Genomic DNA, 230,686 nt, shown 5'->3' with positions numbered 1-230,686 from the left:
CAGATGCGCGTTGGCGGAGGTCGGTGACAAGCCGGCAAGCGTCGCCAACTCGACGGGCGACTTGGCCGAGCCATCCATCAAGGCCCACAGCATGGCAGTACGTTTGGGCTCGGCGAGCAAGCTGGCGATCTGACTGATGCAAGGTGCAGCTTCCATCTTTTCACTCCCTGTCGATTTATTTTTCTGCTGAGGTTGGCACCAAAGTATAGGGGCGCAAACCGCCGGTTCCATGGCGTCTGACAGCGTAGAGAGGGACAGGATCTGAGTGAAATTTCCTGCTTTGATGGAGTCCTTTACGTGGTGCCGGATCGCTCTGGCAGCTGGCCGGTCAATGTCGCACAACGGGACACGAGCATTTCCCGCAACAAGTTAATGGGTTTGCTCAGTTGCGCCCGATGGGCACACAACAGATTAAGCGGAGTACGCTCGCCCCGCAGCTCCGGCAGGATCAGGCGCAAACGTCCTGCCAGCACATCGGTACTCACATCCAGCCAGGACTTGTAGGCAATGCCCACGCCCGCCACCGCCCAGCGCCGCACCACATCGGCATCGTCACTGAAGCGGTCACCGGTGACGGTCAGGCTGATTTCACGTTTACCGTCGTGAAAGCTCCAGTGATCGTGGACCCGGCTGCCGAGCATATACAGCAGGCAATTGTGCTGGGCCAGTTGCTCCAGGTGCCGAGGCTCGCCATGACGTGCGAGATAGCTGGGAGACGCACACAGCACACGCACATTGTCCGGGGCGATGGGCAGCGCAATCAGGCTGGAGTCTTCAGGCTCACCATAGCGCAGGGCGATATCCACCGGCTGGCGGAACAGATCGGCAATCCGATCGCCCAGCAACAGCCGCACGGTGAGTTGCGGGTAATCACGCTGGAACTCATCCAACCACGGCAACAGCTGATTGCGCCCGAAATCCGACGGGGCCGACAACTGCAGCACACCACTGACATGGTCCTGGCCGCTGGCCAATAAACGTCGCCCTTCATCCAGCGAGCTTAAGGCCGCCCGGGCATACTCCAGGAAGCCCTCGCCTTCGGCGGTCAGGCGCAGGCTGCGAGTGGAACGCGCCAGCAAGCGTGTGCCCAGTTGCTGTTCGATGCGCTTGAGCGCCGCACTCGCCACCGCAGGCGACAGGTCCATTACCCTGGCTGCTGCGGACAAGCTACCCAGGTCTGCCGCACGCACAAACAACTGCAAATCATCAAAACGCAGCATGCTCTTCCGCTCATTATCAAAGTTTTGTTGAAACAGACTGCAGTTTTAGCGGGTTTTATCTGCGCGGGAAATAGCCAATCATCTGTGCATCCCGTTCATCACGTGTCTGGAGTTGAATATGTCCACCGCCTTTAACGTCATTGCCACGCTGATCGCCAAACCCGGCCAACAGGCCACCCTGGAAACCTTGCTGCGCGGCCTGTTGGAGCCCACGCGCCTGGAAGCCGGTTGCGAGCAGTACGACCTGCACCAGGATCTGCAACACCCCGAAACCTTCTACATGCTCGAACGCTGGAGCGACGACGCGGCGCTGGCCGACCACGACCAGAGCGCGCACATCCAGAGCTTTCGCGCCAAGGCCGCGGATGTGCTCGAACACTTCGAGCTCAAGCGCCTGAAATTCCTCGCCTGATCCCCCCTTTTCTGGAGCCATCATGAAAGCCATTGCCTACTACGCCTCACTGCCGATCAACGATCCAAACGCCCTGCAAGACATCGAACTGCCCGCGCCTGTCGCTGGCCCGCGTGACCTGCTGGTGGAAGTCAAAGCCATCTCGGTCAACCCGGTGGACACCAAGGTGCGCCAGAACGTCTCCCCGGAAAATGGCGCCGCCAAGGTACTGGGCTGGGACGTGGCCGGTGTGGTCAAGGCCGTCGGCAGCGACGTAACGCTGTTCAAGGCCGGTGACAAGGTGTTCTACGCCGGCTCCCTGGTGCGTCCAGGCGGCAACAGCGAATTGCACACCGTGGATGAGCGCATCGTCGGGCATATGCCGAAAAGCCTGGGTTTTGCCGACGCCGCCGCGTTGCCGCTGACCGCCATCACCGCCTGGGAATTGCTGTTCGAACGCCTGCAAGTGCAGGAAGGTACACAAGACGAAGGCCAGAGCCTGCTGATCGTCGGTGCCGCTGGTGGCGTGGGCTCGATCCTGACTCAACTGGCCAGCCAGCTCACCGCCTTGAAAGTGATCGGCACCGCCTCGCGTCCGGAAACCCAAGCGTGGACCAAAGCCCTCGGCGCCGACCTGGTGATCGACCACAGCCAATCGCTGAGCGAAGCGCTGAAAGCTGCCGGCCACCCGCAAGTGACCCACGTTGCCAGCCTGACCCAGACCGATCATCACCTGGACCAACTGGTGGAAGCCCTGCAACCCCAGGGCAAGCTGGCACTGATCGACGACCCCAAGGCGCTGGACGTCAGCAAACTCAAGCGCAAGAGCCTGTCGCTGCATTGGGAGTTCATGTACACGCGCTCGATGTTCGAGACCCCGGACATGATCGAACAGCACAACCTGCTCAATCGCGTGGCCGAACTGATCGACGCCGGCACCCTGAAAACCACGGTGGGTGAGCACTTCGGTGTGATCAATGCGGCAAACCTGCGCCGTGCCCACGCGCTGCTGGAAAGTGGCAAGGCCAAGGGCAAGATCGTGCTGGAAGGCTTCTAAAAAATAGCTGTCAGGGTCGTCCATTATTCATGTGGGTAATGGACGACACCGCTAGTCAGAGAGTTGACCTTTGTCATCTTTGTGAGCGTATTCGGGTTTATATTGGCCGCCTTTGCCACGATTCTTTTACGTGAGGAAGTCAGCAATGAAAATCCTGATAAAAGCGTTAGCAAAATCCGCAGGCAATAAATGGCAGGTCCGTCTCGACCAGGACGCCTTCACCTTCCGCACCGAGGCCGAGGCCCGCGCCTTTGCCGATACCCTGCAAGCCCGTATCCAAGCGCCCCACCGTTTTCCAAGCAGCCAGCAACGCTCCGCCGCTGGCTGATCCGCTGTTCAGACCTGCGCCTGCAAGGCCCGTTTGCGTTGCAGGCGCTGGGTCGACATCGCAATCGTCACCGCCAACACACCGCACAAGCTGATGACCATCGCCATCGGCATCGCCGTGCCGTCGTGCAAAACCCCGACCAACGACGCCGCCCCCGCCGCCACGCCAAACTGAATGCAACCGAGCAACGCCGAAGCGCTACCCGCCCTTGCACCTTGCCCGCTCATGGCACAAGCCGAGGTATTCGGCAAAATGCAGCCCAGGCTGGCAATGCAAATAAACAGCGGCACCAGCAATGGCCACAACGCGTCAGTGCGCAGCGCCGCGATACCCAGCAAGCTCAACGCCGCCAGCAGATAAACCCAAACGCTGCGCGACAACAGGAACGCCGGGCCACGCTTGGACAGCAACCGCGCGTTGACCTGCGCCACCAGGATAAAGCCCGCAGCGTTGGAACCGAACAGCCAGCCGTAATGCTCGGCAGGCACGCCATAGAGTTGGATAAACACGAAAGGTGAACCGGCGATGTAGGCAAACATCCCGGCAATCGAGATACCGCCTGTGAGGGCATAGCCCAGATAAACCCGGTCCGACAACAGCGCCGCATAACGACGCAATGACCCGGATAACGGCTGGCGCGGCTGATGGGCCGGGAAGGTTTCCGGCAGCCCGACCGCCACGGCGATGGCCGCCATCACGCTGAAGATCGACAGCGCGAGGAAAATCGACTGCCAGCCCCATATGCCCACCATCAAACCACCGGCCAGCGGTGCGAGGATCGGCGCCAGGCCGGTGACCAGCATCAACTGGGAAAACACCTTGGCCGAGCCGACCGCGTCGCATTTGTCGCTGACCACCGCACGGGAAATCACCATGCCGGCGCAGCCGCCGAGGGCTTGCACAAAACGCGCAGCGATCAGCCACTCCAGGGTCGGCGCATAGGCGCAGGCAAATGAAGCCAGGGTAAACAGCGTGACACCACTGAGCAGCGGGCCGCGTCGACCAAAGCGATCAGCCAGTGGGCCGTAGATCAATTGGCCGATGGCCAGGCCAGCGAAATACACCGCCAGGGTCAGCTGGATGTGTTTTTCATCGGTCGCGAAAGCCTTGGCCATGGCCGGGAAGCCGGGCAGGTAAAAGTCGATCGCCAACGGCGCGAAGGCGCTCAAGGCACCCAGAATCAGGATTATGCGAAGGTTCATCGGGCACCCAAGTGAGACGGCAGCCCGATAGTCTAGCCGCGCTTGGGTGCATTGAACACGATAGCTCGCTAACTATTTACCCGTATCAGGCAAGCTTTGCGCTGTAGCCCTCTTCGGTGATCGCCTCGATCACTTGCTCGGCAGACAAACGGCTTTCGACGCCCACTTCCTTGGCAGCCAGGTCGACCTTCACGCTGGCCGCCGGGTCCTGGCTCTGCACGGCCTGGGTCACCGCTCGAACGCAATGGCCGCAGGTCATTCCTTCAACGCTGAATACTTGCATGACATGACTCCTTTGATGAGGTTGAACCCAGTCTCGACCTTGCCACGATGGCAAGGTCAAGTTCTGAAAACTTCTGCCGGGCTGGTATTTGGCCGCTTCTAAGGCCAAGCTTCACTCATCTTTGATTCACACCACGGAGCATTCGCCATGCGCTGGTCGTTTTTTGCCCTTGCGGGCCTGATGAGCTTGTCGGCCGCAGTGCCTCAGGCCTTCGCCGCAGAAGACTATGCGGTGCTGATTATTTCCCGGGAACGCCTGGAAGTGCCGACCAACTGCGAGATCGGCCTGTACCTGAATGACCAACTCGCCGGCCGGCTGTTCCAGGAGCAGGCTACGTCGTTCAACTTGCCGGCGGGTAATCTGTCGTTGCGCCTGAAGCTGCTGCCGGGCCAATCCCCTGGCTGCCTGCCGGGGATGCTGGCGCCGCCGGCGCAGAACATCACGCTCAAGGCCGGTGACGTGCGCAAATTGCGCATTGCCCAAGGCCCGGACGGGATGTACCTCAAAGCCGCCAAACTGGAATACTGAAGGCGCTTGACCTTCCCCACAGGTCAAGGTTGATCCTAGGGGCAACTTCTCTTGGAGGACTGCCCCATGAATGGATCCACCACCTTTGACCTGCCCATCAGCGGCATGACCTGCGCCAGCTGTGCCGGCCGCGTCGAGCGTGCGCTGGGCAAGGTGCCGGGGGTGCAACGCGTCAGCGTCAACCTGGCCAATGAGCGCGCCCATATCGAAGTACTCGGCCAGATGGACCCCGGCGTGTTGATCGCCGCCGTCGACAAAGCCGGCTACACCGCCACCCTGCCCCAAAGCGAAACCGCCACCGACGCCAATCAAGCCCAGCGCCTGCACCGCGAGCGTTGGTCGCTGCTGCTGGCGATCCTGCTGGCATTGCCGCTGGTGCTGCCGATGCTGGTGGAACCGTTCGGCCTGCATTGGATGCTGCCCGCCTGGGTGCAGTTCGCCCTGGCCACCCCCGTGCAATTCATCTTTGGCGCACGCTTTTATATCGCCGCCTGGAAAGCCGTGCGTGCCGGTGCTGGCAATATGGACCTGCTGGTGGCGATCGGCACCAGCGCCGGTTACGGCCTGAGTATTTATGAATGGCTCACGGCGCACCCTGGCATGGCGCCGCACCTGTACTTCGAAGCCTCGGCAGTAGTGATCGCCCTGGTGCTGCTCGGTAAATACCTGGAGAGCCGTGCCAAGCGCCAGACCGCCAGCGCTATCCGCGCCCTGGAAGCCTTGCGTCCAGAGCGGGCGATTCGGGTGATTGAAGGCCGTGAAGCAGATGTCGCCATCAATGCCCTGAAACTCAATGACCTGGTGCTGGTAAAACCCGGCGAACGCTTCCCGGTGGACGGTGAAGTCGTCGAGGGCCAAAGCCATGCCGACGAAGCCCTGATCAGTGGCGAGAGCCTGCCCGTACCGAAACAGCCCGGCGATCAGGTGACCGGTGGCGCCATCAATGGCGAAGGCCGCCTGCTGGTGCGCACCCTGGCCCTCGGCGCTGAAAGCGTGTTGGCGCGGATCATCCGCCTGGTGGAAGACGCCCAGGCCGCCAAGGCACCGATCCAGAAACTGGTGGACAAAGTCAGCCAGGTATTCGTTCCGGCCGTGCTGGTGCTGGCGTTGGTGACCTTGGTGGGCTGGTGGCTGTATGGCGCGCCCCTGGAGACCGCAATCATCAATGCCGTCGCCGTGTTGGTGATCGCCTGCCCTTGCGCCCTGGGCCTGGCCACGCCGACCGCCATCATGGCCGGCACAGGCGTTGCCGCGCGCCACGGCATTTTGATCAAGGACGCAGAAGCCCTGGAACGCGCCCATGAAGTGAGTGCGGTGGTTTTCGACAAGACCGGCACCCTCACCTCCGGCGCGCCAAAAATTGCGCACCTGGCGGCCGTGGATGGCAATGAGGCCTTGCTGCTGCAGCAAGCCGGCGCGTTGCAACGGGGCAGTGAACACCCGCTGGCCAAAGCCGTGCTGGATGCCTGTGATGAAAAAGGGCTGAAGGTGGCTGATGTAACGGCCAGCCAATCCCTGACCGGACGCGGCATCGCCGGCACGCTGGACGGCCGGCAACTGGCCCTGGGCAACCGTCGCCTGCTGGAAGAAAGCGGCTTGAACGCGGGCGGGTTGGCCGAATCAGCCAAGGCTTGGGAGGCAGAAGGCCGCACCTTGTCCTGGCTGATCGAGCAAGGCTCACAACCCCGAGTGCTGGGGCTGTTCGCCTTTGGCGACACGCTCAAACCCGGCGCGTTGGAAGCGGTGAAGCAACTCAAGGCCCAGCACATCAGCAGCCATTTGCTCACCGGTGACAATCGCGGCAGCGCCCGCGTGGTGGCCGAGGCGTTGGGTATCGACGACGTGCACGCCGAAGTACTGCCCGCCGACAAAGCCGCCACCGTCGCCGAGTTGAAAAAAACCGGCGTAGTGGCCATGGTCGGTGACGGTATCAACGACGCCCCGGCCCTGGCCGCCGCCGATATCGGCATCGCCATGGGCGGCGGCACCGACGTGGCGATGCACGCCGCCGGCATCACCCTGATGCGCGGCGACCCGCGCCTGGTACCGGCCGCGCTGGAGATCAGCCGCAAGACCTACGCCAAGATCCGCCAGAACCTGTTCTGGGCCTTTGTGTATAACCTGATCGGCATTCCCCTGGCGGCATTCGGCCTGCTCAACCCGGTGCTGGCCGGCGCGGCGATGGCCTTGTCCAGCGTCAGCGTAGTGAGTAATGCGTTACTGTTGAAGACGTGGAAGCCCAAGAACCTGGAGGATCAGCGCCCATGAACATCGGCCAAGCCGCGCGCCAGAGTGGGTTGAGTGCCAAGATGATTCGCTACTACGAATCCATCGGCCTGCTCAAAGCCGCGCATCGTACCGACAGTGGCTATCGCGTATACGGGCAGGATGACTTGCACACCCTGGCGTTTATCAAGCGTTCGCGGGACCTGGGATTTTCACTGGAGGAAGTCGGCAAGCTGCTGACCCTGTGGCAGGACCGGCAACGGGCCAGCGCCGACGTAAAAGCCTTGGCGCGCCAGCATATCGATGAGCTGAACCAGAAGATTCTGGAACTGGGGCAACTGCGCGATACCTTGCAGGACTTGGTGGAACACTGCCAGGGCGATCATCGGCCGGATTGTCCGATTCTCAAGGAGTTGGCGTCCGGTAGCTGTTGCGCCTGAAGGAGAAAACGCGATATCCGATTGAGCCTGTATTTATTGTGGTGAGCGGGCTTGCCCGCGCGGGGCAAGCCCGCTCACCACAAAAGCCAGCTCATACTGAATCGTTACTGCATCCAAGGCGGTGGCGGTGGCTCGTCCGGGACCTTGCTCGGTGGCGCATCATCCGCCGCCCGAATCGCCTGGCGACGCTCCTCGTCCAACCGCGCCGCTTCGATCTCGCGGATCACGCCGCCGACATCCGCCAGTTCTTCCGGCTCGTCAAACTCACCGGTCAAGACACTGGCCGGGTGCAGGGTGCCGGCTTCGTACAGCGCCCACATTTCCTTGGCGTACTTGGTCTTCTTCAGCTCCGGGGCAAAGCGCCCGAAGTAGGACGCCATGTTGCCCACATCGCGCTCCAGCATGCTGAAGGCGTGGTTGTTGCCCGCCGCATCCACCGCCTGGGGCAGGTCGATGATCACCGGACCGGTCGGCGTGAGCAGCACGTTGAACTCGGACAGGTCACCGTGCACCAGGCCGGTACACAGCATCAACACGATCTGGGAAATCAGGAAGGCGTGGTATTCGCGCGCCTGGTCCGGTTCCAGCGTGACGTCGTTCAGACGCGGCGCCGCATCGCCGTACTCGTCGGCCACCAGTTCCATCAGCAGCACGCCTTCGAGGAAGTCGAACGGCTGGGGCACGCGAACGCCCGCACCGGCCAGGCGGAACAGCGCCGCCACTTCGGCGTTCTGCCAGGCATCTTCGGTTTCTTTCTTGCCGAACTTGGAGCCCTTGGCCATGGCCCGGGCCTGCCGGCTGTTACGGACCTTACGGCCTTCCTGGTATTCGGATGCCTGACGAAAACTTCGTTTGTTCGCCTCCTTGTAAACCTTGGCGCAACGCAATTCGTTGCCGCAGCGCACCACATAAACAGCTGCTTCTTTACCACTCATGAGTGGGCGCAGCACTTCGTCGACCAGACCGTCTTCGATCAGGGGTTCAATGCGTTTAGGAGTCTTCATCAGCTTTTATTGTGGGTCCTTTATTACCAAATACGCGTATGGCACTCGTTATACGGCAATCAGCGCGTCGGTGGGAGGGGCTACCGACCGTTGATCACTTAAGAATGCAACCAATAGGCCAGTTTCAGCGTTCAATGATCGCCGTAACGCCCTGCCCACCTGCCGCACAGATGGATATCAGCCCGCGGCCCTTGCCCGCCGCATCCAGCAACTTGGCCAGATTGGCGACGATACGCCCACCCGTGGCGGCAAACGGGTGTCCGGCGGCCAGGGAGCTGCCCTTTACATTGAGCCGGCTGCGGTCGATGGAGCCCAGGGGGGCGTCAAGACCCAGATGTGTCTTGCAATAGTCCGCGTCTTCCCAGGCTTTAAGCGTGCACAACACTTGGGCAGCGAAAGCTTCGTGGATCTCGTAGTAATCGAAGTCCTGCAACGTCAGACCGTTCCTCGCCAGCAAGCGTGGCACCGCATACACCGGCGCCATCAGCAGGCCTTCGGCACCGTTGACGAAATCCACCGCCGCCGCTTCGCCATCGCGCAAATACGCGAGGATCGGCAAACCGCGCTCCTTGGCCCAGGCTTCACTGCCCAAGAGCACCAGCGAGGCGCCATCGGTGAGCGGCGTCGAGTTGCCGGCGGTGAGCGTGCCTTTTTCGCTACGCTCAAAAGCCGGCTTGAGGGCGGCGAGTTTTTCCAGGGTCAAATCGGGCCGCAGGTTGTTGTCGCGGGTCAGGCCCAGAAACGGGGTGAGCAAATCGTTGTGCCAGCCTTCGGCGTAGGCGGCGGCCATTTTCTGGTGGCTTTCCAGCGCGAGTTGATCCTGCTCGGCGCGGGGGATCTGCCAGGTTTGCGCCATCAATTCGCAGTGCTGGCCCATGGACAAACCGGTACGGGGTTCGCCATTGCGCGGTAGCTCTGGCTTGAGGTGATGGGGACGAAGTTGTAACAGGACTTTTAATTTATCTGCCACGGATTTGCTGCGGTTGGCTTGCAACAGGATCTTGCGCAGGCCTTCATTCACGCCAATGGGCGCATCAGACGTGGTGTCCACCCCGCCGGCAATCCCGCATTCAATTTGGCCCAGGGCGATCTTGTTGGCCACCAGCAACGCAGCTTCCAGACCGGTGCCGCACGCCTGCTGGATGTCATAGGCCGGGGTTTGCGGCGACAGGCGCGAACCGAGCACGCATTCACGGGTGAGGTTGAAGTCGCGGGAATGTTTGAGCACGGCGCCAGCGGCCACCTCGCCCATGCGCAAGCCGTGCAGGTTGTAGCGTTCGATCAGGCCTTCCAGGGCAGCGGTCAGCATCGCCTGGTTGCTCGCCGTGGCGTAAGGGCCATTGGAGCGGGCAAACGGAATGCGGTTACCGCCGATGATCGCCACACGGCGCAATTGAGTCATGGAAAGCTCCCTTATGGTTATGGGTGGAATCATTCAGCCTAGCCTAGGCTCAATCGAACGAGTGCCACCCCGGGGTGGTCAACCCTTTGAACCCCAGCCTTCGGAGAGCGTTCCATGTCTGACCGTTATATCGACTTCGCCAACTCAAGCCTCGGCCATCGCCTGGTCGCCGCCCTTGGCCTGCCGTCACCGGTACGCCTGGAACGCTGGCAAGCCGGGCGCCTGCGTCCAGTGGAAGGTGCATTGCTGCTGGGCGGCGGCGCGCTGGCGAGCAACGTACAGGCGTTTGCCCACAAGCTTACCGACGCGATTTATACCTACGGCACCGAGGCATCGACGTGGATCCCCGGCCACGGCCCCAAGCTCAAGGCCGTGGTGTTCGACGCCAGCGAGTTGCAACACACCGATCAACTCAAACAGCTGCGCGAATTCTTCCAGCCGCTGCTGAAAAACCTGGATAACAGCGCGCATCTGGTGATCCTTGGCCGCGCGCCGGAAAGCCTCAGCGATCCCTTCGCCGCCAGCGCCCAGCGTGCCCTGGAAGGCTTCAGCCGTTCGCTGGCCAAGGAGCTGCGCAACGGCGGCGTCTTGCAATTGCTCTACGTGGGCGACGGTGCAGAGGATCAATTGGAAGGTGCGTTGCGCTTCTTCCTCTCGCCCAAAAGCGCGTATATCTCCGGCCAGGTCATTCGCCTGGAAGCGTGCGCCACACCCGTCGAGGATTGGACACGGCCCCTGGCCGGGCGCAAGGCGCTGGTCACCGGTGCTGCCCGAGGCATTGGTGCCTCCATCGCCGAAACCCTGGCCCGCGACGGCGCCGAAGTGATCCTGCTCGACGTGCCCCAGGCCAAGGCCGACCTCGAAGCCCTAGCGGCGCGCCTGGGCGCACGCACGGTCGCGCTGGATATCTGCGCCGCAGATGCCGCCAGCCAATTGATCGAACACCTGCCCGATGGCCTCGACATCCTGGTGCACAACGCCGGCATCACCCGTGACAAAACCCTGGCCAACATGACCCCGGAATACTGGGACGCGGTGCTGGCGGTGAACCTCAATGCGCCCCAAGTGCTGACCCAGGCGCTGCTCGACAGCGGCACCCTGCATGACAACGCCCGCGTGGTGTTGCTGGCTTCCATCAGCGGCATTGCCGGTAACCGTGGGCAGACCAATTACGCCGCGAGCAAAGCAGGATTGATCGGCCTCGCCCAAGCGTGGGCACCGCTGCTCAAGGCGCGCGGCATCAGCATCAATGCGGTGGCCCCCGGTTTTATCGAAACCCAGATGACTGCGCATATTCCATTTGCCTTGCGTGAGGCCGGACGACGCATGAGTTCGCTGGGCCAGGGCGGCCTGCCGCAGGACGTCGCCGAAGCAGTGGCGTGGCTCGGCCAACCGGGCTCCGGTGCGGTCACCGGGCAAGCGCTGCGGGTGTGTGGGCAAAGCCTCTTGGGAGCATAAACATGCAATGGAAGACGCTAGGCACTACGCCATTCCTGCCGCCGCTGTATTGGCGCGCGGCACTCAAACGCAAGATCACCGGCAACACACTGCCCGAGCAGGGGTTGCGCTGCCGGGGAAGCATCGATCCCAAGCAGGTGGCGGCGTATCGTAAGGTCTGCGGTTTTGCGCAGAGCCCGATCCTGCCGGCGACCTATCCGCATATCCTGGCGTTCGGGTTGCAGATGCGACTGCTCACCGACAAAAAATTTCCCTTCCCGTTGCTGGGGTTGATTCACCTGAGTAACCGCATCCGCATTCATCGCCCGCTCGGGGGAGTGAGTGAGTTGTCCGTCGGAGTCCACACGCAGAACCTCAGGCCCCACCCCAAAGGCGCAACCTTCGATCTGATCACCACCGTCGAGGACTCACTCGGCCTGCTATGGGAAGCCGAAAGCCGCATGCTGTGCCGGGGCGTAAAGCTGGAAGGTGAGGCCCAGGATGACGCACAACCCTCCCCCGCACAGGTCAGCGAACTGACCCGCTGGAAAGCCCCCGCCGATATCGGCCGCCGTTACGCACGGGTCTCCGGCGACTACAACCCGATCCACCTCAGCGCCATCACCGCCAAGTTGTTCGGTTTCCCCCAGGCCATCGCCCACGGGCTGTGGAACAAGGGGCGCACCCTCGCCGCCCTTGGCGAACACTTGCCCACCGCCAATATCGAGATCAGCGTCGAGTTTAGAAAACCCGTGCGCCTGCCCGGTGAAGTGACGTTATTGGCCAGCGCCGCCGGTTCCAGCGGTGAGTTGTGGTTGAAAGGCGCGGGCGATATTGAACATATGGTAGGCAAGTGGCGGCCGATCGCCTGAAATAACTCGATTAATTGTATATATACACCCTAAGTAATAGCGGACTTTTTAACGTCCGCTTTTTTATTCAAGCCATTGATAATAAACACATATACATCTTGATACATCCATGCTTTATACCCTTGGTATTAGTTACTTAAACGGTACACCCGCGCCGTATATAAATCGTTAATACCAAGTAGAGCATTGAGCGAACGCACCGCCGGGGCTGTTATAGCCACACGGACAAACACATCGCTATCCCCAGAAATAGTGAGCGTTTGAAGACAACCAAGGTTGTACAGGTGCAAGGAACTCAATCATGAAAACTCAACTCGTGTTTTGGAAAGCAAGTACCGCGCTGGCCCTGGCAGTAGCACTGGCACTCGGCGGCTGCAGCAGCGGTGGTGGCGGGCATCACAGTGGTGGATCTTCCGATGCTGGCGCGGGCGCAGGCGGCGGTACGGGTGGTGGTACCGGTGGCGGCACCGACCCTGGCACCACCCCCGGCGGCGGCTCGACGCCATTGGTCACCGCCACGGTGGTCGACACCGTCGGCGATACGGTGACCGGCCTCGGCGGCACCGTCCGCAGCCTGGGCACCACCCTTGGCAGCCTGCCCATCGTGGGCGCCACTGCCGGTGGCCTGGTCAACGCGACCGGCAACGCCGTCGGCAGCATCGGCACCGGCCTTTCAGACGGCCTGGGTTCGCTGGGTACTGACAGCAATGCACTGGGCAAAACCGTCGCTGGCGTGGCCAACGGGGTTTCTGACCTGGGCGATGGCGTGACCGTCACCGGTACTAACGTCGCCACCCTGCTGGGCAATGTGCCTGTGGTCGGCGGCGCCGCGCCGGCAGTCGGCAACGTGGTGGGCAAGGTCGGCAATGCCGTGACCATGCTCGGCGACACCCTCAGCACCGCCAGCACCACTGGCCCACTCGGTTCGGTGACCAACACCGTCGGCGCGAAAGTGTTGGTGCCGGTGGTCTCCCTGGTGGAAAACACCACCGGTAAAGTCGGCACCGCCACCGGTCTCGACAAGCCCGTGGGCGGCCTGCTGCAAAAAGTCGGCGATACCGTCGACGGCCTCGGCGATAAAGTCGCTGGCGCAGGCGGCACCGGCAACCCGGTGACCGGAGCCGTGGGCGACGTGCTTAATGGTGTCGGCACCGTGGTTGGCAAGGCCAGTGGTTATGTCGACCCGGATGCAGATAGCAATGGTGGCGGCAGCGGCGGTGGGACCGGCGGCGGCACTAACCAGCTGGGCTTGCCTGAACTCATCGGCGGCATTATCGCAGGCGCTGGCAGCGGCCTGGATGCGGGCAGCACCAATGGCGTGGTCAGCGCAACCGGCGTGACCGGCGTCAAAGCCGGCACCACCGTGGCCTCGCTGGGCACAATCCTGGGTGGCAGCGGCACGCCGAACACGGCGGCAGGCGCCCCCGTTGCCGGGCTGACCAACCAGATCGGCGGCGCACTCAACCCCGTCACCAGTGGCGTGCAGAGCCTGACCCAAAACGTCGGCAATGCCACGGGCCTGGGTGGCCCGGTCAACGGCCTGGTCACGAATGTCGGCGGCGCCGTCAGCAGCCTCGGCGGCAAAATCAGCGGCACCAACGCCAACCCGGTCACCAATGCCCTGGGCGGCACCGTGACCGCAGTGGGTGGCACCGTGGCGTCGATTGGCGGCCTGGTCACCGGTGGCACCAACACCGGCGGCGGCTTGCTCGGCGGTGGCCTGAATGTGGGTGCTGGTGCCTCGGCGGGCGCCGGTGCAGGCGCCAGTGCAAATGGTGGTCTTCTGGGCGGGCTGTTGGGTGGCCTGACCGGCAAAAAATAGAATTGCACCTGGCCGATTAGACGGCCTCACCTACAGCGCCTACGCTTGGTTGAGACGAGAGACCCCACTAAGTCTCTCGTCTTTTTTTATGGGTCAGTGATCGATCCCTGAAAGTCCCCGAACCGCGCCCCCAGAGCCCGGCGGGAATCTGCGAAACGCTGCAGCAATTTTGACCATGGAGTGTCCTATGCGCGCTTTGACGCCGTTGTTGTTGCTCACCCTCAGTGCTTACGCCCACGCCGATACCCTACCCAGTTTCCTCAACAGCAACGACACCATCCGCAACCTGCCCGTGCCCAACCTGCCCGCCGACGCTTACCGACCCGCCGCCACACCGACCCAGGTTCCAGTGCCAGCGGCGACCGCCGGGCAACCGCTGCTGATGGACACCAAAGTGACCATCCGCAAACTGCAGATCGACGGCGGCACGGTGTACCCGCTCAAGGAAGTCGCCCAGGTTTTCGAGCCGCTGATTGGCCATGAAACCAACCTGGCGCAATTGATCGAAGCCACCCGCAGCATTACCCGCCGTTACCAAGAGGACGGCTACCTGCTGTCCTATGCCTATCTGCCGGAGCAACGCTTCGAAGGTGGCCTGGTACAAGTGGTGTTGGTGGAGGGTTATATCCGCGATTACCAAGTGCAAGGCGAGATCGGTTCGGTCTCGTCCTACATCGACAAGCTGGCGGAAAAACTCAAGGCCGAGCGCCCGCTCACGCGCAAGACCTTCGATCGCTACACCACGCTGATGAGTGCCATCCCTGGCCTCACCGTGCAAGCCCTGGTGCCGCCACCCAACACCACCGATGGCGGCGCGCATATGCAGGTCACTGCCAGCCGCAAACCCTTTACCACCAGCATGAGCCTCAATGAAGCCAACCGCGGCGGCACCCAAGCGCTGCTGACCGCCACCAGCAACTCGTGGACGTCCATGGGCGAACAACTGAACGTCAGCGGCCTGTTCCCACCGGGCGAAGACAAAGAGCATTACTACCGCGCGAGCTACAGCCAATTCATCAACGCCGAGGGCACCCAACTTGCCCTCTCGGGCGAACGCTACCGCGCCGATCCCAAGACCGGCCTGCAACTGGGCGACGGCCTGGAACTCAAGCCACACCAGGAAATCGACCGTTACTCCATTGGTCTCAGCCACCCCTTTATCGCCTCGCCCAGCGAGTCATTGAGCCTGGGCACGCGCCTCTACGCCGTCGACCAGACCAACCGCTACAAGATCGACGGTTTCCCACAACGCTTTGAGCTGGAAACAAACCTGCGCGCCCTGGCATTCGAAGGTGACTGGCGCAAGGCCGACACCACGCAGTTGCGCATCATCAGCGGTGGCATCTACCAAGGGATCAATGGCCTGGGCGCCAAGGCCCGCACGGATTTCGGCGGCCTCAAGCAGGACCTCGACTTCTTCCGCCTGCGCCTGTCCGGCGTGCAGAGCAACAAGCTGTTCGATAACTGGCAAGGCGTGCTATCGGGCGCGCTCTACTGGAGCAACGATTACCTGCCCGACAGCGAACGCGCCACCTTCGGCGGGCAAAGCTTCGGACGCGGCTACCCGGATGACCAGGGCACCGGCGACAAGGGCTGGGGCCTGGCCTACGAGGTCAACTACAGCTACAACCGCGCCGGCGACTGGGTGAGGATCCTGCAACCCTACGTGGTGTTCGACCGTGCCAAGACCTGGTTCAACGACGTGCCGGTCAAAGGCAACGACCTGTCATCGGCGGCGCTGGGGCTGCGCTTTGGTGATGCCAAGTACTACAACATCGCGCTGGAAGTCGCCAAGCCGATGTCGGACGTGGCGTTGGACAGCTACGATCGGCGGCCTCGGTATTCGTTGAGTTTCAGCTACCAGCTGTAACCGGACCCTGTAGGCGCCTGGGATAGCGGCGCCTACAGTCTGGTTTTGGGGAGAGGAAACAGGTTGTTCAAGGTATCGATCAGCCGCACCAGGTATATCGGCTTGCGGAACAGGTCCAGCACCTGCAGGCGCAACATGTCGCTCACATCATCCATTTCCGCATGACCCGACATCACGATGACCGGCAGGTGTGAGCGTGAGGTGTGTTCGCGCAAGCGCTTGATCAAGGAAATGCCACTTTCCTCGGGCATGCGCAGGTCCGTGATGACCAGCGCGATGTCCGGGTGAAGTGTCAATTCTTGCAGGGCGAAGGTGACGGAAGTGGCAGTGAAACAGACAAATCCCTCGTTTTCGAGGGATTCGGCGAGTTCGATAAGAGCATCCTCTTCGTCGTCCACCAATAGAATTTGCTGGCGTGAAGAAGACGCGCTCATGGCATTACCTGCAAAAGGGGATAGTCATAACAGCAGCCAAAAATCAATCAAGTCCCCGTCGGCATGCCGGAAGACATGTTAGTGAAGATTGTCTTTATCTTAGTTCCCAGCCCTGTCCCGGCACCCACAATAACGAGCGCGACTAACGCCACGACAATGGCGTACTCAATACCTGAAGCTCCCTCTTTGCGGCTGAAGAAAAGTTGCGTGTGGACATAAAGTTTCAACACCAGGTCAAGGAACATAAGACTTCTCCCTAAAACGCCACTGGAAGCCGGAACGGCTCTAGTACCAGATGATCGCGGCGTGCTACTAGAGCATTGTCAACAAACCTCAGCCTCACAACTGTAATAACGGATTAATCATAAAGTATTAGTCGTAAAGTTGACGCCATAAACCCGCACCCTGAAAGGCTGCTTTTATAGTTCAGATAAATTTTTCCTGGGGTAATGGCATTTCGTCCTAGCTGAGCTACCTTCAAATAGCCAAATCGTTAGATGTTCATCACAGCCAGGTTGCGGATTAACCCATTCGGATTAAGCGGGTGTGCAGTGCAACGGGAAAGGGAGAGCCGTCATGAACAGTCGCATCAGCATGGTCCTGGCCGGCTTGCTGCTGATCGGGGCCTTGATCGCCGGGTACTGGGGGCTTGTTTTAAGCCGCGCACCGGAGCCTGTAGCCGCCCCTGCCGCACCTGTCGTTTCTGTTGATCACACTGCCGCTGCCGTTGAAGACCCAACCCGCCAACCGGTGGTGGTCTTGGTGCATGACGTGCCCGCCTTTACTCCGTTGACCGCCGCCGACCTGGCCGTCGAAAAACTGCTCACCGCCCCCGCCGGCAGCCTGACCCAACTCGACCAGGCCATCGGCCGCACGCCCCTGCGTACGCTGGGGGCGGGCACGTGGCTCACCGAAGAAAGCTTCAGCGCCGGCGGCCCACTCGCACGCATGATCCGCCCGAACGAGCGCGCCCTGGCCGTAGCGGTGGATGAGGTGAGCGGCGCCGGAGGTCAATTGACGCCCGGCGACTACGTGGATGTGCTGCTGTTCCTGCGTCAAGATGCGGGCAACGCCGAACAGTCGGCGCAGATCGTTCTTCCGGCCATGCGCCTGCTCAGCGTTGGTGACCAATTGGGCCTGGCCAACGATGGCAAACCTGCGGTTCCTCCTCCGGCCACGCCTGAAGAACGCGTCCAAGCTGCCCAACGCCGAGCCGGCGCACGCACCGTGGTGCTGGCCGTGCCGGAGCCACTGTTAAGCCGCCTGATGCTTGCGGCCCAAGCCGGCGTGTTGCGCCTGGCCGTGCGCAGCGCCGAGGAACAACTGCTCAGCCGCTACTGGGCCGGCGAAAGCGATGCGTCAGAGCGATTGGAAAGCGCCAACCGCGACCTCTACCAATTCACCCAACTGGCCCTGGTCGGCCCGCCCAAACGCGTCGCCCAAACCTCCACCGCTGGGCCCGGCGTACGCCGTGGCATTGAAGTGATTCGCGGCGCCCAAGCGGCGCCACAAACTCCGTGATCGAGCAAGGATGCCTTGAATGAGCCATCGCTACGCACCCCTGTTCACGCAACTGGCCTGGGCCCTGATGCTGTCGAGCTTGCCGGTCGGCATGGCCGTGGCGGCGCCGGGCAACTGCAGCGCCTTGGGCCAGTTGCCCGCCGTGGTCGAGGTGGGAGAAGGCCTGCAACAAGAGCTGCAATCGCCAGTGGCAATTACGCGCCTGGCCATCGGCGACCCGAGAATCGCCGATGTGCGGGTCAATGGTGACCGCAATTTTCTGCTGACCGGTGTCTCGTCCGGCGCCACCAGCCTGATGGTCTGGACCGCCTGCGCCAGCACGCCGCGCCAAAGCATGGTGTTCGTCAAAGGCAAGGCGACGTCGGCCTTGACCAGCTTGTCGCTGTCGCCGTCGGACGATCCGCTGTTGCCCAGCCAGGTGCAGACGGATATCCGCTTTGTCGAGGTCAGTCGTACCAAGCTCAAAGAGGCCAGCACCACGATCCTCGGCACCGCCAAGAACGCTTTTTTCGGCAGCCCTAACTTGCTGTTCCCTACGCCCACCACCCAGGCCCTGGCGATCAGCAGCAGCAACTTCAATATCGGTTTTGGCGGCGGCCGCGTCTCTGCCATGATCAACGCTCTGGAACGCAGCGGTTTTGCCTACACCCTGGCACGGCCAAGCCTGGTGGCCATGAGTGGCCAGAGTGCCTCCTTTCTGGCTGGCGGCGAGGTGCCAGTGCCGGTACCCAGTGCCGGCAGCGACACCATTTCCATCGAATACAAAGAGTTCGGTATTCGCCTGACCCTGACCCCTACAGTGATTGACCGCAACCGCATCACCCTCAAGGTGGCGCCGGAAGTCAGCGAGTTGGACTACAGCAACGCGGTCCAGATCGAAGGCATCCAGGTGCCGGCCCTGACGGTCCGTCGAACCGACACCAGCGTGTCCCTGGCCGATGGCGAAAGCTTTGTGATCAGCGGCCTGATCAGCACCAATAACCGCTCAACCATCAGCAAGTTTCCGGGGTTGGGCGATATCCCGATCCTAGGCGCATTTTTTCGTGACTCAAACATCAGCCGCGAAGAGAAGGAACTGCTGATGATCGTCACGCCGCATCTGGTGCAACCGCTGGCGGCCAACGCGCAACTGCCCTCCCTGCCGGGCGAAAAACTGCGCAACTATGATCCGAACTGGTATCGGTTGTTCTTCCTGGAAAACGGCAACTTCGACCGTCGCAGTGGACTTTCCCAATGAGCGATAGCCTGAGCCAGACCTTTCTCGCCATCACCCGCAACACCACTGATCTGGAGTGGCTGCAGGGCGCCCTGGCGCCCCTGGGCCAAGTCGTCAGCGCCGGCACCGGCAGCCTCGACGAACTGCTGGCGCTGGTGGACGTGACCTTCGCCAACCTGGTGTTCGTCGGCCTGGACCGCGAAAACGTCGTGGCCCAGAGCGCACTCATTGAAGGCGCCCTGGAAGCCAAGCCGATGCTCGCCGTGGTCGCCCTGGGCGATGGCATGGACAACCAGTTGGTCCTGAATGCGATGCGCGCCGGTGCCCGCGATTTCGTCGCCTACGGTTCGCGATCCAGTGAAGTGGCGGGCCTGGTGCGACGCTTGAGCAAGCGCCTGCCCACCGTCACGCCCAACACACAGCTGGGCGGCCTGACCGTATTGTTTGGCACTCAGAGCAATGCCGATGGAGCAATGCTCGCCACCCACCTGGCGTTGGTCGTGCAAAAGAGCGGGCAGCAAACCCTGCTGCTCGACCTGGGCCTGCCGCGCAGCGACAGCCTGGCCTTGCTGGGCCTAGAGAGCACGTTTAATTTCGGTGATGCGTTGCGGCATTTGCGCCGCCTCGATACCACCCTGATCAACAGCGCCTTCACCACGGCCCTGGGCGGGCTGCGCATCCTGGCCTACGCCACCGGTGACGAACCGCTCAAACTCACCAGCGCCGCCGAACTGTTCATGTTGCTCAGTGCGCTGCGCCAACATTTCCAGCACATCGTCGTGAACATTACCGGGCAACCCGACAGCGAAGCCCTGCGCACCTTTGTCAGCCACTGCGACAAGCTGCTGTGGTGCACCGACCAGAGTGTGCTGGACTGTCGCCGCAACCTGGCAATACTCAACCGCTGGCGCGAAAAAGGCATGAAGCTCGATCACGCCAAGTTGGTGGTGGACCGCTATATCAAGGCGTGCGCCCCCGACACCGAAGCCCTGGAAAAAAGCTTCGGCCTTGAGTGCATCGCTGTATTGCCCCTGAGCGCCGAACTGCGCCTGAACGTGAAAAACCAGGGCCAGACCCTGTTTGCCCTGGCCCCGCGTGAACCCTTGACCCAAGCCGTGCGCACCTTGGGCGAGCGCCTGGCGAAGCGATCCGAAGGCTTGGCAAAACCTTCAATGCGCTGGTTTGAACGCATCCTGGGGTCGGGACGATGAACGGCGAAAAACTGTTTGGCGGCCCGGCCCGCACTGCCGGTGGCAACAGCGATCACGATGGCCTGAAGCTGGTGCTGCACCGCTACATCATCGACGCCATCGAGGAGTCGGGTAAGAACCTGCTCGAAGGCACGCGCCAGTCCCTGGCGCAATTTGTCATCGACAAGGTTTCCGAATACATCACGCGCATGCGCCTGGCGATCTCGCGTTATGAGATGGAGCGCCTGGCCGAAGAAATCGTCGACGAACTCACCGGTTTCGGCCCGCTGGAAGTGCTGCTGCGTGACCCCTCGGTGACGGAAATCCTGGTCAACGGGCCACATCGGGTGTTTATCGAACGCGATGGCCTGTTGCACCAGAGTGACCTGCGCTTTATCGACGACCACCACGTGGAGCGTGTGATGCAACGCATCCTCGCGCCGCTGGGCCGGCGCCTGGATGAGTCCTCACCGATGGTGGATGCGCGCTTGCCCGATGGCAGCCGGGTCAACGCGATCATCCCGCCGATTGCCCTGGATGGCCCGTGCCTGTCGATCCGAAAATTCCGCAAGGACATGCTCAAGAGCAGCGACCTGGTCGCCATGCAGACCATTGATCAAAGCATCTTCGAGTTCTTCCAGGAGGCCGTGGGCAAGCGCTGCAATATTTTGATCAGCGGCGGCACCGGCACCGGCAAGACCACCCTACTGAACATCCTCAGCCAGTTGATCAACCCCCATGAACGCCTGGTGACCATCGAAGACGTCGCCGAACTGCAACTGGGCCATCCCCATGTGGTGCGCCTGGAAACCCGTCCGCCGAACGCCGAGGGCCATGGTGAAGTGCGCTCCAGCGACCTGATCCGCAACGCCCTGCGGATGCGCCCGGACCGCATCATCCTCGGGGAAATCCGTGGCGTGGAAGTACTCGACGTCATGACCGCCATGAACACCGGCCACGACGGTTCCATGAGCACCGTGCACGCCAACAATGCCCAGGATGCCCTGCTGCGCCTGGAAACCTTGGTGGGTCTGACCGGCCGCGTGGTCGCCGAAAAAACCCTGCGCCAGATGATCTGTGCTGCGCTGGACGTGATCATCCAATTGACGCGCATGCCTGATGGCCGTCGCTGCGTCAGCGAAGTGGTGGAAGTGGTCGGCGTGCGCGAAGACGTGTATGTCACCAACACCCTGTTCCGCCTGGACCGGCGCACCGGCTTCGGCTTCCTGCGCGAGGCTATCAACCCGGCCGGCGACAAACTGCGCCGTGAATCGGCCTTGCAGTCATAGGGAGCGCGTGATGATAGGACCGGTGTTGTTGCTCGTTTGCCTGCTGCTGATCGGCCTGTCGTTCTGGCAACTTCAGCATGGCCTGCGCAAGGCCCAGACCGACCGCGTACTGGAACGCCTCGGCCAGGGCCAGCCCGAAGCACAGGACGTCAACACCACGTGGACCGGCCTTGAGCGGATGTTTCAGCGCGCCGGGTTGGGCAAACCCACCGAACGCCTTGGCCTGTGGTTGAGCGCCTGGGTGATCGGCGTACTGCTGGGCTGGCTGCTCGCCGACGGCTTAGGCCTGATCGCGATGATCGTGGGCCCCCCCCTGTTCCTGCGGGTGTACATCAGCTGGCGTTATCAACGCCGCGTGCAACGCATGGTCGAGCAACTGCCGCAGTTACTCGACCACAGCGTGCGCAGCCTCAAATCCGGCAGAACCTTGGCCGACGCTGTATTGGGTGGCGTCGAGAGCACTGAAAACCCGCTCAAGGAAGCCATGGGCCGCGTGCAGCGCAACGTGCGCATGGGCGTCAGCCTGCCGGACTCGGTCAGCGACTTTGCCGAGTTCTACGAACAGGACGAATTCCGCCTGTTCGCCCTCGGTCTGAAGGTCAATCACCGTTATGGCGGCAATGCCAGTGAGCTGCTGGAAAACCTGATCAAAATGATCCGCGAACGGGAACAGGGCGCCCGTCAACTCAAGGCCATGACCGGCGAAACCCGCATGACCGCCTACGTGCTTGGCGGGCTGCCGATACTGATCGTGGGCTACTTCATCATCGTCAATCCCGATTACCTGATGACCATGTGGAACGACGGCACGGGGCGCATCATGCTGTTCAGCGCGCTGGCCATGGACATCAGCGGCACCTTGCTCATGTGGCGCATGCTGAGGAGTGTGTGAGATGGCCCTGCTGGCGTGTGCCTTGTTGTTACTCGCCGCCCTGGTCTTGGTGGGCGGCCAGTTGCTCGAAAACCGCCGGCGTGATCGCCAGGTCGCTGAACGTCTGCAAGGGCGCATGGGTGGCGATGCCAAGTTCGGTACGCTGTTGCGTCAACTCGGCGCAAGCAGCCTGGCGCAGCGCTCGGTCAGCCTGGACAACGAGACCCAGGTGCTGCTCAACCGCATCGGTTGGCGCAAGGCCAGCCAACGCTCGCTGTTTGCGGCCTTTCAGATCGGCTTGCCGATCGTGCTCTTGGGCCTGACTTTTCTCGGCCAGCAGATTTTTTTCCCTGACATGGACCCCGCCTGGATTGCGCCCCTGTTTGGCCTGGGCATCGGCTACCTGCTGCCCAAACGCGTGCTCGCCGCCGCCGCCAAGCATCGTCAGCAGGCCATCGCCAAAGAAATCTCAACCTTCATTCCGCTGCTGCGCATCCTCTTCGAATCGGGCATGGCAGTTGAACAGTCATTGCGTGTAATGGGCACCGAAGCCCAACGCTTGCTCCCTCACCTCACCCATGAATTGCGGCTGATCCTGGCACGGGTCGACTCCGGGTTGGAGCTGGGCGAAGAACTCGGCAAGACCGTGCGCGTGTTGGAGGTGGATGAATTCACGGACACCTGCATCATTCTCCAGCAATTGATCCAACAGGGCGGCGGCGCGATGAAGTCCTTGCTGGCGCTCAAGCAACTGCTCGACGACCGCCGCCTGACCCGCCTGCAGGAATACATTTCGAAGATGTCGGCAAAGATGTCGGTGGTGATGATGGTGTTTCTGTTCCCTGCGTTGCTGATCGTGCTCGGCGGCCCAGCCTTTATCGGCATCGCCCGTGCGTTGGTCCATTTTTGAGGAGACGTTGATGAAAGTACTGATTGCCGGCATGGCCTTGCTGATGCTCGGCGGCTGCGCCACCAACGGCCAATCGCCCTGGGCCGCGCTGACCTCGCCGGGCAGTTGCGCCAAGCCGAGTTCGGAGCAGGAACTGGCGCTCAACCTGTCCGATGATTTAGCCAACGAAGGCAAGCTGCACGCCAGCCTGGCGAACCTGCAGAACCTGCCCGACGCCTTGCCTCAGGTGCGTCAACGCAAGGCCCGCACGTACCGCCTGCTCGGGCGCAGTGAAGCCGAGCCGCTGTACCGCAGCCTGCTCGGCACCTGCATGACCGCCGAAGGCGAGCACGGCCTAGGGCAGTTGGCGGTCGCCAAGGGCGACAACGGCCTGGCCATGGCGCACCTGCAACGGGCGGCGCAGCTGGCACCCACCGACGAAAAGATCCGCAATGACTTGGGCGTGGTGTACCTCAACCAATTGCGCGTGGAAGACGCTCGCTTTGAGTTCATGACCGCCATCGAACTCAAGCAGGGCGACCCGTTGGCCGCCGTCAACCTGGTAACGCTGTTGATCTATCAGGATGACTGGGGGCAAGCGGCCAAAGTGGTCAGCCAACTGGGCCTGAGCCGCGAGCAGGTCACGGATGCCCAGGCCCGTGCGGAAAAACTCAAGGGTGCCCGCACGGCGGCGCGCAAAGTCGCGACCGTCCGCGATGGCCTGCCGGTGAGCCTCAAGTAAGGAGTGATCGATGAAAGCACATTACCTGATCGGGCTGGCGCTGTTACCACTGGGTGCCATGGCCATCGAACCCGGCCCGTCATCACCGCAGCAGGCGGAAACGGAAAACTGGATGGCGTTGCAGATCAATGGGCGGGCCGCTTCGCCGACGCCGCAAAGGGCCACGCCCGCGGAACGGGAGCAGTCCTTGCAGCGTTGGTTGGACAGTCACAAGCACCCGATTCCGGAGTTTTATGAATCGGAGTCGGGTGGGGGTTCTAAAGGCGGCAAGAGCCAGTGACGCTCAATGGGCAGTCACCCGCTGGCGCATCGCCGAGTTGCTCGGCGACAAGGCCAGTGCCAGTTGGGTGCGGTTATGCATATGGGTCAGGCGCAATACCTGGGACACGTACAGCTTGACGGTGTTCTCGGTGATCCCCAGTTCGCAGGCGATCTGGTAGTTGGTCTGGCCCTTGCCCACCAGGCGCGCAACGTCAAGCTGGCGCGGTGACAGCTGGTTGAAGATGGTCGGAATTTCCATCGGCCCGGCGTCTTCGGCAACCAGATCGGCCTCATCGGCCAACCCGGCGCTTGGGCTGCGACGCACTTTGTCGAGGTCCTGGTACAGGTCATTGATGGATTCGGAAAGGTATTGCAGCTTCTGGTTCAGGTGCCCCAGTTGCAGTTCTTTCTGCCGCTCCTCCAATGCCGCTTCCTGGCGCTGCAGGCCTTCGAGCAACTCGTCGAGATTGATCGGTTTCTGGTAGTAGTCCGAGATCCCCGCACGCAGGGCCTTGATCACGTCCTGTTTGTCGGCGCGTCCGGTGAGCATGATCGCTTCGAACGCCCGCGCCTTGCCCGCCACCTTCTGCATGGCCTGCACCAGCTCGATGCCGTCCATGTCCGGCATGTGCAGGTCGCACAGCACCAGGCCGATCTCGGCGTCTTCGCTGAAGCGCTTCAAGGCGTGTCGGCTGGACTCACACGGGACGCAACGGTAACCACTGCTTTCAAGAAATTCGCAGAGCTCTTCAACGATCAACGGTTGATCGTCGACCACGAGCACTTTCACCGCCGAGGTAAGCTTGTTCACGCGTTACTCCATGCCTGGCCAGCCAAAAGATTGACCTATCCATTTTGACGAAGAATCCTATGCATCCACTCAATAAACCTAGACCTACTTTCCGACTATGTACATAGCGATAGAGGCCTTCTGCGACTAATGGATCCAAAGCCAGTAAAGCACAAACCCTGTCAATACAAAGGGGGCATAAGGCTGTTTTGTTGACACGCCTGGTGACGATACCTCGCGGCGCACGCTAAGCCGTTGATGGATAAGCACCCAGGCGCCCTGGAACACAGCGGCACCGATCAACGACCACAATAAGGCATCCAGATTGCTCGCCAGGGCCAGGGCGGCCAGCAGCTTCACATCCCCTGCGCCAAAGCGGCCCAGCGCATACCCCGGCAAGGTCAGCAACAGCGCCACGGCGAAGGCCCAGCCCCCATCGGTGGCGGGCGCACCCAACCAGGTCGTACCCGTCCATACCAGGTAGATCAAGGCCAAAAACGCCGCCCCCAGGGTCAAGCTGTTGGCGATTTGCCGTTGGCGCATGTCCTGCAACGCGCAGAGTCCCAACCAGATCAGTATCACCACGCTATGGATCACGTAAAAAACATCCCTTTTCGCTGAATGATTCTATGCTGATATCAAGTAGTAGCCGTCAGGGTAGACGCAGTCATGAAAACAGGCCTGCCTGGTAAGCAAAAAGGTGCAGCCGCGATTGAGTTCGCCCTGGTCTTCGGGATCTTTTTCGCGGTGTTTTATGGCTTGATCAGCTATAGCCTGCCGCTGCTGATGTTGCAGTCGTTCAACCAGGCGGCGGCGGAAGGCGTGCGCCAGGCGATGTCGGTGGACCCTGCGGCCGCCGGCACCACTTATCCCACTCAAGTGACCACACTCGCCAAAACCACCGCGTTAAAACAGTTGAAATGGATCCCCAGCAGCTTTCAGTTTACCGATGACTTGGTCACCGCCACCTACTCCGGCACCGGCACCCCGCTGACCGTCACGATCAAGTACCCCACCAGCCGTCTCAACTCGGTGTTCCCGGCGCTGGTGTTGCCGTTCATCGGCACCGTGCCGAATCTGCCGGCCAACCTGTTGGTCAGTTCGAGTCTGCAGCTTTGACCTCGGGGGACAAGCTCTTCGGGCGCCTGCTCGGCCGCAGCAGCGCGCTCGCACTCGATACGCCCGGCGCCCCTGTGCCAGGGCTGCACCTGCTACTGGATGCTCAGGGCCGTGTGCTGGACTTCAGTGGCACCCTGCGCGCGCTGCTCGCCCCCCACGAATCACGCCCCTTGCTGCGCGAGTTGTTGTGCGCCAGCAGCGCCTTGAGTATCGAAGGCCAGCCCGCCGACTGGCAACACCAGAGCCTGGACCTGGACTTCCAGGGCGTCGCCGGCCGGCCCCTGCATACCCGGGGCTGGATCGAACCCGAAGACGACGGCTGGCGCTTGCACCTGCAAGACGTCAGCGACTTGCTGGCCGGTAGACAACTGGCCCAGCATCGCGAGCAGAACCATCAGTTGGCCTGCCAGATGAGCGAGCAGTTGCGGGTGTGCAGCCTGACCCGCCTGCCCGAGGTGTTCAACGAGCACCTGCGCAGCCTGGCCCAGCGCTGGCACATCCCCTGCGTGGCCATGGCCTTGCTCGACGAAGAAAACCAGGGCTGGCGGATCTACAACCACTACGCCGCCCACGATGCACCCGCCTTGTGGCAGACCGGCCAGCACCTGGGCACCAGCCTGGACAGTGCCAATGGCAACACGCCGTTGAGCCTGGCCGAGGAGCGCAGCGACAACCCGCGCCTGCACAGCATTTTCGGTAATGCCGATGGGTTCCTGGTGCCTTATCGTGACAGCCAGGGCGTTGCCGCCTGGTTGCTCTGCGGCTTCTACAGCGGCCAGCTAAATACCAACGAGCGGGACTGGTTGAACCTCACCGCCGCCCTCGCCGCCCCGCTGTTGAGCCGACTGCGCGAGCAACGCAACCACCAACAGCTCGACCGTATGGAAGCCCTGCAAGGCCTGCTCGGCACCGGCTGGTGGGAACTGCTGCCGGCCACCCAGGAGATCCAACTGGCCCCGCAGTTGCTGCACAATCTCAGCCTGGAGGACGGCCCGACCCGCCAGCCGCTGGACCAGTGGCTTGAACTGATCCACCCCGCCGACCGCCAGGCGTTCAACAGCCGTTTGCACGACCTGCAAGCCCTGGGCAAACCCTTGATGACCAGTGTGCGCCTGCAACGCACCGACGCCGAGCACAACCCCCTGTGGTATCGCGTCCAGGGCCAGGTGCTGGGCGTGGGCGATCACCGGCGCTGGATTGGCTTCATGCTCGACATCAGCGACATCAAGAACCAGCAACTGCAAGCCGCCGCCGCTCATGCGCGCCTGGACAACCTGATCGCCAGCTCGCCAGCGGTGATCTATGTGCAGCGCTATGTCAGTGGCGCCCTGCACCCGGCGTTCTTCAGCGACAGCCTGCTGCCGCTGCTGGGTTGGACCCTGGCCGACTGCACCCCAGACAACCTGGCCTCGTTGATCCACCCCGACGACCGTGAACTGTACTTCGAGCGCAGCCGCCAACTGCTGCGCGAAGGCAACGTGCGCAGCCGTTACCGCCTGCGCGACAAGCAGGGCCACTACCATTGGCTGCTGGACGAAGCCAAACTGTTGCGCGACGACCTCGGCCTGCCGGTGGAAGCCGTCGGGCTGTGGCTGGATGTCACCGAGGCGACCCTGGCCGCCGAGCAGATCAAACAAAGCGAAGAGCGCTACCGCATCCTGGTCGAAGACTCCCCGGCGATGATCTGCCGCTATCGCCCGGACCTGACCCTGACCTTCGGCAACACACCGCTGGCCAACTACTTGGAATGCCCGCCGGCGCAACTGCCGGGGCTGAACCTGGGGCACTGGCTGTCGGACGAACAACGCCAGGCCTTTGTGCAACGCATCGAACAATTGACCCCGGAATTCCCAGTCAGCACCGCCGAGATCAGCCTGGAATTGCCCGGCCGCGAACATGCCTGGTGGGTGTGGTCGGACCGGGGCGTGTTCGACGAACAGGGCACACTGGTGGAGGTGCAAGCGGTGGGCCGCGACAACACCGAAGTGCGCCGCTCCCAGCAGCAACTGACCCAAAGCGCCAAGATGGCCACCCTTGGCGAAATGGCCACGGGCATGGCCCATGAGATCAACCAGCCGCTGAACGTGATGCGCATGGCCATCGTCAATGTGCTCAAGCGCCTCAGTAACGGCGATGCGCAGATCGACTACCTCACCGAAAAGCTCCAGCGCATCGACACCCAGGTACAGCGCGCTGCGCGCGTGGTGGACCATATGCGCGTGTTTGGCCGCCGCTCAGAAATCGAACAACAGCCCTTCGACCCGTCACAGGCAGTGGAAGGCACGCTGTCGCTGCTCGGTGAGGGCCTGCGCGGCAAGGGCGTGGACCTGCGCATCACGCCTGCGGACTTCACGGTGCAGGTCAAAGGTCATGTCGACCAGCTCGAGCAAGTGCTGATCAACCTGATGGTCAACGCCCGTGATGCGTTGCTGAGCAAACGGGAAAAAGATCCTGGGTTCCGCCCGTGGATCGCCCTGCACTGCGAGCATGACAGCCGACATGTGCGCATCTGGGTGGAGGACAACGGCGGCGGCATTGACCCACGTTTGCTGGAGCGGATTTTCGAGCCGTTCTTCACCACCAAGCCGATCGGCGTGGGCACCGGCTTGGGTTTGTCAGTGAGTTACGGGATCGTGGAAAACATGGGCGGGCGCCTGAGCGTCGCCAATGGCGAGCACGGCGCGAGGTTTTGTGTGGAGTTGCCGGTAAGTTAAATCACCAGATAGGCGCGGCCCATGTGGCAACTGAGGTTGGCGCCGACTTCGGCGTTGCCCAGGCTGATGCCCAACGCCGAGAGCAGCGTGTTGACGATGGGGTCGAGTATCGGCGACAGGACGTTTTGGACAAGGCTGACCACCGAGCTGATGATGGTCGCCAATGCGCTGGTCACGGTGCCGTTCGCCGGGTTGGGTGTGCTGCCGCTGGGCGGCACGTAGGTGACCTGCAGACCGTTCAGCGTATCCCCCAGGCTATAAAGGATATCGGCGGTGCCTGGCGCGTTCTTGTAGGTCGGCGTCGTGTTCATTTCAGCCACGGGTAAAAACAGCATCGAGTTGGTTTGCGCGGCGACGGTAGACAGCGCCTTCAAATTCAACCCCCCACCTACGCCCGCTGTACGCGGACCACAGATCAGCGTCAGCACAATGCAATAGCGTTCACCAAAGTCGATCAGCCTGACCGGTTGTACGGTGACGGGGGCTGATGAAGAAAACGCAGTAACCGGATCCACGTAACCCACGCCCAACGTGGCCAGCGAGGTGGTGGTCTTTACCGTCAACGATTTGGTGGCAGGCGTGGCGCAGCTGTAGTCCGTGACATAGCTTTGCGCACTGGCCGCCTCGATATAAATGGACAGGGTTTGGTTGATGTCGACATCCGTGACATTGCACGCCACCAGGCACAAGACACCGCCGACCACGGCCGGAATGTTCAGGTTCAACAGGCCGCTGACCACCTTCGACACCGGCGTTCCCAGCCCGGAAAGAATCGACGTGACACCCGAAACCACCTTGATGATCGGCGCATCAATGGTGACCAACGTGCGTACCTGCGCCGTTCGCACAAAAATCTGATCCGTTTGCGGGTTATTCAAAAGCCCCGCCTTGGCCTTGGCCGGATTGCCAATCGCCGACAGTTGCGGTGGCTCGATGACTTTGGTCTGGATCGAAACGGTGCCCACCAGCGGAATATTGACCTTGGCTGCCGCACTCACCGCATTCTTGCTACTGGAGAGCTGCGCCACGGTCTCCAGCAACTGAAACAACTGCACACTGGTATTCAAGGCCGCCGCCGGCGTTCCGGTGGCGACTTTCAGCAAGTCTCCGACCTTCAGCAACTGGGTGTTCGGCGCGATGGCGTTTACGGTAATCAGATCGTTGATGACCGCCGTGGCGACCGCGCCGTTTTTTTGCAGAACCTTCACGGCGGCGTCGAGCAACTGACTGGCGGAGACAGCAGTGCTCAGCAGCGCGTCGTAGTCCCCCGCCTTCACGTTCAATTGAATCGCCAACTGATCCAGATAGCTGAGCAGGTTCACGTTCGTCGTCAGCAAGCCATTCCAGCCCGCTGCCGTCAGCGAAAGGCTACCGCCCAACAGATTGCCGATGACCATGTTCAGCAACGGGGAGTTGGCCGAATTCACGGAGGCCAGGCTGCTGCGAATCGTCAGTTGCGCCACCGGTGGCGCAGTCGCAGCCACGGCGGTGGCACTCAATATCGTCTGGGTGGCAACCGGCGCACCGCTGAACATGTTCCAGATACCACTGGCGAGACTGGTCATGACACTGCGCGTCGCGACGACGCGTATGGCGTCGTTCTTGGTCGCATCAGCGACGAACACACGGATATTGCTGGCATTGGTAGGCAAGGTGCCACAGGTCACGGCCAGGCCCCGACTGTTGTCGCCGGCGACCACCGTAAAGCCGTTGCGCGCGGCGTTTTCCTTGGCGTAGTCATTGGCCGTGGTGGAGGGCGTGCACAGGCCGCCACGACCGGCGGCTTCCAATGCCGCTGTGTCGGCGATGGACTGCAACCTGCGTTTTTCCAGGTACAGGCGACCGCTGTCCACCGCCAGCAGCATGAACACCATGGCCACCGCCAGGGTGCCTGCCGCCATCAAGCCAATCGCACCACGCTGCCGGGAACCCAGTTGGGGAGACATCAGGCACTCCTTAGCGCTTACTCTCCAATGTTGGTTTGAAGTGTAGACAAGGCTTCAGGTGCGCGCTGGCCAGTCGCCACATTGGCGACTGGCGGAAGAGATTTCTAGTGCGGTGGGTAGCTGGAGAGGACGCGGGTTACGGTGGTGCGGATGGCTTTGTCGCGGTCCTGGGGGTTGGGCGAGGAGGCCATCATCTGTTCGTCGCTGCCGCGCCACACCAGCTTGCCGTCCTTGCCGTCGAGCAGGTCAATCTGGATGGTGGCGACTTTGTAGGTGATGTTGCGCGTTTCGTTGTACATCGGCGCGCCCCAATAGCCGTTCCACGGCCCGCCCCAGGCGCCGCCGTAGTTGGTGGTGACTTGTTGCTGGCGGTCCTCGACGATCAGGTAGGCCTGAACATTCAGGTCAGCCTTGCTGCCCGGCGCCGCTGGGCGCAGGCCGCGCTGGTCGAGTTGCTCGCCGACGGCCTGGCGGATGCGCTGTTCGGTGAGGTCACTCTTGATGCGCGGATCATCCGGACGGTATTGCAGCGCCGGGTCTTTCCAGGCCCAGCTGCGGTAGGCACCGAAGTCCCGGCTGGCGTCAAAATCGTGGTTGACCTGGCTGGTCTGGCAACCGCCCAGCAACACTACAACAGCAAGCGTAGCGATACGACGAAACATGGTTTTTCTCCAAAGAGCGACCCGCGCTAAAGATGAGAATAGCTGTTAACTGGGAGGATACGCCGTCATTGCCTTTTGCACCGCCTGGCGCAAGGCATCTCCCCGCTCACTGAGGCTTCCCTGGCTGCCGGTTTCCGCACTGGCACTCCACACCGGCTGGCCGGTGCGGGCATCGAACAGATTGACGCGAACCACCACGACCTGCACTTCATAGGTGCGCACGATCGGCACCGAGTTATACATGCCGTAACCATTGCCATAGCGGTTGTAGCCGCCGTAACCGTAGCCGTAGTCGTCCTGGACCTGCTTGAGGCGTTTCTCCAGGCGCACATCGGCGCTGACAAACAGGTCCGCCGGGCGATTGTCATGCAAGGGGCGCAGCCCGCGTTGGTCAAGGGCACCGCTGACCGCTTCGGCAATCTGCGCCGAATCCGCCCAGGCCGTGCCCGCCGGTAACTGGCCGTTGCGCCAGGCCCAATTGCGGTAGGCGCCGTAGTCGCGCACGGGCGCCGGGTAGGCGCTGGCATCAAAGGTATTGGCCGCCTGGGGCGGCGCCGGAGGGATCGGCGCCGAAGCGGCAACATAGGGGTTCGGGCTGGAACACGCGCCCAAACCCAGGGAAAACAGGATCAAACAGAGACGACGCATTTCGACCTCCGCAGACTGGGCCGCTTAAACCGGACGGCAGATCCAGTGCAAATAACGCCCAAGTCCGGCAAAGCTTGGGTGACGACGGTGAGCGAGTTCCATCTCCAAAAGGTCCTGCACATTGGCGCGGGCCTGGAATTCCACCGGCATATAGTCGTGGAACACCCGCACGCCGCTTTGGCTTTCGACCTGCCAAAGGCCATCGAGTTGCGCCGCCAACTCACGGGGATCAAGGGGTTGTTGTGGCGTCAGGCTCTGCTTTTCGCCGGCCATGTCGTTCTTGCGCATTTTGCGGAAGTGGCCTTTGAGCAGGTTGCGGTAAATCAGCGCATCACGGTTGTAGAACGCCAGCGATAGCCAACCGCCGGGCACCGTGAGTTGGTGCAGCACCGGCAGGATCGCGTGGGGCTCGGCCAGCCATTCCAGCACGGCGTGGCACAGCACCAGGTCGTAGGGTTCGGTGAGCTGGCCGAGCAGGTCTTGCCAGGGTGCATGGATAAACGTGGCGGTTTGCCCGGCATCCGCGAAGCGTTGACGGGCGCCTTCCAACATCGGCTCGGCGGGCTCGGCCAGGGTGACCTCATGGCCTTGTTCGGCCAACCACAGCGACATATGGCCCAGGCCCGCGCCGATATCCAGCACGCGCAAAGGGCGTTTCGGCAGGGCCTCGGTCAGGTCGGCCTGGAGCACCGCCAGGCGAATCGCGCCTTTGGCACCGCCATAGATTTTCTCGGCGAAACGCGTGGCCAGTTGGTCGAAATGACGATCACTCATGGGCAAACCGCCGTTCACTGTCGGCCAACTTGGCGCGTACCACCTCGTTCATGTCCAAGCCCAACTCGCTGCACAGTAATAGCAGGTACAGCACGATATCGCCGACTTCCTGCCCGGCATGGGCGAGTGTGTCGGCCGGCAGCTGGCGCGACTGGTCTTCGGTCAGCCATTGGAAGATTTCCACCAGCTCGGCCATTTCCACGCTGGCGGCCATGGCCAGGTTTTTGGGGCTGTGGAATTGTTTCCAATTGTTGGTATCGCGGATGCGGTGCAGGCGTTCGGTGAGGTGTTCGAGGTTCATGCGGCAGGCTCCTGAAGGTGGATAGCTTCGGGCCGAAAGCGCCGGAAGGCAAGTTAATCCACCACACTGAATTCGATCCTGGCCGTCTGCCCCGCCTCATCCAGCACACTCAGCTGGTAGCGGCCCAGGCGCTCGAAACTGGTGTTGATAAAGTCCTGGTTGGCGCTGTCCCCCAGCGGCGCGCCATTGAGGAACCACCAGCGTCGCCCGCTCCCACCCAAGGCGGAGATTTTCAGGCGCAGGGCCTGTTGGCTGGCGGCGGGCAGGCGCAGTTGGTCACCTTCGCGCACGCCGACAATCGACAACGGCGACGACGCGGCCAATGCCGGAGGCGGACACTCGGGATCGGCGGCCGGGATGCGTGCTTCGCGGCGCTCGACCCGAGGCAGCCAGGGTTCCAGCGGCGCGGGCCACAGGGCGATGTTTTTCGGCTCGGCGCCGGGGCAATGGGCGTCGACCCGCAAGCCCTTGGCATTGACCCACACGCTTTCCATCAAGCCCACGCTCAACGGCTGGTCCAGTGCCTGCAAGGTGGGCGGCGTGGTGTTATCCAGGGTCCAGGCAAAGCGCTGGCGCCGGCAATTGGGGTCACTGCGGCTCATGGGCTGGCCCAGCGGCCAACAGATCGCCGCCACGCCGACATTGGCCGGAACCGGTTTGACGGGGGCGCTGATACCGCGCTGGCTGTCGCGGTTGGTCAGCACGTCATGCACCTGCAACATCAACGGCGCGGCCGAGGCCAGGCCGAACTGGCCCGGCACCGGCGTGCCGTCCGGGCGGCCGATCCACACGCCGATCAGATAACGCGGCCCCACGCCGATGGCCCAGGCATCGCGAAAACCGTAGCTGGTGCCGGTTTTCCAGGCCAGCACCGGGCGTTGCACCAGTTCGGCACGTGGGTCACGGTCGGGCCGCGCCTGGCCGCTGAGGATACGCCGCACAATCCAGGCGGACCCTGGCGACAGTAACGGCCGTTCCCTGAGCGTATCGTCCGGCTGTAATCGAATAGCGGCGCTCCTGCCGTCACGGGCGAAGGCGCTGTAGCCGCTCACCAGGTCTTCGAGGCGACTGCCTGCGCCGCCCAGGATCAGCGCCAGGTTCGGTTCGGCCAACGCCGGCAGCGCCAACGGCACACCGCCGATGCGCATTTGCGCAGCAAAGCGCTTGGGCCCGTAGGCCTCCAGCAACTGCACCGCCGGCAGGTTGAGCGAACTCGACAGTGCCGTACTCGCCGGCACTGCACCGGTAAACCCCATGGAGAAGTTGCCCGGCCGGTAATCGCCATAACGCCGGGGCACATCCTGCAACAAGGATTCGGAGTGGATCAGCCCATCATCCAGGGCCATGCCATAGAGAAACGGTTTCAACGTGGAGCCCGGCGAACGCAAGGCGCTGATCATGTCCACATGGCCGAAGCGCTTGGCATCGTTGATATCCACCGAGCCAAGGTAGGCGCGCACGGCCATGCTTTCCTCTTCCACCACCAGGATCGCGGCGGACGTGTACTCCGGCAGCCGCGCGCGCCAACCCAGCAGCAGGTCTTCAAGACGGCGTTGCAACGTGGCATCCAGAGTGGTGCGGATCAGCGGCGGGCTGTCGGGGCGGTTCAGGCGGCGCGCGAGCAGGGGCGCCAGGCTCGGCTCCAGGCGTGGGGCGAGCAGCAACGGTTCTTCCAGGGCTTCATCGACGGCCGATTGTGGCCAGACCTGGAACTCCGCGAGGCGGCGCAGCACTTTGTCGCGGGCTTGCTGGGCACGTTGGGGATGGCGATCCGGGCGCAACCGGCTGGGCGCCTGGGGCAGAACGGCGAGCAAGGCGGCTTCGGCGTGGGTCAGTTGCGCAGGGGATTTGCCCAGGTAGGCCCAACTGGCCGCCGCCACACCCTGCAACGTACCGCCGAACGGTGCGCGGTTCAGGTAGAGGTTGAGGATTTCGCCCTTGGACAGGTGCCATTCCAACTGCGCCGTGCGCCACAACTGACGCAACTTGCCGTGGAAGGTGCGCGAATGCGGATCCAGCAACCGCGCCACCTGCATCGACAAAGTGCTGCCGCCCGACACCACCCGCGCCCCCGTGAGGTTCTGCCAGGTCGCCCGCGCCAGCGCCAGCGGGTTCACGCCGGGATGCTGGTAGAACCAACGGTCCTCATACGTCAGCAGCGCGTCCAGGTAATACGGCGATACTTCGCTGGTTTTGACCGGGTAGCGCCACACGCCATTGGCATCGGCAAACCGCCACAACGGCGTGCCATCCTCGGCCAGTACCACCCGCGCCAGGTCATCCTTGGGCAAGGGGAGCGGCCAGATGCGGTCGGCCAGCCACAGCAAGGCCAGCACCAACAACAGGCCGGCCAAGGTCCAACGGGCAACTAAACGCAAACTCAAACGGGCAAACCTCTATGCTGGTAGGGAACTAGCCTGTTGCAATAACAACCAAAGGCACAGATACGCCCACCTTCTCATCAGGACACACATATGCAGGTAGAAAGCTTTTTCGGCTGGTTGGGCCAGGCGCTCGGTTCCATCATCCGTTTTATCGTCGACGGGCTCAGCGGCCTGTTCGGTGCGCTGACCAATGCCGGTGGCAACTTTATCGATGGCCTGTCCCGCACCTTGGGCATGGACACCTCGATCATCAGCATCATCACCCTGATCATCGGCCTGATGCTGCTGTATTCGGCGGTGCGCGCCTTTATGCGGGCATCGATCATCATGGGGATTATCTGGTTGCTGTTGGGCCTGTGGCTACTGAGCTGGGTTGTGCATTAACAACGGGGCCATGACGAACATGGCCCCGTTTTACATTAACGCCCCTTGATCACCAGATCCGCCGGCGTCTCACCCACCGCCTGCCAGTTCGGCCGGTACATCGACTCCACTTGCGGCGGTGGCACACGGTAAGTACCTGGTGTCACGGCACGTGCCAGGTACAGCAGGTGCGTGGTGCCGGAGCCTTCCAGGTTGATCGCCGCCACGTAACGGTCATCACGGAACTCCTGGTGCTTGAGCGATGCGTTCTGCATCGACTCACGCCACTCCTTCACTTGGCTGCTGGCGTTTTCCAGGCTGGCGGCGCTTTGCGCCAGGTTCTGGTTCTCCAGCTCCAGGCCAGCCGGCAACAGGTCCACCACCAACGCATCCGGCACCCGCTGCTTGGCACTCACCGCCAAATGCACCAGCACCAGATCGCCACTGTTGAGGCTGCGCAGGTTCAACGGCTGGCCGTTCATGCCCAGGTATTCGCGGCGGATGCTCAGGTTGTCGCCACCCGGTGCCGGTGGCACCTGTGGATATCCCGAAATCGTCAATTGCTGGTACACCGGCGTCTCACCCTGATTGCTCAAGGTCAGATCACTGGACAGCAACTTGCCTTCCAATTCCAGCGTCGACTGCTGATTGTTCAGTTCCTGCACACCGCCACTGCCCGTCAATGACACTTGCCAGTTCGCATCAGGCTTAGCAAACCCAAGGCGCCCGGCCAGGAACAGCGAGTTACGCTCCTGGGTCGACAGGTACGGGCTAGCCGCCAGTTGATCCGACAGCGTGAACAAGCGCTCCTCGCGCTTGCCCTTGGCCAAGTCGTTCTCTTCCAGCAAAGCCAGGATCATCGCCTGGTCGCGCAACGGGCTACCGTAGTCGGCCAGCCATTCATTGGCATTACGCTGCGCCGCCAGGCCGGCGAGCAACGCCTGGTCCGCACGCGGCTGGTCACCCATCTTCTGCAACGCGATGGCCAACTGCACCAGTGGCAGACCGGAGCGCGCATCACTGCGGCGCTCAAAGATGCTGCGCAACGCGCCCAACGGCGCCTGCTGACTGCGCGCCAGCACCATGCCCGCGTAGGCCTGCACGGCAAAGCGGGTGTGGTCGGCGTTGTCGCTGTAGTCGACGTCGATCAGGTTGCGTTCCTGCACGTAGCGCAGCAGACGCTCGCTGGCCTTTTTCAAGGCTTCAGGCGGCACCGCGAAACCCTGGTCGCGAGCGCGCAGCAGGAAGTCGGTGACGTAAGCCGTCAGCCAATATTCCTCTTCGCCATCCGCGCCCCACAACCCGAAGCTACCGTTGTAGCGCTGCATGCCCAGCAGGCGTTCGATGCCCAGCTCGATCTTGCGTTTGCGTTCGCTGTCCGACTCGCCTTTGATCGACAGGCGTTTGAGCAATGCATCGTCGGCATACAGCGACGGGTACAGGCCGCTGGCGGTCTGCTCCAGGCAACCGTAAGGGTAGGCCTTGAGCGCACTGATCTGCGCACCGAGGTTCAGCGGCGGCCGACTCGACAGGCTCAGCAGCGCCTGGCGTCCCGACGCATCGAACTGATCCAGCGTCCCCGCCGGCAAGCTCCACGGTTGATCCTTCAGCACCGCGCGATAGTGCTTGAGCAGCGCCGGATAAGCCGGGCGCACGCCCAGGGTCCATTCGCGCGTAAACGGCGGCAGGTTCTCACTCGGCAGATCCAGGCCATTCACCGTCACCTTGACCTTGCCCTGCCCCAACCCGCCCTAGGCTTTCACCGGGATACGCAGGGTGGTGCGCTGGCCTTGCTTGAGTTCGACGGTTTGCGCGCCGCCGTTGACCAGCTCCAACTGCCCATCGGCGCTCAATTGCACATCAAGTTTCTGCGGTTTGCCCGACAGGTTGGACAGGTCCAGCGCCAACGAGGTCTGGTCGCCACCTGCCATGAAGCGCGGCGCCGACAGCTCGGCAATCAGCGGGGCGGCAATCACCGTCTTGGCTTCGGCCATGCCGTAGCGATCGTCACTCCAGGCCTGGGCCATCAGGCGCAGCTCGCCGTTGAAGTCGGGAATATTGACGCTGACTTCGCCCTCGCCTTGCTCGTTCAACGTCACGGGGGCGCTTTGCAGGGCGACGATGGTCACGCTGGTGTCCGGGCGCTTGCCACCCTTGGCGAGTGCCGCGTCGCCACCAAATGCCAGGCTGGCCAATCGGCCCTGGCCGGCTTCGATCAACTGACCGTAGATATCGAATTGGTCCACACCGTAGGCCTTGCGACCGAACAGGCTGGAATACGGATCCGGCGTCGGGTATTCGGTGATATTCAGGATGCCCACGTCCACGGCAGCGACCAGCACATACACCTGTTTCGGCACGCTGCCATCGGCATTCTTGGCGGCGATTTTCACGGTGAGCGGCTGTTTGGGGCGCATTTTTTCCGGCGCGCTGAGGGTCACGCCGAGTTTGCGCTGGGTGCGATCCAGCGGCAGGTGCAGCAGGCCCACCGCCCGTTTGGGCGTGATGTTGGCTTTGCGCTCGCCGGGGCGGATCACCAAGGCGCTGACATACAAATCATGACGCGACCATTTCGGATCAAGCTTCACCGCGAAGCTCTTGCCCTCAGCCGGCACCTCGATTTCCTGCCACCACAATGGGCCTTCCGCAGACTCCACCAGCAGGTAGCCCTTACCCGCAGCCGGCGGCGTGACGGTCACATTGGCCGTATCGCCATCGCCATAGGCCGGTTTATCCAGCGCCAGCTTGACCTGATCAGGCCGCACGGCGCCGCCTTCAGTGTTGTCCTGGGCCTGGTAACCAGCCCAGAAGCGCAGGCTGCTGACCAAGCCGGTCTGCGGGTCTTCGACCTCGACGCGGTACGGGCCCCACTCCACCTGAAAGCTGACTTTGGCGGTGTCGCCCGCCTTGATGTTCAGGGTCTGTTCGTCGAGGTTGAGGAATTTCTCGTTGAAGTGATAGCTCCAGCCGTCATTCTCGGAGTAGTTCCAGTAGTAGTCGCGGCGCTCACGCACCAGGCGCACCTTGAGGTTCGGCGCGGCGAGCTTCTGCCCGTCCTGGTTGGCCAGCAGCACTTCGAACTCCGCCGGGCCGTCGCCGTTGGTTTCCTTGCCATCAAACAGTCCGCGCAGGCCCGGCAGTTGCTCGGCGGGCCAGATCGGCTGCACCAGGCGCCGGGTGATCGGCCGTCCGCCTGACTCTTGCAGGCTGGCCTGCACGATCAGTTGCAGCGGCGACTTGGCCTCGGCCCATTTGCTTTCAAGGGTCAGCGCTTCCTGGCCCTTGGCGTCGAGCACGCTTTCTTCCAGTTCGAAATCCTGGCTCAGTTCTTCTTCGGTGACGGAGCCGAACTGATAGCCCGGCAGCGACTTGACCGCTTCGCGTAACGGCCGCACATAGACTTGGCCGCTGACGCGATTGCCCGAGGCAGGCGCGCCGTACAGGTAACGGCCGTTGACCTGGATCACCGCGTCGTCCGCCGGCTTCAGCGGGGTGTCGCTGCCCTTGAGTTCCAGCGCCAGGCGCTCGGGCAGGAAGTCTTCGACGAGGAATTCATACAGCTGCGGTTTGCCATCGCCCAGGTCAAACACCAACTGCCAGCGCCCGGTCGGCGCTTCGCCAGCCAGTTGCAGTTGATATTGATAAAGGCCAGAGGCGTCGGCATCCCAGACGAATTTGCGGCTGACCTGCTCATCCGGTCGACGCACTTCGACGCTCACCGGCTGCGGCTTGACGGCATTGCCGTCCTTGTCCCGCAGCAGGGCATTGAGCAGCACGGTTTCGCCAGGGCGATACAGGTCACGCGGGCCGAATACAAAGAACTGCAAAGGGTGGGAGGGTTGGCCGCCGATGTCGAACTCGGCCAAGTCCAGCGCCGCGCTGTCGAGGCGCAACATACTGGTCTGTTCACCTTGCTTGGCGAGCAACACCTGGGCCTTTTTCGGCAATGGCAACTCGGCGTGTCCGCCCTTCTCGGTCTTGCCCTGGCCCAACACACGGCCTTCGGCGTCGAGTACTTCAAGGTCGACGCCATCCAGCGCCTTGCCACCTTCCAGCGCCTGGGTAAACACGTCCAGGCGGTTGGCATAACGGTGCACCGACAGGCCGATATCACTCAGGGTAAATAGCGTGGCCGGCTGGGAATAGTTGTAGGTGCCCGAAGCCCGCATCACCGCCAGGTACACGCCTGGCTGTTGCAATTGCTTGAGGCCGGCGATCGGCAGCAGCAGGGTTTCACGGGTGTTGCGCGCCGGGTTCAGGTCGAAACGGCCACCGTAGACCAGTTCGGCCAACGGCAGCAGTTCGCGGGACTCATAGCTTTGCAGGCTGGTGTTGCGACCCCATTGCGCGAGGAAGGTGGGCAGGGATTCAGGCTTGATGCGGAAGAATTCGACGTCGATCTTGTCGACGTTCAGCGCGATCACCGGCAGGCCTTCGGCAAGGCGCGTCGGCAGCAAGGTGCCACGGCTGGCAAAGCCGACAGTGGCTTGCAGGTCGCGGGTTTCCAGGCGCGCGCTGTATTCGGCGGCGAGGGTATTGTCGTTGACGGCCTTCACACCGGCGTCGACCGTGAGCACCAGCTTGCGCTGCGGTTCCAGGTGGCGCAGACGCAGTTCCATCAGGTTGTCGGAGATTTCCCAGGCGCCATCGACCTTGCCGGACTTGCTGTCCACCAAGTGAAGTTTGTCGGCGAATTTCTGATCGGGGTCCAACGGGATGGAAAAGCTCACGGAGAGCGTGCTGGCGCCGTCGAGCTGCACTTCGGACACGTCCACCACGCTCAACTCGCGCCCGGCGTAACGCTGTTTTAGCGCCGCCACATCCACCACGGCCTTGGCCGGTTTGGGCGCAATCGTCGCCGCCGCGGGCGCGGTCGGGGCAGCCGGTTTATCGGAGGAATCGCAGGCGCTCAGCAGGGCCAGCGCGCAAGCCAGGAACAGTCCTTTGTTAAGCATGGGGCACTCGTAGTGGGAGGGGCCGAGGGTGAACTATATATCAGCCCGCGTGGGGCCGATGAGGTGCTGGTCACATTGACCGACGGAGGGTGGTTTGGTTCTGCCGCGCTGCCAATGCCCGGTTACAATGCCGCTCCTCTGAAGGAGCCTGCATGCCCACCTTACTCACTGACTGGCGCCATCGCCCCACCCACCGCCGCGTCTGGGCCCTGGCCGCGCCGATGATCCTGTCGAACATCTCGGTGCCGTTGGTGGCGCTGGTGGACAGCATGGTCATCGGCCACCTGCCCCACGCCCACCAGTTGGGCGCCGTCGCGGTCGGCGCCAGCCTGTACACCTTCCTCGCCTGGGCCATGGGTTTCCTGCGCATGGGTTCCACCGGTTTCGCCGCCCAGGCTGCCGGGCGCAATGATGGGGCGGCGCTGCGGCAGATCCTGCTGCAAGGCCTGTTGCTCGCACTGGGCCTGGCGATGCTCTTGGGCACAGTGGGCATTCCGCTGAGCCATCTGGCGTTGGAGTGGATGCAGCCTTCACCCGAACTCAATCAACTGACCCAGGATTTTTTCCATACCCGCCTGTTCGGCCTGCCCGCCGCATTGGCGAGCTACGCATTGGTCGGCTGGTTTCTCGGTACGCAGAACGCCCGCGCGCCTTTGGCGATCCTGCTGACCACCAATCTGGTCAACATCGCGTTGAACCTGTGGTTCGTCCTCGGCCTGGATTGGGGTGTGGTCGGCTCGGCGCGTGCGTCCGTAGTGGCGGAATGGACCGGCGCTTTGCTCGGCCTGGCGATGACGCAAAAAGCCCTGCGCGCCTACCCCGGCCATATTGCCTGGGCCGCACTCAAACTGTGGGAGAGCTGGCGCCCACTGCTGGCGGTCAACCGCGACATTTTTATCCGCAGCCTCGCGCTGCAATCGGTGTTTTTCATGATCACGGTGCAAGGCGCGCGCCTGGGCGACGCCACCGTGGCCGCCAACGCGCTGCTGCTCAACGGCCTGTTGCTGGCCGCCCACGCCTTGGATGGATTGGCCCATGCGGTCGAAGCCCTGTGCGGGCACGCAATCGGCGCCCACGACCGCCAGGCCTTGCGCCGTTCATTGGTGGTGGCCGGCGGTTGGTCGTTGATCGCGAGCATCGGCTTTGCGCTGCTCTTCACAGTGGCCGGCCACCTCTTTATCGCCATGCAGACCGACATCCCCAGCGTGCGCGAAACCGCCGACCTCTACCTGCCTTACCTGGCGATACTGCCGCTGATTGCAGTGTGGAGTTACTTGCTGGATGGCTTGTTCATCGGCGCCACCCGCGCGCGGGAGATGCGCAATGGCATGCTGCTGACCGTCTTGCTGACACTGCCCTTCGCCTGGGCGTTGCAGGGTTTGGGTAACCACGGGCTGTGGATAACCTTCCTGCTCTTCATGGCCCTGCGCAGCCTTACTTTGTGGGCGATTGCCTGGCGCTTGAACCGACAGGACCAGTGGCTTGGATAAACGCGGTGACCCGGTCCAGTACCGGCGCCAGCCAACGCAAGGGCCGGGCGATCGCCCCCACCAATGTCTGGTGGTTGGTCTTGCCGAAATAGACTTCCTCTACCGGCACACCTGCCGCCCGTAATTGCTGGGCCAGCCCGCCGGTGTTGCGTTTGGGGTTGACGAGCTTGTCATCCGTCGAGGCGATCAAGAGGCTGGGCGGTGCGTCACGGCTGACGTGGTTGATCGGCTGGGAATCCGGCGGTGAATCGGGGAAGAAAAACACCGGTTTCACGTCAGGGTTTTCAATCGGCAGAAAGTCATAGGGCCCGGCCAGGCCGATCCAGCCTTTAAAGATTGACGGCGTCAGGCCAACCTCTTTCAGCCAACGCGCATCCAGCGCCAGCATCGACGCGTTATAGGCGCCGGAGCTATGCCCCATGACATAGAGCTGTTGGGGATCACCACCATATTGGGCGACGTGTTGATAGGTCCAGGCAACGGCGTGGGCGTTGTCTTGGAGGAAAGCGGGATAACGCACTTGCGGGTAAAGTCGGTAATCGGCGATCACCACCACGATGCCGCGTGAGGCCAGGGCTTCGCCGACGAAACCGTAGTCGTCCCTGGAGCCGCTGTTCCAGCTGCCGCCATAGAAAAACACCACGACTGGAGCATTGGAGATAACAGGGACAGGCCGGTAGATATCGAGTTTTTGCCGGGGATCATCGCCGTAGGCGATGGCTGAAGTTTTGGTGAAGGTGTTGGAGGGGGTGAGTGCGTTGAGCACTTTGATGGGCGAACAGGCCGCAAGGCATGCCGCGACGGCCAGGGTGAACGCTTGCAAGAATACTCTCGACATCGCCAACCCCTTATACGTGTGAAGACAGACTAATGTGGTGAGCGGGCTTGCCCCGCGCGAGGCAAGCTCGCTCACCACAATGACCGAGTTTTACGCGGTTACGAGGACAGGTACGAAGAACGCGTCAGGCCCAGACGCAACGCATCCAGGAACTGGGTACGCTCCGACGCACTGATCTTCGCGCTCGCACACTTGTCACGGTAATGGGTCATCAACTCCTCCGGCGACAAGTGCACATAACGCAGCATGTCTTCGATGGTATCGTGGGTCTCGATACCGGCGCTGTACACCGAACCGTCTTCACGCTGGTAGATGTTCACCGAGTCGGTGTCACCGAACAGGTTGTGCATGTCGCCCAGGATTTCCTGGTAAGCACCGACCAGGAAGATACCCAGCAAGTAGTCCTCACCTTCGTTCAAGCCATGCACCGGCAGGCTGGTCTCGATGGACTGCTCGTCGACGTACTGCTTGATCTTGCCGTCGGAGTCGCAGGTCAGGTCTTGCAGCACGGCGCGGCGCAGCGGCTCTTCATCGAGGCGGTGCAGCGGCAGGATCGGCAATACCTGGCCGATGGCCCAGGTGTCCGGCAGGCTCTGGAACACCGAGAAGTTGCAGATGTACTTGTCGGCCAGCTTGTCGTTGAGTTCGTCCAGTACCTGGCGGTGCGAGCGCTGGCGGGCCTTCAACGAGTTGTGCAGGCGGCGGCACACGGCGAAGTAGCATTGCTCGGCCAAGGCTTTCTCGGCCAGGGTCAGCTTGCCGTCGGCGTACTGGGTAGCCACGTCGCTCATGTAGTGCGTCGCACGCCAGTAGGTTTCGGTGACCATCTCGATGTCGGTCGGACCCAGCAGGTCCACCAGCCATTGCACGGTTTCCGGCAGGGCTTCTTTATTCTCGATCACCGGGATTTCGTCGTTGTGTTTCTCGACGTCGGTGACCTGCACCACCAGCATGGCGTGGTGGGCGGTCAGGGAGCGGCCGCTTTCGGAGAAGATGTTCGGGTGCGGCAGGCTCTGCGCGTCGCAGAATTCCTTGAGCATACCCACGACCACGCCGGCGTAGTCGTCCATGTCGTAGTTGATCGAGCTGGCGTTACGCGAGTGCGTACCGTCGTAGTCCACGCCCAGGCCACCGCCGACGTCGATGTGGTCCACCGGCAGGCCGAGGTTGCGCAGCTCGCCGTAGTAACGGATGGCTTCCTTGAACCCGTGCTGGTAGTCCGCCAGGTTGGCGATCTGCGAGCCCATGTGGAAGTGCAGCAGGCGGATACCCTGGTCCAGGCCCGCCGCGCGGAAGCGTTCGACCACGGACAGCAGTTGCGCCGCCGACAGGCCGAACTTGGATTTCTCGCCACCGGTGTCCGCCCACTTGCTCGATGCCAGCGACGACAAACGCACGCGCAGGCCAACCTGTGGCTTGACCTTGAGGCTGGCGGCTTCTTCGATCACCAGTTCAACTTCGGATTCTTTCTCGATCACGATGAACACGTTGTGGCCGAGTTTCTGGCCCATCAGCGCGAGGCGGATGAACTCACGGTCTTTGTAACCGTTGCAAACGATGGTGCCGCCCTTCGGCGCCAGGGCCAACACGGCCAGCAGCTCAGGCTTGGAGCCGGCTTCCAGGCCAATCGACACGTTCTGGGTGGCGATGATGTTCTCGATCACCGCCTCCTGCTGGTTCACCTTGATCGGGTACAGCGCGGTGTACTTGCTCTGGTATTCCAGGCGCTCGATGTTCGCATCAAAAGCGCCGGTCAGCTGGCGTACACGGTCTTGCAGGATGTCGGGGAAGCGCACCAGCAACGGCAACGACAGGCCGCTCTTGCGCAACTCGTCGACTTGTTCGTACAGGTCGACCGGCGTGCTGTTCGGGCCGTTCGGACGGACTTCAACGCGACCGGCATCATTGATCGCGAAATACCCGGCCCCCCAATGGCGAATCCCGTAAACACTGCGGCTGTCCGCAACTGTCCATTGGCTGCCATCGTCTTTGCGTGTGCGTCGTACGGACATCGAAGTCCCCTATAAATGAAGTCGAAGGCACCGCCCCTATCTGAGGCTGGCGCAGTCTAAAGAATGAAAATGACGATTTGCCTGCGTGCAAGGTAGGACCCCACGCGCAGGACAGAGTTTAGACACAGGTCGGGAAGAGGCTTTCAGCCGCCGGACTTCTTGGCCTTGTACCCGAGCTTGATCAGCTCGGCCAACAGCAACTCGACGTGATCGCCCTGGATCTCGATGACGCCGTCTTTCAACGCGCCTCCGGTGCCACAGCGTTTTTTCAGCGTCGTGGCCAGTTCCTTCAGGGCTTCTTCGGCCAACGGCACGCCGGTGATGGTGGTCACCGTCTTGCCGCCACGGCCTTTGCTCTCGCGGCGTACGCGGGCAATACCGTCGCCTTCAGGGATCAGGGTCTGTTTGCAGGTACACGAATCCACGGGCTGACGACAGTCCGGGCAGTGTCGACCTGCGTCGGTGGAAAATACCAGGCCACCAAGGGCGGCGAAGGATGCGGCTTTTTTGGCCACCGGCAATCCTCTTGGGAGGATGAAGACTGATCGGCACCCGCAAAGCGGTGAACCGACCGCGAAGCCCCACTCAGGCAGGGGCAGCGCTACCGGACCGCCAAGGCGGTTCGGGTGAAAAGTCGCGCAGTGTAACCACAAAAAGCCGACTTGCTAAGAGTCAAATGGCGCCAATTTATGCAACTTTAGCGACGCGAGGCCAGATAACGCCGCAACCCTTCCTGGGCATCCGGGCAGTAAGGCTTTTGCCCAGCCTCCTGCAGGACTGTTTCAAGGGGTAAAAAGCGCGCCTCCATGACCTCTTCCGGCTGTAGACGCAGTGGCCCGTCCCAGACGGCAGAGTAGGAGGTGCACCAGAGCCGGCTGTCGCCATCTTCGAAATAGAAGTGGTCATGTTCGACCAATTCCACGCCACCGACACCCAACTCCTCTTCCAGCTCGCGCGCTGCCGACACGGCATACGACTCTCCTTGCGCCACCATGCCGCCCGCCGCCGTGTCCCAGAAACCGGGGTACAACGCCTTGCTCAGGGTGCGCCGATGCACACACAGCTCACCCTTGGAGTTGAACAGGAATATGAAGGTGCAACGGCCAATCAGGCCGCGCTGGCGAAGGTCGGACCGCACGAGGTGGCCGAGCAGGTGGTCCTGCTCGTCGACCCAGCAGATCAGTTCAGCATCGGAAGCCGCGCGGTGTGCGGCCTCCTTTTGAGTAGCGTCCATCATCAACCCTGGTTGAGGAGCTGACGCAAGTCGATCACTGCAGCGTTGGCCCGGGAAATGTAGTTGGCCATCACCAGCGAATGATTCGCCAGTACCCCGAAGCCACTGCCGTTAAGAATCATAGGACTCCAAACCGGTTCCTGCGAGGCTTCCAGCTCACGAATGATCTGGCGCACGCTGACCGTGGCGTTCTTCTTGGCCAGTACATCGGCAAAATCGACTTCAATGGCACGCAGCAAGTGCGACAAGGCCCAAGCCTGGCCACGGGCTTCGTAGAACACGTTGTCGATCTGCATCCATGGGGTTTCCACCACTTCTTCATCGACCTGCGGCACTTCACCCGGCGCCAGGGCTTCGGTTTTCAGTGCGGTGTTCAGTTTCACCCGGCCGACACTGGCCGACAGGCGTTGCGACAGCGAACCCAAGCGCGTGGCGACGTCGCCCAGCCAGTTGTTCAGGTTGTCGGCACGCGCATAGAACAGCGCGCCGCGCTGGTTCGGGTCGGACAGGCGTGCTTCGTAGCGGCTCAGGGAATTGATGCCTTCCTGGTATTCCGACTCACTGGATGGCAGCACCCAGCTCTTGTTGTCGAAGTTGAAGCGTGGCTCGGCCTTGGCCAAGTCCGCGTCTTCGGCCGACTGCGACTGCGAGCGGGCAAAATCTTTACGCAGGGCGCGGGTCAGGTCACGCACCTGCACCAGCACGCCGTATTCCCAGCTCGGCATGTTGTCCATCCACAGGCCTGGCGGGAAGCGGTCGTTGGAAATGTAGCCACCGGGCTTGTTCAGCAAAGTGCCGACCACGGTCTTGAGGGTTTCGACCGTGGTGTAGCCCACCACCATCTGCTTGCCTTCCTTCTCGGCGGCCAGCTGCGCATTCTGCTGCACCGGAAACAGCGCCGGCTCTTCGCTCCAGTACCAACCCAGGGCGCCGGTGATCAACAGGTACAGGCCGAGCACGCTGAGCACGGCACGGCTCATCAGCACGGTACGAAAATAGCCGCGGTTGGCCGACTTGGGCTCAGGCGCAGGGCCTTTGGCGCTGCCTGCACGGTTTTTCCAGTCCAGCATGGCGATATCCTTTCAATCACTTGAGTTCATGCACTTGAATTGATGGCGTGCGTTCAAACACTCCGACCACAACCCTACCCCATCGTGCCCACCCGTGCGGGGCTTTTCGCCAAACTGGCGCACAGGGGACGTTCGACTATAAAGGATGCACGCTTTTTACGCAGCGCGACCCTCCAGTCAGCAACTGAATGCGACGGGCACGCAGTTTATTGACGTATGACACTCATCCCATCGGAAAGATGGTGCTAGCATAGAGCCATCAGTCGACCTCAGCATGCACCCTAACTAGTAGTCAGGATATGACCGAGCCAGAAGACCCCAGCCGTGAGCGCCTCAAGCAGCATTTTGCCCAGCGGGTAATTCATCAGGCACGTCAAATTCTTGAGATCTGGCAGCGCCTGCAACGCAGCGAATGGTCCGGCGCCGACCTGTCCGAACTCAGCGAGGCCAATTTGCGCCTGCTGCGTTTTGCCGAGCGCTTCGAACAGCCCGAACACGGCCAGTTGGCGCGTCATATCGGTGAATCCCTCAAGGCGGTGGACGAAAACCGTGGCCGCTTGAGCAGCCACCTGATCACCGAACTCAACCGCTTGATGCAGCGCCTGTCCCGTACCGGCCTGCGCCAGGGCGACCAGCTGGAACAAACCTTCCTGCCGCCCATGCGCAAGCCGATCTACGTGATGCTGGCCGATCACGACCGCGCCGAGCGGCTGGCCAAGCAGTTGGAATTCTTTGGCATGAGTGCTCAGTCCCTCGACAGCGTGGCGGCCTTTCGCGCGTCAATGGCCGAGCGCCTGCCTTCGGCGATTGTGATGGACGTAGACTTCTGTGGCACTGGCCTGGGCCTCAAGCTCGCCGCCGAAGCCCAGGAAGGCCTGGAGCAAAAGCTGCCGCTGCTGTTTTTCAGCCTGCACGAAACCGATACCCCGACCCGCCTGGCCGCCGTGCGCGCTGGCGGCCAGGAATTCCTCACCGGCACGCTGGAAGCCTCCAGCCTACTGGAAAAGATCGAAGTGCTGACCTGCGTCGCCCAGTACGAACCGTACAAGGTGCTGATCATCGACGACTCCCGGGCCCAGGCGCTGCACACCGAGCGCCTGCTCAACAGCGCCGGCATCGTCACCCGCACGCTGATCGAGCCGATCCAGGCCATGGCCGAACTGGCGGACTTCCAGCCCGACCTGATCATCCTCGACATGTACATGCCCGCCTGTACCGGCACTGAACTGGCCAAGGTCATCCGTCATAACGACCGTTATGTGAGCGTGCCGATCATTTACCTGTCGGCCGAAGACGATCTGGATAAACAGCTGGACGCCATGAGCGAAGGCGGCGACGACTTTCTCACCAAGCCGATCAAGCCGCGCCACCTGATCACCACCGTACGCAACCGCGCCGCGCGTGCGCGCAACCTCAAGGCGCGGATGGTGCGCGACAGCCTGACCGGCCTGTACAACCACACCCACATCCTGCAATTGCTCGAAGACTGCAGCTTCCGCGCGCGCCGCGAGAACAAGCCGTTGAGCTTTGCCATGCTCGATATCGACCACTTCAAGCGGGTCAACGACAGCCACGGCCACCCCATGGGCGACCGCGTGATCAAGAGCCTGGCGCTGTTTCTCAAGCAGCGTCTGCGCAAGACCGATTACATCGGGCGCTACGGCGGTGAAGAGTTCGCCATTGTGATGCCGGATACCGACTTGGAATCGGCGTGCAAAGTGCTGGATGAAATCCGTGGGCGCTTTGCCGAAATCCACTACCCCGCCCAACCCCAGGACTTGTGGTGCACCTTCAGCGCCGGGCTGGTGGAGCTATGCGATGGTTCCGACAGCCTGATGATGGCAGCCCAGGCCGACGAGGCGCTGTACCGCGCCAAGGATGCGGGACGCAACCGGGTGCAAGCCGCGCGCACGTCAAAGCAAAGTGCCACCTTTTCACCAGAATCCACTGATTCGGTCATAACCCTGTAATGAAAACGCAATAACTTCAGGCACTTATCTTTTGCTGTCGGTTGAAACCACGCATGCGCCTGAAGCTGCTGACCAATCTCAACACCCTTCTTCTGGTGGCCGTGTGCCTGGCGCTGGGCGCGACCCTGTGGTGGTCGCAGCGCGCGCTGGAACGGCCGTATTTGCTGATGGAGCGCTACCTGGGGTTGTCCCAGACGTTCCAGAACCAGGCGGCGCGCAATATCGACGACTACCTGTCCAGCGGTGATGCCCTGCGCTTGAGCAGCGCCAGCCAAAGCCTGGAAAGCCTGTTGCAGCACCTGGATGAGTTGCCGGCGGACCTCGCGCAAAACCTGCGCCCGAGCCTGGTGGACCTGGATGCGTTCAGCAAGACCGACTTGCTGGCGGCCGGCAAACTGGCGGGCGACCCGCAAGCCTTGTTACTGCAGGCCGAGCGCGAGTTGGGCGCGAACCTGGAGCAATTGAGTCAGTACGCCATCGGTGTGAACTCCGCTGAAGCAGCCCGTTATCTGCCGCCTTTGCTGGCTGCGTCGCAGCACCTGGGCAAACTGTCGCTGGCCCGCGACAAGCTGGTGAGCAGTGGGCGCGCGGAACTGGCCGATGATGTGGAGCGCGAAGTCGGTAGCATCCGCAGCCAAGCCGATGTGCTGGAAACGCTGCCGCTGCTGGGTGTGAAAGCCAGTGCCGAATCCAGCGCCGACGACTTTTCCGCGCTGATGGGCCTGGAAAACACCGAGAAAACCGAAGCCCAGGACACAGGCGTCGACCTCAAGCGTGAACTCAACAGCCTGCTCACCCGCTACCCCGCCGAACTCAAGCGCACCCGCGAGCAGATCCAGCAACGCACCGACCTGGCCGCCAAGACCCACCAGAAAATCGACACCGTGCAGCAAGCCATCGCCGGTCTGGAGCCCGTAGTGCGCGCGCAGCACGGTAAGATCCAGGGCGAAGTGCGCCTGATGCAAGGCGTGATGATCGGCCTGATCCTGCTGATCGCGCTGCTGATCGACACCCTGCAACGCCGCCTGGCACGGGTGCTGACCAACCTGGCACCGGCCCTGTCCACCTGGGCCGAGGGTGATTTCAGCCAGCCGATTGCCCTGGGCAAGACCAACCGCGAGCTGCACGACATTGAAGCTTCCCTGAACCGTCTACGGGCTTACCTGGTGGATTTGGTCGGCACCATTCGCGGCAATGCCGAGGAAGTCGCCGGCAGCAGCCGTGCGCTGGCCGAACTGAGCAGCGGCCTGCACGACGGCGCCGAACGCCAGGCCGGGGACACCGCGCAGATCCGTGATTCGCTGGGCGAACTGGAAGCAACCATCCAACAAGTCGCGGGCGATGCCAGCCAGGCAGCAGGCGCCAGTCGCAGTGCTGGCCAGGCCGTGGAACAGGGCCAACGTGTGATCGGCCTGAGCCTGACCGGGCTGCATGCCCTGGTGGGCGAAGTACAGCAGAATGCGCAGATGATCGAAAAACTCGCCGAAGAGTCCGCCACCATCGGCGGCGTGCTGACGGTGATCCGCTCGATTGCCGACCAGACCAACCTGCTCGCCCTCAACGCCGCCATCGAGGCCGCCCGTGCCGGTGAGGCCGGACGTGGTTTTGCCGTGGTGGCCGACGAAGTCCGCTCCCTGGCCCAACGCACCGCCGGCGCCACTGCAGAGATCCAGGCCCTGATCGCCGGCCTGCAAAGCGCCGCCCATCAATCGGTGCAAGGCATGCGTGCTCAGGTCGAGCACGCCGAGGCCACCGCCCAGCAAGCCCAGGCAGCGGACGGCGCGCTGGATGAAATCGTCGGGGCTATCCAGACCATTTCCGACACCGCCGTGCGCATCGCCGATGTGACGGCACAGCAGAGTGGCGCCGTCAGTGAGATTCGCGACAACAGCGAGCGGATTCACCAGTTGGGTGAGGACAACTTGCTGCGAATCGGCCAAGGCCGCAGCCAAGGTGAGCACTTGCTGGTGCTGGGTGGGCAGCTCAACACCGCCGTGCAGGCGTTTCGTGTGTAACTGACCGAATCCGGCCTCACAGTCACAAATTTCGCGCTATCCTCGCTAATCGTGCTGCCTACTGCATAGAACTGGACAGTCACAAAGGCTTTGCGGCATAGTCGCCGGGTTCTGCCGTACCCACATCAATAACAAGGAACAGCCGATGGCGACCTTACTGGTTCTTCACGGACCCAACCTGAACCTGCTCGGCACCCGTGAACCGGGCGTCTACGGGGCAGTCACCCTGGACCAGATCAACCTCGACCTGGAACGCAGGGCGCGTGAAGCCGGCCACCATCTGCTCTACCTGCAAAGCAATGCCGAGTACGAATTGATTGATCGCATCCATGCCGCGCGTGGCGAAGGCGTGGACTTTATCCTGATCAATCCCGCCGCTTTTACACACACAAGCGTTGCATTACGTGACGCATTGCTGGCGGTGAGCATCCCATTCATCGAAGTGCATTTGTCGAACGTGCACAAACGCGAAGCTTTCCGCCATCACTCCTACTTCTCCGACGTAGCGGTAGGTGTGATCTGCGGCCTTGGCGCCAGCGGTTACCGACTGGCCCTGGAGGCCGCCCTGGAACAACTTGAACAACCGGCCAAGCGCCCCTGACCGACCCTTGGGAGTTGATGATTCATGGATATCCGTAAAGTTAAGAAACTGATCGAACTGCTGGAAGAATCCGGTATCGACGAGCTGGAAATCAAGGAAGGCGAAGAGTCCGTACGGATCAGCCGCCACAGCAAGACCCCGGCCCAACAGTTCTACGCGCCACAGATGCAAGCACCGGCGCCGGCTGCTGCTCCAGCCGCCGCACCTGCTGCTGCCGCTGCACCTGCCGCTCCAGCTGCACCTGCGCTGAACGGTTTCGTGGTCAAGTCGCCAATGGTCGGTACCTTCTACCGCACCCCTGCACCGACCTCGCCAGCCTTCGTTGAAGTCGGCGCAACCGTGAAAGTGGGCGACACCATCTGCATCGTGGAAGCGATGAAGATGATGAACCACATCACCGCGGAAAAAGCCGGCGTCATCGAATCCATCCTGGTAGAAAACGGTCAGCCGGTTGAGTACGACCAGCCGCTGTTCACCATCGTTTGAACCGCGGAGCGCCTTCGATGTTGAAACCTGCGAAGAAACTGCAAAAAGTCCTGATCGCCAACCGCGGCGAGATCGCGCTGCGTATCCTGCGCGCCTGTAAGGAAGAGGGCATCAAGACCGTCGCTGTTTACTCGACGGCCGATACCGAATTGATGCACGTGAAACTGGCGGACGAAAGCATCTGCATCGGCCCGCCACTGGCCACGAACTCGTACCTGAAAGTCTCGAACATCATCGCGGCCGCGGAAGTGACCGGCGCTGATGGCATCCATCCTGGCTACGGCTTCCTCGCGGAAAACGCCGATTTCGCCGAACAGGTGGAAAAATCCGGCTTCGCCTTCATCGGCCCGAAAGCCGAAACCATTCGCCTGATGGGTGACAAGGTTTCGGCCAAGGACGCCATGATCGCGGCCGGCGTGCCAACCGTTCCAGGTTCCGACGGCCCGCTGCCGGAAGACGAGGAAACCGCTCTGCGCATTGGTCGCGAAGTCGGCTACCCGGTGATCATCAAGGCCGCCGGTGGCGGTGGTGGTCGCGGCATGCGCGTGGTGCACAAGGAAGAAGACCTGATCGAAGCGGCCAAGCAGACTCGCTCCGAAGCGGGGGCCTGGTTCGGCAACCCGATGGTCTACCTGGAGAAGTACCTGACCAACCCACGTCACGTGGAAGTGCAAGTACTGTCCGACGGCCAAGGCCACGCCATCCACCTGGGCGACCGCGATTGCTCGCTGCAACGTCGTCACCAGAAGGTTCTGGAAGAAGCTCCGGCACCGGGCCTGGATGAAAAAGCGCGCCAGGAAGTACTGGCTCGTTGCGTCAAGGCGTGCATCGACATCAACTACCGTGGCGCGGGCACTTTCGAGTTCCTGTACGAGAACGGTCGTTTCTACTTCATCGAGATGAACACTCGTGTGCAGGTAGAGCACCCGGTGTCGGAGATGGTCACCGGTATCGACATCGTCAAGGAGATGCTCAGCATCGCCGCCGGCAACCCGCTGTCCTTCACCCAGGACGACGTGAAGATGCACGGCCACTCCCTGGAGTGCCGCATCAACGCCGAAGACCCGAAAACCTTTATCCCAAGCCCTGGCCTGGTCAAGCATTTCCACGCGCCCGGCGGTAACGGCGTACGTGTGGATTCGCACCTGTACAGCGGCTACAAGGTTCCGTCCAACTACGACTCGCTGATCGGCAAGCTGATCACCTGGGGCGCCACCCGCGACGAGGCCATGGCCCGTATGCGCAACGCCCTGGACGAAATCGTGGTTGACGGCATCAAGACCAACATCCCGCTGCACCGGGACCTGGTCCGCGATGAAGGCTTCTGCGAAGGTGGTGTGAACATTCACTACCTGGAACACAAGCTGGCTAACCAGTAAGTGCTCCAACCAACAAGGCCGCCTTCGGGCGGTTTTGTTGTTTCTGAAAGGCAGTACAATTTCTGTGGCGAGCGGGCTTGTTGTGGTGAGCGGGCTTGCCCCGCGCTGGGTGGCGAAGCCGCCCCAAAGCCTGCCGACGCGTTTCACCTGGATGAATGCGGTGTCTGGATTAGGGCCGCTTCGCGCCCCAACGCGGGGCAAGCCCGCTCACCACAACAAGCCCACTCACAGCAAAAGCCTCCCTCGCCACAGATCATGCGCTCGCGTAAACTCCCGCGCTTTCGCGACAGATGTAGTCGCACATTCATTTTTTCAAAGGTGCCCGCCATGCCTTGGCTGCAAGTCCGTCTCGCCATCAGCCCAGAACAAGCCGAAACCTATGAAGACGCTTTCCTTGAAGTCGGCGCCGTTTCAGTGACCTTCATGGACGCCGAAGACCAGCCGATCTTCGAACCTGAACTCAACACCACCCCGCTGTGGTCCCACACCCATTTGCTGGCCCTGTTCGAAGACGGCACCGATGCCGCCGCCGTGCTGGCCCATATGGAACTGCTCACCGGCGGCCCGCTGCCGGAGCATCACAGCGAAGTCATCGAAGACCAGGACTGGGAACGCAGCTGGATGGACAACTTCCAGCCGATGCGTTTCGGCCAGCGCCTGTGGATCGTGCCGAGCTGGCACGCCGCGCCTGAGCCAGACGCGGTCAACCTGCTGCTCGACCCAGGCCTGGCGTTCGGCACCGGCACCCACCCCACCACCGCGCTGTGCCTGGAGTGGCTGGATGGCCAGGACCTGACCGACAGCCACGTGCTGGACTTCGGCTGCGGCTCGGGGATCCTGGCGATTGCCGCCCTGTTGCTGGGCGCCAAGGAAGCCGTGGGCACCGATATCGACGTGCAGGCCCTGGAAGCCTCCCGCGATAACGCCGGACGCAACAATGTCCCTGAAGGCAAATTCCCACTGTATTTGCCTGAAGACCTGCCCCAGGTGCAGGCCGACGTACTGGTCGCCAACATCCTCGCCGGCCCGCTGGTGTCCCTGGCGCCGCAATTGTCGAGCTTGGTCAAGCCGGGCGGGCGCCTGGCGCTGTCGGGCATCCTGGCCGAGCAAGGCGAAGACGTCGCTGCTGCCTACGCCAAGGATTTCGAGCTGGACCCGATCGCCAACCGCGATGGCTGGGTACGCATCAGCGGTCGTCGGCGCTAGAATGAGCGCTTGCCTGAATCGGATAGCCGCATGACCGACAGTTTCGTCACCCAGTGCCCGCACTGCCAAGCCCGCTTTCGCGTCAACCACGCTCAATTGAGCGTGGCCCGTGGCGTGGTGCGCTGTGGCTCATGCCTGCAAGTGTTCAATGCCGCTCGTCAGTTGCTGGAGCAGCGCGGCCAGGCGTCCGCGCCTGAGCCGCAAGTGCCAGAAGTGCCGGCAGAGCTGACGCCGGAGCCCGCGCGAGCCATCAGCCAGAAGCGGTGGACTGCCGAAGAGCTGGACCTGGACAACCTGGACCTGGACGAAGAACTGGCCAAGCTGGAACGCCGCGAGATTCAGCACACGTTGCCGATGGGCGCAGATCGTCGCCAGCCCGGCACCGACCGCCGCCAAAAGGAAGAATCCTTCAGCGCCAGCCGCGACACGGTCAAGGCCGAAGAAGAGAAATGGGCGGCGAGCCTGTTCAGCGAGCCGCCTGAAGAGCGCATTCACGTCACTGAAGACGCGCCCGATCCTGCGACTCAGCAGCGCACCGAACCCTCCATGTCGTTCCACACCGACGATATCGACGATGAGCCGCCACTGCGCTCAACGCCCGACGATGACGACATCGACCCGCCGTTTACGCCGCTGACCCAATCGGCCGATGACGTAGAACCCGAAGAACGCCCCAAACCCCGTCGCAAGCGCTCGCGCGCCGAAACGAGCGTGCAAGACGACCAACTGTTGGACCTCGAAGACGACCCGCTGCACCTCTACGCACAAAAGCGCCCGTCGGGCTGGGGCCGTCGCCTGGTCTGGCTGTTGCTGGTCCTGATCGCCGCCGGCGGTCTTGCCGGCCAGTACATCGCCTATCAATTCGACGACCTGGCCCGCCAGGACGCCTATCGCCCGTGGTTCCAGCAATTGTGCCCCACACTGGGTTGCACCGTGCCATCACGGGTCGATATCGCCCACATCAAGAGCAGCAACCTGGTGGTACGCAGCCACCCGGATTTCGCCGGGGCACTGGTGGTGGACGCGATCATCTATAACCGCGCGACCTTCTCCCAGCCCTTTCCGCTGCTGGAGCTGCGGTTTGCCGATTTGAATGGCAGCCTGATTGCCAGTCGTCGCTTCAAGCCCGCCGAATACCTCAGCGGTGAGTTGGCCGGTGTTAGCGAAATGCCCTCGCAAACCCCGATCCATATCTCCCTGGACATCCTCGATCCCGGCAACAAAGCCGTGAATTACAGCCTGAGCTTTCACTCGCCCGAGTGAATCGGTTCGTGCATTGAGATTTGACGGCAGGTTATTGACTTTCCTTTGCGCAACCAAACCGGTGGCGATAAAGAAATAACTGTTCAGATTTTATCCAATTCAGCCTTTATCCAGTCATCGAGAGCGGGTATCATGCCAACCCTTTTTCGAACTCTAATGATCCGGCCCCACAACAGGGAAGTCCTATGTCGGCGGTACGCATCGGCCCATATACATTGCAGAACGGCTTGATCCTCGCCCCGATGGCGGGGGTTACCGACCAGCCCTTTCGTCAGCTGTGCAAGCGTTTGGGCGCAGGTCTTGTAGTCTCGGAAATGGTCACCAGCGACATGAGCTTGTGGAACACCCGCAAATCGCGGATGCGCATGATCCACGAAGGTGATCCCGAGCCCCGCTCGGTACAGATCGCCGGTGGCGATGCACAGATGCTGGCGGATGCGGCCCGGGCCAACGTGGAGTTGGGGGCGCAGATCATCGACATCAACATGGGCTGCCCGGCCAAGAAGGTCTGCAACAAGGCCGCCGGTTCCGCGCTGTTGAAAGATGAGCAATTGGTTGCCGAGATCCTGCAGGCCGTTGTCGCCGCAGTGGATGTGCCGGTCACCCTGAAGATCCGTACCGGTTGGGACCGGGACAACAAGAACGGCCTGACAGTGGCGAAGATCGCTGAACAGGCAGGCATTACAGCGCTGGCGGTGCATGGCCGCACCCGCGCCGACCTTTACACAGGTGAAGCCGAGTACGACACCATCGCCGCGATCAAGCAGGCGGTGTCGATGCCGGTGTTTGCCAATGGCGACATCGACTCCGCCGAGAAAGCCCGGCGCGTGCTGCACGCGACCGGTGCCGATGGTTTGTTGATTGGCCGGGCTGCCCAGGGGCGGCCGTGGATTTTTCGTGAGATCGAGCATTTTCTGCGTACTGGCGAAGTGTTGCCGGCACCGGAGCTGATCGAGGTGGAACGTATTCTGCTAGAGCATCTGGCCGCCCTGCACGCCTTCTATGGGGACGTGATGGGAGTACGCATTGCTCGAAAGCATGTCGGCTGGTATCTCGCAACCCTGCCGGGCGCCAGGGAGTTTCGCGCCCACTTCAATCGTTTGGATGATACGGAAGCACAGTGCGCCAACGTTCGTGAGTTCTTCAGCGAGCGTTACAAGAGCCTGGGGACAGGGGACGGAGAGGGGGTGGCCGCATGACGATGATGACCGAGACTTTAGTGAGTGGAACAACACCCGTGAGCGACAACGTCAATTTGAAACAGCACCTCAACACGCCGAGCGAAGAAGGCCAGACCCTTCGCGGGAGTGTCGAGAAGGCGCTGCACAATTATTTCGCCCACCTTGAGGGCGCTTCCGTCACGGACGTGTACAACCTGGTGCTCTCCGAAGTCGAGGCGCCCTTGCTCGAAAGCGTGATGAACTACGTCAAGGGCAACCAGACCAAAGCCAGTGAGCTGCTGGGCCTCAACCGTGGCACCTTGCGCAAAAAGCTCAAGCAGTACGATTTGTTGTAAGCATTCAATCAAACCAGAAAGGCGCCCGCGTAAAAAACGGTCGCCTTTTTTGCTGACTCCTTTGCTTTTGATGGAAATTGAAATGACCGACCAGACTACCCGCCTGCCGATCCGCCGCGCCTTGATCAGTGTCTCCGACAAGACCGGGATCCTCGAATTTGCCCGGGAGCTGGAAGCCCTCGGCGTGGAAATCCTCTCCACGGGCGGGACCTTCAAACTGCTGCAGGACAACGGCGTGGCCGCAGTGGAAGTGGCGGACTACACCGGTTTCGCAGAAATGATGGACGGTCGGGTCAAGACCCTGCACCCGAAAATCCACGGCGGCATCCTCGGCCGTCGCGGCACCGACGACGCGATCATGGCCGAGCACGGCATCAAGCCGATCGACCTGGTGGCCGTTAACCTCTACCCGTTCGAAGCCACCATCAACAAGCCAGGCTGCGACCTGCCGACCGCCATCGAAAACATCGATATCGGCGGCCCGACCATGGTGCGCTCGGCGGCCAAGAACCACAAAGACGTGGCCATCGTGGTCAACGCCAGTGATTACGCCAACGTGCTGGAAAGTCTGAAAGCCGGTGGCCTGACCTACGCCCAGCGTTTCGACCTGATGCTCAAGGCGTTCGAACACACCGCCGCCTACGACGGCATGATCGCCAACTACATGGGCACGGTTAACCAGGCTGCTGAAACCCTGTCGACCGAAGGCCGCAGCCAATTCCCGCGCACCTTCAACAGCCAGTTCATCAAGGCCCAGGAAATGCGTTACGGCGAGAACCCGCACCAGAGCGCGGCGTTCTACGTGGAAGCCAAGCCAGCCGAAGTGGGCATCGCCACCGCGACCCAACTGCAAGGCAAGGAGCTGTCCTACAACAACGTGGCCGACACCGACGCCGCGCTGGAATGTGTGAAGAGCTTCGTCAAGCCAGCCTGTGTGATCGTCAAGCACGCCAACCCGTGCGGCGTGGCGGTGAGCCCGGACGCTGAAGGCGGTATCCGCCAGGCGTACGAACTGGCCTACGCCACCGACACCGAGTCGGCGTTCGGCGGCATCATCGCCTTCAACCGTGAGCTGGATGCCGAGACCGCCAAGGCGATCGTCGAGCGTCAGTTCGTTGAAGTGATCATCGCCCCAAGCGTCAGCGAGGAAGCCCGCGCCATCGTAGCGGCCAAAGCCAACGTGCGCCTGCTGGCCTGCGGCGAATGGTCGGCTGAACGTGCCGAAGCCTGGGACTACAAGCGCGTCAATGGCGGCTTGCTGGTACAGAGCCGCGACATCGGCATGATCGGCAGCGAAGACCTGAAAGTCGTGACCCAGCGCGCGCCGACCGAGCAAGAGATCAACGACCTGATCTTCGCCTGGAAAGTGGCCAAGTACGTTAAATCCAACGCCATCGTTTACGCCAAGAACCGCCAGACCATCGGCGTCGGCGCCGGCCAGATGAGCCGCGTGAATTCGGCGCGTATCGCCGCGATCAAGGCTGAACATGCTGGTTTGCAGGTGGTGGGTTCGGTAATGGCTTCCGATGCGTTCTTCCCGTTCCGTGACGGTTTGGACAACGCCGCCAAGGCAGGCGTGACCGCCGTGATCCAACCGGGCGGTTCGATGCGTGATGCTGAGGTCATCGCCGCCGCTGATGAAGCCGGCATCGCCATGGTCTTCACCGGTATGCGCCACTTCCGCCACTGACAGAATTTGAGGTTTTTGACATGAATGTTTTGATCATTGGCAGCGGTGGCCGTGAACACGCCCTGGCATGGAAAGTTGCCCAGGACCCGCGCGTCCAGAAAGTTTTCGTAGCACCCGGCAACGCCGGTACCGCCATTGAAGCCAAGTGCGAGAACGTCGCTATCGACGTGCTGGCCCTTGAACAGTTGGCCGACTTTGCTGAAAAGAATGTGTCACTGACCATCGTCGGCCCGGAAGTCCCGCTGGTTGCCGGCGTGGTGGACCTGTTCCGCAGCCGTGGCCTGGATTGCTTCGGCCCAACCGCAGGTGCGGCCCAGCTGGAAGGCTCCAAGGCGTTCACCAAGGACTTCCTGGCGCGCCACAAGATCCCGACCGCCGACTACCAGAACTTCACCGAGATTGAGCCGGCCCTGGCTTACCTGCGTGAAAAAGGTGCGCCGATCGTGATCAAGGCCGACGGCCTGGCCGCCGGCAAAGGCGTGATCGTCGCCATGACCCTGCAGGAAGCCGAAGACGCCGTGCGCGACATGCTCGCCGGCAATGCTTTTGGTGACGCCGGTTCGCGCGTAGTGATCGAGGAATTCCTCGACGGCGAAGAAGCCAGCTTTATCGTGATGGTCGACGGCAAGAACGTCTTGCCAATGGCCACCAGCCAGGACCATAAACGCGTCGGCGACGGCGACACCGGCCCGAACACCGGCGGCATGGGTGCCTACTCCCCTGCCCCGGTAGTCACCGCCGACGTGCACCAGCGCGTCATGGACCTGGTGATCTGGCCGACCGTGCGTGGCATGGCCGACGAAGGCAATGTGTACACCGGTTTCCTGTATGCCGGCCTGATGATCGACAAAGCCGGTAACCCGAAAGTCATCGAGTTCAACTGCCGCTTCGGCGATCCGGAAACCCAACCGGTGATGCTGCGTCTGCAATCGAGCCTGGTGTTGCTGGTGGAAGCTGCCCTGGCCCAGGCCCTGGACAAGGTAGAAGCCCAGTGGGATCCACGTCCGAGCGTCGGGATTGTGCTGGCGGCCGGTGGCTACCCTGCCGATTACGCCAAGGGCGACGTGATTGAAGGTCTCGACGCGGCTGCTACGCTGGAAGGCAAAGTGTTCCATGCGGGCACTGCGCTCAAGGATGGCCAGGTCGTGACCGCCGGTGGCCGTGTGTTGTGCGCTACCGCCATGGGCGCCAGCGTCGACGCCGCGCAGCAACAGGCTTACAAGCTGGCTGCAAAAATCGACTGGAAAGGCTGCTTCTATCGCAAGGACATCGGCTATCGCGCCATTGCGCGGGAGCGTGGCGAAAGCCAGTAAGCCGCTATCCGTTCGGCTAGGCAAGGGCCTCTGGCCCTTGCCGTATGCAGGCCTACCCGCGCATAGTTAACCGTGCATCAACCTACGAAGGGATTTCGCCGTGCGCTGGCTCAGGATCGCCATAGGTTTCACTGTCAGTCTGCTGACACTGCTCTGCTTGTTCCCGGCCCAGGCCGCCGCGCAAGGCAGTGGCTGGGCAGTATTGCTTGATGAACAGGCCGACCTGCAACTGAGCGACATCCGTTCCTCGCGCTACACCAATCAATTCAGCCCCATCGAACTGGACCGCCTTACCGCCGCGGAACCGGACGGTGCGTTGTGGGTGCGTTTCAAGCTGCAACCCGGCAAGCACGAACAAGTGCTGCGGGTTTTTGCCCCGGATTTGTCCCACCTGAGCCTCTATGTGCTGGACGGCGATACCCTGGTGGAGCAACAAAGCACCGGCACACGCCAGCCCCAGGCCGAGCGCCCATTGCCCAGCAGCGACTTCATGCTGCCGATGCCCCAGAGCCAGAAACCTCTAGAGGTTTACCTGCGCCTGGTCTCGGAACATGAGCTGCGCCCCTATATCACCCTGGAACCGGCCGTGCTCGCCGCCGCCGACCAGACGCAGACGCTGATCTACGGCCTGCTGTTCGGCTGTTTGCTGATGCTGATCCTGCACAACATCACCCGTTTCGCCTACCACCGCTCGCGCAGCAGCCTGTGGCTGGCGGCCTGCGAAATCCTGCTGATGCTCAGCCTCGCACTGCTGCTCAACCTAATCGGCCCCTGGCTGCCAAACTGGCACGCGATCCAGACCCCCGGCGCCTACCTGGCCCTGCTGCTGACCGCGCCGTGCGGGCTGATGTTTGCCTATCGGTTCTTCATGCCTTTGGGACCACACCCGCTGAACAAGCTGTTGATGGCCGACATCCTGTTCATCGTGTTGTGCGGCCTGCTGCTGTTGTTCGTCAACACCCTGCCGCTGAACATCATCACCTATGCCCTGGTGGCCCTGGCCGGCTTGAGCATGCTGTTTGTCTCGGCCTATCACTGGCAGAAAGGCTACCGCCCGGCCCGCCTGTTCGTGGCGGCGATGGTGGTGTTTAACATCGGCACGCTGATCATCCTACCGGCACTGCTGGGCCTGACGATGGTCTCGCCCCAGGGCCTGATCGTCACACTGCTGGCGTTTATCTGCCTCAGCGGCCTGTTGATGAGCCTGGCGCTGGGCGAACGCCAGCGCGCGATTGTCGAAGCGCGCTTCAGCCTCAGCCGCGACTTGGCGGCGAGCAATGCCGAGATTGCCGCCAAGGCCGAGTTCCTGGCCAAGATCAGCCACGAAATCCGCACCCCCATGAACGGCGTGCTGGGCATGACCGAACTGTTGCTGGGTACGCCGCTGTCGGTGAAACAGCGCGACTACGTGCAGACCATCCACAGCGCCGGTAATGAACTGCTCACGCTGATCAACGAAATCCTCGACATCTCCAAGCTGGAATCCGGCCAGATCGAACTGGATGACGTGCAGTTCGACCTCAACGCGCTGATCGAAGATTGCCTGAGTATTTTCCGCGCCAAGGCTGAACAACAGAACGTCGAGCTGATCAGCTTTATCCAGCCCCAAGTGCCCCGCGTGATCAGCGGCGACCCGACGCGCCTGCGCCAGGCCATGTTGAGCCTGCTGGAAAACGCCCTGCAGAAAACCGACGAAGGCGAAGTGCTGATCGTGGTCGCATTGGATGACCGCAGCACCAAGCCGCGCCTGCGCATCGCCGTGCAGGACAGCGGCCTGCCGATGGAGGCCGCCGAGCGTGATGCGCTGCTGCACAGCGAACTGCACAGCAAGAATTTCTTCTCGGCCACCCGCTTGAACGGTCACCTGGGCCTGGTCATCGCCCGCCAACTGATCCTGCTGATGAACGGCGAGTTCGGCATCAAGAGCGGCAGCCATCAGGGCAGTACCTTGTGGCTGACCCTGCCGCTGGACCCGGAACGCCTGGAACACCCGACCTCCGACCTCGACGGCCCACTCAAGGGCGCACGGGTGCTGGTGGTGGACGACAACGACACCTGCCGCAAAGTATTGGTGCAGCAATGCTCGGCCTGGGGCCTCAACGTCAGCGCCGTGCCATCGGGCAAGGAAGCCCTGGCACTGCTGCGCACCAAGGCGCACCTGCGCGATTACTTCGACGTGGTGCTGCTGGACCAGAACATGCCGGGCATGACCGGCATGCAACTGGCGGCGAAGATCAAGGAAGACCCGAGCCTGAACCACGACATCCTGCTGATCATGCTCACCGGCATCAGCAACGCGCCGAGCAAGATCATCGCGCGCAATTGCGGGATCAAGCGCATCCTCGCCAAACCCGTGGCGGGCTACACGCTCAAGACCACCCTGGCCGACGAACTGACCCAACGCAGCAAGGGCAACGTTCCACCTCGGCCGGTCCTCAATACGCCCGCGGCCATCACTGTGCCGACGGATTTCCGCATCCTGGTGGCTGAAGACAACAGCATCTCCACCAAAGTGATCCGTGGCATGCTCGGCAAGCTCAATCTCAACCCGGACACTGCCAGCAATGGCGAAGAAGCGCTGGAAGCGATGAAAGCCCAGCGCTATGACTTGGTGTTGATGGACTGTGAAATGCCGATCCTCGATGGCTTCTCGGCCACCCAGCAACTGCGCGTGTGGGAAGTCAGCCACCAGCGTATTCGCACACCGGTGGTGGCACTGACGGCACACATTCTGTCGGAACATAAAGAGCGCGCACGCCAGGCCGGGATGGATGGGCACATGGCCAAGCCGGTGGAGTTGTCGCAGTTGCGTGAGTTGGTGGAGTTTTGGGTGGCGCAGCGTCAACAGCGCCCGGAACACGCTCCCTCTTAGCCGCAGTTTTTTGTGGTGAGCGGGCTTGCTGTGGTGAGCGGGCTTGCCCCGCGCTGGGTGGCGAAGCCGCCCCAATGGGAGCACCCCGTTTTTATAGACAAAATGCGGTGACTGGTTTTAGGGCTGCTTCGCAGCCCAGCGCGGGGCAAGCCCGCTCACCACAACACGCCAGCTCCCACATTTGATTGGGTTCGCCTGATAGACTGAGTGCACTTCTCCCGCTCGCGAGCCGCCCCCATGCTCCACGTGTTATTCAGCGTCTACCTGAAAATGCTGGTGCTCTACAGCCCGTTCTTCGTGCTGTCCTGCTTTATCAGCCTGACCCGTGGCTACTCCAGCAAAGAACGGCGCCGCCTGGCGTGGAAGGTGGCGTTGGCGACCCTGGTATCGAGCGTGTTGCTCTACTTGTTCGGCCGCGTGATTTTCAGCGTGTTCGGCATCACCGTCGACGCCTTCCGCATCGGTGCCGGCAGTGTGCTGTTTATCTCCGCCCTGGGCATGGCCCAAGGCAAGTCGGCGGTGCAGACCGACAACGTGCAGCAGGATGTGACCATCGTGCCGCTGACCATTCCCCTCACCGTCGGCCCCGGCACCATCGGTGCGCTGCTGGTCATGGGGGTGAGCCAGCCGCACTGGGATGACAAGCTCACCGCCATCCTCAGCATCGCCCTGGCCAGCCTCACGGTGGGCGTGGTGCTGTACCTGTCCAACCGGATCGAACGCATCCTCGGTGACCAGGGTTTGCAGATTGTCAGTCGGTTGATGGGGTTGTTTGTGTGCGCCCTGGCCGCGCAAATCATCTTCACCGGTGTGCGCGGTTACCTGTTGCCTTAGATCCGGTACTTGGCGATCGCCAACTGCACTTTGTCGCCCGCACTCTCGCGCATCAGTTGGATCGTCTTTTCGTTGACCACCGAGGTATTCAGTACCAGGCACGTCTGCCCGCTGAAGGCCTCGAACGAAGAGCTGTCCCACTCCAGGAAGGGCAGCCCTACCTGCTTGCTCACGCCATGGCTGCTGTAGGTCACCAGCACCATCATCAGTTCACCGTCCGTTTCGGCACAGGACGCCAGGCCGAAGTCGCCGCCCTGGTGTACCGCGCTGTTGCGTTTGAACAGTTCGAACGTCCCGGGCGCCTGCTTCAATGCGTCCAAAGCATCGGCCGCCAGTTTCGGCAAAGTGCTCAGCAAGTGCCCGGACAATGAGGTCGACGCCAGCAGGGTGGTGATGATATTCAACGCCGCCCATTGCACGGTCAGGCCCTTGCCGGAACGTGAAACCCGTTCGAAGCGGCTGCGCACCGGCAGCCACCCCAGGCTGACCATCACCTTGATGAACTCGTCGTACCAACCCTCGGTACCGCGCTGTACTTTCAACACATCGCTGACATAGCTGCTGGCCAGCAAATAGCTCTTGCGCACGTACTCCCGGTTCAAGCCGGACAAGCCTTCGGCAAACGAGATGACACTGTTGTTGACCACGGCGGCGTTGAAGTCGTCCTCTATGTCCAACGGCAAAGCCTTAAGCGCTCCAGACGCTCCCGGCAACTTGTAGGCGGCAATCAATTTGCGCCTTTTTTTATTGTTGATCCTTCTGTGATGTCGCTCCATTTTGGTTCTCCACAAGCACCCCAACTCGGGGCTTATGTCCACCCTAGTCCACTGGCTGGAGCGTTTTCCAGACGACAAACATCCCTTGGCGCCCCCCGTCAAACCGCGCCGCCCAGCAATCACGCGGCATGCCTGGCGGGCTTCCGGATTTCGTCGCAGAAAAAAGAAAAAGCCCCGGACAACGCCAGGAAAATCCCTGGGTCATTCGGAGCTTTCAGGCACCCGAGGGGCCCTTTTCAGGAGGCGGGTTTCTCGCCGTACCAGCGCGGCGTGTACACCCACTCACCGCCACCGGCACGCGGGAAGGTGGCGGTGGTGGACGAACCGATCAACACCATGGTGCGCATGTCCACCTGCTCCGGCGTCAGTTGCCCCAGGGTAGTGACGCGCAGGGTCTGGCCTGGCCGGCCAATATCCCGGCCCAGCACCACCGGCGTTTCAGGCGTACGGTGCAGTGCGACGATTTCCAGCGCACGCCCCAGTTGCCACGGCCGCGAGCGCGAGATCGGGTTGTAGAACGCCAGCGCCAGGTCCGCTTGGGACGCCAGGTCCAGGCGTTTTTCGATGATCGACCACGGCTTGAGGTTGTCCGACAGCGACATCACGCAAAAATCATGGCCCAACGGCGCACCCGCCTGGGCGGCGGTGGCGAGCGAGGCCGAAACACCCGGCAGGATTTCCAGGTCGACCTGATGCCAGGCCGGATCACTGGATTCGTGCAGGGCTTCGATCACCGCAGCGGCCATGGCGAACACGCCGGGGTCGCCAGACGACACCACCACCACCGAGCGACCTTGGGCCGCCAGCTCGAAGGCATGGCGGGCACGCTGCATTTCTTCGCGGTTGTCGGTGCAGTGCTGCACCTGATCGTCCCGGAAGGGCCCGGCCATGCGCACGTAGGTTTCGTAACCGAGCACGTCGGTGCAACGCGCCAGTTCTGCTTTCACCGCTGGCACCATCAACTCGGCAGCGCCGGGGCCCAGGCCGATCACGGCCAGACGACCACGCAAACGGCCGACTTGCGACAGGTCCAGGGGTTGCTCGGCAACGTTGATGACGATATCCGCGTCCTGGCTAACGCTGGCAAACCGCAGCGGTACACCCAGCTCCAACGCGGCTGCATGCAACGACGCCTCGGCCATCTGCGTATCACTGGCCAACAGGCACGCCAGGGATTGCACGGCGATGCCCGCCTCATGCAACACCGTGCGCACACGCCCAGCCAGTTGCGCGCCGGGCTTGCAGGTCACGCTGACGTTCTTCGGGTAGATCAGCAATTCATCGGCGGCAGGCGTGCGCGCGTTACTGCCCACGTGAATCGCCAGGCGTGCCTGTTGGTCCTGGGGCAGGTTGGCCTGGTCCAGCCACGGCGCGGCGCCTTCGATGCGTACACTTTCGCCGGCCAGCAGGTCGGAGACAAAACGCTTACCCAGCTCCAGGTCGGCCAGTTCATAACCCGCAGGCGGATTGAGCAGGCAGGTGCCGAAACGCAGCTCGCCACTGGTGGTGATCGCAGCGGCCACGTTCAACGCAGCGGCGATTTCGCGCGCCATCACGTTCACACCACCCAGGCCGCCGAGCAACGGCACCACTGCGCTGCCGTCTTCGGCCACGGCCAGCACGGCGGGCTCTTCACCTTTTTCCAGCAGCAGCGGCGCCAAGGTACGAATGACGATACCGGCCGCGCACAACGCAATCAGCGGCGTGCCTTGCTGATACAACTGGCGCAGGGTCGCGCCGAATTCACTGTAGGACTGGTCCGCACCGTCGACACGTCCGGCCAGGCCGTGGATCAACGCGCCGGGGTAGACCTGCTGGATCTTGCGCGCAGTGGCCAGGCTGCCCTGGCCCAGAATGACAATCGCCGGGCTCATCAACCTTGCCACCGTTCACCGGGCACGATGATCAGCGAGAAGTACGGCGACGACGATGGATCGACCTGATCCAGCGGCACGATCTTCTGGTTGGCCATGGTGGCGCGTTCCACATACAGCGCACGTCCGGCCAGGCCGAGCTCTTCCAGCACCTGGCGCACTTTCGGGAAGTTGCGACCCAGCTTCATGATCACGGCCGCATCGGCATCCGCCAGGCGGCGCTTGAGGTCGTCATGGGGCAACACACCCGAGAGTACCGACAGGCTTTGGTTGCGGTAAACCAGCGGCGCGCCCAGCACCGAGGCACCGCCGAGCATTGAACACACGCCTGGAATCACCTGCGCTTCATAGCGCTCGGCGAGGCGGTCGTGCAGGTACATGTAGGAACCGTAGAAGAACGGGTCGCCTTCGCAGATCACCGCTACGTCACGGCCGGCGTCCAAGTGTGCGGCGACGTCAACGCTGGCGGCGTCGTAGAAATCGCTGATCACCTGCTCGTAGGACATCGGCGCCGGCAACACTTCGGTGGTCACCGGGTACACCAACGGCATCAAGGTCTGTTGCGGCACCAAGTGGTCTTCGATGATGCCGAAGGCGTTGCCCTTCTTGCCCTTGGCCACGAAGTACGCCACCACCGGCGACTCGCGCAGCAGGCGCAGGGCCTTGAGGGTGATCAGTTCCGGATCACCGGGGCCCACGCCCAGGCCGATCAAACGTCCGCGTGCCTGCATTACTCGACCTCCGTGGCAAGGGCATTCACCGCAGCGGCCGCCATGGCGCTACCACCCAGGCGGCCCTGCATGATCACGAACGGCACGCCACGGCTGTCGGCGGCCAGCATCGCCTTGGACTCGGCGGCGCCGACAAAACCCACCGGAAAACCGAGGATCAACGCCGGTTTCGGCGCGCCCGCATCGAGCATTTCCAGCAGGTAGAACAACGCGGTCGGTGCATTGCCGATCACCACCACACTGCCTTCCAGGTGCGGGCGCCACAGCTCCAGGGCGGCAGCGGAACGGGTGTTGCCCAGCTCACGCGCCAGCTCCGGCACGCTGTCGTCACGCAGGGTGCAGATCACTGGGTTATTGGCCGGCAGGCGTGCGCGGGTCACGCCTTCGGAGACCATCCGCGCATCGCACAGAATCGGTGCGCCCGCAGCCAGCGCATCGCGCCCGGCCTTGCCCGCCCCTTCGGAGAACTGCAGGCCGTCGATGGCGTCGACCATGCCGCAGGCGTGAATCACCCGCACCGCGAGTTTCTCCAAATCAGCCGGGATGCGGTCCAACTTGGCTTCCGCGCGAATAATGGCGAAGGAGTTGCGATAGATCTCCTGACCGTCGCGGATGTAATCAATCATCGGTGTTGCTCCGTGGGCGGGCGCGCAGCAGGGCGCCCGTCGCTTCAATAGAAAGGTTGCGTGCGTGCAGCCGGCCGAAACCGGGGTGGGCTGCCTCGCGAAAATAGAGGTCGTAGTGGCCGGGGCTCACGGCCAGCAAGGTGACCGGCGCGGTGTGTGCGGCGGCGCAGGAGCGCGGGCAGCCGGACAGGTGCACGTTGTGCCGGGTGTCCAGGGCAGCGAGTTGCACCGCGTCGGCCTTGGTGTCGGCCAGGGCCTTGCCGCAGCCGCTGGAGCCGGTGCAGGCGGTCATGCGCGCCAGGGGCTGGTCGATTGAACACAGAAAGCCAAGCTGCGCCAGGCGTTCGGCCACGGCGCGAGGTTTTTCAATGTTGGGCAGCAGCACGCCCTGCCAGGGGGTGAAACGCAGCGTGCCGTCGCCGTACTCGCTGGCCAGGTGAGCGGCGCCCTTGAGCATCGTCGCATCCAGGCGGCCCAAGGGGGCGATGGCGGCGACGTAGAACTGATTCTTTTGCGCCTGTGGATAAGTGCCGAGGTGCAGCAAAGCGCCGCTGGGCGGGCGTTTAAGGCTGTCGGCCGGTAGCAGCGGCAGGCTGAGGCGGCGCAGTACGTTATCCACAGCCAGATGACGCATGCGGGTTTGCTCTGGTGTGGCGAGGTCGAGGAACGCCTCCAGCACAGCCACCACCAATGCATGGCCTTGCTCCAGCGGCACGGCGGCCAGCGGCGCATCCAGCCCCGGGCAACCGGCCAGGCCAAACGCCAGAAGCGTCTGGCCATTGCGTACGAACGCCGACAACCAAAGGTCATGGTGATGTTCGAGCATCGCCAACGCCTCACCGCCATCCAACTGTACGGCGAACTTGGCCGACAGCTCATGGAAACGCGGGTGGCTCTGCAAGGTGGCGAGGATCTGCCCGGCCAACGGGCGCGTATCGAAGAGCATCTGCGGGTCGATCCCGGCGCCGGGACTGAGCATCAGGTTGCGCACGTCGTCGCCAGCCGCGTTGTTGGGGCCGAGGTCGGCTTCCAACAGCGTCGCAATCAGCGCGCTTTCTTCAGTGCCAATCCCACGAATCTGCAGATTGGCGCGGTTGGTCGCCTCGATTACCCCGCCCGCATAGGCCTGGGCGGCATCCGCCACCGCGTGGGCTTGGGCGGCAGTGATCGAACCACCGGCCAATTTGATCCGACAAATGCCGCCGTCCAGCGCCTGGACAATACGCAGCAACCCCGGACAAGCCGAGGGGCGCAAGGTATTCACAGCGGGCGTTGGGTTCACGGGGCTACCGGTTGATGGGTAAAGGCGCGGTATTATGCCTGCTTTGTCCGGCGGCATGAAAAGCCTGCCCGTCGGATGTCGTTCAAGGAATCTTTATGTCGCCCTGGCTGACGGTTGTAGGCATCGGTGAAGACGGCTTCAAGGGGCTGGGCAGGAATGCCCGGCATGCCCTGCTGCGCGCCACGCGGATTATAGGTGCTCAGCGCCAGTTGGACCTGTTGCCGGTGTGTATTCGCGGCGAGCGTGCGTTGTGGCCGAGCCCGTTTTCCCTGGAGCCGGTGCTGGCTCGGCGCGGCGAGCCGGTCTGTGTGCTGGCCAGTGGGGACCCGATGTTCTATGGCGTGGGCGCGAGCCTGGCGCGACAGGTGGCGGCTGAAGAGTTGCTGATTTTGCCGGCGCCTTCGTCGGTGTCCTTGGCAGCGGCACGGTTGGGCTGGCCGTTGCAGGACGTGGTGACCTTATCCGTGGTCGCCCGGCCGCTGGCGGCGCTGAATGCGCATCTGGCCAGTGGCGTGCGGTTGTTGGTGTTGAGTAATGACGGGCGCAGTCCGGCGTTGATTGCCTCGTTGTTGGCTCAGTCCGGCTTCGGGCCGAGCCGAATGAGTGTGTTTGAGCACTTGGGCGGCGCGCATGAGCGGCGTATCGACGGGCTGGCTGTTGATTGGCAACACGCATCAGTCGCCGATTTGAATCTGGTCGCCATTGATTGCGTGGCCTTTGACAAAACACCCCGTCTGTCGCGACTGGCAGGCCTGCCGGATTCAGCCTTCAAACACGACGGCCAACTGACCAAACGCGATGTACGCGCCATGACCCTGGCCCGCCTCGCGCCGATGCCCGGCGAACTGCTGTGGGACGTGGGCGCGGGCAGTGGCTCCATCGGGATCGAATGGATGCGTACTCACCCGAGCTGCCGCGCCCTGGCGATTGAAGCGGATAAAGGTCGCCAAGGCCTGATCGAACACAACCGCGACGCCCTTGGCGTGCCCGGCCTGCAACTGATTCGCGGCAAGGCCCCCGCTGCATTGCTTGGCCTGGAAGCACCAGACGCCATCTTCATCGGCGGCGGCGTGACCCGCGAAGGCGTGCTCGACACCTGCTGGCAACACCTGCGCCCTGGCGGGCGGTTGGTCGCCAACGCCGTGACCCTGCAAAGCGAGATGACCTTGATGAACTGGCGCGCGCAACATGGCGGCGAGTTGACCCGCGTCCATGTCGCTCAGGCGCAGCCGTTGGGGGAGTTTGATACATGGCGCCAGGCGTTGCCGATTACCTTGCTGGAAGTGGTCAAGCCGCTATGAAACGCATCCTGCTGCTGGGCGGCGTGACTGAGGCGTTAACCATTGCTCGCACCCTGGGCCCGGAACATATCTACAGCCTCGCTGGCGTTGGCCGTGTGCCGACTGACCTGATCTGCCAGGTGCGGGTCGGTGGTTATGGTGGCGCTGAGGGCTTGGCGCAATTTGTTCGGGATGAGAGGGTTGGCCTGATTCTCGACGCGACCCATCCGTATGCGGCGCAGATCAGCCGGAATGCGGCCGAGGCTGCGCAGTTGAGCGGCGTGCCTTGCTGGGCATTGCGCCGACCGGCGTGGCAGCCGCAGGCGGGGGATGATTGGCGGGAAGTGCGTGATTGGGCTTCATTGATTGAAGCGTTGAAACCCTTCAAGCGCCCGTTGTTCACGTTGGGGCGCGAGCCGTTGCAGCACCTAGATGAGATCCCGTCAGAGCAGTTCTGGACGCTGCGTGCGCTGGATGTGTATCCGGGGAATGAACGCTGTGAAGTGATCGGCGCACGCGGGCCGTTCTTGATCGAGGATGAGCGCGTGTTGTTCGAAAGGCGCGGGATTGATGTGCTGATCAGCAAGAACAGCGGGAGCACGGCGACGGAGCCGAAGCTAGAAGTGGCGCGGGAGCTTGGGGTGCCGGTGTTGGTGTTGAAGCGGCCCGTTTTGGCTCAGGTAGATCGAGAATTTACCACCATGCCTGAGGTACTACAGGCAATCAACACTCTCTAACCAACACAAATCCCTGTGGGAGCGGGCTTGCTCGCGAAGGCTGTGCGTCAGTCACCAAATCTATTGGCCGACACTCCGCCTTCGCGAGCAATTGCGCCAGCTCAATCAATTGCGCAACGCCGAGCAATTCCTCTCGTTTCAAATAACCCGAAAAATGACCAACCATTTGGCCTTCTCATAAAAGCCGAATCCCCCTACAAACACTTCCGAACCAACTGGCTGGTTCAGCCAAAAGCTGCCGCCCTAACCTCTCTCCTCGCGAATTCGCACCAGCATCCGCGATGGAGACGCACTGCTTTTGCAGCGCATCGCAACTTGCCATTCTGTATCCCAAGGAATACGATCGAACATGATTCGATTCAAGAGATCCGACGAGTTTCAAGAGTGGCTTGATTCGTCACGCAGCAGGCCAGCCCGCGGTCGTGTGTTGACAAGATTGGATAACGCAACGAGGGGTAACTTCGGAGACTGTGCACCCGTAGGAAATGGCGTATCAGAAATGCGCATCCACTATGGCCCTGGATACCGCGTTTACTTCACACGCGTTGACGAGGTGGTTTACCTGTTGTTGATAGGTGGCGATAAATCCACGCAAAAACGCGACATCCAGCGCGCTAAAGAAATAGCCGATGAATTTGGAATAAGGAGTGACTCATGACTCAATTTAAAGACTTCGACATAGCTGAGCACCTCAAGACTCCCGAGGACATGGCCGAGTACCTTGAAGCTTCTTTCGAAGAGGACTCCGGCGACGGCTTGCTGATTCGCTCAGCCCTGAACAACATCGCCCGCGCCCAGGGCATGACCCAAATCGCCCGCGACGCCGGCCTCGGTCGCGAAAGCCTATACAAAGCCCTCTCCGCCACTGGCAATCCCGAATTCGCGACTATCATGAAAGTCATGAAAGCGTTGGGCCTGAAGCTTCACGCCACCGCTATCTGATAGCACTGCGACACCAAACCACATGCCCTGTTTTTACTTATCCCCCACGATCAGGCTAAATACCCCCCTGATCGTTTAACCCTACGGATTGTCCGCCATGGCCCGTCAACGCTTCGCAATCGCCTGGATCGCCTGCCTCGCAGTGCTGTTCAACGCCTTTGCCATGCCGATGGCCAGCGCGATGCAACAGTCCCAGGACCCGGTGCAGCAGTTGCTGTGGGGCAGTTTCTGTTCCTCAAATGGTGCGAGCCTGAAGACCATCGCCCTGGGCCAGCTGGAGATTCCGGCGCCGCAGCAGGACGATCATTCCACCATGCAACATTGCTGGTGTTGCTCGGGCTCGGCACCATTGGTGGCGTTGCCGGGGCATGCGCCGCAGTTGTATCTCACCCAATTCAGTACCTCGCAGAGCTTGCCGCCGCCCCGGCTGCAAAGCCCCACACCGCGCCAGCAATGGCCAAGCCTCAACCCCCGCGCCTCTCCAACGGTCTGATTTTCTTCGCAAGTGAACTGCGTTTAGAACCGTTCTGGAGAACTGCCATGCTCAAATCTTCCCTGCTTCTGGCTGCGTTGTTGCTGCCGGTGTTCAGTGCTGCCAATGCCGAGGACTACAAGGCCGGCGACCTGGTGGTCAGCGAACCCTGGTCCCAGGAGTTGCCGCCGAATGCGCCGACTGTCGCCGCCTATTTTGTGATTCATAACACCGGCGAATCCCCGGACCGCCTGCTCAGCGTCGAAACGCCGGTAGCGGACAAGGCAGAGTTGCACGAACACGTCATGCAAGGCGACCTGATGAAGATGCAGCAAGTGCCCAGCGTCGCCGTGCCGGCCAAGGGTGACCTGACCTTCGCGCCGATGGCGTACCACGTGATGCTGCTGGGCCTCAAAGACCGCAGCCTGTTGGCCGACGGCAAGCAATTCCCGCTGACCCTGACCTTCGAAAAAGCCGGCAAGGTCGAGGTGGACGTGTCGGTGCAGAAAGTACCGCCGATGGCCGGCCACGAGCACAAGCACCCGCAATAGGCTGACATTCGATGGGCGCCCCTCGCGCCAGGCTCTCCCCGCACGCCCGCGTAAGGCGCGGCGGTTGGATCAGCCTGTTTGCCATGCTAATGATCTTTATCGGTCCGCTGATTTCCCAAGCGATGCCGATGGACCATCACGCCGGTATGTCGATGGACATGCCGATGGACCACGGCGACTCCCATCACCCCAAAGCCCCTGACGAACACCACGCCCTCTGGTCCAAGTGCGGCTATTGCGACCTGCTCTACAGCTGCCCCGCCCTGCCCGGCGGCGTTTCAACCTTCACCCTGAGCAGTCCGCCACCCGCCAACGCCCTCACCCCCGCCACGCGCCTGGGCCATGCCCGGCAGAGCATCTTCCCCGGCGCCCGCAGCCGCGCGCCGCCCATCGCTTCGTAAGCACTTCACAGCGTTACTTCACCCCGGCCGACTCTAGACAGACAGCCGCAGGCTGCTGGCCGTGTTGTTTACGATTGATTGATGGAATTTGTCATGTCCAGGTTTTCTGCTGACACCCGTTTGGGATGTACTCCCGTGTTCGCTGTTCTGTGCGGCGCACTGCTGGCCCCGGTAGCTCACGCCGACGAAAATGAACTGAGCCCCACCGTCATTACCGCGATCGCCCCCAGCTCACCGCTGACTGTGATCACCAACCCGAAAGACCCGCGCCAACCGGTGCCCGCCAGCGATGGCGGCGACTACCTCAAGACCATCCCCGGCTTCGCCCTGGTGCGCAACGGCGGCACCAATGGCGACCCGGTGCTACGTGGCATGTTTGGCTCGCGCCTGAACATCCTCACCAACGGCAGCATGATGCTCGGCGCCTGCCCCGGCCGCATGGACGCGCCCACTTCGTACATCTCACCGGAAACCTACGACAAGCTCACCGTCATCAAAGGCCCGCAGACCGTGCTCTGGGGCCCTGGAGCGTCGGCTGGCACCGTGCTGTTCGAGCGTGAGCCTGAGCAATTCGGCGAGCTGGGTACGCGGCTCAACGCCAGTGTGCTGGCCGGTTCCAACGGGCGTTTCGACAAAGTCATTGATGCCGCCGCCGGGGGTCCGCTGGGCTATGTACGGGTGATCGGCAACCAGGCCCATGCCGATGACTACAAGGACGGCAACAACGACACCGTCGCCTCGCGCTACGACAAGTGGAACGGTGACGTCGCCGTCGGTTTCACCCCCGACGCCGACACCCTGCTGGAACTCACTGCCGGCCGGGGCGATGGCGAAGCGCGCTACGCCGGACGTGGCATGGATGGCTCGCAATTCCTGCGGGAAAGCCTGGGGCTGCGTTTCGAAAAATCCAATATTGGCGACGTCCTCGACAAGGTCGAAGCCCAGGTCTACTACAACTACGCCGACCACGTGATGGACAACTACAGCCTGCGCACGCCCTCCGGCACCGGGATGATGGCCGGGCCAATGGCGTCCAACGTCGACCGTCGCACCCTCGGCGCGCGGATCAAGGCCACCTGGCGCTGGGCCGATGTGCAGTTGATCAGCGGCCTAGACGCGCAGACCAACGAACACCGCCAGCGCAGCAGCATGGGTATCGATACCTACAAGGACCTGCCACGGGTCAAGGACGCCAACTTCCACAACTACGGCGTGTTCGGCGAACTCACCTGGTACGCCGCCGACCGCGAGCGGCTGATCACCGGTGCGCGCCTGGACCGCGCCTCGGCCAAGGACTTCCGGCAGAGCACCGGCTCCGGCATGATGACGCGGCCCAACCCGACCGCCGACAACACTCGCGCCGACACCTTGCCTTCCGGCTTCGTGCGCTATGAACACGACCTGGCCGACAGCCCCACCACCCTCTATGCAGGCCTGGGCCACTCGGAGCGTTTCCCCGATTACTGGGAGCTGTTTTCGCCCAACACCGGCGCGAGCGGTTCAGTGAATGCCTTCGACGGCGTGAAGCCAGAGAAAACCACCCAACTCGATTTCGGCGCGCAATACAAAGCTGAAGACCTTGAAGCCTGGGCTTCGGGTTACGTCGGTCGAGTGCAGGACTTCATCCTGTTCGACTACCGCCCCGGCATGATGGGCACCACCTCCCAGGCGCGTAACGTCGACGCACGCATCATGGGCGGCGAATTGGGCACGGCGTACAAACTGACGCGCCACTGGAAAACCGACGCAACCCTCGCCTACGCCTGGGGCAAAAACAGCAGCGACGGCAAGGCGCTGCCACAAATGCCGCCACTGGATGCACGCCTGGGCCTGACCTACAGCGAAGATGACTGGAGCGCCGGCGCGCTGTGGCGTGTGGTCGCTGCACAAAACCGCATCGATCAGAACAAGGGCAACGTGGTCGGCAAGGACTTCGACAAGAGCGGCGGTTTTGGCGTGTTCTCGCTGAACGCGGCGTATCGCATCAACAAACACTTCAAGGTCAGCACCGGCGTCGACAACCTGTTCGGCAAGGCCTACGCCGAGCACCTGAACCTGGCCGGCAACGCCGGGTTCGGCTACCCGGCCAGTGACCCGCAAGCCATCAAGGAGCCGGGGCGCACGCTCTGGACCAAAGTCGATATGAGCTTCTAAAAGCATCACGGACATAAAAAATTAATGCCTTGCGGAGCCCCCGATGAGCACTCAAAAGATTTCCTTCTACAACCTGGCCTGGCGCTGGCACTTCTACGCCGGCCTCTTCGTCGCCCCGTTCATGGTGCTGCTGGCGCTGACCGGCATCATCTACCTGTTCAAACCCCAACTCGACCCGCTGATGTACGGCGACCTGCTCAAGGTCCAGACCGCCGAGCACGCCCTGAGCGCCGACGAGCAACTGCAACGCGCCAAAACCGCCTACCCAAGCGCCGCGATCAGCAAATACCTGCCCCCGGCCGACGCCACCAGCAGTGCGCAATTCGTGATGCACAACGGAGGCCGCGAAGTGACCGTGTTCGTCGATCCCTATCGCGGCACGGTCCTCGGCGAGCAGGACTCGAAATACAACCTGCAAGCCATCGCCCGCGCCCTGCATGGCGAGCTGATGATCGGCACCGTCGGCGACCGCTTGGTGGAACTCGCCGCCGGTTGGGGCGTGATGCTGGTGGTGTCGGGCCTGTACCTGTGGTGGCCGCGCGGCAAGTCCTCGGCGGGTGTTCTGTGGCCGCGCGTCAACAGTCGTGGCCGGGTGTTCTGGCGCGATATGCACGCAGTCACCGGTTTCTGGGGCGCGTCACTTTTGCTGGTGATGCTGCTCAGCGGCATGACCTGGACCGGTTTCTGGGGCAAGCAATACGCTGATCTGTGGAACACCTTTCCGGCGGCAATGTGGAACAACGTGCCGCAGTCCGATCAGGAGGCGCGCGTGCTCAATACCGCCAGCCAACAGACCGTGCCCTGGGCCATGGAAAACACGCCGATGCCGATGTCCGGCGACCATGCCGAACACATGAACCACGGCGCGATGCACTCGGGTCCGGCGGCGCCCACCTTGCGCTTGCAGCAGGTGGTCGACCTGGCCAATGCACGCCACGTCGAGCCTGGCTACAGCATCACCTTCCCCACCACGGCCGAAGGCGTATTCACCGTCGCGGTGTTCGCCAACGACCCACGCAATGACGCCACCCTGCATGTGGACCAATACACCGGCAAGGTGCTGGCCGATGTGCGTTGGGAACATTACAACCTCGTTGCGCGAGCCACCGAGACGGGCGTGATGCTGCACGAAGGCAAGATGTTCGGTTGGGTCAATCAGCTGATCGTGCTGCTGATCTGCCTGATGATTTTGCTCAGCGCCGTCAGCGGCGTGGTGATCTGGTGGAAGCGTCGGCCTCAGGGCGGGCTGGGCGTTCCGCCGCTGCGCCATGACCTGCCGAAGTGGAAAACCGCGATGGTGATCATGCTCGCCCTGGCGATCATTTTTCCGCTGGTGGGTGCCTCGTTGATCCTGGTGTGGGCATTGGACCGCCTGGTGCTTTCACGTTTTTTTGCGCAACGTGAATCCGCCTCAGGTTCTGCATGAAACAGGCGAGATGCCCGGCACAGAGCCCTTCTGTAGCCTTGCGCGGACTTTGGCCGCGCAGCGAATAAGTGTTAACTTATAACACTTTCTGCGTTATCGTTGCTCGCCGCGCCCTGCGGCGAGTACTCCTCCTAGAAGACTGATCGACCGATGAACAAGTACCTTGCGTCCGGGCTGTGCCTGCTCGCCCTGCATAACAGTGCCCAAGCCCTGACCCTGCCCGCCAGCCCCGTCACCGCGCCCGCGGTGGATGACGAACGCGTCGACCTCAAGACCCCGACCACCGCCGGCTCGCGCTTGAACCTCACGTCGCTGCAAACCCCTGGCAGCGTCGAAAGCCAGACCGGCGCGCAGATCCGCGAACGCGGCGATGCCAGTGTGCAAGACGCAATCTCCCGCGCCACCGGCATCAGCCGCACCGGCACGCCGGGCGATGGCGGCACCTCGTTGTCGGCCCGTGGATTTACCGGCCAGGGTTCGGTGATGCAGCTGTACGACGGCAACCGCATGTACATGGGCATGGGCACCTCGACCTTCCCGGTGGACATCTGGGCGGTAGAGCGGGTGGACGTTTTACGCGGCCCAGCCTCGGTGCTGTATGGCGAAGGCGCCACCGGTGCAGTGATCAACACCGTGCCGAAAAAGCCGTTTGCAGGCGAGATCGAAAACCACATCCGCCTGGGCTACGGTTCCTATGATCGCCAGCAGCAAGCCCTGGACAGCGGCGGTTCACTGACCGATACCCTGAGCTATCGCCTGAACCTCAATCGCCTGCGCAGCAACGGCTTTATCGACCGTGGCGACTCCAGCAGCGACTTCGTCAGCGGCGCCCTGCGCTGGCAGGCGGCGGACAACCTGAGCTTTACCCTGGCCAGCGACTACGGCGACCAGCGCCCGCAGAACTACTTCGGCACGCCGTTGATCAACGGCCAATTGCACAAGGGCCTGCGCGACAAGAACTACAACGTCAACAACGATACCCAGCACTACAACGACCAATGGACGCGCCTGACCAGCGAATGGCAGATCAACGACAGTGTCAGCGCCACCAACGAGCTGTTCTACCTGAAAAACCAGCGCCGCTGGCAGAACGCCGAGAACTACAACTTCACCAACGGCCAGCTCACACGCAGTGGCAACTTTGGTATCAAGCACAATCAGGAGCAGGTGGGCGATCGCCAGACCTTCACCTTCAAGCACACGCTGTTCGGCCTCGACAGCCAGACCGTGACCGGCGTGGAATACGACCGCATCCGCTTTCGCCTGGCCAGCAACTCGCCGTTCAACGATGTACTGCCCAGCGGCCAGCCGATCGATATCAATCACCCGGCGCCTGCGCCGTTCAGTAGCCAAAACGCGTTCGCGCCACTGTTCTCTACCACCACCAAAACCGTCGCAGGCTTCGCCGAAAACCGCCTGCAACTCACCGACCAACTGTCGCTGATCACCGGCATCCGCCGCGACTACGCCCACGTCGAGCGCGAGGACCTGCGCGATGGCAGCCAGACCGACAAGACCCTCACCGGCAATAACTGGAAAGCCGGGCTGGTCTACGCGATCACACCCGACACCTCGGTTTACGGTCAGTATTCCACCAGCACCGACGGCGTCGGCGGCCTGATTTCCCTGAGCCCGAGCCAGCAGCAGTTCGACCTGTCCACCGCCAAGCAGACGGAGATCGGTATCAAGCAAGCCTTCTGGGACCAACGCGGCGAATGGACCTTGGCGGCTTATCACATCGTCAAAAAGAAACTGCTCACCGACATTCCGGGCGACCCGGACCATCAGCAGCAAGTCGGCCAGCAATCCTCCCGAGGCCTGGAAGCCAGCCTCGACCTGCAACTGCCTCACGCCTGGGCCCTGCAAGCCAACGCCGCCATCGTGCATGCGCAGTACGACGACTTCAGCCAGGACGTCAACGGCGTGCAGGTCTCCCGCGACGGCAACCGCCCGGTGGACGTGCCACGCCGTACCGCCAACCTGTGGCTGAGCAAGGCCGTGACCGACGACATCCGCGCCGGTGCCGGTGTGCGTTATGTCGATGCCCGTTATGCCGACATGGCCAACCAGAACGAGCTGCCGAGCTACACCGTGGTCGACGCCAGCGTGTCGTGGCAAGCCCTGCGCAACACCACCCTGGGCCTGCAACTGAACAACCTGTTCAACCGCACCTATGCCGTCAGCCAGTACAACGACGGGCAGCAGTGGATCCTCGGCGAGCCGCGCTCATTCTTCGTGACCGCGGACTACAGCTTCTGATGACTTCACTCACCCTCAACGACCTGGCCTGGACGCCGTCGGATCACGGCCACTGCCATCACCGGTTCCACCTGCGTGATGCGAGCCTGCAGGTCGGTGCGGGAGAGTTCGTCGGGCTGATCGGCCCCAATGGCAGCGGCAAGACCAGCCTGTTGCGCTGCGCCTACCGGTTCAGCAAACCGGAACAGGGTGATGTGCGGCTGGAACATCAGAACCTGTGGAAGCAGAGTTCAAAATGGTGTGCGCAACGCATCGCGGTGGTGCTACAGGAGTTTCCCGACGCCTTTGGGCTGCGGGTCGATGAAGTGGTCGCCATGGGGCGAACGCCCCACAAGGGCTTGTTCGATGGCGACACGCTGCACGACCGGCAGTTGATCCAGCAGGCCCTGGAGTCGGTGGGCATGCAAGGCTTCGAAGACCACGCCTTCGCCACCCTCTCCGGTGGCGAAAAACAGCGTGTGATCCTCGCCCGCGCCCTGGCCCAGCAACCGCAACTGCTGATCCTCGACGAGCCCACCAACCACCTCGACCCACGCTATCAGCTTGAACTGCTGCGGCTGGTCAAGCGCCTCAACATCGGCACTCTGGCCAGCATCCACGACCTGAACCTGGCCGCCGCCTTCTGTGATCGTCTGTACGTGATCAACCACGGGCGCATCGTCGCCAGCGGTACGCCCCATGATGTACTGACCGCCGAATTGTTGCGCGAGGTGTTTGGCGTCGAAGCATTGATCGACACCCACCCCTTGTCCGGCTACCCCCGAATCACCTGGATAACCCAACCATGATCCTGCGCTCTCTGCTGTCTTTCGCGTTGCTCTTCGGTTCTGCCCACGCGTTCGCCGAAGCGACCCATTACCCGGTCACCATCAAGAGCTGCAACCGCGACGTGACCTTCCAGGAAGCGCCAAAACACGCGGTCAGCCACGACATCAACATGACCCAGATGATGCTCGCCCTGGGCCTCAAGCCGCGCATGGCCGGCTACAGCGGCGTGACCGGCTGGAAGTCAGTCACCCCGCAAATGGCCGAGATCCTCGACGGCCTGCCGGAGCTGGCGAGCAAATACCCGTCGGTGGAAACCCTGCTCAACGCCAACGTGGATTTCTTCTTCGCCGGCTGGGATTACGGCATGCGCGTGGGCGGTGACCTCACGCCCAGCACCCTGCAACCCTTGGGCATCAACGTGTACGAGCTGACCGAATCCTGTGCCTTCGTGATGAAACGCCCGGCCGCGACGCTGGAAGACACCTATAACGACCTGCGCAACCTGGGCAAGATTTTCGACGTGCAGGACCGCGCCAATACGTTGATTGCGCAGATGCAGGCGCAGGTCGACGAGGTACAGAAAAACCTGCCCGAAGGCAAACCCCGGGTGTTCCTCTACGACAGCGGCGAAGACCGAGCCATGACCTCAGGCCGCCTCGGCATGCCCCAGGCGCTGATCGAGGCGGCCGGTGGACGCAATATTCTCGATGACGTCGATGCCAGCTGGACCCGCGTCAACTGGGAAACCGTGGTGGAGCGCAACCCGCAGGTGATCGTGATCGTGGATTACAGCGAGATCACCGCCGAGCAGAAGCAGGCGTTCCTGCTGAACAACCCGGCGCTGCAAGCGGTGGACGCGATCAAGAACCAACGGTTTATCGTGATCCCTTATGTGCAAGCCACGCCGGGCATCGATAACGTGCTGGCCGTCGAGACGCTGGCCAAGGGGTTCCACGGCGAATGATCAGCCGTCGCTATGCCTTGCTGCTCATCGTCCTGGCTGCGGTGCTGCTGGTTTCTTGTGTCATCTCGCTGGGCTTCGGCCCGGCGCGAGTGCCGGTGGAGGTTGTTTGGCGGATCTTGGTGTACAAGGCCTTTGGCATCGGTGAGGTGAATTGGCCCGCCGGGCAGGAACATATCGTTTGGTTGATCCGAGTGCCACGCATGCTGTTGGGTGCGTTGGTCGGTGCGGGGTTGGCACTGATCGGCGCGGTGCTGCAGGCGGTCACGCGCAACCCGCTGGCCGACCCGCACTTACTCGGCGTGACCTCCGGCGCCACGCTGGGCGCAGTCATCGTGGTGCTGCATGTGGGTGAAATCGTCGGTGTGCTGACCTTGCCTATCGCCGCCTTCATCGGGGCATTGGCGAGCATGCTGGTGGTGCTGGCGGTGGCCAGTCGCAACGGTCGGCTGGAGAGTGATCGCCTGCTGCTGTGCGGCGTGGCGGTGTCGTTCGTGATGATGGCGGCGGCCAATCTGCTGCTGTTCATGGGTGATCATCGGGCTGCCTCAGCGGTGATGTTCTGGATGCTCGGCGGCTTGGGCCTGGCACGTTGGGAACTGCTGTCGATTCCCGCCGCCACAGTGCTGATGGGCCTGTTGGTACTGGTGGGCATGGCCCGCCCATTGAATGCACTGATGGCCGGCGAACAGACCGCCGTAACCCTGGGCCTGAATGCGCGCAACGTGCGGCTGAAGGTATTTCTGGTGGCCTCGCTGATGACCGGCGTGCTGGTCTCCATCAGCGGCTCCATCGGTTTTGTCGGCCTGATGATCCCGCACATTGCCCGGCGCCTGGTGGGCGCCGAGCATCGGCGGTTACTGCCGGTGTGCGGGCTGCTCGGCAGCCTGTTCCTGGTCTGGGTCGATGTGGCTGCGCGCACGCTGATCGCCCCCGAAGACCTGCCCATCGGCGTGGCCACAGCGGCGATTGGCGGGTTGTTTTTTATCGGGTTGATGCGCAGGCGCTGAGATTAGAGCTCGTCTTTTGCACGCCCATACCAGGGCTCGCCGGCCTCCCCACTGACCGTTGCCCATTCGCCCCCCAGCACCCCTCGCCTTTTCCAGAACGAGTCAGTGATCAATACCGACAAGCTGCCCAAACGGCACAAATGACTGACCAATGCACTGGGCGCAGGCGCAGGCCGAGCGCTAAGCAGTGTCGACTCCGCGCTCGACACTGCGGGTACGTACTTGAGCAGGCTCCCCCCCCCGGCAAGAGAGATAGATGCATTGGGCGTCGGGAAGATTGCTGATGTGCACAGACAGGTAACTGTTCAGGTCCTGACTGGAGACAAAATTGGGCAGCAGACTGATGTCCAGTGGTTTGAGACTGCTGGTGTACGGGATTGACTTGAAGAACGCATGCACCGCAGCAATTTTGTAGTCATGCAGGTCGTGACCCGCCGGTACGTCGAACCCGGCATGCCCAGGCCAGAAGAACCACTCAAGCGAACTGTTGCCAAGCCCGGGCCGGTCCTCCACCGGGTCAATCGCAACAAACCCCGATAGGCGCGGGGGCACCAGCAGGGCCCCCAGATACGTCTTGGCCTGAAACGGTGCGATCAACTGCTGGGCATAACGCGCGGCGTCGTCGGCAAAGAAGAACAGTGGCCCGCAGAACGAATGGAAATAGGGATCGCTGGTAAACGTGTGGGCCACCCGCTTAGGCTGCCACTGCGCAGTGACACGCTCCTTGCGCCCCCATATTTCACTGGTGAGCCTGACTTGCAACTCACCCAGTTCAGCCAACTTGACGACATAGTCACGCACCGTCAGCGTGCCATCTCGCAGTTGCGTGGCGTCCTGACTCACCTTGCTCAGGCGTTCCGACACGGACGCCGTCTTGGGCACGCTATACCAGAGCAGTGCGCCGTCAGCACACAGCAGGTACAACGGCAACGTGTTCCCGTTGCGAGGCGTGGTCATGAACTGCAGCGCTTGGGCAATCCTCGCTGGTGCGAAAAAATGCTGGGCCATTGCATCGTCAGCCGTAGCGATCGTTTCGGTCGACGCACACAAATACACGCCGACGATGGAATAACCCTGGGGTACTTTTCCATCAAGGAAAATCGCCCTCATATTCTCATGACTATCTCGGAGCAGGGGCTGGGTGGCCATGTAAAACTCCCGCCCGAAGGCCTTGAGTACATAACCGATGGCAACACGCGTCTGTGGCTGCCAATGGCGCTGAATATGCCGCACGGCATCCAAAGCACGGGTAAAAATCGGACCGCACGGCGCGTCAGCAACCGCCGAGATAACCTCCCATGGCTTGGCCTGATATTGATTCAGTGCAAACCTGGACCTTAATAGCCTGGGACTACCCCACAAGGTATCGCCCTGCACCACGCGCAATTCGCCGGCGCGGACCACGCTCTCGACGAAGTCCTGAGGCAGCAGGGCTTGGGTACGCATTTTCTGTTCGGCGAAATTGTCAACGAAGTCGCCGGTGTAGCGGCCATTGAGATTCAGGCTTTTTTTGAGCTGCGCCTCATCAATAGTGTCTGACAACTGATAGCTGAGTATCGAACCGGTGGGGCCGAATACGTATTGACGTTTGATCTTAGTGGTCTGGCGCAGTAGATGAGCCAATACCTCAGTGGGAATCATGCTTTGGTAAACGGCTTTTTGCGTCGGCGACAGCAGTATGGGCACCTCTCGCTCCGGCAACGACCGATAGTTGGCAACGAGGGTACTGCCGCCAGGGTAAAGCCCGGTAGCAATCGTAGCATCGGGGTAGACCCAACTCAGTGTCGCGCCCTCAGGAGGAATCAGCAGGGGCTCTGTCGCTACAAACAGCCCATTGACCAACTGCAGGACGACGCCGCCATACGCGCGTTTGTGCCCGTTGCCGACCAATGTCTGGGCGTGGCGCACGGCATCATCGGCAAACGCGAAACACGGGGTCAAACGGCGCGGCGCAATGTGTTCATAGCCGTTCCACCCAGTACCGACCAGCCCGACCTTGTCCCAGTAAAGGCTGACACGCACCACTTGCAGGTCGCCCCTGGCCGCCCAGTCCTGGATAAACGCCTGCGGTGTCTTCGCACCGGAAGCCAGTTGGGTTTTTGCCTCTCCCAGTAAGCGGTCGGCCTCGCCACCCTTTCCCAGGTTTATAGGTGAGGGTCTGTACCGTAACAGCGCGCCATCAAGCGTGGAAAAGTAAATCGCCATGCGTGCATTTTCATCCTCCAGGGCGCTAGTGAGCGCGGCCAACAATACGTCGGGCATGACGAAATGCTGTGTTAACCAGCCAGAGGCGCCCGACAGCCAGTGAGGCGACCATTGCTGCAAGCGGAATAAGGAATGCAGCCTAAACCCCTCGGGCAGTTGGTAGATGTCCCGCCGGTGTACACGGGGAAACAGACGGTTCAGGTTGAACAGGTCTTCTACGGTGCGCGCGCCAACCACTTCGGTGGCGATGAACTGTGGCCGGCTTTTATGCTTAAGCACAAAGGCAAAGCACGCCTCTTCCGGCAATCGACGCCCCTGCACGCGCGCTTGCAGGTCTCGAGCCGCTTCATCGGCGCTGGTAAAGATACCGCCATAGGTTATGTAATCAGGCGGGCCGGATCGTGGAGCATAGGTAAAATTGGGTGACCAATCGCTGTAGACCACCGAGCGTGGCCCCCACAATGCATTGCCCTGAACGATCTTGAACTCCCCCGCCACGGCCAGGCGCCGCACCCAATCGTCCGGCCGGATCTCGCCGCGATCGAGGCGCCGCCCCAGGCTGTTCTCCCCGGCACCAGGGGCGATATTGGCCAGCAGCAACGCCTCCTCAGGCGACTGATTCGGCGTGTACTCCAACAGGCAGTCCTCAGCCCCGGACAAGTACGCCACCCGTCGATCCTGAATGATCGAGTACATCTCATCGGTGGAAAACACCTGCAAGTTGATCAAGGCTTCGTCCCGTGACCAGCCCCGCTGTTTGACCCACTCGGGGTCGACCATCGACAGCGCCGTGTGGGAACCGTAGCGAGCATGCAATTCGTAAGGCTCTGGCGGAATCAGCGGGCCGGGTTCGTTCACTGGAAAAAACAGCGTGGACGCAAAAGGATGCACCACACTTTCCAGCGGTTGGGTGATCACAAAACGGCCATCCGTGCTCTTTAGTACATAGCCTCCGTAGTAGAAGCGGCGTTGATGGCCGACTTGCTCATGGGCATACACCGCCGCATCACGGGCGGAGAAAAACGAGTGACTCAGTGTGGCCGAGTTAAGTGGGCTCAACAACGCCGAGCTATTGTTCACCTCGCCCACTTCATGCCACAGCCCTCCGGACTGCACCACCCACAGCGGCGTGGCGTCGATCACCCTGCGCACATAGTTGCGTGGGCTCAAGGTGCCTGCGGTCAGCGCCGCCTGGGCGCCGTTGTCATTGATCGTACCGTCACTCGCGCGCTTGAACAGCTCGGTGGACAACGCCGCCGAAGGCACCTTGAGTTGAAGTAGGGTGTGGTCCAAGGCTCGCATGTACAGGTCCAGCCCACGGCTGGGAGCGTGCAACGTCTCAGTGCTTTGCCCCTGTTGAATCGCCGCGACCACCTGTGCCGGGGAGAAAAACACGCTGGCGAGCCAGTCTTCCCGGGCCGACACCTCCTCTTTGGCGTACCAGTCGCTGAAGTAAATGGCCTCCAGGCGATAGTCGATAGGCAATTGCGGCGTACCGTCAGGGCCTTTTGGAAACACGCCATCCAACGCAAACAACGGCGCATGCCTGAAGGCTGCCACGGTAGCCACGTAGCGTTCCTGGGTGAGGTGCTTGAGCACAAAACCCACCTGAGCCTCTGGCGCCGGCGAAGGTAGCGCCGTCATCACCGCCAGCTTCGCCTGATCAAACACACTTGAACACAACGGCTGCTCGGTGACGTCGGAGGAGGTAAAGGGTTCGAACACCACCCAATCCGCCGGTACGCGCCCGACGGAGCCGCCCCACCACTCGGTTGACACGATAAAGCTCAGCGAACCGAAGCTGGAAACCTTCTTGATGAATTCATCAAAAGGACCATAAACCCCGACAGGATTGTTGGCTGGCTTGCCGGCCTGCACCCACAACGCAAAACTGAATTCCGCCGGCGAACCGCTGGGGGTGTGACGAATCAGCGAACCGTCCGGGCCAGACAAGTAAGCCGACGGAAAAAAGTCTCGATCATGCACATCCGAGTAAAAATCCGTACCGGAGAAAAACCCCAAAAATGCCTTTGTCATGCGCTCATCGAAACTGGGGTTTCGGCTCATGATCAGCGCATGTTGGGCAGGATGGGAGTGGTAACTGGCCACACAGGTATAGCCCTGTGGCTGTTGATAGTAGCCGTCAGCTCCCACGGCCAAAATATCGCGCAGGTCAAATTGCATGACCCCACTTTGAAACGGGTAACTCGCGAAATACAGGCCGGCTGAATCGCGCAGAATCACCCCGCCGTACTCCACATCACGGCGTTCGCCGATGTGCATATGCGCCCAGTAGGCCGCATCGGTTTCCTTGATAAACGCCGGGCTTAGCGTGGGCAACTTTGCAGCCCCACGGTTCGAACTGGCTGCACGCTCTTCGCGTGACAATCTGATAGCCATGACCACTCCTTGAGATGATGCCAGGACACAATGTCCTGGCGCTTCATTCTCGGCACCGGGCACGACGTTAAATCGGTAGATAAGTAGTCCGGTTGTTCGTGGGCTGCTGGCGTGCGCCACACAACGTCAGCAGGCACCACAACAGCCCATCGCCGTGCACACGAGCGTTCAACAAGCGCCACAATGGTGCGCGCCATGGCCCTTCCCGCCCCTCTCTGCCCCTCACCTGCCAGGCTTTGACAACTTCGGCACAGCCTTTGCTATCTCCTCTGTAACAGCCATCCAAAAAAAATCGGTCACGGAGATTGCACCATGAAGCGTCGCAGCTTGATCAAGGCTTTCACTCTCTCGGCATCCATTGCCGCCATGGGCATGACCTGGACGATCCAGGCCGCCGAGACCATCAAGGTCGGCATCCTGCATTCGCTGTCCGGCACCATGGCCATCTCCGAAACGTCGCTTAAAGACATGGCGTTGATGACCATCGACGAGATCAACGCCAAGGGCGGCGTGAACGGCAAGATGCTGGAGCCTGTGGTCGTCGACCCGGCCTCGAACTGGCCATTGTTCGCCGAGAAAGGCCGGCAGCTGCTGACCCAGGACAAGGTCGCCGTGGTGTTCGGCTGCTGGACCTCGGTGTCGCGCAAATCCGTATTGCCGGTGTTCGAAGAACTCAACGGCCTGCTGTTCTACCCGGTGCAATACGAAGGCGAAGAGATGTCGCCGAACGTGTTCTATACCGGTGCAGCTCCGAACCAGCAGGCGATCCCGGCGGTGGAATACCTGATGAGCGAAGAAGGCGGCGCAGCCAAACGCTTCTTCCTGTTGGGTACTGACTACGTGTACCCGCGCACCACCAACAAGATCCTGCGTTCGTTCCTGCATTCCAAAGGCGTGGCAGATAAAGACATCGAAGAGGTCTACACCCCGTTCGGCCATGCCGATTACCAGACCATCGTGGCCAACATCAAAAAATTCTCCGCTGGCGGCAAGACTGCTGTGATCTCCACCGTGAACGGCGACTCCAACGTGCCGTTTTACAAAGAGCTGGCCAACCAGGGCCTGAAGGCCACCGACGTGCCGGTGGTGGCGTTCTCCGTGGGTGAAGAAGAACTGCGCGGCATCGACACCAAGCCGCTGGTGGGCAACCTCGCCGCCTGGAACTACTTCCAGTCGGTGGAGAACCCGGTGAACAAGAAATTCGTCGCCGACTGGAAAGCCTACGCCAAGAAACACAACTTGCCGGGCGCTGACAAAGCCGTGACCAACGACCCGATGGAAGCCACCTACGTGGGCATCCACATGTGGGCGCAGGCGGCGGAGAAAGCCAAGTCCACCGATGTCGACAAAGTGCGCGAAGCGTTGGGCGGTCAGACGTTTGCCGCACCGTCGGGCTTCACCCTGACCATGGACAAGACCAACCACCACCTGCACAAGCCGGTAATGATTGGTGAAATCCAGGCGGATGGTCAGTTCTCGGTAGTGTGGCAGACCCAGGAGCCGATTCGTGCACAGCCGTGGAGCCCGTACATTCCGGGCAATGACAAGAAGCCGGATTACGCCGTGAAGAGCAACTAAAGCCCGACTCGGTCAAAAAATGTGGGAGCGAGCAAGCCCGCTCCCACAGAAAGCCAGTCCGCGCATGATCAGGATACTTTGTTATGCCCACTGCCCTCTGCCGCTTCATTCTGGCAATCCTGTTATTACTGCCCCTGGCGGTATATGCCAGCGACGCCGAAGACTTCCTGTCCGCCAACCCCAGCCAACAAGCCAAGCTGCTCCAGGACTGGGCCGCCCAGCCCGACCCGGCACGCATTGAGTTGGTGGACGCGCTGCAACAAGGCCAGCTCACGGTCAACGGTGAAACCAAGACCGTACGCCTGAACAACCGCCTGCGCAGCCTGATCGACAACGTCCAAGCCAGCCAACAACTGCTCGCCGCCGATCCCAAGGTGCGTCTCGCAGCCGCGCAGACCCTGCAAAAAAGCGCACAACCCGCACAACTGAAATTCCTTGATCAGCAGGTCGCCAGTGAGACCAATGAGGAGGTGCATACCGCCCTCAGCCTGGCCCTGGCGAACCTGCAACTGGTCGACCCTGACCCCGTGGTTCGCCTTGCCGCTGTGCGCTTGCTCGGCAGTACCGGCGACCCACTGGCGCGCACCCGCCTTGAAGCCTTGCTCGCCCCCGGTGTCGAGACCGATGCCACCGTGCACACCGCCGCCGAAACCAGCCTGGCCCAGGTCAAACGCAAACTGATGCTGGGTGAAATCCTCGGGCAAGCCTTCAGCGGCATGTCCCTCGGTTCGATCCTGCTGCTAGCGGCGCTGGGCCTGGCGATCACCTTTGGCCTGCTCGGCGTGATCAACATGGCCCACGGCGAGATGCTGATGCTCGGCGCCTACTCCACTTATGTGGTGCAAATGCTGATGCAACGTTATCTGCCCGCCGCCATCGAGTTCTACCCACTGATCGCGCTGCCGGTGGCGTTTTTTGTCACCGCTGCCATCGGCATGGCACTCGAACGCACGGTTATTCGCCACCTCTACGGTCGACCGTTGGAAACCCTGCTCGCCACTTGGGGCATCAGCCTGATGCTGATCCAGCTGGTGCGCCTGGTGTTCGGCGCGCAGAACGTCGAAGTGTCCAACCCCGCCTGGCTGTCCGGCGGTATTCAAGTGCTGCCCAACCTGGTGCTGCCCTACAACCGCATCGTGATCATCGCGTTTGCGCTGTGCGTGGTGGTGCTGACGTGGCTGCTGCTGAACAAGACCCGCCTGGGCCTCAACGTGCGCGCCGTCACCCAGAATCGCAACATGGCGGCCTGCTGCGGCGTGCCCACCGGGCGGGTGGACATGCTCGCGTTTGGCCTGGGTTCAGGCATCGCAGGCTTGGGTGGCGTGGCGCTGAGCCAGATCGGCAACGTCGGCCCGGACCTGGGCCAGAGCTACATCATCGATTCGTTCCTAGTGGTCGTACTTGGCGGTGTAGGCCAGTTGGCCGGTAGCGTCATGGCCGCCTTTGGCCTAGGCATCGCCAACAAGATCCTGGAACCACAGATCGGCGCCGTACTCGGCAAGATCCTGATCCTCGCGCTGATCATTCTGTTTATCCAGAAACGCCCGCAGGGACTCTTCGCACTGAAAGGACGGGTGATCGACTGATGAACCAACCATTGATGCTCACGGCCACGCAGAAGGCTGGCCCGAAGGTGACGATTGCAGTGGGCGTAGTGATCCTCGCGCTGTTGCTGGCGTTGCCATTGTGTTCACTGCTGTCACCGGAAAACCCGCTGCATGTGTCGGCCTACACCCTGACCCTGGTGGGCAAGATCCTCTGCTACGCCATCGTCGCCCTCGCCTTGGATTTGGTGTGGGGGTATGCGGGAATGTTGTCCCTCGGCCACGGCCTGTTCTTCGCCCTCGGCGGCTACGCGATGGGCATGTACCTGATGCGCCAGGCGTCCGGCGATGAGTTGCCGGCGTTCATGACCTTTTTGTCGTGGACCGAATTGCCCTGGTATTGGGTCGGCACCCAGCATTTCCTCTGGGCGATGTGCCTGGTGGTATTGGCCCCAGGTTTACTGGCGCTGGTGTTTGGCTTCTTCGCCTTCCGCTCACGGATCAAAGGCGTGTATTTCTCGATCATGACCCAGGCCCTGACCTTTGCCGGGATGCTGCTGTTCTTTCGCAACGAGACCGGCTTTGGCGGCAATAACGGCTTCACCAATTTCCGCAGCATCCTCGGCTTCGGCATTACCGAGCCGGGCACGCGGGCGGTGCTGTTTGTCGCGACGGTGCTGTTGTTGGTGGCGAGCCTGTTCATCGGCTGGCGCCTGGCGCGCAGCAAGTTCGGCCGGGTGCTAACCGCCCTGCGCGATGCCGAAAACCGCCTGATGTTCTGCGGCTACGATCCTCGCGGCTTCAAGCTGTTCGTGTGGGTACTGAGCGCGGTGTTGTGTGGTTTGGCCGGTGCGTTGTATGTGCCGCAAGTGGGCATCATCAACCCCAGCGAAATGTCGCCGACCAACTCCATTGAAGCCGCCGTGTGGGTCGCTCTGGGCGGGCGCGGCACCTTGATCGGCCCGCTGCTGGGCGCGGGCGTGGTCAATGGCATGAAGAGCTGGTTCACCGTGGCATTCCCGGAATACTGGCTGTTCTTCCTCGGCGCGCTGTTCATCATCGTCACCCTGTACCTGCCCAAGGGCGTTATCGGCCTGCTGAAGAAATGAGGAACGTCATGCTTGAACCTATTTTCGATGCAGGCGCAGGCCGTGATGCCATCGGTATTGGCCAGGCTGCCGGCAAAGGTCTCAACACCCGCCACGGCACCATCCTGAGCCTGGAAGACATCAGCGTCAGCTTCGATGGCTTCAAGGCGCTCAACAACCTGAACCTGTACATCGGCGTCGGCGAACTGCGTTGCATCATCGGCCCCAATGGCGCCGGCAAGACTACGCTGATGGACGTGATCACCGGCAAGACCCGGCCCAGCCACGGCACCGCCTGGTTTGGCGAAAACCTCGACCTGACCCGCCTGAGCGAAGTGCAGATCGCCCAGGCCGGTATCGGCCGCAAGTTCCAGAAGCCCACGGTGTTCGAAGCCCTCAGCGTGTTCGAAAACCTGGAGCTGGCGCAGAAGACCGACAAGTCCGTATGGGCCAGCCTGCGCGCACGCCTGAGCGGCGAGCAGAAAGACCGTATCGATGAGGTGCTCGACACCATCCGCCTGACCGCTTCGGCCCAGCGCCAGGCGGGGTTGCTGTCCCACGGCCAGAAGCAGTTCCTGGAAATCGGCATGTTGCTGATGCAGGACCCGCAACTGTTGCTGCTGGATGAACCGGTGGCGGGCATGACCGATGCCGAAACCGAATTCACCGCCGAACTGTTCAAGCGCCTGGCGGGCAAGCACTCGTTGATGGTGGTGGAACACGACATGGGCTTTGTCGGCTCGATTGCCGACCACGTCACCGTGTTGCACCAAGGCAGTGTGCTGGCCGAAGGGTCGCTGGAACAGGTGCAGGAAAACGAGCGGGTGATCGAAGTGTACTTGGGCCGCTAAAGCGCTTTATGCGGACACTGGCTCTTGTGGTGAGCGGGCTTGCCCCGCGCAGGGCAAGCCTGCTCACCACAAAAGCCGGGCACAGGCATGATTTCAGGAGGTTTTGAAAATGCTGCAAGTCGACAAGTTGCACCAGTACTACGGCGGTAGCCACATCCTGCGCGGGCTGTCGTTTGACGTGAAGATCGGCGAAGTCACCTGCCTGCTCGGCCGTAACGGCGTAGGCAAGACCACCCTGCTCAAGTGCCTGATGGGCTTGCTGCCGGCCAAAGAAGGCGCGGTGACTTGGGAAGGCCGCGCCATCACCGGGTTCAAGCCGCACCAACGCGTGCACGCGGGTATCGCCTACGTGCCACAGGGCCGAGAAATTTTCGGGCGGCTGACGGTGGAAGAAAACCTCTTGATGGGGCTGTCGCGCTTCCCCGGCTCCGAGGCCAAGGAAGTGCCCGCTTTCATCTACGAACTGTTCCCGGTGTTGCTACAGATGAAACATCGGCGTGGCGGTGATTTGTCTGGCGGCCAGCAGCAACAGCTCGCGATTGGGCGGGCGCTGGCCAGTCGGCCACGCTTGCTGATCCTCGACGAACCCACCGAAGGCATTCAACCCTCGGTGATCAAGGAGATTGGCGCGGTGATCAAGAAACTCGCGGAGCGCGGCGATATGGCGATCCTGCTGGTGGAGCAGTTCTACGACTTTGCCGCCGAGCTGGCCGACCAATACCTGGTGATGTCCCGTGGTGAAATCGTGCAGCAGGGCCGAGGTGAAAATATGGAAAGTGAGGGTGTGCGCGGCCTGGTAACCATCTAATCTGTAGCGTCCTAACGATAAGCACACACCATGAACCTGCCCGTTACTCCTGCCCTGTTCACCCCCAGCTGGCACGCCGAGCTGGAACTCGGCTACGCGCGTTTCGGCGACACTACGCGGCCGGTGATGCGCCGCCACCTCGGCCCATTGCGCGTGCAAAAACACCTGTATGCCGAAGGCCCCGAGGTGTGCCAGCACATCATCGTGCACCCGCCCGGAGGCATTGCCGGGGGTGATCGCCTGGACATCAGCGCCCACGTCGGCGCCGGCGCCTGGGCGCAACTGACCAGCCCCGGCGCGGCCAAGTGGTACCGCGCCAGCGGCCCGGCGTTCCAGCAGCTCGACCTGACTGTCGAAGCCGGCGCCACTCTGGAATGGCTACCCCAGGAAACCATCGTGTTCAGCGCGGCTCAGGCCGAACTCACCACCCGCATCGAACTGCAAGGCGATGCGCGCTTGTTCTACTGGGACGTGGTTGCCCTGGGCCGCCCGGCCAGCGGTGAGCGTTTCGACCTCGGCCACTTCCAATCGCACCTGGATATCCGCCGCGACGGCCAGTTGCTCTGGCATGAACGCCAGCGCATTGTCGGTGGCGATGGTTTGCTCGATTCGCCCATCGGCCTGGACGGGCAACCGGTGTTTGCCACGTTGCTGCTGACGGGCGATATCGACCCTGAATTACTCGACACCTGCCGCGCCCTGCCCCACGCAGTGCGCGGCGACCTGACCCAATTGCCAGGCCTGCTGGTCGCCCGCTGCCTGGCCAGCGAAGCGCTGCATGCCCGCGCCTGGCTGATCGATTTATGGCGCCTGTTACGCCCCGCAGTGCTGGGCCGTGAAGCCGTCCCCCCCCGAATCTGGAGTACCTGAACCATGGACCTGACCCCACGGGAAAAAGACAAACTGCTGATCTTCACCGCCGGCCTCGTGGCCGAGCGCCGTCTCGCGCGCGGCGTGAAGCTCAACTACCCGGAAACCATCGCCTACATCTCCGCCGCCCTGATGGAAGGCGCCCGCGATGGCCGCACCGTGGCCGACCTGATGCACTTTGGCACCACCCTGCTCAGCCGCGAGCAAGTGATGGAAGGCATCCCGGAAATGATCCCGGATATCCAGGTGGAAGCCACCTTCCCCGACGGCACCAAGCTGGTCACCGTCCACCAGCCGATTGCGTGAGGCCTGATGATGATTCGTGACGCAACCCAAAATGATCTGCCGGCGATCCGCGATATCTACAACGACGCGGTCCTCAACACCACGGCGATCTGGAACGAACAACCGGTGGACCTGGGCAACCGACAGGCCTGGTTCAGTGCGCGGCATGCCCAGGGTTACCCGATCCTGGTTTCGGTGGAAAACGCTGAAGTCACCGGTTATGCCTCCTTCGGTGACTGGCGGCCGTTCGAAGGTTTCCGCTACAGCGTCGAGCACTCGGTGTACGTGCGCAGCGACCAACGCGGCAAGGGCCTCGGTCCGTTGCTGATGGCGGCGCTGATCGAACGTGCACGCGCGTGCGGCAAACACGTGATGGTCGCCGCCATCGAAAGCGGCAACCAGGCCTCGATCCGCCTGCATGAGCGCCAGGGCTTCATCACCACCGGGCAGATGCCCCAAGTGGGCATCAAGTTCGGCCGCTGGCTGGACCTGACCTTCATGCAATTGGCCCTGAACCCGGGCGCCGAACCGCCCAAGGAGTGACGTCGATGAACGCCGCGCAACTGCGTCGAGTCAATGCGGAAAGTTTTGCCCACTATCGCTTGGGCTTGATCGAGCTGTTGCTGGACGCGGTCAGGCATGGCGCGTCCGTCGGCTTCATGGCCGACTTCGACGAGGCCCAGGCCCGCGAGTATCTGCGCAGCGTGCAGGCGAGCATCGAAGACACCAGCCTGTTGCTTTGGGTGGTAGTGCGTGATGAACAGGTGATTGCCAGCGTGCAATTGGCGCTGTGCCAGAAAGCCAACGGCCTCAACCGCGCCGAAGTGCAAAAGCTGTTGGTGCACAGCCGCGCCCGCCGCCATGGCCTCGGCCAGCAATTGATGACCACCCTGGAGCTCGCCGCTCGCCAGCACAAACGTGGCCTGCTGTACCTGGACACCGAAGCCGGCTCGCCTGCCGAAGCCTTTTACCAGTCGCTGCGCTACACCAAGATCGGTGAACTGCCCGACTACTGCCAAAGCCCGGACGGGCGCTACAGCCCGACCGCCATCTACTTCAAGAACCTGGGGCAACCTGCATGATTCCTGGCGAATATCAGATCCAGCCTGGCGATATCGAACTCAACGTCGGCCGCCGCACGATCAGCCTGAGCGTGGCCAACAGTGGCGACCGGCCGATCCAGGTGGGCTCGCATTATCATTTTTTCGAGACCAATGACGCGCTGACGTTTGACCGCGCCGCAAGCCGGGGCATGCGGTTGAACATTCCGGCGGGGACGGCGGTACGGTTTGAGCCGGGGCAGAGTCGGGAGGTGGAGTTGGTGGATTTGAGTGGCGGGCGCCGAGTGTTCGGTTTTGCCGCACGCATCATGGGCAATCTGGAATAACTTGAGGACATACACATGAAGATTTCCAGACAAGCCTACGCCGACATGTACGGCCCCACCGTCGGTGACAAGGTCCGCCTGGCCGACACCGAGTTGTTTGTCGAAGTCGAACAGGACTTCACCGTCTACGGCGAAGAAGTGAAATTCGGCGGCGGCAAAGTCATCCGCGACGGCCAGGGCCAGAGCCAATTGCTCGCCCATGAAGTGGTCGACACCCTGATCACCAACGCGCTGATCATCGACCACTGGGGCATCGTCAAGGCCGACGTCGGCCTGAAGAACGGGCGCATCCATGCGATCGGCAAAGCCGGCAACCCCGACATCCAGCCCGGCGTGACCATGGCCATCGGCGCCAGCACCGAGGTGATTGCCGGCGAAGGCATGATCCTCACCGCCGGCGGCATCGACAGCCACGTGCATTTCATTTGCCCGCAGCAGATCGAAGAAGCGCTGACCAGCGGCGTCACCACCATGATCGGCGGCGGCACCGGCCCGGCCACCGGCACCAATGCGACCACCTGCACCTCCGGCCCGTGGCACCTGGCGCGCATGCTCCAGGCCAGTGATTCGTTCCCGATGAACATCGGTTTTACCGGCAAGGGCAACGCCAGTTTGCCGGAGCCGTTGATCGAGCAGGTCAAGGCCGGCGCCATCGGTTTGAAGCTGCACGAAGACTGGGGCACCACGCCGGCGAGCATCGACAACTGCTTGAGCGTGGCCGACGAATACGACGTGCAGGTGGCGATCCACAGCGACACCCTCAACGAGTCGGGCTTTGTCGAAACCACCCTCGCCGCCCTCAAGGGCCGCACGATCCACACCTATCACACCGAAGGTGCCGGTGGCGGCCACGCGCCGGACATCATCAAGGCCTGCGGCTTCGCCAACGTACTGCCCAGCTCCACCAACCCGACGCGGCCGTTCACCCGCAACACCATCGACGAACACCTCGACATGCTGATGGTCTGCCACCACCTCGACCCGAGCATTGCCGAAGACGTGGCCTTCGCCGAGAGCCGCATCCGCCGCGAGACCATCGCCGCCGAAGACATCCTGCACGACCTCGGCGCGTTCTCCATGATCAGCTCAGACAGCCAGGCCATGGGCCGCGTTGGCGAGGTGATCACACGCACCTGGCAGACCGCCGACAAGATGAAAAAACAGCGCGGCCCACTGCCCGGTGACGGTCCGGGCAACGATAATTTCCGCGCCAAACGCTACATCGCCAAGTACACCATCAACCCGGCGATCACCCACGGTGTGAGCCACATCGTTGGCTCCATCGAAGTGGGCAAGTGGGCCGACCTGGTGCTATGGCGTCCGGCATTTTTCGGCATCAAGCCGACCCTGATCCTCAAGGGCGGCGCGATTGCCTCCAGCCTCATGGGCGACGCCAACGCCTCGATCCCCACACCGCAACCGGTGCACTACCGCCCGATGTTCGCCAGCTTCGGCAGCTCGCTGCACGCCACCAGCCTGACCTTTATCAGCCAGGCAGCGATGGCGGCGGGCTTGCCAGAAGCCTTGGGGTTGAAGAAGCAGATCGCCGTGGTCAAGGGTTGCCGCGACGTGCAGAAAACCGACTTGATCCATAACGATTACCTGCCGGATATCGAGGTTGACCCGCAGACGTATCAGGTCAAGGCCGATGGCGTACTGCTGTGGTGTGAACCGGCCGAGGTGCTGCCGATGGCGCAGCGTTATTTCCTGTTCTGAGTCGATACACCGTTACCCGTTGCGAGCTGGAAAGGGATTTCCACTCTCTGCAGTTTGGCGCGCTGCATCGCTTCGCGGGTCAGTTTGAGCACCTCTGCTTGCTCATCAGCAACTATCGATGACAACCCGGTCTCATAGCTACCGGGTGAGGTGTCTTCCAAGTCGAGCAAGGCCTCGGCTCGACGAGAAAACGCCTCAAACGATTCTGGGTTGGCACGTTTGACAAAATCGACCCAGAACGGCTGATCGATGATCTGTTGTTGCAACAGAGGCCCGTCTTCCAGCGCCAACACGCGCTTGCGCGCATTTTCGATCATCTCATCGCTCACATCCGCCTCCGGAAACATCATGTTCCGAGACTGCCACGGCAACTCCAACGACTCCGCCAATCGCGTGGGATACATCATGTGGACTTCAACTTCATCAATGTCTCTTAGCAGATTGCCCTGGCTATCACGATGGGGAATGCGATGTCCATCTGCGTCGTATTCGGGAAACTTGCGCCCCTGTTCGAGCAGCTCACCGATGCGAGCGCGGGCGATACGACCCAGTTCGTCCAGCCGTGACTTGCCCCGCGCCAACTCAAGCAACCGGGCCTCGATCAGGTCCGTTGCATACAAGTCGTAGGCCTGATCGATCAAGACTTCCAAGCCCATGGCGTTAAACACCTGTGCGCCAGCATCCACACAGGTGGTGGGTGCAGCAGCCATGCTGAATATTCTTTCGCGCAACTGCGCGTTATTCGCCATCGCTTCGATCATCTCCCAGACTTTACGCGTCAGGTCTATACGGGCAGCGTCGTCCTCGAACACCGCATCAGCCGAATCCGCCAACTTGCGCAGCTCATCGAAAAACGGCTCCGAACCCACCTCTTCCTCAAGCAGTTCCCACACGTCGGTGTTGTGCTGGAATTGCGCATCGTCAAGCCCGGTACGCCAACTGAAGGTGTCAAGCATGCCTCGGGGCGGGGAGCGGCGATGTGGGTCCAGGCCGACGGATGCCCGATACTCGCGCACCTGCTCCAGGTTCTCAGCCGAGATGAAGGCCGGCTCCTCACTGATCGTCGTGCGCGCGATAATCTCGGCGGCGTCGGAGCCGGGCTCGACCAGGGGGATGGTTTCCAGCCTATTGGCGCTCAAATCCAGGTTGAAGGTGCGCCCCCGTGGCTGATCGAACACGCCCGTTGGCCAGGTATCGATGCCGGTGTTCTCCAGCGTCACGACCACCAACTCCGGCATGCGCCCAATGTCCGGTGCGATCGTCAGCGGATTGCTTTCGAGGCTCAAATACCCCAAACGCGTCAGTTCGCTCAATTGGTTGACAGACTCCGCAGTCAGCACGATGTCGTTGTCGGAGAGATCAAGATCGGTCAGGTGACGCATTCCGCCCACCGAGGCGGGCAGCGCCGTCAGATCGTTGTTGCTCAGGTCCAAGCGGCGCAGTCTTTTAAAGTTCCCTAGAGCAGCGTCGATGTTCTGGCTCAGGCCGGTATTCGATAAGTCCAGACGGGTGACATGGTCAAAGTTTGCGCTCAGCGGCGGCAGCGTGCTGAGCTCACCTTGCAGCTCCTCATCGGCCAGGTCGATGAACTGGCCGACTTCCTCACCGATCACATTCACATCGACCGTTCCTGTGCGCTGCCAGGCCTCTATCAGTTCCTTCGCAATGATTCGCCTGGCGTAGCGTCGAGCACGGAATGCGTCTGACGCCTGTTCCTCCAGGTTCACACCCTGCGACAGTTCATGCCGCCATGATTGCAGGCGGCTGGACAACTGCTTGAACTCGTCCTCCAAGCGCCTGAGCGCCGGCTCTTGATCCTGCCCCAGGTTTTCTATAAATGTGCGCAACTGCTCCTGGGTAAAGGCGGGGTACAGGGTGCGTACCCGCTCTTCCAGGACCTGTTGCCACATCCCTTGGCCAGCCCCACGCCCACTCAGCGAATAGCCCACACGGTTACCGGACAAACGCTGCGGCCAGCGAAAGAACGGCCGGCGCTCGGGCTGCATGCCCAATACGCGACGCAGGTGTTCGCGAGGCAGTGCGTTGTCGCGTATCAACACCTGCAGCCGCTCCCCTTGCCCCACGTGAGGCACACCGAGTGCAGTGCGGTGCGCGTCCGGCAGCGCATGCTGCAAGGCGCCGTAAAGACCATTGACGCCGTGCAGCTGCTGCCCGCGATCATCGAACGCCTGGTAGCGCCCGTCCGCCACGCGCACCAGGATTTTTTTGTCACCGGTTTCAGGCCCGAAGCCGGCGCGCAACTCCCCTTCCAAGCCGCCTTCGCGTACCTCCAGGCGCAGGTTGTCCGACCAGCCAGGCAGGTTCGGTAGCGTGTTGAGCACCAGGGCCTCGGTGTCACGGTTGGCCAGGGCGTCAAGGTGCAAGCCTTCGTAGGCCAAGGTCAGACGCAACTGCTGCTGCAACCGGCGCGCCTGCTCCGCCACACGCAGGGGAATGCGCTGGCCCTGATTGAGTATCTGACGCTCGGCAGCGGTGACATCGGCGAGCATCTCGCGCACCATCAGCGTCGGCAGGTTTTTGAAGTCGCGCTGGATCAATCTTTCCGCCACATCCGTAGGCGGTTGTTTGTCCACGTACAGGCTGCGCATCAGCCGCGCCCGCGTCAGGTTTGCGCGTTCCTGCAACTTCGCGCGCACCGCGTTGATTTGCGCCTGGGGCTCAAGGTGAGAGTAACGCCCCGCCAGTTGATCGCGCTGCGCGGGGTCTAGAAATTCGACAATACGCTTGGGCAACTGCCCGGTCATCAACCCGTTGCGCTCGATGCGCAAGGTGTCGGCCGGCAGGGCGTCAGCGGCGCCATACTTGACCGACGGCCCGCTCAATTCGTCGCCGGCAAACGCCTCGATCGCCTTGCCCGGCGGCCAGCCCGGCAGTTCGACCGCCAGGGACGCCGGGTAACTGCACAAGTCATCGGGCAACGCGCCGTCACCGATGCCTTGAGCGACCTTCATGGCGCTGTCATAGGCACGGAACTGGCGAATGGTGTCCAGCAGGATCGCCGGCACGGGTTCGCTGTCCACGTGCAAGCGACGCAGCACGTCGTCCTCTACGCCACTGACTGTGCGGATCTGTTCCAGCACCGCTTCACTGAAGCCCTCGACCACCGGGCCAAGCCGACGCATCAATTTCGCCCCCTCCCAAGTCTGCGGGCGCTCCAGCTCATGGTGCCAAGCGCCAGCTTCGTTGTGCTTGAGTGTCGGCTCATAGGCATCGACGCGTGAAGGGTGCTGGATGACATAGCGGTCGGTCGCCGGCTCATGGCGAACCTTGAAGCGCTTATCTTCCAGCGCGATGACCTGTTCGCCGCTGATGGTATGGATCCCGCGCTCATTGGGTTGCGTGCCTTGCAGCAAGGCACGGGGATGCTCGTAGGGCGCAAGATCAGGCTTCCACAGCCGCGTCTTGCCGCTGGGCAAGGTGACGGCCTTGAGGTTTTCGATAAACGACGACGCCGTAAAGTGAACCGCTGCACCGCCCGCCAGGAAAACCAGGTTTTCCATCACGTCATTGATATGCGCCCACCCGGCCTCGCGGTCGCCCTTGCTGAGTTCAGACACCCCTTCAAACACTTCGTAGAGCAGCTGGCCGGCCATCACCACGGACATCGCCACGCCCAATGGCGGGATCACCATCGCTATCGTATTGACCACAAGCAGGCCGAGGTTCAGGTAATGCTGCAGGCGACTGGCGCTGGCGGCCGCATCGGCATCTGCGGTGCAAATGGCCTGGGCGCGGGCATCGTCGAGCGCACGCTTGCGCACGTCTTCAAAGCGCTGCGGCCACAGATCGATGTCCTCCCACAGCTCCCTGATGGCATGCAGTTCAATGCCAAAATTCGGCACGTTGATCGGCACACGCACAGTTGCTTGCGGGCCACCGTCGACCAAGGTGTTTATCGGTAATTCCGGCGCCTCCATGGTCATCGCCAACGTCTGCCAATCCGCACTCCACCAGGGTGAGTGCAAAGACGGGGGCGGTGCGTCCGCTACCAGCTCGGTCAACCGGCGAAAGTAATACGGGCGATCTTTATAAGCGATGAACTGACTGAAAAACTGCTGGAAGTCGGTGACCTGCGGGGTTGCCGTCGGCTGCACCATCCGGTCGGTTTTGGCGCTCAAGCGAGCAGTCAGTTCCGTTTTGAATGCGCTGAGCGAGTCGTAGCGCTTGATCGGGTGTTCCGGATCATCCGGGATATAGGCGATGAGTTCATCGCCAAAGCTGAGCTTGGCGCTGGGCCAGATAACCAGGCAACCTTGCAGGTGCAGGTTCATCATGCAGGGCGTGCGATACCACACGTGTTTGTTGCCGACCTTGATGGTTTGCTCACCGGCGTGCACGCGCTGCAACAAGGCGTAATCGCTGTCATTGATATCACCCTTGACCAGTGCCATCAGGGCCGCCGCCGCAAAGGCATCTTGCTGATGACGGATGTACTGCTCGCGCAGCACGCCTTCGGCCACGGTGTCGGCGGGGTGCCAAAAGCGCTCCAGGTACGCCTGGTACTGTGCCCCTAGGTCCAGTTCGCGACAGAGTTTGACGAAGGCTTCGATGCTCAGGGTGGTGGCGTGTCGTTCGAACAACTGGCGTGCATCCGGCTGGGTGATAAACCCCGAGGCACTGTTGTAATAGTCCGCCTTGGCTTCATCGGCGTTGAAGTTACTCAACGCCGCTTGCAGCAACGAATAGGTCTTGACCTTGAAGCCGATCTTGCGCAGGCCGAAGGCGTCCTTGAACGGGCTGTAGAGGCGCAGCCAGGTGAGGTTGACATCCAGTTCATGGCCTGCGGTTTTGAGCGCAGTCTCCAGCAACGGTTGTGCGAAGGCCACAAGCGACAGGGCCTTGCGCAGGGTTTTCTCCAGCAGGTTGAGCGACTCGCAGCGTGCTTGCAGCAACGCCTTGAGCTCGTCCTTGTGGGGCTGGGAAGCCTTGTCATACCAGTCGGGCACCTCGGGCGTGGTTTGCTTGAGGGCCTCGCGGCGCTCGGGCGAGGACTTGACCAGGCAGTCGGGAATGGTTTGCTTGATGAAGGAATAATGTTGGCCCTGCTCACCGGGCAAAGCCGGTGGCAAGGTTGAAGTGGCGGGCGTCGTGGGCATGGGAGGGCAACCTTTTTTGAGAAGGTCTTCATCCTAATGTCGGCCATCGGGGCGCCCGGGCTAACTATTTAGGTGGTGCGATAGACGCCGCCCACTCGGTCCGGATCAAGCTTTTGATCAAGGCCTCCTCGGCCCAGTGGAAGTGCCTGGTTGGTTCGGGTCGTGCGCCTCGGGGCTCAACGCCGTGTCCGCACGGCGCGAGAGCGACATGAGGGTCTGGGTTTCGTCGGCCTGCAATTGATAGCTGAGGGTTTCCAGGCCCTTGATGTAGGCCGGGTCGTCGATGCTGGGATGGGCGTCTTCATAGGCATCGCGCAGCTGCGCACTGCGTTGCTCCAACGCAGCCAAGTCCACCGGGTAACGCTCCTTGAGGTAGGCCACCCAGTAGTCGCGGTTGATCAGGCTCTGGTAAAACACATCGGTCTTTTCCAGGGCCTCGATAGAGCGTGCACGCTCTTCCATACTGGCGCCACTGATGGGAATGGCGAAGCGCATTTTTCCTGGCACGCCTTGCAATTGCAGGCGGCTCTTGAGGCCTATCAGGTATTGCAGGCGCACCTCGGCCGGGTCGGAGTTGACCCGGATGTGCTCGGCGGCGATTTTTTCGATCTGATCCAGGCGAAACAGGTTGCGTGACAACGTCAACAACGCAGGCCCCTTGAGGGTCAGGTCGCCGGGGGCGATGCCTTTCAAGGTGTTGAATTCCAGCACCTTGATCTCCAACCCACTGAACGTGAGGATGCGCCCATCGCTGCAGGTGCCGTGGGTGCTGGACATGCCGAACAGAGTCTGGCGCAGCTCGGTATTGCCCGCCGCCGCCTCCATCACCTGCCACACCCGTGCGGTCAGGGAAGCGCGGGCCGACTCGAACTCCTGGGTCTGTGGCAACAGCGACAACAGGTTGAAGAACGCGGCGTTGTCCGGCTCGCTGGCCAGTTGGTCCCAGAGTTCGATGTGGTGGGCCTGTACCTGGGGCGCGAGGTTTTTCAGCCAGGGTTCACGATTCAACGCCGAGGTGTGCGCGACAGTGACTTCCTCATCGGACAGGTCGGGGGACGGAACGAAACCCTCGCCGTTGCTTTCGCTGTTGATCGGGTGCTCAAGATCGTCGATCTGGCCTTGCAGGTCAGCGCTGCTCAGGCCCAGCGCATTGTCCCCGCCGACGCGCTCGGCATAGGCCTGCAGCCGGTACAAGTCCGCGAGGGGCAGGCTCAAGTTGTCGGACAGGTCGGTGCCGGCCATCAACTCATCGTGCCCACCCTCAAGCACGTCCGGTGGAATGTCCTCCAACTGATTGCTGCTCAGGTCCAGGGTGCGAAGGGTTGGCACCTCAAGCACGCCCTGCGGCCAGCTCGTCAATTGATTGTTGCTCAGGTTCAAGGTGTGCAGTGCCTGGAAGCGATCAGCCTGGAAACTTTCCAGACCACAATAGCTCAGGTCCAGCCAGCGCAAATGCTCAAGGTTCACCAGGGCGTTATACAGGTACTCCGAGTCATTCAAGTCAATCGACGACAACTCCAGGCGTTCCAGGCGAACCATGCCCGTCAAGGCTTGCGGCAACACCGCCAGGGGGTTGTTGCTCAGCACCAGCGCGCGCACCTGAGGAAACGCAGTCAAAAACGTGTTGGACCCTTGCGCGCTCAGTTGCACGCCATTGAGGTTCAGGTGCTCGATGTGCGCGAGTGTCACTGGCAATTCCGGCAGTTCGCCGAGTACCAGGCCATGCAGGTTCAGCTCGCGATCAGCCTCCTCGACCACGCTCGACAAGCCCTTGCGCCAGCAGTCGAGGATGCGCTGCGCGGCGATCCGACGCGTGCTGGACGACACCATTAAATCGTCACGCGGGGCGTATCGGCGACGGTACAGCCAAGTGTTCAGGCGCTGGGTCAGTGCGACCTCGACAGCGCCGGCGTCGGCCGTCGGCAGCGGCAGCAGTTGGCGAGCCAGGCTGCTGCCGGTCTCATCGGGCGGGAATACGTCGTGTTGGGTTTGCTGCTCAAAGCGCTCCAGCGTGCCGGCGTCCATGCCCAGTGTGTGCTCGACGCGTTGTCGCGCAGCGGTCAGGTCCGTGTGTGCCTGTGGGCTCAAGGGTGTGCCGCCCAGGTGGGTATCGAGCAGCACGTTGTCTCGGGCCAGGGCCGCTGCTGGCAGTTCCGTGAGCCGGGTGCCACGCAGGTCCAACCAGGTCAGGTTGGGCAACTGCTCCGCGCCCGTCGGCCAGGTGTCCAGTGCACTGGCACTGAGGTTCAGTGACTGGAGTTGGCCCAGGTTGCTGACACCCAGGTGTGCGAGGGGGTTGTTGCCCAGGTTCAGGTGCTCCAGCATCGGCCATTCCCCGGCGGCCAAGGGCAGTTCGGTGAGGCCGCAGCCACTGGCGTCCAAGGTGCGCAGCCCGCTGAACCCGCGCACGAAGCGGCTCATCTGCGCCGAGGGCACCCGCGAGTTTTGCAGGCGCAGCTCCGTGACATGCTCAAAACCTGTGGCGGGGAGGATCGGCAATTCGCTGACCATGATCCCGGGCAGACTCAGGACCGAGATCGGGGTAACGCTGTAGCGCTGCAAAAGCCCCTGGTACCAGCTGTTGCGCAAGGTATAGGCGATCTCTGTACGGCTGGGCCGTTCCAAACGTTCGCCGCCTGGCGCCAGCCACGTGTCAATGCGCCGGGACAACTCGGCGTATTCGTCACTCAGCGCCTCAATGGCCTCGAACTGAGCCTGGGCGCTGGTCCAGCGCTGGAAGAACGCCGCATTGAGCTGCGCGCTCGCGGCCGTATTGCTGTAGGGCGCACGGCCGAGCCGCTCACTGAGTTGCCCGGAGCAATAGCCACGGACCATTTCGTCCTGGTCCAGCACGTGTTCAGGTTGCCCCTTCACGTACTCATACGCGGTTTTGAAGTGTTCCCGGGAAAAGCCCGACCATTTCACCGACAGCCCCGACCACAGGCGTTCACGCCCCGGTTCAAACAGGGCAGACGGCAAGGCGTCGATGGCCGCCCCTTTCAAATCCAGATGCCGTAATGCAGGCAGTTCAAGCGCGCCCTGCGGGAACACCGTCTGGCCCTCACCCGACAATCTCAGGCTGCGTAACTGGCTCAAGCGGCTGACATCCAACGGGCGCGAGGGCTTGAGCAGGGTGTGCAGGCCCAGGTGTTCAAGGCCCGTCAGACTTTCCAGGCGAGCCAGTTGCGGCTCAGCCAAATTCGCGACTGACTCGATATTCAGCTGGGTCAGCCCGCGCAGGTTTTCCAAGGCCTGGGGCACGCTGGACGAGGGTGTCGCGGCGCCAGCCAGGGTGAGCTCCTGCACGTTTGGAAAAGCCCCGAGTAGCTGCTCGATATGCCCCTCGATCATCCCATGCCCCCGAACTGTCAGGCTGCGCACATGGGAAAAATCCGCGCTCAGCAGTGGCAACGGCACCTCGCCCATCAGGCGCAGTTCGCTTCGCCCATGCAGCTCGGCCAGCGGTGCATTACGCCAACTCGCCTTGAGCGCCTGGGCCACGGCAGGGCGTGAGTCCAGTTGCGGGTACTCTCGAATGAAGGGGTCGCTGGGTGCGGCCATCTGCCAAAGATTGAGTGTTGCCTCCAACTGCCGCCATTCGATCATGCGGTTGTTGAGCAAGGTAAACATCTGCGCATCGGTCTTGCCCGCAAGCATCTGCCCAAGAATGAAACCGTTGGCCTGGTCCTCAGTCATGTGCGGATAAACGTCCTGCACGCGGCTGACCAATGACGGCATGGCGCCCTGCCCGCGCCCGCTGGCCGGGTAACCCAGCAGTTTTTCTGAAATACGTTGCGGCGGTTTGAACCAGGGGTGGCGCCGGGGCCCTTGTTCAACGATCTGCGTCGACTCCAGCCTATGCCCTGTGGCGTAGTCGATGATCGCGCGGCGCAGGTCCATGCTCTGCCCGACATGTGGCATGCCCAACGCCTGGCGTGCCTGATCGGGCATGGCGTGCATCAGCGACGCGTAGAAATTGTCGCCATGGCGCGGCAGGCTGTTGAGTGTCTCTCCACGTTCGTTGTACGCCTGATACTGCGGCCCCAGCTTGACCAGGTATTTGCGCTGGGCCGCGGTGTCACTGCCGATGCCGTCAAGCAACGCGCCGTTGATGTCGCCATCGCGCACCTCAAGGCGCAGTTGGTCCGACCAGCCCCGCAGTTTGCCCAAGGTGTGCAGGGCCAGGCGCTTGCTGTCGGCCGAGGTCAGGTTTTCCATGTGCAGGCCGGCAAAGGCGCGGCCCATACGGCCCTCGCGCAGTTGCCAACGGATATGCTCTTGCATCGCCAGCGGCACACGGCCGGTGCGGTGCAGGCGGTCCAGTTGTTCGGCATCCGCCTCGGCCAGCACGCTTTGCGCAGCGTGCTCACTGAGGCCGGGGTGCAGTCGCTGCAACTTGGCGACCGTGGGGCTCGGCGCCTCAGTGCCGGTGTAGAGGCTATCGAACAACGCCGGCTGTCGCGTGCGGGCGTAGTCGGCGAGCTGGTTGCGCAGCTCTTGCGGCCGATTCTCACGCACCCGCGCGCCTTCGCCACCGAGCATGCCGACGATCTCCGCTTCGTCCAGCGCCGCAAGAATATGCGCCGGTAAACGACTGCTCAGTACGTCGGCGCGGCTGATCCGGATGGGCACCTTGCGCTTGACCCCGTGATAGAGACGCTCGCCACCATAGCGTTGCACGGGACCGGTCAGGCTCGGCTCATCGAACACTTCGAGCACCCGGCCCATGGGCCAGCGTGGCATTTCGGTGAGCAACGGCAAGGAATACAGATAGCGGCCATTCACGGCCTGGCCGGTGCTGACTTGTTCAATCACCTGGCCCACGTCCTGGTCAGCCCTGAACAGACGCAAGGTATCGGCCAAAGGCGCGGGCGGCGGGAGGTTATCCAAGTGCATATGGCGCAACGTCGCGTCACGGGTGCCGCTGAGGTCGGCGATTTTCAGCAGTTGCTCGTCACTGAAACCTTCGGTCACCGGCCCCAGGCGCCGGAGCAGTGTCAGGCGATCCCAATCCAAAGGCCGTTCCAGGGTATGGCGCCAGGCACCGGCACCGTTGTGGGCCAGGGACGGCTGATAGGCGTCAGGGTCGGTGGGGTGCTGGATGCGCCAGCGCTGGCTGGACTCATCGAAGGTTTTTTCATAGAGCTTGCCCGACTGGCGGATATAGGTTTTACCCGCATGCACGTATTGCCCCTGGGCGTTGGGCTTGATGTCAGCCGGCAGGGTGACGGGGCTTTCATAACCGCTGAGATCAGCCTTGCTCAGCCGGGCCTGGCCGTTGGGCAAGGTGATGGGTTCAAGGCGCTCGATCACCGGCTCAGGCTTGGCCGCCGCCAGTTTGGAAAAGCCTTTGCCGACGCCGGCCATCACGGCGATAAAAGCCAGGTTCTGCGCCACGTCCACCAAGTGCGCCTTGACCGCGCGGCGGTCACCCTCGGCCCACTCGATGCTGCCTTCAAAGGTTTCATACAACAGCTGGCCCGCCATCACCACCATCATCACCTCGCCCAGTACCGGCACGAACATGGACACGGCGTTCAACGCCAACAGGCCGATATTGAGCAGACCGGCGATTTTTTCCGAGCGCACCCGGGTATCCACATCCGCCGTGGGCACAGCGTGGCTGCGGGCGTCACCCAGCAGTTTGTCGCGATGACGCTCATAGAGGTGATCCCACAAGTCGACGTTATCGTCCCAAAGCCCACGGCCGCTGGGCATCAATGGGACGGGCGCCAGCAGGGGGTCCGGTTCAGGGACTTTTGCGGCCGGTTGCGCTGGCGGCAACTCCTTCAAGCCGTAAAACACCGAAAACGCACTCAAGCCCTTCACAAGCTCATTGAGCAACGGCGCATAAGCCATCAACTTCGCCCCTACGCTCGGCGCAGGTGCGTCTTGGGTCAGGGCATCGAAATACGCAGGCAGGTCGCCATAGGCCACGAACTGGCTGAAAAACCGCTGATACGCCGTAGGGCTGCCATCCCCTGGATCGGGTTGGTCACGGGCGGTAAAGCGCTGCTTGAACATGGCGCTCATCTCAGGGTAAGTGAAGCGCTTCAACGGGTGATGGGGGTCCTGGGGGACATACAGGATCAATGCCGTGGGGTAGCGATATTTCTCGCAAATGACAAACGCCACACAGCCCGTCATGCGTTTTTTCACCAGGCCCAAGTCGCGAAACCACACCGTTTCGCCGCCCGTCTTGGGCTCGGTCTCGCCGTTGATCACCGAAAGGATCATGCGGTAATCGCGCGGCTCAATATCCTTGGTCAGCAAGGCCTGCTCAGCGGCGGCTGCCAGATCGGCCTTGCGTGCGCTGATGAATTGACCTCGTAGCGCCTGCTCGTCGGCCGCCCTCTTGGGGCGTACGTAGCCCTCAAGGTGGCGCTGATACTGCGCGCCAATGTCCAGCTGCCGGCAGAGCAAGGTGAACTCAGTCACCTCCAGCGGGGTACTGACCGCCACGATGCTATCGCCCTCCGGGGTTAGCGTGAAAAACCCGGACGACTCATGAAATGACCCGGTCAAACACTCCAATGCTTCGAAGTTATGCAGCGCCGCCTGCAACAAGGGCATGCGCATCACCTCGAAACTGCCGATATCGAGACCGAACTCGCCAACCTCCAGCGGTTTGCGCAGCACCACGAGGGTTTTATGCACATCCAGTTGCACCTGGTGTTGGTCCTTCAGCGCCTTGACCAGCAAGGGCTCGGCAAAGGCGTCGATGTCTTGCACCGACGCCATGGTCTTGTCGAGTACGGTTTGCGCGGTGAAGCTGGCGGTGAATTTTTCATGCAGGGTTTGGCGCTGCGCAGGCGTTGCCTGCCGATACCAGGGCGGCACCGACGCAGGGGCGTCCTTGAGTTGGGCGCGGCGTTGCGCGGTGGCGTCTTTAAGCCAGGCAGGGCTGGCCTGTTCGAGGTAATCGCGGTGGATGCTGAGGGTCGCCGCCGGTGGGGTGTTGGAAGGAAGATCGGCCATGATGTAGCTCCTGTGAATGGGAGCATCAGCACATCATGGCCGAGGGTGAGAGCCGCGCTAGATACTTAGCGCGGCGTGTCTATTTTCAGAAGTTTTCCCGTGGGTTGAACGCGGCCTTTTTCGCCAGTTCCTGCCACAGCGCGATGGTCTCGTCGTCTGCCTGCTTGGGCATCACGGCTTTGAGCTGGATGTACAGGAAACCACGCTCGCCGGCCTTGTTCAGCAAACCATGGCCCTTGGCGCGCATGCGCTGGCCGTTCTGGCTGCCGGCCGGCACCTTGAGGTTGATCTTGCCGGTCAACGTCGGCACGGCCACTTCCGCGCCCAGCGCCAGTTCCCACGGCGCCAGCGGCAAGGTGATCACCAGGTTTTCGCCTTCGACTTCGAACTTCGAGTGCGGCGCAAACTTGATGATCAGGTACAGGTCGCCATTGGCCCCGCCGCCGATCCCCGGCGCGCCCTGCGCCTTGAGGCGGATGCGCTCGCCGTCGGCCACGCCGGCCGGGATCTTCACGTTCAGGCTCTTGGTGGTGTTGCTCACATGTCGGCCCGAGGCGTCGTATTGCGGCACCTGGAAGCTGATCTGCTTGGACTCGGTGGACAGCGTCTCTTCAAGGGACACCGTCAGTTGCATCTCCACGTCCTGGCCCTTTCGCCCGGTTGGACGGCGCTGGCCGCCCCCGAAAGCATCGCCACGGGAGCCGAAGATCGAGCTGAAGAAGTCCGAGAAGTCCTCACCGCCGCCACCGCCGCCAAAACCGCCACGGCTCTGCCAGCCCGGTGGCCCTTGGAACGGCTGGCCATGCTGGCCGTATTTGCGCAGTTCGTCGTATTCGGCGCGTTTGTCCGCGCTTTTGAGCGCTTCATAGGCTTCGGACGCGTCCTTGAACTTGGCTTCGGCGTCTTTTTCCTTGCTCACGTCGGGGTGATATTTGCGCGCGAGCTTGCGGTAGGCCGCCTTGATTTCCTTGTCGTCGGCCGTCGGCTCTACGCCCAATATCTTGTAGTAGTCTTTGAAATCCATCGGCGGTTCACCATCCTTAATCGAGATCGCACAGCCCGGGGCACAACGTGCGCTGCATTGCACCTGTTGAGTCTTGTGGCCTGGGGGTGCGTCAAAGTGTTATCGGCGCTTGCCGTATGCAGCAGATGTGGGGGCGAATCCCCAGGTTTCAAGCATGATTTAACAGATGGTCGGCCTACGCATCCGCCGCCGACTGGCATACACTGCGCGGCCGTTTTTCAACCGGAACCTGATTGTCATGGAAAACTCATCCCCAGCCCGTGCCTGCGGCATCGACTTTGGCACGTCCAACTCCACCGTCGGCTGGATCCGCCCCGGCGAGGAGACGCTTATTGCGCTGGAGGACGACAAGATCACCCTGCCGTCGGTGGTGTTCTTCAACTTCGAGGAACGCCGCCCGGTGTACGGTCGCCTGGCGCTGCACGAGTACCTGGAAAACTACGAAGGCCGCCTGATGCGCTCGCTCAAGAGCCTGCTGGGTTCCAAGCTGATCAAGCACGACACTAGCGTGCTCGGCACGGCGATGCCGTTCACCGACCTGTTGGCGTTGTTTATCGGCCAGCTCAAGAGCCGCGCCGAAGCCAACGCTGGCCGTGAGTTCGAAGAAGTGGTGCTGGGCCGCCCGGTGTTTTTCGTCGATGACGACCCGATGGCCGACCAGGAAGCCGAGAACACCCTGGTCGACGTGGCGCGCAAGATCGGCTTCAAGGACATTTCGTTCCAGTACGAGCCGATCGCGGCCGCGTTCGACTACGAGTCCACCATCCAGAAGGAAGAGCTGGTACTGATCGTCGATATCGGCGGGGGTACGTCTGACTTCTCCCTGGTGCGCCTGTCGCCGGACCGCCGTCACAACGACAACCGCCAGAGCGACATCCTCGCCACCGGCGGCGTGCACATCGGCGGTACCGACTTCGACAAGCAGCTCTCGCTCAACGGCATGATGCCGCTGTTCGGCTACGGCAGCCGCATGAAGAGCGGCGCCTACATGCCCACCAGCCACCACATGAACCTGGCGACCTGGCACACCATCAACTCGGTGTACTCGCAAAAATCCCAGCTGGCCCTGGGCAGCATGCGTTACGACATCGAAGACACCGGCGGCATCGACCGCCTGTTCAAGTTGATCGAACAGCGCGCCGGGCACTGGTTGGCGATGGAAGTGGAAGAAACCAAGATCCAACTGACCCACGAAGACAGCCGCCACGTGGCGCTGGACCGCATCGAAGCCGGCCTGAGCGTCGACCTGAGCCGGACGCTGTTCGAGTCGTCCATCGACGCCTTGCTGGAGCGCGTGCGCGGTAGCGTGACGCAGTTGCTCAACGACGCTTCGGTGAGCGTGGCGCAGGTGGACACGGTGTTCTTTACCGGCGGTTCCAGCGGCATTCCGGCACTGCGCCACAGCATTTCGGCGATGCTGCCGAATGCGCGGCATGTGGAAGGGAATATCTTTGGCAGTATCGGCAGTGGTCTGGCAATTGAGGCCAGCAAGCGCTACGGGCACTGATCTGTCGAATGCTGAGCGAGCTTCCTGTAGTGAGCGGGCTTGCCCCGCGCTGGGCTGCGCAGCAGCCCCAGTAAAGAGAAATGCAGCGTCTCTGGCACTCCTTGCCTGCAGGTTTTGGGGCTGCTACGCAGCCCAGCGCGGGGCAAGCCCGCTCACCACAAAGACTCCGTTCGGCACACTACTTTCTAAACGCCAGGGCGCAAAGTCCGAGTTTCAAATCCTTATTTTCAGAGTGGAGCCTAAGGGTGGTAGATAGCCCAAAGCCCAAGCCCTGTCAGGCACCACATGACCACACCCGGCACGATCACCAGGTAGTTCCATAGCGTGAAACGCTTATTGCTCAGGCCTTCCGGGTCGTCCGCTGCGAAATTGATCAGGCCCTGGGCTTGCTGGAGGATGTAGGCACACAACGGCACTGCCAGGATGACCAAGGGCTTGTAGGCCAACCAGCTGTCGATCCGGTTCGCGGCCATCTCGAAAACCCGTGACCCTACGGTGACCACCACAAACACGGTCGCCCACTGCTCGAAGTCAAAATCGAATTTCCGACCGCTACGGGCTACCCGATCATCGGCCCGGCGATACAACTGATGCATGAAGAAGATGAAGAAGATGGACCGCGCCAAAGGCCAGATATCCAACTGGTGGAAATCCTTGTACAAGCGCCAGTTTTTATACGACCAGATATAGGTGTACAGCCCAAAACTAAGCACGCTGAGAATCAGCAGCTTCTTTTTGGAAATGACGTAAAACTCAGGCGACGTCTTAACCGTATCGCTCAACTGCGCCGTTGGCGGCGCATAGATATTGTCGCTCACTGCTGGTTACCCTCTAAATCCCTTTAAAGTTTGTGAAGCCAAAGCACTTGCGTTATCGCGTCAAACCATCCCGCCGAGCTTCAACTCACTTTTGAGATAGGCATAGTAAATCGGCCCTGCCACCACCCCCGGCAAGCCAAACGCAGCCTCAAACACCAACATCGCCAACAACAACTCCCACGACTTGGCACTGATCTGTCCGCCCACAATGCGCGCATTGAGGAAGTACTCGATCTTGTGGATCACGATCAGATAGCCCAGCGCCGCCACCGCCACCCAGATCGACAGCGACAGCGCGACGATGGTGATCAGCGTGTTGGACATCAGGTTGCCGATGACCGGCAGCAGACCGAGCAGGAAGGTCAGCACGATCAGGGTTTTGGTCAGCGGCAGGTGAATCCCGCACAGCGGCAGTACCACGGCGAGGAACACGGCGGTGAAGGCGGTGTTGAGCGCGGCGATCTTGATCTGTGCGAAGACGATATTGCGAAAGGCCTGGACCAGCAGGTGCAGGCGGTCGAACAGCGCGGCGGCCAGGGGTTTGCGTTTGGTCAGGTCGGGCACGCGTTGCAGGGCGATGATCGCACCGAGCACCATGCCGATCAGCAGGGTGACGAACATGTGGGCGGCGTCCTTGCCCACAAGCTGCAGTTCGCTCAGGTGCTTGCTCAGCCAGTCGCCGATGGCCACGCGGAACTCGGCGGCGCTGGCAGGCAGGTAAGCGTCGAGGAAGGGCGGTAGTTGACCGCGCGCGCGGTCGACCACCCCCATGAATTTGTCCAAGGAAGCGCCAGGATTTTCCGCTTCATGGAGCAGGAAGCTGATGGCGCCGGCGAAGATCAAAGTCAGCACACTGACGATCAAGGTGCCGAGCAAGGCCACCGCCAGCCAGCGCGCACGCCGGCCTTCGATCAGCCGTTGCAGTTGGGGAGTGAGCATGTTGACCAGCTCGAACACCAACAGACCGGCCAGCAGGCTGGGCAGTAATTTGAGCGGCAGCACCAGCAGCAGTCCGCCGAAAATGATGATGTAGCTGGCCAGCAATATCACGTGACGCTGAGAAAACGTTGGCATACAGCCTCAAAACGAACGGCGTTAAAGGATGGGCAGTCTGCCAGCCTTGAGAGAATCAAGCGAGTGGGTCAGTGGTGAATGCGATCAAGTGTGGGAGCAGGCAGCCTGCTCCCACCTGTGTGATCAGCCTTTGAGGCAAGTGCTCATGAAGGTTTTGCGCGCATCGCCGGTCAGCGCCTTGGTTTTCGCTGAGGCATTGCAATCCTTCATCTTCTGCTGCTGCGGCGTCAGGGTCTTGGCGTCATTGGCCGCCGGGGCTGACAGGCAGGTCTTCATGAAGGCCTTGCGGTCATCACCCTTGAGCGTCTTGGTGGTGGCTTCGGCATTGCAGGTGGTCATTTTGTTTTGCTGGGCGGTGGCAGCAAAGCCTTGGGAACACAGCAGCAGGCCCATCATCAACAGCGGAATTCGCAGCATCTTCATGGAGTTTTCTCCCTGTTACCGTGCCGGGCGGCACGGCCTACCCAGCAGTGTAGTCAAAGCCTGTTACAACTTCACCGGCTACGGATATGCGTCCGTCGGTACTGCTCCGGCGTGCAGCCCGCCTGGCGCTGGAACATGGCGATAAAGGCCGAGGCGGTGCTGTAGCCCAGGTCAAACGCCACGTGTTGCACGCTGCGCGGGCTGTCGAGGGCTTCGATGGCCGCCAGGTAGCGCAGGCGTTGACGCCATTCGCCGAAGCTCATGCCCAACTCCCGCACAAACAGGCGCGCCAGGGTGCGTTCGCTCACGTGGACTTGCTCGGCCCAGTGCGCCAGGGGCCGGTTATCGGCAGGGTCGGCCTGCATGCCTTCGAGTACGCCAAGCAAGCCGGGGTGACGGGCGTAAGGCAAAAAGCATTCGTGGATCGGCGCCTGCTTGAGCTGGTCCACCAGCACCTGGGCCAGGCGGATGTCGGACTCTGTCTGCGGCATGTTCACATCACGCTGGGCGAAATCGCTGAGGATGGCCTTGAGGATATCGCTGATCGCCAGGGTGCACGGCTCCTGGGGCAACTGTTCACAGAGTTCCGGCGCCAACCCGACCGAGTGATAGACGATAGCCTCGGCGTTGTAGGAACTGTGCTGCGTATGCGGCGGCACCCACACCGCGTATTGCGGCGGCGACATAAAGCGGTTGCCAGCCACTTCCATGCGCATCACGCCACTGGCCGAGTAGTCCAACGAACCCCAGAAGTGCTGGTGCGGGGTGCACTCGGTATCGGGGGCGAAATCCGAATAACGGAAGTACACCGGGCTCGGCAGCTGGGGGAAATCCGCAAGGCGTACGTTGTGCTTGGCCATATTGTCTGGATACAGAGGTGGTTTGTCTGGATCGCAGTATAGGCTTCGATCCAGACAATGGATAATCCTGCCTCATCAACACACTGGGTTCCTTTCGATGCAATACGCGTATCCCTTGCTGGCCATTTTCATCTGGGCCGGCAACACCGTCGTCAACAAGCTGGCCGTGGGCGCACTGTTCCCGGCGGAAATCGGCTTTTACCGCTGGTTGCTGGCGGCGCTGCTGTTCACGCCGTTCATGATCAAGCCGGTGATCGCCAACTGGGCGTTGATCCGTCCGAACCTGGGCAAGGTGTTCATCCTCGGCGTGCTGGGCATGGCGGTGTACCAAAGCCTGGCGTACTACGCCGCGTCGCTGACCACGGCGACCAACATGGGCATCATCCTGTCGTTGATGCCATTGATGGCACTCACAGCAGCGATCATCAGCCTCGGCCAACGCCTCACCTACGGTGCGATGACCGGTGCCGTGCTGTCGTTCGCCGGTGTGGTGGTGGTGGTTTCCGCCGGCAGCCTCGACGCACTGCTGCAACACGGGGTCAACCTGGGGGACGGCATGATGCTGGTCGCGACCCTGGCCTACGCGGTCTACAGCACCTTGCTGAAAAAATGGCAGCTACGCCTGCCGCCGCTGGTGTTGTTGTATCTGCAGGTGCTGGTGGCGGTGGTGGTGCTGTTTCCGCTGTTCCTGTTCTCGGCGAAGGCCGGCTTGGGTTGGGCGAACATTCCGCTGGTGCTGTATGCGTGCCTGTTGGCCTCGATGGTCGCGCCGCTGGCGTGGATGCATTCGGTAAAGACCTTGGGCCCCAGCCGCACGACGTTGTTTTTCAACCTGCTGCCGTTGATTACCGCGTTGATTGCGGCCGTGGTGCTGAAGGAAGAATTGGCGCTGTACCACCTGGTGGGCGGCTTGCTGACCCTGGGCGGGGTGATTCTGTCGGAGCGTTGGACCACGCCGGTGCGTTAAACCCCGGCCTCCTTCAAGCGTCGGGCATGCTCGACGAACAGTCGAATCGGCTCGGCGCCCTTGCCCACCAGGCCCAGGGATTGGTTGACGATATCGAAGTGGTCCAAGGCGTAGTCATCGCCGATCACCTTCCCCAGGTGTGAGCTGTAGCGCCCGACCATGCCGTCACACTGGCCCTTTTCGCGCACAAAGCTGCGGGCGAACAGGCGGCAACTGCGATGCGTACCGTCGAACAGGTTGCGACCCCGGTCGGTGATGCCCGGCTGCAAGGTGCCGGACCATGAGTAATACCGCACGCCGTTGACCTCTTCGGGCCCCTGCCCGCCCCATGTCGAAGGCAACCCCTGTGGATAATGCTGATTGAACAGCGCCACGCCGGCACTGGTCAGCGAATGGTGGGAGGCCTGCAAGTCCGCCTTGAAGCGCGGTCCGCGATAGCCGGTTTCCAGCACGCCCATCACCCAGGCAACCAAGTGAAACAGCGCGCTCATGATTCGACCTTTCACGCCGTCCACGGGGTAATTGAGGTGGATATGGTCCGCCAGCTCCGAGCCATGGTTGGGCCCGGCCACGGACGTCACCGACGCCACCCACTCCGGGCGCTTGGCCGCCGCATACCGCGCGGTGAGCGAACCCTGGCTGTGGCCGATCAAGTTGACCTTGTCGGCCCCCGCTTCACGCCGAATGCGCTCGATCTGCACCAGCAATTGCTCGCCGCGCACTTCGCTGGAATCCAGTGGTGCAACCTGCACAGGAAACACCTGCGCCCCGCCTGCCTGTAGCGCCGGGACGATGCCATACCAATAGGGGAACCAACCCAGGCGCACAAACCCGAGCATGCCGGGGACCAACACCAGGGGGTAACGCGTGGCTAACGACTGCGGCATGGGCCGAACGTCCTTGATCAGGAAAGACCACCAGAGGCTAGCCCAGTCCCACGACGCGCTGATGACATAAATCCGATAAAACTTTTTGCGTGACGCGGGACTCACAACTTGGAGCGATCACGCCGGCAGAGCGTGGCGCAAAACCGGATTAGTACCAGGAGATTGAGATGACCGAAGCAAACTTGACTGACGTTGCGACCCTGCGCAGCCGCGCCCGCCAGAACGTCGAAAACGGTGCAGTGACCGAAGGTTATGACGCCGACCGCGAAGAAATCATCCGCCTGCTCAACGCATCGCTGGCCACCGAGCTGGTCTGCGTGCTGCGCTACAAGCGCCACTACTTCATGGCCAGCGGTATCAAGGCGTCCGTCGCCGCCGATGAATTCCTCGAACACGCCACCCAGGAAGCCGAACACGCGGACAAACTTGCCGAGCGCATCGTGCAACTGGGCGGCGAGCCGGAGTTCAACCCGGACCTGCTGACCAAGAACTCCCACGCGCAATACGTGGCCGGCAAGGACCTCAAGGAAATGGTCTACGAAGACCTGGTTGCCGAGCGGATTGCGGTAGACAGCTATCGCGAGATCATCCAGTACATTGGCGATAAAGACCCGACCACGCGTCGTCTGTTTGAAGAGATCCTGGCTCAGGAAGAAGAGCATGCGGACGATATGGCGGATATTCTGGAAAGTCTGTAACTCGCTTTAGAAAAAGAGAGGCGCCGGTCATACGGCGCCTTCTTTTTTGCGACCTGATTGATCAGCGCGTCAGGAACCATGACAGCGTCATTCCCGCTATGGACGACAGTGTGAGGAGGTAGGGAACGACTATCCAGAGCCTGAGACTTACGGGGATACGTTTCACATCCTCAACCAGCACGAGATAACGCCATTGGAAAAGCCTCGGCATAAGTATGACCAGGGCGATCGCGAATAGACGTTTCAACTTACCGCCAAATAGCCCAACGCCAAATCTATGCTTGAAAGTCACTATAAACGTGCTGAATTTCAGGTAGTCTTCAGCCTCTTCTAACCGCGTATGAATGACGTAGAAATTTATCGGAAAACACAGCAGCATCAACACACCAGACACTATTGCGATGGACTCTGACATCATTGCCCACCCCCTGAAACTTCGTAAAGCCTGGTACCGATCAATTCACCCGCCTCACTTCCTAAGGTACCCACAGCTACACCTCCAACAACTCCACCCACTATTGCGCAGCCTAGCGCACTCGCTCCGGCAGTCGGTATGGCGAAAACCGCTGCACATACGGCAACGCCTAACCCCACTCCTGCATACCCGCCGAAAGCGGAGCCACCAACTCCCAATACCAACTTTCCACCTTCCACAAACCTCGCCCGTGTACATCCTGTTCCCCCCCCGTCGAACAGGCCTCCGTTATCTCCAACGCAGTAGCTCCCACATCCAGCGCGATACCGACATAAGTCCCTTTCTTCAGCATCTGCGAAGCCTTGGCTACGCGCCTTACGGTCTCTTCATAACGACGAATCTCACCGTGATGCCAATAGCTCTTTGTAGAGATGCCCAGCATTTTTTTGATCGATCCCTCGTCCTTCAGGCCCGTACCAAAACGTGCCATACCGGAAAGCTGAATATCCAACTTCGCAAACAGCGCCCTTCGTCTGACCAGGAACTCATCCCTCGCTCCCGTAGTGCCCCTGCGCAAATACTGCTTATGCAAATCGTCGACGTCCTTGAGGGTTTTCTCAATGTCCGCCAAGTGCTTGCTCCAAACGCTGCTGGCCGTTCCAATACCGATGGAGGCATGGGACATGATGGTCTGCAGCACGTCATAGTTTTTGATCAGAAACTGATCCGTCGCAGAATGCGCCAGCAACGCCTGATTAATGTTCTGGGCCGAGCGCATCAAGCCCGCCTCTTCAGCCGTGCAAGACGCCGCACGTCCATCTGGAATGATCACCAACTGCCCCGGCAATACCACGACATTGCGAATGTGCTGATTGAGCATGTCGAACTTGGTTTGCGCCTGAGGATTCAGCGACAGGCTGAGTTTGAGCAAGGGATAAGGTTGCGGTCGCTCATTGATAAATGCGTAGGCTCCCTGCATGAATGACACCTCCACGTATGTATGGCGGCCGACTATAAGAAGGCGCCGTAGGAGGTGTAAGGGGAATCCAGGACGGTTTCAGCGTTTCAGAAATGAACTACAAAACGTCAGGATCACACTGACGGCGCAGCGATAAAAAAGGCGACCCGAGGGTCGCCCTTTCTGACAATTTCGACGATCAGCCTTTAACGGTTTTCGGCGCCTTGCCTTCCTTCATCTGCTGCAGCAACGGTGCACACTCATTCGGTTCACCGCCACTTGGCGCAACCAATGCCAGCAACCCGGCCGCCGGCCCGGCGATCACACCCAGCGCCACCATGCCCGCCCCCCGCAGCGCCAGTGGAATGGCTTTGACACCCGCATTGGGCTTGATAAATGGCCCGTTGACGTACAGCGGTGAACGCAGGGAGAACAGGCGGAAGCCTTTCGATTCCGGGGTGATGGTGAGGTCCAGTTGCTCGGTGGCCATATTCGCGGTGCCATCGATGTAGATGATGGCGTTCTCGGTATCGAACACAAACAAACGCGTGGTCGCCAGGCCCGTCTTGATGCCGAAGTCCGCCGCCGCGCAGTTGATCTTCACTTCCTTGTCGCCAAACAAGCGTCCAACCACGTAGTTACCCACGTTGAGCCCGGCGATTTCCATCAGGCCACGACTGATGGCACCGTCGTTGATCAGCATCTTCAGGTCACCGTTGGAACTGCTCAACAGGGCTGCTACGGAGTTGCCGCGCCCGGAAATGTCGGCATCGCCATTGAGTTCACCAAAGCTGGTTTTCATCGGTTCGAAGGTTGGGAACAGCTGCTTGAGCTTGAAGTTGCGTGCGGTGAGTTTGGCCCGGCCTTCCATTGGCGTGATGCGGCCGTTGAGGCGGATCTGCGCATCCAGTTTGCCGCCGGCTACACCAAAACGCAGCGGCTCAAGGCTCAGCTCGCCGTCATTCAGGACCAGGTGGGTGTAGAGGTCGGTAAATGGCAGATCGGCACTGTGCACGATGCGCTTGCCGGTGAATTCCACGTCAGCGTCCATGACGCGCCAACGCTCGGTGCGGAACTCTTCCACCGGCAGCACTTTGGTGGCCGGCTGTTTGCTGTCGCCGCCACGGGCTTTTTGCTTGGCGTTGGAGTCGGCGCCGATCAGCGGGGCGAGGTCGGTCATCAGCAATTGGTTGGACACCAGTGCGCCGCTGAGCTTGGGCCGTGGCTGGCTGGCGACGTAGGCGAGGTTGCCATGAATATCGCTGTTGCCGATCTTGCCGTTGAAGTTTTCATAGCGAAACGAAGCGCCGCTGGCTTCGTGCAGCTTGGCGATGAGGTGACCGTCGGTGGAATAGGCCGGCGAATCCGGCAGGGTCACGCCGGTCAGCGGGTAGAGATTGCCCAGGCTGGAACCGGCGAGTTTCAAGCGCAAATCCAGCGCGCCGAGGTTCAGCGGGTCGGTGAGCGTGCCGGCCAGGGCGATGCTGGTGTCGGCAATCTTCACCTGCGCTTGCAGCGGGAACGGCTTGGCCGCGTCCTGCAAGGCCAGCAGGCCGCCGATCTTGCCGCTGCCGTCGAGTTTCTGGCCGTGGTACTGGCCTTTGACCTTGAGGCCAAACGCATAATCCTGGGGCGCGGAGCCTTTTTCCAGGGCCTTCTTGGCATCGGCGTCGCCGACGATTTCGCCGAACGGGATGGGTTTGCCCAACGGGTCGATGATCACATCCAGCTGAGTCTTGAGGGTCTGGTCGTCAAGGGTCACATGGCCCTTGTCGAAGCCGATGGCGCCGATATCCACCACCCAGTTGGAAGGCTCTGCGTTCGGGTCCTTGGGGTCGAATTTGAAGGTCCAGTTGGCGCGGCCATCGGCCAGACGCTGCAACTGCGCGCTCGGCTCGGTGAGGTCGATACGCGGGATCACCACGCGCTGCACCAGCAATGCCAGGGGCGAGATGCGCAGTTCGACCTTCTTGAGGCTGACCATTTGCGGGGTTTTCGACCAGTCCGGGTTGCCCAGGGTCAGGTCTTCGGCAATCACGTGGGGCCATGGCACCCAGGCGCGCCAGCCGCCTTCATCGGGCTCACGCGCCCACACCACCGCCAGGTTGCCGTTGATGGCAAACGGTCGATGCAATTCTTCGGAGACCTTGGCATTGAGGGGCGGCTTGATGCGGTTCCAGTCAAAGAACACCAGGACCAACACCACTACGGCGATTAACACAACGAAGCTGGCGCAGCTCCAAGCGACGATTTTACGAGTGCGCGTCATTGCACAGGACTCCTGAATACGACTGGCTGGGTGACAGCCTTTAAGGACAGCTTATAGAACTACGACTGGCAAACCGCCTGGGGGTTTAACCCGATCCCCGATTTGCCTGGAAAAACCTAAATTTCTGACCACTTCGACAGATTCCCCCTACGACTGCGCACCATTGTTACCCGCGCGCGTGTCGAAAATACCCACACCGGTGCAAAACCGCGTGCTTGAGAGGCCCGTTCTAGAGCCTCTGCCTATAACAATCAATTCTGTTGATTATTACCATTGTGTTTATGAACTTTTATATCGACTTATCGAGAGTAGCATTAGCCCTGTACCCACTTTATCGCCCTCCCAAGGAGCAACCCATCATGAAACGCCAATTACTCGCTACCGCCCTGTTATCCATCCTGGCTTCCAGTGCCTTTGCCCTGCCAGCCGCCGAACAGGCCACCCCACAAGTCAAAGCGGACGCCGTTCCTTTCAGCCAGACCGTCGCTCGCAGCGGTTCGCAAGAAGAAGAGAACCGTGACTACGCCAAAGGCGCTGTAGCTGAAAATGGTTCGGAACAAGCCAACAAACGCGCTTACACCGAAGGCCTGACCGAAAACGGCCGCAACCGCCTGGAACAAAAAGGCCTGGTTGAAGGTGGTGCTGATCGCCTGCTGGAACGCAACGCTGTTGCCGAAGGTGGCCGTGATCGCCTGGAACAGAAAGGTCTGGTCGAAGGCGGCGCTGAACAAGCCAACAAACGTGCCTACACCGAAGGCGTTGCTGAAGGCGGTGCTGACCGTCTGCAAGAACTGCATCAAGCACAGAGCTAACCCCGTGGTGGCCGAGAAAAAAGCCCGATCTGTCGATCGGGCTTTTGCTTTCCTGTAGATCGCATCACGCCCTTCCCCTGCCAAGTTCGACGCCAACAGACCTGTTTTGCTAGAGTGCGTCGCTGTACTTGCCGACAAAGCCCGCCCGCCCATGCTGCCCCGCGCCGAACAGAAGCAACAGACCCGCCTCGCCCTGATGGACGCAGCCCGCCATCTGATGGAGTGCGGCCGTGGGTTTGGCAGCCTGAGCCTGCGCGAAGTGGCGAAGACGGCCGGTATCGTGCCCACCGGGTTCTATCGGCATTTTGCCGACATGGACCAGCTTGGGCTTGTGTTGGTGAGTGAAGTCGGCCAGACCTTCCGCGCCACTATCCGCCTGGTGCGCCATAACGAATTCGTGATGGGCGGCATTATCGACGCCTCAGTGCGGATCTTTCTCGATGTGGTCTCGGCCAACCGTTCGCAATTCCTGTTCCTGGCCCGCGAGCAATACGGCGGCTGCCTGGCCGTGCGCCAGGCCATCGGGGCGCTACGTGAAGACATCACCCGCGACCTCGCGGCCGACCTGACGTTCATGCCTAAACTGCAGCACCTGGATGCTGAAGGCCTGCATGTGATGGCCGACCTGATCGTCAAAAGTGTGTTCGCCACCCTTCCCGACATCATCGACCCGCCAGCCCAGGCCCTGCCTGACCACCTCACGCCCCAGGCGAAAATCACCCAGCAGTTGCGCTTTATATTTATCGGCTTGAAGCACTGGCAAGGCCTGGGCAGTACCGAATAAAGCCATCACCCTGCCGTATGAAAACGCTTGGCGGTGGTGTAGTTCTTGTTCCAGTAGCTGTTGCTCAATGAATCGATACGGATGCGCTGGCCGGTTCGCGGCGAATGAATGAATTTGCCATCGCCTATATAGAGCCCCACATGGCTGACCTGGCCGCGCCCGTTGGCTTTGAAAAACACCGCATCGCCGGGCTTGAGCGCATTGCGTTTGATGGTCGCGGCCGTTGACCGCTGCATGGCCGCGGTGGTGCGTGGGATCTGAATGTTGGCTTCGGTCTTGAACAAATAGACCAGCAGGCTGCTGCAATCAAACCCCTGATCCGCCGAGGTGCCACCCCACTTGTAAGGCGTACCCAGCAGTTCGTGGGCGCGGTCGACCACATCCTCGATAGGCGCGTGTTTCAAAGAAGTGCTGAAGGACGGATGAGATTTCAGATTGGCAGAGGCCGATGAAAGCACGAAAGACAGACTGACAATAACCAGATAACAAAATGACTTGAACATGATAAACGTCGCAGTGAATTAAACACGGCGCACAGCCTAATGACCCCGCAGGAAAGGTGATGAACGCCAATTCCCCATACCCTGTAGGGAAAATCTGAAAACGCCCATCACTCGTGCAACAGGCAATAATGCGCACCACTTTGGCGCACACGGGAAACTCTTCCTCGCCCCGTTTAGTGGCACACCCCTCATTGCCTACAGGCAATTCCTACTCCCCATCCAGGTTGGCAAGCCCCTTGCTCTAGCTGTTTCATCGCTCATAGCTGGAAGCTTCCTGATGCTGGTGATCCACCGCCGAATCGCCCCCCAAGCCCTCTGGGCCGCCGAGTTGCTGCTGAACTTCGAAGCCCGCAGCAAAAGCCGCCTGCGCTGTTTCAGTGCCGACGGTGAAGACGTCGGCCTTTTCCTGGAGCGCGGCCAACCACCGCTGCACGATGGCGAATTCCTACAGGCGGAGGACGGACGAGTCGTACGCGTGTGCGCCCGGCCTGAACAACTGCTGCATGTCACCTGCAGCAGCGCATTTGAACTGACGCGCGCGGCGTATCACCTGGGTAACCGTCACGTGGCATTGCAAGTGGGCGATGGCTGGCTACGCCTGCTCGATGACTATGTGCTCAAGGCCATGCTCGAACAGCTGGGCGCGCAGACGCAGACCCTCGAAGCGCCATTCCAGCCGGAACATGGCGCCTATGGCGGCGGCCATCATCATTCGCGCCATGGCGATGAAGATTTCAACTACCCGCCCAAGCTGCACCAGTTCGGCGTGCGTCTATGAACCCAGCCTGGGCGCTGTTGCGTCTGGCCAGTCCGCAATTGCCGATTGGTGGCTACAGCTATTCCCAGGGTTTGGAAATGGCGGTGGAGAACGGTCGCGTCAACGACGCTGCCAGTGCACGGCGCTGGATCAGCGATCAGTTGCTGCTCAACCTCGCACGTTTCGAGGCACCCGTTCTGCTTGCCCATTGCCATGCCGCCTTTGAGGCCGATTGGCCGCGCCTGGCTCACCTGTGCGAAGAACATCGCGCCAGCCGTGAGACCCGCGAGCTGTACCAGGAGAGCCGGCAGATGGGCTACTCCCTGCAACAACTGCTCAACGGCCTGCCGGAACTGGACGACGCCGCCCGCCTATTTCTTCAACAGTGCGCCGAACCGCATTTGGCATTGGGCTGGGCCCTGGCCGCACGTGCCTGGAACATCAGCCCCGCCGACGCGCTTGCCGCCTGGCTATGGAGCTGGCTGGAAAACCAATTGGCTGTGCTGATGAAAACCCTGCCCCTGGGCCAGCAAGCCGCCCAACGCCTCACCAGTGAACTGCTGCCGCTGCTGCAACAGGCCCAGCAGGACGCCAACCGCATCCAACCCAACCATTTCGGCAGCGCCGCGTTCGGCCTGTCCCTGGCCTGCATGGCCCACGAGCGCCAATACAGCCGACTGTTTCGTTCCTAGGAGAAGCATATGAACTCACAACCTTTGCGTGTCGGCATCGGCGGCCCGGTGGGCTCCGGCAAGACGGCCCTGACCCTGGCCCTGTGCCTCGCGCTGCGTGATCGCTACAACCTGGCAGTGGTCACCAACGACATCTACACCCGCGAGGACGCTGACTTCCTGGTGCGCAACCAGGCCCTCGCGCCGGAACGCATCATCGGCGTGGAAACCGGTGGCTGCCCGCACACGGCGATCCGCGAAGACGCCTCGATCAACCTGGAAGCCGTCGACCAGCTCAATCGCCGCTTCCCCGGCCTGGACCTGATCCTGGTGGAGTCCGGCGGCGACAACCTCTCGGCCACCTTCAGCCCGGAGTTGTCGGACCTGACCATCTACGTGATCGACGTGTCCGCCGGCGACAAGCTGCCGCGCAAGGGCGGGCCTGGCATCTGCAAGTCCGACCTGCTGGTGATCAACAAGATCGACCTGGCGCCCTTGGTCGGCGCGTCGCTGGAGCTGATGAACAGCGACACCACGCGCATGCGCAACGGCAAACCCTTTGTGTTCAGCAACCAGAAAACCGGTGTCGGCCTGGAGGACATCGTCGCCTTCATCGAACGCCAAGGCCTGCTGACCGCCGCCTGATCAACCCATAAGGAACCTGTCCATGAACCTCAAGAAACTCTTCACCGCCGCCGCCCTGCTGCTGGCCCCTGCCCTGGCCTTCGCTCACCCGGGCCATGGCGACAACGGCCTGGTGGCCGGTATCAGCCATCCCCTGAGTGGCATCGACCACTTGCTGGCCATGGTCGCGGTCGGTTTGTGGGCCGCCCAACAAAAAGGCGCCGCCCGTTGGGCGTTGCCGTGCACCTTTGTCGGCACCATGCTGATTGGCGGCGTGCTGGGTTTTGAAGGCCTAGAGTTGCCACTGCTGGAAAGCGGGATTGCCGCGTCGGTGCTGGCCCTGGGCCTGGCGGTGGCGCTGGCGGTGCGTCCGCCGTTGTTCGTGGCGGTGGGTGCGACGGCCTTGTTCGCACTGTTCCATGGCGTGGCGCACGGTCTGGAGTTGCCGGACATGTCCAGCCCGTGGGCATATGCCGCGGGTTTTGTCGGTGCGACTGCCGTGCTGCACGCGGCCGGATATGCGGTGGTGCGCTTCCTGCCGGCTGCGGCGGCGCCGTTGGTGCGGATTGCGGGGGCGGCTTCGGCGGCGACGGGGGTATGGCTGCTCGCCAGCTAACAGCCGCAAGCTCCAAGCTGCAAGTAAGGCTGATTTGCGCTGACTTGCAGCTTGCAGCTCACAACTCAAGGCTGCCCCTCTGCTACCATGCGCGCCTACACCCCTGCCGTGACGACGCCAGCCAATGCCCAGCGCTTCCCAACCCTCCTTGAACACCGTGCTTACGCACTTCCACAGCCTGATCGTGCCACTCTGGCAAGGCCCGGGCTGGAATGCCGACCTGGCATTGCCCTATGAGGCGCTGGACGCCGATCATCAGCCACTGCCCCCGCAACGCTACCGCGCGATGGCCTGCGCCCGGCAGTTGTACCTGTTTGCCAGCCTGATCGGCGAGCCCGGCGCGGCCTTTGCTGAAGAACGTGCAGCGGCACTGTTTCGCTCCCTGCAACGGCACTTTCACGACGCCGAGCACGGTGGCTGGTTCTACAGCATCGACCCGTCCGGCCAGCCGCTGGACAAGCGCAAAGACCTCTACACCCACGCCTTCATCATCTTTGCCTGCGCCCATTATTGGGCCAAGGTGCGTGAGCCATTGGTGGCGTCGGTGCTCAACGCCGCCCTGGAAGTGGTCGCCGAGCGGTTCTCCACAGGCGACGGTCTGTACGAAGCCGTATTGGAGCGCAACTGGTCATCGCTCAAGTCTGGCCCACTGCAAAACCCGCTGATGCACCTGGCCGAAGGTTTCCTCGCCACCCTCGCGGTGCGTGAAGACGCCGACGTGCAAGCCGCCCTGCTGGCGCTGGCGACGGCCATGCAGCAGCGCTTCATCGACCGCCAGCACGGCGTGATGATGGAAAAACCGCTGGGTGCTGTGGATAACTGGTTTGAACCGGGGCACCAGTTCGAATGGTTCTTCTTGCTGGAGTCTTCGGACGTGCTGCGCGGTACACCTCTGCATGCATCCCTGACCCGGGCGTTCGCCTACGCAGAACTCAAGGGTGTGGATAACCTCAGCGGTGCGGTCAGCGGCATGTTGGCGCTAGACGGTACGGTACGCGACGGCACCCAGCGTATCTGGGCCCAGGCCGAATACCTGCGGGCACTGACCTTGCGACCCAATAGCGAAGCGGTGCTACAGCGCCAGTTGCTGGCGCTGCAACAGCACTTTCTGCATGCAAAAGGCTGGAATGAATGCCTGGATGCCAAGGGTGCCGTGAGTCGACGGGACATGCCGTCGACCACGCCGTATCACTTGGCAACCTGTTACCAGGGCCTTATGCAATCCACTTGCGATCTCCGGTAAAGCTGATCGTCAGCCAGCGCGCCGCATCCGGCGTGCCGAGCCCTGTGGATATCTCTTCGCGCAGCCCGTCGAGGGTCGCGACGTTATCCACCGGGTAATCCGCCGGCAACACCACATGAATCTCGATAAACCGTGCCCGCCCGTGCTTTTGCACGTAGGACACGTAGTCGTCGAAACCATGCTTGGCCTGGGCCGCTTCCATCACTTCGCGCACTGTGTCGTCCAACTGGTCCGGCGCGATTCCCAGCACCTCGCGCAAGGCCGGGCGCAGGATCTTGAACGCCGGCGCCAGCATGCTCAGGGCCAGCAGGATCAGGATCAATGGGTCGACATACACCGCCCACTCGCCATAGCCCTGGGACTTGAGCAACAGCGCCGCCAGGAAGCTGATCAGCAAGCCTACCGACAGCATCGCGTCCACCAGCCAGCTGATATTGTCGAACTGGATCAACGATGATTTCAGCTGGCGATTGCGATAACGCACGTAGAAGAAATAGGCGAACTCGACGACGGTAAACACCGCCGCGTAGATGATCACCAACCCCAACTCGATCTCGCGCCCGCCATTGATAATGCCGAACACGCCATTGAGGAACGCATAGATGGCGATCAGCAACAGGAAACTGCCTTCGATCAGCAGCACCATGGGTTCCAAGTGCCAATAGCCGAACTGGAAACGCTCGTTGCTTTTCTTGGCGATCAGCTTGGCCGTGATCAGCATCAACACCTTGATGGCGGTGGCGATCAACGAGAAAAAGCCGTCGAACAGAATGGATTGGGCGCCAGAAATCACACCCGTGACAATCCCGGCGATCGCGACCGCGAACATCAGGATGGTCGATTGTTTGAGCAGTGCCTGCTCACCTCGGTTACTCACATTTCCTCCCGTTAAAACCTTAAATCCGCACAGTGCGGAGGGGTTTTCAGGCGGTAAGTGTACCTTATGACCTGTTTTGGCTGATTTGCCGCATGATTACCGGTAAAAACCTGATCCTGTGGTGAGCGGGCTTGCCCCGCGCGAGGCAATCTCGCTCACCACAAAAACCAGCAGGACGGAGCGTCAGCCCTTGGCCCCGCGCTCAATCGCAAACCCAGCCCACGTCTGGCTTACCGGCATCAGCTCCAACCGGTTGATATTCACATGCGCCGGCGTGTTCATGACCCAGAAGATCGTGTCCGCAATATCCTGCGGCTGGATCGGCTCGGCACCCGCATAAGTCGCGTCATACCGCGCCTGATCACCGCCGAAGCGCACCAGCGAGAACTCGCTTTCACACAGGCCCGGCTCGATGTTGGTCACGCGCACGCCCGTGCCTTGCAGGTCGCAACGCAGGTTCAGCGAAAATTGCTTAACGAACGCCTTGGAACCGCCATACACGTGGCTGCCCGGATACGGATAATTACCCGCGATGGACCCCAGGTTGATGATGCCCGCGCCGCGACCGTGAGCGATCAGGCGTGGCAGCAGCAGATTAGTGGTGGTCAGCAGGCCCTTGATGTTGGTGTCAACCATGGTTTCCCAATCGTCGAGGCTGCACTTGGGTGCTGGGTCGGTGCCCACGGCCAGGCCGGCGTTGTTGATCAGCCCGCGCAGCTTGGCGAACGACGGCGGCAGGTTGGCGATGGCGTCTTCCATGCCTTTGCGGTCCCGCACGTCCACGACCAGGCCATGCACTTCAGTCTGCTTGGATAGTTCTTCGACCAGCGCATTCAGGCGGTCGGCACGACGGCCGGTGAGCACCAGTTTCCAGCCGGCTTCGGCAAAACGACGGGCGCAGGCTTCGCCGAAACCTGAGGTTGCGCCAGTAATAAACAACGTGTCGGACATGGTGTTCTCCTTGCGGGCATCGGAAAAAAGTTGCCAGCAGAATGCCCGTACACCGCGATGGCGGCAACCGCTAAGCACACAACTTGATACACGCCTGATCACTTTTTAATCAACTCTATAAAAACCATACAGGCCGTGGCTTGCAGCTATGTGCGCGCAGGTTATCCACAACTGCGCCCACAGTCTTTGGGGGCAACTACAGAATGCTCCAAGCCGCTATACACAAGGGCTACAGGCGGTTTTAGAAAGTTTTTTGCTTGACCTTGGCCGGGGCGTATGTAGGCCTGCCGCCGATCGCAAAATCAGAACGATGGCTCCAGGCCAGTCATTCCGGCCTCTGCGGCGGTCTTTCCAGAGTTTAGTCACAGACTTATCCACAGGCTGGCGGGACATATTTCGGTCATATACCTGTGTCTTTAAACAGGTTGACAAAGGCTTGGAGCGGCGACCAAAAACCACCTGATCAAAAAACAACCGCCGCGCTACAAGCCCCGGATTCATTGGCTTACAGCCAGCTACTCCCACGTTACCCACAGCCGGTTCCACAGCGGATGGGGACAAGTCAAAACTGTGACAAAACAGGGATTTGCGGCGGCTATATGTCGCGCTTTGGAGGGGGGCTGGATTTGTTTTCCACAATTTCCAGAAAGCTCTGTAGATAGCCTCAACATGAATGTGGGAGCCGAAGCTCCCACAGGTCATTCCAAGAATATCTATTCGTTAATGACCGCCGAGGTAGGCGTTGCGCACTTCCTCATTCACCAGCAATTCCTTACCGGTGCCCGTCAGGCGAATCTCGCCGTTGACCATCACATACGCCCGATCCGACAAGCGCAGCGCATGGTTGGCGTTCTGTTCCACCAGGAAGATGGTCATCCCGGTGGAGGCCAGCTCGCGCAACGTCGAGAAGATCTGCTTCACCACAATCGGCGCCAGGCCCAGGCTCGGTTCATCCAGCAGCAACAGCTTGGGCCGGCTCATCAGCGCGCGGGCGATGGCGAGCATTTGCTGCTCGCCGCCGGACATGGTCATGGCGCGCTGGGTACGTCGCTCCTTGAGCCGTGGGAACAGCTCAAACATGCGCTGCATGTCTTCCTGAGCAAACTTGTCGCCAATGGGGATGGTGCCCATCAGCAGGTTTTCCTCGACGGTCATGTCGGGGAACACCCGCCGCCCTTCCGGCGACTGCGCAATACCGTTGGACGCGATGTAGTGCGACGACTTATGGGTGATGTCGACGCCGTTATAGAGTATCTGCCCCGACTCGGCCCGTGGCTGGCCGAAGATCGACATCAGCAGCGTGGATTTGCCCGCGCCGTTGGAGCCGATCAGGCTGACGGTTTCGCCTTCATTAATGTGCAGCGAGACTTTTTTCAGGGCCTGGATCGGGCCGTAATACACGTCCAGGTCCTTCATTTCGAGGATAGGCCCGTTCATACAAGCTCCTCTTCGTCGGCGCCCAGGTAGGCGGCAATCACTTTCGGGTCGTTGCGGATCGCTTCCGGCCCGCCCTCGGCGATCACGTTGCCGTGGTCCAGCACCACGATGTGGTCGGAAATACTCATCACCATGCCCATGTCGTGTTCGATCAGCACCACCGTGAGGTCGTGTTCGTCGCGCAGCAGGCGAATCATCGCGCTGAGGGCTTCGGTTTCCTGGGGGTTGAGGCCCGCAGCCGGTTCATCCAGGCAGATAATCTGCGGCCGCGTGCACATGGCACGGGCGATCTCCAGGCGGCGCTGCTGGCCGTAGGAGAGTTCGCCGGCCAGGCGGTTAGCGCAGTCGACCAGGTTCACCACTTCCAACCAGTAGAAAGCGTGGTCGAGGGCGTCGCTTTCGGCCTTGCGGTAGCCCTTGGTGTTGAGGATGCCCGCGAGCATGTTGCGGTTGACCCACATGTGCTGGGCCACCAGCAGGTTTTCCACCACCGACATTTCCTTGAACAGGCGAATGTTCTGGAACGTCCGCGCCAGGCCGGCGCGGTTCACCAGGTGGGTGCCGCCGAACATCTTGTAGTACACCCGGCTGAGGAAGCTTTTGGGCGACACAAAGTCGGTGGGCTGGAAGCGCTCGCCGAGCAACTGGATCACGTCGGTCTGCTTGCCGCGAAGATTGAGTTGGATCTTGCCGCCGCTGGCTTTGTAGAAGCCGGTGAGGCAGTTGAACACCGTGGTCTTGCCGGCGCCGTTGGGGCCGATCAAGGCGAAGATCGAGTTGCGTTCGACCTTGAGGCTCACATCGCTCAGGGCCTTGATGCCACCGAAGTGCATCATCAGGTGTTCCACGGAGAGGACGACTTCCTTGCTCATGGCGCCACTCCTTTACGTGGTGTCACACCGGTACGGCTGATGCGGATCAAGCCGCGTGGTCGCCAGATCATCATCACCACCATCAACACGCCGAACAGCAGTACGCGGTATTCAGAGAAGCTACGCAGCAGTTCAGGCGCGACGGTCAGAACAAACGCCGCAATCACCACGCCCACCGTCGAACCCATGCCACCCAACACCACGATGGCCAGGATCAGCGCCGACTCGAAGAAGGTGAACGACGACGGGTTGACGAAGCCCTGGTAGCTGGCAAAGAACACCCCAGCCAAACCCGCCGTCGATGCACCGATGGTGAACGCCGAAAGTTTGACCAACACATGGTTCAGCCCCATGGAACGGCAGGCGATCTCATCTTCGCGCAAGGCCTCCCAGGCGCGGCCGACCGGCATGCGGGTCAGGCGATGCTTGATGTACAGCACGGCCAGCACCACCAGAAACAGCACGATGTAGATGAACAGGAATTTGATGTTGGGGTTGTAGTCGATGCCGAAGAACTCATGGAAGGGCACCCCGCCATCCTTCGCGCGCTTGCCGAACTCCAGGCCGAGGAAGGTCGGCGAGGGCACCGGCATACCGTTGGGCCCACCGGTAAACGACAGCCAGTTGTTGAGCACCAGGCGGATGATTTCACCAAAGCCCAGGGTCACGATGGCCAAATAGTCACCGTGCATTCGCAGCACCGGGAACCCGAGTATGCACCCCGCCAGCGCCGCCGCGATGGCCGCCAATGGCAGCACCGTCCAGAAGCCCAGGCCGAGGTATTGATAACCCAATGCCAGGCCGTAGGCCCCGATGGCGTAGAACGCCACGTAACCCAGGTCGAGCAGGCCCGCCAGGCCGACCACGATGTTGAGGCCCAGGCCGAGCAACACATAGATCAGGCCGAGGATCACCACCGTGAGCAGGTACTTGTTGGCGAAGATCGGGAACACGATGGCGATCACGATCAGGGCCGGGATGATCCAGCGCAACCGCGACTTGTAGTCCGGCGCCAGCACGTGCACGCCAGAGCCGGTGCTCTCGAAGCCCTGCAGGATCTTCAGGCCCTTGGGCGTTTGCAGGAACAGGCTCATGGCAAAGCGGCCGACCATCACGATGGCCACCAACAGGGCCACGCGGGCCGGTTCCAGGTTGAAGCTGTAGCCGTCGAGGACCACGCCGACGATCGGACCGAACACGACCAGTGAAATCAGCCCGGCGAGGACTGTATCGACCACACTTTTCTTGATATCGATGGGTTTGGCAGCAGACATGTTTACACCTTCGCCACAAGTGGGCGACCAAGCAGGCCCTGGGGACGGAAAATCAGAATCACCACCAACAGGGAGAAACTGAACACGTCTTTGTAGTCAGAGTTGATCAACCCCGAGAACAACGACTCGGAGATACCGAGGATGATCCCGCCCAACATCGCCCCAGGCAGGGAGCCGATGCCGCCGAGTACCGCTGCGGTAAACGCCTTGATGCCGATGATGAAGCCGGCATAGAAGTCGAAGGTGCCGTAGTTGAGGGTGATCAACACGCCGGCCAATGCCGCCATGGCGGCGCCGATGACGAACACATAGGAGATCACCCGGTCGGTGTTGATGCCGAGGATCGACGCCATCTTGCGGTCTTGTTGAGTGGCGCGGCACATGCGGCCGAGCTTGGTGTATTTGATGATGTAAGTGAGCAACGCCATGCCGGCAAACGCCGCCACGAGGATGAACACCTTGGTGTACGTCAACTGAACGAAGCCTGTGCCGATATCGACACGCCAGGCCCCGGCCAGCAGGGTGGGAATGCCTTGTTGCTTGGCGCCCTGGGCAATCTGTGCGTAGTTCTGCAGGATCAGCGAGATACCGATGGCGCTGATCAGCGGTGCCAGTCGGGTGGAGTTGCGCAGCGGTTTGTAGGCGACACGCTCGATGACCCAGCCGTATACGCCGGTGACGACGACGGTGAAGATCAAGGTGCCGAGAATGAGCAGCGGGAAGGATTCGATGCCGAAGTAAGCCAGCAGTGCCAGACTGATCGCCGCGAGGTAAGCGGAAATCATATAAACCTCGCCGTGGGCGAAGTTGATCATGCCAATGATGCCATAGACCATTGTGTAGCCGATGGCGATCAGGCCATAGACCGACCCGAGGGTCAGGCCGTTGACCAGTTGCTGCAGGAAAATACCATCCATAACGCAATCTCACGCGGTGAGCACCTGCACACCGGTGGGTGTGCGGCGCTTCTGGAGGAAAACAGAGGTTTACTCCTGTCGGAGCGCGCTAATGTGGCGAGGGAGCTTGCTCCCGCTGGGCTGCGAAGCAGCCCCAAACTGGGTGATCGAGGTACATCAGATGTAGCTCGGTAAACGGTTTGGGAGTGCTACGCACTCCAGCGGGAGCAAGCTCCCTCGCCACAGCAAGCCCGCGCCTACAGAAGATCAGGCGTCGTGCTTACTTCTGTTTTTCCAGCTGGTGGTATTTGCCGTCTTTATCCCACTGGTAAACCACGTAGTCGGAGATCTTCAGGTCACCCTTCGAATCCCAGGCTTTTTCGCCCATGACGGTTTTCACCGGGTGAGCCTTGAGCCACTTGGCGGCGTCTTCGCCTTTGTTGGACTTGGCGCCGTTGAAGCCAGCGGCCAAGGCCTGAACCGACGCATAGGCGTACAAGGTGTAGCCTTCCGGCTCGGTGCCGTTTTTACGGAACTCTTCCACCACGGCCTTGCTGTCTGGCAGCAGGCGCGGGTCGGCGCCGAAGGTCATGTACACGCCGTCGACGTATTGCTTGCCGCCTGCGGTGGCAACCAGTTCGTCGGTGACCACGCCGTCATCGGACATGAACTTGACGTCTTTCAAGCCAGCTTCACGGATCTGGCGAACCAGTGGACCGGCTTCCGGGTGCAGGCCGCCGAAGTACACGACGTCAGCACCGGTGGAGCGGATCTTGGTGACCAGGGCGCTGAAGTCTTTCTCGCCACGGGTCAGGCCTTCTTCCAGCACCGGCTTGACGCCGCGCTTGGTCAACTGGGCAGCGGTGGCGTCGGCCAGGCCTTTGCCGTAGGTGTCCTTGTCGTTGATGACGGCGACTTTCTTGCCCTTGAGCACGTCGACGATGTAGTCGCCAGCAACGATGCCTTGCTGGTCGTCACGCCCGCACATACGGAACATGGCGCCCAGGCCGCGTTCGGTCACTTGTGGGTTGGTGGAGCCTGGGGTGATGGCGATGATGCCGGCTTCGTCATACACCTCGGAGGCCGGGATGGTGTTGGAGGAGCAGAAGTGCCCGACCACGCCGATCACTTTGTCCTGGTCGGCCAGGCGGTTGGCCACGGCCACAGCCTGCTTGGGTTCACACGCATCGTCGCCAGCTACCAGCACGATTTTCTCGCCGTTGATGCCGCCGGCCTTGTTGATCACATCGGCTGCCGCCTGGGCACCCTTCATGTACTGCTCACCGAAAGCGGCGTTGGCGCCCGTCATGGGCCCCGCGACGCCGATCTTCACATCAGCTTGAACAAACGTAGAAACACCCAGCGCCGCTGCAACGGCGAGGGCCAGAAAACCTTTCTTGTAAAACGTCTGGGACATGAGTGGTGCTCCGATATTTTTGATTTTTGGCACGACAACTTGCATTCAAACCTTTCACTGAAAGCCCAGAGCAAGGCGCGTGCCATTACGTTTTTATTCTTCAAAAAGACACGGTGTCATTGTTATTGCAGGTGTTTCGGCTCCATTCGCCAGGACGTGCAACCCTCTAGCGTCCAGAGGTGCAACCAATGGATCCAAAAAGTACAACCGTGGCAGGTCGTACCTGCAACCAAGCCTATAAACGACAGTTCCTGGCGCTGTAACAAACGGCGTAACGGAACTGCACATTTACAGTGCGTGATTGCTACGACTTGCACCAATACAGATTAGTAGCCTGCTAAGAAAATGCAGGCTTCTGAGCGGTATTTCGCTGATCAGATCACGATCCTCAGGCATTGGCCGGCGTGATACAGCGAGAACCCGGCTTCATACAGGCAGCTGCGCAAGCCTACCCCGGCCAAAGGCTGCATCGGCGCGAAGGGAATCGGCAGCGCCTGGGGATTCTGGTGACACAAGTAGTCGGCAAATGCCTTGCCGACCACACTGCCGGTGGTCACGCCACGGCCGTTATAGCCCGTGACTGCCACAAGGCCGGGCGCCGGTTCGAACAGGCGCATCAAGTGGTCCGGGGTGAAGGCGATACAGCCAGTCCAGGTGAACTCCCACTGCACCGATTTGAGGTACGGGAAGTAATGCTGCTGCACCCGATCGGCCCACGCCTTGAGGAACCACGCGGGCTTCTGGTTGCCGTTGCCCAGGCTGCCGAGCAACAAACGGCCATCGGCGTCGCGACGGATGCTGCTCAGCACCTGGCGCGTATCCCATGAGCCCTGGCCGCCGGGCAGGATCTGTTGGGCGGCGTCGCCCGTCAGTGGGGCCGACGCGACCTGGTAGTAATAGCCGGGGAAGAAATTGCGCCGCAACTCGGTCCACTCGCCTTCGGTGTAGGCGTTGGAGGCGATCACCACTTGTGCAGCCTGCACTGACCCTTGTGCGGTCTGCACCGACCAGTGCGAACCCTGGCGCTCAAGCTGCGTGACCGGCGAATGATCGAACAACTGCCCGCCAAGGCCCGCCGCCGCATTGGCCAAACCGCTGGTGTAGGCCATCGGGTTCAAGGTGCCGGCACGCCGATCCAGCAAGGCGGCGGCGATCTTTTTGGTGCCCGTGGCCTGTTCACAAGCCTGGCCGGTAAGCAACTCGACTGGCGCGCCACGGCGCTTCCATTGCGCTTCACGACTGCGCAAATCCGCCTCGCCACGGGCGTTGTGCGCCATGTGCAAGGTGCCTTCACGGCGTAATTGGCAATCGATGTTGTATTTATCGATCAGGCTGAACACCAGGGACGGCGCCGCACCCAACATACGGTTGAGCTGGCTGCCCACCGCTTCGCCGAAACCGGCTTCGATTTCGTCCGGCGGGATCCACATGCCGGCGTTGACCAGCCCCACATTACGCCCGGAACCACCATGGCCGGTGCGATGAGCTTCCAGCACGGCGACGCTTTTACCTTGTTCCAGCAAATGAACGGCCGCCGACAAACCGGTGATCCCGGCGCCGATCACGCACACATCCACCTTGACCTCGCCCTTGAGCGCGGCACGGTCCGGCCGGCTGGGAGTGAGGTGTTCCCATAAACATGTTTCGCGTAGTGCCATTGCCAGACTCCGGGATGAAACCTAACAAACAACTGTTATTTTGAATTGAAAACCCAATCAAATGTGGGAGCTGGCTTGCCTGCGATGCAGGCACCTCGGTGTATCAGATACCCATGGTGATGCTATCGCAGGCAAGCCAGCTCCCACATTGACCGCGCTTCGACTTGAGGAATCAGTCGAAAGTAATGCCCTGTGCCAGCGGCAACTCAAGCGAGTAGTTCACCGTATTGGTCTGGCGACGCATATACCCGCGCCACGCATCCGAACCCGACTCACGCCCGCCGCCGGTCTCTTTCTCGCCACCAAACGCGCCGCCGATTTCCGCGCCGCTCGGGCCGATGTTGACGTTGGCAATGCCGCAGTCGCTGCCCACCGCCGACATGAACTGCTCGGCTTCACGCACGTCGGTGGTGAAGATGCACGACGACAGGCCTTGAGGCACGGCGTTGTTCAGGCGCAGGGCTTCGTTGAAGTCGTTGTAGCCGATCACATAGAGGATCGGGGCGAAGGTCTCGGTGCACACCACGTCGCTTTGCTCGGGCATTTCCACAATCGCCGGCGAGACGTAGTAGGCATTCGGAAATTTGTCTTCCAGCTGGCGCTTGCCGCCGAACACCTTGCCGCCTTCGCTCAAGGCTTGCTCCAGGGCGTCCTGCATGTTGTCGAAGCCGTGCTTGTCGATCAGCGGGCCGATCAGGTTGCCTTCCAGCGGGTGGCCGATGCGTACTTTGGAATAGGCGGCCTTGAGGCGGGTGACGATTTCCTCTTTCACCGACTCATGGGCGATCAGCCGGCGCAGGGTGGTGCAGCGCTGGCCAGCGGTGCCGACGGCGCTGAACAGGATGGCGCGCACGGCCATGTCCAGGTCGGCACTTGGGCCGAGGATCATCGCGTTGTTGCCGCCCAGCTCCAGGATGCTGCGGGCAAAACGGGCGGCGACTTTCGGTGCCACCTCGCGGCCCATGCGGGTGCTGCCGGTGGCGCTGATCAGCGCGACGCGCGGGTCGTCCACCAGTGCAGCACCGGCGTCGCGGCCGCCGATGATCACTTGGCTCAGGTATTGCGGGGCGCCATCGAATTTTTTCAGCACGCGCTCGAACAATGCCTGGCAGGCGAGCGCAGTGAGCGGGGTCTTTTCCGAGGGTTTCCAGATCACGGCGTTGCCGCACACCAGCGCCAGGGTGGTGTTCCACGCCCACACGGCGACCGGGAAGTTGAACGCGCTGATCACACCAACCACGCCCAGCGGATGCCAGGTTTCACGCATGTGGTGGCCTGGGCGTTCGGAGGCGATGGTCAAGCCGTACAACTGGCGCGACAGGCCAACGGCGAAGTCGCAGATGTCGATCATTTCCTGCACTTCGCCCAGGCCTTCCTGGGTGATCTTGCCGGCTTCCCAGGACACCAGCTCGCCCAGGTCGGCCTTGTATTCGCGCAGCACGTCACCGAACTGGCGCACCAGTTCGCCACGGCGCGGGGCCGGCACTTTGCGCCAGGCTTCGAATGCATGCTCGGCGCGACTGACCTGTTGCTCCACCTCGGCGGCACCTTCCCAGTGCACACTGCCGATACGGCTGCCATCGATCGGCGAATGCACGGGCTGCTTGCCCGACTGGTACAGCGCCGGGTTTACCCCGAGACGATCAAGCAATGCGGCAACCATGGGTCACTCCTTCAATCTATAAACAGAAAAATTGCGCCGCCACCGACACGGCGATCCAGGCCTTATTTGTAGCTGGCCCAAGACTTGCCAACAAACGACGATTAGGCGAGATATCATTCCGTTTATTCATGCAAAGCATAAAAAGAGGCACGCCGTGCTGAACAAAAGACATTTGCCCTCGATCACCGCCCTGCAGTGCTTCGAAGCCGCCACCCGCCACCTGAGCTTCACCCGCGCCGCCGAGGAACTGAACCTCACGCAGAGCGCGGTGAGCAAGCAGGTGGCGCAGTTGGAAGAGCTGCTGCAGCACTTGCTGTTCCGCCGCGTGCGCCGTCGCTTGCAGATGACTCCGGCGGGCGACCTGTACCTCGTGGAAGTGAGAAAAATCCTCACGCAGGTGGAGATGTCCACCCATTACCTGCGCTCCTACGGCGGTGAAACCGAGGTGCTACGAGTGTCCACGCCCTACACCTTCGGCGCGCGCTGGCTGGTGCCGCGCCTCAAGGGCTGGCGGCTGCGTCACCCGCAGATCCACCTGGACCTGTGCAATGAACAGGAACCGGATGAGCTGCTGCAAGGCAAGGCCGACATGGCGTTCTACTTCGGTCAGGGCTCACGCCCCGGCACCGAGAGCCTGAAGTTGTTCAGCGAAGAGCTTGTACCGGTGTGCGCACCCGAGAGTTTGCCCGCGCAGCCCTTCACCGACCCCACGCAACTGAGCAACCTGGTGCTGCTGCAAAACGCCTCACGCCCCCAGGGCTGGCATGACTGGTTCGCCAGCCAGGGTTACCAGACCGAGCACAGCTATCATGGGCCGCGTTTCGACACCTTTTATATGTGCATTCGTGCAGCCCAAGTCGGCTGTGGTGTGGCGCTGCTACCGCGATTCCTGGTGGAAGAGGAACTGGCCGACGGCAAGCTGGTGATCCCCTGGCAGCATGCAATGCCGAGCCAGGATGCCTATTACCTGGCCTACCCCGAGCATTCGGCGGAGGTGCCCAAGGTGCGCGATTTTGTGAAGTGGATGATGGAGCAGGTGGATGCCAACTGAAAAAACACTGGCAAACCGACCCGCGTCTATGCGCCACTAGCCCCCTTCCTTAATTGTGCGTAAAGGTCGGCGCCCATCGCCGACCCGTCTGGAGATTCCCGTTATGAGCGAGAGTGTGTTTGCCGATCGCATCGTGCAGAACTTGCTCGACACCGACTTCTACAAGCTGACCATGATGCAGGCGGTGCTGCACAACTACCCCAACGTGGAAGTTGAATGGGAGTTCCGGTGCCGTAACAGCGAAGACCTGCGCCCGTACCTGGCGGAGATCCGCTACCAGATCGAACGCCTCGCCGAGCTGAGCCTGAGCCCGGACCAGTTGGGTTTCCTGGAGCGCATCAGCTTCATGAAGCCGGACTTTTTGCGCTTTCTCGGGCTGTTCCGCTTCAACCTGCGCTATGTGCAGACCGGTATCGAGAACGGCGAACTGTTCATCCGCCTGCGCGGGCCGTGGCTGCATGTGATCCTGTTTGAAGTGCCGATGCTGGCCATCGTCAGCGAAGTGCGCAACCGCTACCGCTACCAGACCGTGATCCTCGAACAGGCCCGCGAGCAGCTGTACCGCAAGTTCGACTGGCTGACCGCCAATGCCAGCAGCGATGAACTGTCGGAGCTGCAAGTGGCCGACTTTGGCACGCGCCGGCGCTTCTCGTACCGGGTGCAGGAAGAAGTGGTCAGCGTGCTCAAGCACGACTTCCCCGGGCGTTTTGTCGGCACCAGCAACGTGCACCTGGCCCGTGAATTCGATATGAAACCGCTGGGCACCATGGCCCACGAATGGATCATGGCCCACCAGCAACTCGGCCCACGCCTGATCGACAGCCAGATCGCCGCGCTCGACTGCTGGGTCCGCGAATACCGTGGCCTGCTGGGCATCGCCCTGACCGACTGCATCACCACCGACGCATTCCTGGGCGACTTCGACCTGTACTTCGCCAAGCTGTTCGACGGCCTGCGCCATGACTCCGGCGATCCCGTGCAATGGGCAGAAAAAGCCATCGCCCACTACCACAAGCTTGGCATCGAGCCGATGAGCAAGACGTTGGTGTTCTCCGACAGCCTGTCACTGCCCAAGGCCCTGGAGATTTTCCGTGCGCTGCGCGGTCGCATTAATGTGAGCTTTGGCATCGGCACCAACCTGACCTGCGACATTCCAGGTGTGGAACCGATGAGCATCGTGCTTAAAATGACCGCCTGCAATGGCCAGCCCGTCGCGAAGATCTCCGATGAAGCGGGCAAGACCCACTGCACGGACCCGAATTTCGTCGCCTATTTGCGTCATGTTTTCAAAGTACCTGCCATCTCTAGCAAGGAGTGAATCATGCAAGCCGTACAGCGTGAGATTGCTGAACAGCTCAAGGTCCAAGCGCCGTTCCACGACCAGGCCGCCCTTGAGGCCGAGGTTGCCCGCCGCGTGACCTTTATCCAGGACTGCCTGCGCAATTCCGGGCTCAAGACGCTGGTGCTGGGCATCAGCGGTGGCGTCGACTCCCTGACCGCAGGCCTCTTGGCCCAACGCGCGGTGAAAGAGCTGCGTGAGAACAGCGGTGATGAGGCTTACCGCTTTATTGCGGTGCGACTGCCTTACGAAACCCAGTTCGACGAAATCGATGCCACCGCCTCGGTAGATTTTATCGAGCCGGACGAGCGCCACACCGTGAACATCGGACCGGCCGTCAAAGCCCTGGCCAATGAAGTGGCGGCGTTTGAAGGCAAGGCCGCAGTGTCCCGCGATTTCGTGCTGGGCAACACCAAGGCGCGCATGCGCATGGTGGCGCAGTACACCATCGCCGGCGCAGCCGGTGGCCTGGTGATCGGCACCGACCATGCGGCGGAAGCGGTGATGGGCTTTTTCACCAAGTTCGGTGACGGCGCGTGCGACCTGGCACCGTTGAGCGGGCTGGTGAAAAACCAGGTGCGTGCGATTGCGCGGCACTTTGGTGCGCCCGAATCATTGGTGGAGAAGGTGCCGACGGCGGACCTGGAAGACCTGTCGCCGGGCAAGCCGGACGAAGCGTCACACGGCGTGACCTATGCCGAGATCGATGCCTTCCTGCACGGTGAGCCGGTGCGTGAGGACGCGTTCAGGATCATCTGCGACACGTATCGCAAGACCGAGCACAAGCGGGTCATGCCGTTTGCGCCTTGATATGAGCGAGCACAAAAAAAGCGCCTGAACAGGCGCTTTTTTTTCGACAAGAGTCGGCTTACTTCAGGGTCACAGTGCCTTTCATCATCGAGATGTGGCCTGGGAACGAGCAGAAGAATGCGTAGTCAGTCCCGGCGGCCAGCTTCGACACGTCGAAGGTCACCGAGTCTTTCTCGCCGGCACCGATGATCTTGGTGTGGGCGATGATGCGGTCGTCACCCGGCTTCAGGTAGTCCTTGTCGATGCCGGCGGCCATGCCGTCGGTAGCAACCGGCTGCATGTTGGCGGCGCTGGTCAGCACCCAGTTATGACCCATGACGTTTTTCGGCAGGTTGCCGGAGTGGGTCAGCTCAACGGTGAACGTCTTGCAGCTTTTGTCGATTTCAATGGCTTTGGTGTTGAAGGACATTTGGTCGGTGGAGTCGACAGTGACCTTGCACTCTGCAGCAAGCAACTGGCCGCTCGCCAGAGTCAGCAGGGAAACAGCAACGAGTTTGGCAAACATGTGAATCTCCAAGGCAGGGTTTAGAAAACGCGTATTGCGACAAGGGTGCCTGAACCAGGCAGGAATTCTTATGATCTGAATCAACAGATTGTATACAACTTTAGGCTATCAGACTTATCAACACAATCTACCAGCCAAAGTACAACCCCCTGGCTATGATCGGCTCATCACCCATCGGAGTCCGCGCCATGCACCTCAACCAACTGTTCAACGGCCTGCTGGCCGCCTACGCCTGCGGTAAGTGAAGGCCAAGCGCCCCCTGAAGCTGCTACCATGTCGTCCCAAGGCAGCTGCGCGCCGCCACCCTCACCTTCGACCCTAGAGGATCGCCCATGGCCAAACCTAATTACTCCTTCGCCAAACGTCAGAGAGACTTGGCCAAGGAGCAGAAGAAAGAGGAAAAACTGCAACGCAAGAAAGCCGCTGCAGATGAAGAGGCCAATGGGCTGAACGCCGATGTTGATGGTGAAGAAACGAGCGACGAGACCGAAACACCAAAAGATCCGGCTGAATAAATTCCTTTGTGCTGAGCCGGCCTTCCCGGCTCGGCACAATCAACTGTTATTCCAGCGGCATCACCGTCACCCGTACCTCCGGGTCATGGCTCCCTCCTCCCAGAATCACCCCACGCAACGGCGACACATCGGAAAAGTCCCGGCCCCAGGCCAGGGTGATGTGCTCCAGTGCCGGCTGCACATTGTTCGTCGGATCGAAATCCACCCAGCCCGAAACCGGGCAATACACCGAGACCCACGCGTGGGACGCATCGGCGCCGATCAGCCGTGGCTGGCCGGGCGGTGGCTGGGTGAGCAGGTAACCGCTGATATAACGCGCCGCCAGGCCCCGCGAGCGCAGGCAGGCGAGCATCAGGTGAGCGAAGTCCTGGCACACGCCGCGACGGCGCTCCAGCACCTCCACCAGCGGCGTGGCGACTTGGGTGGCTTCGGCATCGAAGGTGAATTCGCTGAAAATCTTTTCCATCAGCGCCTGCACGCCCAATAGCAGCGGTTTGCCGGGGGCAAAACAGCTTTCGGAGAATTCGACGAAGGTTTTCTTCAGGTGTACGTAGGGCGATTCGAAGCGGTAGCGGCAGGCTTCGATCAGCGCATCGGACATCGGTTGACTGCTGTAGGTCAGGCTGTCGCGGGTCTGGTCCCAGGCGGGCGACTGCTGGAAATCCAACGCCGGCCGCGCCAGTACTTCCAAGGTCAGCCCGGCGTTCACCAGCAATTCATCATGCGGCCGCTCGAATGCCAGGCGCGTGATCGGGTTGCCGAACACGTCCAGCTCATCGCGGCGCGAGGTCGGTTCCGGGCTGATATCCAGCTGTTGCGAGCTGCAACGCTGCCAGGCGCACGGCCGTGGCCATAGGTGCGCCAGCTGCTGGGCCAGGGATACCGGACTGTCGTAGTGGTAGTGGGTATCGTGAAAAATCTGGTAGCGCGCACTCATCACACCGACACCGTTTGCTGGCTGACATCATCCACATGGGCAAAGTGACGCAAGGCCAGGCGATCCGACACTTGCCCACTCTCATCGGCCACTGCTTGCAGCAAGTCGGCCAGGCCCTCCAGCGCGGCACGTACGCTGGCTTCGCCGAACAACGGGTTCTCCAGGCAACCCAGGTCGAATCGCGCCAGGCGCTCCACCAAGGGGCCAAGACCGGTTTCCCGAGGCACACCAAAGTCATCATTGAGACGTCGCAGCGTGCGACTCACCAATTTGAGCTGGAACAGCACCGCGTGGGGGTTCTGTTCGTCCAGCAACAGCAAGTCGAGTACCGGGATCAGTTGCGGCACCGCGAGGTAGCGCGAACGGTAGGTGATGCTGCTGTTGCCCAATTCCAGCAACCACTCCAGCCCGGCCTGATCGAACACCGCCACACCGCGCAGGAACGCCGCCAGGCTGCTGCTCAGAAACTGCAGACGCTCGATGCGCCGCCCCATCATCAGGAAACGCCAGCCTTCATCGCGGGTCATGTCGTCCAGGGCAAACCCGGACAGCGCCGCCAGGGACATCACCAGGCGGTTGAGGAAGTCCAGCAACTCGCCAAAATCCGGCGACTCGCTTTCCAGCTCCACGGCTTCGCGCTGCAACTCCACTAGGGCCTGCCAGTTTTCCCGGGACAGCTTGCCGCGCACTTGCGACGCCGCCCACTGCAAGCGTTGCAGGTTGGCGCGCAGGCTCGACGGCCAGTCATCCCCGAGCAGGGCCGCCAGCAGGCGTTCGGGCAATTCGCCCTCCTCCGGCAGCAGGCGCAGGTTTTCGCCCAGCTCGACGGCCGCCTGCAAAGCCAACGGATCGTCGCCATCCACATAGCGCGCCAGCACGATACGCAACCAACGCGCGCTGTCGTCGCAGCGCTCGCAGTAACGACCGAACCAGAACAGGTTTTCCACGACGCGGGACGGTAGATAAGGATCGCGGCGCACCAGATCGTGGGCGCCAATCGTGCGTTGCGCGCGCCACTGCTCATTACCCGGCGCACGTTCGCCAAGCACCCAGGTGTCCTTGCTGGCGCCGCCGCGTTGCATCGACACCACTTCGGCGTCGGCTTCGGCCGCCACGCGTGTCAGGCCGCCGGGCAATACGCGGTAACCGTCGTCACTGGCCACGGCGTACACGCGCATGCCGATGGCGCGGTGTTGCAAATGATCGTCCACGGTGTGCCACACCGGCGCCTGGGACAATTGAGCCAGCTCCTGGGCGACGTAGGCATAAGGCCGCGCGCGCATGCGTTCGGCCAGGGCCTGGCGCTGTTCGTCGTTGAGGTCGCGGCCGAATACCGGCGCGAAACTCTGGGACGGGAACGCGGGTTTGATCAGCAGTTCCGGCAACTTCTCCAGCGCTTCGGCCAGTACCGGCGCTTCGCCGCACCACCAGGTGGCGATGGACGGCAGGATCAGTGCTTCGCCGAACAGGAACTCGTTGATCTTCGGCAAAAAGCCCAGCAATCCAGGGGACTCCAGCACGCCGCTGCCCAGAGCATTGGCGACCAGCACGTTGCCCTGGCGCACGGCGTCCAGCAACCCCGGTACGCCGAGGGCCGAGTCGGTGCGCAGCTCCAGCGGGTCGCAGAAATCATCGTCGAGACGACGCATGATCGCGTGCACCCGGCGCAGGCCGCTGAGGGTTTTCAGGAATACGGTGCTGTCGCGCACGGTGAGGTCGCCGCCCTCCACCAGCGGGTAGCCCAACTGACGGGCGAGGTAGAGGTGCTCGAAGTAACTTTCATTGAACCGGCCAGGCGTGAGCAGCACGATCAGCGGCGGCTGGTCATCACCTGGGGCTTGGCGGGCCAGGGTTTCCTGCAAGGTGCGGAAGAATCCGGTGAGGTGCTGCACCTGCAAGTCACGGTAAAGATCCGGGAAGGCGCGGGATACGATGGTGCGGTTTTCCAGCGCATAGCCGGCACCGGATGGCGCCTGGGTACGGTCGGCGGTGACCCACCAGCGGCCATCCGGCGTGCGCGCTAGGTCCACGGCGTACAGGTGCAGGAACGCACCGTCCGGCGGCTGGATGCCCTGGCACGGCCACAGAAAATTGTTATGCCCGAACACCAGCTCCGCCGGCAGCAAACCCTCCTTGATCAGACGCTGCGGGCCGTACAGATCCGCCAGCACGGCATTGAGTAGCCGTGCGCGCTGGGCGATACCGGCCGACAGATGCTGCCATTCATCAGCCGCCAGCACATGGGGCAGCAGGTCCAGCTCCCACGGCCGGTCGGCGCCCTTGGGGTCGGCGTAGACGTTATAGGTCACGCCGTTTTCCTGGATCTGCCGGGTCAGCAATGCCTGACGCTGGGCCAATTGCGCGGGCGTGCTGCGCTGCAGGTGGTCCAGCAGGCGCCGCCAATGGGCACGCACTGCGCCGCTGTCATCCAGCAGTTCGTGATAAGTGCCCGCGGTCAGCGGGTAACGGTCGAGCAAGTCGGACATGGAACGCTCGGCAGAGGCAAGGGGGCTCAGATTAACTCAACAAACACTGCAAATCCCCTGTAGGCCCCGGCTTTTGTGGTGAGCGGGCTTGCCCCGCGCGAGGCAAGCTCGCTCACCACAAAAGCTCACGCCCACAGAGGGATCGCGTTCAGTCATTTTTATGGGGGAAGCGGCGCAGATCCAGGGTCATCGGCAGTTCATCGTTCACGACCACGCTCGGCACGTCGAGCTTCCCTGGGCTATGCCCCAACCGGAAAAACCGCGCCATGCGCCGGCTCTCTGCCTCATTGGCATTCACCGGCAAGCTGTCGTAGTTGCGCCCACCCGGATGGGCGACGTGATACTGGCAGCCGCCCAGCGAACGCTGCATCCAGGTGTCCAGCAGATCGAACACCAGCGGCGCATGCACCGGGATGGTCGGTTGCAGGCAGTTGGCCGGCTGCCAGGCGCGGTAACGCACGCCAGCGACGAACTCACCGACTCGCCCGGTGGCTTGCAGCGGCACCGGGATGCCGTTGCAGGTCAGCAGGTAGCGCTGCGGGGGCAGCCCGGTCAACTTGACTTGCAGGCGCTCAAGGGACGAATCCACGTAACGCACCGTGCCGCCCACCGCACCCTCTTCGCCCAGTACGTGCCAAGGTTCCAAGGCCTGGCGCAGCTCCAGTTCGATCCCGCTGACGGCGTAGTCACCCACTTTGGGGAAACGGAACTCCAGGTGCGCGGCAAACCACTCGGCGCGCAACGGATAACCGGCGGCGTTGAGCTCAACGATCACATCGGCAAAATCTTGCTCGATGAAATGCGGCAACAGGAAACGGTCGTGCAGCTCCGTGCCCCAACGTGCCAGCTTCGGCGGCGCGTAGGGTTCGCGCCAGAAACGCGCGACCAGCGCCCGCAGCAGCAATTGCTGGGTCAGGCTCATGCGGGCGTGGGGCGGCATTTCAAATGCGCGCAGCTCCAACAGGCCGAGGCGGCCGGTGGCGCCGTCCGGCGAGTAGAGTTTGTCGATGCAGAATTCGGCACGGTGAGTGTTGCCGGTCACGTCGATCAGCAGGTTGCGCAGCAGGCGGTCCACCAACCACGGCGGGCATTCTTCGCCGGGCTCTGGCATTTGTGCGAAGGCGATTTCCAGCTCGTACAACGCGTCGTTGCGCGCCTCGTCCACCCGTGGTGCCTGGGAAGTCGGGCCGATGAACAGGCCGGAAAACAGGTAGGAAAGCGAGGGGTGGTTGTGCCAGTAGCTGATCAGACTGCGCAGCAGATCGGGGCGGCGCAGGAACGGTGAGTCCTTGGGCGTCGCGCCGCCCAGCACAAAGTGGTTACCGCCGCCGGTGCCGGTGTGGCGCCCGTCGATCATGAATTTTTCGGTGGTCAAGCGCGTCTGCCGCGCCTCTTCGTAGAGGAATTCGGTGCGTTCCACCAATTCGTCCCAAGTGGCGGACGGCTGCACGTTGACCTCGATCACACCTGGGTCCGGCGTCACGCGGAAGTTGCTCAGGCGTGTATCGGCGGGTGGTTCATAGCCTTCCAGCAATACCGGGCAATGCAGCTCTTCAGCGGTGGCTTCGATGGCGGCCACCAGCTCCAGATAGTCTTCAACACGCTCCACGGGCGGCATGAACAGATAGAGGCGCCCTTCCCGTGCTTCGGCGCACAGGGCGGTGCGGGTCAGCCAGTCGGCGGACTCGTTCACCAAGGGCACACGCTCATCGTTCTGCGCGGGCTCATCGTGGCTTTGCAGCTGCGCGGTGGACGGCAGCTCCGGCTGATCCTGGTTCGGGTCAGTCGGGTGCACAAACGGGTACTCCGCCGCCGTCACCCACGGCTGCGAGGCCAATGGCAGGCGATAGCCCAACGGCGAATCCCCCGGCACCAGGCGGCAGTGGTTGTCACGCAGGTACCAGCGCCCACTCTGCCAACGGTCATTGGCCGCCGTGCGCGCCAACGGCAGCACTTGGCCGATGACTTTATCCAGGCCCTGGCTGAACACCTTGCGCAGGCGTTCGCGCTCCAAGTCGTCGCTCAGGCGCGGGTCTTGGGCGGTGACGTTCTGCGGCAGCGCGCCTTCGCGCCACAGGTAGTAGAAATTGTCTTCGAAGGCCGGGAACACAAAGCGCGCCGGCAACTTGAGGCGCTCTGCGACGCTGGCCAGGAAACGCCCGGCCAGCGCGCCATCCACGCCGTAGTCCTCTTGCTCATCGGCAATCAACGCGCTGTTGTGCCAGATCGGCACACCGTCGCGGCGCCAGTAGCAATTGAGCGACCAACGCGGCAATTGCTCGCCGGGGTACCACTTGCCTTGGCCGAAGTGCACCAAACCCTTCGGAGCGTAGTGCTTGCGCATTCGCTGGAACAGCTCGGCGGACAGTCGGCGCTTGTCCGGGCCGAGGGCGGCGGTGTTCCATTCGGCGCCGTCGGGATCGTCGATGGAGACGAAGGTGGGCTCGCCGCCCATGGTCAGGCGTACGTCGTCCTTGAGCAGGTCGCCATCAATCTGACGACCCAGGGCCTGGATCGCCAGCCATTGTTCTTCGGTGTAGGGCTTGGTGACGCGCGGCGCTTCCCAGATCCGCTCAACTGACATTTCGTGGGTGAATTCACACTCGCAAGGCTCCACCAGCCCACTGATCGGTGCGGCGGACGATGGATCGGGACTACACGCCAACGGAATATGGCCTTCACCGGCGAACAACCCGGAGGTAGCGTCCAGGCCGATCCAGCCGGCGCCGGGCAAATACACTTCGCACCAGGCGTGCAGGTCGGTGAAATCCACTTCCGTGCCGGAGGGGCCATCGAGGGCTTTGACGTCAGCAGTGAGTTGGATCAGGTAGCCGGACACAAACCGCGCCGCCAGCCCCAGGTTGCGCAGGATCTGCACCAGCAACCAAGCCGAGTCGCGGCATGAACCGGAGGCGTTTTCCAGAGTGAACTCAGGCGTTTGCACACCCGGTTCCATGCGAATCAAGTAGCCGATATCAGCCGCCAGGCGCTGGTTGAGGCCCACCAAAAAGTCCACGGCCGGCAGCGGCGTGCGGTCGATGCCCGCCAGGTACGCGGCGAACCGGGGCGTGAGCGGCAGGGTTTCCAGGTACGGCGCCAGCTCACGCTGCTCGTCGGCGGCGTAGCTGAAGGGGATTTTCTCGGCGTAGGGTTCGAGGAAAAAGTCGAAGGGGTTGAATACGGCCATCTCAGCGACCAGGTCGACTTCGATGCGCAGCTCGTCAGTCTTTTCCGGGAACACCAACCGCGCCAGGTAATTGCCCTGGGGGTCCTGCTGCCAGTTGATGAAATGCTGCTCGGGCAGCACTTTCAGCGCATAGGACAGAATCCGCGTGCGGCTATGGGCCGCCGGGCGCAAGCGCACGATCTGTGGGCCAAGTTCGACAGCGCGGTCGTAGCGGTAATGCGTAACGTGGTGCAACGCGACATGAATCGACACGGCGGCCTCCTGCGAGCCAGGGCATGGAAACAAAGCGCGCAAGACTTATGCCAGAGCGGCGGTCATTGCGCTTTATCGTAAGACCCGGTGCAGTACAGCACCAAAACAGCGCCAACGGCGGTGCCATGGTGCAAGTGACGCACATATTTGTGGCGTCGGTGTGAAGGTGGGTGGGGAATCTACCCAGTCAGGCCGACTTGGCCGCCTCACGCACGCGACGCACCTCAACCAGTTTCCTCACCATCGAACGATAGCCCTTGCCGTTGAGCAGCAACAACCCGAGCAAGGGCCAGAACAGGCTTTCACTGTAGATAAACCAGTGCGGGCGGTATTGCAGCGTCGGCAATACCACCAGCAAACACAGCACAAAAAAGCCCACCATGCCCCACACCGCCCAGGCGTGACCGCGCACCACCAGGAAGTTGCTGTTGACCACGAACAATGCGGCAAAAATCACCACACACCAGGACACCGTGGCATTGGTGCCCATGGGCACGTCGGCAAAATAGGTGCTGGCCGCCAGGGAAATAGCACCGGAACCACCGAGGCAACCGGCGAGAATCACGCCGATGAACGAGGGAAAATGCTCCAGCAAAAAGGGTTTCAGGGACGGTGCGCCACTCATCACTCAAGCTCCTCATACAAGCCTATCGCCAGGGTCTTGAGCTGGCCCGGGTTATCCGAACGCGCCAGGCCCCAGACACTCAGCCCTGCACTGAAGGCATCGCCGATCTGCACGATGGTGGCGTGCTTGAGCTGGGTATGGCTGAAGCGCTTGGGCAAGTCGCCGCGCAGTTGCAGCAGTTTGCGCATCTTGGTCGACATCTGCGGATCGGCGATTTTCAGCAATTCCTTGGTCAGTTTTTCCCGCTCCTGACCGTTGAGCCCCTTGAGCACTTGGCGCAAGGATTTACCGGTGGATGCACGCGCCACGTTGACCAGCTTGACCGTAGTCAATGCCGAGGCGCCCACACCCACCAAAGCGGCGCCGTCCATGATCTTGGTCGCGTTCTGGTACCACTCTTCGCTGTCCAGATAGTCGTTCATGCCTGGGTTGACGATCTCATTGCGGGTCCGAAACGCGCCCATCAGGCAGGACGCTGTACTCGCGGTGGCACTGGTGTAGCCAATCACAGTGATCACCGAGCTGGCGCCACCGGTAAACGGCACCGCGATGGTGCCACTGAGCATCACCAGCCAGCCCAGCACCGCGCCACCGCAGGATAAGGTGGTGTTGAAGGCTTCGCTGATCAGCCGCGACTCGCGCGGATTATTCATCACCTGATCGGCGAACTGCGCAGGTGCTACGTATTTTTGCGCTTCGCGCACGATGATGCGTTTGGGCTGGATGCTGCAAATCGGCTTGAATTCGCGAAGGGTGACAACGTTGAAGTCGGCGTCGATATACACCACACCTGCACCGACGATGTTGGGGTCGGCGTCGATGGCGGCAAATATACGCGGCAGGTTCAGTTGGCTTTCGATGCGCTGGCGCGCCATGAACTGTGAGCGGTTGGAATCCATGCCGATGCCGGCCAGGGGGTTAGCCATGTTTTTCTTCCTTGAACTGAATGGGCGCCACCTTAACAAACCACCCACCCAGCGCCTAGAAAGCAAAACGCCAGCACAAGGCTGGCGTTTTGCATGTTCAGGCTGCGATCAACGCGGCACCACCGGCTTGCGCGCAGGCTTGCCGCCCTTGCCCTTGGCCGCATCGCTGCGCTCCTTGGCGGCTTGCTTGTTGCGCGCCTGGGCGGCGGCCTTGGCTTGCTCGCGCTTGTCCCACGGGTTGCTGCCGTCGCTGCCGCGAGGAGGCAAACCGGTGTGCTGAGTGAGGATCTTGGTGGTGGTTTCCTTCGCGACCTTATGGCTACCGGCCGGCGTCGAGTTCTTGCGACGCGCGCTCTGGTAGCTGTCGGTGCTCGGCTGGTGCAGCGGGATCAACTGGTCCTTGCCTGGCCCGATCAAGTCGGCACGGCCCATGCGGGTCAGTGCTTCACGCAGCATTGGCCAGCCTTTCGGGTCGTGGTAACGCAGGAACGCCTTGTGCAGACGGCGCTGGTCTTCGCTCTTGACGATGGTCACCGCGTCGCTCTTGTAGGTGACCTTGCGCAGCGGGTTCTTGCCCGAGTGGTACATCGCGGTGGCGGTGGCCATCGGCGACGGGTAGAACGCCTGCACCTGGTCGGCACGGAAGCCGTTGCCCTTGAGCCACAGGGCCAGGTTCATCATGTCTTCATCGGTGGTGCCGGGGTGGGCGGCGATGAAGTAAGGAATCAGGTACTGCTCCTTGCCCGCTTCCTTGGTGTACTTCTCGAACATGCGCTTGAACTTGTCATAGCTGCCAATGCCCGGCTTCATCATCTGGTTGAGCGGACCTTCCTCGGTGTGTTCCGGGGCGATCTTGAGGTAGCCACCGACGTGGTGGGTGACCAGCTCTTTCACATACTCAGGCGACTCGACGGCCAAGTCATAGCGCAGGCCGGAGGCGATCAGGATCTTCTTCACACCCGGCAACGCACGGGCGCTGCGGTACAGTTGGATCAACGACGAGTGATCGGTGTTCAGGTTCGGGCAGATACCAGGGAACACGCACGACGGCTTGCGGCACGCGGATTCGATTTCCGGGCTCTTGCAGGCGATGCGGTACATGTTCGCGGTCGGGCCGCCGAGGTCGGAGATCACGCCGGTAAAGCCCGGCACTTTGTCGCGGATCTCTTCGATCTCGCGGATGATCGACTCTTCGGAGCGGTTCTGGATGATGCGGCCCTCGTGCTCGGTGATTGAGCAGAAGGTGCAGCCGCCAAAGCAGCCACGCATGATGTTCACCGAGAAACGGATCATGTCGTAGGCCGGGATCTTTTCCTTGCCATACGCCGGATGCGGGACGCGGGCGTAAGGCATGCCGAACACGTAGTCCATTTCTTCGGTGGTCATGGGAATGGGCGGCGGGTTGAACCACACATCCACTTCACCGTGCTTCTGCACCAGCGCACGGGCGTTGCCTGGGTTGGTTTCCAGGTGCAACACGCGGTTGGCGTGGGCGTAGAGCACCGCATCGCCACGGACTTTCTCCACCGACGGCAGGCGGATCACGGTCTTGTCGCGGGTCATGCGCGGGCTGGCCAGGATCTGTACGACCTTGGCCTCTTCTGGGTCATCCACCGGACCTTTTTCCTGCTCGATGGCGCAGGCCTGGGTGTCCTGGGTATTCACGTACGGGTTGATGATCTTGTCGATCTTGCCCGGACGGTCGATACGCGTGGAGTCCACTTCGTACCAGCCCACTGGCGTGTCACGCCGAATGAACGCGGTGCCGCGCACGTCGGTAATGTCTTCGATCTTGTGGCCCCACGACAGGCGCTGGGCAACCTCGACAATCGCACGCTCGGCGTTGCCGTACAGCAGGATGTCGGCGGTGGCGTCGATCAGGATCGAGTTGCGCACGCGGTCCTGCCAGTAGTCGTAGTGGGCGATGCGACGCAGGGAGGCTTCGATGCCGCCGAGTACGATCGGCACGTTCTTGTAGGCTTCCTTGCAACGCTGGCTGTACACCAGGCTGGCGCGGTCCGGGCGTTTGCCGGCCATGCCGCCAGGGGTGTAGGCGTCGTCGGAACGGATTTTCTTGTCGGCGGTGTAGCGGTTGATCATCGAGTCCATGTTGCCGGCCGCGACGCCGAAGAACAGGTTCGGCTCGCCGAGCTTCATGAAGTCGTCTTTGGACTGCCAGTTCGGCTGGGCAATGATCCCGACGCGAAAGCCCTGGGACTCCAGCAGCCGGCCGATGATTGCCATGCCGAACGACGGATGGTCAACGTACGCATCACCGGTGACGATGATGATGTCGCAGGAATCCCAGCCAAGCTGATCCATCTCCTCCCTGCTCATCGGCAGGAATGGCGCTGGACCGAAACATTCGGCCCAGTACTTGGGATAGTCAAATAACGGCTTGGCTGTTTGCATGACGGTGACCGGTGTTGAGATGGAAAATCGCGGGCGCGGAATATAGCACAAATTTTGACCAATTCCGACGGTAATGGTCGGAATTGAGCAGACGGGTTATTCGTCGTCGTCGAAGTTGTAGCTGCCCGGCGCGAGGTTCTCGAAGCGGGTGTACTTACCGATGAAGGCCAGGCGGATAAAACCGATGGGGCCGTTCCGCTGCTTGCCGATGATGATCTCGGCGATGCCCTTGTGCTCGGTCTCGGGGTGGTACACCTCGTCGCGGTACACGAACATGATGACGTCGGCGTCCTGCTCGATCGCTCCGGATTCCCGCAAGTCGGAGTTCACCGGGCGCTTGTTGGGACGTTGTTCCAGGGAACGGTTGAGCTGGGACAGCGCCACCACCGGGCAGTTGAATTCCTTGGCCAGGGCTTTCAAGGACCGGGAGATCTCGGAAATCTCGTTGGTCCGGCTGTCACCGCTGGAGCCCGGGATCTGCATCAACTGCAGGTAGTCGATCATGATCAGTGCGATGTCACCGTGTTCACGCACCAGGCGGCGGGTACGTGCGCGCATCTCCGAGGGGCTGATACCCGCGGTGTCGTCGATGAACAGTTTGCGGTCATTGAGCAGGTTGACCGCCGAGGTCAGGCGCGGCCAGTCGTCGTCTTCCAGCTGGCCGGAACGCACCTTGGTCTGATCGATACGGCCCAGGGACGAGAGCATCCGCATGATCAGCGATTCACCTGGCATCTCGAGGGAGTACACCAGGACGGTCTTGTCGCTGCGCAACACGGCGTTTTCCACCAGGTTCATCGCGAAGGTGGTCTTACCCATGGAGGGACGACCGGCGACGATGATCAAGTCGGACGGCTGCAGGCCGCTGGTCTTCTCGTCCAGGTCCGCATAACCGGTAGAAATACCGGTGATGGCCGCGTCGGTGTTGAACAGGGTGTCGATACGGTCGATGGCCTTGGTCAACAGCTCGTTGACGCCCACCGGGCCGCCGGTTTTCGGGCGGGCCTCGGCGATCTGGAAGATCTGGCGCTCGGCTTCGTCGAGGATTTCTTCGGCGGTACGCCCTTCCGGGTTGAAGGCGCTGTCGGCGATCTCTGTGCTGATGCCGATCAGTTGCCGCAGCGTGGCCCGCTGGCGGACGATCTGGGCATACGCCTTGATGTTGGCGACGGACGGCGTGTTTTTCGCCAGCTCGCCGAGGTAGCCGAGGCCGCCGACCTGGGAGGTCTGGCCTTCCTTGTCCAGCTGCTCGGCCAGGGTCACCACGTCGATCGGTGAGTTCTGGTCGGCCAGTTTGGCGATGGCGCGGAAGATCAGGCGGTGGTCATGGCGATAGAAGTCACCGTCCGAGACTTGATCCAGCACGCGTTCCCAGGCGTTGTTGTCCAGCATCAAACCACCGAGCACAGCCTGTTCGGCCTCGATGGAATGCGGCGGCACCTTCAGGGCAGCGGTTTGCAGATCGTATTGCTCAGGAGCTGAAATATCGTTCATGGCCACTTGGAATTAGGGGTGTGTAGAAAAACAAAAGGCACGACCTGTAAACAGGATCGTGCCCGATGTTAACTGCCTGGCACGCGAGGTGCCAGTCAGTTAGGTATTGCTTAAGCTGCTACCACGACAACGCGTACGGTGGCTTCAACTTCGGCGTGCAGGTGCACGGCTACGTCGAATTCGCCTACGTTGCGGATGGTGCCGTTCGGCAGACGAACTTCGCTCTTCTGCACTTCAACGCCGGAGGCGGTCAGTGCATCAGCGATGTCGTGGGTGCCGATCGAACCGAACAGCTTGCCTTCGTCACCGGCGGTGGCAGTGATAGTCACTTCCAGCTCAGCCAGTTGGGCAGCGCGAGTTTCGGCCGAAGCTTTTTTGTCTGCTGCTGCTTTTTCCAGCTCAGCACGACGCTCTTCAAACGCAGCCAGGTTGGCAGCGGTTGCAGCGGTGGCTTTGCCGTATGGCAGCAGGTAGTTACGACCGTAACCGGCCTTAACGTTCACTTTGTCGCCCAGGTTGCCCAGGTTGGCGACTTTTTCCAGAAGGATCAGTTGCATGTGAAAATCCTCTAACTTTTAACCTTCACCGTTCGCGTTATCGGCGTCTTTCGGCGCCAGACGACCGCGAAAATCAATCAGGCCGTCGACAATGGCCAAAACCACGAGTAACGGATAGATCAGTTGCATGAACACCAGCATCGTTACGTACATCCCCACCAGCCAGAACTTGGCCAGGCGCTTCTGCGCGACCAGCCCGTGAATCAGGGCCAGTCCGGAAAACACCAGCGGTACGCTGCAAAACAGCACTAGCAAGGTGGCTTGTGAACCGAAGTACGGTCCGACCATCATGAGTGCCAGCAGCAACATCGCCGGGCCCACGGGGATTCTGATACTGCGAAACTCGCGACCAAAACCACCCGGGTTGTACAACAACGCCTGCCAATATCGCCCAAGCATCAGGCTCAGCAAACTGACGATCTGCATCATTACCGCCATCAGGCCGATCAGGGCCGGTGCAATCAGTGTTGCCAGTCGCGCTCGCTCTTCTACCGACAGCTGCTGGTAGAGTTCCCCGAGGGCCATCGGCAGGATCTTGGCGATCTCTTGCGACAGTACCTCGATTTGCGGGCGGAAAGCCGCGTCAATCAACACCGAAAACACCAACCCCAATGCCACGCTGACCAGCAGCGTGCGGACCCAGGACTCACTTGCGCGCAAAACCAACGCAAGGCTCGACGACCCCAGCAGCACCAGAAGCACTTTGGGTTCGCCCAGTTGCAGCCACCAGATCAAGGCAGCCACGACTCCCAGGGCCAGGATGCCAACGGCATCCTGCAAACCGCGCCGCAGGAGCACAAGGCATCCCGCGGCGGCAGCCAACCAATACAACAACGGCAATGCTGCACATCCAGCCACTACGAGAGTGGCCTGCACACGACCGCGCATGATGAACTCAGCTAAGGCGCGCATGCATTCAATCCCTTACTACTTGTCGACTGCCCGGTCTCAGCGGCCGTGGCTGTCGGTGTAGGCCAGCAGGGCCAGGAAGCGGGCGCGCTTGATAGCGGTGGCCAGCTGACGCTGATAACGTGCTTTGGTACCGGTGATACGGCTTGGAACGATTTTGCCGGTCTCGGATACGTAGGCTTTCAGAGTGTTGAGATCTTTGTAATCGATCTCTTTCACGTCTTCAGCGGTGAAGCGGCAGAATTTACGACGACGGAAGAAACGTGCCATTTGATAGGCTCCTTAAAAGGTCCGTGGATTACTCGTCAGCGTTATCGCTGTTGTCGCTGTCATCACTATCAGCGCTATCAGCGCCTTCGTGCTCAGGACGGTCGCGACGCTCACGGCGCTCACTGCGGTTTTCTTCAGCCTTGAGCATCTCGGATTGGCCGGTAACGGCTTCTTCGCGACGGATGACCAGGTTACGGATCACAGCATCGTTGTAGCGGAAGTTGTCTTCCAGCTCGGCCAGGGCCTTGCCAGTGCACTCAACGTTCAGCATCACGTAGTGAGCCTTGTGAACATTGTTGATTGCGTAGGCCAGTTGACGACGGCCCCAATCTTCCAGACGGTGGATTTTGCCGCCGTCTTCTTCGATCAGCTTGGTGTAACGCTCAACCATGCCGCCGACTTGCTCGCTTTGATCCGGGTGGACCAAAAAGATGATTTCGTAATGACGCATGAATGCTCCTTACGGGTTGTAGCCTGCCGCTCAAAAACGGTCAGACAAGGAGTGAATGACACTTATGGATCTTGCCGCAGGGAGGCACATCGGCGCCCGCCAGGAAGGCAAGGGGCGCAATTGTAGAGAAGGGGGAGGAAGCGTGCAAGGTGATTGGTGATTATTTGAACAATCACCAATCACTGCAGGTGGATCATTTCTTCGATTTGGCCTTGGCGCCACGCTGGCGCTGGGCTTCAAACAGGCACACGCCGGTGGCGACCGACACGTTGAGGCTGCTGACGCTACCGGCCATCGGCAGATGGACCAGGTAATCGCAATGTTCGCGGGTCAGGCGACGCATGCCTTTGCCCTCGGCGCCCATGATCAGGATGGTCGGGCCGGTGAGGTCCTGGTCATAAATGCTGACCTCGGCCTCGCCTGCCGTGCCCACGACCCACAGGCCACGCTGCTGGAGTTTCTCCAGGGTGCGCGCCAGGTTGGTCACGGCCACCAAAGGAATCACTTCCGCCGCGCCGCAGGCGACCTTACGCACGACCGGCGTCAGGGTCGCGGACTTGTCTTTAGGCACGATCACCGCCAGCGCACCGGCAGCATCCGCCGAACGCAGGCAGGCGCCGAGGTTGTGCGGATCGGTCACGCCGTCCAGCACCAGCAGCAACGGCGCACCTTCGGTACGGTCGAGCAGCTCGTCGAGCATCGCCTCGCCCCAGACCTGGCTCGGGCTGACGTCCGCCACGACGCCCTGGTGGACGCCTTCGACCCACACGTCCATTTCGCGACGCTCGGCCTGACCGATGGCAACCTTGTTTTGGGTCGCCAATTCAACCAGCGCTTGCACGCGCGGCTCGCTGCGGCCTTCGGCCAACCACACTTGCTTGACGCGTTTAGGGTGGTGACGCAGCAGTGCTTCTACGGCGTGCACGCCGTAGATTTTTTCCAGACTCATGACTTGGCCTTAGGTTTGCGCGACCCGCCGCTCTTGGCAGGGCCCGAACCCGCTTTTGGCGGGCCTTTACGGTGTTTACTTGGCTTGCTCGACGGATTTTCCGCCCCGCGGGACTTTCCCCCAGACGCCGCTTTACCACCGCTTTTGGCTTCGTTGAGCAACTGCTGCTTCAACTCGCGGCTCTTGCGCAGCTCGGCGTTTTTCGCCGCCGCATCGCTTGGGCGGTAGGCTTCGGGGGCCTTTTCCTTCGCGGACGGACGACGACCGGCCTTGGCAGATGCAGGCTCGGCGGTCGCTGCTTTAGCAGGTGCTGCCTTGCCTTTGCTGGTCGGTTCGCTGCCGCGTTTTTTACGGCTGCCCGGCGATTCGGCTGGCTTGTCGGACATGCCGAAGTCGATCTTGCGCTCGTCGAGGTCGACGCGCATGACCTGCACTTCCACGGTATCGCCCAAACGGAAGCTGCGACCGGTGCGCTCGCCCGCCAGGCGGTGGTGCACAGGATCGAAGTGGTAATAGTCACCCGGCAACGCGGTGACGTGCACCAGGCCTTCAACGTAGATGTCGGTCAGTTCGACAAACAGACCAAAGCCGGTCACGGCCGTGATCACACCAGGGAAAGTCTCGCCCACGCGATCTTTCATGAACTCGCACTTGAGCCAGTTCACCACGTCGCGGGTGGCTTCGTCGGCACGGCGCTCACTCATGGAGCACTGTTCGCCCAGCTGTTCCAGGGCCGCTTCGTCGTACGGATAGATCCGTGCTTTCGGAATGGTCATGGCACCGGCGCGCTTGACGTGCGGGGTGTTCTGCTTGGAGTGGATCACGCTGCGGATTGCGCGGTGCGTGAGCAGGTCCGGGTAGCGGCGAATCGGCGAGGTGAAGTGGGTGTACGCCTCGTAATTCAGGCCAAAGTGGCCCTGGTTGTCAGCGCTGTACACCGCCTGGCTCAGGGAGCGCAGCATGACAGTCTGGATCACGTGGTAATCCGGACGGTCCTTGATGCTGGCGAGGAGAGCCTGGTAGTCCTTCGGCGTCGGGCCGTCCTTGCCTTTGTGCAGGGACAGGCCGAGCTCGCCGAGGAATGCACGCAGCTTCTCCAGACGCTCCGGCGGCGGGCCGTCGTGCACGCGATACAACGCTGGAATCTCATGCTTCTTCAGGAATTCAGCGGTGGCCACGTTGGCCGCCAGCATGCATTCCTCGATCAGCTTGTGCGCATCGTTACGCGTGGTCGGGGTGATTGCGGCGATCTTGCGCTCGGAACCGAAGACAATCCGGGTTTCCTGGGTTTCAAAGTCAATCGCGCCACGTACATGACGAGCGCCCAGCAATACCTTGTACAGCGCATAGAGCTGCTTGAGGTGCGGCACCACGCCAGCGTATTCGCTGCGCAGGGCCTTGGCTTCGCTGGTCTTCGGCGTTTCCAGGATGGTGCTGACCTTGTTGTAGGTCAGGCGCGCCTGGGAGTGGATCACCGCTTCGTAGAACTGGTAGTCGGTCATTTCGCCGGTTTTCGAGATGGTCATCTCGCACACCATGGCCAAGCGGTCGACTTTCGGGTTCAGGGAGCACAGGCCGTTGGACAGCTGCTCAGGCAGCATCGGGATCACGCGTTCAGGGAAGTACACGGAGTTGCCGCGCACCTGAGCTTCGTTGTCCAAGGCCGAACCGATCTTCACGTAGCTGGACACGTCGGCAATCGCGACGAACAACTTCCAGCCACCGGAGAACAGGCGCAGCTTGCCTGGCTTGGCTTCGCAGTAGACCGCATCGTCGAAGTCGCGGGCATCTTCGCCGTCAATGGTGACGAACGGCAGATGGCGCAGGTCGATGCGTTTTTCTTTGTCTTTCTCTTCCACTTCAGGCTTGAGCTTGCCGGCTTCTTTGAGCACAGCCTCAGGCCAGACGTGGGGAATATCGTAGGTGCGCAGCGCAACGTCGATTTCCATGCCCGGCGCCATGTAGTTGCCGACCACTTCAACGATATCGCCCTGGGGCTGGAAGCGCGCCGTTGGCCAGTGGGTGATTTTCACCTCGACGAACTGGCCGACCTTGGCGGCGCCATTGCGGCCTGGGGTGATCAGCACTTCCTGCTGGACCTTAGGATTATCCGGCACCACAAAGCCGATGCCGCCTTCTTCGAAGTAACGGCCGACGATGGACTCGTGGGCACGGGACACCACTTCGACGATCACGCCTTCACGGCGACCGCGACGGTCCAGGCCGGAAACGCGCGCCAGGGCACGGTCGCCATCGAACACCAGGCGCATTTGCGCCGGACTCATGAACAGGTCATCGCTGCCGTCGTCGGGGATCAGGAAGCCGAAACCATCACGGTGGCCGGCAATGCGGCCCAGGATCAGGTCGAGCTTATCCACAGGCGCGTAAGTGCCACGGCGGGTGTAGATCAGTTGAGCATCACGCTCCATGGCACGCAAACGGCGGCGCAGGGCTTCGAGCTGGTCTTCGGTGGTCAGACCGAATTCTTCAACCAACTGCTCACGGCTAGCAGGCGAACCCCGATCGGCGAGATGCGCCAGGATCAGTTCGCGGCTAGGAATAGGGTTTTCATATTTTTCCGCTTCACGAGCGGCCTCGGGATCGAGGGACTGCCAATCGGCCATTAGAGAGTTTTCACCTTGTCTATATGCGGGTTAGTTTGGCATACGCGTATTGAAACGGGAAATTTCAGACGCCAACAAGCCTTTTAAAGCCCTTTGCAGCCCCCGGCGGGCACCTTGCACGACCATTGGCGAAATTTTCCAGGCTTTTTTCGTGGCAGGGCTTTACAGCTTAAAATCCCCTCCGTATAGTGCGCGCCATCGACGACGGCAACGTTGTTGATGCTGCCCAGGTGGTGAAATTGGTAGACACGCCAGCTTCAGGTGCTGGTGATCGCAAGGTCGTGGAAGTTCGAGTCTTCTCCTGGGCACCAAATTCAGATCAAACCCGCGAAAGCGGGTTTTTTCGTTTCAGGTCTTTGATTTTTAACGGAAAACTTGATTTATTTTTTCGAATCAGGGGTTTACAGATCAAAAAGCCCTCCGTATAGTTCGTCCCATCAACAGCGCAAGCGCTGCTGATAATGCCCAGGTGGTGAAATTGGTAGACACGCCAGCTTCAGGTGCTGGTGATCGCAAGGTCGTGGAAGTTCGAGTCTTCTCCTGGGCACCAAATTCAGATCAAACCCGCGAAAGCGGGTTTTTTCGTTTCCGGGCTTTAAAAACCTCATCTCGGAAACTTTCCCTGCGATTTTCCCCCTCGCCCGCACCTGAGAAACTTTATCGTTTATCCTTGTAAGTATTTGTTGCATACAAGTGAGGAACAACCCGGATGATGATCCGCGATACCCATCTCAAGACATCCCTTCTGCGTGGCCTGACCATCACTCTGCTCGGCCTGACCCTGCTTTCGCCCACCGCCTACTCCGCCGACAAGGTTTCCCTGACCTTGTACAACGGCCAGCACAAAGAAGTCGGCGATGAACTCGCCAAAGCCTTCGAAGCCAAGACCGGCATTCACGTCAACGTGCGCAAAGGCAGCAGCAACCAGCTCGCCAGCCAGGTCGTGGAAGAAGGTGACCGCTCGCCTGCCGACGTGATCTACACCGAAGAATCGCCACCCCTGAACAAACTCGGCGAGCAAGGCCTGCTGGCCAAGATCGACGCCAGCACCCTCGACGTATTGCCCAAGGATTACGTCGGCGCCAACGGCGACTGGATGGGCGTGACCGCGCGCACCCGCGTCGTGGCGTTCAATCCGAAATTGATCGCGGAAAAAGACCTGCCCAAATCGGTGCTGGATTTCGCCGGCCCCGAGTGGCAAGGCAAGGTCGGCTTTGTGCCCACCAGCGGCGCGTTCCAGGAACAGGCCGTGGCGATCATCAAGCTGCACGGGCGTGAAGCCGCCGAAGAATGGCTGACCGGCCTGCGCGCCTTCGGCAAGGTGTACAGCAACAACATGGTCGCCCTCAAAGCCGTTGAAAATGGCGAAGTGGCCACCGTACTGGTGAACAACTACTACTGGTTCGCCCTGAAGAAAGAAAAAACCAACCTGGACTCCCAACTGCATTACTTCACCGATGGCGATGCCGGGGGCTTGATCACCGTGTCTTCGGCGGCGGCGCTGAAATCCAGCAAGCATCCGAAAGAAGCCCAGCAACTGCTGGCGTTCATGGCCAGTGAAGAGGGCCAGCGCGTCATCACCAACACCTCGGCCGAATACCCGCTGCGCAAAGGCATGGAGTCCAACCGTGGCCTCAAGCCCTTCAGCGAACTGCAACCGCCGAAAGTCACCCCTGCAGACCTTGGCAACGCCGAAGAAGCCTTGGACCTGGAACGTGACGTTGGCTTGAACTGATGAACCCATCGCTACCCGCCCCCGCCCTGCGCGGGGGTTTGCGCCCAAGGCGCAAGCGCCCGTCGATCTGGCTGTTGCTGCCCGTCCTGTTGCTGGTCGGCTTGAGCTTGCTGCCGCAGGCCTATGTCGGGCTCAAGGCGTGGCAAGCCGGCTGGGCGGAGGCGGTGCACCTGCTGTGGCGGCCGTATGTGTTCGGGTTGCTGCGCAATACCTTGGCGTTGATGGTCGGGGTGACGGTGACGTGTGGCGTGATCGGCCTGTCCCTGGCCTGGCTGCTGGAACGCAGCAACATGCCAGGGCGACGTATCTGGGGCGTGATCCTGTGCCTGCCGTTTGCAGTGCCGGCGTTTGTCAGCAGCTTTACCTGGGTATCGCTGAGCGCCAGTTTTGAAGGGCTTGGCGGGGCGATCCTGGTGATGAGCCTGTCGAAATACCCGCTGGTTTTTTTGCCGGTGGCAGCGACCCTGCGCAATCTTGATCCCTCCCTGGAAGAGTCGGCCCGCACCCTGGGGCTGAATCGCTGGGGCGTGTTCTTTCGCATCACTTTGCCGCTGTTGTGGCCTTCACTGCTGGCCGGGGCATTGTTGATCGCACTGCATATGCTGGTGGAGTTTGGCGCGCTGTCGATCATCGGCTTGCAGACCTTCACCACCGCGATCTACCAACAGTTCGAGCTTGAGTTCAGCAATGCGAATGCCGCGATGCTCTCGGCGGTGTTGCTGGTGATGTGCCTGACGCTGCTGTGGCTGGAGTTGCGTGTGCGCGGCAAGGGCCGGCATGTGCGTATTGGCCAGGGCGCGGCGCGGCATGCGGAGCAGGTTCGACTGGGTCAATGGGCGCCATTGGGCCAGGTGTATTGCCTGGCGCTGGCGATCATCGGCAGCGGGATTCCGCTGGGGATGCTCGGTTATTGGTTGGCGGTGGGATCTTCTGCCGCTTTCCCAGTAGCAGAAATCGGTGAGGCGCTGCTGTCTTCATTGGCATTGTCCCTGGGCGGCGCCGCGCTTTGCCTGGTACTGGCGGTGCCGGTCGGGTTGCTGGTGGTGCGCTACAAAGGCCAGTTGGCGATCTGGGCCGAACGCCTGCCGTATCTGCTGCACGCCCTGCCCGGCTTGGTGATTGCGCTGACGCTGGTGTACTTCGCCCTGCACTATGTGCCGGCGCTGTACCAGACCTCGGCATTGCTGTTGATTGCTTATGCGCTGCTGTTTTTGCCGCTGGCCCAGGCGCCGATCCGTACCGCGCTGAACAAGGCTGCGCCGCAGCTTGAAGAGGCTGCACGCACGCTGGGGGCCTCGTCGTTCAGTGCGTTTTGCCGGGTGACCTTACCGATTATTTTCCCGGCATTGGGGGCGGCGTTTGCGCTGGTGTTTCTGGATGCGATGAAGGAATTGACGGCGACGCTGCTGCTTAGCCCAACGGGGCTGAATACCTTGGCGACGGCGGTGTGGGCGCATACCTCGAATGTTGAATTCGCGGCAGCAGCGCCATATGCGGCGCTGTTGATTTTGGTGTCGGGGTTGCCGGTTTATCTGCTAACGACTCGGATGTATCTGAGCCGTTAAGATCGTTTTCGCGAGCAAGCCCGCTCCCACATTTTGAAATGCATTCCAAATGTGGGAGCGGGCTTGCTCGCGAAGGGGCCAGCACTGACGACGCTAAGCCCTGAACTGCCCCAGGCTCGCCTTCAACTGCGCCGCCAGCCCATCCAGCACCTTGCCACTGGCGGTGGTCTCCACCACTGCCTGTGCGGCACGCTCGGCCTGGGCATGGATCACCTCGACCCTACCCCGCACCGCATGAGCACCCTGCGCTTGATGCTCGGCCGCGCGCGTCGCCAAGCCAATCGCCGCATGCACCTGCTCCACCGAGGCCTGCACCGTCTGCTGCAAGCGCACGCTGTCACGCAGCACCAGCAAACCTTCATTAGCCTGACGCCCGGCCTTGCCGATGGTTTCCACCGCCTCCCGCGCGCCCTGCTGCAACGCCACGATATGCGCCTGGATATCGCCGGTGGAGCTTTGGGTCTTGCTCGCCAGCGCACGCACTTCATCCGCCACCACCGCAAAGCCGCGACCGGTCTCGCCCGCACGCGCCGCCTCGATTGCGGCGTTGAGGGCGAGCAAGTTGGTTTGCTCGGCAATGCCGTGAATCACCGTCAGCACCACCTCGATCTGCTCGCTTTGCTGGGCCAGGCGCTCGATAACCGTGGAGCCGGCCTGCACCTGGCCCGCCAGTGCCTCGATCAAACTGCCGACCTCCGCCGAGGTCCGCGAGTTCTCATCCGTGGCCTGACGAATATCCACCACCTGCTGCAACGCCGCCTGCATTGCATGGCTTTCGGCTTGCGCCTCGTCGGCCATCTGCGACAGTGCGCGCAAGCTCTCGGCCACTTCATCGCGCTGCAAGCCCGCCGCTGCGTCAGCACCGGCATTGCGCAAGGTCATCGCGCCGATTTCCACGCCGGTGCGCTGGGCCACATCCCCCGCCTCGCGCACGATGGGCTGCAACTTATCCACAAAGCGATTGACCGCCGACGCCATGTCGCCGATTTCATCCTTGCTGCTGATTTGCACGCGCTTGGTGAGATCACCCTCGCCCGCCGCCAAGTCATCCATGGCAGCAATCAGCAACTTCAAACGATTGACCACGCGACGGCCCAACACGATGGCGATCAGCAGCAACACACCGAAACCGACCAGCGCCAGGCCCATGCCGATGCGCCAGCGCAAGGTGCCGGCGGCGTCCTGGACGGCGCTGGTGGTGTTGGCCGTCATTTGGGTGGCGGTGGCTTGCGCGGATTGCAGGCGCGCGCCCATGGCGGCAGCGCTATCGGCCGCCGCGCCCTTGAGGCTGTCGCCCACCAACTGGTCACCGCTGGCGATCAGTGCGGCGAAACGCTTATCCAATGCGGCCAGATCGGCCTCCACTGCGGCAGTGGAAACCCCCATGCGCACCTTGCCGATCTCCACGCCGTTGGGGCTGATGGACGCCTCGACATAGAACACCGAAGGATCATCTTTGGCCGCATCCAACACTTTATCCAGGGCGCGGTCACCCTTGCCTTTTTCCAACAGTGCCTGGTTGATCGGGTTTTCACGGTTGAGGTAGCGGGTCAAGTGCTCACCCGCCGCGTCGTCATAGACCACAAACAGCACGTTGGGATTGCGCTGGGCACGCCGGGCGAACTCCGACAGCGTCGGCACGTCACTGTCCCACATGGCGCGGGGCGCCACCGAGGCCAGCAGTTGCGCCATGTCATTGGCGGAGTCTTTCAGGTCTTTTTCCAGGGTCGCACGCAGCTGCTTCTGCTCTTCCTGCAGGCGGGTTGAAAGCCCCGCTGTCAGACGCTGACGGGTACTGGTCGACAAGCTGTCCAGGCTGGACGTGACTTCTTTACCGGCCTGGGCCAATTCACCCGACAGTTTCTGGCTGTCGATGCCCAGGCGATTGCCTAAATCAGCCTCCAGCGCGGTGACGGTGCTTCGCGTCAGGGCGACGGCCACCAGCACTTGCACCAAAAGGGCGATACCTAGGGTAACGAACACCGGCCGCAACAGACGGCTTTGTAACAATGAGAGAACGGCAGACATCGGGAATCCCTCCACCACGGGTGCCATTAATTTGATAGCACCGCGAAAGAAAGAACCAAAGCAAGGGTCGTGCCGCCCAGGCGACAGAAACGACAAAGGGCTCCCGCAGGAGCCCTTTGCTTTTTACATCAACAGCTTATTAAGCGAACGGATGACGCAGAACGATGGTTTCGTTGCGGTCCGGACCTGTCGAAATAATGTCAATCGGCGCACCGATCAGCTCTTCGACACGTTTGATGTAGGCACGGGCGTTAGCCGGCAGCTCTTCCAGGGTCTTGGCGCCCACGGTCGATTCGGTCCAGCCCGGCACTTCTTCGTACACAGGCTGCAGGCCCACGTAGCTGTCGGCGTCGGTCGGAGCAACGTCCTTGCCTTCGGCATCTTTGTAACCGATGCAGATGTTGATGGTTTCCAGGCCGTCGAGTACGTCCAGCTTGGTCAGGCAGATGCCCGAGATGCTGTTCACATCGATAGCGCGACGCAGGATAACGGCGTCGAACCAGCCACAACGACGAGCACGGCCGGTGGTCGCGCCGAATTCGTGACCTTGCTTGGCCAGGTGAGCGCCGACGTCGTCGAACAGCTCAGTCGGGAACGGACCCGAACCTACGCGAGTGGTGTAAGCCTTGGTGATGCCCAGGATGTAGTCCAGGAACATCGGGCCAACGCCGGAACCGGTCGCAACGCCACCCGCTGTGGTGTTGGAGCTGGTCACGTACGGGTAGGTGCCGTGATCGATGTCCAGCAGGGAGCCTTGGGCGCCTTCGAACATGATGTCTTTGCCAGCGCGACGCAGGTCGTGCAGCTCGGCGGTCACGTCCAGCATCAGCGGCTTGAGCAGCTCAGCGTATTCCTTGCACTCGGCCAGGGTTTTCTCGAACTCGATGGCCGGCTCTTTGTAGTAACCGACCAGCATGAAGTTGTGGTAATCCACCAATTCACGCAGCTTGTCTTCAAAGCGCGGCATGTTGAGCAGGTCGCCCACACGCAGGCCACGACGTGCAACCTTGTCTTCGTAGGCTGGGCCGATGCCGCGACCGGTGGTACCGATCTTCAGCTCGCCACGGGCCTTTTCACGGGCCTGGTCCAGCGCAACGTGGAAGGACAGGATCAGCGGGCAGGACGGGCTGATACGCAGGCGCTCGCGCACCGGTACGCCTTTCTCTTCCAGCTTGGTGATCTCACGCAGCAGGGCGTCAGGCGCAACCACCACGCCGTTGCCGATCAGGCACTGCACGCCTTCGCGCAGAACGCCCGACGGGATCAGGTGCAAGACGGTTTTTTCGCCATCGATGACCAGGGTGTGGCCAGCGTTGTGGCCACCTTGGTAGCGCACTACGGCGGCAGCATGTTCGGTCAGCAGATCAACGATCTTGCCTTTGCCCTCATCACCCCATTGGGTGCCCAGGACTACGACATTCTTACCCATAACACTTGTCCTCATTCGCGCAAACTTGGTGCCGGCGATGGCCGGCAGGAAAACTCAAGAAGCCAGTGGCGATACTTGCCAAAGCCCGTTCTGCAGAATCAATTGCCGGTCGCAGTCCGCTTCACGGGCGGCGGCCAATGGCTGCCCAGGCAAAGCCTGGACGACACGCTGACCCTCACTGCGCAACTGGCAAACCTGCTGCCAGAGTGCTGCGTCCGTACTGTCGGGCATCCAGATGCCACCAGACGGCAGCTCGACCTCAGCACGCCCCAGGGTCACCAGGGTTTTCAAATCGGTGGAAAAACCAGTGGCCGGACGCGCACGACCGAAGTCGGCGCCGATATCGTCATAACGACCACCTTGGGCGATGGCTTGGCCAACGCCCGGTACAAAGACGGCGAACACCACACCGGTGTGGTAGTGGTAGCCGCGCAGCTCACCCAGATCAAAGTACAGCGGCAGCTCCGGGAAGCGCGCCGACAACTGCTCGGCAATCGCCAGTACGTCGTCCAGTGCAGCCAGTACCGGCGCCGGCGCCTTGGCCAGGCGCTCACGGGCAGCCACCAGCACTTCACGGCCGCCGCACAGATTGACCAGTGCACGCAGCATGTCAGCCAGGTCGGCAGGCACGCCAGCGGTCAGAGCAATCACCTCATCGATGGCCTTGCGTTGCAGGGCATCGAACAGCTGTTGTTCCACTTCACCAGACAAACCAGCCGCACGGGCCAGGCCACGGTAGATACCGACGTGGCCCAGGTCCATGTGGACATCCGGCACATCGGCCAGCTGCAGCATGGCCAGCATCAGGCTGATCACTTCAACGTCGCTGCTCGGGCTCGCATCGCCGTACAACTCGGCGCCCAGTTGGATCGGGCTACGGGACGACGACAACGCGCGCGGTTGAGCATGCAGCACGCTGCCCGCGTAGCACAGGCGGCTTGGACCTTCGCGACGCAGGGTGTGCGCATCGATGCGCGCCACTTGCGGCGTGATGTCGGCACGGAAACCCATTTGCCGGCCCGATTGCGGGTCGATGACCTTGAAGGTGCGCAGATCCAGGTCCTGGCCCGCGCCGGTCAGCAGGGATTCCAGGTACTCGATATGGGGGGTCACGACAAACTCGTAACCCCAGCTCTGGAACAGATCCAACACCTGGCGACGCGCTACTTCAATGCGCGCAGCTTCTGGTGGCAGTACTTCTTCGATGCCATCTGGCAGCAGCCAGCGGTCTACCGTTGCCATTACGCCATTCCCCTTTGATCCGGGCGGCCAGCCCTCGGCCGAGCCTTGAGTGAAGCAGAAAATACCCGCCCCCTGCATAAACCACGCGCAAGAGCGACGTGACGAACGGCCTGTAATCGGCCTCGTCGGGCACTTTCCTCGAAAAACCTGTCACGCCTGCCGAATCAAACATGCAGACGCAAAAAAGCCGGGAATTTCCCGGCTGCCGCATCATACACCCGTTTTCTGAAAGGATCACCCCGCCAGGCGTTTTAGCCGCCCGACGGGAGTGAAACCTACAGAATCACAGGCTGGTTACTTGGACTTTTCCAGGTAGCGGAAGAAGTCGCTGCTTGGGTCCAGCACCATGACGTCGGTTTTGTTCGCGAAGCTTTCACGGTAGGCGCGCAGGCTACGGTAGAACGCGTAGAACTCCTGGTCCTGGCCGTAGGCCTTGGCATAGATCGCCGCAGCTTGAGCATCGCCATCACCACGGGCCTCTTCAGACTCGCGATAGGCTTCGGCCAACAGTACACGGCGCTGACGGTCGGCATCCGCACGGATGCCTTCTGCCAACTCGTTACCCTTGGCGCGGTGCTCACGGGCTTCACGCTCACGCTCGGTGCTCATACGCTCGAACACGCTGCGGTTCACTTCCTTCGGCAGGTCGATCGCCTTGACCCGGACATCAACCACTTCAATGCCCAGTTCTTTCTCTGCCATCGTGTTCAGCGAACGCGTGATGTCAGCCATCAGCGCGTCACGCTCACCGGATACCACCTCGTGCAGGGTGCGCTTACCAAACTGGTCACGCAGGCCCGATTCCAGACGGCGCGACAAACGCTCGTCAGCAATCTGCTTGAGGCCGGAGGTCGCGGTGTAGAAACGCTCGGCATCCTTGACGCGCCACTTGGCGTAGGCGTCAACCATCACGGCTTTCTTTTCCAGGGTCAGGAAGCGCTGTGTCGGTGCATCCAGGGTCATCAGGCGGGCGTCGAACTTGCGCACCTGGTTGACGTAGGGGACTTTCACATGCAGGCCCGGCTGGACATCCGCCTGGACCACGCGACCGAATTGCAGCAGCACCGCACGCTCGGTCTGAGCCACGATGTAGAAGCAGTTCCAGGCAGCGATGACCACGACGACGCCCACAATCAGGGCGGTCAGCGATTTATTGCTCATCAACGACTCTCCCTGGTACGTGTTTGCTGTTGCAGCAAGTCAGCGGCCGCACGGGCGCTCGCTTCGTTGGCAGCGGCATTGGAACCGGTGGACGGTGCGCTGGTGCTGCTACGACCACCTTCGATCATCTTGTCCAGCGGCAGGTACAGCAGGTTGTTCTGCCCACCCTTGCTGCCGGTCACGAGAACCTTGCTGGTGTTGCTGAAGACTTCCTGCATGGTGTCCAGGTACAGACGCTCACGCGTGACTTCTGGCGCCTTGCGGTACTCGGCGACCAGCTTGGTAAAGCGATCCGCCTCACCCTTGGCGCGGGAGACCACTTCGTCGCGGTAACCGTTGGCATCCTCTAGGATGCGCTGGGCCTGACCACGGGCTTCCGGCACGACGCCGTTGGCGTAGGTTTCAGCCTGGTTGCGCGAACGCTGCTCGTCTTCACGGGCACGGATCACGTCATCGAAGGCTTCCTGCACTTCACGCGGTGCGGCTGCGCTCTGTACGTTCACCTGGGTAACGGTGATACCGGTGCGATAGGTATCGAGGAACCGCTGCAGGCGCTCCTTGATCTCGCTGGCCATCAATTCACGACCTTCGGTCAGCACCTGGTCCATCGCGGTCGAACCGACGACGTGGCGCAGGGCACTTTCGGTAGCGTGTTGCAGGCTGATTTCCGGCTGATCAACGTTCAGCACGAAGTCCTGCAGGTTGCTGATCTTGTACTGCACGGTCAGCGGCACTTCGACGATGTTCTCGTCTTCGGTCAGCATCTGGCCCTGCTTGGTGTAGGCACGCTCACGCGTGACGTTTTCCATGTACTTCTTGTCGATCGGCGGGAAGTAGATATTCAGGCCAGGGCCGACTGTCTCGTAGTACTTGCCGAAGCGCAGCACCACGGCTTGCTCCTGCTCGTCCACCACGTAGACGGCGCTGTATAGCCATACGGCCGCCAGCACGACAAGACCCAGGCCAAGCAGGCCATAGCCGCCGCCCTTGCTTGTGCGACCGCCGTCGTCACCACCACGTTTTTTTCCACCACCGAACAACCCATTCAGGCTTTCCTGCAGCTTTCGGAAGGCCTCGTCGAGATCTGGTGGCCCCTTGCGGTCGCCATTATTGCGGCGTTTACCACCCCAAGGATCCTGATTATTCGAGTTGCCACCCGGCTCATTCCAAGCCATAGCGCTCTCCATCTGATAAAGCAAAGACGCACCCACGGCGCGCCGACCAATGCTACAGAATGCCTGCCACTGCGGCACAACCGCTTTAGGAGGCTTTTATTGCAAAGTGTGTTGTTCGATGAACTCTGTCGGTACAACGCCCTCACGGCTGACCAGCCGATTGAGCTCCGAGCGCGGCAATCGAACGGCCAGCAAGCTGACACCTTCTTCGTCGTGTTCTTCTTTCTGTACCGCGCCCAACTCGAAAAACTGTGCACGCAGTCGAGCAAAACGCTGGGGCAAGCGCAAGGTGCCAACGAACAAATCGCCGCCGAGCAACTCGGCAATGGCCTGTTCAAGCAACTCAAGACCACTGCCATCACGCGCCGACAGCCAGACCCGCTGGGGCTTGCCGTTCTCATCGCGCTGGATTTGTGGCTCAACGCCTTCAAGCAAATCGAGTTTGTTATAGACCTCGAGGATCGGCAAGTCCTGGGCACCAATCTCGCCCAGCACCAGCATCACCTGTTCAATCTGCAACATGCGATCCGGTTCAGCCGCATCGATCACGTGCAACAGCAGGTCGGAATTGCTCGACTCTTCGAGCGTAGACCGAAATGCCTCGACCAGCTTGTGCGGCAAGTGACGAATGAAACCCACGGTGTCGGCCAGGACAATCGGCCCCAGGTCGTCCAGATCCAGACGGCGCAGGGTCGGGTCGAGGGTGGCGAACAGTTGGTCGGCCGCGTACACGTCCGATTTCGTCACATTATTGAAGAGTGTGGATTTGCCGGCGTTGGTATAGCCCACCAGAGACACGGTCGGGATATCCGCGCGGGTACGCCCACGGCGCGATTGCTCACGCTGGCTGCGCACTTTCTCGAGGCGGCCCTTGATCTGGCGCAGGCGAACCCGCAACAGGCGCCGGTCGGTCTCGAGCTGGGTTTCACCCGGGCCGCGCATGCCGATGCCGCCACCTTGACGCTCAAGGTGAGTCCAGCCGCGGACCAGGCGGGTGCTCATGTGGTCAAGCTGGGCCAGTTCAACCTGGAGCTTGCCTTCATGGGTACGGGCGCGCTGGGCAAAAATATCGAGAATCAGACCGGTACGGTCGATCACGCGACACTCGAAGACACGTTCGAGGTTACGTTCCTGACTGGGCGTGAGGACGTGATTGAAGATCACCAGATCGGCTTCTTCGGCATGGACCAGGTCGCGCAGTTCCTCGACCTTGCCGCTGCCAATCAGGAATTTGGCGGTTGGCCGATGACGCGGCACGTTAAAAAACGCAACGGTCTCGGCGCCGGCCGAATTTGCCAACTCCTGAAACTCCTGCGGATCTTCGCGCGCCTCAGGGTCCTGTCCATCCAAGTGAACGAGTATTACCCGCTCACCACCACCGTGGCGCTCAAAGAACAAAGGAGACTCCTATCAGGCGTTACCTGGCTCAGCGTCAGCTGCTTCATCACCGGCGGCGCTAGGCAGACGGATTGGACGAACAGGAACGACTGTCGAGATAGCGTGCTTGTAGACCATCTGGCTGACGGTGTTTTTCAGCAGGATCACGAACTGGTCGAACGACTCGATCGTGCCTTGCAGCTTGATACCGTTGACCAGGTAGATGGAAACCCCCACTTTCTCTTTACGTAAAGTATTCAAGTAAGGGTCTTGTAGCGAATGCCCTTTTGACATGTGCCGCACTCCTTTAAGGATCAATAATAAAAATCGGAAAATAGATAGCTTATGGCCGTCACACCCCCAAGGATAGACGGCAATTGCAAGGACTCAGCTCAATATGGAGACCGATCCCAAGTATTTCAAGGCGCGTGACAGATTGTCGCTGTCCAGGCTGTCCAGCCAGTGCAAATCGCTCCAGCTGCGCAACCAGGTGAACTGGCGTTTCGCCAATTGGCGCGTGGCAATGATGCCGCGCTCCTGCATTTCGGCTGACGTCAGCTTGCCATCCAGATGATCCCAGACTTGGCGGTAGCCTACAGCACGTATCGAAGGTAACCCTGGATGCAGGTCACCTCTGGAACGCAGAGCTACGACCTCGTCCACAAACCCCTGTTCCAACATAATTGTGAATCTTTGTGCAATTCGATCATGCAGCACCTGGCGATTTGCCGGAGCGATGGCCAGATTCGCCACAGTATAGGGCAATTGTGACGCGCCAGATGCGCCTGCGTCAGCACTTTGCGCACTTTGTTTCAGCCGATGTTCAGTCATGGTCTGCCCGCTCACGCGCCAGACTTCCAGGGCGCGAGTGAGGCGCTGGGGGTCATTGGGGTGAATGCGCGCGGCGGACACCGGGTCCACGGCGGCCAACTGGTCGTGCAAGGCTTGCCAGCCAAGGCGTAGAGCCTCTTCTTCGAGCTCGGCGCGCACCTGGGCGTCGGCCGGCGGCATATCCGCCAGTCCTTCCTGCAAAGCCTTGTAATAGAGCATCGTGCCGCCCACCAGCAGCGGAATATTGCCCCGCGCAGTAATGTCGGCCATCGCCGCCAGGGCATCGGTGCGGAAATCCGCCGCCGAATAGCTCTCTGACGGGTCGATGATGTCGATCAGCTGATGCGGGTATTGGGCCAACAGCTCTTTTGACGGCTTGGCCGTGCCGATGTCCATGTCCCGGTAAACCAGGGCAGAGTCGACACTGATCAGCTCGCACGGCAGCACTTTGGTCAGCTCGATGGCCAGGTCGGTCTTGCCGGCGGCCGTGGGGCCCATCAGGAAGATCGCGGGGGGCAAGGCACTCATCAACGGCCGCGCAAGAACAGTTTGTCCAGATCGTCCAGGCCCATCTGGGTCCAGGTCGGCCGGCCATGGTTGCATTGCCCGCTGCGTTCGGTGTTTTCCATGTCGCGCAGCAGACCGTTCATTTCCGGCAGGGCCAGGCGGCGATTGGCGCGGATGGCGCCGTGGCAGGCCATGGTGCCGAGCAACTCGTTGATGTGCGCCTGGATACGGTCACTGGTGCCGTATTCCATCAGGTCCGCCAGCACGTCAGCGACCAGGCGGTTGGCCTCGGCCTGCTTGAGCAACGCAGGAATCTGGCGGATGGCCAGGGTTTCCGGGCCCAGGCGCTGCAACTCAAAGCCTAGCTTCTGGAACACGCCGTGGTGTTCTTCGGCACAATCGGCCTCGCGCTGACTGACGGCCAGGGACTCCGGCACCAGCAGCGGCTGGCCGCTGAGGCCTTCGCTGGCCATGGCGATCTTGAGGCGTTCGTACATGATCCGCTCATGGGCGGCGTGCATGTCCACCAGCACCAGGCCATGAGCGTTTTCCGCCAGGATGTAGATACCCTTGAGCTGCGCCAACGCGTAGCCCAGCGGCGGGATATCTCCACCGCCTTCGGGCAAGGCCACAGGCGCGCCCGGCTCGGCACCTGGCAGCGGCGCGAAAAACTCGCGGTAGGCCGCCTGGGCTTCAGCCACCGGTACTGCCGACTGTGGGCGCGGGGTGTACTGGTACTGATAACCCGAGCCGGCGCCGGAGTTCGGCGCGGTATAGGCAGGTTGCGACTGCGGCGATTGCAGCAGGTTGGCCGCCAGGCTCATTTCGCCTTGAGGGCCGAACTCGCCAGCTTCCGGACCACTCGGACGGACCACTGCGGTCACAATAGGCGCAGACAACTGATCATCCGGACGCACATCACCCAGGGTGCGGTGCAAGGTGCCATAAAGGAAGTCATGCACCATGCGCCCATCACGGAAGCGCACTTCGTGCTTGGTCGGGTGCACGTTGACGTCCACCACCGACGGATCGACCTCAAAGAACAACACAAACGTCGGGTGCCGTCCGTTGAACAGCACATCGCGATAGGCCTGGCGCACCGCGTGGGCGACCAGCTTGTCGCGCACCGCACGGCCGTTCACAAAGAAGTACTGCAAGTCCGCCTGGCTACGGGAGAAGGTCGGCAAACCGACCCAACCCCACAGGCGCAGGCCATTGCGCTCGATTTCAATCGGCAGCGCCTGCTCCAGGAAGCCCGGCCCGCAAATCGCTGACACCCGGCGAGCACGCGCGGCGTCATCGTGGGCTTCGTGCAGGCTGAGGATGGTCTTGCCATTATGCCGCAGGTGGAATGCCACATCGAAGCGGGCCAGGGCCAGGCGCTTGATGACTTCCTGCAGGTGATCGAATTCGGTTTTCTCGGCCTTGAGGAATTTGCGCCGCGCCGGGGTGTTGAAGAACAGGTCGCGCACTTCCACCGACGTACCGACGGGATGGGCTGCCGGCTGGACCCGAGGCGCCATGTCGCGACCTTCGGTTTCCACTTGCCAGGCCTGCTCGGCGCTGCGGGTGCGGGACGTCAGGGTCAGGCGCGCCACAGAGCTGATGGACGCCAGGGCCTCACCACGAAAGCCCAGGCTCATCACCCGCTCCAGGTCTTCCAGGTCGCGAATCTTACTGGTGGCGTGACGGGCCAGGGCCAATGGCAGGTCGTCGGAGGAGATACCGCTGCCATCATCCCGCACGCGCAGCAGCTTGACGCCGCCCTGTTCCACGTCGACATCAATGCGCTTGGCGCCGGAGTCGATACTGTTTTCCAGCAGCTCCTTGATCACCGAGGCCGGACGCTCCACCACCTCACCGGCCGCAATCTGGTTGGCCAGGCGCGGGCTGAGCAGTTCGATGCGTGAGCCGTTATCCAGGATCGAGTCGCTCATCACTGCGCCGCCAATTCGGTGCCAGGGATGGTCAACACCTGGCCGACTTTCAATTCATCGGTCTTCAGGTTGTTGGCGCTGCGCAAGGTCGCGGCCGATACCTGGAAACGCACGGCCAGCATAGCCAAGGTGTCGCCGGGCTGAACGCGGTGGTCGCGCGGGCCCTGGGCGATTTTCCCGGAGTCACGCAGCCATGCGATGTAGGTGCCCGGTGGCGGATTCTGCTGGAAGAATTGGCGCACACCGGCGCTGATGGAACGCGCCAGCGCTTGCTGGTGACTGGCGCTGGCCAGCTTCGAGGCCTCGTTGGAGTTGGAGATAAACCCGGTCTCCACCAGGATCGATGGGATATCCGGCGACTTCAACACCATGAATCCTGCTTGTTCCACGCGCTGTTTGTGCAGCGAGGTGACCCGGCCGATGTTACTCAGGACCTTCTGGCCCACGTTCAAGCTGGACGTCAGCGAAGCGGTCATCGACAGGTCGAGCAGTACGCCGGCGAGCATTTTGTCTTTGTCATCAAGGGAGACATTACCCGCCCCGCCGATCAAGTCGGAACGGTTTTCACTGTCGGCCAGCCAGCGGGCGGTCTCAGACGTCGCGCCGCGATCCGACAGGGCAAACACCGAGGCGCCAAAGGCTGCGGTAGAAGGCGCGGCGTCGGCATGGATCGACACGAACAGGTCAGCGCCTTTCTTGCGGGCAATTTCGGTACGGCCGCGCAACGGAATGAAGTAGTCGCCGGTACGGGTCAGCTCAGCGCGGTAGCCTTTCATCGCGTTGATCTGGCGCTGCAGTTCACGGGCAATCGCCAGCACCACGTCTTTTTCATGCTGGCCGCGTGAGCCGGAGGCACCGGGGTCTTCGCCGCCGTGACCGGCGTCGATCACCACGATAATGTCACGCTTGCCGGCGGGAGCCGGTGGCGGCGGAGGCAGCTTGACCTGCGGTTGCGACGGGTTGACCGGCACAGCCGGCACCGTCGCGACGCTTGGAGGCGGTGCAGGCGGCGGGTTGGCATCGGCGGCATTGTCGAATAGGTCGACCACCAGTCGGTTGCCGTACTGGGCGTTGGGCGCTAAGGAGAAGCTTTTCGGGGTCACGACCTTTTTCAGGTCGATCACCACACGCAGATCAGTCGGCGTGCGCTGGGCCGAGCGCATGGCGGTAATCGGGGTATTGGCAGTGGACACTTTCAACGGCGCGGCCAGGGTCGCGCCGTTGATGTCGATCACCAGGCGATCAGGCGCCGTCAGGGTAAAGACGCTGTGCTGGACCGGGCCAGACAGGTCGAACACCAGTCGCGTGTTATCCGGCGCTCGCCACAGGCGAACACTTTTCACCTGTGAAGCAGCCAGAGCATTGACAGTCATTGCCGCAAGCAACACCCCCACGACAGCAACCAACGCGCGAAAGCGCATACCTAACCCCACCAATTATTTGAATTCCAATGCCAAAACGGCGCACCACGACTGGCCGCGCGCGCTCTGGGGCAACAACTTCAACTGACGTCCATGCTCATGCGGCGTAATGGTAATGGTCATGTCAGGCTTTGGCAAAAAGCCTGTGCCTTTATCTGGCCACTCGATCAGGCACAACGCATCTTCATCGAAGTAATCCCGGATCCCCATATATTCGAGCTCTTCGGGGTCAACCAGACGATAAAGGTCAAAGTGGAAGGCGCACACTGCGCCGATCTCGTAGGGTTCTACCAGGGTGAACGTAGGGCTTTTTACTGCCCCTGTGTGGCCCAACCCTCGGATAATCCCTCGGGATAGCGTGGTCTTGCCCGCCCCCAAATCGCCTTCCAGAAAGATCAGCCCGGCTCCGGCCGTCACCTGCGCAATGCGTTGCCCGAACGCAACCATGGCCTCTTCATCGGCCAGGAAAAGGATTACTTCAGACACGGCGATTGCTCCTCCAGCAATTGACGAATGGCGGCTATCAAGTCGCTGGCAGCCAAGCCGCGACCAAAGGTGCCCTGGCGATCACCCGCCGTGGCATGCAACCAAACCGCCAGGCAGCTTGCCTCATAGGCCGGCATGCCCTGGGCCAGCAACGCGCCCACCAGCCCGGCCAGGACATCACCAAGCCCCGCCGTTGCCATCGCCGGATGGCCTTGGTCACAGCGTGAAACACGTCCGTCCGGGCTGGCAATCAAACTGCCAGCCCCCTTGAGGATAGCCACTGCATTGAATTTCTGAGTCAACGCGCGCGCCACCTTAAGACGATCGGCCTGAACCTCGGCTGTCGAAAGGCCCAACAACCGCGCAGCCTCCCCCGGATGCGGGGTGATCACGCTGTTGGCTGGCAAGCTGATGCCGCCATTGGCGAGCTGATTCAAGGCGTCGGCATCCCAGACTTGCGGCTGCTTGGCGTTGGCGGCGACGGACAGCAGGCTTTTGCCCCAGGACGCTTCACCCAGCCCAGGCCCGATCACAATGACCGAGATCTTTTCCAACAAGCCCATCAGTTGGTTGGCCGAGCTGACGCCGACGGTCATGACTTCCGGCAAGCGGGCCAAAGCGGCTGGCACGTGTTCTGGGCGCGTCGCCAGGGACACCATGCCCGCGCCACTGCGCAAGGCACTTTCGGCGCTCAGCAAGGCGGCGCCGCCAAAGCCGTGGTCACCGCCAATGACCAACAGGTGGCCAAACTGGCCTTTATGGGCGTCCGGCGAACGGGCCGCCAGTTGCGGCAAATGGCCGTGCAACAGGGGCTGTACGTCGGTTATTGCGTGTTTTGTCTGCGGCATGCGTCTTCAAGCTCCGATGTCTGGCAGAATTATACGCATCTAACCTGTGGTTTCTCGTGTCTCATGCCTGCTATTACGTCCGATCTGCCCGCCCTCGCCCAATCGATCAAAGACTGGGGCCGCGAGCTGGGCTTTCAACAAGTCGGCATCAGCGGCCTGGACCTGGCCGAGCATGAGCAGCACCTGCAACGCTGGCTCGACGCGGGCTACCACGGCGAGATGGACTACATGGGCGCCCATGGCAGCAAACGCTCCCATCCCGACGAACTGGTGCCGGGCACCTTGCGCGTGGTGTCGCTGCGCATGGATTACCTGCCGGGCGACACGCAAATGGCCCAATTGCTGGCCAAGCCAGAAAAAGCCTACATTTCGCGTTACGCCCTGGGCCGTGACTACCACAAGCTGATCCGCAAGCGCGTGCAGCAACTGGCTGATCGCATCCAGGCGCAGATCGGCCCGTTCGGTTTCCGCGCCTTTGTCGACAGCGCGCCCGTGCTGGAAAAAGCCATCGCCGAAAAAGCCGGGCTGGGCTGGATCGGTAAAAACACTCTGGTCCTCAATCGCAAGGCCGGTAGTTACTTCTTTCTGAGCGAACTATTCGTCGACCTGCCGTTGCCGATCGACGCGCCACACAGCACCGAACATTGCGGCCGCTGCACGGCTTGCCTGGACATCTGCCCCACCAATGCCTTCGTCGGTCCTTACGTGCTGGACGCGCGACGCTGCATTTCCTACCTGACCATCGAGCTGAAAAACGCGATCCCCGAGGACCTGCGCCCCCTGATCGGCAACCGTGTGTTCGGCTGCGACGATTGTCAGATCGTATGCCCATGGAATCGTTTCGCCCGCTCCACCGCCGAAAGCGATTTCAAACCGCGCCACAACCTGGATAACGCGGAGCTGGCCGAACTGTTTATGTGGGACGAGGATAAATTCCTCAGCAGTACCGAAGGTTCGCCCCTACGCCGCGCCGGTTATGAGCGCTGGCTGCGCAATCTGGCGGTGGGCCTGGGCAATGCGCCGTCGAGTATTCCGGTGCTGGAAGCCTTGAAGGCGCGCCGGGATTACCCGTCGGAGCTGGTGCGCGAACACGTGGAATGGGCGCTGAACCAGCACGCTACGCGCTAGTGCACGTCGTCGTTATAGACGAACTTGGGCATTTCCCAGTGAAAACGGATCGCCAGCAGCCGCAATAAAAAGCCGCTGAACAGGGTCAGCAGGATCGACTGCTCGCTGGGCAGTTCCAGATAAAGGCAGAGCATGTAGAACCAGGCGGCGAGGAACGACACGCTGGCGTACAGCTCGCGGCGGAAGATCAGCGGGATGTCGTTACAGAAGATGTCTCGCAGGATGCCACCGAAAACCCCAGTGATCACACCACTGACCGAGGCCACCAACATGCCGTGACCCATTTCCAGCGCGGTCATGCAACCAATCAGGGTGAACGCCACCAGGCCCACGGCGTCCAGCGCCAGGAACAGCGAGCGCAGGCGACGCATCAGCGGAGCAATAAAGATCGTCACCAGTGCGGCAATAGAGGTCAGCACCAGGTATTCCGGGTGCTTGACCCAGGTCAGCGGGTAATGCCCAAGCAGCACGTCACGCACCGAACCGCCCCCCAACGCCGTCACACACGCGATCAGCACAACGCCAAACCAGTCCATGCCGCGTCGCCCGGCCGACAGCGCGCCGGTCATGGCTTCGGCGGTGATGGCGATGAGGTAGAGCATCAGCAGCATGAGGGCGATCCTTGCATTGAGGCCGGCAGTCTAATCATTTGCTGACGGCACCAAAAGGGGGCGTCACGCTTTGATGAAATGCTTGCGGTAATGCTGCAACTCGGCAATCGACTCGCGAATATCATCCAGCGCCAAATGCGTGCTGCCTTTATGGAAGCTGTCTTTGACTTCCGGCGCCCAACGCGCGGCCAGCTCTTTAAGTGTCGACACATCCAGGTTGCGGTAATGGAAGTAGCTTTCCAGCCCTTTCATGTGGGTATAAAGGAAGCGACGGTCCTGGCAGATGCTGTTGCCGCAGATCGGCGACTTGCCTTTGGGCACCCACTTTTCCAGGAAGGCGATGGTCTCGGCTTCGGCCTCGGCCATGCTGATGCGGCTGTCGCGCACGCGTTGGGTCAGGCCGGAGTTGCCGTGGGTGCGGGTGTTCCACTCATCCATGGTGGCAAGGACGGCATCGCTGTGGTGGATGGCGATCACCGGACCTTCGGCCAAGGTGTTGAGGTTGCTGTCGGTGACAATGGTCGCCATCTCGATGATGACGTCGGTGTCGGGGTTCAGACCGGTCATTTCCAGATCGATCCAAATCAGGTTCTGTGGGTTTTGCATGGCTTGATTCTCTTGGCACCTTGGCGTAGCTGCGCAGTTTAGCAGGCGGGGGCGTGCTAGACTCGCGACCGTTTTACCCAACCTTTGCATTATCGACACGGAACACCAATGGCCAAACGCCAGCTCAACCGTCGCCAAAACTGGCGCATCGAAAAGATTCAAGGTGAACGCGCCGCTCGCGCCGCCAAACGTGAATCCTCCGCCGTGGAAGCGCTTGAAGGCGGCGACCTGGGCCCTGAACAAACGGGCCTGGTGATCGCGCACTTTGGTGTGCAGGTCGAAGTCGAGGCGCTCGAAGGCGAACTCGCAGGCCAAGTGTTCCGTTGCCACTTGCGCGCCAACCTGCCTGCGCTGGTGACCGGCGACCAAGTGGTCTGGCGTGCCGGCAACCAGGGCATCGGCGTGATTGTCGCCCAATTGCCACGCACCACCGAACTGCGCCGCCCCGACAGCCGTGGCCAGCTCAAGCCGGTGGCAGCCAACGTCGACATGATCGTCATCGTGTTCGCGCCACTGCCCGAGCCCCATGCCAACCTGATCGACCGCTACCTGGTCGCAGCCGAGCACGCTGGCATTCGCCCACTGTTGCTGTTGAACAAATTCGACCTGATCGACGAGCAGAACGCCCCGGCGCTGAATGCCCTGCTGGCGGTGTACCGCACGCTCGGCTACCCGGTGCTGGAAGTCTCGGCGCATCACGGCAATGGCATGGAGCAGCTGCAACAGCAGTTGGACGGACGCATCAGCGTGTTTGTCGGCCAGTCGGGCGTGGGCAAATCCTCGCTGGTCAACAGCCTGCTGCCGGAAGTCGACACCCGCGTGGGCCCGCTGTCGGAACTGTCCGGCCAGGGCACCCACACCACCACCACCGCGCGGTTGTTCCACTTCCCCGGCGGCGGTGAGCTGATCGACTCCCCCGGTATCCGCGAATTCGGCCTCGGCCACGTCAGCCGCAGCGATGTGGAAGCAGGCTTCATCGAATTCAACGACCTGATCGGCACCTGCCGCTTCCGCGACTGCAAACACGACCGCGAGCCCGGTTGTGCATTGCTCAAGGCGCTGGAGGATGGGCGTGTGCAGCAGCAGCGGATGAATAGCTATCGGTCGATTATTGCGAGTTTGCCGGAGAGCAGTTACTGAGCCGCCATGCCTTGATACACATAAAGTAAGGCACAGGTCGGCCTAGTCCATTGATTTAACGGGGTTTGGCATCAAGAATTCAGGACAACTGGGCGGCCAGTCGACACGAGCCAGCTTGAATTCGGAATTTCTGATGCGCATAATTGCTCCGTCACCAGCGAAAGCTGGCAGGAGTCTGGATCCTTTTCGGGGTTGATCCAGCGGCGCAGAAGGGGCGAAGCAAGCTCCACTGCGTGTCGAATGAAGCCGCCTTCGGGCGGCTTTGCTTTTTGTGGGGAATTAACGATTGCCTCTCTACTATCACCCCAAACAAGGCGATGTGCTGCTCTGCGACTTCACGCGAGGCTTTGTTGCACCAGAAATGTTGAAGATCCGCAAAGTCGTAGTGATATCCCCGACGGCTACCCACAACCGCAAGCTCTGCACGGTAGTGCCGATCTCTTCTACCGCTCCCGAGATACAGCACGACTGGCACCATTTACTTCACACCAATCCACTTCTAACGGATGGCTACAAAGAGCTGTGGGTGAAGTGCGACATGATTTACACCGTCAGCTTCGAGCGGCTCGACAAACTCCACAGAAAGACCCGTTCCAAAGGGCGAGAGTACTTCGTACCGAGGTTATGTACCGACGACATGCAAGGCGTGATCAGCGGTGTGAAAGGCTATCTTCCGCTCTGACGGATACAAAACGCCCCAATGAATTGGGGCGTTTTCACTGACGAAGTTTGTCGAAAAGGGCCTACGACCCGGTACCCGGTACCGTAGGATCCTTCACCCCACCATCATCAAACAAGTTCAGCTTCTGACGCAGTTCATGCGCCGGCAACGGCTCCTGTCCTGGTGGAATCGCGTTCGGATCGGCCGGCACCTCACCCGGCGCGCCTGCGCCTGGGGTAGGTTGCGGCGTCGGCGGTTGATCGCCTTCAATCGCACGCTGGGCCTTTTTGGTCAGCACCACGATGTCGATCCGGCGGTTGACCGGGTTGAACGGGTCTTGATGATCAAACAGCTGCGACGAAGCAAACCCCACCACGCGCGCCACTTGCGGGTCCGGATAACTGCCGGCAACCAGCGCGCGGCGCGCGGCGTTGGCGCGGTTGGCCGAAAGTTCCCAGTTGCCGAAATCACCCTGGCCCGCGTATGGCTTGGCGTCGGTGTGGCCGCTGATGCTGATCTTGTTCGGCACCGCCTTGATGGTGTCGGCCATGGCCAGCAGGATGTCTTCAAAATACGGCTTCAAGCGCGCACTGCCAGAGTCGAACATCGGCCGGTTGGCCGCGTCGGTGATCTGGATGCGCAGGCCTTCGGGCGTGATTTCGAAGGAAATCTGGTCCTTGAATTTCAGCAGTTGCGGGTTTTCTTCGACCTTGGTCTGCAGCTCTTGCAGCAGCAGCTCAAGCCGCTCCTGCTCGACCTGCTCAGCCATGGACTCGACGGTGTCGCGCTCGATCGGGATTTTCTCCTGGGGCGACTCGGTCTTGATTTCCGGGTTGATGGTGCGCTCAGGCGCCAGTTGCGGCGAGCCACCCAGGTCGATCACGAAGGGCGTGCCGCTTTCCGAGAAACCAATCGGATCTTTGAAGTAGCCGGCGATGGCGATCTTCTGTTCGGGCGTGGCGGTGGACATCAGCCACAGCACCAGGAAGAACGCCATCATCGCCGTCGCAAAGTCGGCGAAGGCGATTTTCCAGGCGCCGCCATGGTGCCCCGCAGCGAAGCGCTTGACGCGCTTGATGATTATCGGCTGGTTGTTTTCCATGGCTTAGCGACCGCGAACCGCTTGTTCCAGCTCGGCGAAGCTTGGGCGATGTTTCGGGTACAGCACCTTGCGGCCAAACTCCACCGCCAGGGACGGCGGCATGCCGGAAGCCGAAGCGACCAGGCTGGCCTTGATCGATTCGTACAGGTTGATTTCTTCCTTGGCGTCATGGGCCAGGGAGGTCGCCAGCGGGCCGAAGAAGCCGTAGGCCGCGAGAATACCGAAGAACGTACCGACCAGTGCCGCACCCACGTGCATGCCGATGGCGGCTTGGTCGCCTTCGCCCAGGGACGCCATGGTCACTACGATACCGAGTACCGCCGCGACGATACCGAAACCCGGCATACCGTCAGCGATGCCGGTCACGGCGTGGGAAGGATGCTCCAACTCTTCTTTAAGGCTGAACAACTCCATGTCGAACAGGCCTTCCAGCTCATGGGGGGCCATGTTGCCGGAGGACATGATGCGCAGGTAGTCGCAGATGTAGGCGGTCATGCGCTCATCTTTGAGCACAGCCGGGTACTTGGCGAAAATCGGGCTGGCGGCGGCGTCTTCGATGTCGGCCTCGATGGCCATCATGCCTTCGCGGCGGCTCTTGTTGAGGATCTCGTAGACCAGGCCCAACACCTCAAGATAGAAGGTGTGGGTGAAGCGCGAACCGAACATGCCCAGCGATTTCTTGACCACGTGCATAGTCATGTAGCCGGGGTTTGCCTGCAAGAATGCGCCGAACGCCGCACCACCGATGATCAGCACTTCGAAGGGCTGGATCAACGCCGCAATTTTACCGTGGGACAGGACGTAGCCACCGAGCACACTTGCGATGACGACGATGATGCCGATAATTTTAGCCATAGGGGATGAGTACTTGCGCCGTCGGGTTCATGGACATATTGGGTGTAGCAGAAAACTCTTGTTCTACTTATCGGCAAAACTGCGCCAGACTATAGCCCGTTAAGGCGAAAAGCCAGTTCGGCCCGCTCCGGGCGTGTAGACCGCAAGTGATGATCGCGCCCCTATCATGGCTAATGAAACGACAGTCCCAAGTGCAAAACCCAACTCTCTCGCCGCTTGGATCAAGCGCCTGGACGATGTGCTGCTGCCTGTGCCCCAGGCCAGTCACGACCGGGTGTGCAAAGGCATCCGCGACAGCCGCAGTTCATTGCGAGATATTGCCGAGCTGATGCAAAGCAGCCCGGCGCTTGTGCTCAGCGTGATGCGCGAGGCCAACAGCCACACCCATGGCAGCTTGGCGGAACCGGCGGAAAACCTTGAAGTGGCGCTCAACCGCCTTGGCCTCAAGCGCGCCGAAGAACTGCTGGCGCGCCTGCCGTCGGTGCCTGCCAATGAGATCCCCGTGGCGTTGCGCCAACTGCTGTTGGTCAGCCAGCACGCATCGCAACAAGCCAACGGTTTGTTCGGCAGCCGCCTGGCGCGACTGTGGCAGGACATTCACTGGGGCAGCCTGCTGTTTCTGTCGCCGCTGTGGCCAATGGCGGTCGCCTACCCCAAGCTCCTCGAAGAATGGGAACTGCGGGTGATCCACAAAGGCCAATCGGCCCGCGAGGTCGAGCAGGCACTGTTCGGCGTGCGCCTGCTGGACCTGTGCGTCGGCCTGACCGAAGCCTGGCACCTGCCGATCTGGGTGTCCCAGGGCTACAAGCTGCTGATGAGCGAGCAACGCTTGCTGGTCAAGGCGCTGCACATCGCCCGCGAAGACGACCCACTGCGCCACCAGCAATTGCTCGACGCCGAACCCAACCTGCGCCGCTGGTTGAACCAACCGGCCAATACCGTGCTGCTGGCCAACGGCCTGGCGATGTCGGCCCAGGAATCCTGGACCTGCCCGCACACCGAACGCTGGCAACTCCTCACGGCGCTGTACCTGCAACAGCCCCTGGGCGAGGTGCAGCAGCAGGTTCACCAACAAGCCGTCACCAGCGCCCGCACCACCTTGATGCCCGACCTCTGGCACCCGGCGCTGTCGCTGATCTGGCCGTGGCATGTACAAAAGATTCATCGCGGCCTGCTTCCAGCGCCACCGCCCACCGCCGAGGCCCTGGCCGTGTGGCGCAAGCGCTGCACCGAACTGCTGGTGGAACCGAGCCGCTTTGCCAACGCCATGCACCTGACCACCTGCGCCAAGGAGGCCCTGGTGGCCAGTGGCATGCAGCGGGTCATGCTGTTGATGGCTGACCGCGCCATGAGCACCTTGCGTGTGCACCAGGTCGATGGCCTGCCGAAAGATGCAGCCAATTTGAGCCTGGATGTGGTCAACAGCACGCTATTGCAGCGCTTGCTGGAAAAATCCGCCCAGGTGCGCCTCAACCCGGAAAACCACGCGCAGTTCTCGGCCTTGCTGCCGCCGATCCTGCGTCGCCTGTTCACCGGCGAACACCTGTTGCTGCGCTCGCTGAGCTGTAATGGCAAGGTGGTGATGCTGATGGTGGCCGACCAAGGCGGCGGACCGTTCTCGGAAACCACCGTGCAGGCCTTCGGCAAAACCGCCCAATGCATCGAGAAAGCCCTGCACTGCTTTACCAACCGCAGCGCCTGATGCTTGCGCTACAATCGCCGTCTTTTATCGCCAACATTTGTGCCCAGGAGACCTCACATGCCTGACTTCTCTGGCTTGCCGCTGGTGATCGAATCCAGCGACCTGCTTGGTCGCCTCGATACCGAACACCTGATACTGGTGGACCTCACCAGTGCCGCCCGCTACGCCGAAGAGCATATCCCCGGCGCGCATTTCGTTGACCCCAAGCGCACCCAACTGGGCCAGCCGCCGGCGCCCGGCCTCCTGCCCAACAAGGCTGACCTTGAAAAACTGTTCGGCGAACTGGGCCACACCCCGGACGCCACCTACGTGGTCTACGACGACGAAGGCGGCGGCTGGGCCGGACGATTCATCTGGATGCTCGACGTGATCGGCCACCAGAAGTACCACTACCTGGACGGCGGCCTGCTGGCCTGGCTGGAAGACAAGCACCCGGTCTCGACCGACGTGCCCGCCCCCGTCGGCGGCCCGGTCAGCCTCACGTTGCACGATGGCCCCACCGCCACCCGCGAATACCTGCAAAGCCGCCTGGGTGCCGCCGACCTGGGCATCTGGGATGCACGCGGTCCGCTGGAGTATTCCGGCGAGAAGGTCCTCGCCGCCAAAGGCGGGCACATCCCCGGCGCGGTGAACTTCGAATGGACTGCCGGCATGGACAAGGCGCGCAACCTGCGCATCCGCCGCGACATGCCACAGATCCTCGAAGACCTCGGGTTGACCAAAGACAAAGAAATCATCACCCACTGCCAGACTCACCACCGTTCTGGCTTCACCTACCTGGTGGCCAAGGCGCTCGGTTATCCGCGAGTCAAAGGTTATGCCGGTTCCTGGGGCGAATGGGGCAACCACCCCGACACCCCCGTCGAGATTTAAGGTTTAAGGACAGTTATGAAAAAGCAGTTGTTTATCCTCAGCCAGTACTTGCTGCCGCACCACTTGCTGTCGCGTCTGGCCGGTTGCATTGCCGAGTGCCGCGTGCGCTGGTTCAAGAATGCCTTCACCAGCTGGTTCGCCAAGCGTTATCAAGTGGACATGTCCCAGGCCCTGGTTGAAGACGTGACCGCCTACGAGCACTTCAACGCCTTCTTCACCCGCGCCCTGAAAGATGGCGCCCGCCCACTGGATCAAACCCCAGGCGCGGTGTTGAGCCCCGCGGATGGTGCGGTCAGCCAGTTGGGCCCGATCGAGCATGGCCGGGTGTTCCAGGCCAAGGGCCACAGTTTCAGCGTGCTGGAATTGCTGGGCGGCGACTCGGCCGTCGCGGCTCCGTTCATGGGCGGCGATTTCGCCACCATCTACCTGTCGCCAAAGGACTACCACCGCGTGCACATGCCGCTGGCCGGCACGCTGCGTGAGATGGTCTACATCCCGGGTCGCATCTTCTCGGTCAACCAGACTACCGCTGAAAACGTACCTGAGCTGTTCGCGCGCAACGAGCGCGTTGCCTGCATCTTCGACACCGAACGCGGCCCGATGGCCGTGGTATTGGTGGGTGCGATGATTGTGGCGTCGATTGAAACCGTGTGGGCTGGGCTGGTAACGCCGCCGAAGCGCGAGCTGAAAACCTTCCGCTATGACGAAGCTGCGCGCGCGCCGGTTCATCTGGAGAAAGGTGCGGAGCTGGGTCGCTTCAAGCTGGGTTCGACCGCGATTGTGCTGTTTGGGCCGGATCAGGTGAAGTGGGCTGAGGAGCTGGCCGCTGGCAGCCCGGTACAGATGGGCCAAGGCATCGGTCTACCGAAAGCCTGATTGAAGGTGGGAGCCTGGCCTGGCTCCCACATTTACCCGTTAGAGCGAGTTACAGCTGACCGTCGCGATCACGGAAGCCCAGCAGATACAACACGCCATCCAAGCCCAACGTCGAAATCGCCTGCTTGGCCGACTGCTTCACCAACGGCTTGGCGCGGAACGCCACACCCAACCCGGCAATTGCCAGCATCGGCAAGTCATTCGCACCGTCGCCGACCGCAATGGTCTGCTCCAGACGCAAACCTTCCTTGTGCGCCAACTCCTTGAGCAGATCCGCCTTGCGCTGAGCGTCGACAATCGGCTCGACGGCCACGCCGGTCACCTTGCCATCCACCACTTCCAGCTCGTTGGCGAACACGTAGTCGATGCCCAGCTTGGCCTGCAATTGCTTGGCGAAGTAGGTGAAGCCGCCGGACAGGATGGCGGTCTTGTAGCCCAGGCGCTTGAGTTCGGCGAACAGGGTCTCGGCGCCTTCGGTCAGGCGCAGGGAGGCGCCGATGGAGTCCAGCACGCTCACGTCCAGGCCTTTGAGCAGCGCGAGGCGCTCCTTGAAGCTGGCGCGGAAGTCCAGCTCACCGGCCATGGCGCGTTCGGTGATTTCGGAAACCTGCTCGCCCACACCGGCGGCTTTGGCCAATTCGTCGATGACTTCGGCTTCGATCAGCGTGGAGTCCATGTCGAACACCGCCAGGCGGCGGTTGCGGCGGAACAGCGAGTCTTCCTGGAAGGCGATGTCGACGTTCAGCTCTTGGGCCACGCTGAGGAATTCGGCGCGCAGGGCCTGAGGGTCGGCCGGTTCACCGCGCACGGAGAACTCGATGCAGCCCTTGCCCTTGTCGGCCGGGGTATCCAGCGGCATACGACCCGACAGACGGTCGATATGGTCGATATTCAGACCGTACTGCGCGGTAATGGAGCTGACGCGCTGCAATTGTTCGGCGGTGACCTTGCGGGTCAGCAGCGTCACGATATGGCGTTTCTTGCCCTGGCCGGCCACCCATTGCTGGTAGTCCTCTTCGGACACCGGGGTGAAGCGCACCTGTTGATCCAGCTTGTACGCCGTAAACAGGATGTCCTTGAGTACCGAAGACGCCTGTTCAGTGCTCGGAATCTCGACCAGGATGCCGAACGACAAGGTGTCGTGGATCACCGCCTGGCCGATGTCGAGAATGTTCACACCACCCTGGGCCAGAACGCCGGTAATGGCTGCGGTCAGACCTGGGCGGTCTTCCCCCGTGATGTTAATCAGGACAATTTCGCGCAAGGCGCACCCCCAGGCTGGAAAAAAACCGCATTCTACCCACTTTCAGTGACCATCGGGCACAGCCAGCGCTTTGCCGGTTCTAGGGCTGTCGCTATACTGCGCGTCAACTTCACGGACCAAGAGCCGAGCGCAAGTGAACCGGCCCACGCCAGTAAAAACCGATAATTTCTTCCTGCTGATCTTCCGGGCACTGCGCCACCGCCGTGTACCGATCGCATTACGCATCGCCAGCCATAACGTGATCCTGGTCGCCCTGGCCCTGGTGATCTACGCCTGCGTGATGGGTTTGCAGTTCAAACAGGCCATGCACGAGCAAGCCGACGCCCTGGGCGAGAGCTTGACCACCCAGACCGCCACCTCGGCGACTGAGCTGCTGGTGTCCAACGACATCCTCAGCCTCAACGTGCTGCTCAACAACCTGACCAAGAACCCGCTGGTGGCCCACGCCGCCATCTACAGCGTGGACAACCGGATCATGGCCGAAGCCGGGCAGCGCCCGAAAAACGGCCTGCTGGGTGAAGCCGAAGGCCTGTATCAGAGCAACATTACGTTTCAGGATGTGAAAGCTGGCCAACTGCGCATCAGCCTGGACATGCAGCAATTCCAGCAGCCGATGACCATCAGCCTGCAAAGCATGGGCATCTTGAGCGCAATTCTGCTGGCCTTGGCGTTGGCCTTGAGCCTGCGCCTGGGCCGGCACATTTCTACGCCGCTGATGCAGTTGCGCATCTGGCTGCGCGATATCGACGAACACACCCCGGCCACTGACCGCCAGGATGAAATCGGCGACCTCGCCCGCCAGTTGCACGCCAGTTTCGCCCCGGAGCCGGTGGTGCGCGAAGTGGAGCCAGAGCCTGAGTTCGACGAAACCGATTACGACGACGAGCCTGAGTTTGAAGTGCAGGACGCACCGGTAGCGGGCCTGAAACCTGCCACCCGCCAGGCGTTCAAAGCCGAAGAAGACGAACTGGACGACGAAGACCCCTTCGCCGACCTGCGCGACACCTCGGCCAGCGCACCGGCCGTCGCACCAAAACCCGCCCCGGTGAAGAATACCGAACCTCAGTTCAGCGCTGTACTGGCGGTGCAACTGGGCGCTCAGGACCAACTGCGTCGCCTGCCCCGCGCACGCCTGACCGAGCTGCTGGAGCGCTACCGCGACTGCCTCGACCAGGCTGCGTCGCTGTACCAGAGCGAACTGCACACCCTGAACGATGGCAGTACCTTGATGCTGTTCCACAGTGAAGACAGCGGCGAAGACTACCTGACCAACGCCATCTGCTGCGGTGAGTTACTGCGCGCCTTGGGCCATGCCCTGCAGATCGAAGTGGCCGACAGTGGCATCACGCTGCAACTGCAGTTGGGCCTGACGGTAAGCGATGACCTGTTTGGCATGACCCAGATCGACCTGCTGCTCACCGAGAGCGCCCAGGACGCCCTGGCGCTGTCGCAACACAGTCGCAACCTGCTGCTGGTGGAGCGCAAGATCAGCGAAGACACGCTGATCCGCCAACGCGCACGAATCCGCCCGATTGCCAGCCCAGAGGGTGCCAGCTGTGTGGAGCGGTTGATGGAGCCGTATCCGTCGATGCTGGAGCGGCAGTTGGCGCGGATGCACGAGACCCGCACCAAAAACTAAGACACTGCGCTCCCACAGGTGATCTTCAGTGACACCCAAATGGCGCACAAACAAAAAGGCCCGCTGAGTCAGCGGGCCTTTTTTTTATGTCGGTGATTCAAGTCAGAACCTGAACACTTCCATATCCGTACGAATCGGCGTTGCCATCGGCATCTTCGGCTTCTGCGGTTCTGCTGGTTTGGCTTGTACCGGGGCGCTTTGCTTGCGCGGCGCTTCGGCAATCGGCGGCTGGTTGGCCAATGGCTTGAGGGCCACCGACAGCTGCTGTGCCAGATGTTGCAACAACACGCCCTGGGCCTGGACCTGGGACGCGGTGGTGCCGGTGTGTTGCTCCTGCAGGTGCACAATGCGGTTATCGCGGACCTGGCCACGACGATCGATCAAGCGCCATTGCGCATCGAGGATCGCCGGTTGCGACGTACCGGAGTCAAGACGGGTGATGGTCAGCAACACCTGCACATCCGGGGTAAAACCCGTCGGCGCGGGCGCCAGCACCACACGCTGGCTGTCCAGTTGACCCGCCACCTGGCGCAACATCAATTGGTTGATGTCGGAGGACAAACTGCCCGCCCAACGACCATCGGTGGAACCTTGCAGGCTGCCGTCGTTCTGACGTTGCAGCAGTGTTTCGCGTTGCAGGTAGTCGGCGACGACCACCGGGCCCAGCAAGACGGCCATGCCGGCGGTCTGTGCAGGTTGAGCCGGACTTCCGCTGTCCAGCTGGTACAGCGACACCGGTTGATGTGTGCTGCAACCCGCCAGCCCCAAAAGGCCAGCGAGTACAAAAAATAAAGGAAGGCGTGGAGCAGTCATCATCCCATCCAGGTGGCTGCCACAAGGCGAACCACAATGTAATACTAAAAATAACCTAAACACGCTCGGCCACGCCGGCGCTGGAAAGGCCATATCATCCGTGAATATGCGCCATGACTCCAGCGCCAAAGCGTCGATCTACGCGTTAAATCGTAGATCGAGGGCTCTAATACGCGTTAAACCGGCGTTTCCACCAGCAAAGCATCCACGCGCTGGAAGCCGCGAGGCAATTTGTTACCACGCCGACCGCGCTCACCCTTGTAATGCTCAAGGTCGTCAGGACGCAACGACAGGGTACGTTTACCGGCTTGAAGCACTAACGTCGCGCCTTCCGGGATCACTGCGATGTCGGTCACGTACTCTTCGCGACTGGCCACCCGCTCGCCGGGAATACCAATGATCTTGTTGCCCTTGCCTTTGCCCAACTGCGGCAGGTCGCTGATCTTGAACACCAGCAAACGCCCTTCGGTGGTCACCGAGGCCAGCCAGTTGCTCTCGCGATCGTCCACCGGCCGCGGCAGGATCACCTTGGCGTTGTTCGGCAAGCTCAGCAAGGCCTTGCCGGCCTTGTTCTTGGCCTGCAAGTCTTCACCCTTCACCACAAAACCGTAACCCGCATCGGACGCAATCACGTACAGCGCATCATCGTCGGGCAGCAACACACACTCGAAATTCGCCCCTGGCGGCGGCGTCAGGCGCCCGGTCAACGGCTCGCCCTGCCCCCTTGCGGATGGCAAGGTGTGGGCCGGCACCGAATAACTGCGCCCGGTGGAGTCGATAAACACCGCAAACTGGTTGGAACGCCCGGCAGCGGCGGTCTTGAAACCATCGCCGGCCTTGTACGACAAGCCAGTGGCGTCAATATCATGCCCTTTGGCGGAACGAACCCAACCCTTTTCCGACAGAACGACGGTAATTTTCTCGTTTGGCAGCAGCTCGGTTTCTGTCAGCGCTTTCGCTTCGGCGCGCTGGACGATCGGCGAACGACGGGCATCGCCGTAGGTTTCCGCGTCTTTGATCAGCTCGCTACGCACCAGCTTCTTCAGCTTGGCTTCGCTGCCCAGCAGCGCTTGCAGCTTGGCTTGTTCCTTGAGCAGCGCGTCTTGTTCGTCGCGCAGCTTCATTTCTTCCAGTCGCGCCAACTGGCGCAAGCGGGTGTCGAGGATGTAGTCAGCCTGGATCTCGCTCAGCTCGAAACGCGCGATCAGCTCGGCTTTCGGGTGTTCGGCGGTACGGATGATGTGGATCACTTCATCCAGGTTGAGGTAGGCGATCAGCAAGCCGTCCAACAGGTGCAGGCGACGCTCGACCTTATCCAGGCGGAATTGCAGGCGGCGACGCACGGTCTGCACCCGGAACTCCAGCCATTCCACCAGCAGGTTGCGCAGGTTTTTCAACTGCGGCTTGCCGTCCAGGCCGATGATGTTGACGTTGACGCGGTAGCTGGACTCCAGGTCCGTGCTGGCAAACAGATGCTGCATCAGTACTTCGTGGTCGACCCGGCTGTTGGTCGGGATGATCACGATACGGCAGGGGTTTTCGTGGTCGGATTCGTCACGCAGGTCGGCAACCTGCGGCAATTTCGACGGTTTGGCCTGCATCAGCGCGGCGATCTGCTCCAGCACCTTGGCACCGGACACCTGATGCGGCAGCGCGGTGACGATAATGTCGCCATCTTCGATGTGGTACACGGCGCGCATGCGCACCGAGCCCTTGCCGGTTTCGTACATCTTCAGCAGGTCGGCGCGCGGCGTGATGATTTCCGCTTCGGTCGGGTAGTCCGGGCCCTGGATATGTTCGCAGAGCTGTTCCACCGTGGCTTTGGGCTCATCCAGCAAGCGCACGCACGCGGTGGCGACTTCGCGCAGGTTATGCGGCGGCACATCGGTGGCCATGCCGACAGCGATACCGGTGGTGCCATTGAGCAGAATATTCGGCAAACGTGCCGGCAACACCAGCGGTTCATCGAGAGTGCCGTCGAAGTTAGGGCCCCAATCGGCGGTGCCCTGGCCCAATTCGCTCAGCAGGACTTCCGAGTAACGCGACAGGCGGGCCTCGGTGTAGCGCATCGCAGCGAACGACTTGGGATCATCCGGCGCACCCCAGTTGCCCTGGCCGTCTACCAGCGTGTAGCGGTAGCTGAACGGTTGGGCCATCAACACCATGGCTTTGTAGCAGGCGGAATCGCCGTGGGGGTGGAACTTACCGAGCACGTCACCGACGGTACGCGCCGACTTCTTGTGCTTGGAATCGGCGTCCAGGCCCAACTCACTCATGGCGTAGATAATGCGCCGTTGTACTGGCTTCAGGCCGTCGCCGATATGCGGCAATGCACGGTCCATGATCACGTACATGGAGTAGTTGAGGTAGGCATTTTCGGTGAAGTCAGCCAGCGACCGGCGTTCTACGCCATCTAAGCTGTCTGCGAGGATGTCACTCATGCGGGCCTCATCATGGTCGGGTAAGGTGCTGCGGAACTGCCGCTGCACCGGGTCAATTCAAAAAAACAGGGGCTCATGGGCGAGCGCTCCAGCCACCGGCAGGGGCGGCGAAACGATAGACCACGGGGCGCTTTTCACCATCGGCACGCGGGCCGAAGTTGTTGTCGATGCCCAGCCAGGCGCCGTCGGCATCCACCACCAGGGCTTCGGCCAGGCCATAGGGCTGGGGATAACGCCGCTCGGGCGTCAGGGTCTCGTCGGCAAACGACCAGCACAGCTCGACCTTGGCCGTGACCGCATCCCGTCGGCAAATCTGGAACGCATTGCGCTCCAGGGTAAACAGCTTGCCGTTGAACAGCGCCAGGTCGGCGAAATCCTTGGACACCGCCTTGGCGTTCGGGAACTGGGCCGGTTGCACTTCCTGGCCGGCCTCGCTCAGCAAGACGCAGGGGGCCGTCACAGTCCCACAGGCTTTGCGGACGCTTGATCGAAATCAGTCCACGTCTTTCGCGCTCAGCGGCCAGCCAGATCTGGTTGCCTTCGGGGTTGATCGCCAGGCCTTCAAACAACGCATTGAAGTGCAGCAACATGCCACTGGCCCGCGCTTCACGCACCATGCCCGGCGCGATCTTCAACCACTCCGGCGCGCCCGTCACCGGCACTTGCAGCACCGCCGCATGGGCTTCGCTGACAATGTAGCGGTTGCCGGCGGCATCGCAGGAGATGCCTTCAAAGTCCAAGTCACCACCGCGAATGAACGATGCGGCCTTGGTGCGCGAACGCAAACCCCACGGCAGCCCGGATTCCGGCACCGGTGGCACGTCGATCTTTACCGCCTCGGCCTGCCAGGTCGGCGCGCTGATATCCAGGCGGTAGATCTGGTCGTCATCGCGGTCGGAAACCGTCCACAACTCCTTGCCACACAGGGCCAGGCCCGACAGGTTACCGCCGCGCATGCCGTCCACCGGGTGCTCGGACACCAGCTTCAGCTCAGCCACGGGCGCGGCCACCACTGGGGTAGCCGCCAGCCCGCTCAACATCAGGATCGCCAGGGCGAAACCTGTGCGCATCAGCCCAGAACCTCGGCCAGGTTGCCTTTGGACTCCAGCCAGGACTTGCGGTCCGGCGCGCGTTTCTTCGCCAGCAGCATGTCCATCATTTCCGAGGTGGCGGCGAAGTCGTCGCCCAGCGTCAACTGCACCAGGCGCCGAGTGTTCGGGTCCATGGTGGTTTCGCGCAGCTGCGGCGGGTTCATTTCACCCAGGCCCTTGAATCGTGTGACCTGTGGCTTGCCGCGCTTCTTCTCGGCCACCAGGCGGTCGAGGATGCCATCACGCTCGGCTTCGTCCAGGGCGTAGTAAATCTCCTTGCCCAGGTCGATCCGGTACAACGGCGGCATGGCGACGTAGACGTGACCGGCATCCACCAGCGGGCGGAAGTGCTGCACGAACAGCGCGCACAGCAGCGTGGCGATGTGCAGGCCGTCGGAGTCGGCGTCGGCGAGGATGCAGATCTTGCCGTAGCGCAGTTGGCTCATGTCCGCCGCGCCTGGGTCTACCCCAATGGCCACGGCGATGTTGTGCACTTCCTGGCTGGCCAGGACTTCGCTGCCATCGACTTCCCAGGTGTTGAGGATCTTGCCGCGCAACGGCAGGATCGCCTGGAATTCCTTGTCCCGCGCTTGCTTGGCGGAACCACCGGCGGAGTCACCTTCCACCAGGAACAGCTCGGAGCGCATCGGGTCTTGCCCGGCGCAATCGGCCAGCTTGCCGGGCAATGCCGGGCCCTGGGTGATGCGCTTGCGCTCGACCTTCTTGCTGGCCTTCAGGCGACGGCCGGCGTTGTTGATCGCCAGTTCCGCCAGGGCCAGGCCCAGTTCAGGGTGTTCGTTGAGCCACAGGCTGAAGGCGTCCTTGACCACGCCGGAGACAAACGCCGCCGCCTCGCGGGACGACAGGCGTTCTTTGGTCTGGCCGGAGAATTGCGGCTCCTGCATTTTCATCGACAGCACGAACGCGATGCGCTCCCACACGTCTTCCGGCGCCAGCTTCACGCCGCGCGGCAGCAGGCTGCGGTATTCGCAGAATTCGCGCATGGCATCCAGCAAGCCCTGGCGCAAGCCGTTGACGTGGGTGCCGCCCTGGGCGGTCGGGATCAGGTTGACGTAGCTTTCCTGCACGCTGTCGCCACCTTCTGGCAGCCACAGCAGCGCCCAGTCCACGGCTTCTTTATTACCGGCCAGGCTGCCGCAGAACGGCTCGTTGGGCAGGCGCTCGAAGTCGCTGACGGAGTCTTCCAGGTACGAACGCAGGCCGTCTTCGTAGTGCCATTCGACCTTCTCGCCGGTGCCTTTGTCTTCAAAGGTCACCAGCAGGCCGGGGCACAGGACAGCCTTGGCCTTGAGCACGTGCTTGAGGCGGCTGATGGAAAATTTTGGCGAATCGAAATATTTCGGGTCCGGCGCAAAGTACACACTGGTGCCGGTGTTGCGCTTGCCAACGGTGCCGATCACTTCCAGGTCGGTGGCTTTGTAGCCATCGGCGAAGGTCATCTGGTACTCGTTGCCGTCACGCTTGACCTTGACCCGCACCAGCGTGGACAAGGCGTTGACCACCGAAATACCCACCCCGTGCAAACCGCCGGAGAACTGGTAGTTCTTGTTGGAGAACTTGCCACCCGCATGCAGCTTGGTGAGGATCAGCTCAACACCGGGCACACCCTCTTCCGGGTGGATGTCCACCGGCATGCCGCGACCATCGTCGGACACTTCCAGGGAATGGTCAGCGTGGAGAATGACATGCACCGACTTGGCGTGGCCGGCCAGGGCTTCGTCGACACTGTTGTCGATGACTTCCTGGGCAAGGTGGTTCGGCCGACTGGTGTCGGTGTACATGCCGGGGCGTTTGCGCACCGGGTCGAGGCCCGAGAGGACTTCGATGGCGTCGGCGTTATAAGAGCTAGCGCTGGGAGTGGCCATGGGGTCTCGTCGTGAGTCGTTCGATTAAAAAGTGACCTGCGATTCTTACAATGAAGAAAAATCGAAGGATTGATACTGATCTGCGCCAATACCGGCAAAGCTCAACATCGCCGGCAATTGCTGGGCGAACCCCTGGTAACCATGGTCGCCGCCGGCCTGGATGCGCAAGGCACAGGCCCGGTAATACTGCTGGGCGAGGCGATAATCCAGGGTTTCATCCCCGGTCTGCAACCACACCTGATACCGCGCCGCGTCCTGGGGAGCCGGTACTTCCAGCTCGGCCAGCGCCGTGACGTGGTCGTGGGTCAGTTCCCAGGTTTCATCGGTGTAGAGGTTCTTCTGGGTGCCCAGGTAACCGTCGAACATCCGGTGAGGGCTGACCGCCGGGTTTACCAACAGCGCCTTGAGGCCATGGCGCTCGGCAAGATGGGTTGCATAGTAGCCGCCGAGTGAGCTGCCGACCAGCAGTGGCCGCCCCAGTTCGGCAATGGCCGCTTCCAACTGGGGAATCGCCTGACGGGGATGGTGATGCAGGGCCGGCACGCGCAATTGGTCGGCCAGGCCGATGGCGCCCATTACGGTGATCAACTGAGTGGCCTTGTTGGACGCAGGCGCGCTGTTGAAGCCGTGGATATACAGGATCGAAGCGGACATGCCGGGCTCTCCGTGCTTGCGCCAAAAAGGCGCAGTTTACAGGTAAATCTCAGTAGCCGTTGCTACCGTAATCCACCGTAAACGCGAAGCCGACCAAGCGCTCTACCCCGGTCTCCAACCGTCCGTCGGCATGCAGACGCAGCCAGCGGTAGCCCGGCGCTTGCTCGCTGACCTTGAAATCCTCGCTGCCCGGTGCGAACTGGATGCAGGTGGACGGCGATGCCAGCAGGCGCACGCCGTTGCGCTCGCGGTCGATTTCCTGGTGCACATGCCCCCACAGTACCGCCCGCACCTGCGGAAAACGGTCAAGCACGGCAAACAATGCCTCAGGATTGCGCAAGCCAATGGGGTCCATCCAGGCGCAACCGATGGGCACCGGATGATGGTGAAAACACACCAGATGATGACGGTTAGGTGCTTCGCTCAGGGCCTGAGCGAGCAGCTGCAGCTGTTGGTCTTGCAGGTAGCCCGGCACTGAACCGGGTACGGCGGAATCCAGCAGGGTCACGCGCCAGTTGCCGATATCGAGCACCGGCTCCAGCAGATCGCTGTGCACGGCGGCGTGAGCCATGATCTGCGGCTCGTCATGATTGCCGGGAATCCAGCGCGCCGGGGCGTCGATCTGCCGGGTCATGTCGCGAAATTGCTGGTACGACTCCAGCGTGCCGTCCTGGGACAGATCCCCCGTGGCCAACACCAAATCGATGCGCGGCTGCTGCGCGCGCACCCGTTCAATCACGCCTTGCAGGCTTTCGCGGGTGTTCATGCCCAGCAGCGTACCGTCGGCCTCGGCAAACAAATGGCTGTCGGACAGTTGCACCAGCAATGCGGGCGCATCAGGACTCACAGTGGATACGCTCGGCAAGGCGCTCTCCCAAGGCAATCACAGGAATGGACGTGTGGCGTGATTATGCTGGGGCAGGACACAAGAGGAAACCTTGGGAAGCAGATGCAGTTCACATCTACCGCACAACTTCGAACTCATGGCCCAAGGCCAGGCAATGGCTCAACCATTCACCGAGGAACACATTGAGCTGTGCTTTCTCATCGGGCTGGTGCATGAACACGTTGGGGTAAGGATAGATGCTGCGAAAGCGTCGTGCATGTTCGGCGCTGATGACTTCGGCCATCCGCGCGTCGTGGTACACCTGCACTTCCAATTGCGGCACCGGCAGCCAGGGCAGGCTGTGTTCCTGACGTACACGCAAGGTGGTGGTGTACGGGCAATTGACGATGACTTCCAGCGCCAGCACGCCAAGCATCTGGTCGCCGTGGGTTACGCCGATACGCCGGGCCTCGGGGGCATGGCGCATGTCAGGGAGCAAGCGCATCAGCCGCGCATAGTTGGCCTCGCAGGCGGCTTGCAGCCCGATCAGGTCGACTCGATAACGTTCCCGTGCCTTTACTGCCATAACCCCCTCACTTCCGCGCGATTAAGCGCAAGCCATTGCAGGGCGATAATGCTGGCTGCGTTGGAAATTTTGCCGTCGCGCACCGCTTGCAGGGCATCTTCGAAGGCCCAGACGGTGACGCGGATATCTTCAGCTTCTTCTTCCAATCCATGGACGCCACCGGCGCCCGAGCTGTCGCAACGGCCCAGGTACAAGTGGACAAATTCGGTACTGCCGCCGGGCGACGGGAAATATTTGGTGATCGGCCACAGCGCGGAGAATGTCAGCCCAGCTTCCTCCTCGGCTTCGCGGTGTGCAACCTCCTCCGGCTCTTCATCCTTGTCGATCAGGCCGGCGATCATTTCCACCAGCCACGGGTTATCGGTACGGCCCATGGCGCCTACACGAAACTGCTCGATCAGCACCACTTCATCGCGCTGCGGGTCGTAGGGCAATACACACACGGCATCATGACGAACAAACACTTCGCGGTTGATCACACGGCTCATGCTGCCGTCGAATTTCTCGTGGCGCAGTTGCACGCGATCAAGCTTGTAGAAGCCCTGGTAGGCATTGTCGCGCTGAACAATCTCGATGGTGCTCGGCGTCGATTTTACGATGTCCGTCATATCCCTTCCTCGTTGAGCCTGCGCATTTGGCGCCATCCTAACGCGCTCATGCCTCTGGTTGCAGCCCCTTTCCAGTTGCCGGGATAGACGGCGGGCGTCAAACTCACTCTAATCAGCCTAGTGGCGAACTGACTGCCTTGCCGGTAGTCGAAGCTGCACAATTTCGCTCTTATCGACGGACGAAGACCCTACATGTCGCTTTTAAAAATCGCCTCCGTGGCCTGTATCGCATTGACCCTCGGTGCCTGCCAAAGCCTGTTCCAGCCCAGCTATAAAGCCCCGCTGGACGCCACCCGCGACGCCACCGAGCAAAGCAAGCCAGGCTGCGCCAGCGCCGACTGCCCGCTGGTGAACATCGACACGGTGCACTTTGCCAAGGAGCCCAAGCTGGACGCCTTGATCGAACAGCGCCTGCTGGAAATGACCCAGGCCGACCCATTGCCAACCAGCCTCGCGACCTACAGCGAGCAGTTCCTGCGCACCGCCGCTCCACGCAACAGCATGTACTTGCAGGCCAAGGTACGTGAGCAGCATGACGGCTTGGTGATCATCGAACTCTCCAGCTACCTGGACCAGGGCGCCACTCACGGCGAGCCAGGCCGCGCGTTCATCAACTATTCGCGCCAGCAGCAAAAGGCCCTGACCCTCACCGACATGTTGCTGCCCGGCAAGGAAGACGCCTTCTGGAAAGCCGCCCAAGTGGCCCATAACAGCTGGCTGATCAGCACCCGCCTGAGCCTGGAACCGGAGTACGTGAAACAGTACCCCTTCCAGAAAACCCCGAACGTGGCGCTCACTTACGGTGGCGTGATCCTCAAGTACCCCACCACCACCATCGCGCCGTATGCCTTGGGCCACGTCGAGTTGCAGATTCCGTACTCGCGCCTGGACGGCATCCTCAAGCCTGAGCTGGTGCCTGCGCGCCGCTGAAGGCCCGGCCCAGGATCAGTTGCAACAGCCCTGCCAGCACCAGAGCCGGCAGGGTCGCGCCGATGTCCGGATACAGATTGGCCAGCAGGTGGTAAGTCGCAATGCCACCCAGCCAGGCGATTAATGCCGGCCAGCGCAGGCTAGCTACGGCTCCCCCGCTACGACGGCGCAGGATGAAGTGATCCACCAGCACCACGCCAAACAGCGGCGCGAATACCGAGCCGATCAGCAGCAGGAAGTTCTGGTATTGAGCCAATGGCGCAAAGCAGGCGATGAGCGTGCAGATCACGCCAATCGCCAGCGCAAGGTGCTCGACCTTCAGGCGCAGCAATATCCCGCTGGAAACCGCCGCCGAGTGAATATCGGCGAAGGCGTTTTCCGATTCATCCAACAGGATCAATAGCAGCGGGATCCCCAGGCCAGCCCCGGCCAACGCCAGCAACAGCGCGTTCACTTCGCCGCTCGGCGCAAACGCCAGGGTGTAGGCCACGCCCAGGCTCATCAGCCAGAAATTGCCGATAAAGAACCCCAGCGCGGTACCGCCGAACACACTTTTGGCACGCTTGCCGAAGCGTGAGTAATCCGCGATCAGCGGCAGCCACGACAGCGGCATGGCGATGGCGATGTCAAAGCCCACCGCAAACGGCATAGAACCATCACCGGCCTGGGCCCAGAGCGCGGTGAGGTCGGCCTTGGCAAACAGGTTCCAGGTGAGCCACAGGCAGGCGGCGAGCAGCAGCCAGATGCCCCATTTGCGCAGGATCTGACGCACAAAAGTCAGCGGGCCACTGACCGCCAACAGGGTCGCCAGGCCGCCGAAGAACAAGGTCCACAGCAATGGACTGGCCAATAGGCTACCTTCACTGAACGCCCGCGTGCCCAACAGGCTGGCCGCGTCGCGCATCACGATGATCTCGAACGCCCCCCAGCCGATCAGCTGCAGCAGGTTCAACAGCGCCGGCAGGCTCGCGCCCTTGGCGCCGAGGCTGAGTTTCAAGGCGGCCATGGCGGACAGGCCGGTGTCGCTGCCGATCACGCCGACGGCGGCCAGCAACAGGACACCCACCAGGGTGCCGAGGAAAATCGCCAGCAACGAACCGGACAGGCCCAGGCCCGGCGCAAGCAAGGCGCCGGTTTGCAGGACCATCAGGCCGATGCCGAGGGAGAACCACAGGGAGAACAGGTCGCGGGCGCCGAAGACTCTTTTGTCGCTCGGTACTGCGATGTCCGGGGAGTAAGTACTCGGTTGAATGCTCAAGGGTGTTATCTCTGAGGAACATTTGTTGTTTGGGAGATTGCATTCGCGAGCAAGCCCGCTCCCACATTTGGAATGCGTTCCAAATGTGGGAGCGGGCTTGCTCGCGAAGAGGCCATTAAGGACAACTACAGTCCCAGATCAGACCTTCTTGTACAACTGACTGCCTTCCTGCTTGAACCGCTCCGCCTGTTCCGCCAAGCCCTTGGCCACATCCACGTCCACCGCTTCAATGCGCTGGTTGGCCGCGTATTCACGCACTTCCTGGGTGATCTTCATCGAGCAGAACTTCGGCCCACACATCGAGCAGAAATGCGCGACCTTGGCCGAATCCTTCGGCAGCGTTTCATCGTGATACGAACGCGCCGTGTCCGGGTCCAGGCCGAGGTTGAACTGGTCTTCCCAGCGGAATTCGAAACGCGCCTTGCTCAAGGCGTTATCGCGGATCTGCGCGCCCGGATGCCCTTTGGCCAAATCCGCCGCGTGGGCGGCGATCTTGTAGGTAATGATCCCGGTCTTCACGTCATCCTTGTTCGGCAGGCCCAGGTGTTCCTTGGGCGTGACGTAGCAGAGCATGGCGCAACCGAACCAGCCGATCATCGCCGCGCCGATGCCGGAGGTGATGTGGTCGTAGCCCGGCGCAATGTCGGTGGTCAGCGGGCCGAGGGTGTAGAACGGCGCTTCATCGCAGCATTCGAGCTGCTTGTCCATGTTCTCCTTGATCAACTGCATCGGCACGTGGCCAGGGCCTTCGATCATGGTTTGTACGTCGTGCTTCCAGGCGGTTTTGGTCAGCTCGCCAAGGGTTTCCAGCTCGCCGAATTGCGCGGCGTCGTTGGCGTCGGCAATCGAGCCAGGGCGCAGGCCGTCGCCGAGGGAGAAGCTGACGTCGTAGGCCTTCATGATTTCGCAGATTTCGTCGAAATGCGTGTAGGTGAAGTTCTCTTTGTGGTGCGCCAGGCACCACTTGGCCATGATCGAGCCGCCACGGGACACGATGCCGGTGACGCGCTTGGCGGTCAGCGGCACGTAGCGCAGCAGCACGCCGGCGTGGATGGTGAAGTAATCCACACCTTGCTCGGCCTGTTCGATCAGGGTGTCGCGGAACAACTCCCAGGTCAGGTCTTCGGCGGCGCCGCCGACTTTTTCCAGGGCCTGATAGATCGGTACAGTGCCGATCGGCACGGGCGAGTTGCGGATGATCCACTCGCGGGTTTCGTGGATGTGCTTGCCGGTGGACAAATCCATCACGGTGTCCGAACCCCAGCGAATGCCCCAGGTCAGTTTCGCCACTTCTTCTTCGATGGACGACCCCAGGGCGCTGTTGCCGATGTTGCCGTTGATCTTCACCAGAAAGTTACGGCCGATGATCATCGGTTCCAGTTCGGTGTGGTTGATGTTGGCCGGGATGATCGCGCGGCCACGGGCGATTTCTTCGCGCACAAATTCCGGAGTGATGATCTTCGGTACGCTGGCGCCGAAGCTGTGGCCGGCGTGTTGCTGGTCGAGCAAACCGGTGGCCCGGGCTTCTTCCAGCTTCATGTTTTCGCGGATGGCGACGTATTCCATCTCGGCGGTGATGATGCCTTTGCGCGCGTAGTGCATCTGCGTGACGTTGGCGCCGGCTTTGGCGCGGCGCGGGTTCTTCACATGGGCGAAGCGCAGCGCGGTCAACTCGGCATCGCTCAAACGCTGTTGGCCGAAGTGCGAGCTCAGGCCGGGCAGGCGCTCGGTGTCGTTACGCACTTCGATCCATGGCGAGCGTACATCGCCAAGGCCTTTGCGCACGTCAATGATGACGTTAGGGTCGGTGTACGGGCCGGAGGTGTCATAGACCACGACCGGCGCGTTGATTTCACCGCCGAAGTCGGTGGGTGTCACGTCCAGGCTGATTTCACGCATCGGCACGCGAATATCCGGGCGGGTGCCTTGTACGTAGATTTTTTGCGAGCGGGTAAAGGGTTGCACAGAACCGGAGTCGACCTTGGCCGATTCACTCAGGTGCACGGTATTTTTTAGTTTTGTCGTCATCACGGGCTCTCCAACTTATCCAGGCGGTGGATTTTTGTCGGAGCGAACCTGTGACGGATGGACGCACTGAAACCAGTGCTGTGCTTGGCGCACGAGAGCTGTTCAAAAAACGAACAACAACCCGGACGAAGCACAAGAGGACTCGCCGGGTGACGAGAAATCTTGTTCCCTACGCAGGCGCTAACCTGATCAGGTTCAACGGGATCCGGTATTTACCGATCTCAGCCTTCCAACAAGGCACCCCGACAAGAACGCGGCCAGTCTAGACCATGGCGTGGGCAAATTGCCAATGGCGGTGCATTCAGCGTGATGAATGGCTCTTTTGCAGATTGTTGTGCGGTGACCGCGCCACTACACTCGGGAACTGCTTAAGGCTTGACGCCACAAAAGGCGAGCCTTAGCCTTGGGCTCGAAATTACATCCATAATATTTATCTAGGGATCGCCTCATGCTGCGCAAACTTTCACTGGCTCTCGCCGTGTCTTGTGCGACCAACGGAATGGTCTGGGCAGCTGAAGCGCCCTTGTCCGCTAAAACAGACTTGGTCAGCGTCTACCAGGAAGCGGTGGACAACAACGCCGACCTGGCCGCCGCCCGTGCGCAATACGGCGCGCAAAAAGAAGTGGTACCCCAGGCCCGCGCCGGGCTGCTGCCGAACCTGACCGGTGGCGCCGACATCAATAACGTGCGCACTCAGATCGACACACCCGCCGCTACCGCCAACCGCGATGCGCATTCCTGGCGGGCCACCTTGAGCCAGCCGCTGTTCCGCGCCGACCGCTGGTTCCAACTGCAGGCGGCCGAGGCCACCAACGAGCAGGCGGCGCTGCAACTGTCGGCCACCGAACAGAACCTGATTCTGCAAAGTGCCGAAAATTACTTCGCCGTGCTGCGCGCCCAAGACAACCTGGCGTCGACCAAGGCCGAAGAGAATGCCTTCAAGCGCCAACTGGACCAGTCCAACGAGCGCTTCGACGTCGGCCTGTCGGACAAGACCGACGTGCTGCAATCCCAGGCCAGCTACGACACCGCCCGCGCCAACCGCATCCTGGCCCAACGCCAGGTGGAGGACGCGTTCGAAGCCTTGATCACGCTGACCAACCGCCAGTACAACTCGATCCAGGGCATTGTCCACACGCTGCCGGTGCTACCGCCGCTGCCGAACGACGCCAAGGCCTGGGTCGAAACCGCCGGCCGCCAGAACCTCAACCTGCTGGCCAGCAACTACGCCGTCACCGCCGCCGAAGAAACCCTCAAACAGCGCAAGGCTGGGCATGCCCCAACCCTGGACGCCGTGGCGCAATACGAAAAAGGTGACAACGACGCCCTGGGCTTCAGCAACCCGAATGCGTTCGGCACGCCGTACCGCGGCGATGTGGAACAACGCACCATCGGCCTGCGCCTGAGCATCCCGATCTACAGCGGCGGGCTGACCAGCTCGCAAGTGCGTGAGTCCTACTCGCGCCTGGGCCAGACCGAACAACAGCGCGAAGGCCTGCGCCGCCAGGTGGTGGAAAACACCCGCAACCTGCACCGTGCGGTGAACACCGATGTGGAGCAGGTGCAAGCGCGCCGCCAGTCGATCATCTCCAACCAGAGCGCGGTGGAAGCCACGGAAATCGGTTATCAGGTGGGTACGCGCAATATCGTCGATGTGCTGGATTCACAACGCCAGCTCTACGCGTCGGTGCGTAACTACAACAACAGCCGTTATGACTACATCCTCGACAACCTGCGCTTGAAGCAGGCGGCGGGAACTTTGAATCCAGGCGACTTGCAGGACCTGGCGCGCTACTTAAAGGCTGACTACAACCCGGACCGCGACTTCCTGCCGCCGGATTTGGCCAAAGCCGCCGCCGAGCAATTGAAAGCCCGCCCCGGCTACTGAAGCAAACGCCCCAGGCCATCCAGCAAGCGCTTCAACGCGCCCTGGTTGGCCTGCATCACCTTCAGCCCCGCCTGCGCCATCTTGCGCGCATCCTGCGGCAGTTCGAATAACTGGCGCACGGCTTCGGCCAAGCCTTCGGCGTCATCCACCTCGCGCAACGCCCCGGCTTCACGCATCATCGTGGTGATTTCGAGGAAGTTGAACACGTGCGGCCCCATGATCACAGGCTTGGCCAATGCCGCCGGCTCCAGGGGATTGTGCCCGCCGGTCGCCACCAGGCTGCCGCCGACAAAAGCGCTGTCGGCCATAGCGTAGAGAAACAGCAATTCGCCCATAGTGTCGCCGAGCAGAACCGAGGTTTGCGCAGTGACGGCTTCGCCGCTGGAGCGACGCACGGTGGCACAACCTTGCTGCTGGCACAGCTCGAACATCGGCCCGAAGCGCTCCTGATGGCGCGGCACCAGAATCAGCAGCGCGTTGGGATAGCTTTCGAGCAATTGGCGATGGGCTGCCAACACCACGTCATCTTCACCTTCATGGGTACTCGCGGCGATCCACACCGGGCGTTCGCTGGCACCCCATTGCGCGCGCAACGCAGCGGCCCGCGCTGGCAGTTCGGGGTCGATGGTCAGGTCGAACTTGATCGAGCCGGTGACGTCGACGGTTTCCGGGCGAGCGCCAAGGCTAAGGAAACGCTGGGCTTCGGCGTGCGTCTGCACGGCGAACAGGCTCATTTGCGCCAGCATCGGCGCCGTCAGCTTGGCAAAGCGTGCGTAGCCCTTGGCCGAACGCGCCGACAACCGCGCATTCGCCAACGCCACCGGAATCCCACGCTGGGCGCAGGCGTGGATATGGTTGGGCCACAGCTCGGTTTCCATGATCACCGCCAGTTTCGGCTGCACACGGTCGAGGAAACGTTTGGCCGCGCACGGCAAGTCATACGGCAAATAGCAATGCTGGATGCGTGGCTCGTTGGCGAACAATGCCTGGATGCGCTCGGACCCGGTGGGCGTCATGCAGGTAACAGTGATCGGCAGCGTCGGATAACGCGCCAGCAACCCGCGCACCATGGGTGCGGCGGCAATGCTCTCGCCCACCGACACGGCATGCACCCAGATCCCGCCGGGCTGCATCACCGGCAAACCATAGGAAAAGCGCTCGCCGACGCGCTTGGCATAGGCCGGCGCCTTGCGCGCGCGCAGCCACAGACGTAAAGCCACCAACGGCAGCGCCAGGTAAAACAGACAGCTGTAGAGAGTTCTATTCATGGCGGCGGAGTTTATCGGCTTTTTCAGTCGATCGCCTGCAAGCACTCGGCAAATCGTTTGGCCAGGAAGCGCGCGGCAGGTCCCAGGTGTTCGTCGCGGCGCCAGACCAACTCCACCACCAGGGCCGGCGGCGTCCATTCGCTGTCCAGCTCCACCATCTGTTGCTGATAGGTCGGGTACTGCACGATATGCCGGGGCAGCCAGGCCCAACCCAGGCCGCTCATCAGCCACTCGGCCAACACGTAGAAACTGTCGGCGCGCCATACCAGCGGGCTGGCCGCTTCGCTGCCGGGATAGACGCTGGTCTGGGTCGACATCAGCAACTGGCGGAACTGTGCCAGGCGTTGGCATGTCACGTAGGGTTCCTTGGCCAGTGGGTGATTCACACCGCACACCGTGACCATCTCCACACTGCCGACCACCCGTCGTTCCAAGGCTTCGGGGATCTGGTCGTGATAGAACAGCAGGCCCAGGTCAGCCTTGCGCTCCACCAACTTGCGCGCCACATCGCCTTGGGCGGCGCTGGACAGCTGCACTTCCAGCAATGGGTATTGGCCGGCCAGTGCTTCCAGGCTGTCGAGGACCGGCTGGAACAACATGGCTTCGTCCTGGGCCAGGCGCAGGCACGCCTCTTCGCCGCGGGTCAGCGAAAGCGCCCGGCCATTGAGGCGCTCACATTGGCGCAGCACTTCGCGTGCTTCCTCCAGCAATACGCTGCCGGCTTCGGTCAACCGTGGTTGGCGGCCGCTGCTACGCTCGAACAGGCTGACGCCGAGGTCCGCCTCCAGCATTGCAATCCCATTGCTCACCGCCGACTGCGCCTTGCGCTGTTGGCGCGCCACGGCCGAAAACGAGCGCTGTTCGGCGACGCTGACAAACAGGCGCATCTGCTCCAGATCCCATTGCACGCTCATGGCTCAACCCATCTCCAATTCAGATAGGTGATGACTTTACCCCATCTGATTAAACACTAGAATGCCAGCCTTATCTGATTGCTTTACCCCGAGGATTGCCCCATGAACGTCGCTTACTACTACCTCGCCATTGCCATCTGCTCGGAAGTGATCGCCACCGTTTCCATGAAGGCCATCAAGGGCTGGAGTACGCCGATCCCACTGTTGCTGGTGATCGTCGGCTACGGCGTGGCGTTCTGGATGCTGACACTGGTGGTGCGCACGGTGCCGGTGGGCGTGGCCTACGCCGTGTGGGCCGGGATGGGCATTGTGATGGTGAGCATCGCGGCGCTGTTTATCTACGGGCAGAAGCTGGATATCCCGGCGATGCTGGGGATGGGTCTGATTGTGCTGGGCGTGGTGGTGATCCAGTTGTTCTCGAAAACCGCCGGGCACTGACCACTCCTCAACAGCCTGTATACTGCGCCTCTTGTCTTGAACACTGAGGTCGCCCATGCCATCCGTTATTTCCACCGACGTTCTGATTGTCGGCGCCGGGGTTGCCGGCCTCTGGCTGAATGCGCGCCTGCGCCGCCAGGGGTTTTCCACGGTGTTGGTGGAAAACGCCACCTTGGGTGGCGGGCAAAGCGTGAAGTCCCAGGGGATTATTCACGGCGGTGCCAAATACGCCCTGCACGGCGCCCTCACCGGCGCCTCAGAAGCCATTGCCGACATGCCGCGCCGCTGGCGTGAGGCGCTGGCGGGTAACGGTGAGTTGGACCTGACCGGCGTGCGCCTGTTGTCCGAAGCCCATTACCTGTGGTCGCCCGGCACCCTCGCAGGCAACCTCACCAGCTTCTTCGCCAGTAAGGCCGTGCGTGGCCGTGTCGATCAGGTCAAGGGCGACGACCTGCCGCCAGCCCTGCAAGACCGTCGCTTCAAGGGCAAGGTCTATCGCCTGGCCGAGCTGGTCATCGACGTGCCGAGCCTGATCGAGCGCCTCGCGCAACTGGCCGGTGATGGTTTGCTCGCCGGGCAGCACATCGAGCCCTTGCTGGAAGGCAACACACTCGTCGGCCTGACAGTGGACGGCCGCGAGATCCGCGCCCAGCGCATCGTGTTGAGTGCCGGCGCCGGTACGGCAGATCTGCTGACCGCGCTGGGCCTGAGCCAGCCGGCGATGCAGAAGCGTCCCTTGCACATGATCATCGCCAAAGGCCCCAGCCTGAAGCCGTTGTATGCCCACTGCCTGGGCGGCGGCACCAAGCCGCGCATCACCGTTACCACTCACCCAGCCGCCGATGGCAACTGGGTGTGGTACATGGGCGGCGACATTGCCGAAGCCGATGGCGTGGCGCGCACGCCGCAAGAACAGATCGCCACGGCGCAGAAGGAGCTTGCTCAGCTGTTGCCGTGGATCGACATGAGCCAAACCCAGTGGGCCACCCTGCGCGTCGACCGTGCCGAGCCGCTGCAATCGGGCCTCACACGTCCCGACAATGCCTTCATCGCCGAGGAAGGCCGCCTGTTGGTGGGCTGGCCGACCAAACTGGCGCTGGCGCCGGACTTCGCCGATCGGGTGATCAACAGCCTGGAACGTGACGGCATTCGCCCAAGCGCCAGCGAACCGCTGCCCGACCTGCCAAAACCCGCCATCGGCGTCCCTGCCTGGGAGCAACTGTTGCCATGAGCCTGCCTACCCTGCACGACCTGCATCGCCCCCTGGGCAGCACCGGCCTGATGGTATCGCCGCTGGGCCTGGGCACCGTCAAGCTGGGCCGCGACCAAGGGGTGAAGTACCCCAGCGGCTTCCAGATTCCCGGTGATGACGAGGCGCGCATGCTGTTGCGACAGGCCCGTGAACTGGGCATCAACCTGATCGACACCGCGCCGGCTTATGGCATGAGCGAGGAACGCCTGGGCCCGCTGTTGCGCGGCCAACGTAAGGAGTGGGTGATTGTCAGCAAGGTCGGTGAAGAGTTCGAAAATGGTCTGTCCAGTCACGACTTCAGCGCGGCTCACACCCGCAGGTCGATCGAGCGTAGTTTGAAACGACTTGAAACCGATTTTATCGATCTGGTGCTGGTGCACTCCGACGGTAACGACCTGCACATCCTCAACGACTGTGAGGTCTACCAGACCCTGGCCGAGCTGAAAAAAGAAGGCAAGATCCGCGGTTTCGGCTTCTCCGGCAAAACCGTCGAAGGCGGGGTGAAGGCTCTGGAACAGGGCGATTGCGCCATGGTCACCTACAATTTGAACGAACAGGCCGAGAAAGCCGTCATTGATTATGCGGCCGCCCATGGCAAGGGCATCCTGGTGAAAAAGGCCTTGGCCAGTGGTCACGTTTGCCTGGAGTCTGGAATGGATCCAATTCGTGCGAGTTTCATGCTGTTGTTTGCGCAAACGGGCGTCGCCAGTGCTATTGTCGGGACCATTAATCCGCTGCACCTGGCCCATAACGTGGCGACCGCTGCCCAGGTCATTCGTCAACTCTGATGCCGCCCACGCGGCCGACCCCGTCGCAAGAAGGAGCCGACATGCCGCGAACGCTCATAAGAAAAAATCCCAGCAACTTCAAGACACTGCCGCTGCACGTCGAAGCCACCCCCGAAGGCCTGAGTTACCAGAGCGTCGGCATGCCGCTCAACTTTGCCCAGACCCTGCAACGGCGCAAACCGGTGGAAGTGGCCGACCCAGAGCGCTTCGCCCTGGAACTGGCCAACCTCGGGGTATCGGTACGCCTGACCCTGCACTGGCAAAACCGCGATTATTGGGTGCTGGTGCGCCAACGCCGCCAAGACCGTGGCGATGTGGTGCTCAAGCTGATCTCCGGCTACGTACCCGCCCATGAACTGAACCTGCCGCTGCACACCGCCATCCAGGAAATCGCCGAAGAGTGCCTGTTGGAGACGCCGGAAGGTTGGCTGGGCGGACGCTTCAACGACACTTGGCTACCGGCGCCTTATTCCGCCGCGCTGCATTACCGTGAAGCCCTGCCCTTTCGCCTCAGCCCGCTCTCCGGTGCCGCCCGCCCGGTACGTTGCGCCACCACCCAATTGATCGAGCGCCCGCGCGCCTACGTGCACCTGCCCACCGCCTCTCTGCAACTGATCTATGACCTGCGCCTGGAAGTGCCCAAGGAAGCCAAGTCCCTGAGCCTGTTCCATGTGGACGAGCGCCTGGAAGGCGATCAACTGGTGGCACGCCTGGACCGCCAGCGTCCTGACCTGTACCTGATGCCGTTGAAAGACGGCCAGCCCCTGGCCGAGTTGTACACCGTCAAGAAAGACCAGTTGTACCCGGCCAGTACTCGCGGTTTGTACCTGGCGGAAAGCTTCGCCCAGCAGGAAGGCTGGCTGGTGCGTGAGGAGCGGATTCGCTGGAAGGATTGGCTACGCCAGCAGGGGTTGGCGGAGCCGGAGAAAGAGTCGAAATTGAAGCGCTTGGCACAGCGGGTGCTGCGCAAGATCGTGCCGAAGAAAAAAGCCAAGGCCTGAATCAGACTGTAGTGAGCGGGCTTGCCCCGCGCTGGAGTGCGTAGCGCTCCGGCTTTTTTGGGGCCGCTACGCAGCCCAGCGCGGGGCAAGCCCGCTCACTACAAATCGCGTCAGCCTTTGAGCAAGCGCTCCAGCCCGACCTTCAAGGGAGTGGGCTCGGGGAGTGTGAAGCTCGCCAACAACCGCTGATTGTTCGCCCGCGAGTGGCGAATATCCCCAGAACGCGCCGGACCGTAAGTCACCGCCGGCAACTTGCCGACAATCTCTTCCAACGCCTGCAACACCTGCTTGAGGGTAGTCGTGCGGTTCCAGCCCACATTAATGGCGCCCAGCGGTGCGGTCGGCGCTTCAATCGCCTGAACCAATACGTCCACCAGGTCTTCCACGTACATGAAGTCACGGGTTTGCTCGCCATCGCCGAACACGGCAATCGGCACCCCCTGCTGCACGCGCTCGCTGAAGATGCTGATCACGCCGGAATACGGCGATGACGGATCCTGGCGAGGCCCGAAGATATTGAAAAAGCGGAAAATCACCGGCTCCAGCGCGTGCTGACGACGGTAGAAGTCAAAGTAGAACTCACTGGCCAGCTTGTCGGACGCATAGGGCGTCAGTGGCGCCTTGGTGGTGTCTTCGTCAATCGAAGCGCCTTCGCCATTGTTGCCATACACCGCCGCGCTGGAGGCATATACCACCCGCTTCACGCCGGCCTTGCGCATGGCTTCGCAGACATTCAAGGTGCCGACGAAATTGCTCTGGTGCGTGCTGACCGGATCATCCACCGAGGCCTGCACCGAGGCCACAGCCGCCAGGTGCACCACCGCTGTTGCGCCGACGGCGGCGCGGGCTACCAGATCGGCATCCGCCACATCACCTTCGAGCAATTGGACGCGTGGATTGTCCAGCGGCAAATTGCTGCGCTTGCCGGTGGACAGGTTATCCAGCACTCGCACGCCGTAGCCTTTGGCAAGCAGCGCATCGACCAGGTGCGAACCAATAAAGCCGGCGCCGCCGGTGATCAAAACCCACTTATCAGCGTTACTCATTGTTGCGGATCTTCTCGACAATGGCGGTGGTCGAGCTGTTCTCGACCAGGCCCAGTACTTTGACCTTGCCACCGTAGGCGCTGACGATATCCGCCCCTACCACTTGGTCGACGGAGTAGTCACCACCTTTGACCAGCACGTCCGGCTTGACCTGGGCCAGCAGGTTTTCCGGGGTCGCTTCAGGGAAGCTGATCACCCAGTCCACCGCGCCCAGACCTGCAAGCACCGCCATGCGACGGTCGACACTGTTGATCGGACGGCCAGGGCCTTTGAGGCGGCTGACCGACGCGTCATCGTTGACCGCGACGATCAGGCGATCGCCTTGGGCGCGCGCCTGTTCCAGATAGGTCACGTGACCGGCGTGCAAGATATCGAAGCAGCCATTGGTGAACACAATGCTTTCGTTGTGGGCACGAGCGTCGTCAATTGCCAGCAGCAATTGTTCGATGGTCAGCACACCGCGTTCCGAGCCTTCGGAGCGCTGGATCGCACGGCGCAATTCAGGTGCGCTGATGGCAGCGGTACCCAACTTGCCCACTACGATGCCCGCCGCCAAGTTGGCCAGGGCCACGGCGTGGGGCAGTTCTTCGCCCGCCGCAATCGAGGCGGCCAGGGTGGAGATCACGGTGTCGCCAGCGCCGGTCACGTCGAACACTTCACGGGCACGTGCCGGCAGGTGCATCGCCGGGTGGCCAGGACGCAGCAAGGTCATGCCGTGCTCGCCACGGGTGACCAGCAAGGCGCCCAGGTCGAGGTCGGCCATCAGCGCAGCGCCCTTGGTGACCAGGTCGTGTTCATCGGCGCAACCGCCGACGATGGCTTCGAACTCGCTGAGATTCGGCGTGATCAGGCTGGCTCCGCGATAAATCGAGAAATCCTTGCCCTTGGGATCGGCCAGTACCGGAATGCCCTTGGCCTTGGCGGCCTGGATCAGCACCTGGTGGTTGCGCAAGGCGCCTTTGCCGTAGTCGGACAACACCAGCACCTTGATGCCTTCGAGCAACTCATCGACCTGGCCGCTGAGGGCCAGGGCATCGGTGGCGAAGGGTTCTTCAAAATCGATACGCAGCAGTTGCTGGTGACGGCTCATGACCCGCAGCTTGACGATGGTCGGCTGGTGGGCAATGCGCTGGAACAGCGCGCGCACGCCGGCACCGCGCAGGCTGTTGGCCAGGCTGTCGGCGGCTTCATCATCGCCGGTCACGCCGACCAGGGAAGCCGGCGCGCCGAGGGCGGCAATATTGAGGGCAACGTTGGCAGCGCCGCCCGGACGGTCTTCGATTTGCTCGACCTTGACTACCGGTACCGGCGCCTCAGGGGAAATCCGTGAGGTACCGCCATGCCAGTAACGGTCGAGCATGACATCGCCGACCACCAAGACAGGGGCTTGATCGAATCGCGGCATGGACAACTTCATGGAGCATCCCACATACAAAATGAACAGGGGCGCGATATTAGCACAGGGTGAGCGCCGCCTAGTTCGAGAGCTTTATGTGGGATGCATCACATGCGAAATCTGATCATTTTTTGAACAATGCCGCCAAAATGTGATCCACCGCGTCGGCCAGTTCGACTTCATCGGTATTGATTTCGCAGTCAGCCTTGATCGGTGCTTCATAGGGGCTGTCCAGCCCGGTGAAGGCTTTGATCCGCCCTTCCAGCGCCGCACGGTACAAGCCCTTGGGATCACGCCGCGCGCACACCTCGAACGGCGTACTGATGTAGACCTCGAAAAACTGCCCAGGCCCGAACAGTGCCTTGGCGGTTGCCCGATCGGCGCTGAACGGGGAAATCGCCGAAACGATCACGATCAGCCCCGCGTCCACCATCAGCCGCGCCACCTCGCCGATGCGCCGGATGTTTTCCTTGCGCGCCGCATCACTCATGCCCAGGTCATTGCACAACCCGGTGCGCAAGTTATCGCCATCGAGCACGAAGGTATGCCGCCCCTGCTCGTTGAGTTGCACTTCCAGAGCGTTGGCCAAGGTCGACTTACCGGACCCGGACAACCCCGTCAGCCACAGGCAGCAAGGCTGCTGGTGCTTGAGCGCGGCCCGTGCGGCGACCGACAACGATAAGGCAAAGGGTCGAATAGAAGCAGAACCACCGGAGAGCGACTGACTATTCATACCCCAAGACCTCGTAATCACGTTGATAGGCTCGTCGGACCAGGCGTCGCGTACGCAGCGTGCAGAAATCCCTGACCGGTTCGCTGCGCCGCCCCTGTGAAACATTCAGGTGTGGCAGGGAAGCGCTCACGCCCAGGCGCTCGCACAACTGCTGGAAGTCCTGCTCCAGTGATTCCTGGCGCCCAAGAAAGTCCATGGCCATGCGCCCCATGTGATCGACCAGGAAATCAGTCTGGGGGGCGAAATGCAGTTGGCGGCGCAGGTTGTCCGGGTGCAGCCAGTTGCCCACGAAATGATCGAAGTCGCGGTAGCTGCACACCAGTGCCTGGGCGTGCAAATCACGAGTGCCCATTTGGTTGCTGCGCAAGTAGGTGTAGGCCGAGTAGGCGCGCTCCAATGGGTCGCGCACAAAGGCAAACTTGAAACTGCGTTCGCAGTGTTCGGGGAATTGCTGCTGGTACCAGTAATACGGCAGGTGCCCCGGCCAGCGCTCGTCGAGCAACGCCGAGCAGACGCTGCTGCCGGCGCATTTAGGCACATGGATAAATACGCAGTTATGACGTTCGAACGCCGGCGCAAGTGTGGTCACCCCAGACAGGGACTTGTTCACCGCCTGACGGTCCACCACCGATAAACGCCCCAGCAGAAACACCCGTTGGGGTTTGGGAAGCAATTTCCAGAACAGACGTTGCAACATTCCGTTACCCACGCAAGAAGGTTAGCCCTCTCGTTCGTCAATCGAATCGAGAAGGCCAACATAACAAACGATAGGCAGCGAATTATTTGGCTTTGGTCAAGCCTGTAAGGGGCTTGATACAAACCCGGGGCGCATTGCGCGCCCCGGCACATCAGGTGATGTTGGCCGTTACCGGCTCATCCAGGCCCATGGCGTGCAGGCGCGAGTAATAGCCGCCCATGGCCAGCAGTTCCACGTGTGTACCACGCTCGACAATTTCACCGTGGTCCATCACCAGAATCATGTCGGCTTTCTCGATGGTGGACAGTCGGTGTGCGATCACCAGGGTGGTACGGCCCTTCATGACCTTGTCCAGCGCGGCCTGGATATGCCGCTCCGACTCGGTATCCAGCGCCGAAGTCGCCTCATCCAGGATCAGCAGCGGGGCATTTTTCAGCAGTGCCCGGGCGATAGCCAAGCGCTGGCGCTGACCGCCGGAAAGCAGCACGCCGTTTTCGCCGACTTCGGTGTCCAGGCCTTTTGGCAGCTCGGCGATGAAGTCCATGGCATAGGCATCGGTGGCAGCTTTTTCGATGTCTTCACGCGGTGCATCCGCCAGATCGCCATAGGCGATGTTGTTGGCCACCGTGTCGTTGAACAACGTGACGTGCTGGGTCACCTGGGCCACATGCCGGCGCAGGTTGCGCAGGCGGTAGTCTTCGATTTCCACCTCGTCCAGCAGGATTTCGCCGGTTTCGTGGTGGTAGAAGCGCGGGATCAGGCTGGCCAGCGTGGACTTGCCACTGCCCGAGCGCCCGACCAGGGCGATCATCTGCCCAGGCTCTGCGGTGAAGCTGATGTTCTTCAGCACTTCACGCTCGGCACCTGGGTAGGTGAAGCTCAGGTTGCGCACGTCCAGGCGACCGCTGACGCGGTCACGCTCCACGGTGCCGCTGTCGACTTCCGGCTCTTCATCCAGCTGTTCGAAGATGCTTTCGGCACCGGCGACGCCTTTCTGGATGGTCGAGCTGACTTCCGACAGTTGGCGGATCGGCTTGGGCAACAGGCCCGCTGCGGTGATGTAGGCCACCAGGTCACCCGCCGTGGCATCGCCGCGCAGCAGCAGCACCAGGAACATCAGTGCCGCCATGGCGGTGTAGATCACCAGTTGCAACATCGGCGTATAGACCGCGCCGGTCTTGTTCATGCGCAGTTGCTTGTCGGTGTTGCCTTGGCTGGCCGCGGCAAAACGGCGTTCTTCGTAGCTTTCGCCACCGAAGCTGCGCACCACGCGGTAACCCTGGATAGTCTCCGAGGCCACGTGGGTGACGTCGCCCATCGCCACCTGGATCTTCTTGCTCTGCTTGCGGAATTTCTTGCTGGTGCTGCCCACCATGATTGCGATCAACGGCAGGATCGCCAGCATGACCAAGGTCAGCTTCCAGTTCATCCACAGCAGGTAGCCGAACAGGAACACCACCGTCAGACCCTCACGGATCACCACCTTGATCGCATCCGTGGCGGCGCCGGTGACCATGGTCACGTTGAAGGTGATGCGCGAAATCAGGTGGCCGGAGTTGTGCGTGTCGAAATAACGGTTGGGCAATACCAGCAGTTTGTTGAACAACTGGACCCGCAGGTCATGCACCAGGCCCAGGGAAACCTTGGCCAAGTAGTAGTTGCCCAGGAACGAGCCGAGGCCTTGCCACGCGGCGATCAGGATGATCAGCAGCGGCACGGCCATCAGCAGCTTCAGGTCCTTGAACAACGGGATCTTGGGCAGGAACACCACGTCGGGATTGCTCAAGCCATCCACGAAGTACTTGAGGATCCCGGCCAGCATCGGCTGGGTGGAAGCAAAGATCACGAAGCCCACGATACTCAGCATGAACATGCCGATGTACGGTTTCACATAGCCCAGCAGCCTGAAATAGATTTTCAGGCTGGATTCCTGGTCCGCTTTGGGCGGTGCGTCACTCATGTGTCGAGCTCACTGATTGGGTAGGACGCGAACTTTATCACATGCATCGGGGTTGGCCCGAGCCCAGACCAAGACAGTCGCCAGCGCAATCGGCAGCCATGAGATAAACCACTCGGCCCGCGGAGTGCCCGTGAGGCTGGCGGCATCGAACTGCATGGCCAGGAACGAAAACACCCACATCCCGATGACACCCTTGCCGTAGAGCGTGTCGCGGGCTTTCCAGGCTTGCCAAAGCACGCCGAACCACAGGCCGCACCACAGCAGCAGGCCGGGCAGACCGAGTTCGATAGCAACGTGGGAGAACAGGTTGTGGGCGTGATCGAAATACACGCCCTCAGCCAGGACTTTATAGTCACCGCCCAACCCCAGACCGGTCCACGGGCGCTCGGCAATCATCTGCATGGCAGACATGAAGATCTGTGGACGATAAGAAACGCCGCGAGCAAGCATCAACGATTGCATGGCAAAGAACACCGCCAGCGCCGCGATGACGGCGCCAATGGCGATCACTGCCGTACGACGATCACGACACCAGGCCGGCATCGCCACGACGGTCAGCAGCAAGGCCAGTGCAGCCCCCCGGCTCTGGCTCAGCACGACGAAGAGCCCAAGCAACGCGATGGACACAACCCACACCACCTGCATCCAGCGGCCGCGTGGCAGCCAATGCAGCAGCCAGACGGCAGCAAGACCAATCACATAAGCCCCCAGAATCGGGTGGGACAACTGACCTATGCCCTCGAGGCGCGCAAACCAGGCGTTGTGTTCAACGCCGTAGAACTTGATGATCGCAACCAATGACGACAAGGCCAATCCAAAACCGCCCCACTGCATCACACGGATGATCCGCTCGGTCTGCCCACAGGCAAACACCGGGAAAAACAGCAGGAACACACCGATATACAGCAGGCGCTTGGCCTCGCGTGATGGGTCTTCGGCATTGGTCCACAACAGGCTGATGGCACCCCAGACGGCCAACGCCGCCACCATCAGGCACATCCAACGCTGCTGGCGCCAGACTTCCTTCAAACGCTCACGGGCCGACCAGGCAAACACCATGGCGGGCAACCAGAGAAACAGGGTCAGGCCTTGTTGATAAATCTTGTTGGTCGGCGCAAAGGCAATCGCCAGCAAAAACCACAGTAACCCGAAAATCATCCATACCTGCGCCCAACGACTTGCTTGCATCACCCGCTCCTGAATACGTCCACCCCGCCAACGCGGCATGGTTAAAACCCAAAACTTTCGGCATTATTACCGATCACTGTGCCCGCGACTCCTACAAGGCTTTCCGACGATGCAATGTTCAAGGCTTCCCCAAGCCGATTTAAACGCAATGATTGAAGGTGCCCGCATCCTCGAAAAGGACAGCTACGGCCCCAAGGTCTACCTGCTGGCTGACGGGAATATCCTCAAACTGTTTCGCCGCAAGCGCCTGTTTTCGTCGGCGCTGTTTCGCCCCTACTCCAAGCGTTTCATCGACAACGTGGCGCAGTTGCAACAACGTGGCATCCCCACGCTGACCGTGCTTGCGTTCTTTCAACTGGCGGCGCCTGGCATGACCGCCGTGCTGTATCGCCCGCTGCCGGGTGAAACGTTGCGCCAGATTTCCAACAAGGAAGGCTTTGACTGGCAAGCGAACCTCGACCCGCTGGTGGCACTTATCCGCCGATTGCATGGTGCGGGAATCTACTTCCGCTCCCTGCATTTGGGCAATATCGTTGTTACACCTGATAACGAAATGGGTTTGATCGATGTGGCGGACATGCGCTTTTTACGCGCGCCGCTGAACGCGGAGCTCGCGCGGCGCAACTTGCAGCATTTCGCACGCTATATTGCGCGTGAGAAGCTGAACGAACGCTTTCCAATGCAAGCACTGGAGCAAGCGCTCTTAGCGGCATGAAAACAGGCGCTGGGAGGTTTCACTGAAGTCCTTCCAGGCTTGCTCAGGCGCCAATGCCTGGGACTGAGCGTCGAGCACGTCCTGGGCCGAAGTGGCGAAGGCGCGCTCCATCAAGCGGCCCCACGCCTGTGCATTATCCGAAGGGGCGTACCAGCCGGCGTCCGCCAGTTGCTCGCGGAACACGGCCAATTCGCTGGTTAATACGGGCACGCCGGCCATCACGGCCTCTTGCAGGATCAACCCCAAGCCCTCTTGCGTCGACGGAATCGCCACCCAGTCAAAGGCCCGGTACAGCGTCGCCGCGTCCGGCAAATGACCCGGCAGCGAAACCTTGCCCTGCAAGCCGAGCCGCTCGATACGCGCCTCCAGAGTATTCCTCGCCGCCCCCTCGCCGATTATCACCAGCCGCGCATCCGGCTGATGCACCGACACGCCGGCAAAAGCCTCCAGCAGACAACTGAGCCCTTTGCCGTCGACCAATCGACCCACCGCACCCAGCACGGGCGAGCCGTCCAATGGAAGACCAAGACGAGTGCGCGCCTGCTCCCGAGAAAGCGCGGCGTTGCGGAAGGCCACCGGGTCGAACGCGCTGCGCAGCACGGTTACCGGCCGTTGCAGGAAACGCTCGATGGAGTGAGCCAGGGTTTGCGAGACGGCCGCCAGGGTCAGTTGTTGGGCGGGGAACTGCTCAAACAGCTTCTGGTCCGCCCGGCGCATGCGCGTGACACCATGAAAGACCACGACGGCGCGCACGTGCGGCAAGTGCTTGAGCACCGGCAGCATCACCCTCGCCACGCCCACGCCGTCCAGCAACACAACCTGCAGATCGTCAGGCAGCGCCTTCTGGAAACGCGCGCGCATCCAGGGCATCAGTAGCTTCCAGAGGTGACGGCCTTTAAGTCGGGCAGAGGATAAATTCCACTCCAGTGCCGACTCACCCTCCTGCGAACGACCTTGGAGCAACCAAGTCGTGATCGGCGCACGGCATACAGCGTGGGAAAGTATCTGTTGATGAACCTTCTGCACCGAAGCGAATGCAGAACCACCGGCCCACATGATGTTGAGGATACTCATCGAAAAAATGACCTTTTGCGGCAGTGTGGTGGCTTGTCGCCTGTACTTACCTGTACTTAATGGATCAACCAGCCAATACCGACACCCAGTACCAGCATAGCTGCCAGCTTGATCCGCTCGCGCCGCTTGCGCCGCGCTTTGGTCAAGCGCTCTTCTGCCGTCGCCACATGCAAACCGAAACCGGTATGCAGAACCGCATCGCCTTCCAGAGTCACGGCCGCCAGGTTCAGCTGCGCGTAACGCTTCGATAGTCCCTTCTCACCCTCGAACCCTGCATAGGGCGCGCACAGGCGATATTCCTTGATACGTCGCAAGCCAGGGTTCAACGAAAACCCCTGCCACTCAGGCTTGTCAGACAACAGGGGATAACACGGTACCCCGCCCACCACTTCACGTGGCCCCAGGTGAATATAGGGGCTGTGCACCTGCAAGTCGTAGACGTAGTTACGCAACCACACCTGCAAAACATCCGGTCGATGCTCCAGTACCGTCTTGGAGTCCTCGACAAAGCCAGGTCGATAAAACGCCCAGTCATCCTCGCAATGGAATATGTAGGGGGTCTTGACCGACTCGTAGGCCAAGTCGATGGAAGCCAACTGCCCAAGCTTCGGGCGGTTGATCAAGAAGGTGCAATGGCCGTGCCAGTGCTGTGGAACCGCTTGGCGCACGGCGTCATCACCGGAGTCTTCGGTAATGAAGACTTCGCGGATCGCCGCCGTATTGAACTGATCGAAGCTCTCGAGCGTGCGCTTCAACAAATCGAAGCGACCGCAACTGGTCACTACGAGCGTTATGTCGCTTTGATCGGAGAATTGCATTCAAGCCTCGATAATATCACATAGCCATCATTTGCGGCCATCTGGCCGATATCAAACGCCCAGTTTCAGGCGCAACCTTTCCAGCAGACTCAATGGAGCACGGGGCCGCAGCGGCGGCTCGAGGGCTTCGACAATCCGCTGGCCGATCCGGGCAAAGCTGAACTGGCTGACGGCCAGGTCCTGGCCCTTGCGCGCAATATCGGCCGCCAACTGCGGATTGGACCGTAACACGGCCAGCTTTTCCTGCAACTGGGGGATGTCCTTGTAGAACACCACATTGACCATCTCTTCGAATCCCAGGGCCGCGTTTTCCTCGGCGCCCTGATCGAACGCCAGCAGCACGCATCCACAGGCCATGGCTTCGAAGTTCTTGATCATGTACTCGCCCATGCCCACATCGGCGCTGACGAAAAAGCGGATCCGGTTGAGCGTGGCGCAATATTCTTCACCGGATTTGGTGCGCGTGACCACCAACGGCTCAACCTGTGCCAGCTCATCGAGCAGCGCCTTGCGACCACTGTAGGCGACGCTGTTGGTACTGCCGACAAACGCCAGTTCGATATCCCGCTCACGCTGCTGCGGCTGCAACAGCGCCTGATCATAGCCCTTGGGCACGAACACCGCGTCAAAGCCCTCGGCGCGCAGCCGTTCGGTCACCATGTAGCCGGAGCTGATCACTCGCGCCCAAGGCAATCGGCGGTAATGGGCGCTGAATTTACCGGTGTATTTGCAAGGAATGTAGTTCTGGTAGGCGTCGTGTTCGAGGATCACCAGGTTCGGGATCGTACGGATAAACCCGGCCTGGCGGATTTCCTGCTTGAAGCGCAGGAAGAACACAATGCGGTCGTAGCGGGTCACGTCGACCTCACGCCGGAAGTAACCGCGCAGGTTGCGCTGCTCATCGCTGCTCAACCAACGGATATCGCATTCGCAGTGCTCGGCCACGCCTTCGTACAAGCGATCGAGGATGGCGCGCTGCTCTTTCTGCACCAAAAACAAGACTTTCATGACTTATCCTTTCCCAAACGCCAGAACAGCTCATGCCGTCGTACGGCCTTGCGGAAAAATTCGTTCTCACCATACGGCGACGGTGCACGGCCCGCCAACACTCGCTGCAGCCAACGCCGTACGCGACGCTTGAAGGGCGGTGACGGTTGCAAGTCATGCATCATGCCCAGCGCCATGGCCTTGTCACGCTGCTGTGTCAGCGTCAGAGGCAGGCTGCAGGGCAGCAGCTCTTCGGTCGCGTCGAACAGCGGCGGCAACGCAATGCCGGTGCCCGCGTCGCCCATGGGCCAGCGGTCGTTGTCGTGCAAGTGGTTGGCGTAGCCGAGTACTGTCGTCGGCTGCCACTCAAGACCTTGCAAGGCCTCCAGAACCGCGTGCTGTGCACAGATGTGGTCTGGATGCGGGTCCAATACCGGATGCGGCAGCACAATCACGTCTGGACGCGCCATCAACAATACTTGGCGCAGGTCGGCCAACAGGTTGTTCCAGGTCGGCAAGCCATCGCTGTCCGCTGGCAATGCAAACGGATTGAATTGGCGGAACGGCCGAACGTCTGTCATCTCGGCTTCACGGGAAGCAAACGGCAGATCCGGAGCGGCTTGCATCGCCTGCAATTGCAGGCAGAAGTAACCCAGTTGCACGCAATGGGCTTGTGGCACGCCGGCCCACAGAGGCACCGCGATACTGTCCCAGGCGCGCAGGCGACCCTTGATGCGCGCGGCTTCGACCGCGTCCAGGCCCATCTGCTGGTAATGCTCGGCTTCGATTTCACCTGCGGTCAGGGTGACGATCCAAGGCTTTTGAGCCTGGCTGTACAGACCAAAAGCCGCCAATTCGGCATCGTCGGCATGGGGCGCGATCACCATCACGCGCTGCGTGCGGTAATCCGGGTGGTTCCAAGCCCACAGGCGTGGCGTGCCGATCACTCGGCAATGCCGACCGCGCAACGGCAACTCGTTCAGCGCCAAGCCGCTGAGGTTCAGGTAACGCACGCCGTTGACGCCGCGCTCAAAGGTTTGCCGGTCGCCCGCCAGTTCAATGCTCGGGTCAAGGAAGCGTCCCAGCCACGTGCTTTTGATCTTGATCGCCAGCACCCGCGTTGCGTCCGCGTCCACCGGCTGGTCCAGTAGCAAGCGCCCATGTTCCAGGCGCACGCCCGGCACCTCGGCGTCCGCTGCAAAACGGTATTGGTAATCCTCGTTGGGCGCATAGAACAGATGGTCGGCAAACCAGGCCTCATGGGCGATCCAGGCCAGCACGGCCAACAGCAATGGCAACCACCAGGCCACCAGGATGCCGATCACCACCAGCAGCAATACGCCAACCATCAGCGCCGTGCGCTTGTTGCGCCGATGGCGCTTGAGCAGTTGCTGCTTACGGGTCATACGCTGAATACCTGCACGGGGTTGCACCAACGGTCCTTGTACTCGCGATCGGCCCGGCCAAAGGAGAAGCGCAACGGCTTGCCAACTTCGCGCGCCTGCTCCCAGGCGCTCTGGGTATTAAGAAAGCTCAACACGCTACCGGGGCTGAAGGCGCGGGTTTCAGGATCGACCCCGCCGTTGACGTACTCGACACTGATCCACTCCGGCGATTCGACCCGATACACCAACTGAATCGCGATAGGCGCGTCATTCAGGAAAATCACCGAGCCGATCAACCACTCGCGCATCAGCTCGATCACTTCAGCCAAGCGCTCGGCGCCCGTGGCTGTGAAGCCCCAGCGGCGCAGGAACAGGTCACAATAGATGGCCGCCAGCTCCGCGCTGGAAAACTCGCTGACCGGCCGTACCACGCCGCCCGCCTCTTCCAGCAAACGCAGTTCGCGGCGCTGGTTGTAGCGAAACTTCTTCGACAGTTCTTCCGGGGTGCGCGCCATAGCCAACTGTTCGGCCTGGGGCTTGAGGCCGCTGAAGCGGCCTTCGTTCAGGGTCGACAGGTAGCGTGCACGCTGGCGCAAAGGCGCCTGCGCATCGGCGGCGGCCGGCAAGATAACCTCAGCATTGCCCAGGTCAAACAGGCCTTTCTTGCCACTGCGCTTGAGCACGTCCTTGGATAACGCCAGGTCGCGCCCCCAAGTGGCAATGCACGCCTTGAGTTCACCCGCCTGCTCCCAGGCCAGGTATCGCACGGGAATCTGCGCCAGCCCAGCCAAGCGCTCGATCACTTGCGGATGGGTGGCGACGCTACCGCCAAAACGCTGCCAGGCCTCGTGGTAGGCCGGTGCATCGACGACGCACCAGCCGCGCTCGCGCCAGCCTTGGAATCGATTGAGCATCAAGCCCTCGCGGTCAGTTCAATGACATGGGGCAATTGCCAGAAAGTGTCGCGCACCGCCTGATCCGAGAATCGTGCGTGCAGGCGCTCCTGCATCAGCTCTGCGCACTGGTGTTGCTGGTGTGGGTCCATCGCGGCCAGATGGCCCAGCCCTTGGGCCAGGTGCTCGGCGTCACCGAACGGAAACAGGATGCCCACACCTTCGACCACTTCCCGTGCACCACCACACGCGGTGGCCAACAGTGGTACACCAGCAGCCATAGCTTCCAGCAGCACCATGCCGAAGGGTTCGTGATCGGAACTCAGCGCAAACACATCAAACGCGCGGAAATAGCGGCGCGCCTCCGGCACCTGGCCGAGGAACAACACGTTGTCGGCAACCCCCAACTCGCGGGCCAGCTCCTTCAGGTCCTGTTCCAGGCGCCCGGTGCCGAGGATCGCCAGGCGGCTTTCAACCGGCAGCTGCGGCAGGGCCAAGGCAAAGCCCTTGAGCAGGGTGGCCTGGTCCTTGTCCGGGTGCAGGCGGCCGACGTTGCCGACCACCCATTCATCCGGCGACAACCCCAGGGCATCCCGTGCGTCATCCCTGGAAACCTGCTGGGCTTGCAGGGCTTGCACATCGATGCGGTTGTACAAGGTCTGGATACGCGCCGCCGGCCAATTCGGCAGGCAGCGGCGGATGTCATCGCGCACGGCGTCGGAAACCCCCAGCAGGCTCAGGCGCTTGCGCAAGATCGACGCGAACAGGCGGCGGCCACGGCGCTGATAATCACCGAAGGCATGGTGCACACCGATCACCTGCAACCGCGTGGCGAGCAACGCCACGTAGATCGGCTTGGCGCGGTGCGCGATGCAGAAACTGAAATTGCGCGAGGCGGCAATCTTGCGCATCTCGGCGATGGCGCCCAGCTTGAGGCCACGAATGGCCTTCGAGCTGAACTCCATGAACAACACCTCATCACTGGCGCAACCCGCCGCCACCTCAGGGTCGGCAACCCCGGTGAGAAACACCGTGGTCACCTTGTAGCCGGAGCCTGCGAACAGGCTGGCGTATTGCCGCGCGCAGTCCAGGAACGGCCCGTCATAGCCGTGGCAGAACTGCAGGACGTGGCGTTCAGCCGACCGTGTCATAAGGGTCCACGCCGTCTTTGACGACCAGGATGTCTTCCATGATCAGGTATTGCAGGTCAGAGCCGAAGAACATGTCCAGCGCGTCTTTGGGCGAGCAGATCATCGCTTCGCCACGACGGTTGAGCGAAGTGTTCAGGGACACGCCGTTGCCGGTCAGGACTTCCAGCTCTTTCATCATGTCGTAGTAGCGCGGGTTGTATTCGCGCTTGAGCACCTGGGCGCGGGAGGTGCCATCTTCATGGACCACTTCCGGCACGCGGGTCTTCCACTCTTCAGCCACTTCAAAGGTGAAGGTCATGAACGGCGCCGGGTGGTCGACCTTGATCATCTGCGGAGCCACGGTGTCGAGCATCGACGGGCAGAAAGGCCTCCAGCGCTCACGGAACTTGATCTGGTGGTTGATACGGTCAGCCACGCCGGTGGCGCTTGGGCAACCGATGATCGAACGACCGCCGAGGGCACGCGGGCCAAACTCCATGCGGCCCTGGAACCAGGCCACCGGGTTGCCGTCGACCATGATCTTGGCGATGCGCTGGGGCATGTTGTCGATCTTGCGCCATACGGGCTTGCTCTCGTGCTTGGCGCACGCCGCAATCACCTCTTCGTTGCTGTAGGACGGGCCGAGGTAGACGTGTTCCATCTTCTCCACCGGCACACCACGGGCGTGGGACACATAAGCCGCCGCACCGACCGCCGTACCGGCATCGCCGGACGCCGGCTGTACGAACAGCTCCTTGACGTCGTCACGGGCAATGATCTTCTGGTTCAGCTTCACGTTCAACGCGCAGCCGCCGGCGAAGGCCAGCTTGCCGGTGTCTTTCAGGATGTCGCCCAGGTAGTGGTCGATCATCTGCAGGGCCAGCTTCTCGAACAGCGCTTGCATGCTGGCGGCGTAGTGGATGTACGGCTCGTCGGCGATATCGCCTTCGCGCTTCGGACCCAGCCACTCGATCAGCTTTGGCGAGAAGTAGAACCCTTTGCCTTTCTCTTTATAGCGGCGCAGGCCGATGACGTTGGCATAGTCGGTGTTGATCACCAGCTCGCCGTTTTCAAAGGAGGCCAGGCGCGAGAAGTCGTATTTGCTGGCATCGCCGTACGGCGCCATGCCCATGACCTTGAACTCGCCGTCGAGCATCTCGAAACCGAGGAACTCGGTAATTGCGCCGTACAGGCCGCCGAGGGAATCAGGGTCGTAGAATTCCTTAATCTTGTGGATCTTGCCGTTCTCGCCGTAGCCGAAGAACGTGGTGGCGTACTCACCTTTACCGTCGATGCCGAGGATCGCAGTTTTCTCCTGGAAGCCGGAGCAGTGGTAGGCGCTGGACGCGTGGGCCAGGTGGTGTTCAACCGGTTCGATCTTGATTTTCTTCGGATCGAAGCCCAGTTGCTCCAGGCACCAGACGATCTTGTTGCGATAGCGCTTGTAGCGACGGTTGCCCATCAGGATCGCGTCGAGGGCGCGGTCCGGGGCGTACCAGTAACGCTTGGCGTAGTGCCAGCGCGCCTCACCGAACAGGCTGATCGGGGCGAACGGAATCGCCACCACGTCAACGTCGGAAGGCTTGATGCCGGCCTGTTCCAGGCAGAACTTCGCCGACTCGTAGGGCATGCGGTTCTTTGCATGTTTGTCGCGTACGAAGCGCTCTTCTTCGGCGGCCGCGATCAGCTTGCCGTCGATGTACAAGGCTGCGGAAGGATCATGGCTAAGGGCGCCGGACAGGCCAAGAATCGTCAATGCCACAGGGGTCTAGCCTCTTTTAGTCTGCATGCAGGCGGGTTACGCCGCGAAAAAGTGTGCTTCCCGCCTGGGCAGGAAACAGCTAAAGGGCGGGATTATAGCTTAAAAGCAGGGGGGAGCTGTTAGCGGCAAGTGGCAAGAGGGATCAGCGGAAGATCTCGATGCTGCCGTCTTTGCTCTGGCGGTAAAGGGTGTAAGGCAGCACCAGCGTATCGACCACGCCGGAGGCAATGAAATCCACGGCAACGAAGGGCAGCGTGGCACCGCCATGGTCAGTCAGGCTGTTGCTTGTCAGGCTTTTGGCGGGGGCCGGCTCGCCGTTGAGCGTGCAGAAGTTGTAGATCACCCCGCTGTAGATACGAGGCACGCTCTCGCAGTGGCTGCGCGAATCCTTGAGGTTCTGGCTGGCAACCGCGTCCGGACGCATGACCGTGGTGACGGTTCCGCAACCGGTGAGCAGACAGCACAGCACAAGCCACACGACTTTCGACCCAATCCTCATGACCCCCTCCTTTTGACCCATCGGCTATTGTCGTTACCAAGGCCTGCCACGCTAACATCGCAAAGGCTGATGTCCCAGGGTGGCACCTCCGATGTGCAGCGTAAGACGATTCCTAAATGATAAATCTCGCCTGAGTCACTAAACTCGCGCCCCTTTGCGCGTTTACCTCCTATACAACGCGCCACGGATTCTGGCTGACCCATGAAAACCCTCGCCCGCTTCACCTTGTTGCTGCCCGGTTTGCTCGCCTTGAATGATGCCGCGCGGGCTGACGACGCACCGCTGATCCTGGACCCCAGCGTGGTCACCGGCTCCCGCAGCGCCAGCCCGACCTTCGACCTGCCCTACTCGGTCGACGGCATCAGCCGTGAGCAGATCAGCGACGGCCAACTGGGCATCAATGCCTCCGAGGTCCTGTCTCGCGTGCCCGGCCTGGTGGTGCAGAACCGCCAGAACTACGCCCAGGACCTGCAGATTTCTTCCCGCGGCTTCGGCGCCCGCTCGGCCTTCGGCGTACGCGGTATCAAGTTGATCGCCGACGGTATCCCTGCCAGCACACCAGACGGCCAGGGCCAGGCCGCCACGTTCAACCTCGACACCGCCGAGCGCATCGAAGTCCTGCGCGGACCGGCGGCCACCCTGTATGGCAGCAACGCCGGCGGCGTGATCCAGATGTTTTCCCGCGACGGCGAAGGCCCGCCACGCATCGGCGCCGAGACCCTGGTGGGCAGCGACGGTTTGAACAAGAACCACCTGACCGCCGAGGGCGCGACAAATGGCGCAGGTTTTGTGCTCGACGCCTCACGCATGGACACCAACGGTTACCGCGACCACAGCAGCGCACGTCGCGACCAGACCTTCGCCAAGCTCAACTTCCAGCCGGATGACGACAGCAAACTCGCGCTGATCTACAGCAGCCTGGAACAGAACGGCACGCAGGATCCGCTGGGCCAGACCTGGGCGGCGTACAAGGCCGATCCGCGCTCGGTCAGTGCCAATGCGCTGACCTACAACACGCGCAAAAGTATCGATCATCAGCAATTGGGCCTGAATTACGAGCGCTACTTCGGCGATGCGACGTTGCAGGTGAATGCGTATACGGGGCGGCGGAGTGTGATTCAGTACCTGTCGATCCCTGACAAGTTCCCCAGTGGCGTGACCAACCCCGCCAATGCACGCGGCGGCGTGGTGGCGTTCGACCGCAAGTTCTACGGCGGTTCCGTCCACTGGTTGCAACCCATCACCAGCGCCCCGGGCGACCTGACCCTGATCGCCGGGCTCGACTACGACCGCAGCCAGGATGATCGCCAAGGCTATTCCAACACCGTCAATGGCGTTCACGGCGTGAAAGGCGCCCTTGGCCGCGACGAAATCGACACCGCCACCAGCCTTGACCCATTCGTGCAAGCCAACTGGTTACTGGGTGACTGGACGCTGCAAGCAGGGCTACGCCACAGCACCATGGAAATGAAGATCGACGACCACTTCCTTAGCGACGGCAACGACAGCGGCAGCAAGACTTACCAGAAGAACACACCGTCAGTCAGCGTCATGTACGCGTTCACGCCTGACTTGCACGGCTACGTCAGCGCAGGCAAAGGCTTTGAAACCCCGACGCAAGCTGAATCGGCTTATTCCAGCAGCTCAAACGGTTTCAATTTTGCGCTCAAGCCTTCGGTCAGTACGCAATATGAGGTTGGCCTGAAAGCACGCGTCGGCCAGGACACGCGCATCAACGCCGCCGTCTTCCAGATCACGACCGAAGACGAATTGGTGGTGCAGCAATCCAGCGGCGGGCGTACGACTTATCAAAACGCCGGCCGCACCCTGCGCCGCGGCTTCGAACTGGGCATCGAAAGCCAGCTCAGCGAACACTGGAGCACCAACCTCGCCTACACCCGCCTGCAAGCCACCTATGACAGTGACTTCGTCAGCGGCGGCAGCACGACCGTCGACAAGGGCAACTACCTGCCCGGCGTACCGCAAACCACGCTGTTCGCCGAGCTGAACTGGAAACCCCGGGACTGGGTCAGCACCGCCATCGAAGGCCTGTACCGCAGCAAGGTCTATGTCGAGGACACCAACAGCCAACACGCCGCACCGGCCTACAGCGTGTTCAACTGGCGCGCGCGCTTCGAGCAGAAAGTCGAGCACTGGACCTTCCACCAGACCCTGCGCCTGGATAACCTGCTCGACCGCCAGTACGTCGGCTCGGTGATCGTCGGCGATGGCAACAACCGCTATTACGAAGCCGCGCCGGGGC

At 61.5% G+C, this 230,686-nt stretch carries 194 protein-coding genes, 2 tRNA genes, 2 pseudogenes and 1 riboswitch (2 of these 199 only partly in view); of the genes and pseudogenes, 92 read left to right on the top strand and 106 right to left on the bottom strand.

Annotated features, from left to right (window positions below; genetic code table 11):
* Both OZ428_RS03975 and OZ428_RS03970 read right to left on the bottom strand, forming a co-directional pair.
* Positions 1 to 156 carry the 5' portion of an ArsR/SmtB family transcription factor gene (locus tag OZ428_RS03975; RefSeq protein WP_269132766.1) on the bottom strand. Its footprint begins 534 nt before the window's first position, so the window shows 156 of its 690 coding nt (coding positions 1-156); its start codon is at positions 154 to 156; its stop codon lies off the left edge, out of view.
* 137 nt (positions 157 to 293) lie between these two features.
* Entirely contained in the window at positions 294 to 1,220 is a 927-nt protein-coding gene (locus tag OZ428_RS03970) for a LysR family transcriptional regulator (RefSeq protein ID WP_269132765.1), read from the bottom strand.
* 118 nt (positions 1,221 to 1,338) lie between these two features.
* On the opposite strand from OZ428_RS03970, the gene OZ428_RS03965 reads away from it, so the two are divergent.
* From OZ428_RS03965 to OZ428_RS03955, 3 genes are all read left to right on the top strand, one after another.
* Positions 1,339 to 1,632 carry a putative quinol monooxygenase gene (locus OZ428_RS03965; RefSeq protein WP_016977041.1) on the top strand — a complete coding sequence of 98 codons (294 nt, stop codon included), beginning with the start codon at positions 1,339 to 1,341 and terminating at the stop codon, positions 1,630 to 1,632.
* Between the two features lie 22 nt (positions 1,633 to 1,654).
* The gene (locus tag OZ428_RS03960) at positions 1,655 to 2,668 is read left to right on the top strand and encodes a zinc-binding alcohol dehydrogenase family protein (RefSeq protein WP_269132764.1); all 1,014 of its coding nucleotides are present in this window, start codon (positions 1,655 to 1,657) and stop codon (positions 2,666 to 2,668) included.
* Positions 2,669 to 2,813: 145 nt separating this feature from the next.
* The gene (locus OZ428_RS03955; protein ID WP_016977039.1) at positions 2,814 to 2,996 is read left to right on the top strand and encodes a hypothetical protein; all 183 of its coding nucleotides are present in this window, start codon (positions 2,814 to 2,816) and stop codon (positions 2,994 to 2,996) included.
* 8 nt (positions 2,997 to 3,004) lie between these two features.
* On the opposite strand, the gene OZ428_RS03950 is transcribed toward OZ428_RS03955, so the two are convergent.
* Both OZ428_RS03950 and OZ428_RS03945 read right to left on the bottom strand, forming a co-directional pair.
* Complete coding sequence (locus tag OZ428_RS03950) at positions 3,005 to 4,198, bottom strand: Bcr/CflA family multidrug efflux MFS transporter (protein ID WP_269132763.1); 1,194 nt, start codon at positions 4,196 to 4,198, stop codon at positions 3,005 to 3,007.
* Between the two features lie 85 nt (positions 4,199 to 4,283).
* Positions 4,284 to 4,481, bottom strand: coding sequence for a heavy-metal-associated domain-containing protein (locus OZ428_RS03945; RefSeq protein ID WP_016977037.1), 198 nt, complete (start codon positions 4,479 to 4,481; stop codon positions 4,284 to 4,286).
* Between the two features lie 147 nt (positions 4,482 to 4,628).
* Here OZ428_RS03945 and OZ428_RS03940 point away from each other — a divergent pair, with 147 nt between their 5' ends.
* From OZ428_RS03940 to cueR, 3 genes are all read left to right on the top strand, one after another.
* On the top strand, positions 4,629 to 5,009 hold the full coding sequence (locus tag OZ428_RS03940) for a hypothetical protein (protein ID WP_038845813.1): 381 nt from the start codon (positions 4,629 to 4,631) through the stop codon (positions 5,007 to 5,009).
* A 66-nt stretch (positions 5,010 to 5,075) separates the two neighbouring features.
* Positions 5,076 to 7,277, top strand: coding sequence for a heavy metal translocating P-type ATPase (locus tag OZ428_RS03935; protein WP_269132762.1), 2,202 nt, complete (start codon positions 5,076 to 5,078; stop codon positions 7,275 to 7,277).
* On the top strand, positions 7,274 to 7,675 hold the full coding sequence (gene cueR, locus OZ428_RS03930; protein ID WP_028615607.1) for a Cu(I)-responsive transcriptional regulator: 402 nt from the start codon (positions 7,274 to 7,276) through the stop codon (positions 7,673 to 7,675). The genes OZ428_RS03935 and cueR overlap by 4 nt, the downstream gene beginning before the upstream one ends.
* Positions 7,676 to 7,779: 104 nt before the next feature.
* Here the strand turns inward: cueR and OZ428_RS03925 are convergent, their stop codons facing one another.
* Both OZ428_RS03925 and OZ428_RS03920 read right to left on the bottom strand, forming a co-directional pair.
* Entirely contained in the window at positions 7,780 to 8,679 is a 900-nt protein-coding gene (locus OZ428_RS03925; RefSeq protein WP_016977033.1) for a PA4780 family RIO1-like protein kinase, read from the bottom strand.
* Positions 8,680 to 8,803: 124 nt separating this feature from the next.
* Entirely contained in the window at positions 8,804 to 10,081 is a 1,278-nt protein-coding gene (locus OZ428_RS03920) for an acetyl-CoA C-acetyltransferase (protein WP_269132761.1), read from the bottom strand.
* 114 nt (positions 10,082 to 10,195) lie between these two features.
* Between OZ428_RS03920 and OZ428_RS03915 the strand changes: the two genes are divergently transcribed.
* The 4 genes from OZ428_RS03915 to OZ428_RS03900 all read left to right on the top strand — a co-directional run bounded on the left by OZ428_RS03915 (position 10,196) and on the right by OZ428_RS03900 (position 16,082).
* Positions 10,196 to 11,539 (top strand): 3-oxoacyl-ACP reductase, encoded by a 1,344-nt coding sequence (locus OZ428_RS03915; protein ID WP_269132760.1) that lies wholly within the window; start codon positions 10,196 to 10,198, stop codon positions 11,537 to 11,539.
* A gap of 2 nt (positions 11,540 to 11,541) precedes the next feature.
* On the top strand, positions 11,542 to 12,390 hold the full coding sequence (locus OZ428_RS03910) for a MaoC family dehydratase (protein ID WP_269132759.1): 849 nt from the start codon (positions 11,542 to 11,544) through the stop codon (positions 12,388 to 12,390).
* 301 nt (positions 12,391 to 12,691) lie between these two features.
* Entirely contained in the window at positions 12,692 to 14,212 is a 1,521-nt protein-coding gene (locus tag OZ428_RS03905; protein ID WP_269132758.1) for a collagen-like triple helix repeat-containing protein, read from the top strand.
* A 187-nt stretch (positions 14,213 to 14,399) separates the two neighbouring features.
* The gene (locus tag OZ428_RS03900) at positions 14,400 to 16,082 is read left to right on the top strand and encodes a ShlB/FhaC/HecB family hemolysin secretion/activation protein (protein WP_269132757.1); all 1,683 of its coding nucleotides are present in this window, start codon (positions 14,400 to 14,402) and stop codon (positions 16,080 to 16,082) included.
* A gap of 32 nt (positions 16,083 to 16,114) precedes the next feature.
* On the opposite strand, the gene OZ428_RS03895 is transcribed toward OZ428_RS03900, so the two are convergent.
* On the bottom strand, positions 16,115 to 16,516 hold the full coding sequence (locus tag OZ428_RS03895; RefSeq protein ID WP_269132756.1) for a response regulator: 402 nt from the start codon (positions 16,514 to 16,516) through the stop codon (positions 16,115 to 16,117).
* A gap of 47 nt (positions 16,517 to 16,563) precedes the next feature.
* Entirely contained in the window at positions 16,564 to 16,761 is a 198-nt protein-coding gene (locus OZ428_RS03890; protein ID WP_269132754.1) for a Flp family type IVb pilin, read from the bottom strand.
* Positions 16,762 to 17,092: 331 nt separating this feature from the next.
* Here OZ428_RS03890 and cpaB point away from each other — a divergent pair, with 331 nt between their 5' ends.
* The 8 genes from cpaB to OZ428_RS03850 are packed head-to-tail and all read left to right on the top strand — an operon-like array spanning position 17,093 to position 24,514.
* Entirely contained in the window at positions 17,093 to 18,037 is a 945-nt protein-coding gene (gene cpaB / locus OZ428_RS03885) for a Flp pilus assembly protein CpaB (RefSeq protein WP_269132753.1), read from the top strand.
* Between the two features lie 19 nt (positions 18,038 to 18,056).
* Positions 18,057 to 19,274 (top strand): type II and III secretion system protein family protein, encoded by a 1,218-nt coding sequence (locus OZ428_RS03880; protein ID WP_033897320.1) that lies wholly within the window; start codon positions 18,057 to 18,059, stop codon positions 19,272 to 19,274.
* Positions 19,271 to 20,464 (top strand): pilus assembly protein, encoded by a 1,194-nt coding sequence (locus OZ428_RS03875; protein WP_269132752.1) that lies wholly within the window; start codon positions 19,271 to 19,273, stop codon positions 20,462 to 20,464. The genes OZ428_RS03880 and OZ428_RS03875 overlap by 4 nt, the downstream gene beginning before the upstream one ends.
* Positions 20,461 to 21,732 (top strand): CpaF family protein, encoded by a 1,272-nt coding sequence (locus OZ428_RS03870; RefSeq protein ID WP_033897322.1) that lies wholly within the window; start codon positions 20,461 to 20,463, stop codon positions 21,730 to 21,732. Before OZ428_RS03875 ends, OZ428_RS03870 begins: the two co-directional genes overlap by 4 nt.
* A gap of 10 nt (positions 21,733 to 21,742) precedes the next feature.
* Positions 21,743 to 22,624: a type II secretion system F family protein gene (locus OZ428_RS03865; protein ID WP_269132751.1), complete on the top strand. Its 882-nt coding sequence runs from the start codon at positions 21,743 to 21,745 to the stop codon at positions 22,622 to 22,624.
* A gap of 1 nt (position 22,625) precedes the next feature.
* On the top strand, positions 22,626 to 23,513 hold the full coding sequence (locus OZ428_RS03860) for a type II secretion system F family protein (protein ID WP_269132750.1): 888 nt from the start codon (positions 22,626 to 22,628) through the stop codon (positions 23,511 to 23,513).
* 10 nt (positions 23,514 to 23,523) lie between these two features.
* The gene (locus OZ428_RS03855; RefSeq protein ID WP_033897325.1) at positions 23,524 to 24,234 is read left to right on the top strand and encodes a tetratricopeptide repeat protein; all 711 of its coding nucleotides are present in this window, start codon (positions 23,524 to 23,526) and stop codon (positions 24,232 to 24,234) included.
* Between the two features lie 10 nt (positions 24,235 to 24,244).
* The gene (locus OZ428_RS03850) at positions 24,245 to 24,514 is read left to right on the top strand and encodes a DUF3613 domain-containing protein (RefSeq protein WP_061435169.1); all 270 of its coding nucleotides are present in this window, start codon (positions 24,245 to 24,247) and stop codon (positions 24,512 to 24,514) included.
* Between the two features lie 3 nt (positions 24,515 to 24,517).
* Here the strand turns inward: OZ428_RS03850 and OZ428_RS03845 are convergent, their stop codons facing one another.
* Entirely contained in the window at positions 24,518 to 25,306 is a 789-nt protein-coding gene (locus tag OZ428_RS03845) for a response regulator transcription factor (RefSeq protein WP_061435167.1), read from the bottom strand.
* A gap of 126 nt (positions 25,307 to 25,432) precedes the next feature.
* The gene (locus OZ428_RS03840) at positions 25,433 to 25,882 is read right to left on the bottom strand and encodes a prepilin peptidase (RefSeq protein ID WP_269132749.1); all 450 of its coding nucleotides are present in this window, start codon (positions 25,880 to 25,882) and stop codon (positions 25,433 to 25,435) included.
* 72 nt (positions 25,883 to 25,954) lie between these two features.
* On the opposite strand from OZ428_RS03840, the gene OZ428_RS03835 reads away from it, so the two are divergent.
* Positions 25,955 to 26,404: a TadE family protein gene (locus tag OZ428_RS03835; protein WP_269132748.1), complete on the top strand. Its 450-nt coding sequence runs from the start codon at positions 25,955 to 25,957 to the stop codon at positions 26,402 to 26,404.
* The gene (locus OZ428_RS03830) at positions 26,401 to 29,118 is read left to right on the top strand and encodes a PAS domain-containing sensor histidine kinase (protein WP_269132747.1); all 2,718 of its coding nucleotides are present in this window, start codon (positions 26,401 to 26,403) and stop codon (positions 29,116 to 29,118) included. Before OZ428_RS03835 ends, OZ428_RS03830 begins: the two co-directional genes overlap by 4 nt.
* Here the strand turns inward: OZ428_RS03830 and OZ428_RS03825 are convergent.
* The 6 genes from OZ428_RS03825 to pbpC form a co-directional block, all read right to left on the bottom strand.
* Positions 29,115 to 31,064: a pilus assembly protein TadG-related protein gene (locus OZ428_RS03825; protein WP_269132746.1), complete on the bottom strand. Its 1,950-nt coding sequence runs from the start codon at positions 31,062 to 31,064 to the stop codon at positions 29,115 to 29,117. The two genes, OZ428_RS03830 and OZ428_RS03825, sit on opposite strands and share 4 nt — an antisense overlap.
* Before the next feature lie 104 nt (positions 31,065 to 31,168).
* Complete coding sequence (locus OZ428_RS03820; RefSeq protein WP_269132745.1) at positions 31,169 to 31,726, bottom strand: DUF4136 domain-containing protein; 558 nt, start codon at positions 31,724 to 31,726, stop codon at positions 31,169 to 31,171.
* 45 nt (positions 31,727 to 31,771) lie between these two features.
* A complete protein-coding gene (locus OZ428_RS03815) occupies positions 31,772 to 32,374 on the bottom strand; it encodes a DUF4136 domain-containing protein (RefSeq protein WP_269132744.1) in 603 nt (200 codons plus the stop codon).
* A 24-nt stretch (positions 32,375 to 32,398) separates the two neighbouring features.
* Positions 32,399 to 33,148 (bottom strand): methyltransferase, encoded by a 750-nt coding sequence (locus tag OZ428_RS03810; RefSeq protein ID WP_177113236.1) that lies wholly within the window; start codon positions 33,146 to 33,148, stop codon positions 32,399 to 32,401.
* Complete coding sequence (locus tag OZ428_RS03805; protein WP_038843772.1) at positions 33,141 to 33,449, bottom strand: MazG-like family protein; 309 nt, start codon at positions 33,447 to 33,449, stop codon at positions 33,141 to 33,143. The genes OZ428_RS03810 and OZ428_RS03805 overlap by 8 nt, the downstream gene beginning before the upstream one ends.
* A gap of 53 nt (positions 33,450 to 33,502) precedes the next feature.
* Positions 33,503 to 35,833, bottom strand: a complete 2,331-nt coding sequence (gene pbpC, locus OZ428_RS03800; RefSeq protein WP_269132743.1) for a peptidoglycan glycosyltransferase PbpC — start codon at positions 35,831 to 35,833, stop codon at positions 33,503 to 33,505.
* A gap of 90 nt (positions 35,834 to 35,923) precedes the next feature.
* Between pbpC and OZ428_RS03795 the strand changes: the two genes are divergently transcribed.
* A complete protein-coding gene (locus OZ428_RS03795; RefSeq protein WP_016977007.1) occupies positions 35,924 to 36,217 on the top strand; it encodes a hypothetical protein in 294 nt (97 codons plus the stop codon).
* A 35-nt stretch (positions 36,218 to 36,252) separates the two neighbouring features.
* On the opposite strand, the pseudogene OZ428_RS03790 reads toward OZ428_RS03795, so the two are convergent.
* Positions 36,253 to 41,151 (bottom strand): annotated as a pseudogene (locus tag OZ428_RS03790) (alpha-2-macroglobulin).
* Between the two features lie 152 nt (positions 41,152 to 41,303).
* Here OZ428_RS03790 and OZ428_RS03785 point away from each other — a divergent pair.
* Complete coding sequence (locus tag OZ428_RS03785) at positions 41,304 to 42,641, top strand: MATE family efflux transporter (protein ID WP_033897337.1); 1,338 nt, start codon at positions 41,304 to 41,306, stop codon at positions 42,639 to 42,641.
* On the opposite strand, the gene OZ428_RS03780 is transcribed toward OZ428_RS03785, so the two are convergent.
* The 5 genes from OZ428_RS03780 to OZ428_RS03760 all read right to left on the bottom strand — a co-directional run bounded on the left by OZ428_RS03780 (position 42,586) and on the right by OZ428_RS03760 (position 47,705).
* Positions 42,586 to 43,479, bottom strand: a complete 894-nt coding sequence (locus OZ428_RS03780; RefSeq protein ID WP_269132742.1) for an alpha/beta hydrolase — start codon at positions 43,477 to 43,479, stop codon at positions 42,586 to 42,588. The genes OZ428_RS03785 and OZ428_RS03780 overlap by 56 nt on opposite strands.
* 98 nt (positions 43,480 to 43,577) lie before the next feature.
* Positions 43,578 to 45,491, bottom strand: a complete 1,914-nt coding sequence (gene speA, locus OZ428_RS03775) for an arginine decarboxylase (protein WP_033897339.1) — start codon at positions 45,489 to 45,491, stop codon at positions 43,578 to 43,580.
* 143 nt (positions 45,492 to 45,634) lie between these two features.
* On the bottom strand, positions 45,635 to 46,006 hold the full coding sequence (locus OZ428_RS03770) for a translation initiation factor Sui1 (protein WP_012722004.1): 372 nt from the start codon (positions 46,004 to 46,006) through the stop codon (positions 45,635 to 45,637).
* 182 nt (positions 46,007 to 46,188) lie between these two features.
* On the bottom strand, positions 46,189 to 46,725 hold the full coding sequence (locus tag OZ428_RS03765; protein WP_061435152.1) for an NUDIX hydrolase: 537 nt from the start codon (positions 46,723 to 46,725) through the stop codon (positions 46,189 to 46,191).
* A gap of 2 nt (positions 46,726 to 46,727) precedes the next feature.
* Positions 46,728 to 47,705, bottom strand: coding sequence for a DUF2333 family protein (locus OZ428_RS03760; RefSeq protein ID WP_442964832.1), 978 nt, complete (start codon positions 47,703 to 47,705; stop codon positions 46,728 to 46,730).
* A gap of 389 nt (positions 47,706 to 48,094) precedes the next feature.
* On the opposite strand from OZ428_RS03760, the gene OZ428_RS03755 reads away from it, so the two are divergent.
* From OZ428_RS03755 to OZ428_RS03695, 13 genes are all read left to right on the top strand, one after another.
* Positions 48,095 to 49,765 (top strand): response regulator, encoded by a 1,671-nt coding sequence (locus OZ428_RS03755; RefSeq protein WP_033897341.1) that lies wholly within the window; start codon positions 48,095 to 48,097, stop codon positions 49,763 to 49,765.
* A gap of 1,466 nt (positions 49,766 to 51,231) precedes the next feature.
* Positions 51,232 to 51,780, top strand: a complete 549-nt coding sequence (locus OZ428_RS34575; protein WP_442964831.1) for a methyl-accepting chemotaxis protein — start codon at positions 51,232 to 51,234, stop codon at positions 51,778 to 51,780.
* 145 nt (positions 51,781 to 51,925) lie between these two features.
* Positions 51,926 to 52,381 carry a type II 3-dehydroquinate dehydratase gene (gene aroQ, locus OZ428_RS03745; RefSeq protein ID WP_010213488.1) on the top strand — a complete coding sequence of 152 codons (456 nt, stop codon included), beginning with the start codon at positions 51,926 to 51,928 and terminating at the stop codon, positions 52,379 to 52,381.
* A gap of 24 nt (positions 52,382 to 52,405) precedes the next feature.
* Complete coding sequence (gene accB, locus OZ428_RS03740) at positions 52,406 to 52,867, top strand: acetyl-CoA carboxylase biotin carboxyl carrier protein (RefSeq protein ID WP_017136744.1); 462 nt, start codon at positions 52,406 to 52,408, stop codon at positions 52,865 to 52,867.
* 17 nt (positions 52,868 to 52,884) lie between these two features.
* On the top strand, positions 52,885 to 54,246 hold the full coding sequence (gene accC, locus OZ428_RS03735) for an acetyl-CoA carboxylase biotin carboxylase subunit (protein WP_010213490.1): 1,362 nt from the start codon (positions 52,885 to 52,887) through the stop codon (positions 54,244 to 54,246).
* 327 nt (positions 54,247 to 54,573) lie between these two features.
* Positions 54,574 to 55,452 carry a 50S ribosomal protein L11 methyltransferase gene (prmA, locus tag OZ428_RS03730; RefSeq protein ID WP_038844717.1) on the top strand — a complete coding sequence of 293 codons (879 nt, stop codon included), beginning with the start codon at positions 54,574 to 54,576 and terminating at the stop codon, positions 55,450 to 55,452.
* Positions 55,453 to 55,482: 30 nt separating this feature from the next.
* On the top strand, positions 55,483 to 56,715 hold the full coding sequence (locus tag OZ428_RS03725) for a DUF3426 domain-containing protein (protein ID WP_269132739.1): 1,233 nt from the start codon (positions 55,483 to 55,485) through the stop codon (positions 56,713 to 56,715).
* Positions 56,716 to 56,900: 185 nt separating this feature from the next.
* Positions 56,901 to 57,914 (top strand): tRNA dihydrouridine synthase DusB, encoded by a 1,014-nt coding sequence (gene dusB, locus OZ428_RS03720; RefSeq protein WP_016976994.1) that lies wholly within the window; start codon positions 56,901 to 56,903, stop codon positions 57,912 to 57,914.
* A complete protein-coding gene (gene fis, locus OZ428_RS03715; RefSeq protein ID WP_002555375.1) occupies positions 57,911 to 58,231 on the top strand; it encodes a DNA-binding transcriptional regulator Fis in 321 nt (106 codons plus the stop codon). The genes dusB and fis overlap by 4 nt, the downstream gene beginning before the upstream one ends.
* 82 nt (positions 58,232 to 58,313) lie before the next feature.
* Entirely contained in the window at positions 58,314 to 59,921 is a 1,608-nt protein-coding gene (gene purH, locus OZ428_RS03710; RefSeq protein ID WP_269132738.1) for a bifunctional phosphoribosylaminoimidazolecarboxamide formyltransferase/IMP cyclohydrolase, read from the top strand.
* A 20-nt stretch (positions 59,922 to 59,941) separates the two neighbouring features.
* Positions 59,942 to 61,234 carry a phosphoribosylamine--glycine ligase gene (gene purD / locus OZ428_RS03705; RefSeq protein ID WP_033897346.1) on the top strand — a complete coding sequence of 431 codons (1,293 nt, stop codon included), beginning with the start codon at positions 59,942 to 59,944 and terminating at the stop codon, positions 61,232 to 61,234.
* A 100-nt stretch (positions 61,235 to 61,334) separates the two neighbouring features.
* A complete protein-coding gene (locus OZ428_RS03700; protein WP_269132737.1) occupies positions 61,335 to 64,106 on the top strand; it encodes a hybrid sensor histidine kinase/response regulator in 2,772 nt (923 codons plus the stop codon).
* Between the two features lie 237 nt (positions 64,107 to 64,343).
* On the top strand, positions 64,344 to 64,940 hold the full coding sequence (locus tag OZ428_RS03695; protein WP_269132736.1) for a MarC family protein: 597 nt from the start codon (positions 64,344 to 64,346) through the stop codon (positions 64,938 to 64,940).
* On the opposite strand, the gene OZ428_RS03690 is transcribed toward OZ428_RS03695, so the two are convergent.
* The 5 genes from OZ428_RS03690 to cobG all read right to left on the bottom strand — a co-directional run bounded on the left by OZ428_RS03690 (position 64,937) and on the right by cobG (position 70,286).
* A complete protein-coding gene (locus OZ428_RS03690) occupies positions 64,937 to 65,716 on the bottom strand; it encodes a hypothetical protein (protein WP_269132735.1) in 780 nt (259 codons plus the stop codon). The two genes, OZ428_RS03695 and OZ428_RS03690, sit on opposite strands and share 4 nt — an antisense overlap.
* Before the next feature lie 236 nt (positions 65,717 to 65,952).
* Complete coding sequence (cobJ, locus tag OZ428_RS03685) at positions 65,953 to 67,590, bottom strand: precorrin-3B C(17)-methyltransferase (protein ID WP_269132734.1); 1,638 nt, start codon at positions 67,588 to 67,590, stop codon at positions 65,953 to 65,955.
* On the bottom strand, positions 67,590 to 68,321 hold the full coding sequence (locus tag OZ428_RS03680) for a precorrin-2 C(20)-methyltransferase (RefSeq protein ID WP_178918436.1): 732 nt from the start codon (positions 68,319 to 68,321) through the stop codon (positions 67,590 to 67,592). The genes cobJ and OZ428_RS03680 overlap by 1 nt, the downstream gene beginning before the upstream one ends.
* A complete protein-coding gene (locus tag OZ428_RS03675; protein WP_016976987.1) occupies positions 68,321 to 68,947 on the bottom strand; it encodes a precorrin-8X methylmutase in 627 nt (208 codons plus the stop codon). Before OZ428_RS03675 ends, OZ428_RS03680 begins: the two co-directional genes overlap by 1 nt.
* Positions 68,940 to 70,286: a precorrin-3B synthase gene (gene cobG, locus OZ428_RS03670; RefSeq protein ID WP_269132733.1), complete on the bottom strand. Its 1,347-nt coding sequence runs from the start codon at positions 70,284 to 70,286 to the stop codon at positions 68,940 to 68,942. Before cobG ends, OZ428_RS03675 begins: the two co-directional genes overlap by 8 nt.
* A 38-nt stretch (positions 70,287 to 70,324) precedes the next feature.
* Between cobG and cbiE the strand changes: the two genes are divergently transcribed.
* The 13 genes from cbiE to OZ428_RS03605 all read left to right on the top strand — a co-directional run bounded on the left by cbiE (position 70,325) and on the right by OZ428_RS03605 (position 83,190).
* Positions 70,325 to 71,530: a precorrin-6y C5,15-methyltransferase (decarboxylating) subunit CbiE gene (gene cbiE / locus OZ428_RS03665; RefSeq protein WP_269132732.1), complete on the top strand. Its 1,206-nt coding sequence runs from the start codon at positions 70,325 to 70,327 to the stop codon at positions 71,528 to 71,530.
* The gene (locus OZ428_RS03660; protein WP_269132731.1) at positions 71,527 to 72,246 is read left to right on the top strand and encodes a cobalt-precorrin-6A reductase; all 720 of its coding nucleotides are present in this window, start codon (positions 71,527 to 71,529) and stop codon (positions 72,244 to 72,246) included. Before cbiE ends, OZ428_RS03660 begins: the two co-directional genes overlap by 4 nt.
* A gap of 349 nt (positions 72,247 to 72,595) precedes the next feature.
* On the top strand, positions 72,596 to 72,904 hold the full coding sequence (locus tag OZ428_RS03655) for a type II toxin-antitoxin system RelE/ParE family toxin (protein ID WP_269132730.1): 309 nt from the start codon (positions 72,596 to 72,598) through the stop codon (positions 72,902 to 72,904).
* A complete protein-coding gene (locus OZ428_RS03650; protein WP_233893633.1) occupies positions 72,901 to 73,188 on the top strand; it encodes an addiction module antidote protein in 288 nt (95 codons plus the stop codon). The genes OZ428_RS03655 and OZ428_RS03650 overlap by 4 nt, the downstream gene beginning before the upstream one ends.
* Positions 73,189 to 73,285: 97 nt before the next feature.
* On the top strand, positions 73,286 to 73,681 hold the full coding sequence (locus OZ428_RS03645; protein WP_269132729.1) for a DUF2946 domain-containing protein: 396 nt from the start codon (positions 73,286 to 73,288) through the stop codon (positions 73,679 to 73,681).
* Positions 73,682 to 73,728: 47 nt separating this feature from the next.
* On the top strand, positions 73,729 to 74,211 hold the full coding sequence (locus OZ428_RS03640) for a copper chaperone PCu(A)C (RefSeq protein ID WP_269132728.1): 483 nt from the start codon (positions 73,729 to 73,731) through the stop codon (positions 74,209 to 74,211).
* 11 nt (positions 74,212 to 74,222) lie between these two features.
* Entirely contained in the window at positions 74,223 to 74,612 is a 390-nt protein-coding gene (locus OZ428_RS03635) for a DUF2946 domain-containing protein (protein WP_016976979.1), read from the top strand.
* A gap of 93 nt (positions 74,613 to 74,705) precedes the next feature.
* Positions 74,706 to 76,766: a TonB-dependent copper receptor gene (locus OZ428_RS03630; RefSeq protein WP_269132727.1), complete on the top strand. Its 2,061-nt coding sequence runs from the start codon at positions 74,706 to 74,708 to the stop codon at positions 76,764 to 76,766.
* 43 nt (positions 76,767 to 76,809) lie between these two features.
* Complete coding sequence (locus OZ428_RS03625) at positions 76,810 to 78,192, top strand: PepSY-associated TM helix domain-containing protein (protein WP_269132726.1); 1,383 nt, start codon at positions 76,810 to 76,812, stop codon at positions 78,190 to 78,192.
* A 150-nt stretch (positions 78,193 to 78,342) separates the two neighbouring features.
* Positions 78,343 to 80,451, top strand: coding sequence for a TonB-dependent receptor (locus OZ428_RS03620; protein WP_269132725.1), 2,109 nt, complete (start codon positions 78,343 to 78,345; stop codon positions 80,449 to 80,451).
* Positions 80,451 to 81,239, top strand: a complete 789-nt coding sequence (locus OZ428_RS03615) for an ABC transporter ATP-binding protein (RefSeq protein ID WP_269132724.1) — start codon at positions 80,451 to 80,453, stop codon at positions 81,237 to 81,239. Before OZ428_RS03620 ends, OZ428_RS03615 begins: the two co-directional genes overlap by 1 nt.
* Positions 81,236 to 82,183, top strand: a complete 948-nt coding sequence (locus OZ428_RS03610) for an ABC transporter substrate-binding protein (protein WP_269132723.1) — start codon at positions 81,236 to 81,238, stop codon at positions 82,181 to 82,183. The genes OZ428_RS03615 and OZ428_RS03610 overlap by 4 nt, the downstream gene beginning before the upstream one ends.
* A complete protein-coding gene (locus OZ428_RS03605; RefSeq protein ID WP_269132722.1) occupies positions 82,180 to 83,190 on the top strand; it encodes a FecCD family ABC transporter permease in 1,011 nt (336 codons plus the stop codon). Before OZ428_RS03610 ends, OZ428_RS03605 begins: the two co-directional genes overlap by 4 nt.
* Positions 83,191 to 83,370: 180 nt before the next feature.
* On the opposite strand, the gene OZ428_RS03600 is transcribed toward OZ428_RS03605, so the two are convergent.
* The gene (locus OZ428_RS03600) at positions 83,371 to 87,795 is read right to left on the bottom strand and encodes a DUF4329 domain-containing protein (RefSeq protein ID WP_269132721.1); all 4,425 of its coding nucleotides are present in this window, start codon (positions 87,793 to 87,795) and stop codon (positions 83,371 to 83,373) included.
* A 312-nt stretch (positions 87,796 to 88,107) separates the two neighbouring features.
* On the opposite strand from OZ428_RS03600, the gene urtA reads away from it, so the two are divergent.
* The 11 genes from urtA (at position 88,108) to ureC (ending at position 97,922) form a co-directional block, all read left to right on the top strand.
* Positions 88,108 to 89,373: an urea ABC transporter substrate-binding protein gene (gene urtA, locus OZ428_RS03595; RefSeq protein WP_038842928.1), complete on the top strand. Its 1,266-nt coding sequence runs from the start codon at positions 88,108 to 88,110 to the stop codon at positions 89,371 to 89,373.
* 83 nt (positions 89,374 to 89,456) lie between these two features.
* The gene (gene urtB, locus OZ428_RS03590) at positions 89,457 to 90,959 is read left to right on the top strand and encodes an urea ABC transporter permease subunit UrtB (RefSeq protein ID WP_269132720.1); all 1,503 of its coding nucleotides are present in this window, start codon (positions 89,457 to 89,459) and stop codon (positions 90,957 to 90,959) included.
* Entirely contained in the window at positions 90,959 to 92,026 is a 1,068-nt protein-coding gene (urtC, locus tag OZ428_RS03585) for an urea ABC transporter permease subunit UrtC (RefSeq protein ID WP_177001547.1), read from the top strand. The genes urtB and urtC overlap by 1 nt, the downstream gene beginning before the upstream one ends.
* Positions 92,023 to 92,856, top strand: a complete 834-nt coding sequence (gene urtD, locus OZ428_RS03580; protein WP_177074645.1) for an urea ABC transporter ATP-binding protein UrtD — start codon at positions 92,023 to 92,025, stop codon at positions 92,854 to 92,856. Before urtC ends, urtD begins: the two co-directional genes overlap by 4 nt.
* A 109-nt stretch (positions 92,857 to 92,965) precedes the next feature.
* On the top strand, positions 92,966 to 93,664 hold the full coding sequence (urtE, locus tag OZ428_RS03575) for an urea ABC transporter ATP-binding subunit UrtE (protein WP_269132719.1): 699 nt from the start codon (positions 92,966 to 92,968) through the stop codon (positions 93,662 to 93,664).
* A 30-nt stretch (positions 93,665 to 93,694) separates the two neighbouring features.
* On the top strand, positions 93,695 to 94,534 hold the full coding sequence (locus tag OZ428_RS03570) for an urease accessory protein UreD (RefSeq protein WP_269132718.1): 840 nt from the start codon (positions 93,695 to 93,697) through the stop codon (positions 94,532 to 94,534).
* Positions 94,535 to 94,537: 3 nt separating this feature from the next.
* Positions 94,538 to 94,840: an urease subunit gamma gene (locus OZ428_RS03565; protein WP_010213535.1), complete on the top strand. Its 303-nt coding sequence runs from the start codon at positions 94,538 to 94,540 to the stop codon at positions 94,838 to 94,840.
* A gap of 9 nt (positions 94,841 to 94,849) precedes the next feature.
* Positions 94,850 to 95,362 (top strand): GNAT family N-acetyltransferase, encoded by a 513-nt coding sequence (locus tag OZ428_RS03560; RefSeq protein ID WP_033897408.1) that lies wholly within the window; start codon positions 94,850 to 94,852, stop codon positions 95,360 to 95,362.
* 5 nt (positions 95,363 to 95,367) lie between these two features.
* On the top strand, positions 95,368 to 95,901 hold the full coding sequence (locus OZ428_RS03555) for a GNAT family N-acetyltransferase (protein ID WP_269132717.1): 534 nt from the start codon (positions 95,368 to 95,370) through the stop codon (positions 95,899 to 95,901).
* Positions 95,898 to 96,206 carry an urease subunit beta gene (locus tag OZ428_RS03550; protein WP_038851206.1) on the top strand — a complete coding sequence of 103 codons (309 nt, stop codon included), beginning with the start codon at positions 95,898 to 95,900 and terminating at the stop codon, positions 96,204 to 96,206. Before OZ428_RS03555 ends, OZ428_RS03550 begins: the two co-directional genes overlap by 4 nt.
* Positions 96,207 to 96,221: 15 nt before the next feature.
* A complete protein-coding gene (gene ureC, locus OZ428_RS03545) occupies positions 96,222 to 97,922 on the top strand; it encodes an urease subunit alpha (protein WP_269132716.1) in 1,701 nt (566 codons plus the stop codon).
* Here ureC and OZ428_RS03540 read toward each other — a convergent pair.
* From OZ428_RS03540 to OZ428_RS03530, 3 genes are all read right to left on the bottom strand, one after another.
* Positions 97,907 to 103,039, bottom strand: a complete 5,133-nt coding sequence (locus OZ428_RS03540) for a dermonecrotic toxin domain-containing protein (protein WP_269132715.1) — start codon at positions 103,037 to 103,039, stop codon at positions 97,907 to 97,909. The two genes, ureC and OZ428_RS03540, sit on opposite strands and share 16 nt — an antisense overlap.
* A gap of 117 nt (positions 103,040 to 103,156) precedes the next feature.
* Positions 103,157 to 110,017, bottom strand: coding sequence for an NEL-type E3 ubiquitin ligase domain-containing protein (locus OZ428_RS03535; protein WP_269132714.1), 6,861 nt, complete (start codon positions 110,015 to 110,017; stop codon positions 103,157 to 103,159).
* An 85-nt stretch (positions 110,018 to 110,102) separates the two neighbouring features.
* A complete protein-coding gene (locus tag OZ428_RS03530; protein WP_269132713.1) occupies positions 110,103 to 111,041 on the bottom strand; it encodes a DnaJ C-terminal domain-containing protein in 939 nt (312 codons plus the stop codon).
* Positions 111,042 to 111,279: 238 nt separating this feature from the next.
* Between OZ428_RS03530 and OZ428_RS03525 the strand changes: the two genes are divergently transcribed.
* Positions 111,280 to 112,548 carry an Hsp70 family protein gene (locus OZ428_RS03525; RefSeq protein WP_269132712.1) on the top strand — a complete coding sequence of 423 codons (1,269 nt, stop codon included), beginning with the start codon at positions 111,280 to 111,282 and terminating at the stop codon, positions 112,546 to 112,548.
* A gap of 239 nt (positions 112,549 to 112,787) precedes the next feature.
* On the opposite strand, the gene OZ428_RS03520 is transcribed toward OZ428_RS03525, so the two are convergent.
* The 4 genes from OZ428_RS03520 to OZ428_RS03505 form a co-directional block, all read right to left on the bottom strand.
* A complete protein-coding gene (locus OZ428_RS03520) occupies positions 112,788 to 113,366 on the bottom strand; it encodes a hypothetical protein (protein WP_269132711.1) in 579 nt (192 codons plus the stop codon).
* 60 nt (positions 113,367 to 113,426) lie between these two features.
* Positions 113,427 to 114,440, bottom strand: a complete 1,014-nt coding sequence (locus OZ428_RS03515; RefSeq protein WP_016976954.1) for an AI-2E family transporter — start codon at positions 114,438 to 114,440, stop codon at positions 113,427 to 113,429.
* Between the two features lie 123 nt (positions 114,441 to 114,563).
* Complete coding sequence (locus OZ428_RS03510; RefSeq protein WP_005784310.1) at positions 114,564 to 114,863, bottom strand: PsiF family protein; 300 nt, start codon at positions 114,861 to 114,863, stop codon at positions 114,564 to 114,566.
* A gap of 71 nt (positions 114,864 to 114,934) precedes the next feature.
* Complete coding sequence (locus tag OZ428_RS03505) at positions 114,935 to 115,723, bottom strand: AraC family transcriptional regulator (protein ID WP_269132710.1); 789 nt, start codon at positions 115,721 to 115,723, stop codon at positions 114,935 to 114,937.
* 97 nt (positions 115,724 to 115,820) lie between these two features.
* Here OZ428_RS03505 and OZ428_RS03500 point away from each other — a divergent pair, with 97 nt between their 5' ends.
* Positions 115,821 to 116,690, top strand: a complete 870-nt coding sequence (locus OZ428_RS03500; protein WP_028615544.1) for a DMT family transporter — start codon at positions 115,821 to 115,823, stop codon at positions 116,688 to 116,690.
* On the opposite strand, the gene OZ428_RS03495 is transcribed toward OZ428_RS03500, so the two are convergent.
* A complete protein-coding gene (locus OZ428_RS03495; protein ID WP_269132709.1) occupies positions 116,687 to 117,577 on the bottom strand; it encodes an esterase/lipase family protein in 891 nt (296 codons plus the stop codon). The genes OZ428_RS03500 and OZ428_RS03495 overlap by 4 nt on opposite strands.
* Before the next feature lie 167 nt (positions 117,578 to 117,744).
* Here OZ428_RS03495 and OZ428_RS03490 point away from each other — a divergent pair, with 167 nt between their 5' ends.
* Positions 117,745 to 118,275, top strand: coding sequence for a ferritin-like domain-containing protein (locus OZ428_RS03490; protein WP_016976947.1), 531 nt, complete (start codon positions 117,745 to 117,747; stop codon positions 118,273 to 118,275).
* A gap of 61 nt (positions 118,276 to 118,336) precedes the next feature.
* On the opposite strand, the gene OZ428_RS03485 is transcribed toward OZ428_RS03490, so the two are convergent.
* The 3 genes from OZ428_RS03485 to OZ428_RS03475 form a co-directional block, all read right to left on the bottom strand.
* Positions 118,337 to 118,693 carry a hypothetical protein gene (locus OZ428_RS03485; RefSeq protein ID WP_269132708.1) on the bottom strand — a complete coding sequence of 119 codons (357 nt, stop codon included), beginning with the start codon at positions 118,691 to 118,693 and terminating at the stop codon, positions 118,337 to 118,339.
* 166 nt (positions 118,694 to 118,859) lie between these two features.
* Positions 118,860 to 119,669, bottom strand: coding sequence for a hypothetical protein (locus OZ428_RS03480; RefSeq protein ID WP_330912286.1), 810 nt, complete (start codon positions 119,667 to 119,669; stop codon positions 118,860 to 118,862).
* A gap of 178 nt (positions 119,670 to 119,847) precedes the next feature.
* The gene (locus OZ428_RS03475) at positions 119,848 to 121,917 is read right to left on the bottom strand and encodes an AsmA family protein (protein ID WP_269132707.1); all 2,070 of its coding nucleotides are present in this window, start codon (positions 121,915 to 121,917) and stop codon (positions 119,848 to 119,850) included.
* 359 nt (positions 121,918 to 122,276) lie between these two features.
* On the opposite strand from OZ428_RS03475, the gene OZ428_RS03470 reads away from it, so the two are divergent.
* Both OZ428_RS03470 and OZ428_RS03465 read left to right on the top strand, forming a co-directional pair.
* On the top strand, positions 122,277 to 122,729 hold the full coding sequence (locus OZ428_RS03470) for a hypothetical protein (protein WP_038851220.1): 453 nt from the start codon (positions 122,277 to 122,279) through the stop codon (positions 122,727 to 122,729).
* 151 nt (positions 122,730 to 122,880) lie between these two features.
* Positions 122,881 to 123,513 carry a TetR family transcriptional regulator gene (locus OZ428_RS03465; RefSeq protein ID WP_025857330.1) on the top strand — a complete coding sequence of 211 codons (633 nt, stop codon included), beginning with the start codon at positions 122,881 to 122,883 and terminating at the stop codon, positions 123,511 to 123,513.
* Between the two features lie 5 nt (positions 123,514 to 123,518).
* Here the strand turns inward: OZ428_RS03465 and OZ428_RS03460 are convergent, their stop codons facing one another.
* Positions 123,519 to 124,016, bottom strand: coding sequence for a C40 family peptidase (locus tag OZ428_RS03460; RefSeq protein ID WP_269132706.1), 498 nt, complete (start codon positions 124,014 to 124,016; stop codon positions 123,519 to 123,521).
* Between the two features lie 277 nt (positions 124,017 to 124,293).
* On the opposite strand from OZ428_RS03460, the gene ureE reads away from it, so the two are divergent.
* The 5 genes from ureE (at position 124,294) to OZ428_RS03435 (ending at position 127,927) form a co-directional block, all read left to right on the top strand.
* Complete coding sequence (ureE, locus tag OZ428_RS03455; protein ID WP_177058928.1) at positions 124,294 to 124,794, top strand: urease accessory protein UreE; 501 nt, start codon at positions 124,294 to 124,296, stop codon at positions 124,792 to 124,794.
* Entirely contained in the window at positions 124,791 to 125,465 is a 675-nt protein-coding gene (locus OZ428_RS03450; protein ID WP_269132705.1) for an urease accessory protein UreF, read from the top strand. The genes ureE and OZ428_RS03450 overlap by 4 nt, the downstream gene beginning before the upstream one ends.
* 9 nt (positions 125,466 to 125,474) lie before the next feature.
* Entirely contained in the window at positions 125,475 to 126,089 is a 615-nt protein-coding gene (ureG, locus tag OZ428_RS03445; RefSeq protein WP_033897387.1) for an urease accessory protein UreG, read from the top strand.
* Positions 126,090 to 126,111: 22 nt separating this feature from the next.
* On the top strand, positions 126,112 to 126,684 hold the full coding sequence (locus OZ428_RS03440) for a HupE/UreJ family protein (protein WP_269132704.1): 573 nt from the start codon (positions 126,112 to 126,114) through the stop codon (positions 126,682 to 126,684).
* Positions 126,685 to 126,808: 124 nt separating this feature from the next.
* Positions 126,809 to 127,927 (top strand): AGE family epimerase/isomerase, encoded by a 1,119-nt coding sequence (locus tag OZ428_RS03435; protein WP_269132703.1) that lies wholly within the window; start codon positions 126,809 to 126,811, stop codon positions 127,925 to 127,927.
* Here OZ428_RS03435 and OZ428_RS03430 read toward each other — a convergent pair.
* From OZ428_RS03430 to amaB, 9 genes are all read right to left on the bottom strand, one after another.
* Positions 127,899 to 128,804, bottom strand: a complete 906-nt coding sequence (locus OZ428_RS03430) for a cation diffusion facilitator family transporter (protein ID WP_061435100.1) — start codon at positions 128,802 to 128,804, stop codon at positions 127,899 to 127,901. The two genes, OZ428_RS03435 and OZ428_RS03430, sit on opposite strands and share 29 nt — an antisense overlap.
* A gap of 183 nt (positions 128,805 to 128,987) precedes the next feature.
* Complete coding sequence (locus OZ428_RS03425; RefSeq protein WP_269132702.1) at positions 128,988 to 129,755, bottom strand: SDR family oxidoreductase; 768 nt, start codon at positions 129,753 to 129,755, stop codon at positions 128,988 to 128,990.
* Positions 129,756 to 130,475: 720 nt separating this feature from the next.
* Entirely contained in the window at positions 130,476 to 131,192 is a 717-nt protein-coding gene (locus OZ428_RS03420) for an ABC transporter ATP-binding protein (RefSeq protein ID WP_033897392.1), read from the bottom strand.
* Positions 131,189 to 132,064 carry an ABC transporter ATP-binding protein gene (locus OZ428_RS03415; protein ID WP_269132701.1) on the bottom strand — a complete coding sequence of 292 codons (876 nt, stop codon included), beginning with the start codon at positions 132,062 to 132,064 and terminating at the stop codon, positions 131,189 to 131,191. The genes OZ428_RS03420 and OZ428_RS03415 overlap by 4 nt, the downstream gene beginning before the upstream one ends.
* Entirely contained in the window at positions 132,061 to 133,338 is a 1,278-nt protein-coding gene (gene livM / locus OZ428_RS03410; protein ID WP_016976932.1) for a high-affinity branched-chain amino acid ABC transporter permease LivM, read from the bottom strand. Before livM ends, OZ428_RS03415 begins: the two co-directional genes overlap by 4 nt.
* Positions 133,339 to 133,340: 2 nt before the next feature.
* Positions 133,341 to 134,255 (bottom strand): ABC transporter permease subunit, encoded by a 915-nt coding sequence (locus tag OZ428_RS03405; RefSeq protein ID WP_003188099.1) that lies wholly within the window; start codon positions 134,253 to 134,255, stop codon positions 133,341 to 133,343.
* Positions 134,256 to 134,514: 259 nt separating this feature from the next.
* A complete protein-coding gene (locus tag OZ428_RS03400) occupies positions 134,515 to 135,651 on the bottom strand; it encodes a branched-chain amino acid ABC transporter substrate-binding protein (RefSeq protein ID WP_025999776.1) in 1,137 nt (378 codons plus the stop codon).
* Positions 135,652 to 136,025: 374 nt separating this feature from the next.
* On the bottom strand, positions 136,026 to 137,309 hold the full coding sequence (gene amaA / locus OZ428_RS03395; protein ID WP_269132700.1) for an L-pipecolate oxidase: 1,284 nt from the start codon (positions 137,307 to 137,309) through the stop codon (positions 136,026 to 136,028).
* Between the two features lie 172 nt (positions 137,310 to 137,481).
* Positions 137,482 to 138,972: an L-piperidine-6-carboxylate dehydrogenase gene (amaB, locus tag OZ428_RS03390; protein ID WP_269132699.1), complete on the bottom strand. Its 1,491-nt coding sequence runs from the start codon at positions 138,970 to 138,972 to the stop codon at positions 137,482 to 137,484.
* 154 nt (positions 138,973 to 139,126) lie between these two features.
* Between amaB and OZ428_RS03385 the strand changes: the two genes are divergently transcribed.
* From OZ428_RS03385 to nadE, 3 genes are all read left to right on the top strand, one after another.
* On the top strand, positions 139,127 to 140,023 hold the full coding sequence (locus OZ428_RS03385; protein ID WP_269132698.1) for a LysR family transcriptional regulator: 897 nt from the start codon (positions 139,127 to 139,129) through the stop codon (positions 140,021 to 140,023).
* Positions 140,024 to 140,126: 103 nt separating this feature from the next.
* A complete protein-coding gene (pncB, locus tag OZ428_RS03380; RefSeq protein ID WP_012721934.1) occupies positions 140,127 to 141,341 on the top strand; it encodes a nicotinate phosphoribosyltransferase in 1,215 nt (404 codons plus the stop codon).
* A gap of 3 nt (positions 141,342 to 141,344) precedes the next feature.
* A complete protein-coding gene (gene nadE, locus OZ428_RS03375; protein WP_269132697.1) occupies positions 141,345 to 142,172 on the top strand; it encodes an ammonia-dependent NAD(+) synthetase in 828 nt (275 codons plus the stop codon).
* A gap of 58 nt (positions 142,173 to 142,230) precedes the next feature.
* On the opposite strand, the gene azu is transcribed toward nadE, so the two are convergent.
* Positions 142,231 to 142,677 carry an azurin gene (azu, locus tag OZ428_RS03370; RefSeq protein WP_033897397.1) on the bottom strand — a complete coding sequence of 149 codons (447 nt, stop codon included), beginning with the start codon at positions 142,675 to 142,677 and terminating at the stop codon, positions 142,231 to 142,233.
* Positions 142,678 to 143,009: 332 nt separating this feature from the next.
* Between azu and OZ428_RS03365 the strand changes: the two genes are divergently transcribed.
* Complete coding sequence (locus OZ428_RS03365; protein ID WP_033897398.1) at positions 143,010 to 143,192, top strand: hypothetical protein; 183 nt, start codon at positions 143,010 to 143,012, stop codon at positions 143,190 to 143,192.
* Positions 143,193 to 143,238: 46 nt separating this feature from the next.
* On the opposite strand, the gene OZ428_RS03360 is transcribed toward OZ428_RS03365, so the two are convergent.
* The 13 genes from OZ428_RS03360 to rnr form a co-directional block, all read right to left on the bottom strand.
* Positions 143,239 to 144,129 carry a transglutaminase family protein gene (locus OZ428_RS03360; protein WP_269132696.1) on the bottom strand — a complete coding sequence of 297 codons (891 nt, stop codon included), beginning with the start codon at positions 144,127 to 144,129 and terminating at the stop codon, positions 143,239 to 143,241.
* Positions 144,129 to 146,615, bottom strand: coding sequence for a circularly permuted type 2 ATP-grasp protein (locus OZ428_RS03355; protein ID WP_269132695.1), 2,487 nt, complete (start codon positions 146,613 to 146,615; stop codon positions 144,129 to 144,131). The genes OZ428_RS03360 and OZ428_RS03355 overlap by 1 nt, the downstream gene beginning before the upstream one ends.
* Before the next feature lie 148 nt (positions 146,616 to 146,763).
* The gene (locus OZ428_RS03350) at positions 146,764 to 150,054 is read right to left on the bottom strand and encodes a transglutaminase family protein (protein WP_269132694.1); all 3,291 of its coding nucleotides are present in this window, start codon (positions 150,052 to 150,054) and stop codon (positions 146,764 to 146,766) included.
* A 187-nt stretch (positions 150,055 to 150,241) separates the two neighbouring features.
* Positions 150,242 to 150,679, bottom strand: a complete 438-nt coding sequence (locus tag OZ428_RS03345; RefSeq protein ID WP_269132693.1) for a hypothetical protein — start codon at positions 150,677 to 150,679, stop codon at positions 150,242 to 150,244.
* Positions 150,679 to 151,605, bottom strand: a complete 927-nt coding sequence (locus tag OZ428_RS03340) for an NAD synthetase (protein ID WP_269132692.1) — start codon at positions 151,603 to 151,605, stop codon at positions 150,679 to 150,681. Before OZ428_RS03340 ends, OZ428_RS03345 begins: the two co-directional genes overlap by 1 nt.
* A 108-nt stretch (positions 151,606 to 151,713) precedes the next feature.
* Positions 151,714 to 154,017, bottom strand: a complete 2,304-nt coding sequence (locus OZ428_RS03335) for a YgiQ family radical SAM protein (RefSeq protein WP_038851243.1) — start codon at positions 154,015 to 154,017, stop codon at positions 151,714 to 151,716.
* 96 nt (positions 154,018 to 154,113) lie between these two features.
* Complete coding sequence (gene dnaB / locus OZ428_RS03330; protein ID WP_016976916.1) at positions 154,114 to 155,511, bottom strand: replicative DNA helicase; 1,398 nt, start codon at positions 155,509 to 155,511, stop codon at positions 154,114 to 154,116.
* Between the two features lie 110 nt (positions 155,512 to 155,621).
* Positions 155,622 to 156,068: a 50S ribosomal protein L9 gene (gene rplI, locus OZ428_RS03325; protein WP_003171376.1), complete on the bottom strand. Its 447-nt coding sequence runs from the start codon at positions 156,066 to 156,068 to the stop codon at positions 155,622 to 155,624.
* Positions 156,069 to 156,086: 18 nt separating this feature from the next.
* Positions 156,087 to 156,980 carry a hypothetical protein gene (locus tag OZ428_RS03320; RefSeq protein WP_269132691.1) on the bottom strand — a complete coding sequence of 298 codons (894 nt, stop codon included), beginning with the start codon at positions 156,978 to 156,980 and terminating at the stop codon, positions 156,087 to 156,089.
* Positions 156,981 to 157,016: 36 nt separating this feature from the next.
* Positions 157,017 to 157,247 (bottom strand): 30S ribosomal protein S18, encoded by a 231-nt coding sequence (gene rpsR, locus OZ428_RS03315; protein WP_002551829.1) that lies wholly within the window; start codon positions 157,245 to 157,247, stop codon positions 157,017 to 157,019.
* A 28-nt stretch (positions 157,248 to 157,275) separates the two neighbouring features.
* Positions 157,276 to 157,698 (bottom strand): 30S ribosomal protein S6, encoded by a 423-nt coding sequence (rpsF, locus tag OZ428_RS03310; protein ID WP_003236224.1) that lies wholly within the window; start codon positions 157,696 to 157,698, stop codon positions 157,276 to 157,278.
* Positions 157,699 to 157,891: 193 nt separating this feature from the next.
* A complete protein-coding gene (gene rlmB / locus OZ428_RS03305) occupies positions 157,892 to 158,647 on the bottom strand; it encodes a 23S rRNA (guanosine(2251)-2'-O)-methyltransferase RlmB (protein WP_017734971.1) in 756 nt (251 codons plus the stop codon).
* On the bottom strand, positions 158,644 to 161,271 hold the full coding sequence (rnr, locus tag OZ428_RS03300; protein ID WP_269132690.1) for a ribonuclease R: 2,628 nt from the start codon (positions 161,269 to 161,271) through the stop codon (positions 158,644 to 158,646). The genes rlmB and rnr overlap by 4 nt, the downstream gene beginning before the upstream one ends.
* Before the next feature lie 224 nt (positions 161,272 to 161,495).
* Between rnr and OZ428_RS03295 the strand changes: the two genes are divergently transcribed.
* From OZ428_RS03295 to OZ428_RS03280, 4 genes are all read left to right on the top strand, one after another.
* Positions 161,496 to 161,582, top strand: a tRNA-Leu gene (locus OZ428_RS03295).
* A gap of 152 nt (positions 161,583 to 161,734) precedes the next feature.
* Positions 161,735 to 161,821, top strand: a tRNA-Leu gene (locus OZ428_RS03290).
* 159 nt (positions 161,822 to 161,980) lie between these two features.
* Positions 161,981 to 163,006, top strand: a complete 1,026-nt coding sequence (locus OZ428_RS03285) for an iron ABC transporter substrate-binding protein (protein WP_038851251.1) — start codon at positions 161,981 to 161,983, stop codon at positions 163,004 to 163,006.
* Positions 163,006 to 164,571: an ABC transporter permease gene (locus tag OZ428_RS03280; protein WP_269132689.1), complete on the top strand. Its 1,566-nt coding sequence runs from the start codon at positions 163,006 to 163,008 to the stop codon at positions 164,569 to 164,571. Before OZ428_RS03285 ends, OZ428_RS03280 begins: the two co-directional genes overlap by 1 nt.
* A gap of 93 nt (positions 164,572 to 164,664) precedes the next feature.
* Here the strand turns inward: OZ428_RS03280 and OZ428_RS03275 are convergent, their stop codons facing one another.
* The 12 genes from OZ428_RS03275 to OZ428_RS03220 all read right to left on the bottom strand — a co-directional run bounded on the left by OZ428_RS03275 (position 164,665) and on the right by OZ428_RS03220 (position 179,013).
* A complete protein-coding gene (locus OZ428_RS03275) occupies positions 164,665 to 166,599 on the bottom strand; it encodes a methyl-accepting chemotaxis protein (protein ID WP_269132688.1) in 1,935 nt (644 codons plus the stop codon).
* Between the two features lie 139 nt (positions 166,600 to 166,738).
* Positions 166,739 to 168,028 carry an adenylosuccinate synthase gene (locus OZ428_RS03270; RefSeq protein ID WP_003217505.1) on the bottom strand — a complete coding sequence of 430 codons (1,290 nt, stop codon included), beginning with the start codon at positions 168,026 to 168,028 and terminating at the stop codon, positions 166,739 to 166,741.
* Between the two features lie 54 nt (positions 168,029 to 168,082).
* Complete coding sequence (locus tag OZ428_RS03265) at positions 168,083 to 169,270, bottom strand: ATP phosphoribosyltransferase regulatory subunit (protein ID WP_177109943.1); 1,188 nt, start codon at positions 169,268 to 169,270, stop codon at positions 168,083 to 168,085.
* A 294-nt stretch (positions 169,271 to 169,564) separates the two neighbouring features.
* The gene (gene hflC, locus OZ428_RS03260; protein ID WP_010213607.1) at positions 169,565 to 170,431 is read right to left on the bottom strand and encodes a protease modulator HflC; all 867 of its coding nucleotides are present in this window, start codon (positions 170,429 to 170,431) and stop codon (positions 169,565 to 169,567) included.
* A complete protein-coding gene (gene hflK / locus OZ428_RS03255) occupies positions 170,431 to 171,606 on the bottom strand; it encodes an FtsH protease activity modulator HflK (RefSeq protein ID WP_028615515.1) in 1,176 nt (391 codons plus the stop codon). The genes hflC and hflK overlap by 1 nt, the downstream gene beginning before the upstream one ends.
* Before the next feature lie 96 nt (positions 171,607 to 171,702).
* Positions 171,703 to 173,004, bottom strand: a complete 1,302-nt coding sequence (gene hflX, locus OZ428_RS03250; protein ID WP_016976905.1) for a ribosome rescue GTPase HflX — start codon at positions 173,002 to 173,004, stop codon at positions 171,703 to 171,705.
* A 12-nt stretch (positions 173,005 to 173,016) separates the two neighbouring features.
* On the bottom strand, positions 173,017 to 173,277 hold the full coding sequence (hfq, locus tag OZ428_RS03245; RefSeq protein WP_016976904.1) for an RNA chaperone Hfq: 261 nt from the start codon (positions 173,275 to 173,277) through the stop codon (positions 173,017 to 173,019).
* A 93-nt stretch (positions 173,278 to 173,370) separates the two neighbouring features.
* The gene (gene miaA, locus OZ428_RS03240) at positions 173,371 to 174,342 is read right to left on the bottom strand and encodes a tRNA (adenosine(37)-N6)-dimethylallyltransferase MiaA (RefSeq protein ID WP_269132687.1); all 972 of its coding nucleotides are present in this window, start codon (positions 174,340 to 174,342) and stop codon (positions 173,371 to 173,373) included.
* Positions 174,342 to 176,258 carry a DNA mismatch repair endonuclease MutL gene (gene mutL / locus OZ428_RS03235; RefSeq protein WP_269132686.1) on the bottom strand — a complete coding sequence of 639 codons (1,917 nt, stop codon included), beginning with the start codon at positions 176,256 to 176,258 and terminating at the stop codon, positions 174,342 to 174,344. Before mutL ends, miaA begins: the two co-directional genes overlap by 1 nt.
* Positions 176,258 to 177,679 (bottom strand): N-acetylmuramoyl-L-alanine amidase, encoded by a 1,422-nt coding sequence (locus OZ428_RS03230; RefSeq protein WP_033898464.1) that lies wholly within the window; start codon positions 177,677 to 177,679, stop codon positions 176,258 to 176,260. Before OZ428_RS03230 ends, mutL begins: the two co-directional genes overlap by 1 nt.
* A gap of 15 nt (positions 177,680 to 177,694) precedes the next feature.
* Positions 177,695 to 178,165 (bottom strand): tRNA (adenosine(37)-N6)-threonylcarbamoyltransferase complex ATPase subunit type 1 TsaE, encoded by a 471-nt coding sequence (tsaE, locus tag OZ428_RS03225; protein WP_269132685.1) that lies wholly within the window; start codon positions 178,163 to 178,165, stop codon positions 177,695 to 177,697.
* Positions 178,153 to 179,013 (bottom strand): NAD(P)H-hydrate dehydratase, encoded by an 861-nt coding sequence (locus OZ428_RS03220; protein WP_269132684.1) that lies wholly within the window; start codon positions 179,011 to 179,013, stop codon positions 178,153 to 178,155. The genes tsaE and OZ428_RS03220 overlap by 13 nt, the downstream gene beginning before the upstream one ends.
* 63 nt (positions 179,014 to 179,076) lie before the next feature.
* Between OZ428_RS03220 and queG the strand changes: the two genes are divergently transcribed.
* On the top strand, positions 179,077 to 180,141 hold the full coding sequence (gene queG, locus OZ428_RS03215) for a tRNA epoxyqueuosine(34) reductase QueG (protein WP_038850731.1): 1,065 nt from the start codon (positions 179,077 to 179,079) through the stop codon (positions 180,139 to 180,141).
* On the opposite strand, the gene OZ428_RS03210 is transcribed toward queG, so the two are convergent.
* Positions 180,138 to 180,752: a trimeric intracellular cation channel family protein gene (locus OZ428_RS03210; protein WP_028615507.1), complete on the bottom strand. Its 615-nt coding sequence runs from the start codon at positions 180,750 to 180,752 to the stop codon at positions 180,138 to 180,140. The genes queG and OZ428_RS03210 overlap by 4 nt on opposite strands.
* Before the next feature lie 63 nt (positions 180,753 to 180,815).
* Positions 180,816 to 181,358 carry an oligoribonuclease gene (orn, locus tag OZ428_RS03205; RefSeq protein WP_003171343.1) on the bottom strand — a complete coding sequence of 181 codons (543 nt, stop codon included), beginning with the start codon at positions 181,356 to 181,358 and terminating at the stop codon, positions 180,816 to 180,818.
* A 108-nt stretch (positions 181,359 to 181,466) separates the two neighbouring features.
* Between orn and rsgA the strand changes: the two genes are divergently transcribed.
* Positions 181,467 to 182,498, top strand: a complete 1,032-nt coding sequence (gene rsgA / locus OZ428_RS03200) for a small ribosomal subunit biogenesis GTPase RsgA (protein ID WP_025858074.1) — start codon at positions 181,467 to 181,469, stop codon at positions 182,496 to 182,498.
* A gap of 286 nt (positions 182,499 to 182,784) precedes the next feature.
* The gene (locus OZ428_RS03195; protein WP_269132683.1) at positions 182,785 to 183,180 is read left to right on the top strand and encodes a type II toxin-antitoxin system PemK/MazF family toxin; all 396 of its coding nucleotides are present in this window, start codon (positions 182,785 to 182,787) and stop codon (positions 183,178 to 183,180) included.
* A gap of 61 nt (positions 183,181 to 183,241) precedes the next feature.
* On the opposite strand, the gene motB is transcribed toward OZ428_RS03195, so the two are convergent.
* Both motB and motA read right to left on the bottom strand, forming a co-directional pair.
* On the bottom strand, positions 183,242 to 184,261 hold the full coding sequence (motB, locus tag OZ428_RS03190) for a flagellar motor protein MotB (RefSeq protein ID WP_033898472.1): 1,020 nt from the start codon (positions 184,259 to 184,261) through the stop codon (positions 183,242 to 183,244).
* Positions 184,262 to 184,264: 3 nt separating this feature from the next.
* A complete protein-coding gene (gene motA, locus OZ428_RS03185) occupies positions 184,265 to 185,116 on the bottom strand; it encodes a flagellar motor stator protein MotA (RefSeq protein WP_016976894.1) in 852 nt (283 codons plus the stop codon).
* Between the two features lie 166 nt (positions 185,117 to 185,282).
* Between motA and OZ428_RS03180 the strand changes: the two genes are divergently transcribed.
* The 3 genes from OZ428_RS03180 to asd are packed head-to-tail and all read left to right on the top strand — an operon-like array spanning position 185,283 to position 188,567.
* The gene (locus OZ428_RS03180; RefSeq protein ID WP_061435083.1) at positions 185,283 to 186,818 is read left to right on the top strand and encodes an HDOD domain-containing protein; all 1,536 of its coding nucleotides are present in this window, start codon (positions 185,283 to 185,285) and stop codon (positions 186,816 to 186,818) included.
* A 57-nt stretch (positions 186,819 to 186,875) separates the two neighbouring features.
* Positions 186,876 to 187,691, top strand: a complete 816-nt coding sequence (locus OZ428_RS03175; protein WP_269132682.1) for a rhodanese-like domain-containing protein — start codon at positions 186,876 to 186,878, stop codon at positions 187,689 to 187,691.
* Positions 187,692 to 187,706: 15 nt separating this feature from the next.
* Positions 187,707 to 188,567 carry an archaetidylserine decarboxylase gene (gene asd, locus OZ428_RS03170; protein WP_269132681.1) on the top strand — a complete coding sequence of 287 codons (861 nt, stop codon included), beginning with the start codon at positions 187,707 to 187,709 and terminating at the stop codon, positions 188,565 to 188,567.
* 49 nt (positions 188,568 to 188,616) lie between these two features.
* On the opposite strand, the gene serB is transcribed toward asd, so the two are convergent.
* Entirely contained in the window at positions 188,617 to 189,831 is a 1,215-nt protein-coding gene (gene serB / locus OZ428_RS03165) for a phosphoserine phosphatase SerB (RefSeq protein WP_028615502.1), read from the bottom strand.
* A gap of 133 nt (positions 189,832 to 189,964) precedes the next feature.
* Here serB and OZ428_RS03160 point away from each other — a divergent pair, with 133 nt between their 5' ends.
* Positions 189,965 to 191,470 carry an AhpA/YtjB family protein gene (locus tag OZ428_RS03160; RefSeq protein WP_269132680.1) on the top strand — a complete coding sequence of 502 codons (1,506 nt, stop codon included), beginning with the start codon at positions 189,965 to 189,967 and terminating at the stop codon, positions 191,468 to 191,470.
* Between the two features lie 102 nt (positions 191,471 to 191,572).
* On the opposite strand, the gene OZ428_RS03155 is transcribed toward OZ428_RS03160, so the two are convergent.
* The 8 genes and pseudogenes from OZ428_RS03155 to OZ428_RS03120 all read right to left on the bottom strand — a co-directional run bounded on the left by OZ428_RS03155 (position 191,573) and on the right by OZ428_RS03120 (position 200,375).
* Entirely contained in the window at positions 191,573 to 192,283 is a 711-nt protein-coding gene (locus tag OZ428_RS03155; RefSeq protein WP_033897860.1) for a PqiC family protein, read from the bottom strand.
* A gap of 176 nt (positions 192,284 to 192,459) precedes the next feature.
* Positions 192,460 to 194,724 (bottom strand): DNA topoisomerase IV subunit A, encoded by a 2,265-nt coding sequence (parC, locus tag OZ428_RS03150; RefSeq protein ID WP_269132679.1) that lies wholly within the window; start codon positions 194,722 to 194,724, stop codon positions 192,460 to 192,462.
* 73 nt (positions 194,725 to 194,797) lie between these two features.
* A pseudogene (locus OZ428_RS03145) lies at positions 194,798 to 195,794 on the bottom strand (esterase-like activity of phytase family protein).
* Entirely contained in the window at positions 195,794 to 197,701 is a 1,908-nt protein-coding gene (parE, locus tag OZ428_RS03140; protein WP_071491693.1) for a DNA topoisomerase IV subunit B, read from the bottom strand. Before parE ends, OZ428_RS03145 begins: the two are co-directional and overlap by 1 nt.
* Positions 197,702 to 197,746: 45 nt before the next feature.
* Positions 197,747 to 198,355 (bottom strand): YqiA/YcfP family alpha/beta fold hydrolase, encoded by a 609-nt coding sequence (locus OZ428_RS03135; RefSeq protein WP_033897856.1) that lies wholly within the window; start codon positions 198,353 to 198,355, stop codon positions 197,747 to 197,749.
* A 49-nt stretch (positions 198,356 to 198,404) separates the two neighbouring features.
* Positions 198,405 to 199,220, bottom strand: a complete 816-nt coding sequence (cpdA, locus tag OZ428_RS03130; protein WP_269132678.1) for a 3',5'-cyclic-AMP phosphodiesterase — start codon at positions 199,218 to 199,220, stop codon at positions 198,405 to 198,407.
* Between the two features lie 97 nt (positions 199,221 to 199,317).
* Positions 199,318 to 199,767 (bottom strand): DUF1249 domain-containing protein, encoded by a 450-nt coding sequence (locus tag OZ428_RS03125; RefSeq protein ID WP_003171323.1) that lies wholly within the window; start codon positions 199,765 to 199,767, stop codon positions 199,318 to 199,320.
* On the bottom strand, positions 199,758 to 200,375 hold the full coding sequence (locus OZ428_RS03120) for an NUDIX domain-containing protein (RefSeq protein WP_269132677.1): 618 nt from the start codon (positions 200,373 to 200,375) through the stop codon (positions 199,758 to 199,760). The genes OZ428_RS03125 and OZ428_RS03120 overlap by 10 nt, the downstream gene beginning before the upstream one ends.
* A 192-nt stretch (positions 200,376 to 200,567) precedes the next feature.
* On the opposite strand from OZ428_RS03120, the gene OZ428_RS03115 reads away from it, so the two are divergent.
* Positions 200,568 to 201,305: an RsiV family protein gene (locus OZ428_RS03115; RefSeq protein WP_269132676.1), complete on the top strand. Its 738-nt coding sequence runs from the start codon at positions 200,568 to 200,570 to the stop codon at positions 201,303 to 201,305.
* On the opposite strand, the gene cytX is transcribed toward OZ428_RS03115, so the two are convergent.
* Positions 201,274 to 202,563, bottom strand: a complete 1,290-nt coding sequence (cytX, locus tag OZ428_RS03110) for a putative hydroxymethylpyrimidine transporter CytX (protein WP_269132675.1) — start codon at positions 202,561 to 202,563, stop codon at positions 201,274 to 201,276. The genes OZ428_RS03115 and cytX overlap by 32 nt on opposite strands.
* A gap of 138 nt (positions 202,564 to 202,701) precedes the next feature.
* Positions 202,702 to 204,591, bottom strand: coding sequence for a phosphomethylpyrimidine synthase ThiC (gene thiC, locus OZ428_RS03105; RefSeq protein WP_016975619.1), 1,890 nt, complete (start codon positions 204,589 to 204,591; stop codon positions 202,702 to 202,704).
* A gap of 149 nt (positions 204,592 to 204,740) precedes the next feature.
* Positions 204,741 to 204,846: riboswitch (TPP riboswitch) on the bottom strand.
* Between the two features lie 193 nt (positions 204,847 to 205,039).
* Here thiC and OZ428_RS03100 point away from each other — a divergent pair.
* A complete protein-coding gene (locus OZ428_RS03100; RefSeq protein WP_028615490.1) occupies positions 205,040 to 206,479 on the top strand; it encodes a TolC family outer membrane protein in 1,440 nt (479 codons plus the stop codon).
* Here the strand turns inward: OZ428_RS03100 and waaA are convergent.
* Both waaA and OZ428_RS03090 read right to left on the bottom strand, forming a co-directional pair.
* Positions 206,473 to 207,747 (bottom strand): lipid IV(A) 3-deoxy-D-manno-octulosonic acid transferase, encoded by a 1,275-nt coding sequence (gene waaA / locus OZ428_RS03095; protein ID WP_269132674.1) that lies wholly within the window; start codon positions 207,745 to 207,747, stop codon positions 206,473 to 206,475. The two genes, OZ428_RS03100 and waaA, sit on opposite strands and share 7 nt — an antisense overlap.
* A gap of 23 nt (positions 207,748 to 207,770) precedes the next feature.
* Positions 207,771 to 208,661 carry a LysR family transcriptional regulator gene (locus OZ428_RS03090; protein WP_269132673.1) on the bottom strand — a complete coding sequence of 297 codons (891 nt, stop codon included), beginning with the start codon at positions 208,659 to 208,661 and terminating at the stop codon, positions 207,771 to 207,773.
* Between the two features lie 102 nt (positions 208,662 to 208,763).
* Here OZ428_RS03090 and OZ428_RS03085 point away from each other — a divergent pair, with 102 nt between their 5' ends.
* From OZ428_RS03085 to OZ428_RS03070, 4 genes are read left to right on the top strand one after another with little or no spacing between them, the layout of a single operon-like run.
* Complete coding sequence (locus OZ428_RS03085) at positions 208,764 to 209,099, top strand: DMT family transporter (protein ID WP_010213655.1); 336 nt, start codon at positions 208,764 to 208,766, stop codon at positions 209,097 to 209,099.
* 55 nt (positions 209,100 to 209,154) lie between these two features.
* On the top strand, positions 209,155 to 210,330 hold the full coding sequence (locus OZ428_RS03080; RefSeq protein WP_269132672.1) for an NAD(P)/FAD-dependent oxidoreductase: 1,176 nt from the start codon (positions 209,155 to 209,157) through the stop codon (positions 210,328 to 210,330).
* Positions 210,327 to 211,139: an aldo/keto reductase gene (locus OZ428_RS03075; RefSeq protein WP_269132671.1), complete on the top strand. Its 813-nt coding sequence runs from the start codon at positions 210,327 to 210,329 to the stop codon at positions 211,137 to 211,139. The genes OZ428_RS03080 and OZ428_RS03075 overlap by 4 nt, the downstream gene beginning before the upstream one ends.
* A gap of 41 nt (positions 211,140 to 211,180) precedes the next feature.
* Complete coding sequence (locus OZ428_RS03070) at positions 211,181 to 212,140, top strand: hypothetical protein (RefSeq protein ID WP_028615485.1); 960 nt, start codon at positions 211,181 to 211,183, stop codon at positions 212,138 to 212,140.
* 110 nt (positions 212,141 to 212,250) lie between these two features.
* Here the strand turns inward: OZ428_RS03070 and OZ428_RS03065 are convergent, their stop codons facing one another.
* The 6 genes from OZ428_RS03065 to OZ428_RS03040 form a co-directional block, all read right to left on the bottom strand.
* Complete coding sequence (locus tag OZ428_RS03065; protein ID WP_033897843.1) at positions 212,251 to 213,186, bottom strand: NAD-dependent epimerase/dehydratase family protein; 936 nt, start codon at positions 213,184 to 213,186, stop codon at positions 212,251 to 212,253.
* Positions 213,179 to 214,603 (bottom strand): bifunctional D-glycero-beta-D-manno-heptose-7-phosphate kinase/D-glycero-beta-D-manno-heptose 1-phosphate adenylyltransferase HldE, encoded by a 1,425-nt coding sequence (hldE, locus tag OZ428_RS03060; protein ID WP_033897841.1) that lies wholly within the window; start codon positions 214,601 to 214,603, stop codon positions 213,179 to 213,181. The genes OZ428_RS03065 and hldE overlap by 8 nt, the downstream gene beginning before the upstream one ends.
* Before the next feature lie 103 nt (positions 214,604 to 214,706).
* Positions 214,707 to 215,315, bottom strand: coding sequence for an adenylyl-sulfate kinase (gene cysC, locus OZ428_RS03055; protein ID WP_269132670.1), 609 nt, complete (start codon positions 215,313 to 215,315; stop codon positions 214,707 to 214,709).
* Positions 215,308 to 216,012 carry a sulfotransferase family 2 domain-containing protein gene (locus OZ428_RS03050; RefSeq protein WP_269132669.1) on the bottom strand — a complete coding sequence of 235 codons (705 nt, stop codon included), beginning with the start codon at positions 216,010 to 216,012 and terminating at the stop codon, positions 215,308 to 215,310. Before OZ428_RS03050 ends, cysC begins: the two co-directional genes overlap by 8 nt.
* A gap of 151 nt (positions 216,013 to 216,163) precedes the next feature.
* On the bottom strand, positions 216,164 to 217,972 hold the full coding sequence (msbA, locus tag OZ428_RS03045; protein ID WP_269132668.1) for a lipid A export permease/ATP-binding protein MsbA: 1,809 nt from the start codon (positions 217,970 to 217,972) through the stop codon (positions 216,164 to 216,166).
* 9 nt (positions 217,973 to 217,981) lie between these two features.
* Positions 217,982 to 219,160 carry an O-antigen ligase family protein gene (locus tag OZ428_RS03040; RefSeq protein ID WP_269132667.1) on the bottom strand — a complete coding sequence of 393 codons (1,179 nt, stop codon included), beginning with the start codon at positions 219,158 to 219,160 and terminating at the stop codon, positions 217,982 to 217,984.
* A 148-nt stretch (positions 219,161 to 219,308) separates the two neighbouring features.
* Between OZ428_RS03040 and OZ428_RS03035 the strand changes: the two genes are divergently transcribed.
* A complete protein-coding gene (locus OZ428_RS03035) occupies positions 219,309 to 219,875 on the top strand; it encodes a toluene tolerance protein (protein ID WP_269134153.1) in 567 nt (188 codons plus the stop codon).
* Here the strand turns inward: OZ428_RS03035 and OZ428_RS03030 are convergent.
* From OZ428_RS03030 to OZ428_RS02995, 8 genes are all read right to left on the bottom strand, one after another.
* The gene (locus tag OZ428_RS03030; RefSeq protein WP_269132666.1) at positions 219,864 to 220,949 is read right to left on the bottom strand and encodes a glycosyltransferase; all 1,086 of its coding nucleotides are present in this window, start codon (positions 220,947 to 220,949) and stop codon (positions 219,864 to 219,866) included. The two genes, OZ428_RS03035 and OZ428_RS03030, sit on opposite strands and share 12 nt — an antisense overlap.
* 56 nt (positions 220,950 to 221,005) lie before the next feature.
* Complete coding sequence (locus OZ428_RS03025) at positions 221,006 to 221,767, bottom strand: glycosyltransferase family 2 protein (RefSeq protein WP_269132665.1); 762 nt, start codon at positions 221,765 to 221,767, stop codon at positions 221,006 to 221,008.
* A 51-nt stretch (positions 221,768 to 221,818) separates the two neighbouring features.
* Positions 221,819 to 222,775 (bottom strand): glycosyltransferase family protein, encoded by a 957-nt coding sequence (locus tag OZ428_RS03020; RefSeq protein ID WP_269132664.1) that lies wholly within the window; start codon positions 222,773 to 222,775, stop codon positions 221,819 to 221,821.
* Positions 222,772 to 224,160, bottom strand: coding sequence for a PIG-L deacetylase family protein (locus tag OZ428_RS03015; protein WP_269132663.1), 1,389 nt, complete (start codon positions 224,158 to 224,160; stop codon positions 222,772 to 222,774). The genes OZ428_RS03020 and OZ428_RS03015 overlap by 4 nt, the downstream gene beginning before the upstream one ends.
* Positions 224,157 to 225,053 (bottom strand): antimicrobial resistance protein Mig-14, encoded by an 897-nt coding sequence (locus OZ428_RS03010; protein ID WP_269132662.1) that lies wholly within the window; start codon positions 225,051 to 225,053, stop codon positions 224,157 to 224,159. The genes OZ428_RS03015 and OZ428_RS03010 overlap by 4 nt, the downstream gene beginning before the upstream one ends.
* Positions 225,053 to 226,183, bottom strand: coding sequence for a glycosyltransferase (locus OZ428_RS03005; RefSeq protein WP_269132661.1), 1,131 nt, complete (start codon positions 226,181 to 226,183; stop codon positions 225,053 to 225,055). The genes OZ428_RS03010 and OZ428_RS03005 overlap by 1 nt, the downstream gene beginning before the upstream one ends.
* Positions 226,167 to 227,924 (bottom strand): carbamoyltransferase family protein, encoded by a 1,758-nt coding sequence (locus OZ428_RS03000; RefSeq protein ID WP_033897821.1) that lies wholly within the window; start codon positions 227,922 to 227,924, stop codon positions 226,167 to 226,169. Before OZ428_RS03000 ends, OZ428_RS03005 begins: the two co-directional genes overlap by 17 nt.
* A 142-nt stretch (positions 227,925 to 228,066) precedes the next feature.
* Positions 228,067 to 228,423 carry a YceK/YidQ family lipoprotein gene (locus OZ428_RS02995; protein WP_269132660.1) on the bottom strand — a complete coding sequence of 119 codons (357 nt, stop codon included), beginning with the start codon at positions 228,421 to 228,423 and terminating at the stop codon, positions 228,067 to 228,069.
* A gap of 201 nt (positions 228,424 to 228,624) precedes the next feature.
* On the opposite strand from OZ428_RS02995, the gene OZ428_RS02990 reads away from it, so the two are divergent.
* Positions 228,625 to 230,686, top strand: partial view of a TonB-dependent receptor family protein gene (locus OZ428_RS02990; protein ID WP_269132659.1) — the 5' portion only. The gene runs 41 nt beyond the window's last position; only the first 2,062 of its 2,103 coding nucleotides appear in the window; the start codon lies at positions 228,625 to 228,627; its stop codon lies beyond the right edge, outside the window.

The sequence above is a fragment of the Pseudomonas sp. GXZC genome (assembly GCF_026967615.1).
Classification (GTDB): Bacteria; Pseudomonadota; Gammaproteobacteria; order Pseudomonadales; family Pseudomonadaceae; genus Aquipseudomonas; species Aquipseudomonas azotoformans_A.
This window is presented reverse-complemented; position numbering and strand designations above follow the sequence as displayed.

Bases quoted from the DNA above. Each gene is read 5' to 3' on its own strand.
- mutL (WP_269132686.1), bottom strand. From the start codon at position 176,258: ATGAGCGACTCGATCCTGGATAACGGCTCACGCATCGAACTGCTCAGC.
- OZ428_RS03035 (WP_269134153.1), top strand. From the start codon at position 219,309: ATGATTGAAGGTGCCCGCATCCTCGAAAAGGACAGCTACGGCCCCAAG.
- OZ428_RS03645 (WP_269132729.1), top strand. From the start codon at position 73,286: ATGGCCCGTCAACGCTTCGCAATCGCCTGGATCGCCTGCCTCGCAGTG.
- hflC (WP_010213607.1), bottom strand. From the start codon at position 170,431: ATGAGCAATAAATCGCTGACCGCCCTGATTGTGGGCGTCGTCGTGGTC.
- motB (WP_033898472.1), bottom strand. From the start codon at position 184,261: ATGGAAAACAACCAGCCGATAATCATCAAGCGCGTCAAGCGCTTCGCT.
- hldE (WP_033897841.1), bottom strand. From the start codon at position 214,603: ATGAAGTTGTCCATGCCGCGATTCGATCAAGCCCCTGTCTTGGTGGTC.
- OZ428_RS03450 (WP_269132705.1), top strand. From the start codon at position 124,791: ATGAACCCAGCCTGGGCGCTGTTGCGTCTGGCCAGTCCGCAATTGCCG.
- OZ428_RS03005 (WP_269132661.1), bottom strand. From the start codon at position 226,183: ATGACACGGTCGGCTGAACGCCACGTCCTGCAGTTCTGCCACGGCTAT.
- hfq (WP_016976904.1), bottom strand. From the start codon at position 173,277: ATGTCAAAAGGGCATTCGCTACAAGACCCTTACTTGAATACTTTACGT.
- OZ428_RS03870 (WP_033897322.1), top strand. From the start codon at position 20,461: ATGAACGGCGAAAAACTGTTTGGCGGCCCGGCCCGCACTGCCGGTGGC.
- OZ428_RS03335 (WP_038851243.1), bottom strand. From the start codon at position 154,017: ATGCAAACAGCCAAGCCGTTATTTGACTATCCCAAGTACTGGGCCGAA.
- OZ428_RS03115 (WP_269132676.1), top strand. From the start codon at position 200,568: ATGTCGCTTTTAAAAATCGCCTCCGTGGCCTGTATCGCATTGACCCTC.
- ureG (WP_033897387.1), top strand. From the start codon at position 125,475: ATGAACTCACAACCTTTGCGTGTCGGCATCGGCGGCCCGGTGGGCTCC.
- OZ428_RS03175 (WP_269132682.1), top strand. From the start codon at position 186,876: ATGCCTGACTTCTCTGGCTTGCCGCTGGTGATCGAATCCAGCGACCTG.
- OZ428_RS03465 (WP_025857330.1), top strand. From the start codon at position 122,881: ATGCTGCCCCGCGCCGAACAGAAGCAACAGACCCGCCTCGCCCTGATG.
- rpsF (WP_003236224.1), bottom strand. From the start codon at position 157,698: ATGCGTCATTACGAAATCATCTTTTTGGTCCACCCGGATCAAAGCGAG.
- OZ428_RS03615 (WP_269132724.1), top strand. From the start codon at position 80,451: ATGACTTCACTCACCCTCAACGACCTGGCCTGGACGCCGTCGGATCAC.
- OZ428_RS03825 (WP_269132746.1), bottom strand. From the start codon at position 31,064: ATGTCTCCCCAACTGGGTTCCCGGCAGCGTGGTGCGATTGGCTTGATG.
- OZ428_RS03480 (WP_330912286.1), bottom strand. From the start codon at position 119,669: ATGCAGGGAGCCTACGCATTTATCAATGAGCGACCGCAACCTTATCCC.
- ureC (WP_269132716.1), top strand. From the start codon at position 96,222: ATGAAGATTTCCAGACAAGCCTACGCCGACATGTACGGCCCCACCGTC.
- OZ428_RS03020 (WP_269132664.1), bottom strand. From the start codon at position 222,775: ATGAAAGTCTTGTTTTTGGTGCAGAAAGAGCAGCGCGCCATCCTCGAT.
- OZ428_RS03955 (WP_016977039.1), top strand. From the start codon at position 2,814: ATGAAAATCCTGATAAAAGCGTTAGCAAAATCCGCAGGCAATAAATGG.
- OZ428_RS03950 (WP_269132763.1), bottom strand. From the start codon at position 4,198: ATGAACCTTCGCATAATCCTGATTCTGGGTGCCTTGAGCGCCTTCGCG.
- OZ428_RS03125 (WP_003171323.1), bottom strand. From the start codon at position 199,767: ATGGCAGTAAAGGCACGGGAACGTTATCGAGTCGACCTGATCGGGCTG.
- OZ428_RS03550 (WP_038851206.1), top strand. From the start codon at position 95,898: ATGATTCCTGGCGAATATCAGATCCAGCCTGGCGATATCGAACTCAAC.
- OZ428_RS03440 (WP_269132704.1), top strand. From the start codon at position 126,112: ATGAACCTCAAGAAACTCTTCACCGCCGCCGCCCTGCTGCTGGCCCCT.
- nadE (WP_269132697.1), top strand. From the start codon at position 141,345: ATGCAAGCCGTACAGCGTGAGATTGCTGAACAGCTCAAGGTCCAAGCG.
- OZ428_RS03405 (WP_003188099.1), bottom strand. From the start codon at position 134,255: ATGGATGGTATTTTCCTGCAGCAACTGGTCAACGGCCTGACCCTCGGG.
- OZ428_RS03415 (WP_269132701.1), bottom strand. From the start codon at position 132,064: ATGAGCAAGGAAGTCGTCCTCTCCGTGGAACACCTGATGATGCACTTC.
- waaA (WP_269132674.1), bottom strand. From the start codon at position 207,747: ATGAATAGAACTCTCTACAGCTGTCTGTTTTACCTGGCGCTGCCGTTG.
- livM (WP_016976932.1), bottom strand. From the start codon at position 133,338: ATGTCTGCTGCCAAACCCATCGATATCAAGAAAAGTGTGGTCGATACA.
- OZ428_RS03210 (WP_028615507.1), bottom strand. From the start codon at position 180,752: ATGCTGCTGATGCTCTACCTCATCGCCATCACCGCCGAAGCCATGACC.
- OZ428_RS03220 (WP_269132684.1), bottom strand. From the start codon at position 179,013: ATGCCGCAGACAAAACACGCAATAACCGACGTACAGCCCCTGTTGCAC.
- OZ428_RS03835 (WP_269132748.1), top strand. From the start codon at position 25,955: ATGAAAACAGGCCTGCCTGGTAAGCAAAAAGGTGCAGCCGCGATTGAG.
- OZ428_RS03890 (WP_269132754.1), bottom strand. From the start codon at position 16,761: ATGTTCCTTGACCTGGTGTTGAAACTTTATGTCCACACGCAACTTTTC.
- OZ428_RS03320 (WP_269132691.1), bottom strand. From the start codon at position 156,980: ATGCGCGCCTTAGCTGAGTTCATCATGCGCGGTCGTGTGCAGGCCACT.
- OZ428_RS03905 (WP_269132758.1), top strand. From the start codon at position 12,692: ATGAAAACTCAACTCGTGTTTTGGAAAGCAAGTACCGCGCTGGCCCTG.
- OZ428_RS03965 (WP_016977041.1), top strand. From the start codon at position 1,339: ATGTCCACCGCCTTTAACGTCATTGCCACGCTGATCGCCAAACCCGGC.
- orn (WP_003171343.1), bottom strand. From the start codon at position 181,358: ATGCAAAACCCACAGAACCTGATTTGGATCGATCTGGAAATGACCGGT.
- OZ428_RS03270 (WP_003217505.1), bottom strand. From the start codon at position 168,028: ATGGGTAAGAATGTCGTAGTCCTGGGCACCCAATGGGGTGATGAGGGC.
- OZ428_RS03940 (WP_038845813.1), top strand. From the start codon at position 4,629: ATGCGCTGGTCGTTTTTTGCCCTTGCGGGCCTGATGAGCTTGTCGGCC.
- OZ428_RS03935 (WP_269132762.1), top strand. From the start codon at position 5,076: ATGAATGGATCCACCACCTTTGACCTGCCCATCAGCGGCATGACCTGC.
- OZ428_RS03620 (WP_269132725.1), top strand. From the start codon at position 78,343: ATGAACAAGTACCTTGCGTCCGGGCTGTGCCTGCTCGCCCTGCATAAC.
- OZ428_RS03925 (WP_016977033.1), bottom strand. From the start codon at position 8,679: ATGAAGACTCCTAAACGCATTGAACCCCTGATCGAAGACGGTCTGGTC.
- azu (WP_033897397.1), bottom strand. From the start codon at position 142,677: ATGTTTGCCAAACTCGTTGCTGTTTCCCTGCTGACTCTGGCGAGCGGC.
- OZ428_RS03050 (WP_269132669.1), bottom strand. From the start codon at position 216,012: ATGTTGCAACGTCTGTTCTGGAAATTGCTTCCCAAACCCCAACGGGTG.
- OZ428_RS03120 (WP_269132677.1), bottom strand. From the start codon at position 200,375: ATGACGGACATCGTAAAATCGACGCCGAGCACCATCGAGATTGTTCAG.
- OZ428_RS03495 (WP_269132709.1), bottom strand. From the start codon at position 117,577: ATGCCGCAGTCGTTAGCCACGCGTTACCCCCTGGTGTTGGTCCCCGGC.
- OZ428_RS03135 (WP_033897856.1), bottom strand. From the start codon at position 198,355: ATGTCCGCTTCGATCCTGTATATCCACGGCTTCAACAGCGCGCCTGCG.
- OZ428_RS03155 (WP_033897860.1), bottom strand. From the start codon at position 192,283: ATGACTGCTCCACGCCTTCCTTTATTTTTTGTACTCGCTGGCCTTTTG.
- amaA (WP_269132700.1), bottom strand. From the start codon at position 137,309: ATGGCACTACGCGAAACATGTTTATGGGAACACCTCACTCCCAGCCGG.
- OZ428_RS03230 (WP_033898464.1), bottom strand. From the start codon at position 177,679: ATGCGCTTTCGCGCGTTGGTTGCTGTCGTGGGGGTGTTGCTTGCGGCA.
- cbiE (WP_269132732.1), top strand. From the start codon at position 70,325: ATGTCGCCCTGGCTGACGGTTGTAGGCATCGGTGAAGACGGCTTCAAG.
- parC (WP_269132679.1), bottom strand. From the start codon at position 194,724: ATGAGTGACATCCTCGCAGACAGCTTAGATGGCGTAGAACGCCGGTCG.
- OZ428_RS03510 (WP_005784310.1), bottom strand. From the start codon at position 114,863: ATGAAGATGCTGCGAATTCCGCTGTTGATGATGGGCCTGCTGCTGTGT.
- OZ428_RS03810 (WP_177113236.1), bottom strand. From the start codon at position 33,148: ATGAGTGATCGTCATTTCGACCAACTGGCCACGCGTTTCGCCGAGAAA.
- OZ428_RS03285 (WP_038851251.1), top strand. From the start codon at position 161,981: ATGATGATCCGCGATACCCATCTCAAGACATCCCTTCTGCGTGGCCTG.
- OZ428_RS03535 (WP_269132714.1), bottom strand. From the start codon at position 110,017: ATGGCCGATCTTCCTTCCAACACCCCACCGGCGGCGACCCTCAGCATC.
- purD (WP_033897346.1), top strand. From the start codon at position 59,942: ATGAATGTTTTGATCATTGGCAGCGGTGGCCGTGAACACGCCCTGGCA.
- OZ428_RS03275 (WP_269132688.1), bottom strand. From the start codon at position 166,599: ATGTCTGCCGTTCTCTCATTGTTACAAAGCCGTCTGTTGCGGCCGGTG.
- OZ428_RS03345 (WP_269132693.1), bottom strand. From the start codon at position 150,679: ATGAGTGGCGCACCGTCCCTGAAACCCTTTTTGCTGGAGCATTTTCCC.
- OZ428_RS03695 (WP_269132736.1), top strand. From the start codon at position 64,344: ATGCTCCACGTGTTATTCAGCGTCTACCTGAAAATGCTGGTGCTCTAC.
- pncB (WP_012721934.1), top strand. From the start codon at position 140,127: ATGAGCGAGAGTGTGTTTGCCGATCGCATCGTGCAGAACTTGCTCGAC.
- OZ428_RS03560 (WP_033897408.1), top strand. From the start codon at position 94,850: ATGATTCGTGACGCAACCCAAAATGATCTGCCGGCGATCCGCGATATC.
- OZ428_RS03725 (WP_269132739.1), top strand. From the start codon at position 55,483: ATGACCGACAGTTTCGTCACCCAGTGCCCGCACTGCCAAGCCCGCTTT.
- OZ428_RS03505 (WP_269132710.1), bottom strand. From the start codon at position 115,723: ATGGCCAAGCACAACGTACGCCTTGCGGATTTCCCCCAGCTGCCGAGC.
- OZ428_RS03080 (WP_269132672.1), top strand. From the start codon at position 209,155: ATGCCATCCGTTATTTCCACCGACGTTCTGATTGTCGGCGCCGGGGTT.
- OZ428_RS03630 (WP_269132727.1), top strand. From the start codon at position 74,706: ATGTCCAGGTTTTCTGCTGACACCCGTTTGGGATGTACTCCCGTGTTC.
- OZ428_RS03860 (WP_269132750.1), top strand. From the start codon at position 22,626: ATGGCCCTGCTGGCGTGTGCCTTGTTGTTACTCGCCGCCCTGGTCTTG.
- OZ428_RS03960 (WP_269132764.1), top strand. From the start codon at position 1,655: ATGAAAGCCATTGCCTACTACGCCTCACTGCCGATCAACGATCCAAAC.
- OZ428_RS03425 (WP_269132702.1), bottom strand. From the start codon at position 129,755: ATGTCCGACACGTTGTTTATTACTGGCGCAACCTCAGGTTTCGGCGAA.
- OZ428_RS03895 (WP_269132756.1), bottom strand. From the start codon at position 16,516: ATGAGCGCGTCTTCTTCACGCCAGCAAATTCTATTGGTGGACGACGAA.
- OZ428_RS03540 (WP_269132715.1), bottom strand. From the start codon at position 103,039: ATGCCCACGACGCCCGCCACTTCAACCTTGCCACCGGCTTTGCCCGGT.
- cpaB (WP_269132753.1), top strand. From the start codon at position 17,093: ATGAACAGTCGCATCAGCATGGTCCTGGCCGGCTTGCTGCTGATCGGG.
- OZ428_RS03865 (WP_269132751.1), top strand. From the start codon at position 21,743: ATGATAGGACCGGTGTTGTTGCTCGTTTGCCTGCTGCTGATCGGCCTG.
- OZ428_RS03085 (WP_010213655.1), top strand. From the start codon at position 208,764: ATGAACGTCGCTTACTACTACCTCGCCATTGCCATCTGCTCGGAAGTG.
- OZ428_RS03075 (WP_269132671.1), top strand. From the start codon at position 210,327: ATGAGCCTGCCTACCCTGCACGACCTGCATCGCCCCCTGGGCAGCACC.
- OZ428_RS03970 (WP_269132765.1), bottom strand. From the start codon at position 1,220: ATGCTGCGTTTTGATGATTTGCAGTTGTTTGTGCGTGCGGCAGACCTG.
- OZ428_RS03880 (WP_033897320.1), top strand. From the start codon at position 18,057: ATGAGCCATCGCTACGCACCCCTGTTCACGCAACTGGCCTGGGCCCTG.
- accC (WP_010213490.1), top strand. From the start codon at position 52,885: ATGTTGAAACCTGCGAAGAAACTGCAAAAAGTCCTGATCGCCAACCGC.
- OZ428_RS03855 (WP_033897325.1), top strand. From the start codon at position 23,524: ATGAAAGTACTGATTGCCGGCATGGCCTTGCTGATGCTCGGCGGCTGC.
- rpsR (WP_002551829.1), bottom strand. From the start codon at position 157,247: ATGGCACGTTTCTTCCGTCGTCGTAAATTCTGCCGCTTCACCGCTGAA.
- OZ428_RS03915 (WP_269132760.1), top strand. From the start codon at position 10,196: ATGTCTGACCGTTATATCGACTTCGCCAACTCAAGCCTCGGCCATCGC.
- OZ428_RS03420 (WP_033897392.1), bottom strand. From the start codon at position 131,192: ATGAACGGGCCTATCCTCGAAATGAAGGACCTGGACGTGTATTACGGC.
- OZ428_RS03530 (WP_269132713.1), bottom strand. From the start codon at position 111,041: ATGGATTTCAAAGACTACTACAAGATATTGGGCGTAGAGCCGACGGCC.
- urtC (WP_177001547.1), top strand. From the start codon at position 90,959: ATGAACCAACCATTGATGCTCACGGCCACGCAGAAGGCTGGCCCGAAG.
- OZ428_RS03030 (WP_269132666.1), bottom strand. From the start codon at position 220,949: ATGAGTATCCTCAACATCATGTGGGCCGGTGGTTCTGCATTCGCTTCG.
- OZ428_RS03565 (WP_010213535.1), top strand. From the start codon at position 94,538: ATGGACCTGACCCCACGGGAAAAAGACAAACTGCTGATCTTCACCGCC.
- OZ428_RS03850 (WP_061435169.1), top strand. From the start codon at position 24,245: ATGAAAGCACATTACCTGATCGGGCTGGCGCTGTTACCACTGGGTGCC.
- OZ428_RS03515 (WP_016976954.1), bottom strand. From the start codon at position 114,440: ATGCCAACGTTTTCTCAGCGTCACGTGATATTGCTGGCCAGCTACATC.
- parE (WP_071491693.1), bottom strand. From the start codon at position 197,701: ATGGCCACTCCCAGCGCTAGCTCTTATAACGCCGACGCCATCGAAGTC.
- OZ428_RS03470 (WP_038851220.1), top strand. From the start codon at position 122,277: ATGAAACGCCAATTACTCGCTACCGCCCTGTTATCCATCCTGGCTTCC.
- OZ428_RS03340 (WP_269132692.1), bottom strand. From the start codon at position 151,605: ATGGCTAACCCCCTGGCCGGCATCGGCATGGATTCCAACCGCTCACAG.
- prmA (WP_038844717.1), top strand. From the start codon at position 54,574: ATGCCTTGGCTGCAAGTCCGTCTCGCCATCAGCCCAGAACAAGCCGAA.
- OZ428_RS03680 (WP_178918436.1), bottom strand. From the start codon at position 68,321: ATGCAGGCACGCGGACGTTTGATCGGCCTGGGCGTGGGCCCCGGTGAT.
- fis (WP_002555375.1), top strand. From the start codon at position 57,911: ATGACGATGATGACCGAGACTTTAGTGAGTGGAACAACACCCGTGAGC.
- OZ428_RS03675 (WP_016976987.1), bottom strand. From the start codon at position 68,947: ATGATTGATTACATCCGCGACGGTCAGGAGATCTATCGCAACTCCTTC.
- cobJ (WP_269132734.1), bottom strand. From the start codon at position 67,590: ATGAGCCCGGCGATTGTCATTCTGGGCCAGGGCAGCCTGGCCACTGCG.
- aroQ (WP_010213488.1), top strand. From the start codon at position 51,926: ATGGCGACCTTACTGGTTCTTCACGGACCCAACCTGAACCTGCTCGGC.
- OZ428_RS03065 (WP_033897843.1), bottom strand. From the start codon at position 213,186: ATGAGTAACGCTGATAAGTGGGTTTTGATCACCGGCGGCGCCGGCTTT.
- OZ428_RS03040 (WP_269132667.1), bottom strand. From the start codon at position 219,160: ATGCAAGCAAGTCGTTGGGCGCAGGTATGGATGATTTTCGGGTTACTG.
- rlmB (WP_017734971.1), bottom strand. From the start codon at position 158,647: ATGAGTCTGGAAAAAATCTACGGCGTGCACGCCGTAGAAGCACTGCTG.
- miaA (WP_269132687.1), bottom strand. From the start codon at position 174,342: ATGAGTGCCTTGCCCCCCGCGATCTTCCTGATGGGCCCCACGGCCGCC.
- OZ428_RS03360 (WP_269132696.1), bottom strand. From the start codon at position 144,129: ATGAGTGCGCGCTACCAGATTTTTCACGATACCCACTACCACTACGAC.
- OZ428_RS03650 (WP_233893633.1), top strand. From the start codon at position 72,901: ATGACTCAATTTAAAGACTTCGACATAGCTGAGCACCTCAAGACTCCC.
- OZ428_RS03355 (WP_269132695.1), bottom strand. From the start codon at position 146,615: ATGTCCGACTTGCTCGACCGTTACCCGCTGACCGCGGGCACTTATCAC.
- OZ428_RS03815 (WP_269132744.1), bottom strand. From the start codon at position 32,374: ATGCGTCGTCTCTGTTTGATCCTGTTTTCCCTGGGTTTGGGCGCGTGT.
- rplI (WP_003171376.1), bottom strand. From the start codon at position 156,068: ATGCAACTGATCCTTCTGGAAAAAGTCGCCAACCTGGGCAACCTGGGC.
- OZ428_RS03475 (WP_269132707.1), bottom strand. From the start codon at position 121,917: ATGACGCGCACTCGTAAAATCGTCGCTTGGAGCTGCGCCAGCTTCGTT.
- purH (WP_269132738.1), top strand. From the start codon at position 58,314: ATGACCGACCAGACTACCCGCCTGCCGATCCGCCGCGCCTTGATCAGT.
- OZ428_RS34575 (WP_442964831.1), top strand. From the start codon at position 51,232: ATGATCGAAAAACTCGCCGAAGAGTCCGCCACCATCGGCGGCGTGCTG.
- OZ428_RS03435 (WP_269132703.1), top strand. From the start codon at position 126,809: ATGCCCAGCGCTTCCCAACCCTCCTTGAACACCGTGCTTACGCACTTC.
- urtE (WP_269132719.1), top strand. From the start codon at position 92,966: ATGCTGCAAGTCGACAAGTTGCACCAGTACTACGGCGGTAGCCACATC.
- cobG (WP_269132733.1), bottom strand. From the start codon at position 70,286: ATGCCGCCGGACAAAGCAGGCATAATACCGCGCCTTTACCCATCAACC.
- OZ428_RS03785 (WP_033897337.1), top strand. From the start codon at position 41,304: ATGCCCACCTTACTCACTGACTGGCGCCATCGCCCCACCCACCGCCGC.
- urtA (WP_038842928.1), top strand. From the start codon at position 88,108: ATGAAGCGTCGCAGCTTGATCAAGGCTTTCACTCTCTCGGCATCCATT.
- OZ428_RS03555 (WP_269132717.1), top strand. From the start codon at position 95,368: ATGAACGCCGCGCAACTGCGTCGAGTCAATGCGGAAAGTTTTGCCCAC.
- OZ428_RS03920 (WP_269132761.1), bottom strand. From the start codon at position 10,081: ATGACTCAATTGCGCCGTGTGGCGATCATCGGCGGTAACCGCATTCCG.
- cysC (WP_269132670.1), bottom strand. From the start codon at position 215,315: ATGAATAGTCAGTCGCTCTCCGGTGGTTCTGCTTCTATTCGACCCTTT.
- OZ428_RS03400 (WP_025999776.1), bottom strand. From the start codon at position 135,651: ATGTCCCAGACGTTTTACAAGAAAGGTTTTCTGGCCCTCGCCGTTGCA.
- ureE (WP_177058928.1), top strand. From the start codon at position 124,294: ATGCTGGTGATCCACCGCCGAATCGCCCCCCAAGCCCTCTGGGCCGCC.
- rsgA (WP_025858074.1), top strand. From the start codon at position 181,467: ATGGCCAAACGCCAGCTCAACCGTCGCCAAAACTGGCGCATCGAAAAG.
- OZ428_RS02995 (WP_269132660.1), bottom strand. From the start codon at position 228,423: ATGAGGATTGGGTCGAAAGTCGTGTGGCTTGTGCTGTGCTGTCTGCTC.
- OZ428_RS03635 (WP_016976979.1), top strand. From the start codon at position 74,223: ATGGGCGCCCCTCGCGCCAGGCTCTCCCCGCACGCCCGCGTAAGGCGC.
- OZ428_RS03280 (WP_269132689.1), top strand. From the start codon at position 163,006: ATGAACCCATCGCTACCCGCCCCCGCCCTGCGCGGGGGTTTGCGCCCA.
- OZ428_RS03570 (WP_269132718.1), top strand. From the start codon at position 93,695: ATGAACCTGCCCGTTACTCCTGCCCTGTTCACCCCCAGCTGGCACGCC.
- queG (WP_038850731.1), top strand. From the start codon at position 179,077: ATGCCTGCTATTACGTCCGATCTGCCCGCCCTCGCCCAATCGATCAAA.
- OZ428_RS03765 (WP_061435152.1), bottom strand. From the start codon at position 46,725: ATGGACGCTACTCAAAAGGAGGCCGCACACCGCGCGGCTTCCGATGCT.
- OZ428_RS03625 (WP_269132726.1), top strand. From the start codon at position 76,810: ATGAGCACTCAAAAGATTTCCTTCTACAACCTGGCCTGGCGCTGGCAC.
- dusB (WP_016976994.1), top strand. From the start codon at position 56,901: ATGTCGGCGGTACGCATCGGCCCATATACATTGCAGAACGGCTTGATC.
- OZ428_RS03600 (WP_269132721.1), bottom strand. From the start codon at position 87,795: ATGGCTATCAGATTGTCACGCGAAGAGCGTGCAGCCAGTTCGAACCGT.
- urtB (WP_269132720.1), top strand. From the start codon at position 89,457: ATGCCCACTGCCCTCTGCCGCTTCATTCTGGCAATCCTGTTATTACTG.
- OZ428_RS03500 (WP_028615544.1), top strand. From the start codon at position 115,821: ATGCAATACGCGTATCCCTTGCTGGCCATTTTCATCTGGGCCGGCAAC.
- speA (WP_033897339.1), bottom strand. From the start codon at position 45,491: ATGTCCGTACGACGCACACGCAAAGACGATGGCAGCCAATGGACAGTT.
- asd (WP_269132681.1), top strand. From the start codon at position 187,707: ATGAAAAAGCAGTTGTTTATCCTCAGCCAGTACTTGCTGCCGCACCAC.
- OZ428_RS03760 (WP_442964832.1), bottom strand. From the start codon at position 47,705: ATGAGCCGTGCCGTGCTCAGCGTGCTCGGCCTGTACCTGTTGATCACC.
- OZ428_RS03780 (WP_269132742.1), bottom strand. From the start codon at position 43,479: ATGTCGAGAGTATTCTTGCAAGCGTTCACCCTGGCCGTCGCGGCATGC.
- OZ428_RS03100 (WP_028615490.1), top strand. From the start codon at position 205,040: ATGCTGCGCAAACTTTCACTGGCTCTCGCCGTGTCTTGTGCGACCAAC.
- OZ428_RS03820 (WP_269132745.1), bottom strand. From the start codon at position 31,726: ATGTTTCGTCGTATCGCTACGCTTGCTGTTGTAGTGTTGCTGGGCGGT.
- OZ428_RS03525 (WP_269132712.1), top strand. From the start codon at position 111,280: ATGGAAAACTCATCCCCAGCCCGTGCCTGCGGCATCGACTTTGGCACG.
- OZ428_RS03690 (WP_269132735.1), bottom strand. From the start codon at position 65,716: ATGGAGCGACATCACAGAAGGATCAACAATAAAAAAAGGCGCAAATTG.
- OZ428_RS03795 (WP_016977007.1), top strand. From the start codon at position 35,924: ATGCAGGTAGAAAGCTTTTTCGGCTGGTTGGGCCAGGCGCTCGGTTCC.
- OZ428_RS03945 (WP_016977037.1), bottom strand. From the start codon at position 4,481: ATGCAAGTATTCAGCGTTGAAGGAATGACCTGCGGCCATTGCGTTCGA.
- OZ428_RS03805 (WP_038843772.1), bottom strand. From the start codon at position 33,449: ATGAACCTCGAACACCTCACCGAACGCCTGCACCGCATCCGCGATACC.
- OZ428_RS03180 (WP_061435083.1), top strand. From the start codon at position 185,283: ATGGCTAATGAAACGACAGTCCCAAGTGCAAAACCCAACTCTCTCGCC.
- OZ428_RS03025 (WP_269132665.1), bottom strand. From the start codon at position 221,767: ATGCAATTCTCCGATCAAAGCGACATAACGCTCGTAGTGACCAGTTGC.
- OZ428_RS03610 (WP_269132723.1), top strand. From the start codon at position 81,236: ATGATCCTGCGCTCTCTGCTGTCTTTCGCGTTGCTCTTCGGTTCTGCC.
- OZ428_RS03485 (WP_269132708.1), bottom strand. From the start codon at position 118,693: ATGATGTCAGAGTCCATCGCAATAGTGTCTGGTGTGTTGATGCTGCTG.
- OZ428_RS03365 (WP_033897398.1), top strand. From the start codon at position 143,010: ATGGCCAAACCTAATTACTCCTTCGCCAAACGTCAGAGAGACTTGGCC.
- dnaB (WP_016976916.1), bottom strand. From the start codon at position 155,511: ATGAACGATATTTCAGCTCCTGAGCAATACGATCTGCAAACCGCTGCC.
- OZ428_RS03875 (WP_269132752.1), top strand. From the start codon at position 19,271: ATGAGCGATAGCCTGAGCCAGACCTTTCTCGCCATCACCCGCAACACC.
- OZ428_RS03655 (WP_269132730.1), top strand. From the start codon at position 72,596: ATGATTCGATTCAAGAGATCCGACGAGTTTCAAGAGTGGCTTGATTCG.
- OZ428_RS03090 (WP_269132673.1), bottom strand. From the start codon at position 208,661: ATGAGCGTGCAATGGGATCTGGAGCAGATGCGCCTGTTTGTCAGCGTC.
- OZ428_RS03265 (WP_177109943.1), bottom strand. From the start codon at position 169,270: ATGGCAACGGTAGACCGCTGGCTGCTGCCAGATGGCATCGAAGAAGTA.
- msbA (WP_269132668.1), bottom strand. From the start codon at position 217,972: ATGAGTGACGCACCGCCCAAAGCGGACCAGGAATCCAGCCTGAAAATC.
- cueR (WP_028615607.1), top strand. From the start codon at position 7,274: ATGAACATCGGCCAAGCCGCGCGCCAGAGTGGGTTGAGTGCCAAGATG.
- accB (WP_017136744.1), top strand. From the start codon at position 52,406: ATGGATATCCGTAAAGTTAAGAAACTGATCGAACTGCTGGAAGAATCC.
- OZ428_RS03910 (WP_269132759.1), top strand. From the start codon at position 11,542: ATGCAATGGAAGACGCTAGGCACTACGCCATTCCTGCCGCCGCTGTAT.
- OZ428_RS03660 (WP_269132731.1), top strand. From the start codon at position 71,527: ATGAAACGCATCCTGCTGCTGGGCGGCGTGACTGAGGCGTTAACCATT.
- OZ428_RS03490 (WP_016976947.1), top strand. From the start codon at position 117,745: ATGACCGAAGCAAACTTGACTGACGTTGCGACCCTGCGCAGCCGCGCC.
- thiC (WP_016975619.1), bottom strand. From the start codon at position 204,591: ATGACGACAAAACTAAAAAATACCGTGCACCTGAGTGAATCGGCCAAG.
- amaB (WP_269132699.1), bottom strand. From the start codon at position 138,972: ATGGTTGCCGCATTGCTTGATCGTCTCGGGGTAAACCCGGCGCTGTAC.
- OZ428_RS03010 (WP_269132662.1), bottom strand. From the start codon at position 225,053: ATGCTCAATCGATTCCAAGGCTGGCGCGAGCGCGGCTGGTGCGTCGTC.
- motA (WP_016976894.1), bottom strand. From the start codon at position 185,116: ATGGCTAAAATTATCGGCATCATCGTCGTCATCGCAAGTGTGCTCGGT.
- hflK (WP_028615515.1), bottom strand. From the start codon at position 171,606: ATGGCTTGGAATGAGCCGGGTGGCAACTCGAATAATCAGGATCCTTGG.
- rnr (WP_269132690.1), bottom strand. From the start codon at position 161,271: ATGGCCGATTGGCAGTCCCTCGATCCCGAGGCCGCTCGTGAAGCGGAA.
- OZ428_RS03070 (WP_028615485.1), top strand. From the start codon at position 211,181: ATGCCGCGAACGCTCATAAGAAAAAATCCCAGCAACTTCAAGACACTG.
- OZ428_RS03605 (WP_269132722.1), top strand. From the start codon at position 82,180: ATGATCAGCCGTCGCTATGCCTTGCTGCTCATCGTCCTGGCTGCGGTG.
- urtD (WP_177074645.1), top strand. From the start codon at position 92,023: ATGAGGAACGTCATGCTTGAACCTATTTTCGATGCAGGCGCAGGCCGT.
- OZ428_RS03460 (WP_269132706.1), bottom strand. From the start codon at position 124,016: ATGTTCAAGTCATTTTGTTATCTGGTTATTGTCAGTCTGTCTTTCGTG.
- OZ428_RS03640 (WP_269132728.1), top strand. From the start codon at position 73,729: ATGCTCAAATCTTCCCTGCTTCTGGCTGCGTTGTTGCTGCCGGTGTTC.
- OZ428_RS03015 (WP_269132663.1), bottom strand. From the start codon at position 224,160: ATGACCCGTAAGCAGCAACTGCTCAAGCGCCATCGGCGCAACAAGCGC.
- OZ428_RS03900 (WP_269132757.1), top strand. From the start codon at position 14,400: ATGCGCGCTTTGACGCCGTTGTTGTTGCTCACCCTCAGTGCTTACGCC.
- OZ428_RS03755 (WP_033897341.1), top strand. From the start codon at position 48,095: ATGACCGAGCCAGAAGACCCCAGCCGTGAGCGCCTCAAGCAGCATTTT.